The 210249-nt window shown below is 34.5% G+C and carries 179 protein-coding genes, 3 tRNA genes and 2 riboswitches; of the genes, 88 read left to right on the top strand and 94 right to left on the bottom strand.

Annotation, left to right across the window (positions count from 1 at the left end; all coding sequences use genetic code 11):
* Window positions 1–54: 54 nt before the first annotated feature.
* The 4 genes from OXQ85_RS15845 to OXQ85_RS15830 form a co-directional block, all read right to left on the bottom strand.
* Window positions 55–405: a hypothetical protein gene (locus OXQ85_RS15845; protein WP_267405726.1), complete on the bottom strand. Its 351-nt coding sequence runs from the start codon at window positions 403–405 to the stop codon at window positions 55–57.
* A complete protein-coding gene (locus OXQ85_RS15840) occupies window positions 398–2449 on the bottom strand; it encodes a S9 family peptidase (RefSeq protein WP_267405724.1) in 2052 nt (683 codons plus the stop codon). Before OXQ85_RS15840 ends, OXQ85_RS15845 begins: the two co-directional genes overlap by 8 nt.
* A 162-nt stretch (window positions 2450–2611) precedes the next feature.
* Complete coding sequence (locus OXQ85_RS15835; RefSeq protein ID WP_267405735.1) at window positions 2612–3352, bottom strand: uroporphyrinogen-III synthase; 741 nt, start codon at window positions 3350–3352, stop codon at window positions 2612–2614.
* A 12-nt stretch (window positions 3353–3364) separates the two neighbouring features.
* Window positions 3365–3934, bottom strand: coding sequence for a DUF4271 domain-containing protein (locus tag OXQ85_RS15830; protein ID WP_267405721.1), 570 nt, complete (start codon window positions 3932–3934; stop codon window positions 3365–3367).
* 174 nt (window positions 3935–4108) lie between these two features.
* Here OXQ85_RS15830 and OXQ85_RS15825 point away from each other — a divergent pair, with 174 nt between their 5' ends.
* The 4 genes from OXQ85_RS15825 (at window position 4109) to OXQ85_RS15810 (ending at window position 7537) form a co-directional block, all read left to right on the top strand.
* On the top strand, window positions 4109–4825 hold the full coding sequence (locus OXQ85_RS15825) for a polyprenol monophosphomannose synthase (RefSeq protein WP_267405720.1): 717 nt from the start codon (window positions 4109–4111) through the stop codon (window positions 4823–4825).
* Window positions 4822–5193 carry a DUF4296 domain-containing protein gene (locus OXQ85_RS15820; protein ID WP_267405718.1) on the top strand — a complete coding sequence of 124 codons (372 nt, stop codon included), beginning with the start codon at window positions 4822–4824 and terminating at the stop codon, window positions 5191–5193. Before OXQ85_RS15825 ends, OXQ85_RS15820 begins: the two co-directional genes overlap by 4 nt.
* Before the next feature lie 5 nt (window positions 5194–5198).
* Window positions 5199–6332 carry a tRNA guanosine(34) transglycosylase Tgt gene (tgt, locus tag OXQ85_RS15815; RefSeq protein WP_267405716.1) on the top strand — a complete coding sequence of 378 codons (1134 nt, stop codon included), beginning with the start codon at window positions 5199–5201 and terminating at the stop codon, window positions 6330–6332.
* 92 nt (window positions 6333–6424) lie between these two features.
* The gene (locus OXQ85_RS15810; protein ID WP_267405714.1) at window positions 6425–7537 is read left to right on the top strand and encodes an LptF/LptG family permease; all 1113 of its coding nucleotides are present in this window, start codon (window positions 6425–6427) and stop codon (window positions 7535–7537) included.
* Here OXQ85_RS15810 and OXQ85_RS15805 read toward each other — a convergent pair.
* A complete protein-coding gene (locus tag OXQ85_RS15805; protein ID WP_267405711.1) occupies window positions 7531–8247 on the bottom strand; it encodes a biotin--[acetyl-CoA-carboxylase] ligase in 717 nt (238 codons plus the stop codon). The two genes, OXQ85_RS15810 and OXQ85_RS15805, sit on opposite strands and share 7 nt — an antisense overlap.
* An 86-nt stretch (window positions 8248–8333) precedes the next feature.
* Between OXQ85_RS15805 and rsfS the strand changes: the two genes are divergently transcribed.
* From rsfS to OXQ85_RS15780, 5 genes are all read left to right on the top strand, one after another.
* A complete protein-coding gene (gene rsfS, locus OXQ85_RS15800; protein WP_267405710.1) occupies window positions 8334–8699 on the top strand; it encodes a ribosome silencing factor in 366 nt (121 codons plus the stop codon).
* Window positions 8700–8714: 15 nt separating this feature from the next.
* A complete protein-coding gene (gene ftsH / locus OXQ85_RS15795; RefSeq protein ID WP_267405708.1) occupies window positions 8715–10730 on the top strand; it encodes an ATP-dependent zinc metalloprotease FtsH in 2016 nt (671 codons plus the stop codon).
* Between the two features lie 138 nt (window positions 10731–10868).
* Complete coding sequence (locus OXQ85_RS15790) at window positions 10869–11450, top strand: LUD domain-containing protein (RefSeq protein ID WP_267405705.1); 582 nt, start codon at window positions 10869–10871, stop codon at window positions 11448–11450.
* 25 nt (window positions 11451–11475) lie between these two features.
* Window positions 11476–12348, top strand: coding sequence for a phosphatidate cytidylyltransferase (locus OXQ85_RS15785; RefSeq protein WP_267405704.1), 873 nt, complete (start codon window positions 11476–11478; stop codon window positions 12346–12348).
* Entirely contained in the window at window positions 12348–13004 is a 657-nt protein-coding gene (locus tag OXQ85_RS15780; protein WP_267405703.1) for a phosphatidylserine decarboxylase family protein, read from the top strand. Before OXQ85_RS15785 ends, OXQ85_RS15780 begins: the two co-directional genes overlap by 1 nt.
* Before the next feature lie 358 nt (window positions 13005–13362).
* Here OXQ85_RS15780 and OXQ85_RS15775 read toward each other — a convergent pair whose 3' ends face one another.
* The 4 genes from OXQ85_RS15775 to OXQ85_RS15760 all read right to left on the bottom strand — a co-directional run bounded on the left by OXQ85_RS15775 (window position 13363) and on the right by OXQ85_RS15760 (window position 17288).
* On the bottom strand, window positions 13363–13710 hold the full coding sequence (locus OXQ85_RS15775; protein ID WP_267405702.1) for a DUF1801 domain-containing protein: 348 nt from the start codon (window positions 13708–13710) through the stop codon (window positions 13363–13365).
* 24 nt (window positions 13711–13734) lie between these two features.
* Window positions 13735–15573 carry an ABC transporter ATP-binding protein gene (locus OXQ85_RS15770; RefSeq protein ID WP_267405700.1) on the bottom strand — a complete coding sequence of 613 codons (1839 nt, stop codon included), beginning with the start codon at window positions 15571–15573 and terminating at the stop codon, window positions 13735–13737.
* Between the two features lie 203 nt (window positions 15574–15776).
* Complete coding sequence (locus OXQ85_RS15765) at window positions 15777–16700, bottom strand: M28 family peptidase (RefSeq protein ID WP_267405699.1); 924 nt, start codon at window positions 16698–16700, stop codon at window positions 15777–15779.
* Between the two features lie 198 nt (window positions 16701–16898).
* Window positions 16899–17288 (bottom strand): DUF4293 family protein, encoded by a 390-nt coding sequence (locus OXQ85_RS15760; protein ID WP_267405698.1) that lies wholly within the window; start codon window positions 17286–17288, stop codon window positions 16899–16901.
* A 146-nt stretch (window positions 17289–17434) separates the two neighbouring features.
* Here OXQ85_RS15760 and rho point away from each other — a divergent pair, with 146 nt between their 5' ends.
* Together rho and OXQ85_RS15750 are read left to right on the top strand one after the other, a co-directional pair.
* Window positions 17435–19279 (top strand): transcription termination factor Rho, encoded by a 1845-nt coding sequence (rho, locus tag OXQ85_RS15755; RefSeq protein WP_267405695.1) that lies wholly within the window; start codon window positions 17435–17437, stop codon window positions 19277–19279.
* Between the two features lie 313 nt (window positions 19280–19592).
* Complete coding sequence (locus OXQ85_RS15750) at window positions 19593–20189, top strand: superoxide dismutase (protein ID WP_267405694.1); 597 nt, start codon at window positions 19593–19595, stop codon at window positions 20187–20189.
* 55 nt (window positions 20190–20244) lie between these two features.
* Here OXQ85_RS15750 and OXQ85_RS15745 read toward each other — a convergent pair whose 3' ends face one another.
* A complete protein-coding gene (locus OXQ85_RS15745) occupies window positions 20245–20667 on the bottom strand; it encodes a DUF6146 family protein (protein ID WP_267405693.1) in 423 nt (140 codons plus the stop codon).
* A gap of 46 nt (window positions 20668–20713) precedes the next feature.
* Window positions 20714–21913, bottom strand: a complete 1200-nt coding sequence (locus OXQ85_RS15740; protein ID WP_267405691.1) for an endonuclease — start codon at window positions 21911–21913, stop codon at window positions 20714–20716.
* Window positions 21914–22149: 236 nt separating this feature from the next.
* On the opposite strand from OXQ85_RS15740, the gene OXQ85_RS15735 reads away from it, so the two are divergent.
* Window positions 22150–24894, top strand: a complete 2745-nt coding sequence (locus OXQ85_RS15735) for a carboxypeptidase-like regulatory domain-containing protein (protein WP_267405690.1) — start codon at window positions 22150–22152, stop codon at window positions 24892–24894.
* Between the two features lie 10 nt (window positions 24895–24904).
* Window positions 24905–27004, top strand: a complete 2100-nt coding sequence (locus OXQ85_RS15730; RefSeq protein ID WP_267405688.1) for a DUF5689 domain-containing protein — start codon at window positions 24905–24907, stop codon at window positions 27002–27004.
* Window positions 27005–27201: 197 nt separating this feature from the next.
* On the opposite strand, the gene OXQ85_RS15725 is transcribed toward OXQ85_RS15730, so the two are convergent.
* From OXQ85_RS15725 to OXQ85_RS15690, 8 genes are all read right to left on the bottom strand, one after another.
* Window positions 27202–27612 (bottom strand): hypothetical protein, encoded by a 411-nt coding sequence (locus OXQ85_RS15725; RefSeq protein ID WP_267405687.1) that lies wholly within the window; start codon window positions 27610–27612, stop codon window positions 27202–27204.
* A 6-nt stretch (window positions 27613–27618) separates the two neighbouring features.
* Window positions 27619–28326, bottom strand: a complete 708-nt coding sequence (locus OXQ85_RS15720) for a glycohydrolase toxin TNT-related protein (protein WP_267405686.1) — start codon at window positions 28324–28326, stop codon at window positions 27619–27621.
* A 293-nt stretch (window positions 28327–28619) separates the two neighbouring features.
* On the bottom strand, window positions 28620–29090 hold the full coding sequence (locus OXQ85_RS15715; RefSeq protein ID WP_267405685.1) for a DUF6702 family protein: 471 nt from the start codon (window positions 29088–29090) through the stop codon (window positions 28620–28622).
* A gap of 58 nt (window positions 29091–29148) precedes the next feature.
* The gene (locus tag OXQ85_RS15710) at window positions 29149–29898 is read right to left on the bottom strand and encodes a TIGR00730 family Rossman fold protein (RefSeq protein WP_267405734.1); all 750 of its coding nucleotides are present in this window, start codon (window positions 29896–29898) and stop codon (window positions 29149–29151) included.
* Between the two features lie 9 nt (window positions 29899–29907).
* Window positions 29908–30621, bottom strand: coding sequence for a nucleotidyltransferase family protein (locus OXQ85_RS15705; protein WP_267405684.1), 714 nt, complete (start codon window positions 30619–30621; stop codon window positions 29908–29910).
* A gap of 115 nt (window positions 30622–30736) precedes the next feature.
* Window positions 30737–31147 (bottom strand): RNase adapter RapZ, encoded by a 411-nt coding sequence (locus OXQ85_RS15700; RefSeq protein WP_267405683.1) that lies wholly within the window; start codon window positions 31145–31147, stop codon window positions 30737–30739.
* An 87-nt stretch (window positions 31148–31234) separates the two neighbouring features.
* Window positions 31235–31639, bottom strand: a complete 405-nt coding sequence (locus tag OXQ85_RS15695) for a GxxExxY protein (protein WP_267405681.1) — start codon at window positions 31637–31639, stop codon at window positions 31235–31237.
* A gap of 37 nt (window positions 31640–31676) precedes the next feature.
* Window positions 31677–32696, bottom strand: a complete 1020-nt coding sequence (locus tag OXQ85_RS15690; protein WP_267405680.1) for a phosphotransferase — start codon at window positions 32694–32696, stop codon at window positions 31677–31679.
* A gap of 49 nt (window positions 32697–32745) precedes the next feature.
* Here OXQ85_RS15690 and xrtF point away from each other — a divergent pair, with 49 nt between their 5' ends.
* Both xrtF and OXQ85_RS15680 read left to right on the top strand, forming a co-directional pair.
* Window positions 32746–33276, top strand: coding sequence for an exosortase family protein XrtF (gene xrtF, locus OXQ85_RS15685; RefSeq protein ID WP_267405679.1), 531 nt, complete (start codon window positions 32746–32748; stop codon window positions 33274–33276).
* Window positions 33263–33715, top strand: coding sequence for an exosortase F system-associated protein (locus OXQ85_RS15680; RefSeq protein ID WP_267405678.1), 453 nt, complete (start codon window positions 33263–33265; stop codon window positions 33713–33715). The genes xrtF and OXQ85_RS15680 overlap by 14 nt, the downstream gene beginning before the upstream one ends.
* 92 nt (window positions 33716–33807) lie before the next feature.
* Here OXQ85_RS15680 and OXQ85_RS15675 read toward each other — a convergent pair whose 3' ends face one another.
* The 19 genes from OXQ85_RS15675 to OXQ85_RS15585 form a co-directional block, all read right to left on the bottom strand.
* Entirely contained in the window at window positions 33808–34806 is a 999-nt protein-coding gene (locus OXQ85_RS15675; protein ID WP_267405677.1) for a cation diffusion facilitator family transporter, read from the bottom strand.
* Window positions 34807–34860: 54 nt separating this feature from the next.
* Window positions 34861–35853 carry an aspartate-semialdehyde dehydrogenase gene (locus tag OXQ85_RS15670; protein WP_267405676.1) on the bottom strand — a complete coding sequence of 331 codons (993 nt, stop codon included), beginning with the start codon at window positions 35851–35853 and terminating at the stop codon, window positions 34861–34863.
* Window positions 35854–35933: 80 nt separating this feature from the next.
* The gene (locus OXQ85_RS15665) at window positions 35934–36365 is read right to left on the bottom strand and encodes a hypothetical protein (protein WP_267405675.1); all 432 of its coding nucleotides are present in this window, start codon (window positions 36363–36365) and stop codon (window positions 35934–35936) included.
* Window positions 36366–36459: 94 nt separating this feature from the next.
* Window positions 36460–39051, bottom strand: coding sequence for a TonB-dependent receptor (locus OXQ85_RS15660; protein ID WP_267405673.1), 2592 nt, complete (start codon window positions 39049–39051; stop codon window positions 36460–36462).
* 210 nt (window positions 39052–39261) lie between these two features.
* Window positions 39262–40122, bottom strand: coding sequence for a carboxylating nicotinate-nucleotide diphosphorylase (gene nadC / locus OXQ85_RS15655; RefSeq protein WP_267405672.1), 861 nt, complete (start codon window positions 40120–40122; stop codon window positions 39262–39264).
* A 12-nt stretch (window positions 40123–40134) separates the two neighbouring features.
* On the bottom strand, window positions 40135–41706 hold the full coding sequence (gene nadB, locus OXQ85_RS15650; protein WP_267405671.1) for an L-aspartate oxidase: 1572 nt from the start codon (window positions 41704–41706) through the stop codon (window positions 40135–40137).
* A 31-nt stretch (window positions 41707–41737) separates the two neighbouring features.
* Complete coding sequence (locus tag OXQ85_RS15645; RefSeq protein ID WP_267405670.1) at window positions 41738–42364, bottom strand: NAD(P)H-dependent oxidoreductase; 627 nt, start codon at window positions 42362–42364, stop codon at window positions 41738–41740.
* A gap of 106 nt (window positions 42365–42470) precedes the next feature.
* On the bottom strand, window positions 42471–44732 hold the full coding sequence (locus OXQ85_RS15640) for a T9SS type B sorting domain-containing protein (RefSeq protein ID WP_267405668.1): 2262 nt from the start codon (window positions 44730–44732) through the stop codon (window positions 42471–42473).
* Between the two features lie 252 nt (window positions 44733–44984).
* On the bottom strand, window positions 44985–47240 hold the full coding sequence (locus OXQ85_RS15635; protein WP_267405666.1) for a T9SS type B sorting domain-containing protein: 2256 nt from the start codon (window positions 47238–47240) through the stop codon (window positions 44985–44987).
* Window positions 47241–47414: 174 nt separating this feature from the next.
* Window positions 47415–47891, bottom strand: a complete 477-nt coding sequence (gene rnhA / locus OXQ85_RS15630; protein ID WP_267405665.1) for a ribonuclease HI — start codon at window positions 47889–47891, stop codon at window positions 47415–47417.
* A gap of 89 nt (window positions 47892–47980) precedes the next feature.
* On the bottom strand, window positions 47981–49573 hold the full coding sequence (gene dnaB / locus OXQ85_RS15625) for a replicative DNA helicase (RefSeq protein ID WP_267405664.1): 1593 nt from the start codon (window positions 49571–49573) through the stop codon (window positions 47981–47983).
* A 158-nt stretch (window positions 49574–49731) separates the two neighbouring features.
* Entirely contained in the window at window positions 49732–51807 is a 2076-nt protein-coding gene (locus tag OXQ85_RS15620) for a T9SS type B sorting domain-containing protein (protein ID WP_267405662.1), read from the bottom strand.
* A 107-nt stretch (window positions 51808–51914) separates the two neighbouring features.
* Window positions 51915–54017 (bottom strand): T9SS type B sorting domain-containing protein, encoded by a 2103-nt coding sequence (locus OXQ85_RS15615; RefSeq protein ID WP_267405660.1) that lies wholly within the window; start codon window positions 54015–54017, stop codon window positions 51915–51917.
* A gap of 33 nt (window positions 54018–54050) precedes the next feature.
* Entirely contained in the window at window positions 54051–54656 is a 606-nt protein-coding gene (locus tag OXQ85_RS15610) for a hypothetical protein (RefSeq protein ID WP_267405659.1), read from the bottom strand.
* Window positions 54657–54746: 90 nt separating this feature from the next.
* Window positions 54747–55982: an MFS transporter gene (locus OXQ85_RS15605; protein ID WP_267405658.1), complete on the bottom strand. Its 1236-nt coding sequence runs from the start codon at window positions 55980–55982 to the stop codon at window positions 54747–54749.
* Window positions 55983–56075: 93 nt separating this feature from the next.
* Window positions 56076–56438 (bottom strand): hypothetical protein, encoded by a 363-nt coding sequence (locus OXQ85_RS15600; RefSeq protein ID WP_267405657.1) that lies wholly within the window; start codon window positions 56436–56438, stop codon window positions 56076–56078.
* A 69-nt stretch (window positions 56439–56507) separates the two neighbouring features.
* The gene (locus OXQ85_RS15595) at window positions 56508–58007 is read right to left on the bottom strand and encodes a GH3 auxin-responsive promoter family protein (protein ID WP_267405656.1); all 1500 of its coding nucleotides are present in this window, start codon (window positions 58005–58007) and stop codon (window positions 56508–56510) included.
* Window positions 58008–58136: 129 nt separating this feature from the next.
* Entirely contained in the window at window positions 58137–58406 is a 270-nt protein-coding gene (locus OXQ85_RS15590) for a hypothetical protein (RefSeq protein WP_267405654.1), read from the bottom strand.
* Between the two features lie 265 nt (window positions 58407–58671).
* Window positions 58672–59064: a hypothetical protein gene (locus OXQ85_RS15585; RefSeq protein WP_267405652.1), complete on the bottom strand. Its 393-nt coding sequence runs from the start codon at window positions 59062–59064 to the stop codon at window positions 58672–58674.
* A gap of 444 nt (window positions 59065–59508) precedes the next feature.
* On the opposite strand from OXQ85_RS15585, the gene mfd reads away from it, so the two are divergent.
* The 6 genes from mfd to pth all read left to right on the top strand — a co-directional run bounded on the left by mfd (window position 59509) and on the right by pth (window position 67198).
* Window positions 59509–62880, top strand: a complete 3372-nt coding sequence (mfd, locus tag OXQ85_RS15580) for a transcription-repair coupling factor (RefSeq protein WP_267405649.1) — start codon at window positions 59509–59511, stop codon at window positions 62878–62880.
* 132 nt (window positions 62881–63012) lie between these two features.
* The gene (locus tag OXQ85_RS15575; RefSeq protein ID WP_267405646.1) at window positions 63013–63837 is read left to right on the top strand and encodes a hypothetical protein; all 825 of its coding nucleotides are present in this window, start codon (window positions 63013–63015) and stop codon (window positions 63835–63837) included.
* 14 nt (window positions 63838–63851) lie between these two features.
* Window positions 63852–64664, top strand: a complete 813-nt coding sequence (locus tag OXQ85_RS15570; RefSeq protein WP_267405645.1) for a hypothetical protein — start codon at window positions 63852–63854, stop codon at window positions 64662–64664.
* Window positions 64665–64667: 3 nt separating this feature from the next.
* On the top strand, window positions 64668–65411 hold the full coding sequence (locus tag OXQ85_RS15565) for a hypothetical protein (protein ID WP_267405644.1): 744 nt from the start codon (window positions 64668–64670) through the stop codon (window positions 65409–65411).
* Window positions 65412–65624: 213 nt separating this feature from the next.
* Window positions 65625–66545, top strand: a complete 921-nt coding sequence (locus OXQ85_RS15560; protein WP_267405643.1) for a hypothetical protein — start codon at window positions 65625–65627, stop codon at window positions 66543–66545.
* An 89-nt stretch (window positions 66546–66634) separates the two neighbouring features.
* Window positions 66635–67198 carry an aminoacyl-tRNA hydrolase gene (gene pth, locus OXQ85_RS15555; RefSeq protein WP_267405642.1) on the top strand — a complete coding sequence of 188 codons (564 nt, stop codon included), beginning with the start codon at window positions 66635–66637 and terminating at the stop codon, window positions 67196–67198.
* Between the two features lie 191 nt (window positions 67199–67389).
* On the opposite strand, the gene OXQ85_RS15550 is transcribed toward pth, so the two are convergent.
* The 9 genes from OXQ85_RS15550 to OXQ85_RS15510 all read right to left on the bottom strand — a co-directional run bounded on the left by OXQ85_RS15550 (window position 67390) and on the right by OXQ85_RS15510 (window position 76126).
* On the bottom strand, window positions 67390–67824 hold the full coding sequence (locus OXQ85_RS15550; RefSeq protein WP_267405641.1) for a hypothetical protein: 435 nt from the start codon (window positions 67822–67824) through the stop codon (window positions 67390–67392).
* Window positions 67825–68052: 228 nt separating this feature from the next.
* A complete protein-coding gene (locus OXQ85_RS15545) occupies window positions 68053–68688 on the bottom strand; it encodes a carbonic anhydrase family protein (protein WP_267405638.1) in 636 nt (211 codons plus the stop codon).
* Between the two features lie 61 nt (window positions 68689–68749).
* A complete protein-coding gene (locus tag OXQ85_RS15540) occupies window positions 68750–70342 on the bottom strand; it encodes a SulP family inorganic anion transporter (protein WP_267405637.1) in 1593 nt (530 codons plus the stop codon).
* 469 nt (window positions 70343–70811) lie between these two features.
* Window positions 70812–71480, bottom strand: a complete 669-nt coding sequence (locus tag OXQ85_RS15535) for a carbonic anhydrase (RefSeq protein ID WP_267405635.1) — start codon at window positions 71478–71480, stop codon at window positions 70812–70814.
* Between the two features lie 367 nt (window positions 71481–71847).
* Window positions 71848–72402 (bottom strand): serine acetyltransferase, encoded by a 555-nt coding sequence (locus tag OXQ85_RS15530; protein WP_267405634.1) that lies wholly within the window; start codon window positions 72400–72402, stop codon window positions 71848–71850.
* A 12-nt stretch (window positions 72403–72414) separates the two neighbouring features.
* Complete coding sequence (locus OXQ85_RS15525; RefSeq protein ID WP_267405633.1) at window positions 72415–73566, bottom strand: glycosyltransferase; 1152 nt, start codon at window positions 73564–73566, stop codon at window positions 72415–72417.
* Window positions 73567–74130, bottom strand: a complete 564-nt coding sequence (locus OXQ85_RS15520) for a DapH/DapD/GlmU-related protein (RefSeq protein WP_267405630.1) — start codon at window positions 74128–74130, stop codon at window positions 73567–73569.
* Window positions 74127–75281: a glycosyltransferase gene (locus OXQ85_RS15515; RefSeq protein ID WP_267405627.1), complete on the bottom strand. Its 1155-nt coding sequence runs from the start codon at window positions 75279–75281 to the stop codon at window positions 74127–74129. Before OXQ85_RS15515 ends, OXQ85_RS15520 begins: the two co-directional genes overlap by 4 nt.
* A gap of 2 nt (window positions 75282–75283) precedes the next feature.
* The gene (locus tag OXQ85_RS15510; RefSeq protein WP_267405626.1) at window positions 75284–76126 is read right to left on the bottom strand and encodes a glycosyltransferase; all 843 of its coding nucleotides are present in this window, start codon (window positions 76124–76126) and stop codon (window positions 75284–75286) included.
* 215 nt (window positions 76127–76341) lie between these two features.
* On the opposite strand from OXQ85_RS15510, the gene OXQ85_RS15505 reads away from it, so the two are divergent.
* The 8 genes from OXQ85_RS15505 to OXQ85_RS15470 all read left to right on the top strand — a co-directional run bounded on the left by OXQ85_RS15505 (window position 76342) and on the right by OXQ85_RS15470 (window position 84354).
* Window positions 76342–77112, top strand: coding sequence for a class I SAM-dependent methyltransferase (locus OXQ85_RS15505; RefSeq protein WP_267405625.1), 771 nt, complete (start codon window positions 76342–76344; stop codon window positions 77110–77112).
* Window positions 77113–77149: 37 nt separating this feature from the next.
* Window positions 77150–78583, top strand: a complete 1434-nt coding sequence (locus OXQ85_RS15500) for an MBOAT family O-acyltransferase (RefSeq protein ID WP_267405620.1) — start codon at window positions 77150–77152, stop codon at window positions 78581–78583.
* On the top strand, window positions 78584–79549 hold the full coding sequence (locus tag OXQ85_RS15495; protein WP_267405619.1) for a hypothetical protein: 966 nt from the start codon (window positions 78584–78586) through the stop codon (window positions 79547–79549).
* Between the two features lie 92 nt (window positions 79550–79641).
* Window positions 79642–81366, top strand: coding sequence for an HAD-IIIC family phosphatase (locus OXQ85_RS15490; protein WP_267405618.1), 1725 nt, complete (start codon window positions 79642–79644; stop codon window positions 81364–81366).
* A gap of 22 nt (window positions 81367–81388) precedes the next feature.
* Window positions 81389–81628: an acyl carrier protein gene (locus OXQ85_RS15485; protein WP_267405617.1), complete on the top strand. Its 240-nt coding sequence runs from the start codon at window positions 81389–81391 to the stop codon at window positions 81626–81628.
* Window positions 81628–82008, top strand: coding sequence for a VOC family protein (locus tag OXQ85_RS15480; protein WP_267405616.1), 381 nt, complete (start codon window positions 81628–81630; stop codon window positions 82006–82008). The genes OXQ85_RS15485 and OXQ85_RS15480 overlap by 1 nt, the downstream gene beginning before the upstream one ends.
* Window positions 82008–83426 (top strand): MBOAT family O-acyltransferase, encoded by a 1419-nt coding sequence (locus OXQ85_RS15475; RefSeq protein ID WP_267405615.1) that lies wholly within the window; start codon window positions 82008–82010, stop codon window positions 83424–83426. The genes OXQ85_RS15480 and OXQ85_RS15475 overlap by 1 nt, the downstream gene beginning before the upstream one ends.
* 1 nt (window position 83427) lies before the next feature.
* The gene (locus tag OXQ85_RS15470) at window positions 83428–84354 is read left to right on the top strand and encodes a hypothetical protein (protein WP_267405614.1); all 927 of its coding nucleotides are present in this window, start codon (window positions 83428–83430) and stop codon (window positions 84352–84354) included.
* Here the strand turns inward: OXQ85_RS15470 and OXQ85_RS15465 are convergent.
* The 23 genes from OXQ85_RS15465 to OXQ85_RS15355 form a co-directional block, all read right to left on the bottom strand.
* Complete coding sequence (locus tag OXQ85_RS15465; RefSeq protein ID WP_267405613.1) at window positions 84346–85284, bottom strand: glycosyltransferase family 2 protein; 939 nt, start codon at window positions 85282–85284, stop codon at window positions 84346–84348. The two genes, OXQ85_RS15470 and OXQ85_RS15465, sit on opposite strands and share 9 nt — an antisense overlap.
* Window positions 85285–85299: 15 nt before the next feature.
* Complete coding sequence (locus OXQ85_RS15460; protein ID WP_267405611.1) at window positions 85300–86238, bottom strand: glycosyltransferase family 2 protein; 939 nt, start codon at window positions 86236–86238, stop codon at window positions 85300–85302.
* 2 nt (window positions 86239–86240) lie between these two features.
* Complete coding sequence (locus OXQ85_RS15455; protein ID WP_267405610.1) at window positions 86241–87176, bottom strand: glycosyltransferase family 2 protein; 936 nt, start codon at window positions 87174–87176, stop codon at window positions 86241–86243.
* On the bottom strand, window positions 87173–88321 hold the full coding sequence (locus OXQ85_RS15450; protein ID WP_267405609.1) for a glycosyltransferase family 4 protein: 1149 nt from the start codon (window positions 88319–88321) through the stop codon (window positions 87173–87175). The genes OXQ85_RS15455 and OXQ85_RS15450 overlap by 4 nt, the downstream gene beginning before the upstream one ends.
* A 1-nt stretch (window position 88322) precedes the next feature.
* Window positions 88323–90125 (bottom strand): asparagine synthase (glutamine-hydrolyzing), encoded by a 1803-nt coding sequence (gene asnB / locus OXQ85_RS15445; protein WP_267405608.1) that lies wholly within the window; start codon window positions 90123–90125, stop codon window positions 88323–88325.
* Window positions 90101–91735, bottom strand: coding sequence for a hypothetical protein (locus OXQ85_RS15440; RefSeq protein WP_267405607.1), 1635 nt, complete (start codon window positions 91733–91735; stop codon window positions 90101–90103). Before OXQ85_RS15440 ends, asnB begins: the two co-directional genes overlap by 25 nt.
* A gap of 10 nt (window positions 91736–91745) precedes the next feature.
* Window positions 91746–92531, bottom strand: coding sequence for a class I SAM-dependent methyltransferase (locus OXQ85_RS15435; RefSeq protein WP_267405606.1), 786 nt, complete (start codon window positions 92529–92531; stop codon window positions 91746–91748).
* Window positions 92532–92581: 50 nt separating this feature from the next.
* Window positions 92582–93244, bottom strand: a complete 663-nt coding sequence (locus OXQ85_RS15430; protein ID WP_267405604.1) for an NAD(P)-dependent oxidoreductase — start codon at window positions 93242–93244, stop codon at window positions 92582–92584.
* Entirely contained in the window at window positions 93241–94200 is a 960-nt protein-coding gene (locus OXQ85_RS15425) for a glycosyltransferase family 2 protein (protein ID WP_267405602.1), read from the bottom strand. The genes OXQ85_RS15430 and OXQ85_RS15425 overlap by 4 nt, the downstream gene beginning before the upstream one ends.
* A gap of 53 nt (window positions 94201–94253) precedes the next feature.
* Window positions 94254–95192 (bottom strand): glycosyltransferase family 2 protein, encoded by a 939-nt coding sequence (locus OXQ85_RS15420; RefSeq protein WP_267405600.1) that lies wholly within the window; start codon window positions 95190–95192, stop codon window positions 94254–94256.
* Window positions 95193–95195: 3 nt separating this feature from the next.
* A complete protein-coding gene (locus tag OXQ85_RS15415) occupies window positions 95196–96272 on the bottom strand; it encodes a glycoside hydrolase family 99-like domain-containing protein (RefSeq protein ID WP_267405598.1) in 1077 nt (358 codons plus the stop codon).
* Window positions 96273–96279: 7 nt separating this feature from the next.
* The gene (locus OXQ85_RS20640; protein WP_276590721.1) at window positions 96280–96894 is read right to left on the bottom strand and encodes a DapH/DapD/GlmU-related protein; all 615 of its coding nucleotides are present in this window, start codon (window positions 96892–96894) and stop codon (window positions 96280–96282) included.
* Window positions 96891–98405: a hypothetical protein gene (locus tag OXQ85_RS15405; RefSeq protein ID WP_267405597.1), complete on the bottom strand. Its 1515-nt coding sequence runs from the start codon at window positions 98403–98405 to the stop codon at window positions 96891–96893. Before OXQ85_RS15405 ends, OXQ85_RS20640 begins: the two co-directional genes overlap by 4 nt.
* Window positions 98392–99495, bottom strand: a complete 1104-nt coding sequence (locus OXQ85_RS15400; protein WP_267405595.1) for a DegT/DnrJ/EryC1/StrS family aminotransferase — start codon at window positions 99493–99495, stop codon at window positions 98392–98394. Before OXQ85_RS15400 ends, OXQ85_RS15405 begins: the two co-directional genes overlap by 14 nt.
* 98 nt (window positions 99496–99593) lie before the next feature.
* On the bottom strand, window positions 99594–100202 hold the full coding sequence (locus OXQ85_RS15395; protein ID WP_267405594.1) for an HAD hydrolase-like protein: 609 nt from the start codon (window positions 100200–100202) through the stop codon (window positions 99594–99596).
* A 1-nt stretch (window position 100203) separates the two neighbouring features.
* The gene (locus OXQ85_RS15390) at window positions 100204–101091 is read right to left on the bottom strand and encodes an NAD(P)-dependent oxidoreductase (RefSeq protein WP_267405593.1); all 888 of its coding nucleotides are present in this window, start codon (window positions 101089–101091) and stop codon (window positions 100204–100206) included.
* Window positions 101092–102159 carry a hypothetical protein gene (locus OXQ85_RS15385; RefSeq protein ID WP_267405592.1) on the bottom strand — a complete coding sequence of 356 codons (1068 nt, stop codon included), beginning with the start codon at window positions 102157–102159 and terminating at the stop codon, window positions 101092–101094.
* Window positions 102160–102379: 220 nt separating this feature from the next.
* Window positions 102380–102790, bottom strand: a complete 411-nt coding sequence (locus OXQ85_RS15380) for an FdtA/QdtA family cupin domain-containing protein (RefSeq protein ID WP_267405590.1) — start codon at window positions 102788–102790, stop codon at window positions 102380–102382.
* Between the two features lie 28 nt (window positions 102791–102818).
* Window positions 102819–104078: a polysaccharide ABC transporter ATP-binding protein gene (locus OXQ85_RS15375; protein WP_267405588.1), complete on the bottom strand. Its 1260-nt coding sequence runs from the start codon at window positions 104076–104078 to the stop codon at window positions 102819–102821.
* 44 nt (window positions 104079–104122) lie between these two features.
* A complete protein-coding gene (locus OXQ85_RS15370; RefSeq protein WP_267405586.1) occupies window positions 104123–104971 on the bottom strand; it encodes an ABC transporter permease in 849 nt (282 codons plus the stop codon).
* 177 nt (window positions 104972–105148) lie between these two features.
* A complete protein-coding gene (rfbA, locus tag OXQ85_RS15365; RefSeq protein WP_267405584.1) occupies window positions 105149–106012 on the bottom strand; it encodes a glucose-1-phosphate thymidylyltransferase RfbA in 864 nt (287 codons plus the stop codon).
* 12 nt (window positions 106013–106024) lie between these two features.
* Complete coding sequence (gene rfbB, locus OXQ85_RS15360) at window positions 106025–107104, bottom strand: dTDP-glucose 4,6-dehydratase (protein ID WP_267405583.1); 1080 nt, start codon at window positions 107102–107104, stop codon at window positions 106025–106027.
* 4 nt (window positions 107105–107108) lie between these two features.
* A complete protein-coding gene (locus OXQ85_RS15355) occupies window positions 107109–108422 on the bottom strand; it encodes a UDP-glucose/GDP-mannose dehydrogenase family protein (protein ID WP_267405581.1) in 1314 nt (437 codons plus the stop codon).
* 215 nt (window positions 108423–108637) lie between these two features.
* Here OXQ85_RS15355 and rimP point away from each other — a divergent pair, with 215 nt between their 5' ends.
* The 12 genes from rimP to pckA all read left to right on the top strand — a co-directional run bounded on the left by rimP (window position 108638) and on the right by pckA (window position 127970).
* Window positions 108638–109105, top strand: coding sequence for a ribosome assembly cofactor RimP (gene rimP / locus OXQ85_RS15350; protein WP_267405579.1), 468 nt, complete (start codon window positions 108638–108640; stop codon window positions 109103–109105).
* Window positions 109106–109120: 15 nt separating this feature from the next.
* Window positions 109121–110356: a transcription termination factor NusA gene (nusA, locus tag OXQ85_RS15345; protein ID WP_267405577.1), complete on the top strand. Its 1236-nt coding sequence runs from the start codon at window positions 109121–109123 to the stop codon at window positions 110354–110356.
* Window positions 110357–110433: 77 nt separating this feature from the next.
* On the top strand, window positions 110434–113451 hold the full coding sequence (infB, locus tag OXQ85_RS15340; RefSeq protein ID WP_267405575.1) for a translation initiation factor IF-2: 3018 nt from the start codon (window positions 110434–110436) through the stop codon (window positions 113449–113451).
* A gap of 309 nt (window positions 113452–113760) precedes the next feature.
* Window positions 113761–116601 carry a SusC/RagA family TonB-linked outer membrane protein gene (locus OXQ85_RS15335; protein ID WP_267405573.1) on the top strand — a complete coding sequence of 947 codons (2841 nt, stop codon included), beginning with the start codon at window positions 113761–113763 and terminating at the stop codon, window positions 116599–116601.
* Window positions 116602–116611: 10 nt separating this feature from the next.
* Window positions 116612–118027 carry a RagB/SusD family nutrient uptake outer membrane protein gene (locus OXQ85_RS15330; protein ID WP_267405572.1) on the top strand — a complete coding sequence of 472 codons (1416 nt, stop codon included), beginning with the start codon at window positions 116612–116614 and terminating at the stop codon, window positions 118025–118027.
* Window positions 118028–118140: 113 nt separating this feature from the next.
* On the top strand, window positions 118141–118821 hold the full coding sequence (locus tag OXQ85_RS15325) for a hypothetical protein (RefSeq protein ID WP_267405570.1): 681 nt from the start codon (window positions 118141–118143) through the stop codon (window positions 118819–118821).
* 43 nt (window positions 118822–118864) lie between these two features.
* A complete protein-coding gene (locus OXQ85_RS15320; RefSeq protein ID WP_267405568.1) occupies window positions 118865–120811 on the top strand; it encodes a putative porin in 1947 nt (648 codons plus the stop codon).
* A gap of 13 nt (window positions 120812–120824) precedes the next feature.
* On the top strand, window positions 120825–122411 hold the full coding sequence (gene bshC, locus OXQ85_RS15315; protein WP_267405566.1) for a bacillithiol biosynthesis cysteine-adding enzyme BshC: 1587 nt from the start codon (window positions 120825–120827) through the stop codon (window positions 122409–122411).
* Between the two features lie 38 nt (window positions 122412–122449).
* Window positions 122450–124381 carry a LysM peptidoglycan-binding domain-containing protein gene (locus OXQ85_RS15310; protein WP_267405564.1) on the top strand — a complete coding sequence of 644 codons (1932 nt, stop codon included), beginning with the start codon at window positions 122450–122452 and terminating at the stop codon, window positions 124379–124381.
* 50 nt (window positions 124382–124431) lie between these two features.
* Window positions 124432–125307 (top strand): ACP S-malonyltransferase, encoded by an 876-nt coding sequence (gene fabD, locus OXQ85_RS15305; RefSeq protein WP_267405562.1) that lies wholly within the window; start codon window positions 124432–124434, stop codon window positions 125305–125307.
* Between the two features lie 9 nt (window positions 125308–125316).
* Window positions 125317–126222 carry a GYDIA family GHMP kinase gene (locus OXQ85_RS15300; protein WP_267405560.1) on the top strand — a complete coding sequence of 302 codons (906 nt, stop codon included), beginning with the start codon at window positions 125317–125319 and terminating at the stop codon, window positions 126220–126222.
* A gap of 128 nt (window positions 126223–126350) precedes the next feature.
* Window positions 126351–127970, top strand: coding sequence for a phosphoenolpyruvate carboxykinase (ATP) (gene pckA, locus OXQ85_RS15295; protein ID WP_267405559.1), 1620 nt, complete (start codon window positions 126351–126353; stop codon window positions 127968–127970).
* Between the two features lie 163 nt (window positions 127971–128133).
* Here the strand turns inward: pckA and OXQ85_RS15290 are convergent, their stop codons facing one another.
* The gene (locus tag OXQ85_RS15290; RefSeq protein ID WP_267405558.1) at window positions 128134–128541 is read right to left on the bottom strand and encodes a type II 3-dehydroquinate dehydratase; all 408 of its coding nucleotides are present in this window, start codon (window positions 128539–128541) and stop codon (window positions 128134–128136) included.
* A 400-nt stretch (window positions 128542–128941) separates the two neighbouring features.
* A riboswitch (SAM riboswitch) is annotated at window positions 128942–129039 on the top strand.
* 83 nt (window positions 129040–129122) lie between these two features.
* On the opposite strand from OXQ85_RS15290, the gene OXQ85_RS15285 reads away from it, so the two are divergent.
* On the top strand, window positions 129123–132032 hold the full coding sequence (locus OXQ85_RS15285; RefSeq protein WP_267405556.1) for a TonB-dependent receptor: 2910 nt from the start codon (window positions 129123–129125) through the stop codon (window positions 132030–132032).
* 16 nt (window positions 132033–132048) lie between these two features.
* Window positions 132049–133542 carry a RagB/SusD family nutrient uptake outer membrane protein gene (locus OXQ85_RS15280; protein WP_267405555.1) on the top strand — a complete coding sequence of 498 codons (1494 nt, stop codon included), beginning with the start codon at window positions 132049–132051 and terminating at the stop codon, window positions 133540–133542.
* A gap of 462 nt (window positions 133543–134004) precedes the next feature.
* On the opposite strand, the gene OXQ85_RS15275 is transcribed toward OXQ85_RS15280, so the two are convergent.
* The 3 genes from OXQ85_RS15275 to OXQ85_RS15265 all read right to left on the bottom strand — a co-directional run bounded on the left by OXQ85_RS15275 (window position 134005) and on the right by OXQ85_RS15265 (window position 135706).
* Window positions 134005–134259, bottom strand: coding sequence for a CPCC family cysteine-rich protein (locus tag OXQ85_RS15275; RefSeq protein WP_267405554.1), 255 nt, complete (start codon window positions 134257–134259; stop codon window positions 134005–134007).
* A 100-nt stretch (window positions 134260–134359) separates the two neighbouring features.
* Entirely contained in the window at window positions 134360–134971 is a 612-nt protein-coding gene (locus OXQ85_RS15270) for a hypothetical protein (protein ID WP_267405553.1), read from the bottom strand.
* Between the two features lie 45 nt (window positions 134972–135016).
* Window positions 135017–135706, bottom strand: a complete 690-nt coding sequence (locus OXQ85_RS15265) for a hypothetical protein (RefSeq protein WP_267405552.1) — start codon at window positions 135704–135706, stop codon at window positions 135017–135019.
* A gap of 357 nt (window positions 135707–136063) precedes the next feature.
* Between OXQ85_RS15265 and OXQ85_RS15260 the strand changes: the two genes are divergently transcribed.
* The 14 genes from OXQ85_RS15260 to OXQ85_RS15195 all read left to right on the top strand — a co-directional run bounded on the left by OXQ85_RS15260 (window position 136064) and on the right by OXQ85_RS15195 (window position 152024).
* Window positions 136064–136483 (top strand): transcriptional repressor, encoded by a 420-nt coding sequence (locus OXQ85_RS15260; RefSeq protein WP_267405551.1) that lies wholly within the window; start codon window positions 136064–136066, stop codon window positions 136481–136483.
* Between the two features lie 45 nt (window positions 136484–136528).
* Window positions 136529–138487 (top strand): heavy metal translocating P-type ATPase, encoded by a 1959-nt coding sequence (locus OXQ85_RS15255; protein ID WP_267405550.1) that lies wholly within the window; start codon window positions 136529–136531, stop codon window positions 138485–138487.
* 317 nt (window positions 138488–138804) lie between these two features.
* On the top strand, window positions 138805–139170 hold the full coding sequence (locus tag OXQ85_RS15250) for a hypothetical protein (protein ID WP_346659714.1): 366 nt from the start codon (window positions 138805–138807) through the stop codon (window positions 139168–139170).
* A 207-nt stretch (window positions 139171–139377) separates the two neighbouring features.
* Complete coding sequence (locus tag OXQ85_RS15245; protein WP_267405549.1) at window positions 139378–139653, top strand: YHS domain-containing protein; 276 nt, start codon at window positions 139378–139380, stop codon at window positions 139651–139653.
* Complete coding sequence (locus tag OXQ85_RS15240; protein ID WP_267405548.1) at window positions 139640–140320, top strand: SCO family protein; 681 nt, start codon at window positions 139640–139642, stop codon at window positions 140318–140320. Before OXQ85_RS15245 ends, OXQ85_RS15240 begins: the two co-directional genes overlap by 14 nt.
* Before the next feature lie 112 nt (window positions 140321–140432).
* On the top strand, window positions 140433–141107 hold the full coding sequence (locus tag OXQ85_RS15235) for a superoxide dismutase (RefSeq protein WP_267405547.1): 675 nt from the start codon (window positions 140433–140435) through the stop codon (window positions 141105–141107).
* 3 nt (window positions 141108–141110) lie between these two features.
* Entirely contained in the window at window positions 141111–141479 is a 369-nt protein-coding gene (locus OXQ85_RS15230) for a hypothetical protein (protein ID WP_267405546.1), read from the top strand.
* Between the two features lie 500 nt (window positions 141480–141979).
* Window positions 141980–142801: an MbnP family protein gene (locus OXQ85_RS15225; protein WP_267405545.1), complete on the top strand. Its 822-nt coding sequence runs from the start codon at window positions 141980–141982 to the stop codon at window positions 142799–142801.
* Complete coding sequence (locus OXQ85_RS15220) at window positions 142794–143837, top strand: cytochrome c peroxidase (RefSeq protein WP_267405544.1); 1044 nt, start codon at window positions 142794–142796, stop codon at window positions 143835–143837. The genes OXQ85_RS15225 and OXQ85_RS15220 overlap by 8 nt, the downstream gene beginning before the upstream one ends.
* 11 nt (window positions 143838–143848) lie before the next feature.
* The gene (locus OXQ85_RS15215) at window positions 143849–144790 is read left to right on the top strand and encodes a transporter (protein WP_267405543.1); all 942 of its coding nucleotides are present in this window, start codon (window positions 143849–143851) and stop codon (window positions 144788–144790) included.
* Window positions 144791–145055: 265 nt separating this feature from the next.
* Window positions 145056–145241: riboswitch (cobalamin riboswitch) on the top strand.
* A 108-nt stretch (window positions 145242–145349) separates the two neighbouring features.
* Window positions 145350–147383, top strand: a complete 2034-nt coding sequence (locus OXQ85_RS15210) for a TonB-dependent receptor (protein WP_267405542.1) — start codon at window positions 145350–145352, stop codon at window positions 147381–147383.
* Window positions 147380–148513 carry a DUF5074 domain-containing protein gene (locus OXQ85_RS15205; RefSeq protein ID WP_267405541.1) on the top strand — a complete coding sequence of 378 codons (1134 nt, stop codon included), beginning with the start codon at window positions 147380–147382 and terminating at the stop codon, window positions 148511–148513. Before OXQ85_RS15210 ends, OXQ85_RS15205 begins: the two co-directional genes overlap by 4 nt.
* Before the next feature lie 13 nt (window positions 148514–148526).
* Window positions 148527–149714: a cell surface protein gene (locus OXQ85_RS15200; RefSeq protein ID WP_267405540.1), complete on the top strand. Its 1188-nt coding sequence runs from the start codon at window positions 148527–148529 to the stop codon at window positions 149712–149714.
* A gap of 30 nt (window positions 149715–149744) precedes the next feature.
* Window positions 149745–152024, top strand: coding sequence for a DUF5074 domain-containing protein (locus tag OXQ85_RS15195; RefSeq protein ID WP_267405538.1), 2280 nt, complete (start codon window positions 149745–149747; stop codon window positions 152022–152024).
* A gap of 60 nt (window positions 152025–152084) precedes the next feature.
* Here OXQ85_RS15195 and OXQ85_RS15190 read toward each other — a convergent pair whose 3' ends face one another.
* Window positions 152085–153290: an MFS transporter gene (locus OXQ85_RS15190; RefSeq protein WP_267405536.1), complete on the bottom strand. Its 1206-nt coding sequence runs from the start codon at window positions 153288–153290 to the stop codon at window positions 152085–152087.
* A 59-nt stretch (window positions 153291–153349) separates the two neighbouring features.
* Window positions 153350–154006, bottom strand: coding sequence for an FCD domain-containing protein (locus OXQ85_RS15185; RefSeq protein WP_267405534.1), 657 nt, complete (start codon window positions 154004–154006; stop codon window positions 153350–153352).
* A gap of 699 nt (window positions 154007–154705) precedes the next feature.
* Between OXQ85_RS15185 and OXQ85_RS15180 the strand changes: the two genes are divergently transcribed.
* The 9 genes from OXQ85_RS15180 to OXQ85_RS15140 all read left to right on the top strand — a co-directional run bounded on the left by OXQ85_RS15180 (window position 154706) and on the right by OXQ85_RS15140 (window position 167437).
* A complete protein-coding gene (locus tag OXQ85_RS15180; RefSeq protein WP_267405532.1) occupies window positions 154706–155764 on the top strand; it encodes a site-specific integrase in 1059 nt (352 codons plus the stop codon).
* 464 nt (window positions 155765–156228) lie between these two features.
* On the top strand, window positions 156229–157188 hold the full coding sequence (locus tag OXQ85_RS15175) for a phage/plasmid replication protein (RefSeq protein ID WP_267405531.1): 960 nt from the start codon (window positions 156229–156231) through the stop codon (window positions 157186–157188).
* A 439-nt stretch (window positions 157189–157627) separates the two neighbouring features.
* A complete protein-coding gene (locus OXQ85_RS15170) occupies window positions 157628–158524 on the top strand; it encodes a hypothetical protein (RefSeq protein WP_267405529.1) in 897 nt (298 codons plus the stop codon).
* Window positions 158525–158552: 28 nt separating this feature from the next.
* Window positions 158553–158873 (top strand): hypothetical protein, encoded by a 321-nt coding sequence (locus tag OXQ85_RS15165; protein ID WP_267405527.1) that lies wholly within the window; start codon window positions 158553–158555, stop codon window positions 158871–158873.
* On the top strand, window positions 158870–159208 hold the full coding sequence (locus OXQ85_RS15160; RefSeq protein WP_267405526.1) for a hypothetical protein: 339 nt from the start codon (window positions 158870–158872) through the stop codon (window positions 159206–159208). The genes OXQ85_RS15165 and OXQ85_RS15160 overlap by 4 nt, the downstream gene beginning before the upstream one ends.
* Before the next feature lie 269 nt (window positions 159209–159477).
* On the top strand, window positions 159478–162324 hold the full coding sequence (locus OXQ85_RS15155; RefSeq protein WP_267405525.1) for an N-6 DNA methylase: 2847 nt from the start codon (window positions 159478–159480) through the stop codon (window positions 162322–162324).
* 1 nt (window position 162325) lies between these two features.
* Window positions 162326–163597: a restriction endonuclease subunit S gene (locus tag OXQ85_RS15150; RefSeq protein ID WP_267405523.1), complete on the top strand. Its 1272-nt coding sequence runs from the start codon at window positions 162326–162328 to the stop codon at window positions 163595–163597.
* Entirely contained in the window at window positions 163575–166763 is a 3189-nt protein-coding gene (locus OXQ85_RS15145; RefSeq protein WP_267405521.1) for an HsdR family type I site-specific deoxyribonuclease, read from the top strand. Before OXQ85_RS15150 ends, OXQ85_RS15145 begins: the two co-directional genes overlap by 23 nt.
* Window positions 166763–167437, top strand: a complete 675-nt coding sequence (locus OXQ85_RS15140) for a SprT family zinc-dependent metalloprotease (RefSeq protein ID WP_267405520.1) — start codon at window positions 166763–166765, stop codon at window positions 167435–167437. Before OXQ85_RS15145 ends, OXQ85_RS15140 begins: the two co-directional genes overlap by 1 nt.
* Window positions 167438–167708: 271 nt before the next feature.
* On the opposite strand, the gene OXQ85_RS15135 is transcribed toward OXQ85_RS15140, so the two are convergent.
* The 8 genes from OXQ85_RS15135 to OXQ85_RS15100 form a co-directional block, all read right to left on the bottom strand.
* Window positions 167709–167780: transfer RNA gene (locus OXQ85_RS15135), tRNA-Glu, on the bottom strand.
* A gap of 95 nt (window positions 167781–167875) precedes the next feature.
* Window positions 167876–167947 (bottom strand) — tRNA-Glu (locus tag OXQ85_RS15130).
* 11 nt (window positions 167948–167958) lie between these two features.
* Window positions 167959–168213 carry a 30S ribosomal protein S20 gene (gene rpsT / locus OXQ85_RS15125; protein ID WP_123945153.1) on the bottom strand — a complete coding sequence of 85 codons (255 nt, stop codon included), beginning with the start codon at window positions 168211–168213 and terminating at the stop codon, window positions 167959–167961.
* Between the two features lie 67 nt (window positions 168214–168280).
* Entirely contained in the window at window positions 168281–168601 is a 321-nt protein-coding gene (locus tag OXQ85_RS15120; RefSeq protein WP_267405517.1) for a hypothetical protein, read from the bottom strand.
* Between the two features lie 337 nt (window positions 168602–168938).
* On the bottom strand, window positions 168939–169124 hold the full coding sequence (locus OXQ85_RS15115) for a hypothetical protein (protein ID WP_267405516.1): 186 nt from the start codon (window positions 169122–169124) through the stop codon (window positions 168939–168941).
* A complete protein-coding gene (locus OXQ85_RS15110) occupies window positions 169121–169480 on the bottom strand; it encodes a hypothetical protein (protein ID WP_267405515.1) in 360 nt (119 codons plus the stop codon). Before OXQ85_RS15110 ends, OXQ85_RS15115 begins: the two co-directional genes overlap by 4 nt.
* A gap of 177 nt (window positions 169481–169657) precedes the next feature.
* Window positions 169658–169732, bottom strand: a tRNA-Glu gene (locus OXQ85_RS15105).
* A gap of 59 nt (window positions 169733–169791) precedes the next feature.
* Window positions 169792–171081: an N-acetylmuramoyl-L-alanine amidase gene (locus OXQ85_RS15100; RefSeq protein WP_267405514.1), complete on the bottom strand. Its 1290-nt coding sequence runs from the start codon at window positions 171079–171081 to the stop codon at window positions 169792–169794.
* A 65-nt stretch (window positions 171082–171146) separates the two neighbouring features.
* On the opposite strand from OXQ85_RS15100, the gene OXQ85_RS15095 reads away from it, so the two are divergent.
* The 3 genes from OXQ85_RS15095 (at window position 171147) to OXQ85_RS15085 (ending at window position 174638) form a co-directional block, all read left to right on the top strand.
* Complete coding sequence (locus OXQ85_RS15095; RefSeq protein WP_267405513.1) at window positions 171147–173735, top strand: putative LPS assembly protein LptD; 2589 nt, start codon at window positions 171147–171149, stop codon at window positions 173733–173735.
* 67 nt (window positions 173736–173802) lie between these two features.
* Window positions 173803–174183 (top strand): RidA family protein, encoded by a 381-nt coding sequence (locus OXQ85_RS15090; RefSeq protein WP_267405512.1) that lies wholly within the window; start codon window positions 173803–173805, stop codon window positions 174181–174183.
* A complete protein-coding gene (locus OXQ85_RS15085; RefSeq protein ID WP_267405511.1) occupies window positions 174183–174638 on the top strand; it encodes a hypothetical protein in 456 nt (151 codons plus the stop codon). The genes OXQ85_RS15090 and OXQ85_RS15085 overlap by 1 nt, the downstream gene beginning before the upstream one ends.
* 89 nt (window positions 174639–174727) lie before the next feature.
* Here the strand turns inward: OXQ85_RS15085 and OXQ85_RS15080 are convergent, their stop codons facing one another.
* Complete coding sequence (locus OXQ85_RS15080) at window positions 174728–176272, bottom strand: trypsin-like peptidase domain-containing protein (protein WP_267405510.1); 1545 nt, start codon at window positions 176270–176272, stop codon at window positions 174728–174730.
* A 381-nt stretch (window positions 176273–176653) separates the two neighbouring features.
* On the opposite strand from OXQ85_RS15080, the gene OXQ85_RS15075 reads away from it, so the two are divergent.
* Window positions 176654–178018: a rhodanese-related sulfurtransferase gene (locus OXQ85_RS15075; RefSeq protein ID WP_267405509.1), complete on the top strand. Its 1365-nt coding sequence runs from the start codon at window positions 176654–176656 to the stop codon at window positions 178016–178018.
* A 14-nt stretch (window positions 178019–178032) separates the two neighbouring features.
* Window positions 178033–178605, top strand: coding sequence for a 5-formyltetrahydrofolate cyclo-ligase (locus OXQ85_RS15070; protein WP_267405508.1), 573 nt, complete (start codon window positions 178033–178035; stop codon window positions 178603–178605).
* Here the strand turns inward: OXQ85_RS15070 and OXQ85_RS15065 are convergent.
* Complete coding sequence (locus OXQ85_RS15065; protein WP_267405507.1) at window positions 178557–179141, bottom strand: hypothetical protein; 585 nt, start codon at window positions 179139–179141, stop codon at window positions 178557–178559. The two genes, OXQ85_RS15070 and OXQ85_RS15065, sit on opposite strands and share 49 nt — an antisense overlap.
* A complete protein-coding gene (locus OXQ85_RS15060) occupies window positions 179125–180288 on the bottom strand; it encodes a hypothetical protein (protein WP_267405506.1) in 1164 nt (387 codons plus the stop codon). Before OXQ85_RS15060 ends, OXQ85_RS15065 begins: the two co-directional genes overlap by 17 nt.
* Window positions 180289–180471: 183 nt before the next feature.
* Between OXQ85_RS15060 and OXQ85_RS15055 the strand changes: the two genes are divergently transcribed.
* A complete protein-coding gene (locus tag OXQ85_RS15055; RefSeq protein WP_267405505.1) occupies window positions 180472–180723 on the top strand; it encodes a hypothetical protein in 252 nt (83 codons plus the stop codon).
* A gap of 140 nt (window positions 180724–180863) precedes the next feature.
* Here the strand turns inward: OXQ85_RS15055 and OXQ85_RS15050 are convergent, their stop codons facing one another.
* Window positions 180864–181631, bottom strand: coding sequence for an RNA methyltransferase (locus tag OXQ85_RS15050; RefSeq protein ID WP_267405504.1), 768 nt, complete (start codon window positions 181629–181631; stop codon window positions 180864–180866).
* 130 nt (window positions 181632–181761) lie between these two features.
* Window positions 181762–183144 carry a DNA recombination protein RmuC gene (gene rmuC, locus OXQ85_RS15045; RefSeq protein WP_267405503.1) on the bottom strand — a complete coding sequence of 461 codons (1383 nt, stop codon included), beginning with the start codon at window positions 183142–183144 and terminating at the stop codon, window positions 181762–181764.
* A gap of 93 nt (window positions 183145–183237) precedes the next feature.
* Between rmuC and OXQ85_RS15040 the strand changes: the two genes are divergently transcribed.
* The 5 genes from OXQ85_RS15040 to OXQ85_RS15020 all read left to right on the top strand — a co-directional run bounded on the left by OXQ85_RS15040 (window position 183238) and on the right by OXQ85_RS15020 (window position 190984).
* Complete coding sequence (locus tag OXQ85_RS15040; RefSeq protein ID WP_267405502.1) at window positions 183238–183912, top strand: response regulator transcription factor; 675 nt, start codon at window positions 183238–183240, stop codon at window positions 183910–183912.
* Between the two features lies 1 nt (window position 183913).
* Window positions 183914–185269, top strand: coding sequence for a HAMP domain-containing sensor histidine kinase (locus OXQ85_RS15035; RefSeq protein WP_267405501.1), 1356 nt, complete (start codon window positions 183914–183916; stop codon window positions 185267–185269).
* A 228-nt stretch (window positions 185270–185497) separates the two neighbouring features.
* Window positions 185498–186772: a TolC family protein gene (locus OXQ85_RS15030; protein ID WP_267405500.1), complete on the top strand. Its 1275-nt coding sequence runs from the start codon at window positions 185498–185500 to the stop codon at window positions 186770–186772.
* 1 nt (window position 186773) lies between these two features.
* Complete coding sequence (locus OXQ85_RS15025) at window positions 186774–187877, top strand: efflux RND transporter periplasmic adaptor subunit (RefSeq protein ID WP_267405498.1); 1104 nt, start codon at window positions 186774–186776, stop codon at window positions 187875–187877.
* An 8-nt stretch (window positions 187878–187885) separates the two neighbouring features.
* Window positions 187886–190984, top strand: a complete 3099-nt coding sequence (locus tag OXQ85_RS15020) for a CusA/CzcA family heavy metal efflux RND transporter (RefSeq protein WP_267405497.1) — start codon at window positions 187886–187888, stop codon at window positions 190982–190984.
* 316 nt (window positions 190985–191300) lie between these two features.
* Here OXQ85_RS15020 and OXQ85_RS15015 read toward each other — a convergent pair whose 3' ends face one another.
* From OXQ85_RS15015 to OXQ85_RS15000, 4 genes are all read right to left on the bottom strand, one after another.
* Entirely contained in the window at window positions 191301–191552 is a 252-nt protein-coding gene (locus OXQ85_RS15015; protein ID WP_267405496.1) for a hypothetical protein, read from the bottom strand.
* 642 nt (window positions 191553–192194) lie between these two features.
* Window positions 192195–192668 carry a YciI family protein gene (locus OXQ85_RS15010; protein ID WP_267405495.1) on the bottom strand — a complete coding sequence of 158 codons (474 nt, stop codon included), beginning with the start codon at window positions 192666–192668 and terminating at the stop codon, window positions 192195–192197.
* A gap of 25 nt (window positions 192669–192693) precedes the next feature.
* Complete coding sequence (gene pncB, locus OXQ85_RS15005; RefSeq protein ID WP_267405494.1) at window positions 192694–193872, bottom strand: nicotinate phosphoribosyltransferase; 1179 nt, start codon at window positions 193870–193872, stop codon at window positions 192694–192696.
* A gap of 94 nt (window positions 193873–193966) precedes the next feature.
* Entirely contained in the window at window positions 193967–194443 is a 477-nt protein-coding gene (locus tag OXQ85_RS15000; RefSeq protein ID WP_267405493.1) for a Dps family protein, read from the bottom strand.
* A 142-nt stretch (window positions 194444–194585) separates the two neighbouring features.
* Here OXQ85_RS15000 and OXQ85_RS14995 point away from each other — a divergent pair, with 142 nt between their 5' ends.
* From OXQ85_RS14995 to OXQ85_RS14965, 7 genes are all read left to right on the top strand, one after another.
* Window positions 194586–195953 (top strand): hypothetical protein, encoded by a 1368-nt coding sequence (locus tag OXQ85_RS14995; RefSeq protein WP_267405492.1) that lies wholly within the window; start codon window positions 194586–194588, stop codon window positions 195951–195953.
* Between the two features lie 22 nt (window positions 195954–195975).
* A complete protein-coding gene (locus tag OXQ85_RS14990) occupies window positions 195976–197559 on the top strand; it encodes a hypothetical protein (protein ID WP_267405491.1) in 1584 nt (527 codons plus the stop codon).
* A 124-nt stretch (window positions 197560–197683) separates the two neighbouring features.
* Window positions 197684–198097 carry a 30S ribosomal protein S12 gene (gene rpsL, locus OXQ85_RS14985; protein WP_002983146.1) on the top strand — a complete coding sequence of 138 codons (414 nt, stop codon included), beginning with the start codon at window positions 197684–197686 and terminating at the stop codon, window positions 198095–198097.
* Window positions 198098–198120: 23 nt separating this feature from the next.
* Window positions 198121–198597 (top strand): 30S ribosomal protein S7, encoded by a 477-nt coding sequence (gene rpsG / locus OXQ85_RS14980; RefSeq protein WP_027371737.1) that lies wholly within the window; start codon window positions 198121–198123, stop codon window positions 198595–198597.
* A 6-nt stretch (window positions 198598–198603) separates the two neighbouring features.
* Window positions 198604–200721, top strand: coding sequence for an elongation factor G (gene fusA, locus OXQ85_RS14975; RefSeq protein WP_267405490.1), 2118 nt, complete (start codon window positions 198604–198606; stop codon window positions 200719–200721).
* Between the two features lie 18 nt (window positions 200722–200739).
* Window positions 200740–201045, top strand: coding sequence for a 30S ribosomal protein S10 (rpsJ, locus tag OXQ85_RS14970; RefSeq protein ID WP_002661363.1), 306 nt, complete (start codon window positions 200740–200742; stop codon window positions 201043–201045).
* 290 nt (window positions 201046–201335) lie between these two features.
* Complete coding sequence (locus OXQ85_RS14965) at window positions 201336–202187, top strand: carbonic anhydrase family protein (protein ID WP_267405489.1); 852 nt, start codon at window positions 201336–201338, stop codon at window positions 202185–202187.
* A 56-nt stretch (window positions 202188–202243) separates the two neighbouring features.
* Here the strand turns inward: OXQ85_RS14965 and OXQ85_RS14960 are convergent, their stop codons facing one another.
* A complete protein-coding gene (locus OXQ85_RS14960; RefSeq protein WP_267405488.1) occupies window positions 202244–203263 on the bottom strand; it encodes a terpene synthase in 1020 nt (339 codons plus the stop codon).
* Between the two features lie 133 nt (window positions 203264–203396).
* Here OXQ85_RS14960 and OXQ85_RS14955 point away from each other — a divergent pair, with 133 nt between their 5' ends.
* The 4 genes from OXQ85_RS14955 (at window position 203397) to OXQ85_RS14940 (ending at window position 210083) form a co-directional block, all read left to right on the top strand.
* On the top strand, window positions 203397–204221 hold the full coding sequence (locus tag OXQ85_RS14955; protein WP_267405487.1) for a GLPGLI family protein: 825 nt from the start codon (window positions 203397–203399) through the stop codon (window positions 204219–204221).
* A 70-nt stretch (window positions 204222–204291) separates the two neighbouring features.
* A complete protein-coding gene (locus OXQ85_RS14950; protein WP_267405486.1) occupies window positions 204292–204789 on the top strand; it encodes a low affinity iron permease family protein in 498 nt (165 codons plus the stop codon).
* A gap of 223 nt (window positions 204790–205012) precedes the next feature.
* Window positions 205013–206554 (top strand): T9SS type A sorting domain-containing protein, encoded by a 1542-nt coding sequence (locus OXQ85_RS14945; protein ID WP_267405485.1) that lies wholly within the window; start codon window positions 205013–205015, stop codon window positions 206552–206554.
* A gap of 10 nt (window positions 206555–206564) precedes the next feature.
* Window positions 206565–210083 carry a DUF5977 domain-containing protein gene (locus tag OXQ85_RS14940; protein ID WP_267405484.1) on the top strand — a complete coding sequence of 1173 codons (3519 nt, stop codon included), beginning with the start codon at window positions 206565–206567 and terminating at the stop codon, window positions 210081–210083.
* Window positions 210084–210249: the final 166 nt, after the last annotated feature.

Raw genomic sequence — 210249 nt, 5'->3', positions numbered from 1 at the left:
TAAAAAACATAAAAAAATGGAAAGTAATGTTTTTACTTTCCATTTTTAAATTATTTATTCTCCAATCAATTCTTCATCCTGAAAATACTGAATGATCGCTTTTTTCATTAAAATTTGCTGTTCATTCGGTTTTAATTCCGGGAGTGGTTCAAGCTCTTCCCAATGTGGATATCCATCATTGTCATAATGTGAAAATTTATAATATCCAAAAGGCTCCAGCAATCTACAAACTGCGATATGAAGGAGGTTTACTTTATCGTCTTTCGTATATTTTTGCTGGCCGCTTCCCAATTCCTGAAGCCCGATTAAAAACAAATACGTTTCAATCGGTGCATCTTTTTCAGTATCAAAGTTTTCGATGAAAAATTGTTGTACTTTTTGCCAGTATTCTGCTTCGTTAATCATCTTTTCTATCTTCTAATTTTAATAAAAATGCGTATTCCAGCGCATCTTCCTTCAGAGATTCAAATCTTCCGCTTGCTCCGCCATGTCCTGCACTCATATCGGTTTTGAAAATCAAAATATTATCATCTGTTTTCAATTCTCTCAATTTCGCTGTCCATTTTGCGGGTTCCCAATATTGAACCTGAGAATCGTGTAATCCCGTTGTAATTAAGGTATTCGGATACTCTTTCGCTTCTACATTATCGTAAGGCGAATATTCTTTCATATAATGATAATATTCTTCGTCATTCGGATTTCCCCATTCGTCGTATTCTCCGGTTGTTAAAGGAATAGTTTCATCCAACATTGTTGAAACTACATCCACGAAAGGAACTTGTGCTACAATCCCATTAAATAAAGTAGGCTCGTAATTCATCACCGCTCCAACCAACAATCCTCCGGCGCTTCCGCCCATTGCGTATAAATGTTTTGAAGAAGTATAATTTTCTTTAATTAAATATTTTCCGGCATCAATAAAATCGAAGAATGTATTTTTCTTAAACAACATTTTTCCGTCTTCATACCATTCTCTTCCTAAATATTCACCACCTCGAATGTGAGCAATTGCATAAATAAATCCTCTATCTAAAATTGACAGTCTCACATTAGAAAAGCTCGCATCAACCGTATGCCCGTAACTTCCGTAACCATATAAAAGTAGAGGAGTATCGGCAGATTTTTTTGTGTCTTTATGATACACCAAAGAAATCGGAACTTTCGCTTCACCATCTCTTGAGTCTGCCCAAATTCTTTCCGAAATATAATTTTCAGCAAAAAACTTTCCGCCCAAAACTTCCTGTTGTTTCAAAAGCTTTGTGGTTTTTTCTTTCATATTATATTCGTAAGTAGAGCTTGGCTGTGTTAAAGAAGTATAGCCATAGCGTAAAACTTCCGTATCAAACTCAAGGTTTAACCCAATATAAGCAGTATACGTTGGATCTGAAAAAGGTAAATAGTGAGATTCCTGAGTTTTTTCGTCAATAATTTTAATCTGAAGCAAGCCTTCTTCTCTTTCTTCAAGAACCAAATAATTTTTAAAAATCTCGAAACCTTCCAGCAAAACTTCCGGGCGATGAGGGATTACATCTACCCAATTTTCCATTCTGCAGTTATCAATTTTAGCTTTTACGATTTTAAAATTGAATGCGTCGTCTGCATTGGTGATGATGTAAAACTCATCTTCGTAATGTTCTACAGAATATTCCAGATCATCAATTCTTGGCTGAATGATCGTCCATTCTGCAAAAACATTGTCTGAAGGGATAAATCTGTGCTCGTCTGAAATCGTACTCGAACTTGCAAGGAAAATATATTCTAACGATTTGGTCTTGAAAACATTTACATCAAAAGTATCGTCTTTTTCATGGAAGATTAAAACATCTTCCGAAGAATCTGTTCCCAATTGATGTCTGTAAACCTGAAAAGCTCTTAAACTTTCATCTTTTCTAATGTAAAAAATGTGTTCGTTATCATTAGCCCAAACTGCTTTTCCTGTGGTGTTTTCGATTTTATCAGCAAGAATTTCGCCTGTTTTTAAATCCTTAAAATTAATGGTGTAAATTCTGCGACTTACATTATCTGTTGAAAATGAAGTCAGTTGATTGTTTGGCGAAACAGCTACGCTTCCCACTTCGAAATATTCGTGTCCTTCTGCTAACATATTTACATCGAGAATAATTTCCTCTTCGTTATCCAGACTTTGATATTTTCTGCAAAAAATAGGGTATTCTTTTCCTTCTTCATAGCGTACGATATACCAATATTCATTAAAGAAATAGGGTAGAGATTCATCATCTTTTTTGTATCGTGCCTTCATTTCCTCGAAAAGATCTTCCTGAAGCTGTTCTGTATCTTTCATTACGAAATCTGCGTATGCATTTTCTTCTTCTAGATATTTTGTTACTTCAGGGTTTTCTCTTTCATTCAGCCAGAAATAATTGTCAGTTCTTTTATCTCCGTGTATTTCGAGTATTTTTTCTATTTTTTTTGCCTGTGGAGCTTTCATTCGAATATTTTGATTCTTTTTATATTTTTAAAATGTCTTTACATAATCTGGTCGGAATTTAAGAACATTTTAGCCAATATTAAATTTTGTTCAAATTTAATTAAAAAAAAACCATCTTTCCTTTGTTGAAAAGACGGTTATTATATGTTTTCGTATTAAATTTTACTTGTGTAAAGCTTTAATATATTTTTCAAGAGCCATAGTCATAGACGGAGTTTCCTTTGTAGGAGCCATTAAATCTACCTTCAATCCTGCTTCTTCCGCTGCTGCCGAAGTGGTTGCTCCAAAGACGCCGATCTTAGTTTCTCCCTGTGTAAAATCCGGGAAATTCTGTTGTAGAGATTTAATTCCTTGTGGACTGAAGAAGATCAACATATCGTAATCTTTAATAGTAATGTCTGTTAAATCACTACAAACCGTTCTGTACATGATCGCTCTTGTCCAGTCGATATTTGCTGCGTCTAACGTTCTTATGATATCCGGACTCAACACGTCTGAAGATGGTAAAAGGTACTTCTCAGAAGGGAATTTTTTGAAAAGTGGAGCCAGATCTGCGAAGTTCTTCTCCCCAAAGCTGATCTTTCTTTTTCTGTAAACAATATGCTTCTGAAGATAATTAGCAATCGCTTCCGACTGGCAGATATACCTCATAGTATCCGGAACTGCAAAGCGCAATTCTTCTGCTAATCTAAAGTAATGGTCTATCGCATTTTTACTGGTAAAGATAATACCTGTGTACTGCGTAAGATCAATCTTCTGTGTTCTCAATTCTTTGTTGTCAACTCCTTCGACGTGGATGAAAGGACGGAAATCAATCTTTATTTTTTCCTTCTTCGCTATTTCCAGGTATGGAGACGACTCGCTAGGCGATGGTTGTGATACCAATATAGACTTTATTCTCATCATTGACTTTTATTAAAAAAATAATAATTTCCAAAGCAACATAAGAGGTGCAATTTGGAGGGTGCAAATATACAAAAATTTATAATACCATTTTTCGGGTAAGATCTTGTTCTTGTGAAATAAATAGAAAAAAATCTTAAAAATAAACACAAAAGCAGTAAAGTATAAATAATATAAAAACATTTCATTTCTGTCTATCGGGAAATAATAGTGGGCTACACATAATATTATCAACAAAAAAGACAGGATGAAATAAAATTTTGTAGAGGTAAAGTAAAAAATACTCCATTTTTTTCCGTCGCCAATACTTTGGTAAAATAAAAAGCCTAAACCGCATTTTAATAAATAAAAAAGTACGACGGCAGTTAAAGTAAATCCAAATTTATTCAGCTCGTAGCCAAAAGGATGAATATCTGCTACAAATTTCGGAACTACAGGAATGTATTGCGAAATTAAAACAGACAAGGTGAGTGCTGTTACACACGAAGTGATAATCCAACTGGGAAGATTATTACTGGCGTCAAAATATTTTTGAAGCAGAAAATCTTTCAGGTTGGCATCTCGCTCTACAATATTCATCATAAAAATGAATAAAAAGATGCATCCAAGCAATATAAAGATTACCCAATCGTTGTTCTCAGGTATTCTTACATGATTTGTGAAGTTTTGTGATAGCGGCAAAGGAATTTTTTTGCAAAATTATAGAATATTTTGTATAAAATAAAAAGGTTAAATAAACTATCTTTGCAAACTGAAATGAAAAAACTGGTCATTATCCCAACTTATAACGAAAAGGAAAATATTGAAAATATTATTTCCGCGGTTTTTGCGTTGGAAGAAAACTTTCATGTTTTGGTTGTGGATGATACTTCTCCGGATGGCACCGCAGAAGTTGTGAGAGATTTACAAAAAAGATTCCCTCATCATTTACACCTGTCGATCAGGCATATAAAAGATGGTTTGGGAAAGGCATACATTCATGGGTTTAAATGGGCTCTTGAAAACGAATACGATTATATTTTCGAGATGGATGCCGATTTCTCACACAATCCCAACGATTTGCCGAAATTATTTGACGCGTGTCTGAATGCAGATATGGCCATTGGTTCACGTTATTCAAAAGGGGTAAATGTTGTGAATTGGCCGATGGGAAGGGTTTTACTTTCCTATTTCGCTTCAAAATATGTGAGATTTGTTTTGGGATTACCAATTCATGATACAACGGCAGGTTTCGTCTGTTTTTCAAGAAAAGTTTTGGAAGAAATAGGCTTGGATAATGTGAAATTAAAAGGATATGGTTTTCAGATTGAGATGAAATTCCGAGCTTTTAAGAAAGGTTTCAAGATTACAGAAGTTCCTATTATCTTTACCAACAGAATTTTGGGCGAAAGCAAAATGAACGGAGGCATTATTCATGAAGCCGTGTTTGGCGTGTTGAATTTAAAATGGAAATCAATAATCAATAAATTATGAAAAAACTGATCTTACTTTTTGTTTTGATGTTTGTATTTTCATGTACAGATTATATTGATAAGCCTAAAAATCTGGTTCAGGAAGATACAATGGCAGAAATATTGGCAGATTTGTCGATCAACGATCAGGCGAGCATTAATTTTCAGAATACCAATATGGAAGCCGGAACGAGATATGTTTTGAAAACATACAATGTAAAACCGGCAGATTTTACAGAAAGTTTTAAATATTACGTGCTGAAGCAGAAAATGAAAGGAATTACGGAAGAAGCACAAAAATTATTATTAAAAAAAGATCCAAAAGCGGAAAAATATATTCAGGATAAAACCAAGAATAACGGAGTAAATCCACCGAATTTGGAAAATTAGTTATGATGCAAAAGTTTTTTACGATAGAAAAAACCTCTGAGGGAAAGGCAAGAGCAGGAGAAATTACCACAGATCACGGTAAAATTCAAACGCCTATTTTTATGCCTGTAGGAACTGTAGCGAGTGTAAAAACAGTTCACCAAAGAGAATTAAAAGAAGACATAAAAGCCCAGATTATTTTGGGTAATACGTATCACCTTTACCTTCGTCCGGGTATGGAAACCATGCAGGACGCGGGAGGTTTGCATAAATTTATGAATTGGGATCTTCCTATTCTTACGGATTCAGGAGGTTTTCAGGTGTTTTCATTGGCAAGCAGCCGAAAAATGACCGAAGAAGGAGCGAGATTCAAATCTCATATCGACGGAAGTTATCACATGTTCTCTCCGGAAAAATCTATGGAAATCCAAAGACAGATCGGAGCTGATATTTTCATGGCTTTTGACGAATGTACGCCTTATCCTTGCGAATACAATCAGGCCAAATCTTCGATGGAACTTACGCATCGTTGGTTGAAAAGATGTATCGAATGGACGGAAAATAATCCTGAAATTTACGGTCACAAACAAAGACTTTTTCCTATTGTTCAGGGCTCCACATATTCAGATTTAAGAAAAATTTCTGCAGAAGTTATTTCCGAAGCGGGAGCTGAAGGAAATGCCATTGGTGGACTTTCCGTAGGGGAACCTGAAGAAGAAATGTACAGAATTACCGACGAAGTAACCGATATTTTACCAAAAGAAAAACCAAGATATTTAATGGGGGTAGGAACACCGTGGAATATTTTGGAATCTATCGGGTTGGGAATCGATATGATGGATTGTGTAATGCCAACAAGAAACGCAAGAAATGCAATGCTTTTCACTTGGCAAGGCGTGATGAACATGAAAAACGAAAAGTGGAAAAAAGATTTTTCGCCGCTCGACGAATTTGGTACAAGTTTCGTAGACAGAGAGTATTCGAAAGCTTATTTGAGACATTTATTTGTTTCTAAAGAATATCTGGCGAAACAAATAGCTTCTATTCATAATCTGGCTTTTTATTTAGATTTGGTGAAAGTTGCAAGAGAACATATTTTAGCAGGAGATTTCTACGAATGGAAAAATTCTGTGGTTCCTGTGCTTAGACAAAGGCTTTAAAAATATAAAGAGTTCTGGGGAGTCCCGAAGGGACGACTTACATCAGAATAGGATGCAGATCCTATTGTAATAATTAAGAAAAAAACGCAGCAATGCTAAAGATTGTAGACAAATATATCATTAAAAAGTATCTTGGAACGTTCAGTTTCATGCTGATATTGCTGTCTATTGTTGTTTTGGTGATTGATGTTCAGCAAAAAATTCCGAGAATTGAAAATGCAAAAGCATTAGATCCAAAAATGGATTTAATGTACTTTTTGATTCATTTTTATCCGTTCTGGATTTTGAATCTTATTGTAACTTTCCTTTCGATTTTGGTTTTTATTTCGGTGATTTATTTTACCTCCAGAATGGCAAATAATACGGAGATTGTCGCGATTATCAGTTCCGGAGCAAGTTTTCACAGGTTTGCGAGACCTTACTTAATTACTTCGGTTTTTATTGCACTGATTTCTCTTACTGTCAATCATATGGTTTTGCCGTGGGCGAATATCAAAAAAAACGCACTCGAAGCATATACCTATAACTCAACCAATAAAGAGAAAATTTTAGGAACCGCGCCGGCTTCTGCTCAGTTAAGTAAAACGGAATATATTTTCGTAAACTCATGGAATAAAAAAGAGCGAAGAGGAACGGGTTTCGTTTTCCAAAAGTTTGATAAAGACAGAAGATTGCTTTATGAATTAAAAGCATCGGAGGTTTCTTGGGATCAGGCTAAAAAACAATTTATTTTAAATAATTACACGGAAAAAACGATCAATAAAGATGATTCTCAAAAGCTGGCGAATAACTATGAGTTAAGAAAAAGTTATGGTCACGCGCCGGAAGAATTATTTCCGAATGAATTGTTGGGACAAAATAAAACGACTCCTGAACTTATAAAATTCATCGAACGCGAAAAAAATAAAGGAAACGGTAACCTGAATTCTTACCTGAACGAGCTTCATCAAAGAACTTCAATGCCTGTTTCAATTGTTATTCTTACGTTTTTAGCCCTTTCATTAGCATCTCAGAAGAAGCGTGGCGGGCTGGGGATTAACCTTGCGGTAGGTATTTCTTTGGCTTTCGTTTTTGTATTTTCTTTTGAAGCATTAAAAGTTGTTTCCGAGAATAAAAGTTTAACTCCATTAACGGCGATGTGGTTGCCCAATATGATTTTCTTCCCGATTGCGCTTGTTTTATATTTGAAGAGAGCCAATCAGTAAAGAAGTTTTATTTCTTTGTGATAAAAAGACTGTAAACCATCATTTTCCAAATCAATCCAAAGTTCTCCTTTTTCGTCAGCATGTTTTATGATGCCATTTTGTCGCTTTTTGTCTAATTCAAAGACGGAAACCTGATCTTTTCTGAATAAATGTTGATTAAAAAGTTTCATGATTTCTTCATCAGAGGGAATATTTTGTAGTTTTTCAACCAAATAATTCTGAAGCTTTTCAGTGGTTTCATTTAAGTCAAATTCGATTCCTGTTTGGGTTAAAAGCGAACCAGCGTTAGAAACTTCCTCAAATTTTTCCTGAAGAATATTAAAGCCTGCTCCAATGATGAAATAATTATTTTGATTTATTTTTTTCTTTTCTATTAAAATTCCGACGATTTTTTTATTTTTAAGGATAATATCATTTGGCCACTTTATTTTCACGTCATTATCAGTCAAATTGGCAAGGAAATCCCTTATCACAATTGCGGTATAATAATTGAACATAAAATCAGAGCACGTAAAATTCTCGATTTTTGCCGCTAACGTATACGCTAAATTTTTTTCAGCATTGAAAGACCAGGTATTTCCATATTGTCCGCGACCTTTTGTTTGGTTGAAAGTATGTAAACCGATAAAATCTGAATTTTCATAAAGTAAAAACTTAGATATTTCGTCATTAGTAGAAGAACACTCTTTTAAATAGAATAAATGGGGCATTTAAGAAAACTTTAAGACTTTTAAAGGGTTAAAAATAAGGCTAAAGTAAAGAAAAAACAATAAATTTGCAGATTATAGATATTTTAATGAACAAAACAGCAGAAAAGCAAGCGCTAATAGATAAAATTGTTGAGGCAATCCAAGATGTAAAAGGGGAAGATATTATGATTTTTGATCTTTCAAAAATTGAAAATTCTGTAGCGGAAACATTCGTAATTTGTAGCGGAAACTCAAACACTCAGGTGTCTGCATTAGCAGGTAACGTTGAGAAAAAAGTAAGAAACGATCTTAAAGACAGACCTTGGCACGTAGAAGGAACTGAGAATTCTATGTGGGTTCTGGTAGATTACGTTTCTGTGGTGGTGCATATTTTCCAAAAAGAAACTCGTGAATATTATGATATTGAAGAACTTTGGGGAGATGCAGAAATCACAAGAATAGAAAATGTATAATTATAAAAAGTATCAATGAACAATAAAGGATTTAACTGGTTTTTTCCGATTGCGATCATAGCTCTTTTGCTATTTTTTATCCCGAATTTTTTCGGTGATAGCAGTGCAAAATCTATAGACGAGGACGAGTTTTTCAAAGTCATGCAAGCCGGGAAAGTTCAGAACATTTTAATATATAAAGACACTGAAAAGGCTGATGTTTTTTTAACTCAAGCTGCTAAAACGGAAATGGTGAACAAAAAAGCCAAAGAAAATGATCCGTTTTCAGCATTTGCCGTAACTCCAAAAGCAGATTACACTGTAAAATACGGAGATCTTCAGCTTTTCCTTCAAAAATTTGATCAGATAAAGGCAACGAATCCTGTTATTAAAACAACCAAAGATTATGGTGCGGGGAAAAGCCCTTTCATGGATATTTTGGTTTCAGCATTCATCTGGATTGCAATTTTAGGAATTTTCTATTTCCTTCTTTTCAGAAAGATGGGCGGTGGAGGAGGTCCTGGCGGACAAATCTTCTCTATCGGAAAATCTAAGGCTAAACTTTTCGACGAAAAAGAAAGAATTCAGGTAACATTTAAGGATGTTGCAGGTTTGGAAGGTGCTAAAGAAGAGGTTCAGGAAGTGGTAGATTTCTTGAAAAACTCAGAAAAATATACAAAACTGGGAGGTAAAATTCCTAAAGGTGTACTTTTGGTAGGGCCTCCAGGAACAGGTAAAACGTTATTGGCGAAAGCGGTAGCGGGTGAAGCTAAAGTTCCATTCTTCTCACTTTCAGGTTCAGATTTCGTAGAAATGTTTGTTGGGGTAGGTGCTTCAAGAGTTAGAGATCTTTTTGCTCAGGCTAAAGCTAAATCTCCTGCAATTATCTTTATTGATGAGATTGATGCAATTGGACGTGCAAGAGGTAAAAACAATTTCTCTGGCGGAAACGACGAAAGAGAAAATACATTGAACCAGCTTCTTACAGAAATGGATGGTTTCGGAACAGATACCAACGTAATTGTAATGGCAGCAACCAACAGAGCAGATATCTTAGATAAAGCTTTGATGAGAGCAGGACGTTTTGACCGTTCCATTTATGTAGACCTTCCGGAATTACACGAAAGAAGACAGATTCTTGATGTTCACTTAAAGAAAATCAAGCTTGATGACAGCGTAGACAGAGATTTCCTTGCAAAACAAACTCCTGGTTTCAGTGGTGCAGATATTGCTAATCTATGTAACGAAGCGGCACTTATTGCAGCTAGAAACAGTCATGAATTTGTAGTGAAACAAGATTTCCTTGATGCTGTAGACAGAATCATCGGTGGTCTTGAGAAGAAAAATAAAGCTATCAAACCTTCTGAAAAGAAAAGAATTGCATACCACGAGGCAGGACACGCAACAGTTTCTTGGCTTACAGAGCATGCTTCTCCGCTATTGAAGGTAACTATCGTACCAAGAGGTCGTTCTCTAGGAGCTGCATGGTACTTACCTGAGGAAAGACAAATCACTACAACAGAACAGTTATTAGACGAAATGTGTTCTCTTTTAGGAGGTAGAGCGGCAGAGCAGGTAGCATTAGGTAACTATTCTACAGGAGCACAGAATGACCTTGAAAGAGCTTTCAAACAGGCAAATTCAATGGTTACGATCTACGGATTGAGCGAAAAAGTAGGACATGTTTCTTACTATGACAGCTCTGGTCAGGCAGATTATTCTTTCTCAAAACCATATTCTGAAAAAACGGCTGAGCTTATTGATGCTGAGATCAAACAATTTGTAAGCGATCAGTATGACAGAGCAATTCAGATTTTAACTGAGAATAAAGATAAGCTTGATGCCTTGGCGAATAAACTTTTAGAAAAAGAAGTTATTTTCCGTGAAGATTTGGAAGAAATATTTGGAAAAAGAGCTTGGGATCCTGAATTAACAGAGAAACCGGTTACCAATACTATTCCTGATACAAAGGAACCAACAGAAGAAATTATTATAAAAGATAAAGTAGAGGATAGCGAAATTCAGGCGCCTGAAAGCCCAACTCAACAGTAATTTTTATAAAGAAATTAAACCATATAAAACCTGACAATAGCTAAATTGTCAGGTTTTTTCATATTTAAAGGGAGATTTTTGGACTGTATTGTAATTAATTCTTTATTTTTGTATAAAGTTGACTAAAAATAAATTAAGTTGAATTTATTCAAGAGGATTGTAAGCAAACTGACCAACCAGCCTGAGGAAGAGGATAAACAGAGCCTGGAAAAGCTAGGGGACTCGCTGAAAAATGCGGATCTCGACTATAAGTTTGCGCAATTATTTACGCATTCGGGAGGATTTTTTAATTATTGTGCGGATGAGGCGGAAGCTCTACAGACTTTAAACCAGATCATCAAAATAGAAGGAATGAGAAATCTCTTCTGTTGGGATAAGGATCTTCAGAACTTTTTGAATGTTGTGAAGACTTCTTACACTTCAGAATTGCAGTCGTCAAATGATGCGGCGTTCATCTCGTGTGAATACCTTATCGCTTATGATGGTAGAATCATGCTTTCGCATAATAATATTCTACATTATCATTCTTCAAGACTGCCAGAAAAAATTATCATTATCGCTAATGTTTCGCAAATCGTGAGCAATCTGAACGATGCCATGAGCAAAATAAAGCGAAACGGAAATATTAAGAATCTTACTTCCATCAGCGGAAGCCAGTCGAAGATGGATACCGTATCCACAGGTAATACAAAACTATTTTTATTGTTGCTTGAAGATTAAGCATCAACTTTCTAAATTTTAAATTTTGGACAAAAATCTTATTCAAAGAACCCTTTCCGGACTTATCTACGTTGCATTTATCATTCTTTGTACTACTCCGTTGGGAGCACAACTCATCAACAGTATTTCTCCGGATCTTGTTAAACAGCAATATTTGTTTTATGGTTTAATAACACTTTTAATGGCTGTCGGTTCTTGGGAGTGTGTAAAGATTATGAAATTCGGAAACGGCTACGAAAAATGGGTTGTTTTCCCGTTGATCGGCTTTATATTTTATATCTTTTCAAAAAGATATTTCCATCACGATTTTTTCTTTGATTTTAGACTGAGTGAAATTCTGGCTTTGCTTTTAATTTTAATCGCAGCAGTTACTTTATTTAAATATCCAAACGAATTATACTTCGATAGCGGAAAATTAATATTCACTGTTATTTATGTGGCACTTCCTTTTAGTTTTGCATTGGGATTGCCGAAGTATTCTACATATGAAGATACTTTCACCTTAGAAGTGCTGTTCCTCTTTATATTGATCTGGAGCAGCGATACCTTTGCTTATTTGGTAGGAAAGTTTTTTGGAAAGCATAAAATGGCTCCGAAAATTTCACCTAAAAAAACTTGGGAAGGGTATATCGGTGGAGTGGTGTTAACTTTAATATTATCTTATTTCATTGAAAAATATCAGCAGGATCTTCGCGGAAACTGGATGGTTGTTGGTTTCTTGGTAGCAGCTTTTGCACCATTAGGAGATTTGGTGGAAAGCCAACTGAAAAGAAATTTCGCCGTAAAAGACAGCGGAAACATCATTCCTGGGCATGGCGGCGTATTAGATAGGCTGGATAGTTTTTTAATCTGCGCGCCTGTCGTATATTTGTACTTTATTTTAGAAAAATTTATTTAATGAAACTGCATAAAGAATCGAAAGGTACGATTACCGTAGCCACCATCCTTTTTGTAATATTGGGTGCTTTAGCTATTTATTTCCTTAAAATGTGGTCGTTGCTGATCATCATGCCGTTGTTGGTGGTTTACAGTTTGGTATTTTGGTTCTTCCGAGTTCCGAATCGTGATATTCTGGAGCACAGAGAAAACGTGATTGCACCTGTAGACGGAAAAGTGGTCATGATAAAAGAGGTAGACGAAGATGAATTCATCAAAGGAAAAGCCATTCAGGTTTCTATCTTTATGTCGCCATTAAACGTGCATATTTGTAGATATCCCGTTTCCGGAGAGGTAATTTACAAAAAGTACCACCCAGGAAAATATTTGGTTGCTTGGCACGAAAAATCGTCTACTGAAAACGAAAGAACAACGGTTGCTGTTCAGAGTTTAACCAATCATAAAGTGGTTTTCAGACAGATTGCAGGATACGTGGCGAGAAGAATTGTTTTCTATTGTAATGAAGGTGATAAAGCAAAAGCGGGACACGAGTTCGGTTTTATTAAATTCGGTTCGAGAATGGACGTATTTTTGCCTTTAGACACAGAAATTATCTGTAAGATCGGAGACATTACCAAAGGTGGTCTGGATGTGATCGCGAAATTAAAAGAGAATTAAAAATATTTTAAATATTTCAGGAAAAGAGTAAACTAAGTTTGCTCTTTTTTTATGCAGTTATAATTGATACAAAAGGTTAATTATTGATTTTGTTGAATAAAGCCTTTGTTTAAAGTATATTTTAATTTAATTAAAAAGAAAGTCAATTAAGATAAGAATGGTTGTAACAAAATAAGTTCTCCGATCATTTAAAACAACCACGTTTGTAATAAAATACTTTCTCCAAATGTTAAAAACAAGGTTGTTTGTCATCTCCGGAGTTCGTATTTTGTTTCAAACAAGTTGCGGGAGATCTTCGGAGTACTTCTGTGAAGCAAAACAAGATTGTTTGTAATCACCTAAGAAATGATGAAGTTGATTATTTAATAAACGTTTTAACCTCTTTTATAAGGTCTAAAACCAATTCTATTGGCAAATCCTCTTGCATATCAATTAAAAGGATTTTAAACTTCTTTCTGCCTTCCTGAAGTAGTAAAGGGTGATCTAGCCGATCGCCGTGGTAAAAACTGATATAATGTTGTTTATGCTTTTTGCTGTAATAGAGATAGCAAAGCATTTTCTTTTTATACTTGAAAAAAGGTAATCCAAAACTCAATGTTTCGGTAATATGTTCCGTATCAGATTCCAGGATCTTTTTGCGTAAAAAAAGAAGAGTACTTCTATCAGGCTCTTCGATTCTGTAGAAATACTCTTGTATTGGGTTCATTTTAAAATTTAATTTAAAATCATTTTAATCAAAATTCTGAAGATCAACCAGCTTGTGATACATTCCTTTTTTGGCGATTAGCTCGTGATGAGTTCCCTGTTCTACGATATCTCCTTTTTCCATTACTACAATCCAATCGGCTTTTTGAATGGTTGAAAGACGGTGAGCAATCACTAGGGAAGTTCTGTTTTCCATCATTTTTTCCAACGCATCCTGAACAAATCTTTCAGATTCTGTGTCTAAAGCAGAGGTTGCTTCATCCAAAATCATGATTGGTGGGTTTTTCAATACCGCTCTTGCGATAGAAACCCTCTGTTTTTGACCTCCGGAAAGTTTTCCTCCATCATCCCCGATATTCGAATCATAACCTTGAGGAAGCGCCGTGATGAATGCATCGGCATTGGCAATTTTTGCCGCAGCAATTACTTCTTCTCTCGTCGCATCTGGTTTACCCATCAAAATATTATTGTAAACCGTATCATTGAATAATACCGATTCCTGAGTAACCATTCCCAACAATTGGCGATATTCCTTTAGTTTTAAATTTTTGATGTTGGTTTTATCGATAAGGATTTCACCTTCCGAAACATCATAAAATCTTGCTAAAAGGTTGGCAATAGTTGTTTTACCACTACCACTTTGCCCTACAAGAGCCACTGTTTTACCTTTCGGAATGCTTAAGCTAAAGTTTTTAAGAATTGTGTGGTCTTTATCATAGTAAAAACCAATATTATTAAATTCAATGGAGTGATCTAATGTTGAAATAGAAACCGGATTGGCAACTTCATCAATTTTCACATCAGCATCTAAAATATCCAACACTCTTTCCAGCGAAGCTTCTCCTTTCTGAACGTTAGAGATTGATTGTGATAAACTTTTTACTGGAGGTAAAATTTGGAAGAAAATTCCTAAGAAAACAAGGAAATCGGCTGGCGAAATGCTCTGTTCTACAATGATTTGTTTTCCTCCGTACCAAGCAATAATTAAGAAGGTAACCGAACCCAAAAATTCGCTCATGGGAGAGGCTAATTCCTTTTTTCTGCCTAATCTGATGGAACTGTCGATCCATTTTTGCATCGACTTCATAAAACGGTTGTCCATTATTTTTTCGGCACTGAAAATCTTAATAACTTTTGTCGATTTTAAAGTTTCATCCACAATAGAAAAAATATTTCCCATCTCGTTTTGCGCTTCGTGAGAATCTTTTTTCAGACTTTTTCCAATCAAAGCGATCATGGTTCCCATTACAGGTAAAACTAAAAGGGAGAAAAGTGTCATTTCTGTACTCAAGAAAAATAAAGTGACCAAAGTACTGATCAACATAAAAGGAGCATTGATTAATTCAACCAAACTTCCTAAAATATTTCCTTCCACTTCACCTACATCATTTGACATACGGGACATTAAATCTCCTTTTCGGCTTTCTGTAAAAAATGAAACGGGTAGAGAAAGAATTTTTCTGTACATCGCTCCACGAAGGTCTTTGGTAACACCTACACGATAATTGATGAGTAAAAAAGATCCCAAATATCTGAAAAGGTTTCTTAATAAGAACATAAAAGCAGTGATGATACAAAGCCAAGCCAAAACATTCAATGCACCATATTGCGTAACCATGCTTTGAACATAATAGTTGGCATACTCTTTTGCATAAGAAAAGAAATCCAGAATCTCTCCTGAATAAACCGGAGCCGTTTTGTATTTTTTAGCTTCAATGGTTCCGAAAAGCATTCCCAAAACCGGAAGAATAGTTCCCAAAGACGCAATTTGAAATACAGAATACATGATGTTGAAGAACAAACTTCCGTAAATGTATTTTTGATGAGGCCTGGCGAACTTTAATATTTTTATATATTGATTCATTCAATGAAAAAATTGGATAGCAAAATTACGTAATTTAAATGATAAGACGTTTTGTGTAACGTTTTACTTTATATAATAGGTGAATATTCTTTTGCTTTTGTTACAGTTTTAGATCAAAATAGGAGGGGAATTGTAATATTTACCTTATGAATAAAATAAAAGACCTTCGCAGGTGAAGGTCTTTGGTTGTCATTAAAATTTTATTAAAACTTTACTGTATCATTATATTTCGGGGCAAAGTTCTTTGTATTAAGCTTTTCAAAAGTCTTTGCGAAATTATTAATAAGGGTTGTAAGATTATCAAAATCCACCACATTTACATCATCGTTAAGTTGGTGATAATGGGTTATTTTGCTCATATCTGCCGTAGAAATAGAATGGGCAATGATCTTCTTTTTCACGAAACTTACATTATCTGATCTGTAAAATAATTGCTCTTTTGCGTACGGATCTGGATATATTTTTAATCCGTTTACCGCATTTTTGTTGAAGAGTTCTGCAAGATCTGAAAATTCATCTCCCGTCATGAAAACTGCATTTTTACCAAACTCAGATTCTGTGGCTACCATTTCAAAATTGAAAAGAGCAGTCATGTTATTATAAATTTTATCTAAATTTTTATCTGTAGAAATAGCTTTTGAACCCAGCATGCCTTTCTCTTCACCATTAAATGCCATAAAAACCATTGAGAAATCAGGCTTTTTATTTTTAAAATAATCTGCAATGCCTACAAAAGTTGTAATTCCGCTGGCATCGTCATCTGCGCCGTTGTAAATAGTGTCGGTTCCTTCTTTTTTGCTAACACCAATATGATCGAAATGCCCTGAAAAGCCTAGATATTTATCCGTTTTACCTTTTTTAACTCCACAAACGTTGTACGCCGTTTTTCCTTTATAATCGAACGGAACTAAATAAGAATTTCCGGTACAGTATTCTAAATTATTTTCTTTAAAAAGTTTAGCAATATAATTGGCGGCATTTTCATTTTCCTGAGTTCCTATTTCGCGACCTTTCATTTCATCCGAAGCCAGTGTTGAAAGCACGGTTTGAACTCTTTCTTTTGAAACTTCCTGAGAAAAAGTGAATATCGAGAAAAGTGAAAAGGTGAGGTAAGTAAGTTTTTTCATTTTAGATCAAATTTAATAAATAATATGTCGCAGTTAAAACAGAAATGTTGCACTTTAATTTTTACTTTTTGCATCTTTCTGAGATTTTAACGTCAGAGCTTTGTCAAAGTTTTAAACTTTGACAAAGCTTTTCAAGCTAAAAAATAAAAAAACAGCTCCTAAAAAGAAGCTGTTCTCACTCAAAAAATCGTTGTAAGGTTATCGAAGTCTGTCTACAGATTTTACGAGCCTCTCATCTTTCTTGATGTAGATGTTTGCGATAAACAAACAAATAATCGCGATCAATGGGAAAATTGGCTCAATACCCTTCTCAGGAATTTGCACTCCTCCGGATAATTTTAGTAACCAGTAAATCAATACACCAATCAACAAAGCGTTTATAATGATGCTGATATTGTTCAGCAAAATTTGTCTTTTTCTGTTGTTGAAGCTGAAAACACTCAGCAATCCAACCAAAACAAGTACCACACAACCTATATTTAACACAGGAATGCTATCGGAAATGATAACATCTTGCCCTGTCACGAACAGGAACACCGCAGCCAAAACTGCTAAAAAAGTCCATATAGTCTGTATTCTTTGTAGCATTGAATATTAAATACTTGGCAAAAGTAATATAAATTTTGCACAATTCAAAAATAAGTGTAGATTTGCATTATACGAATGCACTTGAAAACAACAGTCACCGGACTTACTTTTCTTATTCACAATTAATTACATTTTTTACATTAAATATGTTTAACATTGAAACGTTAAGGTCAAAATCCGTAACGGAGTTGACTAAAATCTTAAAAGATTTGGGCGTTAAAGTTGCAAGGAACAGCAATGAAAATGACAAAATCTTTGCAATTCTTGACTTTCAGGCCTCAAATCCCAAAGTGGCAAAAGATTATTTCAACACCACAGAAACCAGTACGAATACTGAGGAAATAGTAGCGGAAAAACCTGCGAAGGCTCCTGCTAAAAAAGCTGCTCCGAAGAAAACGGCAGCTAAACCGAAAGCAGAAACAAAAGCTCCGGCAGAAACCAAACCAAAGGTTGAGGAAAAACCTGAGGCAGAAGTAAAAGAAGTTGTTTCTGAAGAGCCAAAAGCGGAAGAAGTACAAGCTGAATCTACAGCTACTTCGGAAGCGCAAACTGCAGCAGCACAGCCTAAGCAAAAAAGAAAAAGAGTTTCGCCTACTACGAATGCGGGTAACACAGAAGCTCCTCAGGAGAAAACAGAAGCTCCAAAAAACACAGATTCCGAAGAAGCTGCTCCCGCAGAAGAAAAGCCTAACAACCCTCAACAAAGAAATCAGGCAAGACCTCAAAAAGGACAACACAACAATCCGCATAACAACGGAAATCAAAATAGAAATCAGAACCAGAATCCGAATCAAAACCAAAATCAGAATAGACAGCAACAGCAACAACATTCTGAAAGAGCGGAGGAACATCATGAACAGAAAAAAGAGTTCAGTTTCGACGGAATGGTAAGTATTGAAGGGGTATTGGAAATTTTACCGGATAACTACGGATTTTTACGTTCTTCAGATTTTAGCTATATTTCTTCGCCAGATGATGTGTATGTTTCTACGGCACAGATCAGAAATTTTGGTCTGAAAACAGGAGATACAGTAAGAGGAATTGTAAGACTTCCGAAGGAAGGTGAAAAATATTTCTCTTTATTAAAACCAACAGAAGTAAATGGCCGTGATCTTGCTTTCATTAAAGATCGTGTGGCTTTTGAATATTTAACGCCACTTTTCCCTGAAGAAAAATTCAACCTGGCAGGAAAAGGATCTACAATGGCTACAAGAATTGTGGATTTGATTGCGCCAATTGGGAAAGGACAACGAGCAATGATTGTTGCCCAGCCAAAAACGGGTAAAACAATGTTGTTGAAAGATATTGCGAATTCTATCGCAGCCAATCATCCTGAAGTTTACATGATGGTACTTTTGATCGACGAACGTCCGGAAGAGGTTACCGATATGGAAAGAAGTGTAAATGCAGAAGTTATTGCATCTACATTTGATGAAGCGGCAGATAAGCACGTAAAAGTAGCAAACCTTGTTTTAGCGAAAGCTCAAAGAATGGTAGAATGCGGTCATGATGTAGTGATTCTTTTAGATTCAATTACCAGATTAGCAAGAGCTTACAATACAGTAACGCCGGCATCCGGAAAAGTGTTATCAGGTGGTGTTGATGCCAATGCACTTCACAAACCAAAAAGATTCTTCGGGGCGGCTAGAAAAATTGAAGGGGGCGGATCTTTAACGATTATAGCAACGGCTCTTATTGATACAGGTTCTAAAATGGACGAGGTGATTTTTGAAGAATTCAAAGGAACGGGTAACATGGAACTTCAATTAGACAGAAAAATTGCCAACAGACGAATTTATCCGGCAATTGATCTGGTAGCTTCAAGTACTCGTAGAGATGATTTACTTCTTGATGAAGTTACTTCTCAGAGAATGTGGATTTTAAGAAAATATCTTTCTGAGATGAATCCTATTGAAGCGATGGAATTTGTGAGTAAAAACATCAAAGGAACTCTTAATAACGAAGAATTCCTGATGTCTATGAATAAATAATTAATTTAATTTTGTTAAATGAAAAGCACGGGCAGCAATGTTCGTGCTTTTTGATTTTTTTAGGCGGGAGGATGGATGTTGGAGGCGGGAAGTTTTTAATGACCATGTTTGTTTTTTTGTGGAAAAAATTTTCAATTCAACATTAATTCGACCTCGATAAACTTCCATCCTCCAGCCTCCAACTTCATTACTTAAAAATTTAATTCATTCTAAATCAATATATCAATGTTAAAGATTTATTAAAGTAATCCCCATTGTTTGAAAATAGTTTAAATAATGGTTAAATTTGGGTAATAACATTAAAAATAAAATTATGTCATTTGAATTACCAAAACTAGGATATGCTTACGACGCATTAGAGCCAACTATTGATGCTAAAACTATGGAAATTCACCATACTAAGCACCACCAGGCATATATCGACAATTTAAATAATGCAATTAAAGGAACTGACCTAGAAGGAAAAACAATAGAAGAAATCAACCAGACTGGAACTGATAAGCCAGCGGTAAGAAACAATGGAGGAGGGCACTTCAACCACTCTTTATTCTGGGAAATTTTAACTCCTGGGGGAAGCAATGAGCCTGTAGGAAACGTAAAAGCTGCTATCGAAGCTTACGGTGGTCTTGAAAAATTCAAAACTGATTTTTCTGATGCTGCAAAAACAAGATTCGGTTCTGGATGGGCTTGGTTGGTAAAAAATGCTGACGGTTCTGTTTCTATAACTTCTACTCCAAACCAAGACAATCCGTTGATGCCTGTTGCAGACGTGAAAGGTACTCCGGTTTTAGGACTTGACGTTTGGGAGCACGCTTATTATTTAAACTACCAAAACAGAAGACCTGACTATGTGGCAGCGTTTTTCTCTGTGGTAAACTGGGATAAAGTAGAAGAATTATTCAACAAATAATTTTTAGCTATCATAAAAAAGAAAAGGTTCAGAATTACTCTGAACCTTTTTACTTTTAATATCTTACGCTGTCACTTCCGGTTAAGCCGTTCATTTTTAAGCCATATTTCCAATTGACATACGCGAAAACTTGATAGAGCTTATATTCAAACTTAATTCCGTAATTTTCTTTGGGATCATAATCAATCGATGATTCGATGACATTTCTGTATTTTCCTGAGAAATAATAAGAATTCCACTCCGTTACCAACATTGTATTTTTTGTTTTCAAATAAGATTCTGAATATTGATTCATGGGTTTGGCAATGGCATTCAGGAAATAATCAAACTGAGTGTCAATTACAGTGATATCCCATTCTCCATCCTCATTTTTTGAGGGTTTAATTTCTGACTTTTCTTTATCGCTTTTAGATTTGTTTTGCGCGACACAACTAAAAGGGATAAGAGCAATAAAAATAATGAGAAGAAGATTTTTCATATCCTAAATTTACACAAAAAAAGCACTCAAAATGAGTGCTTTAATTTTATTTCTTAACATATTCTTTCTGGACAATTGAAACTGCCGGAAAGTGATCGCTATAACCACCGGTGAACCTGTCACCGTCCCAAGAACGTAAAGGATAGCCTTTCCATTGTCCTTCTTTATTTACTAAATAAGATGGAGCGTAAATTTCGGCCTTGTAAATACTATAAGTTGGAGTCAGTTTTTCTGGAGAGTATAAATTCTTTGAAACAATGATCTGATCAAATAAATTTGGTGCATCTCTGTATGCCAAAGAAGCAACACCTGCTTTGTATAATTTATACATTAAGTTATAATAAGGATATTTATCAGACAATTCACTTGGATCACCCACTGCATTTAAATGTTTTTTCAAACTCGGGCTTACCGGATCATCATTGTAATCTCCCATTGAGAATATTTTAACTCCAGGATTTTCAGCGGTTATCTTTTCCATTTCAGTTTTCAAAACGGTAGCTGCGGTGTTTCTTTTTGCCTGAGAAATTGCTTCGCCACCTCTTCTTGATGGCCAGTGATTCATCAAAACGGCTACTTTTTCACCATCCAATAAACCAATCGCAACTACGATATCTCTTGTGTATTCTCTTCTTCCGTCTTCGTTGAAGATCTTAATTTCTTTTTTATATGAATTTAAAACAGTAAATCTTGCTTTCTGATAAATAATCGCCACATCAATACCTCTGGCATCGTAAGAATTAAAGTGAACAATTCCGTAATTGCTTTTTGCCAAAGCAGGTTGTTTAATTAAATCTTCAATAACCTGTCTGTTTTCAACCTCAATCAATCCGCAGATTGCCGGGTTGTCATTGGTATATTGTCTTCCCAGTTCAGAAATTACTTTCGCTTCGTTTTCTAATTTTTGATTATAAAATTTAGCTCCCCATCTTTTTGGGCTGTTTTCTGTAAATTCATCCGCTAAAATTTGCTTGCGAATTACTTTTTTACCCATTAAAAGCTCATCGTTCCACTCGCCTTTGTAATCTTCAGTTGTTTCAAGATATTTCAAAGAATCTACAGGTACACTTCTGTGAAAAGCAGGGTTTGAAACAGATAATGTTCCATCAATATAATCAGCTGAAGGCACTGTGTCCCAAAGGTTTTCTACGTTCAGGAAACCTACGGCAGCTCTCTTTACTTGTTTCTGTTGCGAGAATGCAAATGTGGAGCAAAAAACAGCAACAGCGATTAAATATTTCTTCATATTCTTAGTATTCAAAAAATTAAGGGGTGTAAAAGTACTAATTTTATATAATATTCAAGGTTAAAAAATTTTAATATACGTTTTTGTGATTAATTAGAAAAAAGGGATTTTTTTAGCATAATGATGGTGCGTTAAGAAAAATTAATAGAATAAAAGGCTAAAAATGTTTGGATTAATGAAAATAGTCCTAAATTTGTTGCCCCTTAAATAAAAAAGGAGTTAAAAACAAGTTTACTATGATTAAAAAACTATCCTTAATCTCTTTGTTTACATTACTTCCTGCGTCTTATTACTTCGCTCAAACTACTGTTTTTGCGTATGTTAAAGATGCTGAAGGTAAGCCATTGGAGAGAGCAGAAGTAGATCTGGCGCAGTCTACAGACGATGTGACTGTGGACAAAATTGGATACTTCCAGTTTGTGGATTTAAAGCCTGGCCATTATCTTATTACCGTTGCAAAACCAAATTTTGAATCTAAAATTTTAGAGTTTGATGTAACTGCTGATGAGAAGAGAAAAGACTTAGGTGTTATTACACTTAATTACAGTTTAGGAACAGATGCAGGAGTTGTTGTAATCGATGATTCTGCAAATGACACTGAAGACGGAGGTTCTGCAATGCAGCCTACGGTAGGACTTTTAAGCTCAGGAAGAGATGCTTTCCAAAATGTTTCCGCTTTTGAACTAGGTGCTTACTGGTTCAGACCAAGAGGGGTAGACAACAGATTTGAGGATGTGGTATTTAATGGTGTTTCTATGTCTAAAAATGATGACGGTAGAATAGATTTTAGTAACTGGGGAGGTCTTAACGATGTTACAAGATATCCTTACGAAAACGTAGACAATATTACGCCTTCAGAATATACTTTCGGTAATTTAGGTGGGGTAGTTTATTACAATACAAGAGCTTCTTCTTACAGAAAGCAAGTATCATTAGCATACTCTTTTACAAACAGAAGTTATCTTCATAGAATAATGGCCACTGCTTCTACCGGGATGACTAAGAATGGTTGGGCATTTACATTCTCTGCAAGTAGAAGATGGGGGGATAATGCAATTATTGATGGGGTTTATCAGGATGCTTTTGCATATTTCGGATCTATTGAAAAGAAATTTAGTGATAGACACTCGATCAACTTAACGGCATTTGGTTCACCAACATACAGAGCATCCAACTCTCCGAATACTCAGGAAGTTTATGACATCATGGGTAAAGATTACAACTCATATTGGGGATGGCAAGATGGTGAGAAGAGAAATTCAAGAATCAGAAAGGTTTTCGAACCGATGTTTATGTTAACTGATTATTTGAAAATCGGTAAAAGCTCTAACTGGACGAACACTGTTTCTTACCAAATCGGTAGCGATGCAAGAAGCAGACTTGATTGGTTCCACGCACCAGATCCAAACCCAACATATTACAGAAAACTACCTAGCTACGGAATTTATACTGTAGATGAATTCAAACAAAGATCTCAAATCGACTGGGCATCTTTATACAATGCCAACTATATCAACAAAACTGATATGAATGGTAATGCAAGAGGTGCTGTTTATAGTGTTGTAGAAGATGTAAATAGAGATAAAACTTTCAACTGGGCATCTCACTTTGATACAAGATTGAAAGATAACTGGAAATTAAACATCAACTTTAATTATCAGAATTTAAAGTCTGACAATTTTAGAAGAGTGAAAGATTTGTTAGGAGCTGATTTTGCTTATAATCTTAATGCTTTCAATAATGATGTAAGATATGATGCAGATAATAGTAATGTAGAAGTAAGAGAAGGAGACAGAACTCAGTATTCTTATGAGTTAACTAGAAATCATTATGCATTAAATGTTTCTTCTGAAGTTGATTTTGCTAAATGGAACTTTGTAGCTTCAATTTTCTCTTCATACTCAGAAGCTTACAGAGAAGGTAATTTCAGAAGCGGAATTGCAAGATTCAGAGATAATTCTAAAGGTAAAAGTTCTGTATACGATGCTTTAGATGCGGGTATTAAAGCGAAAATTACATATAAAATCGACGGTAAAAACTTCATCGTTTATAACGGTACTTTTTTCAGTTTAGCACCTACACTTAACGAGATCTTCATTAACCCAAGAATGGTTGATTATGTAACTCCAGGTGTTAAAAATCAAATGATTAACTCAAATGACTTGAGTTATATCATGAGAGGCCAAATCTTAAAACTAAGATTATCTGGTTATTATACTACCATCAGCAATGCGACTGAAATTTCAAGATATTATGCTGACGTAAATGACGGAACTTTAGGAAACTCATTCAGTACTTTGGTAAACGAAGCAATGAGTGGTGTTAACAAAAGATATATTGGGGCAGAATTAGGTTTCGATGTTAAAATTACACCTACTTTAAACGCTACCGGGGTTGCAAGTGTTGGAGAATATAAATATACCAACAATCCTAATGTTGCTACTTTTGATGACCTTAACGGTTTTAGAGGAACTGATACTTGGGGTAAAGCAAATATCAAAGATTATAAAGTTGCAGGTACTCCTCAAAAGGCATTCTCTTTTGGTTTAAAATATAATTCACCTAAATACTGGTGGGTAGGAGCTTCTGCAAACTATTTGATGGATCAGTATTTAGATCTTTCAGCTTTGAACAAGACTCCGTATATGTATACTAACCCATTAACTAACGATCCTTATCCTGGAGTTACTCCTGAGCTTATTCAGCAAATTACTGCTCAAAAGAAATTTGATGATCAGTTTATGTTGAATGCCAATGCTGGTAAATCTTTCCAATTTGGAAAATACAGAATGGGAATCAGTGTTTCTGTAAATAACATTTTGAATAACAGAAATTATGTAACCGGAGGATTCGAGCAGGGTAGAAACGTAAACTTTGAGGATGCTCTTGCAGATTCTCAGAGAGGGACACCATATTTCGGGCCAAAACTTTGGTATGATAGAGGAAGAACATTCTTTACAAACGTTTATCTAAGATTCTAAAACAACTACTATGAAAAAATATAATTCAATATTAAAATATATTTTCATTGTGATGACTTCTCTATTCATTACAGGATGTGTACATGATGATAAATATAATGATCCTAATCTTGAGAACTATCAGTGTGCTGATCTTGCAAAGACAATGACATTGACAGAACTTAGAGCCAAATATGTAAGCACAGTTTATACTTTCCCTGATAACTCTACAGATGTTGTAGAAGGGTATGTTTCTTCAACTGATGAAACGGGGAATATTTATAAAACAATCTATATTCAGGACAGCCCTACAAATCCTACACAAGGTTTTGTAATCAGTGTAGATATGGTGAGTACTTACACTCAGTATCCTCAAGGATCTAAAATTTATGTAAAATTAGCAGGTCTTTCACTAGGAACTTACGGTGGAGTGGTGCAATTAGGTGTAAAAGATCCTACAAGTACAACTTCAGTTTTGAGAATTCCTGAAAAAGTTGTTCCATCCAAAGTTTTCAGATCTTGTACTGTAAGAGAGAAAATTGTACCTAAAGTAATGACTTTAGCTCAGATGGTTGCAGCAAATGATCAATATATCGGGTGTCTTATCCAGGTTAATAATGCTGAGTTTGATAGCAGAGTATTATGTTCAAACTATGCTCCAAATGGGGTTACAGTAGACAGACGTATTAATGACGGAACTACTACTGCAACAAGAATCGTAAGAAACAGTGGTTATGCTTCTTTCGCAAACCAAATCTTGCCTGCAGGAAATGGTAAATTTGTAGGTATTTACAGTAAGTTTAATACCACTTACCAAATGTATATCAATAAGGTTGAAGATTTAGAAATGACTAAATTCCCTCGTATTGATGGAATTGCTTCTAACCCGTGTGAATTTAGTGAGACAGGTTTAACAGCTAAAACAGTTGCTGATATTAAGCAAATGTATACAGGCGGAAACTGGACTCAGATTACAGGAGATTTCTACGTTAAAGCTCAGGTTGTAGCAAATGATGAAACAGGAAACCTGTACAAGTATGTTTATATTGAAGATGCAACGGGAGGATTAAGAGTAAACATCAACAAGCTTGATTTATATCTTGATAACCGTTTCAGATTAGGAAAAGATGTTTATATTAAACTTAAAAATCTTTATGTAAGAAATGTAAGTGGTGAGATACAATTAGGGAATTTATTTAATAATGGTACTCAATTCGGACAGATAGAAGAAGTTGATATTTATAAATATTTCTTTGATTCAAAAATACCTACAAGAACAGTTGTACCTACAGAAAGAACGATTTCTCAACTTACAAATGCTGATGTTGGTAGATGGATTAAGCTTAAAGACCTTCAGTTTATTGATGGTGATTTAGGTAAAACATATTCAGATGGTACGGGAACTACGAACAGAACGCTGGAAGATTGTTCAGGAAACAAAATTACTTTAAGAACAAGTGGTTTGGCAGATTTCGGTACAAGTGCAACGCCAATGAAACCTGCTTCAACAGAAATTGAAGGTGGTAAAGGTGATGTTTATGCTATCTTAAGTGTATTCAATGGTACTTATCAGCTTTGGATCACAAGATTAGCTAATGTTGATTTGGACAATCCAAGATGTGACGGATCAGTTTATACTCCAATTCCTACAATCTACAGCGACGGATTTGCTGCGGGTGGATTCACTTCGGATTGGACGGTAGTAAACGTTCTTGGAGCTCAGGTTTGGAATACTTCTAACCAAGGAAACGGCTCTAATTACTATGCCATGATGAATGGTTACGTAGGAACAAACAATGCAAACGAAGACTGGTTGATTTCTAAAGCGGTAAGCTTAGTAGGTAAAACGAAGGCTGCTGTATCTTTTACAACTGACGTAAGATACGCTGGAAATGCGCTACAAGTATATGCTACGGATAACTATACAGGAACCCCTTCTACAACTACTTGGACGCAACTATCACCAGTTCTGGATACCAATACAAATGCATTTGGAGACTGGGTAAGTTCTGGAAACGTAGATTTATCTGCCTTCTTAGGTAAAAACGTAAGAATAGCATTTAAATATACTTCTACAACTTCTGCGGCTGCAACATGGGAGATTGATGATTTCAAAATTAAAGCTCAGTAATCGAGTTTAAAATATTTTACTTAAAGGCGAACTAAACGGTTCGTCTTTTTTATTTGGTGAAAAAGTAAATGGGATGAATGAAGAAAAAAATCTATATTTTGTAGTTGCAAATTATTGAAATTTGAATAAATAAAAACCACAACCAAAAAGGCTGTGGTTTGACTAAAGAATTATATCTAACAAACTTAAATATTCAATTATTCATACTTCCAAATACCTGAAATGGTAAGCATTGTTAATCCGGGTTGCTTTTCGCCATAGCTGAAAATCCCTATATATCTTGCATTACAAGAATTACAATCAGTTCCGAAGTATAAAGTAGGTAAGTTATATACCGTTAATTCTCCATAATGAAGAAGATTTTTTGATGTTTCGGTTACCATTTTATTTTTCAATAATTCATCTTTAGATAAAACTTTACCTTCATTATAAATTTGAAAAATAGGAAATCCGGATTCATAAGGCGTTATCGTAATTGTGTTTTCATGACCGCAATTGCAACAAGTGAATGTAGTAATTGCAGAATTTGAAATTTCTTCATTGCTGAAATTACTTTTCGCAACAGAAACCTGTTTTAAAATATTTATTTTTTTTGAAATTGAATACATGATATATTATTGCTGAATAACAGTCCCAACGACATTATTATACTTTCCGCTTGGGCTTTTCTTGATGGTTACTTTAATATAGCCTTCTTCAGCCAGTTTATTCCATGTTTTTTGGTAACCTGTGTTGATGTCGATAGGAATTTTCCACATTGTTTGTTTTCCTTTACCAGCTTGCCCAAACCAAGGAATAATATCTGCCGTTTGACCTTTGAAATTTAATAAATTATTCAATACCTCAATTTCATAATAAAAATCATATTTATCTTCAGTTTGGTTTAAGGCTCTTTGCGTAAAAGTATACGTATAACCGTTGATAATTGGGCTCGTAAAGCTTCCTCCAAGCGTAGGAACTCCAGCGCCGTTGTAAGTGCCGACAGCACCGCTGTATCTGTCATATTTTTGCCCGGCAGTGAAGGTAATATCATCTACAATATTGTATCCTCCGTTTGCCGGTGGCCAGCCTCCATTTAGGTTATTGTCTTTAAATAAAGCTTCCAGTTCAGCCCATCTTGCTGTTCTGTAAAGATCAAATGCCTGACTTCTAAGTGTAGCATTTACAGTTCCGGAAGGGTCATAAGTTGCGGCAAATTCATCTGCATTTTTATAAAAGACGCTTATTACTTCGCTCGATTCGAATTCATCCCTATCTGAACTACAAGCTACAGAAAAAGAAATGGTTGATAATAGTAAAAGATACTTTAGTAAATTTTTCATTGATAGATTCATTGTTTTATTGTTTCGTTTATTCAGTTTTTAGGTAATAATCAGCCATAATTATTCAGAATGAATAACTAAAGCCTAAAAGGCGTCTAAACGGTACAATTGAAAAATATCAATGCAGCAAAAATAAAATAAAATATCAAATTACGGTGAGTTTTATGGGTAAATTATTCCTTTCAACCATTATTAATAGAAAAATTACCCTTAAATACAGTTTATTTTAATGAAATAAAAAATCCCTATCTCAAAACTGAAACAGGGATGTTATTATCTAAATTAAATCTTTATTAAAAAGAAACTTCATTTACCTCTTTTCCTCGTTGGAAATTCATTGTTTTCTGATTTCCTTTGTAAGCAATATTCACAAGATTAATCTGCTTAGGAAAAGCGCTTAAAAGTATCGTATTTTTTATCTTCAAAGTGCTGATATCCGAAACGCCGCCCGTTTCAAAATACACCCAAACAGTTTCTCCGCTCACTTGGCTACCCGTAAAAGTAATCGATTTAGGAGAGCCGTTCACGTACACATCAAAATTATTATTTACGTATTTTTTTACCTCTGCTTCAAAACCTGCGGTGTTGGGATTTATTTTAATGGCATCTGAAATATGACCAGTATTCATCTTTGTGGTAAACTTCAATGTCTTGCTTCCATCAATATAATCCACCTTTGTCATTGAAGAGAAAAAGTCTACATACATAAAACTCATTAACATAAAACATGTTAAAATTCCTGATATATATAAAAGTTTTTTCATCTTAATTAATAGATTTACAATCATCTTTGTTATGTTTAAGTCACAAATAATATGCCAATTAGAAGTTTACATTCACAGAGTACTTATCGTAAAATGCCTTAATGTGCGCTACAGCTTCGTCTGCGGTATCTACCACACGATAAAGATCAAGATCATCTTCGTGTATCATTCCTTCTTTCAGTAAAGTTTCTTTAAACCAACCTAATAATCCGCTCCAGAATTCCGAACCTACCAAAACAATCGGGAATTTTCCAATTTTATTGGTCTGAATTAAAGTTAAAGCCTCCGTAAGTTCATCCAAAGTTCCGAAACCGCCGGGCATTACTACAAACCCTTGAGAATATTTCACAAACATTACTTTTCTCACGAAGAAGTAATCAAAATTCATCGAATATGATTTGTTGATATAAGGATTAAAATGCTGCTCAAAAGGAAGATCAATATTCAATCCGATCGATTTTCCTTGAGCATTGAAAGCACCTTTATTTCCGGCTTCCATAATTCCGGGACCACCGCCAGTGATGATTCCGAAACCAATTTTGGTGATTTTTTCGGCAATCTCAACCGCCATTTCGTAATATTTACTTTCAGGTTTAAGTCTTGCTGAACCAAAAATAGAAACGCAAGGTCCAATTTTAGCCAGCTTTTCGTAGCCGTCTACAAATTCAGCCATCACTTTGAAAACCATCCAGCTGTCTTTGGTAATGGTTTCGTCCCAGGTTTTTTGTCTTAAACTATTATGAAGTTTTGTTTCATTTACATCCAATTCCGGATTTACCAAACTTTCATCTCTTCCATCAATTTCCATCATAAGTTTTTATTTAAAATATTTTTCGGCTTCTATCACAGATTCTGGTCTTCCAACATCGATAAGGATGCTGTCGTGCACAAAACCATGAATATGTTCTGTTAACATCAAATCCAGATATTCTTCCATAACAGAAAATTTGCCTGTTCTTTTTATTTTATCAAAGATCGAAGGGTTGATGCAGTGAACGCCACTAAAAGCAAGTGCTTTAAAGCCTTTGTTAAACTCTGCAAGCCTTTGCTCACCGCTTTGTACATTCAGCCAACCTCTCAATACCATCTCATCATTAAAGAGCAGTTTTCTTGAACTTTCTCTATCAGAAACGGCTAATGTAGCAAAATCTTTTATCTTTTTGTGATACTCTACAAAAGCATTGATATCTATATTCGTTAAGATATCTGCATTCATGATCAGAAAATCTTCCCCAAGATCAAGAAACTTTCTAGCAAAAATCAAGCCGCCTCCAGTTTCCAGCAATTCTTCGCTTTCGTCGGAGATTTCTATTTTACAGTTAAAGTTGTTGTTTTGCTTTAAAAAATCAACAATTTGATTTCCAAAATGATGGATATTGATCACAAAATCATTAATTCCAAAACCTTTAAGATAGTTGATATTTCTTTCCAAAAGCGGAACTCCGTTCACCTTTGCTAATGCTTTCGGATGATGATCTGTAAAAGGTTTGAGTCTTGTTCCTTTTCCTGCTGCGAAAATTAAAGCCTTCATAATTTTATGGGTAATGAGTAATTGGTAATGAGTAATAAATGATTGTGTTTAATTTAAAAACAATAAATAATAAAATATCAACGAAGTTAAAATATTACCTATTGCACATTACTCATTACTTATGATTAAGTTGGTGCTGTTCATCATGATGAAGGCTGATTTCAACTTTTTCACCATATTTTTCTTCAATAAAATGAGCGATTTTAATGGCCGAATATACCGATCTGTGTTGCCCGCCTGTACATCCGAAATTGATCTGAAGGTTTTCAAAACCTCTTTCCAGATAATTATCGATGTTAATAGAAACGATGTTTTTTATTAAATCTAAAAATTTCGGCATTTCAGTTTTTGTTTCAAGATATTCCTGAACGCCAATATCATTTCCTGTTTGAATTTTGTATTCTTCAATTCTTCCGGGGTTTAAAATTCCGCGGCAATCAAATGTAAAACCGCCTCCGTTTCCGGATTCATCTTTTGGAATTCCTCCTTTCTTGTACGAAAAACTGTGTATGTCGATGTGTAGCATTTTCTTTATATTTCTAATTATTTTTATGAACCGTTAAGGTCTATTTAAGAAGTTAAGTTTAATTAAGATTTTTGATAAATCAAAAATTTAGTTTGGAAGTCCTTTAAAATACTCATTAATAAAAGGTTTTAAAGACTTTGTTATATTATCTGTGAAGAAATTAATTAGTAGACCTTGAGGTTTCTTTAAAACTTTCATATAAGTCAATAATTGGGCTTCGTGAATTGGTAAAATTTCTTCAATCGCTTTTAGCTCTACAATTACCATATCATTTACAAGTAAATCAACAATTAATTTAGTTTCAATATCAACTCCTTCATAATTGATGGTTGTATAAAGTTGTTGTTTTACATCATATCCATTTTTAATAAGCTCAATTTTTAAACACTCTTCGTAAATGCTTTCAAGTAAACCTGGTCCGAGCGTTTTGTGAACTTTTATAGCAAAACCAGTAATCTCATAAGATAGTTGTGTAATTTCTTTTTTCGTCATAAAAACTTAATTAAACTTAACTTCTTAAATATAAAACTTAATGGTTTAAAATTTCTTCAATTTTCAACTTCGTTTTTTCTAAACTCAATTGTCCAATCACTTTTTCCAGTTCAGGATAATCTTTCATATTTTCCCAGGTTTGCGTAAACTCTGTGATGTTTTCAATTCCTTTTTCGATACTTGTAATGAAATGTTGCTTCCTCTGAATCAGTCCTCTAAAGCCATAAGCGCCCAAAACCTGTAAAAATCTCATCAATTGAATTGGTTTCACCGAATCTTTTAGTTGAAGTTGAATTTCTTTACTTTCAAACTGATGAATATAAAAATTCAGCATTTCATTTTTAAAATCTTCAGGAAAATTAGCTTTAGCCTGAAATAAAAACGAGATCACATCATACATCAGTGGCCCTTTCATTGCCGACTGATAATCGATAAATGAAACTTCATTCTTATCATTTACCATAATATTTCTCGCCTGAAAATCTCGAATCATAATTCCTTTCGGATTCAAATTTTCGATGAGGTTGACGATGTTTTTGAATTCTTTTAAAAGAGTAGATTTATGATATTCCAGTTCCAAAACGTCGGCTACAAAATTTTTAAAGTAATATAAATCGTGCATTACCGGAAGCTCATCATAACTTTCATATTCGAAAGTTTTAGTGAAATCGATTTTATTTTCTGTCTGAATTTGAAGCGTATAAAGTTTCTGTAAAGTCTGTTTTACCAAAGATTTTACATTGTCTGTTAAACCTTCTCTTGCAATCACTTCTGATAAGGTATTACTTCCCAAAAATTCCTGAACATATATTTTCCGATCTTCGGAAATAGCTAAAATTTTAGGCGAGTTAAGATTTAAATCTGAGAAAATTTTAGAGTAATACAAAAAACTTTCGTTCTCGTGAATATTTTCATTATACGTGATAATATACTTTTCGTTTTCACATTTAGCCAAAAAATTTACCCTCGCGGAGCCGCTTTGAGCCAAAATAGTAAATTCAGAAGATGCTTTACCTATATAATTTTCAAAAAATCGTTTTGCGTATTCGGAAATCATAGTAAGAAACAAATATAGTAATTTACGGGCGAATTTTTATATTTGCATTATGCTAAAGGACTTTAAGCCCGTTTTAGGTATTTTACTGAGGTTCATCATCATTTATCTGGTGTTGCTTTTCGGCTATCAGTTTTATCTGAATACCTTTCAGAATCAGGGATTGGATCCTTTTTCAAGGTTAATCGCCAACCAGGTGATGAGCGTACAGAATAGGGTGGGCTATCCAACTCTGTTGTATGATGATGTGAAAGGGGAGCAGGTTTGGTTTTACGTAAAACAAAGCTATGCGACACGAATGGTAGAAGGCTGTAACGCAGTTTCGGTCATGATTTTGTTTCTGGCTTTTGTCTTTGCGTTTTACAAAGGAGCTAAAACTTTTATTTTTGCTTTTATTGGGCTTATTATACTTTATGTAATGAATGTGCTTAGGATTGTAGGCTTAAATATAGTTGTGAGGGACTTTAGCCAATACGGAAAAATGTCTCACGATTATCTTTTTCCGGCGATAATTTACGGAACGGTAGTTTTGCTTTGGTTGATCTGGATTAAATTTTTTGCACTGAAAAATGAAAATTCTTAGTTGGTTTTTAGTAATAATCGGACTTGTAGGACTTGTAAGCGTAAGAGCGCTTGAAAGTAAAATCTTCTATGATCCCTTTCTTAATTATTTTCATGAGGCGAATAAGCATCTTGATTTTCCTGCTTTCGAATGGGGAAAATTAATTCTTGGATACCTTTTCAGATTTATTTTAAACCTATTTTTTTCCTGTATTATCATTCATTTTTTATTTAAAAATAAGCAATGGACGATTCAAGGAGCGATTCTTATTTCGATCATTTTCCTGATTACTTTCCCAATTTATCTGTATTGTATTTATGACCGATTTGAAATTGGTTATTTATTCTCATTTTATATGAGAAGGTTTGTGATTCAGCCTTTAATCTTGTTGTTGATTGTGCCGATGTTTTATTATAGAAAACAGGTTGAAACAGGCAAAGATTTATCTAAATACGAATAGCACAAATCTCTCAAGCACAAATACCACGAATATTTTCATCAACAGAAATTGGCTTTAGTTAAAATCGAAAGATATTTTAGTTTAAACTAAATTTAATCTATTGTGTGTTTATCCACACTCGTCACATTTTCCGGCGTCCATTTTACTCTTTTTACAAAGGCTTTTTCACGAACCGGACAATCTTTAATCTGACAAACGGCGCACGAAATCGGCTTGCAATCATCCATATGAAAATTAAATTCTACACTTCTTTTGGTGTTTTTCGCTAAAAGAATGATCATCTTTTCCATTTCATTGTGCGCGTCACGAAGGCTGTAATACCAAGGTAAAGTAATGTGTGCATCAATGTGAAGATTGGCCCCGAATTGCTGGATTTTCATGTTGTGAACATCAATCCATTCTGTGCGGCGGTTTTCTTCCAATACGTTGATGATTTGATTTAAAAGATCTGGATCCTGCTCATCCATAATACCGCTTAACGATTTACGAACGATCTTGTAGCCTACAAATATGATATATCCTCCAAAAATTAAAGCTACAACAGAATCAATCCAATAAATTTTAGTGAAATAAACAACAATCAAACTGATTACAACGCCAAGGGTGGTAATTGTATCCGATTGTAAATGTTTTCCTGAAGAAATTAGAACCAGAGAATTTTCTGCTTCTCCTTTTTTAACTGAAATGTAACCCAAAAGATAATTAACAATAGCTGTTACAGCAATGATGGCAATTCCCCAATCTAGCTTATCCAGAACCTTTCCCACAATCAAACTGTTGATTCCTTCATAGATAATCATGATGCCGGCAATGGCAATTAATGCGCCTTCAATTCCTGAGGTTACAAATTCTACCTTTCCGTGACCGTAAGGATGATCTTCGTCTTTGGGTTTCGCTGCAAGATGTAAAGAATAAAGCCCCATAAATGCGCTGATCACATTCACAATACTTTCCATAGCATCAGAAAAAACGGAATCGGAATTCGTTAGTTTCCAGGCTATAATTTTTCCGATAAAAAGAATGACTCCAAAAACGGCGATTAGTTTTTGAAAGCCTATTTTATCTTTATTTTTATTCTTCTGTTTGTTCATAGGTTTGATAAAAAAAAGAATCTCAATTTTGAGACTCTTTTTTATTTTGTTAGTTTACACTAAGTTGTTTGCTACAATGTATTCTGCGATCTGTACCGCGTTGGTTGCGGCTCCTTTTCGCAGATTGTCTGCCACAATCCAGAGATTCAGTGTCTTTGGTTGCGATAGATCTCGTCTTATCCTTCCGACGAAAACTTCATCTTTCCCTTCAGAATAAAGCGGCATCGGATATTCGTTGTTTTTCACGTTATCCATTACCACAACTCCAGGAGTTTCAGATAAAATTTTTCTTACTTCATCCAAATCAAATTCGTTTTCAAACTCGATGTTTACACTTTCCGAGTGACCTCCCTGAACAGGAACTCGCACTGCAGTTGCTGTTAAATTAAATGTATCGTCACCTAAAATTTTCTTAGGCTCTTTCATTAATTTAATCTCTTCTTTCGTATAATCATCGTCTGAAAATACATCGCAATGTGGCAATGCATTTTTGAAGATCTGATAAGGATATACTTTTGCAATAGAATCGTCTCCGCTGATTTCTCCGTTTAATTGGTCTACAGCAGCTTTACCAGTTCCTGTTACCGACTGATACGTTGAAACGATTACTCTTTTTAAATCATATTTTTTGTTCAAAGGTCCTAAAACCATTACTAACTGAATAGTAGAACAGTTCGGATTTGCGATGATTTTATCTTCTTTCGTCAATACATCTGCATTGACTTCAGGAACGACCAATTTCTTGTCAGGATCCATTCTCCAAGCTGAAGAATTATCGATCACCGTTGTTCCTGCTTCTGCGAAAAGAGGGGCAAATTCAAGAGAAGTACCACCGCCTGCAGAGAAGATCGCAATATCCGGTTTGGCAGCTATAGCGTCTTGCATGCTTACAATCGTAAATTCTTCCTGTTTATACTTCACCTTCTTACCAATAGATCTTTCCGATGCTACCGGAATTAATTCGGAGATAGGGAAGTTCCTTTCTTCAAGAACTTTCAGCATAACTTGTCCAACCATTCCTGTTGAACCTACTACAGCTACTTTCATTGATTTAATTAAAAATTTATTAAGTTAATATATAAACTTTGTCAAAGATTCTAAACTTTGACAAAGTGCGATCCTACTATTTATGCTCCGAAAACTCTTGTCCAAGGGAATGCGAATGCGAATAAGCCAACCGCGATAAGACCCATAATGACAATTCCTAAAGAGATTGTAGGGTTTACTTTTACTTTTTTGTTAACGATGGTCATTAAAACAGCCGCGATTAACATTGAAAATGGATGTTCTACATATTGAAATCTCAGTGCAGAGTTTTTCATTACTTCGCCCATATTTAATCCGTTTGTGAAGTTGATTACCAACATAATAATCCCGATTAAAAATTGAACGTGGAAAAAGATCATTGTGAATAGCGTAATTTTCTTTAAAAACTTATTCACTTTTCCGCTAAATCCAAACATTGTCACTAAAAGTGCAATCACAAATAATGATGTTAAAAGTAGTTCTAAATACCCAAATCCTTTGTGAGCACTAAGCAAAATTTTGTAAAAATCCATATTTAGTTTTTTTCTGTTTTTTCTGCCACAAATATAGCAAAAATCCCGGCGAAAAGTCGGGATTGATATTTATAAAATCTAATATTTTAATTAATTAGAAGTTGAATGATAGGTTAGCAGCCCATGTTCTTCCGAATCCGAAGAATACTCTGTTTGCACTTGCTACACCATTGTACATTCTTCCTGCTTCCTGATAAGTTTTACCAGCATCAGGATCTCCTGTAGTTGTAATTTTATCGGTTCCAAAGATGTTTGTCGCACCATCTTGAATGTATGTTGTATCAAACAAGTTGTAAACGTTAGCACCGATAGTGAAATATTGATTAGCGTCTCTCAATCTTATTTTATATGATACACCGATATCTGTTAAGTTGTAATCAGGCAATTTCAATACACCTCTGTCTTGATTAGCAATATTTGAGAAAGTTGCAATATCAATAGTAGAATAAAGTTTGCCTACAAATCTCCATCCAGCGTAGATGCTCAAGTCTTTTACCGGCTTAACAGTAGCTCCTAATGAAGCGGTCATCTGAGGGATACTGTTGTTACTTGTTCCTCCAACTTTTACTTTATCAAGATAAAGAGTAGTTGTGTTAGAATCACCCGCTACAGTTAGAGGATTGTTATTACCGTCGAATGTAGTACCGACTGCATTACCTTTATAATAGTAATCTCCCCAAGAGAACATACCGTTAAATTCTAAGAATTTGTTTAGTCTGTAAGTTGCATCAACTTCAACCCCTTGGTGAATCTCTGTAATACCATTCATTTCAGCGTAAGCATCTGTTACATCAGGAACTGTAATTGTTCTTCTTAATGCTCTATCTTTCCACTGAGTTCTGTAAATGTTAACGTTTGCGGTAAAGTTTGCAGACCTGAAACCATACCCAACTTCAGCAGAGAAAATTTTCTCATTTGTCAATTGAGGGTTAACAACTTGCTGGTTGCTTGGATACACTGTATTCATGAATGGTTGTTTGCTATAGTAACCCACATTTGCAAATACATTGTGATTTTCGTTGATGTTATAGTTAGCACCCCCTTTGATGTTGTAACCGAAAAGATTTTTAAATCCTGTTTTTCTATTTACAGTTTGATTTCTTTGTACTGTAACGCCATCTTGAATAAACTCGTCAATTCTCTGATAACCTTGATTAGAAACTGACCCTTGAATGAAAGCTGATAAATTATCTTTTGTATATTCAACCTGACCGAAACCACTGTACCAAAGCACTTCTCCATCATTACTGAATCCAATTCTTTCATTTAATGGAACTTGGCTTCCTCCAAAAGGATTCCAACTTAATTTTTTATAATCAGAAGTTGCTGATACTACGTTTGGTGCAATATTTTTGTTTGCATTGTCTTTATACCCTGAAGCACCATATAAATCTGAAATTACCTGATAGTGATATCCATAGTAATATCTGTCATCTGTACCAATTGAGAAGTTCCAGTTATCATTGATTTTATGTTGGAAATTCATCAATACACCGTACCAGTTATGAGAATTGATACTTGCTCTACGAATAAGTGTTGCCCCATTTCCCGCAGTGTTTGGATTTACAGCAGCATTTTCAGCGAAAACTTTATCATAGTTGTAAAGTCCCTGCGCATCTCTGAAGTATGGTTGATTATTAACAAGAGCAGATAGGCCTCTATTATTTACTCTACCAAGATCAGCAGTACCACCACCTCTACCATTAGACATGTAAGCTACAGTACTTAACTTAGATTTCTCGTTGATATTATAATCCCAGTTTAACATGATAACTGGTTTGTTATAATAGTTAGATCTGTTAGATAAAGCTACTCTTCTACCTTCCGCGTTTGTGTAATAACCCCAGTCACTGTTATAAGTTCTATCCGGGCTTCCGTCATTATCAGGGTTGTATCTGATATAATCAGAAATCATTGGAGCGTAAGATCTTTGATCGTGCCATTGTGGCGCACCAGTGATTGTAAATTGGAAGTTATGCTTTTTGTTAGCCTCCCAACCTAATGCGAAGTAATATGCGTATGCTTCGTAATCTGTATTTTGAATGTAAGTAGAACCAGACTGTCTGCTCATTAAGAATGAAGAAGACCAACCTTTATCAGACTTACCTGTATTATAAGCGAATGAAGTTTTTAAATAATCATTGTTACCAACTCCTAATCTCACGATACCACCTTTCTTCATATCGGCTGATCTTGTAATGAAGTTCATCGTACCTCCTACAGAAGCAATTGCCAATTTAGAAGAACCAAGACCTCTCTGTACCTGCATGAAACTTGTTACGTCAGATAAACCAGTCCAGTTTGAGAAATAAACAGTACCGCCCTCCATATCGTTTACAGGCATACCGTTTACCATTACTGCAATGTTTCTCGATTCGAAACCACGCATAACAATCTGTGAGTCTCCGAAACCACCACCACCTTTCGTAGCATATACAGAAGGGGTTGTATTTAGCAATTCAACAAGCTCTTGATTTCCTTGTCTTTCTAGGATCTGTGCAGCTTTAATAGTAGATACTGCAACTGGTGTCTTTCTATCTTTTGCGATATCGGTTACACCTCTTAGGATTACCTCTTCAATGTCTTTGGATTTAGAAACAGTATCCTGAACTTGTTGAGCGTAATAGACACTAGCTGTTGATAATGTAATTACCGCAGTTAGAATCGATTTGTTGATTAATTTCATAATCGTTAGTAATAGTTAGATTTAAATTTTATGCAAAATTCGGGAAATAAATTTTAACTAATATTAACTGTATGTTAATTTTTAATCAATCTCAATAAGGTTTAATTGCTTGATTTATAATGCATTGAATAATAATTGATATTTTGTATGAAAAAAATCATATTATTGAATTTTTAACAATAATGGGGTATTTTTGTTAAAAATTCAACGCTATTTCACCGCCTTGAGACTCAAATCAATATTTTTTGCAGAGTGCGTTAGAGCGCCTACAGAGATGAAATTAACACCCGTTGTCGCAATTTCTTTTAACATATCTCTGGTAATTCCGCCGGATGCTTCAGACTCACAAGAACCGTTGATCATCTCAACTGCCTGCTTCATCGTTTTCACATCCATATTATCCAGCATGATTCTGTCAACTTTTGCTTTAATGGCTTCCTGAACTTCTTCAAGGTTTCTTGTTTCAACCTCAATCTTCAGTTTTTTCTTAGTTTTTTTAACGTAGTCTTTCGCCATTTTCACCGCATTGGTGATGCTTCCGTTATAATCAACGTGATTATCTTTTAACATAATCATATCATAAAGACCATATCTGTGATTGGTTCCACCGCCAATAGCAACCGCCCATTTTTCACAAACTCTGAAATTCGGAGTCGTTTTTCTAGTGTCTAATAATTTTGTTTTTGTTCCAACTAATCTTGAATCCCATTCATGAGTTAAAGTAGCAATTCCACTCATTCTCTGCATACAGTTCAAGACTAATCTTTCCGTTGAAAGGATAGATCTTGCACTTCCTGTAACGATCATGGCGATGTCTCCAACTTTTGCAGGAGTTCCATCTTTAATGAAAATTTCAACCTTTAAATCTTTATCAAACGTGTTAAAAATAATTTCAGCCAATTCCACGCCCGCCAAAATACAGTCTTCTTTTACCAACAATTTGGCGCTTTGCTCCAAATCCTTCGGAATGGTGGAAAGGGTAGAGTGATCTCCATCCTGAATATCTTCTTCCAAAGCATTTTTTATGAATTGTTTTAAAACTTTATCGGTAACGTACGCTGGTCTTTTCATTTTTATTTGATTTTAGGCTAAATCTTTATTGTAGAATGCTCCTTTATTTTCCTTCATTTCCATCGATTGTATAATGATGAGGTGAGCAACGGTTGTTAAATTTCTCAGTTCTGAAAGTTGAGGCGAAAGAATAGAGTAGTGGTAAATTTCATTCACGGCAGCCGCAATTTCCTGATGTTTTTGCAAAGCCATATTTAGACGGCGGTTGCTTCTCACGATTCCTACCAAATCGCTCATCATTTCCTGAAGCTGTTTTCTTAAATAAGAAACGATTACCATTTCGTCCATAATTTTCATTCCTTCTTCATTCCATTCCGGAACGGCTTTAAGATCTTCAAAGTTGAAGTTATTTTCATTTAAAAGATCAACGGTTGTCATTGCAGCACTGTGCCCGAAAACTAAACCTTCCAATAATGAGTTGGAGGCCAGTCTGTTTGCTCCGTGAAGCCCGGAATTAGTGCATTCACCTACGGCAAAAAGATTTTTGATGGAGGATTGTCCGTCCTTATCAATTTCAATTCCGCCCATCAGATAATGACAAGCCGGAACTACAGGAATCAATTGGGTAAAAGGATCAATTCCTTCGTCTTTACATTTTTTATAAATATTCGGGAAATGTTCTAAGAATTTTTCGTGATCCATTTCTTTACAGTCAAGACCCACAAATTCATCTCCCGTGATTTTCATTTCGGCATCAATCGCTCTTGCTACGATGTCTCTGGAAGCCAATTCTTCACGCTCATCATATTTATGCATGAACTTTTCACCTCTTTTGGTTCTTAATTTGGCTCCGTCTCCGCGAACGGCTTCAGAAATTAAAAACAACATACCATCCATTTTGCTGTATAAAGCGGTTGGGTGAAACTGGTAATACTGCATATTTGAAACCTTGCCTTTTGCTCTTGCTACAAAAGCAATTCCGTCGCCTGTTGCAATCGTAGGGTTTGTGGTGTTTTTGTAAACATGACCGGCTCCTCCTGTTGCTACCAATGTTATTTTTGAAGTAATTTTTTTGATCTGTTTAGACTTTTCATCTAAAATATAAGCACCATAACAGTGAATGTCGCCTTCATTTAATTCTTTTCCCGGAACATGGTGTTGCGTAATGATATCGATTACGTAATGGTGATCGAGAATTTCAATATTTGGGCTTGTTTTTGCGGTTTGTAATAACGCTCTTTCAATCTCGAAACCGGTAATGTCTTTATGATGAACAATTCTGTTTTCGGTGTGACCGCCCTCTCTTCCTAAAGCAAATTCACCATTTTTCATGTCGAAATTAGCACCCCATTCTACAATTTCGTTGAATCTTGCAGGAGCCTCTTTCACCACCATTTCTACAACATCGCGTTTGTTTTCGCCATCTCCGGCACGCATCGTGTCTTCAATATGCTTATCAAAATTATCATTTTTAGAATCGGTAACCACCGCCAGACCGCCTTGTGCGTATTTGGTGTTGCTTTCATCTTCATCAGATTTTGTAACAATGATTATTTTGGCATCGGGGAGCTGCTCAGAAACTTTAATGGCATAAGAAAGTCCCGAAATGCCGGAACCAATTACTAATACATCCGCTTTTATCATATGCTTGCTTTAGGTACAATCGTCTAAATAACTAGATAAATTTAAACAATTTTTCGTTTGGTTTTCTTACTTTTTTCATGTGCTGGAAATGATCTTCCTCCGAACGGTAGCCTAATGCGAGGGTAACGGTTACTTTTTCGGTTTCAGGATTGATGTTGAGAACGTCTTCAATCACATCCTGTCGGAAGCCTTCCATCGGGCAGGTATCTATATTCTCAATCGCTGCGGCGTACATTAAATTTGCCAAAACGATATAAGACTGTTTTTCTGCCCAGTTGAAAATTTCATCACTGGTTTTCTGATTAATATGTTGGTTGATGCTGTTTTTGAAAAGCTCAAGATTTTCAATCGGGGTTTCGCGAACATCGGAAATATGCCTGAAATATCCGTTGATATAGCTCTCGTCAACTGTTTTTTTAGAAACAATAATAATTAAATGAGAGCACGTAGAAATCTGTGAGGGATTATAGAAAGCCGGAACCAGCTTTTGTTTTATTTCTTCACTTTCAGCCACCAGAATTTTATAAGGCTGAAGCCCCAAAGAGCTTGCCGATAATTTTCCTGACTCAAGAATGTTGTGAAGAGTTTCCTGAGGAATGATTTCGTTGTTGAATTTTTTTACAGAATATCTTCTGCTTAAAGCTTCCAAATAATTCATATTACAAATTTAAGAATTGGATATGAATAAAGTGGTTTTAAAATGAAAAAGAATCACTTCTCGTATTGAAGTGATTCTTTCTCGTATAATGAATGGTTATTTGGTTTTAATCCCTGTTTTTAACAATAATCCATCCTGAATATTTGTATGGTGTATTGTGTTTGTTGTTTTCGTTCCAAGTTACAGAGTACCAATAGTTTCCTGTAGGTACTTTTCTTCCGCCAACAGTTCCGTCCCATTTGTATCCGTTAGCTTTATCTCCCTGATGGATTTTTGCTCCATAACGGTCGAAAATACTGAATACCAAGTTTTGTTTTCCTGCCAGAGAAGAATAATCAATAATATCGTTTACGCCGTCTCCGTTTGGTGTGATTACATTAACCAAATTCGGAACCACAAAAGCAATAATAATTGGGTCGCAATCATAAGCATCTTTCACATAAATTGTGTGATCGCCTCTTGAAACATTATTAAATACATTAGAATCTTGCCAGTTTACATTGTCTAAAGAGTATTTGTAAGCCGGAGTTCCACCCATTACATTAATTGTAACAGTGGTAGTGCTTACCTCAATATTCGTAACTACGGGCTGTTCTGAAGGAATAACTTTTACGGTTTGACGAGCGATACAGTCTCCTGTTTTCAATTCAACCCAATAAATACCTACCCCAACATTTGTAATTGATTGAGTCGTTGCACCTGTGCTCCATTTATAACCATTGAATCCAGGTCCTGCATCCAACGTTGTCGTGTCTTCAATACAAATAGTTTTATCTGCCAACACAGTAGAATATACTGGCGGAATCACTTCCAATGTCACTTTTGCAATAGCATAACATCCTTGAGCGTTTGTTACTTTTACATAAATTACACCATTTGGAGCAGTATAAGTAAGTGCATTCGAAATTGCATTTGTAGAGTTAATCGCGTCTGTTAACGAAGGATAATATGTTTTTGTAGTACCCGTTTGTGAAGTTACAGCTGCTACTGTAAGGTTGAAGGTTGCCATTGATGGATTGGTAGCCAAGAAGCAAGATCTCAAAATAGCATTGTTGTTTACCACAACTACAGGATGGTGATTTAAGGTAACTTCAGCAACGTCGGTACAACCTTGCGGCGTTGTAACTCTCACATAAATTTTTCCCGGAGCCGCTGCATACGCTGTAGGATTCGGAATAGGGTTGATATTGTTCGTTAAATCGAACATTGTATTGAAGAATTCTAAAGTAGAACCCGGAACACTTGAAACATTGGCCGTTGTTAAATCAAAAATAGCAACGCCGGCATTATCATTATTACATCCAATCAATGTGGCATCATCTGCGGCGAATGGCGATGGGTTTAAAACAATTTGTCCGTCACCATTGTCACAAAGGGTAGATGTTGGGTCTTTTACCACAACATTAATCGTCACTGGCCCTGAATATTGGAATGCTGCAGGGTTGGTGATAACAGTTCCTCCAGTAGAATATGTGAATGTATAATTTGAAGGGTTTGTTACAAATTGATTCTGATACGTTGTTAAATCTACCGTTCCATTTCCTGTTGCAGGGTTTACGCAAACAAATGGGGTAATTGTATTATTTAAAATAGGAACTTTATCAATGAAGATTTTAGCATTTTTAATCGAGTGTCTTGCAGAAGCACCACCTGTTGCAGCCGAAAATCCGAAGTATCCTGTAGTCATACCTATTGCACCTCCTGAAGGAGCAAATGTTTGTGAAACGATGGTTGTTCCATCTATTTTAATGATGATATCCCAATTGTCAGGATTTATCATATTGGTTTGCCCGTTTACTTCAACGTGTTTGTAAGTTGCTCCTACGAAAGGTTGTGTAGGATTAAGATCTGGTGAGTGGAAAGTACTTCCAGCAGTATTGTTATATTCAATATTCGGATTTCCTGTAGGTGTGTTATTAGTTCCGTATAAAACGTGAACTTTACTCATCTGGCCTTCAGTTGTATTGTTGAAGATGTCAAATCCTACCATTAAGCCATTGGCATTAGCTGGAATTCCTAAACCACCTCCGGAAGTAAATCCTGTGGGTGGATTGTTTAGATACCAAAAAGTGAATCCGTCACCACGGCCAAATGCCGTAGTTCCGTTACCATCAATTCTGAAATCGAATTCTACTTTCCATTTGTCACAGTATTTAAGGTTAATAGGAGTTGATAGTTTTATAGCTCCATACTGGCCACCTGTATCTGGGGTAAGTTGAATAAAGTCTCCGTTTACCTGAGCACTGGATACCAAATCCCAACCGGTTGTCACTACGGGATTTCCTGCAAGTTGATAGGTCTGTGCCAATAGTTTGCCAGATAAGCTCAGTAAGGTAATTAAGAAAAAATTGAGTAGAGTTTTTTTCATGTGAGCGAGTTGGTTAATGTGTTAAAGTTGTAAATATATTGATTTTTAGTTGTTTTATATAGTTTTAGTAATAATTATGTAATGAAAATCGATTACATTGTAATGTATGTATAATGAAGTCGTTAAAATTTTGTTTTTAGTTTAAAATTTAATTTAAAAATCTTAGATTTAATTTATTTTGTTCTGTTTTTATTTTTAATGATAAAAAGAAAATCACCCCCGAAAAGAGGGAGTGATTTTACCTAAAGAAGATTATTCTCTATTTTTTACTAATATCCAGCCCGAATATTTGGTCGGAGTACTGTTTTTATTATTTTCATTCCATGTGATGGTGTACCAGTAAGTTCCTGTAAGGATCTTTTTGCCGGAAGCTGTTCCGTCCCATGTGAAGTTTCTCATTTTGTCGGCAGTATATAGCTTGTTTCCGTATCTGTCGTAGATCGTGAAGACAAGATTTTTCTTATATGCCAATGCGGAATAGTCAATTGCATCATTTACATTATCTCCGTTTGGTGTGATTGCGTTTACCAAATTCGGAACAGTAATTTGTGTGTGAACCGGCGTACAGTTGTAGGAATCTTTTACATATACCACAACTTCACCTCTTGCCAGACCTGTGAAAACGTTAGAATCTTGCCAGTTTGTGCCATCTAAAGAGTATTTGTATGGAGCAAGCCCGCCGTTTACATTTACTGTAATTGTATTGTTGGTAATGTCTATTGTTGAAATTACAGGCTCTGTAGCCGGAATTACTTTTACTGTCTGAATGGTATAGCAGTTACCCGTTTTCAACTTTACCCAATATATCCCAACTGGTACGCCACCGATGCTTTGGGTAGTGTCTCCTGTGTTCCATTCGTAGCTGTCAAAGCCAGGGCCTGCATCAAGATTGGTTCTGCTATCAATACAGATCGTTTTGTCTTTTAAAATTAATGAATATACCGGAGGATTTACAATAAGATTAACTTTAGCAATCATGTAACACCCGTTTGCATCTATTACTTTTACATATACTGTTCCTGTTGTAGCAATGTATGGAGTAGGAATTACGATTTCGTTGGTTCCGTTTATTGCATTGTTTACAGTAGTGTAGTATTTTTTTGTTGCTGTAGTTAATGTAGTAACATCTGCTTTTGTTAAATCAAAAGATCCTGAAGTGATATTATTATCAATATAACAAGACTGTAAAGTAGCTTCTTTTATAGGAATTGCAGCGTAGAAAGCCAATGTAATTTCTGCGGTATCAGTACATCCTTGCGGTGTTGTTACCTTTACAAATACTTTTCCGGGAGCAGAAACGTAAGCGTTTGTATTTACAATTTCATTTGTTCCTGCATTCAGGTCGTTCATTGTTTTGTAGAACTTCTTCGTGGCTCCTACTACAGTGGTTACAGGTGCAGTAGCAAGATTAAAAGATGCTGTCCCCGCATTATTGTTGTTACATGCCTGAATCGTTACATCATCAGCCTTTAACGGAGCTAATGTTAGCAATATTTTTCCATCCGGATTATCACAGAGAACGCCCGCATTATCTTTCACCACAACCGATACTGTTGTGTTTGCAGCAAACTGATAAGCGGTAGGTGCCGCAATTTGAGTTCCTCCAGGCGTAAAATACGTGAATGTATAATTTGAAGGATTTGTTACAAATTGGTTCTGATAAGCTGTAAGATTTACCGTCCCTTGATTTGTAGAAGGGTCTGGGCAAAAAGTTGCCGATACCGAAGGCTGGTTAATTGTAACTTTATCCGTATAAATTTTTACATTTTTAATAGAATGTCTTGATCTGTTTCCTCCTGTAGAAGCCGAAAATCCGAAATATCCAACCGTCATTGCGGCAGCAGTACCTGAAGGTATAAAAACCTGATTACAGATCACAGTTCCGTCAATAGTAATTTTAATAGTCCAGTTTTGAGTACCGGGTACAACATCTGCAGTCACTTCCACATGCTTGTAAGTAGCACCTTGAAAAGGCAGGGTTGCATTCATATCAGGAGAGTGGAAAGAACTCCCCGCAACATTGAAGAATTCTACATTATTTGTGTCAGTCGTATTTGTAACTTGACCATATGCAACATGTACTTTACTCATAACAGCCGTTGTGGTATTGTTATAGGTATCAAACCCTACAATAAGTCCCACGGCATTCTGAGAAACACCAAGTCCCGAGCCTAAAACACTTGCCACAGGTGGGTTTTGAAGATACCAAAAAGCAAGACCGTCTCCGTTCGCCGTTTGGTTAGAATCCATCCTAAAATCGAATTCTACTCTCCACTTGTCACAATACTTTAGGTTAATAGGATCATTCAGCCTTATAGATCCGGATTGATCATTGGTATCCGGAGTAAGCTGAATGAATTCACCTCCTGGTTCTAATATTGTTGGCGAAACCATCGTCCAGCCCGTTGTACTAATAGGACTTCCTGCTAGTTGATACGTTTGCGAAAAAAGGTTGCCCGAACAGCATAGTAATAGAAGGGAAAAATAAAGCAGTAGTTTTTTATTCATTTAGTATATCACATTTATTAGATGTGTAAAGATATTAATTTCCTCTTAATAAATGTATATTTAATATTAATTTAATAAAATTGCGGTGCGAATTAGCAAAGAATTTAAGATAAGGTGATGAAAAATTAAATACTAGCGATTTGAGATTATTCTAATTAATATTAAATGGAAAAATTAGAATAAAGAATTATTTTCAATATTCTCGAAATACGTGTCGATTTCAAGATCTGGCGAAGCAGCAGCTGCTACGGCAAGTTTATCACAAAGTTCGTTTTCAAAATGCCCTGCATGACCTTTTATCCAGTGCATTTTCGGAGAATGGATATTATACAGTTCTACAAACCTTTTCCAAAGGTCAGGATTTTTTACGTTTTTCCAGCCTCTTTTTATCCATCCGGCGATCCAGTTTTGGTTAATGGCATCCGAAACATACTTGCTATCTGTATACACGTGAATTTCGTTTTCTGGAGATTTTAATTTCTCCAAAGCGGTGATCACAGCCAAAAGTTCCATTCTGTTGTTGGTTGTTTTTCTGAAACCTTTTGAAAATGTTTTCTGATAATTTTTTTCAGGAACGCGCATAAGAATTCCGTATCCTCCTTTTCCGGGATTTCCGCTGCAAGCTCCGTCTGTGTAAATATCAATTCTCATTAGGTTGAGGCTGAGGTTTAGTGTGAGGCTAATAATAATTAGGATAAAATTTAAATTAATCTCAACCTAAATCTTAACCTCATAATTATTTAAAAAGGAAAATCATCATCATCATCCAAATCATTCATTGAAGAACCAGAAAGTTTTGAACTATCCGGCAAATCAAATGCAGCACCCGGTTGAATGGTTGTTTTAATTTTATCAAAACCACTCGGCTCATTAGATCCAAAACCACCTGGGAATCCGCCTCCAGTTCCGCCATCAAAAGCTGCTTCAATATCTGCAAATTTAGCAAAATGTTTTAAGAAAGATAATCTTACATCAGCAGTTGCACCATTTCTGTGTTTTGCAATAATTAATTCTGCCTGATTTTCCGTTGAAGTTTCCTGCCCTTCTTCATCATTGTCCCAAACGGTAATTTTATAATATTCCGGTCGGAAGATGAATGATACGATATCGGCATCCTGCTCAATCGCTCCAGATTCCCTCAAGTCAGAAAGCTGAGGTCTTTTTCCGGGACGCGTTTCCACACTACGGGAAAGCTGGGAAAGTGCAATTACAGGAACATTTAATTCTTTTGCAATGGCTTTTAATGAACGGGAAATCATGGAAATTTCCTGTTCACGGTTTCCGGCTCCTTTTCCGCCACCTCCGGCTGTCATCAGCTGAAGATAATCGACCATTATAATTCTTACACCATGCTGCATTACCAATCGTCGGCATTTTGCACGGAAGTCGAAGATCGAAAGGGAAGGGGTTTCGTCTATATATAAAGGAGCATTTTCCAGTTCGGATACGTTGGAGAACAGTCGTTGCCATTCTTCATCGTCCAAAGTTCCTTTTCTTAATTTTTCTGAAGAAATTCTTGTTTCGGAAGCGATCATTCTGGTAATCAACTGTACCGATGCCATCTCGAGAGAGAACAGCGCCATCGGGATTTTGTGACCAACCGCAATATTTCTCGCCATGGAAAGAAGGAAAGCCGTTTTTCCCATCGCGGGACGTGCCGCAATAATAATTAAATCGGAATTTTGCCAACCTCCCGTTTCTTTATCCACATCTCGGAATCCTGAAGGTACTCCGGAAAGTCCTTCTTTATCTTTTAAAGATTTTATGGTATCAATCGCCTGCTTTACTAATGAATTGGCAGTGTCGAATCCTTTTTTGATCGTTCCGTTTGTAATTTCAAAAAATGATTGTTCGGCTTTATCTAAAAGCTCAAAAACGTCGGTGGATTCTTTATAAGACGAATCAATTACATTGGCAGAAACATTAATTAAACTTCTTAGGATGTATTTTTCAAGGATAACGCGAACGTGATATTCGATGTGAGCAGATGAACTAACTCCCATGGTAAGATCAATAATATAATGATCTCCGCCCGCAGAAGACAGCTTATCTTCTTTTTTCAAATCCTGAATGATCGTCATAAGATCGACAGGATGGTTTCCTTCATAAAGTTTTAATATAGAAGCAAAAATTACCTGATGTCTTGGGTCGTAAAAAACATCAGGAGTCAGTAAATCAATAGAATGGTCGAGCCCTTTTTTATCAATTAAAAAAGTACCAATGATCAACCGTTCAAAATCTACTGCATTAGGAGGCATTTTTCCATCAGCAATCGACAGCTCTTTCGCGAAGTTTCCGTGGGTAAGAGATGATAATGTTTCTTTCTGCGCCATTGTGCAAAGATAGTTTATTTGAAAAGGAATTAAAAAATACTAATCAAGATTTATTGTTGATAAGTTTTAAAATCTTCGTAGTAAAGGGTTTTCTTTTGGTGCATAAAAAAATCACCCCAACAAAGTTGAGGTGACCTAAGTTAAATATTAAAATGAAATTATTCTTTATTTTTTACCAATATCCATCCGCTGTATTTTGTGGCGGTATTGTTTTTATCATTTTCATTCCATGTGATGGTGTACCAGTATGTTCCCGTAAGAATTTTTTTACCGGAAGCCGTTCCATCCCATTTGAAGTTTCTCAATTTATCAGCCTGATACAATTTGTTTCCGTATCTGTCGTAAACCGTAAATACAAGATTCTTTTTGTAGGCTAAAGCGGTATAATCTACTTCATCATTTACATTATCTCCATTTGGCGTAATAGCATTCACCAAGTTCGGAACAGTTACCTGAATATCTACAGGCTCACAATCGTAAGAATCTTTCACGAAAATTTTATTTTCACCTCTAGGAAGTCCGCTGAATACGTTTGAATCTTGCCAGTTGATTCCGTCTAATGAATATTTGTAAGGTGCTTTACCTCCGTTTGCAAATACGGTGATCGTATTGTTTGTAATATCCAAACTAGAAATTACAGGTTGCTCCGAAGGATAAACATTCACATTTTGAAGCGTGAAACATTTTCCTGTCTGTAGTTTTACCCAATAAGCTCCCACAGGAACATTAGTGATAGCTTGAGTGGTTGCTCCTGTGCTCCATTCGTAACCGTCAAATCCAGGGCCTGCATCTAAAGTTGTTCTATCTTCAATACAAATTGTTTGATCTTTTAATACTGCAGATTTTACAGGTGGTAAAACTTTAAGATTAATTTTTGTAATCGAATAACATCCGTTGGCGCTGTAAACTCTTACGTAAACTTCTCCCGTAGTTGAAATGTAGTTGGTAGGGTTTGCAATTGGGTTAGTTCCGTTTTTAGCGTTTGTCAGCGTTGTGTAGAAATTCTTCGTTGGGTTGGTAAGTGTTGAAACATTTGCTGAAGTTAAATCAAACGAACCTGTTGTAATATTTGTCGTAATATAACAAGACTCAAGAGTGGCTTCTGTTAAAACTACCAAAGGATGAAATGCTAATGTAATTTCTGCACTATCTGTACAGCCTTCCGCTGTTGTTACTTTTACATACACTTTTTTAGGTAATGTAGAAGAGTAAGCGGCCGGGTTTAGAATTTCGCTTGTACCTGCAGTCAGGTTAGCCATTGTTGGATAATATTTTTTTGTAGTATTAGTTCCTCCATACACGTTTGCGGAAGTAAGATCGAATACTCCAGTTCCTACATTATTGTTGTTACAGGCATAAACTGTAGCATCATTAGCAACGATATTTCCTTGTTTAAATTTAAATTTTCCAACTTGGAAACAACCGTTGGCTGCATTCGTAGGATCGGCAAGGTTTTCATATTTTAATCTATAATAGTAGATGTCTGTATCATTTACCATCATCGGAGCTGTAACAGGTGCATCTCCTGAAATGGCATCATTTTGATTTAAATGATAGCTTACTGTAAAGTTCGGATTTCCGTTGATAATTGGTGCTGATAATGAACTTAAGTCAAACATTGCAGGTAATGAACAGTGTAAAACTTCATTAGGATCAGCAGGATTTGCTGCCGGAGAACCTGGCGGGATGAAAGGGTTAGGGGTTAATGCAGGATCGTTAAAGGCTGAAGTTAAAAGTGCTGTTCCTCCCCATGTTAATGAAAAACCATAAGGGTTTGAGGGAAGATAGTTGTCAATAAGTAGATAATATGTTTCTCCAGCGATAACATCTAATGGAGTTTCCCATCGGTCGCCTGTAATTGTAGAACTTAATCCTGTAGATCCATTGGTTCCTGAATAATTACATTTTACAGCATTACCAAAATCCCATGTTGTACAATCGATATTTGGACCGTAAACTGCAAAATCGTAATCATAGCGGGTTACGTTTGGGACGGTATAAGGTGTAATGGTAAATTCTATTGTACCTGTAGTTGCAGCGGTAAATACATACCAAACAGAATAGTGTTCTAAACCTAAACAGCTTCCGGATGTTTGCTCCTGAATAGTTCCTGAGCTACTCGGGTTGTAAGATAAATCTGAATTTCCACAAACCGGAATTGCCGTAATACAATCTGATTGTGAAAAAAATAGCTGTGACGTAAATAAAATAAAAAGCAGTAATAATTTCTTCATTTTAAATGAATTTATAATAGTCTAACGAAAATAATAATTAATTAACATAATATATTGAAGAATAGCAAAAAAACCACTCCGAAGAGCGGTTTTTAGTATGATTCTAATTAATCTCTGTTTTTAACCATTACCCATCCTGAAAACTTGAATGCTGTATTCTTTTTGTTGTTTTCGCTCCAGGTTACAGAATACCAGTATGTTCCTGTAGAAACTTTCTTACCTCCAATGGTTCCGTCCCATTTGTAGCCGTTGCTCTTATCAGCTTGGTGTATTTTAGTTCCATATCTGTCGAAGATGCTTAAAACTAAGCCTGTTTTTCCTGAAAGTGAAGAGTAATCAATCACATCATTAATACCGTCTCCGTTTGGTGTAATTACATTTACTAAGTTCGGAAGAACGAATGTAACGTCTACAGAGTTACAATTGTAGGCATCTTTCACATAAACTGTATGATCTCCTCTTGATACATTTTCAAATATATTTGAATCTTGCCAGTTTACATTATCGATAGAGTATTTATAAGGTGGTGTTCCTCCCATTACATTTACTGTAACAGTATTTGTAGCAATATCGATATTAGTGATTACAGGTTCTTCTGCCGGATATACTTTTACAGTTTGTAAAGCAATACAATCTCCTGTTTTTAGTTTTACCCAATAGGTTCCAACTCCTACATTCGTGATCGATTGTGTTGTTGCTCCAGTGCTCCATTCGTATCCGTTGAATCCAGGTCCTGCATCCAGCGTTGTTGTGTTTTCAATACAGATCACTTTTTCTGCTAAAACAGTAGAATATACTGGCGGAATTACTTCTAATGTAACTTTCGCTACTGCATAACATCCTTGTGCATTTGTAACTTTTACATATGCTACACCACTTGGAGCAATGTATGTAGATGGATTCGGGATTGGGTTTGTTCCGTTTACCGCATCGGCCATAGACGGATAATATGTTTTTGTAGTTCCGGTTTGGGTTGTTACTGCAGCTGCTGTAAGATTAAATATTGCTGTTGAATGATTGGCTTCAAGGAAACAAGATCTAATAATAGCATTATCATTTACCACAACAATCGGGTGGAATTTCAATGTGAATTCTGCTATAGTTACACAACCATATTCGTTCGTAGCTTTTACAAAAGCAGAACCTTCAGCAGACACGTAAGCATACGGAACTGTGATTTCATTTGTACCTGCATTCAGATCAGGCATAGAAGGATAATATTTTACCGTAAGGTTGGGTGTTAACCCAATATTTGGTCCCATTAGATTGTATGTCGCTGTTCCCGAATTATTATTGCTACATTCTGTAAGAGTGGCATTCGTTAATACAAACGATCGGTCGGTAAATTCAATGGTTCCAAATTCCCTACATTGATTCAGGAAGCTTAATGGGCTACTCGGATCTACATATGAAATTGAATAATGATATGTTGTGGCAACATTTGCTGTAATTGGAGTTGTAATAGGGTTTACATCATCCATAGCATCTGTCGCGCTCTTATAATATTTTACAACGAAATTAGGATTTCCGTTAAGGATTTGAGATGTCCACTGTGAAAAATCGTAAGTAAAAGATTGGCTACAAACATCTATTTTTCCGTCTTTAGCTGGTCCAGCTCCAAAGAAAGGATTAGGCTGATAAATCTGTAAAGAGTTGTTATCAAAAGGAGTAAGCAAAGTTGCAGTTCCTCCAAATGTTAATGAAAACGGAGCTACTGTAGTAGAGAAGTTATTTAGAAGCAAATGGTAAATTTGTCCTGGTAATACATCTATATACTTTACAAAACCATCACCACCACCATCTTCAGAAGTGTCTAGTGCAGTCATATTTAATCCTGTAAGCGGAGGGGTTATAGACGAACCAAGTCCGGCATAAGAACATCTTAATGGTGGTACAGTAAGATTGGCACAATTATGATTCGGTCCATATAAAGCCCAGTCGTAGTCAATATTATTAGAGCCAGGTCCTGTAGGTGTGATAAGGAAGGTTAAAGTACCTGCAGTTTGTATACTAAAGGTAAGCCAAATTGAGTTACTTTCACCGTATAAACAAGAACCTGAAGAGTGCTCAGATTCTGCTACAGTACCAGTTCCTCCAGGAGTCAACGCAATATCAGCATCACTACAAATAGGAATAGCTGTGATACAGTCTTGCTGGGCAAAAACCATTTGGGTTATAAAAAAAAGAAAGACCAGTAGATATTTTTTCATGTCGATCGATTTAAAGTTATCTTAATCCTGAGATTAGTTTTTAGATTTAATTAATTGGCTGCCCCAAGTAGGAGAGGTATTTGAAGAAGTGGCTACACTAAATTCATTTGAAGCTTTCTGGTAAAAGTTTTCAGCTTCCGTTGTATTATTAGCTTGTTGAGCCATTCTGGCCTTAAGAATTGATAATCTTGGATTATTGGATGAAGTGCTTTCCAATTTTGATATATAATCAGAAGCAGCTTTTACATCTTTCTGAACATTTGTAGAAGTGTTCAATGCAACTTTTTGAAGATGAATTAAACCTAAAAGAATTTCTATTTCATCATTGCTATGCTGAGTACCTAATGCACCCATTGCAAATTTATCTGCTAATGCATTAGAGCCTGCTAGAGACGAGTTGTTTCCTTTTTTTATAGATGATTCTGTTTTAAGATACATCGATACAGCTGCATAATAATATGCCTGCCATCTTTCAGTAGTTTTAGATTCTGAAAATTTCTTAAAAAGAGCCTCATAGTCACTCGCTGTTTTTGCAGTATTTATTTGCAAAACAGATTGTTGTAGATTTTTATCGGTAAAGGATTGTGCACTCACACTAAAACCCAATACGCAAAAGCAAATGAGTAGAGTTTTTTTCATAAAGGGGAATTTTAATATACAAATATAAAAAATTATTAACGTTGAATTAAAGTTTTTATTATATATTTAATAAAATCCGCTTTATTGCTTTTAATATTGCATTTTTCTAAGTTTAGGGTTTGTGCTTCCTACAAGAAGGGCGATAAGCACGGTCATTGTTCCGCCGAAAACAACAGAACGTACAACACCAAGTAGTTTTGCAGATAATCCGCTTTCAAATTGTCCCATTTCGTTGCTCGACATGATGAAGATAGAGTTCACACTTAGAACCCTTCCACGAATATGATCCGGAGTTTTTAGCTGAACAATCGTACCTCGGATAACAACGGAAATTCCATCCAGCATTCCGCTTAAAACAAGGAACATGAATGAAAGCCAGTACCAGTTTGAAAGCCCGAATCCGATGATACAAAGCCCGAATCCTGTTACCACGCCTAACAAAATTTTACCCTGATTTTTGCGTAAAGGAATTAATGATAAAATCGTGATAATACACATTGAACCAATATCGGACGCGGCATTTAAGAGGCCGAATCCTTCTGCACCAACTTTCAAAATATCAGTTGCATATACAGGTATCATGGCAACAGCACCTCCGAATAATACGGCAAACATGTCTAAACAAAGGGCTCCTAAAATTTCTTTCGTTTTAAAAATATAGGTGATTCCTTCGCGCATACTTTCCACGATATTTATTTGTCCTTTTTTATGTTCAGATTCTTGTTTATTTAATTGAAAAAAGAATAGGGAAGCGATAAAAATTAATGAAATAATAACAACTAAAGTCCATTTTACACCAAAATAGCCAATCAAAAATCCTCCGATCGCGTGTCCGCAAACAGAAGAAACCAAAAATGTTGCCTGATTTAAAGTAATCGCATTGGGAAGATTATCTTTTTTAACGATTTTAGGTATCATAACGGGAATCATCGGCCCGATGAACGCTCTTGCGATTCCTGTAAAGAAAATTACACCATAAATAAAATAAGTGATCTGATGTCCTGTGAAGTGCATTTCTACATTTAAAAATGCAGGAATCAAAAGTAAACCGATCAGGAAAATATAGGCATAATTACAAATAAGAAGAAGTCTTTTCTTTTCGTTCATATCGATTACGTGGCCTGCGTATAAAGCACAGCTCACCGCCGGAATTACTTCTGAAAGCCCGATAAGCCCGATGGAAAAAGGGTCTTTTGTTAGCTGGTAAACCCACCATCCCAATAACGTAGCAAGCATTCTGAAGGCTAAAACGATAAAAAATCTCCCCGTAAGAAGATTTCTGAATTCGACATTTTGTAATGTCTTTAACGGCGTAAAAGAAATCATGTGCAAAAATAGCCCTAAATATTTACTTAGGGCTATTCATATCATTGAATTTTAAATGATAAATCAAATGAAGTCTAAAAGATAAAATCTATTTTAGTCTGCTCTCGATGAGCTTAGTACGATAGCGGCAACTCCTGCTGCGCCAATTACTGCTGCACCCGCTGTAATTCTCGCTTTTCTGTTATCTCTCACCGCAGCAACATCAGCTTTTGGAATAATCACCTCTGTACTGTCCTTTTTTCCTGCTGTACCGATTAGGTTGTCACCATCTACATTACGGAATAACATTTTTTTGCTTTTCGAGCCATCTTTCATCTTTACCGTATACATTCTTCCTGCTTCCAAATTAGAATAGTTATTTTTAGAAACGTCTTCTGTGTATTTTGTTGTAGCACAAGATGAAATTACAAATAGAGAAGTCAGTAAAGATGATTTTAAAAGTACAGATGCTTTCATTATTATTTTTTAGTTTTTCAAATTTATAATTTTTTTTGAATATACCTTTCTGGAATTGAAAAAATGTGTTTAAAGTTTATATATTTCCAATAAATCTGCAACTTTTCTGTCATTGGCAAGTCTCGGTGTTTTATTTTGTCCGCCTAATTTGCCCTGAGATTTTGCATATTCATTAAAAGCATTTTTCTTTAATGTTGAAATATGAAGTGGTTGTAAAATATTCCCTGAAATTAGATCATCATAGTACGTATTTCTTTTTCTTAATTGCTCATCAAGCTCTTTTCTAAATTGATCTAAATTTTCAGGATTTTTCTCAAATTCGATGAACCATTCATGATAAGGAAGTCCTTCATTAGGATTTACCTGTGGTGCAAGATGAAACTCCGTAATTTGTGCAGGGTGTTTTTCCAAAGTCGCTTTCATAGCTTCTTCCACTTCAAAAGCAATCACGTGTTCCCCAAATGCTGAGGTAAAATGTTTCGTCCGTCCACTCACCAAAATTCTGTGCGGATTTTTATCAATAAATCTCACTACATCACCAATGGAATACGCCCAAAGTCCTGAGTTTGTCGTTAAAATTAACGCGTAATCTTTATTAAGTTCAATTTCTTTTAAGGTTAATCTTTTGGCATCTGGTTTTCCGTATTCTTCCAACGGAATAAATTCATAGAAAATTCCATGATTGGTTAAAAGTAATAATCCTTCTTTTGTATAATCATCCTGAAATGCAAAAAATCCTTCAGAAGCCGGAAATGTCTGAACAATATCTACTTTTCCTCCTAATAATTCTTCCATTTTGTCGCGGTAAGGTTCATAGTTTACGCCACCCGTAACGATTAATTGAAGGTTTGGAAAAATTTGTTTGATTTTTTTGCCGTGTTTTTCCATCAGCTTTTCAAAATACATAATCAGCCAAGGCGGAATTCCTGAAATCAAAGTCATGTTTTCCTTTTCGGTTTCCTCTACAATTTTATCAACTTTTGCTTCCCAGTCTTCCATCATATTGGTTTCCAAACTTGGAAGTCTGTTTTTCTGTAAATAGTTAGGAATGTGATGCGCTACAATTCCCGAAAGTCGACCGACTTTTATCCCGAAGTTTTCCTGTAATTCGGGGCTTCCCTGTAAAAAGATCATTTTTCCCTTTACAAAATCAGCATTATTTTTCTTGGCAATATAATGAAAAAGGGCACTTTGAGCTCCTTTAATTTGAAAAGGCATTCCTTCTTTTGAAATGGGAATATATTTAGCACCGGAAGTTGTTCCTGAAGTTTTAGCAAAATATTCAGGGGTTTCTATCCAGAGAATATTGGCTTGTCCTTTTTTTACTCTTTCAATATAAGGTTTCAACACTTCATAATCTCCAATGTGAACTCTCTCCTGAAAATCTTTTACGCTTTTGATGTTTTCAAAATCATGTTCTCTTCCAAAAAGTGTTTTTTGGGCGGTAGCAACGAGAGATAATAAAAGATCTTCTTGATTTTTCTCTGCATTTTTCTTGAATTCTTCAGCTTTTTGAACATGTTTTTTTGCCCAAACCAATGCCGCATTTTTCTTTAGGAAGTTTAACATGGTTCAAATTTATAAATAAGTAGAGAATCTGAAACCATTTTTGTGAGATAAGACACAAAAAAAACCGATGAATGAGTGGTCATCGGTTCTTCGAAATTTGATTATGAAAATAACAACTATAAGTTGAGTTTATTTGTTTTCTTTGTATCTTTTATCTGGCGTTCCGTCTTTTTTTAATTTTTGATTTTCTTTATATCTTTTATCAGGAGTTCCATCCTTTTTTAATTTTGCTGGCGTTGCCGGTTTTGCTGCTTTTGCATCTGCAGTCGTTGCTTTTGCTGCTGTTTTAGTAGTTTTGGCAACTTGTTGAGTTTTAGCTGCAGTAGCAGGTGCAGTTTGCTGAGCAGTAGCAAGTCCAAGTCCTAAAGCTATAGACATTGCTGTTAAAAATTTTTTCATAATAATGATATTTGTTTTGTTTTTCTTGAGTCAAAGGTAGACAAAAAACGGACTGAAAAAATAGCTTTTAGAAACTTAACTAAAGTTTATTACAGCTTAAAAAAAGATTAAATGGCTTGTGAAAGTTACCTTTGCCTTTCATTATTTTGATGGAATTTTTTGGATTGGTTTCGGCGGCGAAGCCGCCGAAACCAATCCAAAAAAAAAATCTGCTTCCTCTGAAAAGAAGAAGCAGATCCCTAACATATTGCATGAATTAGTTGGTTTAGCGTGTACAGTTGGCTGTCCACGTTCTGCCATCTTTAGTGTAAAATATTTTTAATTCATTGTTGTCAATTCTTATATAAGAAGTTCCGTTCGATCCGATCATAACTAGGGTGTGATCGCCTTGCTGTTCAAATTCCACTCCATTTAAATCTGGAATTCCGTCTGAAAAGGCAAAGTTGTATTTTGTTCCGCTGGCAATTTTGGTTACAAAAACACTTCCGTTATCCTTTGAGATATTGCTTGAACCATCAACATAAGTTACCTTTCCTTTATAAGTTCCGGCAAAAAAATCGTTGTTGGTGGGGTCGTCATCTCTGCTACAAGATGAAATTGCGGTGATCATAAAGCATACCATTACTAATAGTCCGAAGACCTTCATTGTTTTTTTCATAATATTAAATTTCGTTAAGTTGGTACAGTTTAATTTTCAAACAATATGCCAGTAAACAAAAGGTGTAGAATTTTAACTTTTAATTAAAAGTTTTATTGAAAATTTAAGATTTGATGAATTTTTATAGTGATTTAAATGAATGTGAAGAATGTACTTTTATTACTTAAAACAAAAAGCTCCGAAAATTAATTCGAAGCTTACGTGAATTTTAAATTAAATTATTTAGAAGTATAATTTCATATGAATAATTACAAACTGCAAATAATTCAATCTTAAAGGTGATTTTTTATTACTATTTTGTAATTTGGTGTGATAAAAATACAAAAATTTTTCATTATAAAGAGAAATATTTTAAATAATATTAGTTTTGTATCTTTGTAAAGACTAAAAAACGGTTTCGGAAAACTCCCGAAATCGCTTTTGTCGTTTATACCATAATTATTTATGCAGTTAAAAACCATCAATGAAAAGTTTCTTCCGGAACTTCTGAAAAAAGAATTTGGAAAAGAAATTTTTGCTCAGCTTGAAAACAATCATCATATCTCTGTAAAAGGAGGCGCGGGATCTGCGGTTTCTATTTTTGCAGCCGAGCTTTTTCTTACGCACAAAAAAAATGTTCTCTATTTGGTAGATGACAAAGAAGATGCTTTATATGCCAACGCAGAAATGGAGGATCTGTTGGGGAAAGAAAAAGTGCTTTACTTTCCGGCAACTCATCTGGATCCTTATCAAGTTGAGAAAACACAGAATGCCAATTTGGTACTTAGAACTGAGGTTTTAAATAAAATAAATTCCAGTAAATCTCCTAAAGTAATTGTTGCTTACGCAGGTGCTTTGTCGGAAAAGGTATTGAAAAAAGAAGATTTCAAGGCGATTTCTCATCATATTAAAGTGGGCGACCAGCTTGACTTTGATTTTGTGGATGAATTGTTGAATCATTATAATTTCCAACAGGCAGATTTCGTTTCCGAGCCTGGAGAATTTTCTGTACGAGGAGGAATTGTGGATGTTTTTTCGTATTCCAATGAAAAACCATATCGTATCACATTTTTCGGAAATGAGGTCGAAAGCATTAAAACATTTGATATTGAATCTCAACTTTCAATAGATAAAGTAAAAGATTTTCAGTTGGTTTCTAATATGAATTTTTCGGTAACGGGAAGTAGGGTTTCTTTACTTCAATTATTATCGGAGGAGAGTTTCGTGGTATCCAAAAACGGAATCGTAGGAATGCAGAAAATAAAAGCATTTTATGAGAAAGCGCTGGAAAAATATGAAACTTTAAATAAAGATATTGCCCATAGAACGCCACAGGAATTGTTTATCTCTGATCAGGAATTCTTGTTTGATTATAAGAAATTCAAAACAATAGATTTCAGCAGTGTTTCGATTGAAGGGTTAATTGAATTGACGGATGTCTCCATTAACCAAACATCACAACCTTCATTTCATAAAAACTTTGAATTGCTGATTCAGGATTTGGAAGACCGTCAAAGTGAAGGTTTTGATACATGGATTTCTTTTTCCACCGAAAAACAAAAAGAAAGATTGGAATCTATTTTTGAAGAATTAAAGCACGAGCTTCCTTTTAAAAGTTTCAAGTCTGAACTTCACGAAGGGTTCGTAGATCTCGATCATAAATTATTAGTGTATACCGATCACCAGATTTTTGATCGTTATCAAAGATATAAAGCGAAAAATACGTTTGCTAAATCGGAACAGTTGACTTTAAAAGATTTAATGTCTTTGAAAGTGGGTGATTATATTGCTCACATCGACCACGGAATCGGGAAATTTATGGGATTGGTGAAGGTAAATAATGATGGAAAAATTCAGGAATGTTTTAAACTAACCTATAAGAATGGAGACTTATTATATGTAAGCATTCATTCACTTCATAAAATTTCAAAATATAACGGGCCAGACGGAAAAGAAATTGTTCTAAGTAAGTTGGGATCGCCGACTTGGAAATCATTAAAACAGAAAACGAAAGCTAAGGTTAAGCAAATCGCTTTCGACCTTATAAAATTATATGCGCAAAGAAAAACGGCGGTCGGATTTTCATTTACTCCTGATTCTTACCTGCAAAATGAATTAGAAGCGAGTTTTATCTATGAAGACACGCCAGATCAGGAAAAAGCAACCATTGATGTGAAAAAAGATATGGAAGCCACAACTGTTATGGATCGTTTGGTTTGCGGAGATGTAGGTTTTGGTAAAACAGAGGTCGCAATTCGAGCGGCGTTCAAAGCAGCAACAGATGGAAAGCAGGTAGCTGTATTGGTTCCGACTACTATTTTGGCGTTTCAGCATTACAGAAGTTTCAAAGAAAGATTGAAAGATTTTCCTGTAAATGTTGCCTACGTTAATCGTTTCCGTACGGCAAAACAGAAATCTGAAACCTTGGATGGTTTAAAGAACGGAAAAGTAGACATTATTATAGGAACGCATCAATTGGTGAGCGCTTCTGTAAAGTTTAAAGATTTAGGCTTATTAATTATTGATGAAGAGCATAAATTCGGAGTTTCGGTCAAAGATAAGCTTAAAACAATAAAAAATAATGTAGATACTTTGACATTAACAGCAACGCCAATTCCGAGAACGTTACAATTTTCGTTGATGGCGGCAAGAGATTTATCGGTTATTAAAACACCACCACCAAACAGACAGCCTGTTGATACGCAATTGATTGGTTTTAGCGAAGAAATTCTTCGTGATGCTGTTTCTTATGAACTTCAACGTGACGGTCAGGTTTATTTCATCAACAACAGAGTTGAGAACCTGAAAGATATTGCTGGATTAATTCAAAGGCTGGTTCCTGATGCGAGAGTAATTACAGGTCACGGACAGATGGATGGTAAGCAATTGGAAAAGAACGTTCTGGACTTCATGGAAGGGAAGTATGACGTTTTGGTTTCCACAACGATTGTTGAAAGTGGTGTAGACGTTCCGAATGCGAATACGATTTTCATTAATGATGCTCAAAGATTCGGGATGGCAGATCTTCACCAGATGAGAGGTAGAGTAGGGCGTAGCAACAGAAAAGCCTTCTGCTACCTGATTACGCCGCCTTATGATATGATGACTTCGGATGCAAGAAAGCGATTGGAAGCGATTGAGCAATTTTCAGATTTGGGAAGTGGTTTCCAGATTGCGATGAAGGATTTGGAAATTCGTGGTGCGGGAGATCTTTTAGGAGCTGAACAGAGTGGGTTTATCAATGAAATGGGCTTTGAAACCTATCAAAAACTGATGCAGGAAGCACTTGAAGAATTGAAAGATAATGAGGAATTTGAAAGCTTATTTGATAATGAGGAAGATCGTAAAAAATTATTCAAATCGGTAAAAGAAGTGAATATTGATACCGACTTAGAATTGATGCTTCCGGACTCTTATGTTTCGAATATTGAAGAGCGTTTATCGCTTTATCAGAAGATTGCGGACATCGAAAATGAGGAAGAACTGCAAAAATTTGAGTCAGAATTGATCGATCGCTTCGGAAATTTACCAAATGAAGCAATAAATTTATTAAAAAGTGTTGCCCTAAAATGGCTAGCTTCCGACATCGGTTTTGAAAAAATTGTGATGAAAAACGGCGTGTTTCTGGGCTATTTCCCAAGTAACCCTCAAGACAAATTTTACCAGACAGACAAGTTTAAACATATCATAAATTATCTTACAAAAAACCCGTCTGAAGCCCAGCTAAAGGAGAAAATCAGCAAAGATGGAAATCACCTCATGATGAGAAAAGGCAGCATAATAAATGTCGATGAAGTGAATTATCTGTTAAAATCGATACTGAAAATGGAAAATTAATTCGCCAAACATAGAAATAATTCTACTTTTATATAAGATTATTACTATGCTCTAATTAACTTATTTCTATGGATTTAGAACATAATAAGTGGAATTTTTGGTAAAAAATATTTACCTTTGCAGTCCCTTATTATGAAAAAATCTATTTATCAATGTATGGCTGTTCTGATGTTCTCGGTTCAGGCATACGCTCAGGTGGGAATTGGGATAAGTACCCCCAATGCAACTCTCGATATTAACGGGAAGACTACCTTAAGAAAAGAGCTAAAAGTAGGCGGTACTTCAAATCAGGCAGGAAGCGCCGGATTAAATGGCCAAGTGTTGGTTTCCCAAGGAGAAGGTTTACCTCCTGTTTGGAGATCGTTGAATGTTTCCTTCATTGAAGAAGGTCAATACAAGCTGATCAATTCTTATTTATCATCAGATCAGGCAGGAATCTCAAGTCTTTCCAGTGGTACTGGGGCAGACGGTATTTTAAAAAACAGCGTTGGAGATGATGTTACAGATCCTACAAAAGGAAAGTGGGTGAAGATTGACGGGCTGAAAAATATTTTTGAAATTAAAAATGCCAAAAACCGACTTACCTACCAATTCCAGACAGGAATCGAGATGAAAGCTCCGGTAGCTACTACGGCGCAAAGTGTTACTTTCACTTGTGGTGTTTTCAGAAATAATAAGCTGGTGGCGGTACGTCCTGATAAGATTACATCGAATAACAACGATGATAAAGGAGGTTTCCAGGATTATATTTTTACTCTTAACTATACCGAACAGAATGTTCCTATAGGTACTCAAACTATTGAGGTCGCGTGTAGAAAGACTGAATCGTCTAACGCAAGTAATTTATTTGCTATCGGACGTAATATCAGCAACTCGAATAATATTTCTAATGCATTTACTCAGGAATCTAATTTCAAAGTAGATGTTATTGAATACGTAACCTATAGAGCTAACTAATCTGAAATTTTTCAATGAAAAAAATAATATCAATCCTATGTATTTCTGTAGGATTATCCCTTTCTGCGCAAGTTGGTATAAAAACTGAAGCGCCAAAATCTACGCTTGATGTAAACGGAGATACAAACCTTAGAGGAAAGCTTGCTGTTTTGAATACGGTAGATAATGTACTTTCCGAAGGAGCTAATGACCAGGTTTTGGTTTCTCAAGGAGCCGGATATCCGCCAATCTGGAAAACACTTCGTATTCCGGAGTATGAACCGAATAAATTTTATTTGATCTTTAATAATTCTTTTTCAGATAGAACCGGGGTTACTTTTACAAGCAATGAAGTATCCAACAACGGGGCTTCGAGATCTACTACATTGGTGAAAGATGCTACGTTTGCGAGTTTAAACAGGTTCAAAAAAATTCCCGGGTTATCTCAAAACTTTACAGTTTACAGCTCAGACAGCAAAACGTATTTTCAGTTTGAAACCGTTGTTCAGGCAACTTTTCCTGTGAATTCTTCTCCCGATATTTCTATTGATTATGCTTGTGGGATTTTTGTGGATGATAAATTGGTGAATTTAAGACAGAGAAACCTTAAAGCAAGTAGTGCAGCCAGTACTTTTATTACCCATAATCAGATTGGTATGGCTGCGAATTTAGACAAAGGTTCACATTCTGTAAGCGTGGCATGTTCAAGATTAAAGTCTTATAACTCTACGGCTACATTAGGTATTGGAATTAACGTTGCCGCCAATATCGATGATTTCATCACACAGTCTTCTCTTAAAGTTGATGTTTACGAAATTCCTCAAGTATTTAATACAATCTTAAACTAAATCATGAAGAAAATATTTATTATAACGTTATCATTGTTTTCATTGGCTATTTCTGCTCAGGTGGGAATAAATACCAGAACTCCGGTTAATATGCTGGATATTAATGGAGATTTAGGATTAAGAAAGGAATTAAGAACAGGAGGTACTAATACAGTAAAAGGTTCTCCCGGAGCCGCCGGAACAATTTTACACAACAATTCTGCATTGGCAGTAAACGATTGGAAAAGTATCAAAATTGCAGACGGGCAAGGAAGTATGTCGGTATTTTTTATGAATACGGTATCTGATAAAACGGGAGCACAATTTAGCGGAGCTAATGGGTCTACAGATCCTTATGAAGAAAATATGACAATTACCAGTGCATGGACAGTTCTTCCAGGCACGCAGGATACCTACTCTGTAACCTCGTCTACAAATAAAGTATTTTTCACATTCCAGACGACTGCACAGAAAACGGCTAACACAAATTCTTCTACAGGATTTGCCTGTGGGATCTTTGTTGATAATCAATTGAAAGCAGTAAGAACAGATGTTTTGATCGGTACAGACGGGGCTTATAAGATTTTTAACTTGAATGCTACGTTAACTAATGTACCTCAAAAAAATAATTATGCTGTAAAAGTAGCCTGCACAAAAAGAAACCTGAATAATGGTACATTGGGAATTGGTAGATCAGTAAATGATACGTATCTGAATACTGATATGTCGCAATCTGTACTTACAACTTCGGTAATGCAGCCTTATTAAGCTTTTAAATAATAAATAAATTTTTGAAAACCTGATGGCTTTTGCTTTCAGGTTTTTTTTAGAACAAATTTTATCTAAAATATTGATAAAGAATTTGTTTTTTTAGCGTAAAACAAAAATATTCTATTAATACTTTCGTTATAATATGAATAAAAATATACTTTTTATTCAAAAAAAAATTATATTTGTGGAAAAATAAACAAACACCTGGAAATGAAACGACTTTTCTATTTTATTTTACTCATTGCAGGTCTATCTTCTATCCATTCTTGTAAAGAAATGATAGATGAAGACGGAAATTCATTGATCGATTTAAATCCGGATAGCGGTCTTACAGGGCCTAGAGCTCTGTTCAGAGAAGTTACGGATGCAGATACACTAGCAGAATATCATTATAACGGGTTGCTTCTTACAAAAGTACTTACAGACAGTAGTTCTATAACAAATATTTCCTACAGCGGAGATAAAATCAGCAAAATTGATTTTATGGGGTTCTTGGATCTTGATGGTGATGATAAATTAGATAAAGACAGTATTTCTTACTCTCAATTATTCACTTATGGACCAACAGGGAAATTGGTAACAATCTCTGAAAATCGTTCTTTCTTTAAAAGAACTCCAGCTGTGCCGCCTTCTACAACACCTGGTCCTCAAACACTTTATAAAAAGACAAAATCACTTTATACACTGAAATATAGCGCTACTACGGATAAGCTTGAATCGATTGGTATGCAAAATGGCCCTGATGCGTCTGGTACACCTTTCGTTTTTACAGACTATTCAGATACAAAGTATGAATATCAGGGAGATAATGTGTCTAAAGTAACAAGAGAGTATGGTCCTGTAGGAGGTGGAGTTGTCACTAAATACGGATACGATTATTATTCTTATGATACACAGATCAGTCCGTTTACGTTATTGCCTTTCGGATATAAAATTTCAAGATTATTGTCTACAGAATCAAATGATGTAGAAAGTTTCATCTTGTCACCAAACAGTCCGAAAAGAATCTCTATTACAGATCTTATGACACCGATTCCGAGCCCGGTATTCTTAACAACAGATTACCTTTACGATCCTCAAACGTATATGAGAGTTGGTTTCGGAATAAATTATATCTACAAACCATTGTAAGAAATAAATTTTTAAATAATATTAAACTCAATCTTTCCGAAGGTTGAGTTTTTTATTTTTAATGCCTTAATTTTGCAAAAAATTTCTCGATGAAATATTTAATAGTTGGCCTTGGAAACAAAGGTGCAGAATACGAAAATACACGCCATAATATAGGATTTAAAGTTGCCGATAAAATTGCGGAAACATTAGAAGTTTCATTCAATACCACCAATTTCGGATGGATGGCAGACGGAAAATACAAAGGAAGAAGAGTCTTGGTTTTAAAACCTGATACTTACATGAACCTTTCCGGAAATGCCGTGAAATACTGGATGCAGAAAGAAAATATTCCGTTGGAAAATGTGCTGATTGTTACGGATGATTTGGCATTACCTTTCGGAACGTTGAGGTTAAAAGGAAAAGGTTCTGATGCAGGTCATAACGGATTGAAAAATATCTATGAAGTATTGCAAACTCAAAATTACGCGCGACTTCGTTTCGGAATTTCTGCTGATTTTTCTGAAGGAAGACAGGTGGATTACGTTTTAGGAACATGGAATGCAGAAGAATCTGAAAAGCTTTCCGAAAGAATTGAAAAGTTTACAAAGGCTTCTTTATCCTTCGTTTTTGCTGGAATTAATAATACAATGTCTGCTTTTAATGGAAAATAAAATACGACGATAAATTAAATAATATACTTTTTCAGGTTATAGAGGATGGAAGCTCGGGGCTGGAAGAGGGAAGCTATGTAAGGTTATAAAAATCAAAATCTTCCCTTTTTTCTTTGAATTTTTGTCATCATTACAGAATGAAGAACTTAAGATCTTCCAGCTTTCAGCCAAATTCTTATGCCGAATTCAAATTATTTGCCGACGACGGCAATATCTTTTATGATTTTCTTTTCCATCATATTTTTCTGCCCAACGGTGAAGCGATAATTATTTCCTTCTTCCGCAAACTGAATTGGCCCTGTGGGAATATCATCTGTTCTCCACTTTACAATTAAAGTAAGGTCGTTATCGTTATCAAAATCTTTTTCAGAAAACCTGAAACTGGTGCTTGTCATCGGATTATTTACATCTTCATTGAAGGTAGATTTTGCCATTTTTGGCTGCATCTGAACCATATCTTTTATTAGCAATCCGAAACGTTTACCAATGTATTTATCCTTGTTCATTTCAAATTTTCTCAGATAAGATAAAGTGTCAATTGCTTTTTTGGATGTTTCCTGAGCTTTTGTAAATCCGTTTAGAAAAAATAAAATTCCGAAGAGAAATATTTTGAACTGTATTTTCATAAGTTGATTAATCGTAAATTTTTAGAATATCAAATGTAGGTATTTTGAAAATGTACTGAAATTGCCTTTTAGTTAAAACTCTATTAAAAATATGTGTTTTAAAAACAATCAACCCAAAAGAATCAACTGTCAACGAATTACAAAAAAAGGCCACCGAAAAATTCCGATGGCCAATAGTTGTACTTTTAAAAATTTAATTTCCAATCTATCTAACTATAACATTCTTAATTATAACCAAGTTACAACACCCGTTTCAACATCGTAGTTAGCCCCTACAATTTTGATTTTACCTTCAGTTTCAAGGTTTCTAAGTGTTGAACTTTGCTTGCGGATATCTTCGATCGCGCTCTTTACATTTTGTTGGTTTAATCTTTCCAACAAAGAACTGTTTTTAGACGAACGCTCTTCACCTTCTTCGATTACTTCCTTAATGATAGGATCGAAATGATTAATCAAATGATTCAAATTATCCATTCCTAAACCTTCGATTTGCGCAGCATCAAGACCTCCTTTCAGAGCGCCACATTTTGTATGTCCTAAAACAACAACCAGTTTAGAACCGGCTACATTACAACCGAATTCCATTGATCCTAAAATATCCTGATTAACAAAATTTCCTGCAATTCTGATGCTGAAAACATCTCCCAGTCCTTGGTCAAAGATCAGTTCCGCAGAAGTACGGCTGTCGATACAGCTAAGAACCACAGCAAAAGGCCATTGCCCTTCTCTTGTCGCGTTTACCTGCTCCAAAAGGTCTCTGTTTGCCTTTAAATTGTTTACGAATCTTTGGTTTCCTTCCTTTAAAAACTCTAATGCTTTCTCTGGAGTAATTGTTGACTGAGTTTCAGACGTATGTGCTTTCATATTTTTATTGTTTATTATTAAATTTTACTTTTTTAAAGTTAAAAAAATTATTGAAATGAGCTTACATTGCTCTTTTATGAGTAACCAAAATGTGAGAGTCTTCATCCCTTTCATAGTCTCTGTATGAAGTTTTGAAGCCTAATAGTTCCACATTAATGTCTTCTTCTTTGGCGCGAATATTGGCAAAATCCTGTATCATTTCCAATACATCCGTCGCAATATAGGATGTTCCTCTCGCATCAATGGTTACGTTAGAATTTGCTTTTATGTTTTTTAGCGTTTTTTTAATCGCTGCTTTATTCAAAAATGAAACTTCCTCAGCCAGTTTGATATTAATTCCGTCTGCATCGTTCAGTTTTTCACGGCTTAAATAATAAGCACGTTTCATATTTCCCTGAAGAATATAGAAAACGGAAATGGCTAAACCAATTCCCACACCTTTTAGCAAATCGGTTGCAACCACGGCGATTACCGTCGCCACAAACGGAATAAACTGGAATTTTCCTAAATGCCAGAAATGTTTGAATGTTGCTGGTTTTGCTAATTTATATCCCACCAAAAGCAAAACTGCCGCCAATGTTGCTAATGGAATCAGGTTTAAAATCATCGGAATTGATAATACACAAATTAATAGGAGAACTCCATGAATGATCGCTGATAATTTTGAAGTAGCACCTGCATTAGCATTCGCAGAGCTTCTTACGACAACTGAAGTCATCGGAAGCCCACCAATAAATGAACTGATAAGATTTCCGATTCCCTGAGCTTTTAATTCTAGGTTGGTATCTGTTATTCTTCTTTGTCTGTCTAATCTGTCGGATGCCTCGATACAAAGTAAGGTTTCAATAGAAGCTACAATGGCAATGGTTGCCCCTACGATCCATACTTTAGGATTGGTGAATCCGTTGAAATCGGGCATCGTAACAAGATTTTTGAAATCATCAAACGACTGCGGAATAGGCAAAACAACTAAATGTTTTGGGCTAATTGCTAAAGAGCTTCCTGTCAGTTTAAAAATTTCATTTAATAAAATACCTGCAACTACAGCTACAAGAGCTCCGGGAAGCATTTTCATCCTTCTTAGGGTCGGGATTTTGTCCCAAGCTAAAAGAATTCCTACTGAAACCAAGGTTACAATAATGGCTCCAGGATGAACTGCTCCGAACAGTTCGGTAAAATAATTGAAATTAAGGCCGTTATCAAAGATAGATTCGTGACCTTCATAGTCTTTATCGAATCCCAATGCATGGGGGATTTGTTTTAAAATAATAATGATACCGATGGCGGCAAGCATTCCTTCAATAACGTTATTCGGGAAGTAATTGGATATACTTCCTGCTCGAACGAAGCCTAAAACCAACTGGATAAGCCCCGCAATAATTCCTGCACAAAGAAAAAGTTCGAATGCACCTAAATCTGTGATCGCCGTTAAGACAATCGCCGTAAGACCTGCAGCAGGGCCAGAAACCGAAATATTCGAGTTACTTATAGTTCCTACTACCAAACCACCCACGATACCGGCAATGATACCTGACAATGGTGGTGCTCCTGATGCTAATGCAATTCCTAAACAAAGAGGAAGTGCTACTAAGAATACAACGAGTCCTGAAGGGAAATTCTCCTTTATTCCTCCTATTAATGATGTGTTTTTCATGATATGAAAATGCTGTGATTATAACAGGTCAGCTGTGATTAACCCATTATAAAAAGATTGGAAATTTAATTTTTAAAGCACGCGTCGATTCAATACCATCAAAATGATAATGAATACGATAAAAAATCTAACTATACTTAAAAATTAGGCTTCCGGAGGCGGAGAAAATATGCTGAGTAGGGGAGATAGATGAAAGTCATCATCTATCAGTATAAAAGACCTATGCGTAAGGTCTGGCTCCGTAAACTTTACGTAATCGAATACGCTTAAAGTTTTTGGAAGTGTTTTTTCATAAACTACAAAAGAAGTTGCGTGAGAATGGGGTTCTTCTTCATTCACAATGATATTCGTACGTATTATTTTCCAGCCGAAAACTGCAGCAATACTAGGCAGTGCTGTGAAGTTTAAGACGAATAATAATGTAATAATACTCCAGAATTTCATTTTACTCTTTTTTTCGAGCAGAAAATTATTTTATTTTCCTGCTCATTACCCAATCTGAGCTTGTAAGATTGTAGATTTTTTGGATGTCTTTCAATATTTTTTCAAAATCGATCTCCAAATCAATGATCTTACCCGTTCTAAGGTCAAAAACCCAGCCGTGCACTACAGGATATTCTTCTAAAATATACCTTTCCTGTACACAGGCCATTTTTATAACGTTGATGCATTGCTCCTGAACATTGAGCTCAACAAGCCTGTCATAACGTTTTCCTTCATCTTCAATTGAATCTAATTCTGCCTGATGCAATCTGTACACATCACGAATATTTCTCAGCCAAGGATTCAATAATCCTAAATCTTGAGGCGTCATAGCTGCTTTTACACCACCGCAGTTGTAATGTCCGCAAACAATAATGTGTTTTACTTTCAGATGTTCTACCGCATATTGAATAACTGCTGTTGAACTCATATCTAAAGTATTTACCACATTGGCAATGTTTCTTGTTACGAAAACTTCGCCTGGTTTTGCACCCATCAATTCTTCTGCTGTAGCTCTACTGTCTGAACATCCTATGTATAAATAATCAGGAGTCTGCGTTTTAGCTAATTCATGAAAAAACTCAGGATTGTCTGCAACCTTAGATTCTACCCATTTTCTATTGTTTTCAAAAATACTTTCGTACGATTGTGACATAATTTAAAAGTTTAATTATTTATTTCGTTTAAATTATTTTTAAATTCAATAGACTAAATCAATAATGCAAAAATATAATTTTTGTTGAAAGATTAATCACTTTTAACAATATTTAATATTAAAATATGCTTAAAATCATATATATCAATTAATACTAAATCTTACTTTTATCATTAAAGCGTAAATTTTGCCTTTTTGATAATTTAAACATCTTAAAATTCTAAGATAAAATTACAAACTCTGAGGTAGAAAACAATATTCAAACACATAAAATATTCTTAATTGTTTACAAAAAAATCAACTTATTAAAAGTTGATTTATATTTTTAAGTTATTTGCTTGAATGTGTTGATTATTTTAAGATTGGTTTAAATCTTATTATTAATATAACCTTCTGTAGCATTGCTTTTAGGATAAATTTTTCCAGGATTTCCCATCACCACAGAATCTGCCGGAACATCAAAATTAACATAAGAGTTTGGTGCAATCAAAGTATTTCTTCCGATGGTAATACCACCTACAATAACCGCATTAGTGCCAATCCAGACTTCGTCTTCAATAGTAGGAAAACCTTGAGATTTTCCACGGTTTTGCTGGCCAATGGTTACACCTTGCGCAATATTACAGTTTTTACCGATTTTTGCTTTTGGGTTAATCACCAATGCGCCCCAATGCCCTAAATATAAACCTTCGCCAATTTCTGTTTCTGGATAAATCTGATAACCATATTTGATCTGATAATGCCTCAAAACAAACTTCCAGAAAATATTTAAACCCGGAGTTTTTAGATGCTTTTGAGATTTTCTTAAAACATAAATAAAATGAAGATTCGGATTAATACACTTTGATAAAAGCTGGAAACCCGAAAGCCATTTTCCGCTTTCTCTGTAGAAATCTTTTTGTATGATAGAATGGTTTGACATGTATTTTACAATTTATACCGCATCAATTATTTCCTGAAGATGCTTAACAGATTTTTCCAAGACAAAAGGTAGATCTGTTTGTTCTATTTCTTTTTTATAATGCTCAGAAAGGCTTTTGTCAATTAGAAATTTTTTCATTCCATCATAAATTCCATCTTCTGAATTTGGAGTAATAATTCCTAATTTTCCGTCTTGTAAAAGATCCTTAATTCCTGAAATATCAGTTGCTGAAATTGGCTTGTTTAACAGCAAAGCTTCGGCAATAATCGTTGGAAAACCTTCATGTCGTGAAGACATAATATAGAAATCTGCCTTTTTCAAATAAGGATAAGGATTGCTTCGGAAACCCAGCATTTTTGCCGTTTCCTGAAGTTCTAATTTTTCAAGTAAAGCCTGAATATTGTTGAGGTCATAACCGTCCCCAATGATGATTAACTGATGTTTTAAACCTTCATCTAAAAGCTTTTTGTGAACTTCTAATAGTCGATCGTAGCCTTTTTGAGGATAAACAGTTCCCACGCTTACAAATGTCGGAATATCATTATTAAAAGGATAGTCATCAATTGAAACATTTGCCTTTTGAAGAGTATCTTGTTTATCAATCGGGTTGAAAATTTTAATAACTGACTCTTTTTCTTTGGCATTTTTAGCAAGCTTGTGCATTTCTTCCTGAAGTTTGTTGGAAATAACCAAGATTTTATCAAACTTAAAGAATTCACGGATAACCTCGGAAGTGTAATCTTTTAAATTAAAAATATCATTCTGAACCCAAATAATTTTTTTTGAATCTTTCTGCGGACTGGAAAGTATTTCTTTATACATCCCGTGAATGGCAGCCAGTTCAACGTCATATTTTTTGTTCTTTAAGACAAATTTATAAAGCAATGACGGAAACCAAAGAAACATTTTTTGGTAAAGAACTCTGTAAGCCTTCACCGGAATCTCATGAGGTTTGTTGGTGGTAATCATCTCACCTTTAAGCAAATAAAAAACATTTACCCAAGATGGAACTTCTTTAATGTAAATTCCTGAATATAAATTAATTAATAAATCAACTTCATACTTGTCGGGAGAAATATTTTTCAGAAAAGTCACAAGTACTTTTTCTGCGCCGCCGTGACGAAGTGAGCCTATTCGAATGAGGATTTTCTTTTTTTTCGACATCTATTTTCTTACAGGTTTATAAGTGTGGGGAAGATTTTTTTTGATGTAATCTTCTAATGCTTTACGGTCTTTTTCCAGTTCTAAAGGATAAACCGTATTGTTTGCTAACAATTTATCTCCATATTGCTCAATGGTGCAAATAAATCTTGCCGGAGCCCCAGCATACACTGAATTATCAGGAACAGAAGAGCTTACAACGCTCATTGAACCTACAATACAATTGCTTCCTATAGAAACTCCGGGTAGAAGTACGGCGCCTTTTCCAATAAATGTGTTGTTGCCGATTTTTATTCTTCCAAATGTTCTTCCGTCTTTATATTTTTCAATTCTTTTGGTTACTCTTCCGTCGCCGCCGTGATTGATAAATGAAACACCTTCTGCGATGGTAACATTATCGCCCATTTCAATCAGAAAACATTCTGAACCAAAATTGGGAATTCCCTGAACATATAAATTTTCGCCAACTTTCATTCCTTGATGGATGGCAACTTTTATAGCGGCATTTTTTACCAGATCCTGATACAGAGAACGAATTTTCAGGATAATTCTGTATAATAATATCATTTGTGAGACAATTTTAAAATTATATTTTCAACAGCATCAAAAATCTTTTGATTATCGAACTGTTCATCTATGTTTTCTAAATTTTTATTGATTTTAGCAATCAATTCTGGTTCAGTCATGAATTTTTTCATCGCTTCATACATTTCATCCGTTTCATAATTGATGAGATAGCCATTTTCTTCATGGGTAATCATTTCCGGAATTCCTCCAACATTGGTGGCAATGATGGGTTTTTGGAGAATCAAAGTATCGGCTATAATCAATGGCCAGCCTTCAGATTCTGAGGGCAGAATATAAAAATCGGCATTTTTTACATAAGGATAAGGATTTAGTAAAGATCCTAAAAATTCAAAACTTTTGGTAACGCCTAACTTTTCTGCCTGTTTTTTTAAGTTTTCTTTTTCTTCGCCATCGCCAATAACTACAATATGATGATCAAAGCCCTCTTTTAATAATCTTGCATGGGCGTCCATCAATTTATGAAATCCTTTTCTAGAATGTAGTCTTGCTACAGATGCAAAAACGGGTTTGTTGGGAAATTCAGGCTTAAATGCGTTTGCTTTTTGTCGTAGCTCATCAATTGGAATTGCATTTAAAATCACTTCATTTTCCGGTAATTTCACATCAGGAAATGTTTTTACAAAAATATCTTTTGTCTGCTGAGATCCAAAAATAAAATAATCAAACTGAGGAATCTGCCTTAAAACTGCAGGAAGTAATGGTTTGAATTTAGGAACGGTAACATCTGAGTGAAACCAGCCTATTTTCTTTGAGTTTTTATTGCTTGAATTCAAAACTGCTTCAAAAACAGCATATGTGGGAGCAATTTCAACATCATAAGTATCTTTTAAGATTTTATCTGCGATTTTAGGATTGGTTTCAGATTCTTTCAGTTTTAATCTTCTTCTAACTAACTGAACTTTTTTAATTACAGGGTTTTTTGACAAATCTTCCTTTCCTTCTGTAAGATAAACTTTTCGAATGTGGGGCGGGATTTCGTTTCGCAATTCTCCCTGATTCATATTTAAACATAACGTCATCTCAAACTTTTCGCGGTTGAGATTATTCAGCATGCTTAAAACAACCTTTTCCACACCGCCCATTTCCATAGAACGGTGCCTGAAGAGGACTTTAATTTTATCGTTTTTCATTATTAGCTAAAAGCGGTTTGGATTAAAATTTTCAATTTCTTTTTAAATCGGTAAAAAATTGAGGTTTGATAATCCAGTAAGTTATAAATTTCCTTTGAATTTGTGTACGTTTCCGGAACTTTTTTTCCGTTAATTGTTGTTAATTTTCTACGTTTCATCGCATTGAAAATTACCTGTGCAAAGTATTCTCGGGATTTTGGCCTGTTTTCATTCTGAGAAATCCCTCCGGAGTGCGTTCTGTAAAGATAGTTGTTTTCATTAATGAATTTTACCTTTCCCTTCTCATACATTTTCAGATATAAGTCTTGATCCTCGGCAATTCTCATGATTGTATTCATCTTTTCTGTTTGTAAATAAACATCTTTTCTGAATGAAACAAAATGTACAATGTGTACCGGGCAGTTGAAAAAATACGGATCCCCATTTGGAACTTGCATTGCCAACTTGGGAATTTCTAAAGGCTGAAGATTTTCATCACATTTTACAAATTTGGAATAGGTAAGAACTACATCCTTACTTTTCGTAAAAACAGTAATACTTGAAAGAAGTGCATCGGGAGAAATACCATCATCAGGATCTACAAAACCGCAAATTTCTCCATTGGCCAATTCTATCAGTTTTGCCTTTGTAATACCAACTCCGCAGTTTACCTCATTTTCAAATAGTTTAAATCTGCTGTCATCTTTTATAAGCCCATTAATGAGCTCTAGAGAATTGTCTGTGGAACAATCATCGAGAATAATAACTTCCCAATTTGTATATTTTTGAGAAATAATTGAATCATAACAATTTTTAAAAAATTTGCCATTATTATAGTTTGCGATGAGAATTGAGAATGTCATCATTAAATAAAAGTGTGTTTTAATTACTGCAAATATGATGATTATTCATAAAATAACAGTAACGTAATTTTAGATTGGTTATTATTTTTTGGTTAAAAATATGGTATTTATGAAATATTTTACTAATAAATTTTAATTTGATTAAAATAGCCATAAGGAATTGATTATTCGATCTTTAATTGAATAAAATGCCTAGCTTTGCAATATAAAAAAATACAATGAGCGAAATAACAAGAGTCATCAAGACGTTTGTAGCGTATGTAAAGCGTCCCGATCTTTACCCTGAACTTGGGAGAAAAATCATAAAAAATACGGTTAATAGAAACAATGCATTTAAAGGAAAAGAAAAGACAAATCTCTGGGCAGCCGAGAGATCGGTTACTCAGCAGAAAGCGGTTTCAGAACTCTTTAATGTGCACAAGTTGGAATTTGATACTGACTTTAATGAAATATTAACTATAGCTAAAAAGAGAGAAACTGAATGTCCTATTAAAATGGGTGGAGCTGGTGCTTTAGAGCTGATATATTATGCCTGTGAATTTACAAAAGCACAAAATGTTGTAGAAACAGGTGTTGCCTACGGATGGTCTTCTTTAGCCGCACTTTTATCTTTAAAAAAGCGAAACGGAACACTTTTCAGTTCAGATATGCCTTACTTAGCCCAAGACGGAGATCAATATGTAGGATATATTGTGCCTGAAAATTTTAAAAATAGCTGGAAATTATTTAGATTTGCCGATAAAGAATCGTTACCAAAGATTTTTGCTGATTGTACTGAGTTTGATGTCGTGCATTATGATTCAGATAAAAGCTATAATGGAAGAATGTGGGCATATGAAGAATTGTATGCACATTTGAAGAAAGGCGGCATTTTTATCAGTGATGATATTGGGGACAATTCTGCGTTTCAGGATTTTTGTGAAAATAATAGTATTGAAGCGACCATTATAGAACATGAAAAAAAATATATAGGAGCATTTATAAAGTAATTTCTTTATATTTATCTCCGTTAAAGAAAATCCCTCTATGCTCTTTAATTCTATTGCCTTTCTTATTTTTTTGCCAATAGTTTTTATTCTCTATTGGTTTGTATTTAATAAGAATTATAAATTTCAGAATATGCTTTTACTGGCAGCCAGTTTTTACTTTTATGGCTGTTGGGATTGGCGGTTTCTTTTTCTTCTGATGTTTTCCATTGGGTTGGATTATTTTTCCGGCATTAAAATCGAGAATAGCAAGACCAAACGGGAAGCCACAATATGGCTGGTCATCAGTATTGGGATCAATTTGGGATTTTTAGGTTTCTTTAAATATTATAATTTCTTTATCGAAAACTTTGCCGAATTATTAAAAGCATTCGGTTTCGGAGTCAATATGTGGATTTTAAAAGTGATTTTGCCGGTTGGTATTTCATTCTATACATTTCATGGGCTTTCGTATGTGATTGATGTGTATAAAAAACGTATTCCGGCAGAAAGAAATTATGTAGATTATGCCGTTTTCGTTAGCTATTTTCCGCTTTTGGTGGCGGGGCCTATTGAGAGAGCAACGCATTTACTTCCTCAAATTCAGGTGAAGCGTTCTTTCGATTATCAAAAAGCAAAAGACGGAATGGCGCAGATTCTTTGGGGATTTTTCAAAAAAATGGTGATTGCCGATAATTGCGCTCCGATTGTTAACGAAATATTCAATAACTATCAAACCGAAAGTGCAAGTAATCTCGCGTTGGGAGCCGTTCTTTTCGCTTTCCAGATCTATGGAGATTTCTCAGGGTATTCAGATATTGCATTGGGAACTTCAAGATTATTTGGAATAGAATTATTAAAAAACTTCTCTTATCCGTATTTCTCAAGAGATATTGCTGAGTTTTGGAGAAGATGGCATATTTCACTTTCGTCATGGTTCAGAGATTACCTTTATATTCCGCTAGGAGGGAGCAAGGGAGGTTTGTGGATGAAAATTCGGAATACTTTTATCATCTTTTTAGTCAGTGGTTTTTGGCACGGCGCGAATTGGACATTCATTATTTGGGGCGGACTAAATGCCGTATTTTTCCTCCCGTTATTGTTGGCTGAAAAGAACAGACATAATCTGGAAGTTGTTGCCATGGGGAAGATAATTCCTTCTTTCAGAGAGGTTTTTAGTATTCTTCTTACATTTACATTAACGTGTTTTGCGTGGATTTTCTTCAGAGCAGAAAGCGTTTCTCATGCCATTGGTTATATTAAAGGTATTTTCAGTCAAAGTTTATTTTCGTTTCCGACCGAATTCCGTCCGGTTTTATTCGGACTTGTCATTTTTATGCTTGGAATGGAATGGATGAACAGAACACATGATTACGGCTTGAAAATTCAGGAAAAAAAACCATTTGTTCAGGCTGTTATTTATATTATAGTGGCATATTTAGTGTTGAATTTTGCCAATTTCGGAAGTAATGAATTTATTTATTTTCAATTTTAAATGAAAAAGTTTCTTTCCATCTTATCCCTGTTTGTTGCCATTATGTTTGTAATTGGCTTGATAAAACTTGCTATTAGCCCGAATACAAATTATTCATATCCTTTTTTGAATGCGAAATTAGATTATCTTAAAAAACATCCTGAATACAATTTATACTTTATCGGAAGCTCAAAAGTGAATGATCAAATTGACAGTAAGTTGATTGATGAAAAGATAAAAGGTATAAAATCCTACAATTTAGGTGCAAATGCGGGTTTTAATCTTGAAAATTTTCAGACGTTGGAATATGTTTTACAAAATCCTTCTTTTAAACCTAAATATATTGTGCTGGAGCTTCAGGATAAAATAAATATTACAAGACAGAACTTAAAAACTGAAAGAAGTTTCGGAGCTTTTAATTATGAGAACACACTTTTTGCAATGAAATTTCAGAAAGAGGAACATGATTATAAACAAGTTGCCTTGTCTGCTGCTTCTTTTGTGTTGAATGTTTTTCATTTTAATAAATGTCACGACGAAAGAACGATTAATAATGCTTACGATATTTCAGTAGATCAAAAACAGGGGTTTTCGGCATTAGAATACAGCGTGGTGCCAAGAATGAAGGAAGCGAAACTGAAAGAGGTTATTAAGACCAGATTAGAAAAATATCATGCAGATAACGAAAAGCATGTTCCAAATAAAATTTTAGTTGAAAAAATCAATGAATTGGCAGAAAAATGTAAGCGTAAAAATATTCAGCTAATCATGTTTATTCCAGGGCCTGCAGAGCCGGATGCGAAGAAACTTTTAGTATATCAAAATGTATTGAAAGTTCCTGTGATAAGCCTTGTGAATCCTGATGAATACCCAGAATTTTATCAATATGAAAACAGATGGGATACAGGGCATTTAAATGAAAAAGGATCGAGGATACTTTCTGCAAAAATGGCTCCGTTGCTGGAAGAAATTTTAGACAAAAAATAGAGTTATTTTCACATTAAGATTTAATTAAAGAACGACCAGGGTTTTGTAAATGATTGAGATAAGTCGTATTTTGCAGCCTTAAACATAAACCTATGATGAAAACATTCACTCAATTAAAGAAAAATATAGGTAAAAAACCACAGGGGTTAAAAACAATAAAGTTAGCCTTGTTGGGTGATACAGCAACCCAGTTTCTTAATGTTGCACTGAAGGGCTCGGCGGTAGATCATGGCTTTGATTTGGATGTTTTCGAAGCAGATTTCGGTCAGATCTCCAGACAAATTTTAGATCCAACTTCTGAATATTATGAGTTTGAAGCAGATTATACGATCATTTTCGAATCTTCACATAAACTATTAAGTCAGTATTACAAGTCTTATAATTCTCAATTGAGTTTTGCCGAAAAAAAAATCAACTACGTAGAAGAATTATACGAAACCATTCAAAGTAGAACAAAAAGTAAAGTAATTTATTGTAATTTTCCGGGGATTGACAATCAGGTTTTTGGAAATTTTGCCAATAAAGTAGAATCATCTTTTGTTTTTCAACTAAATAAATTGAATTATCTTCTTTCCGCTCAAGTCGGAATCAATAAAAGTAATTTTTTCATTGCCGATCTTGTTTCACTTCAAAATAAATGGGGCAGAAATTTTATGTTTTCTCCCAATATTTATGTGAATACAGAAATGGTTCTTTCATTGGATGCGTTGCCAATTGTGGCAAATCATGTGATGAGCATTATTTCTTCCATTCAGGGTAAATTTAAAAAATGTGTAATTCTGGATTTGGATAACACCACTTGGGGCGGAATTATTGGTGACGATGGTTTAGAAAAAATTCAGATCGGAAGTTTAGGCATTGGAAAAGCTTTCACCGAATTTCAATATTGGGTAAAATCTTTACAGAAAAGAGGAGTTATTGTTGCTGTTTGTAGCAAGAATGATGAAGATAAAGCGAAAGAGCCATTCGAAAAACATCCTGATATGGTGCTGAAGCTTGATGATATCGCAGTTTTCGTTGCGAATTGGGATAACAAGGCAGATAATATCAGAAAAATTCAAAGTATTCTGAATATAGGGTTTGATTCTATGGTTTTTCTTGATGACAATCCGTTTGAAAGAAATATCGTAAGAGAAAATCTTCCTGATGTTTGCGTTCCGGAACTTCCTGAAGATCCAGCAGAATATCTTGAATATTTATACAGTTTAAATCTGTTCGAAACGGCAAGTTTTTCTGAAAATGATGCTGAAAGAACAAAACAATATCAGGTAGAAGCACAACGGGCGATTGCTTTGGAAAGCTTTACCAACGTAGAAGATTTCCTGAAAAGTATGAATATGGTTTCGGATGTTCAGGCATTCAATAATTTTTCAAAACCGAGAGTTTCTCAGTTAACGCAACGTTCCAATCAGTTCAATTTAAGAACGATAAGATATACAGAACAAGAAGTCGAAAATCTAATGAATTCCGAAGATCATCATACGATTTCTTTCACATTAGAAGATAAATATGGCGATAACGGATTGATTTGTGTGATTGTTCTAGAAAAGAAAGATCAGGAAACACTTTTCATCGATACCTGGCTGATGAGTTGCCGTGTTTTAAAGCGCGGAATGGAAGATTTTACATTAAATACCATTGTAGATATTGCCAAAAAGAACGGCTTTAAATATGTTGTGGGAGAATATATTCCAACATCTAAAAATCAAATGGTTGCCGATCATTATGGTCGATTAGGATTTGATGTTCAGGAAGATAAATGGATTTTGAATGTAGATCAATATCAAACTAAAGAAGTTTTTATAACAAATAAATAATTCTAAATTTTAATAACGCATTATGGATAGAAATGAGATTTTAACTAAGCTTACGAATGTTTTTCAAGAAGAATTGGATAACGAAGAAATTGTATTAAACGCTGAAACGACTGCAGATGATATTGAAGAGTGGGATTCTCTTTCTCATATTCAGTTGATTGTGGCTGTTGAAAAGGCTTTCGGGATTCGTTTTACATCTTCAGAAATCCAAAGTTGGAATAATGTCGGTGAAATGGCAGATTCTATAGCTTCGAAATTATAATGAAATTTCATCACGTTGGGGTTGCCTGTAAAGATATACAGGCAGAACTCCAAAATATCAGAAAGCTTCATAAAATTGTTGAAGAAACTGCCGTGGTTTTTGATCCTAATCAACAAGCAGAACTTTGCATGGTGACGGTTGAAGATGGTTTAAATATCGAATTTGTTTCGGGAAAACCTGTTGAGAATCTTTTGAAAAAAAGAATTTCTTACTACCATATTTGTTATGAGGTTGAAGATATTAACGCAACCATAGAACATCTTACACAAAATGGAGGAATGTTGATCTCTCCGCCCAAAGAAGCTATTCTTTTCAATAATCGAAAAGTAGCTTTTTTGATGCTTCCTTATGGAATTGTTGAACTTTTAAACGCGAATTGATGCAGTTTACATCATTAGTATTCATTCTTTTTTTCTCAGTTGTTTTTGCTGTCTACTGGTGGGTTTTAGGTAAAAAACTTAAAGCACAGAATGTATTTTTACTATTGGCCAGTTATATTTTTTATGCCAATTGGGACTGGAGATTTTTAATACTTTTGATTGCAAGCTCGGCAATTAGTTATTATTTAGGATTAAAGATTTCTGAAAGTCAAGAGCCTAAACGAAAGAAATTATTAGTCAATCTTGGGCTTCTTTTTTCTATCGGGACGCTGTTTTATTTTAAATATTTCAATTTCTTTATCGATTCTTTTGCCGATTTATTTAATATTAAAAGCACACTTACGTTAACGATCATCCTTCCTTTGGGTATCAGTTTTTATACTTTTAGAATGATTAGTTATCTTCTTGATATAAAGAATAATAAATTGAAAGCAGAAACCGATGCGTTGGCTTTTTTCAATTATATTGCGTTCTTTCCGAGTATGACTTCCGGGCCGATTGATAAAGCTGGATTATTGTTGCCTCAATTAAAAAAAGAAAGAGTTTTTACGGTTGAAAACGGTTCAGATGCTGCGAGACAAATTCTTTTAGGAGCATTTAAAAAGTTAGTGGTTGCTAATAGCATCACACCGATTACTCAGGAAATTTTTCAAAATTACGATCACCTTTCGGGAAGTACAGTTGCTTTTGGTGTGGTATTGTTTCTTTTTGAAATGTATGCCGATTTTTCCGGATATTCCGATATGGCGATTGGTTTTGCGAAATTATTAGGGTTTAAAATCACGAAAAATTTTGCTTTTCCATTGTTTGCGCAAAATATTGCAGATTACTGGCGAAAATGGCATATTTCACTAACTTCTTGGTTAACGGAATATGTTTTTACACCCTTGGTTATTCAGTTTAGAGACTATGAAAAGAAGGGATTAATTGCCGCTATTATTTTGAATTTTATATTAATTGGAGCTTGGCACGGACCGAGATTTACCTTTGTATTGTTCGGATTACTTCACGGACTTTATTATGTTCCTTTGATTTTAAAAGACAAATTAAACAAGAAGAAAAAATTTACCAAATCTATTCCTACGCTTCCGGAATTTGGAAATATTATGCTTACAATGACTATGGTTTGCTTTGCTTTAGTTCTTTTTGTGGCACCGAATCTTACAGATGCTTTCGGAATGTATGGCAGAATTTTCAGCCTTTCATTATTCTCAATTCCGAAATTTATTCAGGTTAAAATTTTAGGATTAATAGGAATCATTATTTTTATAGACTGGTTGAATAAAGATAAAGAACACGGTCTTGAAATCAGCCGTTTCAAACCTGTTACGAGAAGACTATTTTACATTTTTCTGATTTTTATGATCATGTATTACGGTGTATTTGGAAATGGAAGTTTCATCTATGAACAGTTTTAATATGAAGAAGTTTTTAATTAAAATATCGTTTTATATTGTAGGAATTGTGGCCGTTCTACTGTTCTTGGGAACTTATGCAGACGGCAATACAGATGATAATTACAGACATTACATTGGGCCAAGTCCTTCAAATATGATCTTGGGAGATTCCCGCGGCGGCCAGGCTTTGGTTCCGGACGTTTTGGACGAAAAATTTAAAGGTAAAACATTCAATAATTTCGCTTTAAATATTGGAGATTCACCTTACGGACAGGTTTATCTTGAAGCGTTAAAGAAAAAAATAAATCCCGATACAAAAGACGGAATTTTTATTTTAACTGTTGATCCATGGTGCTTGTCATTGGATAAAAGTTTGGAAAATTCAAAAGAAGATCCGGATAAAAATTCCCCTTTGGCAGATATGAATTTTTTCAACATGACTCCGAATTATGAATATCTTTTAAAACATTATTCAAGAAGTTGGTTTAATATTTACAGAGAAAGGGAAGAAGCTGGAAAATCTGTAACCTATTTGCATAAAAACGGCTGGATGGAAGTAAGTGTAGACGTACATCCTGATAGTGTAAGCGCAAGAGCGGTAAAAAAGATTGAAGGCTATACAGATTTAATGAAGAATCAAAAAGTATCACCCTTTAGAACGAAGGGCTTTGTTGATATGATTCAATACCTGAAGAATAAAGGGAGCGTTTATATTGTAAGAATTCCAGCTTTTGGTGGAATGATGAAGCTTGAAGATCAATACGCACCCGATTTCAGTGAAAAAATACAGAATATTGCTAAAGAAAATGGAGTAAAGTTCTTCGATTTATCTAAAAAACCGGATGATTATATTTATACAGACGGAAACCACATGTATAAAGAATCTGGTAAAAAGTTTACAGCTCAGATTGCTGATTCTATCTTATTGGATAAGAAAAAGTTAAAATAAATTCTTTCTGAAATTAATATTAAATAATCCCGAACGTATACTTGGATAGTCTGTAATCAGATATTTCCCGATCATTCCCCATTTTTTAATTTTTGGAGCCAAAGCGATCTCGAAACTTCGATGCATTCTGTTGATATGAGTTTTTACATTTTCAGGTAGTGTTTCTTCGTTTTTAGCCCAATTATTAAGCTCGTTCCACAGTAAAACGCGGGTTGTTGCAGGGTTTATTTTGCCTGAATTCACCTTTGTTATTCTATTATTTTCATGTACGCCTCTCATGGCCACAGCTTGGTCTAAAATGCCAGGATAAAGATCGAGGTAATAGGAGAGTCTGAAAAGAAATTCACTGTCCTGATGAAGCCTTAAATTTGTTTTAAAAAAATCCTTCATCTTCTGTAAAGATGTTTTGCGTATTGTAAGCGCATCTAGCGTAAACTGCCCGAAAGTTCCTCGCATGTGTATTTGTCCCGGAAATACATCTTTTGGATGATGCTTTTTATAAACAGTGGTTAAACGATCTTCATATTGATTATAATATTGTTCTTTTGCCTTTTCAGAATAATACTGAACGCCAATAGCTCCGTAAATACCTTCTACTTCAGGATTTTTGAACATTTCTTTTTCAGCATCAAATCTGTTGGGTAGATAATAATCATCTGCATCCAAAAAGGCAATAAAATCTCCGTTTGCTTTTTCTAGACCTAAATTTCTTGAAGCTCCTGCACCATGATTTTCTTTGTCTGGATGTTGAAAAAGCTTTACTTTTTCATGTTTTTCCGCAAGTTCTTGGCAAACCTTTAAGGCATTATCCGGCGATTTATCTTCAATTAAGATAATTTCGAATACTTCTTCAAACTGCAAAGCAGATTCTACAGCCTGAGAAACGTATTTTTCGGCATTATAAACGGGAACGATGACAGATATTTTCATTAATATAAATTTAACTTAAAATATCGAATGTCTGAAATTAATATTATATAATCCTGAGTGAATACTTTTGTAGTCGGTGATGAGATATTTTGCAATCATTCCGTATTTTTTGAATCTTGGAGCAATGGCAATCTCAAAACTGCGATGCATTCTATGGATATGAATTTTCACATTTTCCGGCATAGAAGGCTCGTTATGTGCCCATTGATCTAATTCTTTCCACAATAAAACACGCGTTGTTGCAGGATTTATTTTAGCAGAATCTACCGTTGTAATTCTGTTGTTTTCATGAATACCTCTCAGAGCCACAGGCGTTTCGTTAATTCCTGTATACAATTTTAAGTAATAGGCTAATCTCACAACAAATTCAGAATCCTGATGGAGTCGGAGAGAGGTTTCGAACATTTTATGAATCTTCGACATTGAAGATTTTCTTAGCGTTAAAGCATCCAAATGAATCAATCCAAAAGTTCCTCTAAAATGAACTAATCCTTGATAAACATGATCTGGCTCAGTTTTTTTATATACAGTATCCAATTTGTCTTGATAAATAGGATAATATTGTTCTCTCGCTTTTTCCGAATAATATTGAACACCAGTGGCTCCGTAAACGCCTTCTACTTTAGGATTTTTAAACAAATCTCTTTCCGCATCAAAACGATTGGGTAAATAAATGTCATCTGCATCTAGAAATGCAATAAAATCTCCGGTTACCTTTTCCAAACCCAAATTTCTTGAAGCTCCTGCCCCGTGATTCCCTTTGTCAGGATGTTGATAAAGCTTTACCTGATTATATTTTTCCGCTAATTTCTGACAAACTTCCAGCGCATTATCGGGCGATTTGTCTTCAATTAAAACAACTTCATAGACTTCTTCAAACTGCAAAGCCGATTCCACAGCTTGTGAAACATACTTTTCAGCATTATAAACGGGAATGATGACGGATATTTTCATACTTATCGGTTGAGATATGTAAAACGATATTGTGTTTTTAAAATAAGCGGGTTTTTGATGACCTCTAAAAAGATGTTTGAATATTTGTTCAATCCTTTTTTCAGCGCCAGATCAAATGATTTATAAGTTAAATAAATTTTAGCTTTAGCCTCAGATGATAAGGCGTTTGCTTTAGCCCAATCATTCATTGAGGTCCAAAGTAGCAGCTGTCTTTCATTGTATTGAGGTGAATATCTTACAATTTTTGTAATTCTGTTATTGTCATGAACACCTCTTATAGCAATAGCTTTATCTATAATTCCGGATTTCAGATGACAATGAAATGCCAGTTTAACAATGAAATCTGAGTCCTGATGTACACGAAGTTTTTCGTTAAAGCGTAAATTATTCTTTTCTAAAGCTGATTTTCTGATAGTTAAGGCATTCAAATGAAAAAAAGTTCCGAAGACTTTGGGAGTTAAGCCCAATAATCCCAAAAATACGTCATTGCCTTCTGCTGGAAAATTTACTGTAGTTAAAGAAATATTTTTAAATTTTTCTTCAAATTCTTTTCTACCTTTTTCGGTTAAATATTCTACGCCAATTGCGCCAAATACTCCCTCAATTTTTTCATCTTTAAAAATTTTTTTTTCTGCATCAAAACGATTCGGAAGATAATAATCATCAGAATCTAAAAATGAAATAAATTCGTAATTTGCTTTTTCTAATCCTAAATTTCGGGTAGCTCCTGCGCCATGATTTTCTTTGTCGGGATGCTGATACAATTTAATCCGTGAATCTTTCAATATCAACTTTTGACAAACCTCTAAAGAATTGTCGGTAGATTTATCTTCAATTAAAACAATTTCCTTTACTTCGTTTAATTGCAAGGCAGAATTTACCGCTTTTTCTAAAAATTCTGAGGCATTATAAACAGGGATGATTACCGAAACATTCATGCTTTGCTGTATATGGATTTTAATTTTTCACTGAAGATATCAGGATCATGATTCTTTTTAATTCTTTCCACAGAATTTTTTGATTTTTCTTTTAATTGTTCAGGATTGGCAAAGATATCTTCTATAATATTTTCAAGTTGAGTTTTTATGGCTTTTTTAAGCTCTTCTTTTTGTTCATCAGTATAATAAAGCGCCTGCTTCAGACGATTTTGAGGAATATTGATTAACCAACCACAATTTTCATTATTAATTTCCGGTAAAGCCCGAATGTCTGTCGTGATTACAGGAACTCCCGCAGCCTGCATTTCAAGAACCGAAAATCCGTAGGTGTCTGACCAAGTGGGCAACAAACCGAAATGAGATTCTTTGATTAATTCTAACACCTTTTCATTCGGAATATTTTCGAATAAGGTGATCCAGTCTTCTTTTTTCAGAAGTTTTTTGGTTTCCTGAGCTTCTTTTTCAGAAACTTTGGTTACGTAATTATCTGTTTTAAAAGATGAAACAATCGTCAGTTTAAAATTATATTTTGACTTTAGTTTTCTTAAAACGTCTACCATTTCTACGCCGCCTTTCAGGTGAAATTGTGTTCCGACAAAAATTAAATTGAATGTTTCAATATTGTTATAAATATTCGAACTGTCTCTTGGAATAATTTCCTGAGGCGGATGTATTACCGTAAGTTTAGCTTCAATCTGATCTTTAAATTCAGGATAATGCTTTAAAAGTTCTAGCTGAATATTGGCAGAAGCCTGTGAAATAGAAACTATTCCCAAACAATTTTTTTTGGCAATTTGTTTCAGCCCATCTGCTGTTTTTGAGTTTTTTATATGTTGAGGTTCAGTTTTTTGATGATCGTTTCTTGTTTCCAAAAAACGCGGAACCAATGTTTCAAAAGAAGCAACCCACTTTTGGGAAGAATAATTGATGTCATTATAAAGATGCAGAACATCAATTGTAGGTTTTTGATAAAAATAATATTTTCCTTCGATATTTGATTTTTTGCGAAAGATTAAATTTTTTACTGTCGACAATGAATGAAAAAGATTGTTGTTATTTCTCAGAAGAACATACTCACAGCCGGGAACTTTATCTAAAATATTCCTTCTGATGGGGTAATCATTTTTTGTCAATCCTATTTTCATGCTATTGTAAGTGCTTTTTATTGTTTTTAAACCAAAGTGCAAGAATTAATAAATTCCAGTGCTGAAGCTGTCTGTTAAGTTTTTTTTGAACTTCATTAAAATCAAGATATTCAAAAATATAGCTGTTTTTATTTTCTAGTAATTCTTTACTTAAAGCTTGTAATTCTGGTTCCTTAAACCATTCGCTTACAGAAGCTCCGAAGCCATTTTTTCTACGTTTGGCAATTTCTTCTGTCCATGCCTGTGAATAAGCCTTTCTCAGAATAATTTTATCTTCCGTTGAATTTACTTTATATTGAGAAGGAAGCTGGATGCAAAATTCAGCAAAATCAATATCCAAAAACGGAATTCTCACCTCTACAGAATTATACATAGAGGTTCTGTCGCCTTTCAACAACATATTGGCGGGAACGTATTTTTCCAGATCAATTCGCATCAAATCATTGTAGTTTTCATTAGTTGGAGTGAAGCTGAAATCTTGCCCCGGAACTTCTTCCTGAATTCCTAATTTTTTTATTTCGGCAACCGTAAAATGGTTTCTTACTTTGTTTTGATGATAATCTAACGTGTCTTTATATTCTGCTCTATGACGTCTTTCTGAACCAATTTCTCTGAATTTTCCTGCTAAAAGAAACATGTTAGACAAATAATCTGGGTAATATCCCTTTTCAGAAATATTGATGTTATAGCGATAGAAACTGTACCCACCGAATAATTCGTCACCCACATCCCCGGAAAGAATAACCTTCAAATCTTTTGACGCTTCTTTGAAAATAAGGTGAGTTGGAAGCAAAGAAGTATCCATCAAAGGTTCATCCATATAAGAATACACTTCCTGAAGGGTTTCAGAAATTTTCTGTTTTCTGTCTAAAAGAATATGGTGATCGGTCTTGTATTTATCGGCAATGGCTTGTGCATAAGGCATTTCGTTCAAATCACCACTTTCATAACCATAAACAAGGGTTTTGATGTTCTCTTTATATTTTGATGCCACAGCCACAATGGTACTTGAATCTAGACCTCCCGAAAGAAATGAACCTACGGGAACATCGGCAATCAGCTGTTTTTTTACAGCATTATCTAAAAGGTATTTAAACTTTTCGATACTTTCCTCCAGACTCAATTTAGAATCCTGAGTAGGAATTTTCCAATATGGTTTTATCTCAAACTTGCCATCTTTTAAAACTAAAGTATGGGCAGGTTTTAGATTGAAAATATTTTTATAAACCGTTTTATGAGGATGGATGTAGCCGTTCTTTAAATAATAGGCAATTTGTGCTTTATCAATTTCAGGTTTTATCAATCCGGTCGCAAGAATCGCTTTGATCTCGGAGGCAAATATGAATTCTCCGTTTTGTCCGATTGCGTAATAAAAAGGTTTTTCTCCAAAACGATCTCTGGCGCAGAATAACTCCTGTTTTTCTTCATCCCAAATAGCAAAGGCAAACATTCCGGGAAGATCATGAATCAAGTCTTTTTGTTTTTTCTGGTACATGGCCAAAATCACCTCTGTATCAGAGCCTCCCCGAAAAGGGTAATCCGAATATTGATTTTTAATATCCTGGTAACCATAAATTTCACCATTCAGAACAATACATTCTTTCTTTGTGCTGGAAAACATAGGTTGCTTACCATTTTCAGATAAATCAATGATAGAAAGTCTGCGATGTCCCAAAGCGGCATTCTCAAAAAATTCATGATCTGCAGCATCGGGACCACGATACTCCATGGCATCGGTCATTTTCTGAATTTCAGATTGATAGTTTCGGGCGTTTTTTGTTATGATTCCGGCGATTCCACACATGGGCGTTTTATTATTTTTTTTTGAAATTGAGCAGGAAGATACAATGTGAATCTGCCTGTTTTTACAACTTTATATTTTTCTGGATGATTTACAAATTTTAAAGGTATAATTTCTTTTGGACTGAAAGGATAATCATTACTTTCAATGTAAATGTAGTCATCTGGTGTTTTACCAACTTTTTTTATAATATAATCAATATAGTCCTTTAATGTAAAGTAATAGTAAATAGGTGGTGTGGCATCCAACATATACAAATACCCCATTAAATGATTGCTGGAATATATTACGTTCGGTTGGTTTTCCAGATAAGGTCGCAAGTCATCCAAATCTTTCTTTCTGCCTTTGTCTAAATAAAGGTCATATCCGTTTACTTTCACCTTCTCATTTTGTTCTGTAAAAACAAAATCTTTCCAGCCTTTTTCTGTAAGACGCGCCGGAAAAGTAACGATTAAGAAAATTAAAACGATTGAATACCCGGCTATCCAGGAGATATTTCGGTATAATTTAATAAAGCAGATAAGTGTAAGTAAAAAATAATAAACTATATAGACATGTAAACGCAAATGGAACCATGTTTGAGATCCAAACGTTAAACCATATGGGATTACTAAAAGCAGCGTAATGAGATATTTATTTGCTATTGGTTCATCTTTCAATAACCAAAATCTAAGTACAAGTAAATGGGTAAATAGAATTTGCATGATGTAACCGTATTCTAAAAAAAAGAAATAAGTGATTACAGTTAATATCCCCGTTACAGCCACTATTTTCTCTAGAATACTAACTGACTTTAAAGAAAACTTTGCTTTTTTTAAAAAGAAATAAGCAATGGCTACTGGTAAAATTGCATTCAAGAAAAGATATACAAACCAAAGCACCATAAATCTTTTTGAGTGTTGCTTTCTGTGGAATGTAAGATATTCTTTTAAAAATTTGAATTGATCTAAGAAGTTTTCTGTGGTATCCATCGTAGTAAAATAGATGATAATACCAATTGAAAAACCAGCAAGATAATATAAAGAATTTGTTATCCTTTTTTCTTTATCTGCCAACCATAAAAATAGCGAAATTGGGATTAATACAACTACGTGAGAGTTTCCATCAAACAAAATAAAAGATAGAATAAACCCAGCAAATAATATAATGAATTGCTTTTTTAATAAAAATGAAATGAGAATTAATGACAATCCTATATTTACCAGAATTGTATTTCCTATATATTGTTGTAAGGATAGATTAGTAATACTCCAAGTATGGAAAGCAACGAATATACCTATTAAACTGAAAACAAATATATATTTATTGATTTTGAAATATTTGAAGACGCAGAAGTACAGGATAAAATTACTTAGGATAAGGGTAGTCGTAGTATTGATTCTGAAACGATGAATATCTGGAGTATACAGGAACTTAAAAATTCTGAAATAATTAGTTCTGTCAAAGCTCAAATATTCTCCTTTATTTTTAAAATAGGAAAGATAATATGCTTCGTCATTAAAAATAAATCCTTTACCTAAATTGGTATAGGTAATGTAGCCCAAAAATACTGTCCCAATAATAATAATTACTGAGAAAATTTTATAGATATCTATTTTTTGAATAAACTTCATACAATAGGTATTATTTTTCACATTCAAAAATGAATGCAGATGCAATATTTTTACTTAGCGGATGGTATTGTAAGATAACATCTAAGAATTTAATAGGGAAAGTAAGGCACATTACAATAATTAATAAAATATTGTGTAAAGGCTTAATTCCGAATGAAAAAAGCATGACCACCCATTCTTGCAATTGCCAAAGCATACCACCTGTTGGGCTGATTGAATGTATTTTAAGATTATTAAACTCCTGAAATTGTACTTTTATTCCTTCATAAGTAAATCTTTGAAAATCGTACGGAGATGCGTGGAAACCTTGCATAAAAGGAATTTCGCATAATAACTTTCCACCAGGTTTTAGTACTCTGTGAATTTCTGCTATTACAGCCTGAGGATTAGGAACGTGTTCTAAAACTGCAATATTAATAATCTGATCTACAGAATTATCCTTAAAAGGTAGCTTTGTAATGTCGCAAACTACATTTACAGGATTATAAGGTATAAGATCTACATTTATAATATCTTCTCTTAAATCTGTATAGCCACTTCCTAAATTTACAATTACCTTATCAGAATTTTTTGTCTCCTTTAGTAATTTCTTTAAAAAATAATATCTGGATGGATAAAGCGGAGCAATAATATATATTAATAGCTCATATAACCATACATATTTTTTAAAAAATGTTTTAATTTTATCGAGGGAATCAGAAACGATATCTTCATTAAATTCCAGAAATACAAATTTTCCATCTTTGTATTCATAGTTTTGCCCGGCTGCAATAATTGATTGTATTTTTTCTTTCATTTTTGAATTTTCTTAATAATTAACAGTTTATAAAGTCTTTGTAATGGGGGTTACAGATAAGTAGTATACAGTTTTTTTAAATATTCTTCGGGTGATATTTTACTAAAGAAGTCTTTTGTGCTATCTTCAAAATCAATATCATAATACGAGCCTTCATTTACAACTTCATACATTAGTTTTTTACCTAGATGGTTTTCTAAAGGAGTAATGACCTCGGTTAAAGAAAACTGGTAAGGATATACTAAATTGAAAATTTTATTTTCTATTTTATTTTCATGAATAAATATAGCTACATCATTTACACCAATAAAAACTCTTTTTGCTTTGCCATGTACCTTAATTATTTTTCCTTCTTCAATAGAATTTTTAAGATAATTGATTAAAGTATTGTTATTTCCTCCTTTCCCTACAGCATTTCCAATTCTGAAAATAGCGTATTCTTGGCAAGTCTCTGAAATTATTTTTTCCATGTTGAGCTTATGCATTACATAGTGGCTTTCAGTTTTTGAAGAATCATACACACTGCAAGTTGAAAAATAAATCAACTTTTTATTAGGGTATTTCTCAATTGTTGAATTAAGAAGATCAAGTTCTCGTTTGAATTCAGATGCTTTGGTTTCTAACGAATTAGAAACTCCTGAAGCGAAAAATATTATATTCTCATCATCAAAAGACCTGAATGCATTTGCTAAAATTCCGTTACCAATAATCATATGTTGATCGTTTTTTCAATAATAGTGTAAGGCCTGTTTCTTACTTCGTTATAAATTCTGTAAATATATTCGCCAATTAATCCTAAGCTAATTAGCAATATAGAATTAAAAAATGCCATTATTATGATTATAGTTGTATAACCGGGCACCTCAATTTCATTTTTTAAATACCTTACAAGAGTAAATATTGTAAAGAGAATAGAAATTAAAAGCCCAAGATTTCCTAAAATACTGATAATTTGTAAAGGTAAAGATGAAAAAGAAAAAATACCGTCTTTTGCTATTTTTATAAGTTTTTTTAGTGAATATCCAGATTCGCCCTCCACTCTTCCGCTTCTTTCGTAACGTAGCCCAAGTTGCTTAAACCCTACCCAAGCTCTAATACCTCTCAAATAAGGATTTTGCTCATTTAAAGTAAGCATTTTATCTTTTACATTTTTTGTCATCACACAAAAGTCTCCAGAATCTAAAGGGATTTTGGTATCGCTTATTGAATTTAAAAATCTGTAAAAGCTGCCATAAGCCAGTTTTTTTAACTTGTTTTCTTTTCTTTTTTCCCGGATGCCATATACTACTTCGTATCCTTTATCTAGTTCATCAAAAAAACGGGGGAGAAGTGATGGCGGATCCTGAAGATCATCATCTATAATGGCTATATAATCACCAGTTGCATAGCTAAGACCTGTTTTTACAGCAATTTGATGTCCGAAATTTCTCGAAAGTTTAATTGCTTTTATATATGGATATTTATCAGATAAAGCCTCTATTACTTCGAAACTTCCGTCTGGGCTTCCGTCTTCCACCAAAACAAGTTCCAAATCCCAATTTGATATCTTTCTCTGGTCATCCACTGCCTCCAAAGTTTTATACAAAAATTTAGAAGAATTGTAGACAGGAATAATGAGGGAAATTTTTTGATGCATAGTGTTTTTTATCTTAGTGTTTATAATTTTCAAAAATATAAAAAAAATATTTGAATAATTAAATGATCTTGTAGTATATAACCATTTTAAAGCCTGTTTTTTAAAGCAAAATATTGATACCTTGTTTTCAATAATTTGGGGTTTGCTAATGCTTTAAATGCATAATTTATATACTTTGCTACACCTTGTTTTTGAGAAATGTAAGCGCAAATTCCTTTTAACTTAAACATTTCTGTAATATCTTCGGGTAATTTTTCCTCTTTTGCCCAAGAATATAGCGAGTTATAGAGCTTTTCCTGATTGATGTAATATTGCTTTGATCTATTCTGAACCGATGAAAAAGTATTATTCTCATGTCCTGTTCTTATAGCAACCGCTTTATCTATAAAACCTGATTTTAAATTACAGTGATAAGATAATTTTACAATGAAATCTTTATCTTCATGCATTCTCAAGCTTTCATTGAGCCTTAATTTGGGATTTTCAATCGCTGATTTTCTGAGGGTTGTAGCAATAAGTGAAAAAAAAGTTCCGAATGTAGGATCAATCTGAATAAGACCATTAAAAACCTCTTTACCTTCTGCCGGATGATGAACGGTAGTTAAACCAGTATCATTGATCACAGAAAGGTATTTCTGTTTTCCGGCTTCTGTTACGAATTCTACACCAATAGCTCCGAAAACTCCGTCAATATCTGGATTTTTAAGATACTCTCTTTCTGCATCAAACCTCTTGGGAAGATAATAATCGTCGGCATCCAAAAATGCTACAAATTCCTGTGAAGCGAGATCCATACCCAAATTTCGTGTAGCTGAAACACCATGATTTTTTTTGTCTTTATGCTGAATCGTCTTTACTAGAGGGTGCTTTTCTGCCATTTGCTGACAGATTTGTAATGAATGATCTTTCGAGCCATCATCTATCAATAAAACCTCTTTCACTTCAGGAAACTGAATCACAGATTCTACCGCTTTCTCGATAAATTCTTCGGCGTTGTAAACAGGTATAATAACGGTTATCGTCATATTTTACAGAATTTCGTCTTTCAGTGCTTCTAAATATTTTCTTCCATATCTGCGATCGGGCTCCAGATAATTGCCTTCTGCCCATTCATTCCATGATTTAATGAAAATAATTCTCTCTTCTTCAGGTTTATCTTTTACTAAATCTAGCGCTTCTTTTACATGTTGTCTAAACAATTCCGGAGTAGAATCATGAAGAACCAAGGTTTTTCCCTTACTTCTCGGTGAATGATCCCAGTTTGGAAACAGGGTAGGGATTACATTTTTATGTTTAGACTCTTCTCCCAGCAAAACTTTTATAGCCTCACTATATTCGTATTTCGGAATATTAGTAGCATAATTTTTAAGCTTGTATTCCAGTTTTTCTTTTATTGTCAATTTAGGTTTTGGAAGTAAACGCTGAACCTCATTCATACGAACTACATTTACCGCATCTAAACCTAAATCTAGAATTTCCTGATATTTTCTGAAATCAAAAAGATGACCTACGAAATAGATACCATCTAAGCCGTTTTCCTTGGCCAGTTTATTCCATAGATCTAAAAATACTTTTACGTCCGGAATATCAAAAGCTTTATAAATAACAAATAGAGGCTTGTTGTTTACTCTGATGTATCGGCTGTCTTTGAAGGCAGGTAATAATTCATAAAAATGAGCAGTATAATCTTCAATTCCGGGATAAGTCTGCTCAGCCAAGATTTGATTATCCAAACCATGCCAAATACCTTTCCATGTCTCGTTTGCCCAAGCTATACAAAACGGAAAATCTGGTTTGCCGCTTTCTAAAACTTCTTTAAAGATTTTATCTAAAATACGTTTGCCATTGCCAAACCAATAATGCCAATAACAAAAACCTTCGATACCATGCTCTCTTGCCAATTCTGCCTGCTGTTCTCTTGTTTCAGGAACTCTTAGATCATAAAATCCAAGTTCGGAAGGTAAGTTGGGTTGATGATGTCCCGGGAATAATGGCTTTGCTTTGGTAACATTCGTCCATTCGGTAAAACCTTTTTCCCACCATTCGTCATTTTCAGGAATGGGGTAGTATTGAGGGAGGTAATATGTTATTGCTCTTGCTTTCATTTTTAAATTATTTTTCAAGTGTTTTGATTAATCTTGCTGGTACACCAGCAATTACGGAATTTTTAGGAAATGATTTGTTTACTACAGAATTTGCTCCTATAATACAATTTTCGCCAATGGTAACTCCGGGTAGTATGCAGACTCCTTCACCAATCCATACATTATCTTCAATAATAACGGGACCTTTGGCGTAAAGAGGTCTGAGCCTCGGAGGAATGTCTAAATCATTACCGCTGATATCACCGTGATAATGATCTGAAATATAAATTCTGCTTGCCATTAAAACATTATTTCCAATGATAATTTTTTCAATGGCACCTATATGAACGTCTGAATTTACAATTACATTGTCACCAATAGATATTTCTGGGGTAAAAGTTTGGCCTTGAAAACGATCCCATGCTTCAAGTCTAAGATTGAATAGTGAGCTGAATCCTTTTCCAATTGACATATATTTTGGATTTTTTATCCAATAAAAGTCAGGCAGATGAGAGCCTTCTCCAAACGTTTTGAAGTTAGCTTTTGCCCAAGCATTTTGCTGATGCATTTTATGAGATTTGTATGCATCAGAATTAATTATTTTAAATAAATATTTTACAAGATATTTTTTTAAAAAACTCATTCTCCTTTTATTAAGTAATAATATAATTCTTTTAAAAACTGTATTTTATTTTCTTTAAATACTTTTTTGTAATAATTACGTCTGTAATTAGGAATTAACTTTAATCTTTCTTTTGCAGGTAAATATTTGTTTATTGTATTATCAAATATAGGATTATATAAGTTTTCAGTCTCAATCATTAATTCATTGAAATGTTGATAAGATTCCTGAATGCTTACCCTTTTTTCTAAAAAAGACATAGGATTTTCTCCTTCTAGTATTTTACCTAAGATTTGAGCAAATTCCTCTTCACTTAGCATAGATTCTCTTCCCTGAGAATTTCTTTGGCTTCCTTTCTTATGTTCAATTGAAAATTTTTCTACAAGCTCATCCAAACTATTGGTGGATTCAAAAGTTTCAGACTTAGAGAATAAATTTTCTATTTCGTTGTAAAGGCTGTTTGAACTTACATACGTGAAAACAGGAAGTCCAGCCGCTATTGCAGTTTGAGTCATTAGAGATCCTGAAATGGGAAATGTTGAAATATAATAATCTACCCTTTTCATAACTTCAAATAAATCATATCTGTCACCAATGAGGAATATTCTGTTATTAAGTTCATTTTTATTAATGAAATCAATAATAGCACTATTATTACCGCTTCCTGCCAATACAAAAATTAAATTATCATCCAATTTTAAAAGACGTGCAATAGTTTCAAAGAACTCTAAATTATGTCCCAGAATTTTATAGAAAGTACTTCCTGAAAAAATGATTTTTTTTCCTTGAGTATCAAAATCAAATCCTTGAAATTCTTCCGTAGATAAAATTGGATAAAACGGTAATAAACGGGTTTTATGAGCCGGAATATTTCTTAATTGTTCAGACAAATTCATTCCAAAAGAACGAAACTCTATGTTAACATCTGTAATATCAGTACCTAACCAAAACGTGTGATCTGTTAAGTTAACTTGATATCTTGTTGCGCCTTTTATTTTATAAAATGCCATATAGGCAATTGTATCCCAAGGGATAAGGTGCATTAAAATATCCTTTGGTTTCTCAGTTTCTACAATCTTGAATAGAGACTCACATAATTCAATTCTGTTATTACCCTCAAGATAATAAATTACTTTGTTTGGATAATTTTCGATTTCAGCAAGAATAGCCTCGTTTTTATATTGTCTTTTTTTATTTTCAAAAACTAGAACAATTCGCTTATTCAATTCTTTTAGTGCACGCAAATATTGCTGGGTAAGCCCTCTGTTGTCATATCCAAAAAAATCATAAAATAATACAACATTATCTTTCGGTATTATTTCTACGTTTTCAAATAAATGATTGGCAATTTGCTGTAAAGAATGTTCAAGTTCTTGATCGTATAATGTAGAATTGAAGCAATAATTATATTGTAAATGTGCAGACAGTTCGATCAATCTTAAAGCTTTATCAAAATCTTTAAGACTAATAGATGTCTTTAAATTCTTTTTTAGAATTGAATCTAAATTTATAAGTTGCTTATTTGAAATCATTTACTATTGAAATTATTTTTTCAATTTCATCTTCTGTCATCACAGGAGAAATAGGCAAACTTAAAACTTCACGGTGTATCTTTTCACTAATTGGGAAAGACATTGTATTCCATTCCTTATAGGCCTCCTGCTGATGAGGTGGAATAGGATAGTGGATTAATGTTTGAACCCCATTTCCAGTAAGATATGTCTGAAGTTCGTCTCTTTTTTCTGAACGGATAACGAAAACATGCCATACATGCTCATTCTCGTCTTCCGGATTTTCAGGAAGAATAATTGCCGAATTTTTTATTTCATTAATAAAACGTTTTGCAATATCTCTTCTGATCGTATTTTCGTGATCTATATATTTCAGTTTAACATCCAAAACAGCCGCTTGAATTTCATCCAGCCTTGAATTTAAACCTTGATAAATATTTACATATTTTTGATTGGAGCCATAATTTGCCAATGCTCTGATTATTTTTTCCAATTCTTCATCATTGGTTGTTACAGCACCTGCGTCACCCAAAGCGCCTAGGTTTTTACCGGGATAAAAACTAAAACCTGCAGCATCTCCTAAATTTCCGGATTTTAAACCATTCCATTCAGCACCGATGGCTTGTGCGTTGTCTTCAATGATTTTTAAATCGTGCTTTTGAGCAATTTCTTTTAACCCATCAGAAAAAACAATTCTTCCCTGCAAATGAACAATAAGAATTGCTTTTGTTTTGGGGGTGATTTTTTCTTCAACTTTCGAAATATCAATATTATACGTATTAATTTCAGGCTCTACTAAAACAGGAACTAATCCGTTATCAGAAATGGCTAAAATAGAAGCTATGTAGGTATTGGATGGAACTATGATTTCGTCACCGCGATTCATGATTCCCATTTCAATATAAGCTCTAAGTATAAGTCGAAGAGCATCTAAACCATTAGCAACGCCAATAGCATGTTTTGCTCCGATGTATTGTGAAAGATTATTTTCAAAAGCTTTTACTTTTTCTCCAAGCAGATACCAGCCAGAACGGAAAACCTCTAAAAGTTGGGTTTCAATTTCTGCCTGATGCAAAAGGTTAATTTTTTGTATGTCTAAAAATTTTATCATTTCTTTTTATTTTGAATATGCTCCCATATATTTCAGCACATTAGAAAGAGAATTTTTTTATCTCTTTTGAATTCTTCAAAATATGAGCTGTGTTTTTATTATATAATTTTTAAATCAAAAACAGTATTTGCAATAATATCTGGCTGATAGGGGATTAAACTTTCTTTGCTTAAAAAACCTGAAAGTACAGCCGCTGTTTTTATTCCTAATAATTTTCCGGTTTCAACATCTTTTCCTGTGTCACCAATAAACCAATCTTCAGAAGTTACTTGAACAGCATTTTTAACTAAATCATGCTTTTCCTGTTTCTGTTGAGTCACTAAAAGTTTTAGAAAAATGTTCTCCCAACCGTATGATTTTATCTGTTCCACAGCAATGTTTTCAGATTGACGCGCTGTTACAACAAATAGAGAATGCTTTTTAGATAGTTCTAGCAGCCATTCTGAAATTCCTTCAAAAGGAATATCTAATTCTAGCCATTTTTCTAATTCAATTTCTGACATCCATTTTTTCTCAAAATCGCCAAATTGCTCGTCAGAGTAATTAAATTTTGAAAAAAGAATTTCTTTATGACTTATTTTATTACGCTTAAAATCCCAATATTCATCAAAAGATAATTCAGAAGTAGGAACTAATGACTGAAATAATTGATATAGTCTTTGTCGGGAATCTATTAAAGTACCATCTAGGTCGAAAAAAATATTCATGCTAGTTTTTATTTTTTTTCATGTACTCAAATTCTTCCTTTAGCCCTTCTTCCAACGACGTTTCTTTCTGCAATAAGTAGGTATTCATTTTTGAACTGTCAAATACAAAGTCTCTTCCTTTTTTTTCAACAGGTATTTTTTCTATTGCTACCTCTTGATTAGAAATAAGTTGTATTGTATTCACCAAATCTTCGATGGAAATAGAACGATTGCCGACTAAGTTGATAACGCCAACATCTTCGAGATCAATAGAGCCAACAATGGCTTCTACAATGTCTTTGATATAAATAAAAGAACGTAATTCTTCTCCCGAACCCCAAATCTGAACAGGTTTTTCGGATAAAATATTATTAATTGTAGCAGGAATGATCTTCTGATAGGCCTCTTCTCCAGGGCCATATACATGACCTATCCTTAAAATCTGAACAGATTTATTTTGCTCTTTTCCCCAGCTTTCAACCATTTTTTCTGAATATAGCTTAGAGTGACCATATAATGACGTAGGTTTTTCTAAAGTACTTTCAGAAATGATCTTGTCATTATCATAAACATCAAGTGTACTAAGGTAAATGAATTTTTTTAAACGAGGCAAAGCAGCATTTAATAGCTTGTAAGTGCTGGAAATATTTGAATTGGATAATTGAATATTATTTGCTTCACTTCCTTTTTTGGGGGTAAAAGCTCCTGCGTGAATTATTGTTTCAATATCTTGAAAGCCATTTTTTATAAAAAAATCGTCTTCAAACTGATAATTGTTATGCAACAGATATTTACATTCTGATATAGGTTGAGAAGTTAAACACAAAATATTATCTCCGCCATATTTTTCAATAAGCAGGGCAAGTAAGTGTTTTCCTATAAATCCTGAAGCTCCCGTTAAAAGTAACATTTACAAGTTTTTTATAAGTTGTTGTATTTGTATATCCGTCATTAATCTTGGCTGAGTATCCATACCTCTTAACCATAATAATCCATCTTCTAACGGATTTATCTTTTTGTTTAATTGAGGAAACTCATTATATAAAGCAATATCTTTAAAGATTTCGGGCATATTTAATCCTGCTTCGGTAAAAAATAATACGGTTGTAAAGAATCTTGAAATATTGATTTCCGTAGGATTAGGAATGCCATTTTTATCATAGGCCATATCTACACCAAAGATACCATGAGGTTTATCCGAAACAGCTTTTATCGCAGCTATTGATATTCTGTCTACTTCAGGATCTGAATAGGTTTGCCCTACTTTTGTAACACCCGTAACACCAGAAACAGTTCTGTTACCATGTGTCCATCCTTTTCTCAATCTTGTCTGAGCTACCACCAATTCTCCTTCATGCCAAATAGAAAGCCATGTTACCGTATCCGGAGTTAACATTTCTGCTGCAACAAAATCTCCCCACCCATTATATCTTTCGATCCATCCTTTTGCAAAAGAAAAATCATTTGTAGGAAGTGCCCCTTTGCCTCCTCCTCCGATAGATGAAGCTCTTAGCCATATTTTTCCATCTTTATCACCTAAATCTGAAAAAGCTTTCTTTAAATCTTCTTCATTATTAAGCATGATATTTTGCGGAACTGTTACGCCCGCTTCTTTGAATTTTAAATACGTTTTATATTTATGAACACAGGTGTCTATCACTTCATGAGAAGGCATAAATGTCTTGGTTCCTGTAGCATGAATTTCTTCTCTTATTTTAGAAGCATGATAAATCTCTAAATCATTTTGAAAATGTATTAGATCTGGTTTTTCCTGATTCAGTATTTGTAATAATGATTCTTTATAATCAGCTTGATTGGCATAAGGTATATAAGATACTTCATGAGCATTCGATAGTATCAGGTCAGTTGGTTCACTGCCCATGCCGATTACTGTTTCTTTTTTTGAACTTCTAAGAAGTGAGTTGATTACTCCTTCAGAGGGAGCACCGCCTGCACCGGCAATTAATATTTTAATCATTATATAAATTTTAAAAATTCATGATAATCTCCTATATAGTCTTTTTCATTATGAATGTTGAAGTTCCGAAATCAAGCAAACCAACTTTGAATCTGAGTTTGATTACTAATGCTAAATCACTTGAGATTGGATGCAGTTTAATTTTCGGCTATTGTGAGATTTTCTTCATCAAAGTTTATTTTATCTGTCTGTATTAATGTAATTATAATTAAATACAGAACTATTGTTTTTCATTTGCTACAATTTTGAATTCATCAAAATCTCTGAAATAATCACTTTCATCATACAATTCTGAAGCTAAACATAAAAGAACTGCACTATGCGAAAACTGTATGTCCCGCCATACTAATTTTGGGATATATAAACCTTTTGTAGGATGATCTAATACAAAAGTATTTTTATTACCTTCTTTATCTTCTGTATTAAAAGTAATCGTTCCGGAAACTGCAAATATTACCTGCTGTAAATTTCTATGAGCATGCCCTCCTCTTACGACATCTTGTGGAGTAAAGTAGGTCCAATACACACGTTGTATATCAAACGGAATATTCTTTTGAGCTTCAGCAATTGTAATATAACCAAGTTCTGAAGAACCTATTTTGTCAAATGTTATTATTTGTGGTTCTGCCATGTCTGGGAATTTTTTATTATTTCTTTAATCATGGTGTCTGTACTTTATAATCGAAATGAGGTCTTGTAATTCCAGGATAGATGTGAAGCTTATTACCAACTTTTACATTTTCAACTTCAAACCCTATGAAACTATCAACTCCGTATAAAAGTTCGCTTTGATCTCTTCCGAAATACAGTTTAAAGTAATAATTTCCAGCGTTTAATAATCCCGAAGGAATATCATATTCTACAGTATATTCACCTATCTTGGCATCGTTATTTTTTGCAGCAAAGGCACCTACATGAAAAATTACTAATTCTTCATAATTCTTTAATTCAAAAGTCGTATCCAAATTAATATCAGGACGGAAGTTTTCGAAAACCAATTTTACACGAACTCCAGAATCAATATCAATTAAACTTCCCTTGATAGGATTTACCGAAAATTCTTTTATTCTGATGTTTTCATTGCCTAACGCCTCATTTATATTTCCGTTGTAGTGATAAGAGCTTGCGGTGGCACTACTTTTTTGATATTCGATAATTGTACTTAGCATATCACCTTCATATTGAAGTGTACCTTGATTTAGAAGAATACCTTTGTTACAAAGCTCTTTTACGGCAGTCATATTATGGCTCACAAAAAGAATTGTTCTTCCTTCTCCTTTTGCCACATCGTTCATTTTACCTAGACACTTCTTCTGAAAATCTGCATCTCCCACTGCCAAAACTTCATCAACAATCAAAATTTCAGATTCCAAATGGGCTGCAACGGCAAATGCCAAACGAACATACATTCCCGAGGAATATCTTTTTACAGGAGTATCAATATATCTTTCAACACCTGAAAATGCTACAATTTCATCAAATTTTCTGGTGATTTCTTTTCGGGTCATCCCTAAAATGGCGCCGTTCAGAAAAACATTTTCACGACCTGTCATTTCGGGGTGAAAACCTGTTCCTACCTCTAATAAAGATGCAATTCTTCCGTTGGTATGAATGGTTCCTGTGGTAGGTTTAGTTACCTTACTTAATAGTTTTAGTAATGTAGATTTTCCGGCACCATTTCTTCCGATAATTCCTACGGCATCTCCCTGATTAATTTCAAAATTAATATCACGAAGAGACCATACATATTCAGAATCTCCTTTGGTGGTTCTGTCGTTAGATTCTCCAATTTTTAAATAAGGATCTTCTTTTCCTCTTACTCTGTGCCAAAACCTGTTGAGGTCATGAGAAAGCGTGCCTGTTCCCACTTGCCCCAAACGGTATTGTTTTGATATGTTTTCTGCTTTTAAAGCTAGCATGTTTCTTTGTTTTAAATTTTTTTGTCAGCGTGTTTTTAATAATATTACACGGTGTCCATAAATGTTTTTTCCACCTTGTTGAAGGTAATGATGCCAATAAATAAAAGTACAACGATAATACCCGAACTTATTAGAAGCATTGCAGGGGAAAAATCTCCTACACCAAGCCATCCGTATTTAAAGCATTCAAAAATACCTGTAAGCGGATTAAATTTAGCTAGTTTTTTAAAATATCCAGGAAGCATTGATACCGGATAGATAACCGGAGTAGCATACATATATAATGTAATACCAAATGCTAATAGCATACTTAAATCTTTATACTTCGTAGTTAATGCTGAAAAAATCATTCCCACTCCTAAAGCAAATAATGCCATTAACAGAAGTAAAAAAGGAGTTGCTAAAATCCAGATATTAGGAGAGATTTCGTTGTTAATTAAATAATAAACCCAAACCAGCAGGAATAAAATAAACTGGACACTTAAGCGCATTAGGTTTGAAATCACAATGGAAATAGGGGTTACTAATCTTGGGAAATATACCTTGCCGAAAATGCTGGCATTTCCTGTAAATGTACCCGATGTACCGAGCAATGCCCCTGAAAAATAATTCCACAAGGTAACTCCTGCCAAATAGAAGATAAGTCCCGGAGCTCCATCTGTAGGAAGCTTAGCAAATCTACCAAAAATAATAAGGTAAGTAATTGTAGTGAAAATGGGATTGATAAAAAACCAAATAGGACCTAATATAGTTTGTTTGAAACTGGATATAAAGTCTCTCTTCACAAACATGTAAATCAAATCTTTATACTTCCATACTTCTTTAAGTTTTACATCAAATAAAGAATGGCTGGCCTCTATCGTTTCTGTCCACTTCTGTTGTGGTTCATTCATCTGTGTGAAAATTTAGTGCAAATTTATAATAATTAATCTTTACGGTACTTTCATGTTTGTGAATTATTATTCACATAACAATTGGAAAATAACAACTAATATATTAATATTTGTTGGTATTAACAAAAACTATTAACCATAAAGGTTAATAGTTTTGAATTATTTAAAATTAAATTGTTATTTCTGTACGAGTTTCTTCAGGTATTCTCCGTAACCGCTTTTGCCATATTTAACTGCCGTTTCGAGCAATTTTTCCTCGTCGATAAAATGGTTTCTGAATGCAATTTCTTCAATACATCCAATTTTGAAGCCTTGTCTTTTTTCAATAACACTTACAAATTCTGAAGCATCATTTAGAGAATCGAAAGTTCCTGTATCCAGCCACGCTGTTCCTCTGTCTAAAACACCTACCTCAAGTTTACCGTTGTTTAAATATACATTATTTACATCAGTAATCTCTAATTCTCCTCTATGAGAAGGTTTGATGTTTTTGGCAATTTCTACAACATCATTATCATAAAAATATAAGCCAGGAACTGCATAATTTGATTTTGGCTGCGTTGGCTTTTCTTCGATAGAAACCGCTTTAAAGTTATCATCAAATTCTACCACACCATATCTTTCAGGATCTGAAACGTGGTAAGCAAACACAACACCTCCGTCTGGATTGGTTTTGTTTTTCAATAAAGTTCCCATTTCGGAACCGTAGAAAATATTATCACCTAAAACCAATGCCGCAGCATCGTCTCCGATGAATTTATCTCCTAAGATAAAAGCCTGTGCCAGACCATCCGGACTTGGCTGAACAACATATTCTATATTACATCCGATTTGCGATCCGTCGCCCAGTAGCTTGATAAAACCTGCCTGATCGTGTGGAGTTGTGATAATTAAAATATCTTTAATTCCAGCTAACAATAACGTGGAAAGCGGGTAATAAATCATTGGTTTGTCATAAACCGGCATTAATTGCTTACTTACAGCAATCGTAAGAGGATAAAGTCTCGTTCCTGAGCCTCCTGCTAAAATGATACCTTTCATCTCTTGTGTGTTTTAGTTATACTGGTTTTCGTAGTACTTCTGGTAATCGCCGCTTGTTACGTTTTCAAGCCATTCTTTATTTTCAAGATACCAGTCGATTGTTTTTCCTAAACCTTCTTCAAACGTTACAGATGGTTTCCATCCCAGCTCAGAATTCAGTTTTGTAGCATCAATTGCATAACGTTTGTCGTGACCAGGTCTGTCTTTTACAAAAGTGATCAGTTTTTCAGAATAACCTTCTTCTCTTCCAAGTTTAGCATCCATTTGCTTGATTAATTCTTTAACCAAATCAATATTCTGCCATTCGTTGAAACCTCCGATATTGTAAGTTTCTCCCGTTTTAGCTTCATTGAAAATTTGATGAATTCCTTTTGCGTGGTCGATTACGTATAACCAGTCTCTTGTGTATTTTCCGTCACCATAAATTGGCAAAGGTCTTTCGTTAATAATATTTGAAATACAAAGTGGAATCAATTTTTCAGGGAAATGATTCGGACCGTAATTGTTTGAACAGTTTGAAACAATAAAAGGCATTCCGTAAGTATTTCCGTACGCCCTCACCAAATGGTCAGAAGCTGCTTTTGAAGCTGAATATGGAGACTGCGGATCGTAAGATGTTGTTTCAAGGAAAAATCCTGTTTCGCCTAAACTTCCATACACTTCGTCAGTAGAAACGTGATAAAAAAGATTGGTTCTTTTTTCATCAGGAAATCTTCCGTGTGTATGATCTGGGTTTAATGCCCAGAATTCTTTACAAAGATTCAGAAGATTCGCTGTTCCGTTTACATTAGTGTTGATGAACGCCATCGGATCTGTAATACTTCTGTCCACATGGCTTTCGGCTGCTAAATGCACTACCGCATCTGGATTATATTTTTCGAAAACTTTTCTTAGTTCTTCAGGTTTTGTGATGTCGGCTTTTTCGAAAACATAATTAGGTTCGTTTTCAATATCTTTTAAATTTTCAAGATTACCGGCATAGGTAAGAGCGTCAAGGTTAATTATTGTCGTGTTCGGATTGTTTTTTACAAACTCTCTTACCACGTGGGAACCAATAAAGCCTGCTCCTCCTGTAATGATTATGTTCTTCATCTATTTATTTTGAGATTGTCTTTCTGCCTATACTTTTATAAAAGAAACCATTTTGCTCAGGAATTTCCAAAGGATACATGTTTCTTCCGTCAAAAATAACTTTATTTTTAAGTTTTTTAGCCATTAATTCAAAGTTTGGATTTTTGAATTCCGGCCATTCTGTTGCGATGAATAGAGCATCTGCATCTTCCAATGCATCATACATTCCTTTCGCATACTGAATTTTGTCTCCCAGTACTTTTTGCACATTACTTTCGGCAATAGCATCGTATGCTACCACGTTTGCACCTTTTTGTAAAAGAAGATCGATATTATCTAAAGAAGATGCTTCACGAATGTCGTCTGTATTTGCTTTAAAAGCAAGTCCCCACATGGCAATTTTCTTTCCTTCAATGTTTCCGCCGAAATATTTTTCGATTTCTGAAACAAGAATTACTTTTTGCGCTGTGTTTACATTTTCGGTAGCTTCAAGAATCTGGAAGTTGAAATCTTCCTGCTTTCCAGAGTTGATCAATGCTTTTACATCTTTAGGAAAACAGCTTCCTCCGTATCCAATTCCCGGGAAAAGGAATCTGTGACCAATTCTGTCATCACTTCCCATTCCAAGTCTTACTTTATCAACGTCAGCACCTACTTTTTCACAATAATTAGCTATTTCATTCATAAATGTAATCTTTACAGCTAAGAATGAGTTGGCAGCATATTTTGTTAATTCAGAAGACTTTTCGTCCATGAAAATAATAGGGATTCCTGTATTGGTAAATGGCTGGTAAATTTTAGCCATAATGTCTTGTGCTTTTTGAGAGCTTGCGCCTACAACAACTCTTGACGGGTTCATAGAATCTTCTACCGCAAAACCTTCTCTAAGGAATTCCGGGTTTGAAACCACATCAAAAGGAATTTGAGTTTTAGATGAGATTACCTCTCTCACTCTGTCGGCTGTGCCTACGGGAACTGTACTTTTGTTGACGATCACTTTATATTCAGTCATCATCTCACCGATATCGTTGGCCACTTTTAAAACGTAAGAAAGATCTGCAGAGCCATCTTCTCCTGGTGGAGTTGGCAGTGCCAGATACACAACTTCGCTTTTGTCTAAAGCTTCTTTTAGGTTTGTAGTGAAAAATAATCTTTCAGATTGAATGTTTCTTAAGAACATTTCTTCAAGGTTCGGCTCATAGATGGGAACTACGCCGTTTTTCATACCTTCTACTTTCTTTTCATCAATATCTACACAGTATACTGAATTTCCAAGTTCTGCAAGGGTGGTTCCTGTAACTAATCCTACATAACCTGTTCCTACAATAGTAATATTCAAAATGTATGTTTTTAAAATTTCTACACAAAAGTAATAAAAATACTTTCACTACGTCTTTTAATTTGATGTAAATCATTCTTTAACTTATTTGCTTGATAATAAGATGATTTTGCTTTTTTACGAAAAATTCGTATATTTGCATTGGATTTACGGGAAAAAATGAGAAGGCTTCGGAAGAAAGCCTTTTTTCGTACTGTAAATCAAGCATTAAATTTATGGAGTTTAGAAAAAGAATTGAAGAATTATTAAATGAATTCCTTGCAACAAGAACAGATTTGTTTCTTATTGATTTAAAGATCTCTGCAGGGGACGATATCACTGTGATTTTGGATGGTGATAATGGGGTTACTTTGCAGGATTGTCTTGATGCAAGCCGCGCAGTAGAATTTAATATGGATCGTGAAGAGCATGATTTCAGCTTACAGGTAATGTCGGCGGGATTAAGCGAGCCTCTTGCGACACCAAGACAGTTTAATAAAAACCTTGGAAGAGAGATCGAAGTAATGTTTGAAGACTCTACAAAAATTGAAGGTGAACTGTCTAAAGTAGATGACGAAAAAATTACACTTACGCTTCGTTACAGAAAACCGAAAGATATCGGTAAAGGCAAAGTAGATGTGGTAGAAGAGAAAGAGATACCTTACTCTGAGATTAAAAAAGCATTAGTAATAATTAAATTTTAAAAGAAAAAAGAATAAATGGATAATATAGCGTTGATTGAATCCTTTGGTGATTTTAAAGACGAAAAAGGGATCAGTAAGATTGATCTTATGGCAATTATTGAAGATTCACTGAAGACACTTTTGAGAAAAAGATACGATTCAGATGATCATTTTGATGTGATTGTAAACCCTGACAAAGGAGATTTTCAGATCTTTTTAAACAAAACAATCGTTGAAGACGAAATGTCTGAAGATGATGATTTGGAAATCGAGATTTCTGCGGCTAAGAAAATAGATCCTACCTTCGAAGTAGGTGAAGATTTTACCATGGAAATTCCGGTTGCTCAGTTGGGAAGAAGAAATATTCTTACGTTGAAACAGATTTTGGCAACAAAACTGCAGGAACATAACAACGCCATGTTGTATGAGCAGTTCAGAGATAAGATCGGGGAGATTGTGGTAGGAGAAATTCACCATATCCGTCATAAGCATGTGATCTTGTTGGATGATGAAGGAAACGAATTTATCTTGCCGAAAGAAAATCAGATCCAATCCGATTTCTTTAAAAAGGGTGAGAATATCAGAGCTATTGTTGAAACAGTAGATTTTAAAGGCTCTAAACCACAGATTATTATTTCCAGAACTGCACCTAAATTCCTAGAGAAATTATTAGAGCTGGAAATTCCTGAGATCCAAGACGGAACGATCATGCTAAAAAAAGTAGTGAGAATTCCTGGTGAAAAGGCGAAGATTGCAGTAGATGCTTACGACGACAGAATAGATCCTGTAGGAGCTTGTGTGGGTGTGAAAGGTTCAAGAATTCACGGCGTGGTAAGAGAGTTGAGAAATGAAAACATTGATGTAATCCAGTGGTCTAAAAACCCGGAGATCATGGTGAAGAGAGCTTTAGGTAATGTTACCATCAATAAAATTGACATCAACGAGGAAACTAATTATGCTTTAGTTTATACCCCTGTTGAAGAGATTTCTAAAGTAATCGGAAAGCAAGGTCAGAATATCAGACTGGCTTCTTGGTTGTCAGGATTTGAAATTGATGTATACAGAGAGTCTAGCGAAGATGACGATGTTGAATTAAGAGAATTTAATGACGATATCGAGCAGTGGATTTTGGATGAATTTAAGAAAGTAGGTCTTACAACTGCGAAATCGGTATTAGATAAAGATACTGAAAGTCTACTGAATATGGTGGATCTTGAAGAGGAGACTATTGAAGATGTGAAGCGTATTCTTAGAGAAGAATTTGAAGATTAAGATTTTAAATAAATTTTAATAAACAGTAAAAAAGAAATACTTTAATTTTAAGAATTAAAAAACAGTAAATAATATAGATGCCAAAAATAAGATTAAATAAAGCGGTTAAGGAATTCAATATTTCGATGTCTAGGCTTGTAGAATTTTTACAATCTAAGGATATTGTGGTTGAAAACAATCCTAACGCTCAATTAGAAGAAGCGGCATATTCTGCATTGGAGGCTGAGTTTGCCAAGGATGGTGAACAGCGAAAGGCTTCCCATGAGGTGGTGATCACAAAAGTTCCGGAAGAAAAACTGGAAATTGAAGAGAAGAAAACCCCTGAAGTAATAAGAGCTAAAGCTAATAAACCAGAAACTAAGATTTTAGGTAAAATAGACTTAGAGCCTAAAAAGCCTGAAGTTGAAGAAACTCCTGCTCCTGCTCAAAAGCCGGAACCGGTAATTGAGGAGAAAAAAGAGGAAGTAGCACCTGCTCCGGAAGTGAAAGAAACTCCTGAAGTAAAAGCGACTCCCGAAAAACAGGAATTTAAAGTTCTGGATAAAATTGATTTGTCTCAATTAGAATCTAGAAACAGACCTGCTAAAAAAGACAAACCAAAAGAAGAAGTGAAGAAAGCAGAGGAAAAACCAGTTGAGCCTGTAAAACAAGCTCCAAAACCAGTTGCTGAAACTCCGGCTCCGGCTAAACCTGCTGAGGTAAAAGCTGAACCTCAGAAAGCTGAGCCTGAATCTCAGGAACCACAAAAAATTGAAACAGTTTATCAGAAACTAGACGGTCCTAAGATCGTTGGAGAAAAGATCGACTTAACTCAATTTGCGCCAAAACCTAGTTCTGGAGCAAAAAAGAAAAGAAAAAGAATTGAGAAGCTAGGTGGCCACAACAACCAACAAGGTGGTGGAAATAACCAACAGGGCGGAAACAATAACAACAACAATAACCAAGGTGGCGGACAAGGAAACCGTCCTCAAGGTCAAGGCGGACAAGGTGGAAACCGTAACCAAGGACAGGGTGGACAAGGAAATCGTCCTCAAGGTCAAGGTGGTCAAGGCGGAAACCGTTTTGGAAACAACCAAGGAAACCGTCCACCAGGACAAGGTGGTCAAGGTGGAAACAGAGGCGGATTTAACAGAGGCGGACAAGGAGGAAACAGACCTGGGCAAAGAACCATGCCTGTTGAATTAACAGACGAACAAGTTAAAAACCAAATCAAGGAAACCCTTGAAAAATTAACAAATAAAGGAGGTAAGTCTAAATCTGCTAAGCACAGAAAAGATAAGAGAAACTTCCGTAGAGAGCAGGATGAGCGTCAGCAAGAAATTGATGCGGCAGATAGAACATTAAAAGTTACAGAATTCATCACTGTTGGTGAATTGGCAAGTTTAATGAACGTTTCTCCTACAGAAGTAATCTCTGCATGTTTCTCTCTTGGGGTAATGGTTACCATGAACCAAAGACTTGAAGCTGATACTTTATTATTAGTAGCAGATGAGTTCGGTTATAAAATTGAATTCTCTGATGCAGATCTTGAAGATACAGACTCTGAAGAAGAAATCGATACTGAAGAAAGCTTAGTGCCAAGAGCGCCTGTTGTTACGGTAATGGGGCACGTTGACCACGGTAAAACTTCATTATTGGATTACGTAAGAAAAACTAACGTAATTGCGGGTGAATCTGGAGGTATTACGCAGCACATCGGAGCTTATAATGTGAAATTGGAGAACGGTCAGAGAATTACATTCTTAGATACTCCGGGTCACGAAGCCTTTACGGCGATGAGAGCGAGAGGTGCGCAGATCACGGATATTGCGATTATCGTAATTGCTGCCGATGATGATGTAATGCCACAAACGAAAGAAGCTATTGCTCACGCTCAGGCGGCAGGTGTACCGATGATTATTGCGATCAACAAGGTAGATAAACCAAATGCTAATCCTGATAATATCCGTCAGCAGCTTTCAGGATTGAATCCTTCTGTTTTAGTTGAAGAATGGGGTGGAAATGTTCAAGCTCAGGAGATTTCAGCTAAATTTGGTAATAATGTTGATTTATTATTAGAGAAAGTTTTATTACAGGCAGAAATGCTTGAATTAAAAGCTAATCCGGATCGTTCAGCAAACGGAGTTGTTATCGAAGCTTCTTTGGATAAAGGAAGGGGTTATGTAGCAACAATGTTGGTTCAAACCGGAACTTTAAGAGTTGGAGATTATGTGGTAGCAGGTAAGAATCACGGTAAAGTAAAAGCTTTGCTTGATGAAAGAGGGAAGAATCTTAAAGAAGCAGGTCCTTCAATTCCGGCAACAATTTTAGGTTTGGATGGAGCGCCTACCGCAGGAGATAAATTCCGTGTTTATACCGACGAAAGTGAAGGTAAGGCAATCGCGAATAAGAGAGAGCAGCTTCAGAGAGAACTTTCTATCAGAACTAAAAAACATACAACGCTTGAAGAGCTTGGAAGACGTATTGCTTTAGGGGAATTCAAAGAATTGAACATTATCCTTAAAGGTGACGTTGATGGTTCTGTGGAAGCACTTTCTGATCAGTTACAGAGATTGTCAACAGAAGAAATAAGTGTGAAAATCCTTCACTCAGGTGTTGGACAAATCACGGAGTCTGATATCAACTTAGCGGCAGCATCTGATGCGATTATCATCGGCTTCAACGTAAGAGCGGGTGCTAATGCAAAAGAATTGGCGGATCGTGAAGAAATTGAGATCAGAACATATTCTGTAATCTATAAAGCTATCGATGAGGTTAAAGAAGCGATGGAGGGAATGCTTTCTCCTGAAATTCAGGAGCAGGTAATCGGTAATGTTGAAATCCGTGAGGTATTTAAGATCTCTAAAGTGGGTTCAATTGCTGGTTGTATGGTTCTTACCGGAAAAGTAACAAGACAATCGAAAGTACGTTTGCTAAGAGACGGTATTGTGAAATTTGATGGAGAATTAGAAAGCTTAAAGCGTTTCAAAGATGATGTGAAAGAAGTAACAAAAGGTTACGAATGTGGATTGAACTTGAAAGGCTATAATGATATTGAAATAGGCGACATTCTAGAAGTTTACGAAGAAGTTGCTGTTAAGAAAAAGTTGAAATAACTCTACTTTTTATAGATAAATAAAAACCACCTTTTTTTGAGGTGGTTTTTTTATTTAATATATTTTATTAATTTATAATGATTCTAAATAAGTTTTTTCCTATTAATGAAAACATGTTAAAAGTTTTTTCTAGTATATTGAAAATGTATTTTATTTAAAAATGAGCGAATATTATTGTTAAATTTTGTTTGTTTTAAGTATATTTTATAGTAAAACCTAAAAGTAACTCTCTAATAAGTGGTAAAAAAACTTGCAAGTGTTAAAATTTATTAACATATTTGCCCATTAAATATATTAAAATTTGTTAATATGAATGTTAAACTACGTGTATTAAGTGCTGGGGCGTTGTTCTTTTTAGGGCAAACAGCTTACGCACAATCCAAGAAGGATACAGTTGCTAAAGAAACTCAGATTGAGGAAGTAGTAATGGTAGGATTTGGTCAGAAGAAAACAGTTCAGGAATTGACAGGATCTGTAAGTACCATGTCAGCAAAAGCTATCGAGGATGTTCCTGTAGCTTCTGTAGATAAAATGCTTCAAGGTAGAGTAGCTGGGGTGCAAACAGGAAATGCTTCTGGACAACCAGGAGGTATGGCGTCTGTGCGTGTTCGAGGTATTTCTTCAATCAATGGGGTGACTTCTCCTATTTATATTGTTGATGGAGTTAGAATAGCATCAGGAGATTTATCAAGACAAAATACAACTTCGAATGTCTTAGCTTCTCTAAATCCAGACGATATTGAAAACGTTACAGTTCTTAAAGATGCTGTCTCAACGGCAGTATATGGAGCTGATGCGGGAGCTGGGGTTATTGTAATTACAACTAAATCTGGTAAAAAAGGAAAGCCTAAGTTTAATTTAGGTTTTAGTAGTGGTTTCAATGATAGAGCAGTTAAACCTCACAGAGCTTTCACTGCTGATGAGTGGAAAAGCTATGTCGCAGAAGGATTCTCAAATTATTATGATGAGACAATTACTGTTGATGACATAAAAGGAGGTGAGTTAGGAACAGGTCCAGCTGCTATTTTTAATTCTCCATATAGTACTGATTGGCAAAAGGAAACTCAAAAATATGGTTACCAGCAAAATGCTGATTTTAGTGTGTCTGGTGGAAATGATAAATTCACGTATTATTCTTCTTTGAACTATTTCAATCAAGAAAGTGTTGTTAAAAATTCATATTTTAACAGATTAGCATTTACTAATAGATTAGCTTATCAAGCTACAGACAAATTAAAAATTAGTACAGACTTCCAATTTTCGTATAGTAAGATTAGTACACTAAGCGATGGAGGGGCATTTTCAAATCCTATTTTGGCTCAGTATTTTAACAGACCAACAGATCCTGTTAGAAATGCAGATGGTAGTTGGTATTTTGGAGGAGCTACTGGAAGGTTAAGCAACGGTAACTTTAACCCTGCAGCTCTTCAAGATTTAAATTATGTGAAAGCAGGTACTTTCAGAGCGTTTGCTAATTTAAATGCAGAATATAAAATTTTAAAAAATCTGACTTATAGATTTGTTTTCTCTCCAGAATATATAAATATAGAAGAAGATACTTATTGGAATCCTTTACATGGTGATGGATATAATTATGGAGGTTATCAAAAAACAGGTATGGGACGTTATTTTAATTTTAACATCCAAAACATATTAGATTTTAACTATAGATTTGATAAGCATAATGTTGCTGCTTCATTAATTCAGGAAGCTTACAAAAAAGATGAAAAATATCTTACAGCAACAGGAATTACTGTTGGTACTCCAACATTACAAACTTTAACAAACTTCATTGTTCCTTTTGGATATGGAGGAGAAAGAGGTCTAACTTCACGTTACGGGTATGCTGCTACAGGTCATTATGATTATGATAAATTAGTTTTAGTTGATGCTTCATACAGACGTGATATCTTATCTCAATTCGTACCAGGTCAAAAGGCTGGGGATTTTTGGTCTGTAGGTGTCGGGTTAGATGTAGCTAGATTTGAGGTTATAAAAAATATAGGAGCAATTTCTATGTTGAAGTTTAGATCATCTTATGGTAAATTAGGAAATCAAATCGATGCTAATCCTTATGCAACATATTCTTATACAACAAACTATAATGACTATGCTGCGGCTTCTATTAATAGAGTATATAATCCAAATTTATCTTGGGAAACAGTTAATCCGTTTAACGTAGGAGTTGATTTAGGATTCTTCAATAATAGATTGACAGTAACAGCTGAATATTATAATAAGAAAACTAAAAATCTAATTTATAATATACCTTTATCTGGTGCGCAAGGGGTTAATAACCCAGATAGTCCACTAAGTGCATTCTACGTAGACAATGTAGGAACATTAGTAAATAAAGGATTTGAATTTGCTGTTAATGCTGATATCATTAAAGGTGATAGAAACCAACTTAATTGGTCTATTGGTGGTAACCTTTCAACTCTTAATAATGAAGTTACGGAGTTATATGGAGGTACGGTAAATGGTTCAACAACAACACTTAGAGTTGGTGAAGGTGTAAGAACTTTCTATCTAAGAAAATGGGCAGGCGTAGATCCTTCTAATGGAGATCCGCTTTGGTATGTAAATGGTGTTGATGGTGCAACGACCAATAATTATAACCAAGCTCAACAAGCTGTCCAAGGATCTTTCTTGAGTAACATATTTGGAGGTGCTAATACGAGTTTATCTTATAAAGGGTTCTCATTAGATCTTCAATTTACTTATGGTTTTGGAGGGAAAATATATGATGATTGGTCAAGCTACCTATATTCTGATGGGCAATATTCATATAACTATCCTGGATATGGTGACGTAATTGGTGATTATTGGACTCCAACTAATACAGGAGCATCAAATCCTAAACCTGTATACGGTGGTAACAAACTTTCAAACAGAGCATCAACTAGATTTTTATATGACGCAGATTATATTCGTTTAAGTAATGCGAGAGTTGCATATACATTCACGGGTGATTTCTTAAGGGGTTCAGGATTAAATTCTGTTCAAGTATATGCAATGGCTAATAATGCATGGACCTACAGATTTGATAAGAAATTAAAATTTGATCCTGAAACAAATATTGCGGGATACACAAATTTAAGTTTACCGGTATTGAAGTCGTTCTTATTTGGTGTTAATCTAAGTTTTTAAAAAATAAAAAATGAAAAATAAAATATTAAAAATAGCATTGCTATCTATAGGACTTTTAACAGTTTCTGTCTCTTGTAGTGATGATTTTGTAGATAGACAATTCTATGAAGAAGTAGAACAGGGGCAATTAAAGTCAGTTCAGGAAGTTGAATCTTTTGTAAGAGGGGGATATGCTCAGATGAGATCTCGTTATTATTATGGTTGTGATTTCTTGGCATTTGGAGAGGTAAGATCTGATGTAATGTATAGTAATTTGGCGAGCGGATATTATCAGAATGTACAGAATTATACAATGACTTCTTCTGATGCTTATTCACGAGATACTTGGAATCAAATTTATAAAACTGTTGGTATTGCAAACGTTGTAATTAATACGGACTTTTCCGGATTTACTTCTGATGATCAAGAATACGCTAGTTTTTTACAAGGACAAGCTTATGCTATCAGAGCTTTAGGTTTTTTTGATATATTACGTTTATATGGTCAGCAATATACTGGTTCCACAACTTCTTTAGGAGCTGTATTACCATTAAAATATGATCCTAAAGCTAAGCAGGCAAGAAGTACTGTTGCAGAAACGGAAGCACAAATTGCGGCTGATTTTAACAAAGCAGTACAATTAATGGCCGATAATAGCGATTATGATTTAAAAACAAGTGACAGAACTGCTTTATCTCTGTCTGCTGTTAAAGGATTAATGGCTAGATTCTATCTTTACAAGGGAGACTACGCAAGAGTTAGACAATTAGTAAGCCAAATTGTTGCAGTTGGAGGTTATAGTGTTATACCAGCAGCAGATTTTGCAGGAAGCTATGATTTTGCTAAGAATGGTTCTTCACCAAACTCTATGTTTGAATTGGCAGTTGGAAACGTTTCTGCATTAGGAACTGCTTCATATAGACATAAATTAAGTAATGGAGGTTATGGTAATGTCGTGCTTAAAGCTGGTGTTGCAAATGATTTGTATGGGGCTACTACTACAGATGTTAGAAAGAGCCTTATAACTACAGCTTCAGGAACGAGTTATTTATCATATTTGGCTGCTAATGGTACAACTAGAGGTAAATATATGAATGCTTCTGGTGCTGATAATATAAAAATGCTTCGTTATGAAGAGGTTTTATTAGATGGCGTAGAAGCTGAAATTAATGGAGGAACTCAATCTCAAGCTTTAATTTACTTAAATTTGATTCGCCAAAATAGAGGTTTAGCTGCTGCTACAACTGTGGATATTGTAGAACTTAAAAAAGAAAGAGCAAGAGAACTTCTTGGAGAAGGTTTAAGACAATGGGATTTAAGAAGATGGGGCGATGCTGTACCAAGACCAACAGGTGCTAGTACAAGTATCTTATTAAATGCTTTCCCTATTCCTTTATCAGAAACTAATGTAGGAGCTGTTCAATCAAATCCTGGTTATGATAACTAATTTAATGATTTGTTGATAATCATTTTCATAAAAAAAACCGCTATTAGCGGTTTTTTTTATGAAAATTCATCAAGGAAAATTATTATCTTTACATGTATATATAAAAGTTCAATATGAAAAAAATATTTTTAATTTTATGTTTGCCATTGGCAACAACTTCTTTTCTCGCTCAAACAGGAAATGATAATGTTTTTATGTCCAGTGATAGGATTTTTACTTTAGGGAAAAGAGTTAAAAGTGGTGAATATATAGTAGATGGTAATCCTTATTCTAATGGAAAAAAATTTGATAAGGTTTCTATTGATGGCTACTCTAAAAATGTACAGGATCTTAGGTATAATGCTTATGCTGATGAGATGGAATTCTCTAATAATAATGAAACCTATTATATTGATAAAGTAGAAGGAACTGTGATAAATTTTCCATCGTTGAATAAAACTTATATTGTAAAAAAATATGATTATTTAGGAAATACTAAAGTTGGATATCTTGTTCTTTTAAGTAAAAAGGATGGAAAGTATGGTTTGTTTAAAAGAGAGAAAGTGGAATTAATGCCAGGAGAGAAAAGTCCAAATGCTTACGGTAAAGATGCTAATGATTATTATGCTAAAGAAAAAGATTTATATTTAGTTTCTAATGGAAGTAATTTCTATAAACTTTCTAAGAATATAGAAGAATTGTCAGGCTTACTTTCTCTGGACCAAAAAAGTGTAAAAGACTTTGTAAAGTCTAATAAAATTAATTTCAGCAAAGAAGCTGATTTGATAAAATTATTTGATTTTATTAATAAATAGTAATTATAAAAAAACATGTATTTTTGCCTTACAAAAGCAAAAAATGAAATACATATTTCTTATAATAACTTTCTTCGCCTCTATCTCTCACGCTCAGGTAATTAATAAGACAGACTCCAACAGGCTGGACAAAAAAATTGCTGAAAAAGATACACTGGTTATCGACTCGGGGAAGAAAGATTCCTTAAAAATATTTAAACCAACAATCAATGATTATCAGTATCAGACACAATTTTCTGAAAAGAAGGTGTTTGATACTGTTATGTCATTTGACAAGACGTATATCTTTACGCAATATAACAATAAAGATAACTTTGGAAGAGCACAGTTTGCGAATGTAGGTGCTGGATTCAATCCTTTGTCATTTGAAGTTAATGCAGAACAAAACTTATCATTGCTTCCCACTAATAAATCGTATGGGATTTTAGGGATTAATGATATCCAATATTATGATGTAAAAACACCGACGGCAACTTTTATCTATCATAATACGATGAAAAACGGGGCCGCGCTGAAATCTACCTATACCCAAAATATTGGTAAAAGATTCAACTTTGCGGTGGAATATATGGGACTTCGTTCGCAAGGATTATATAGAAATTCTCTTGCAGCAAATAACAATACTTTATTTTCGGGGCATTATATTTCCAAAAGCGGAAATTATGAATTGTTTGCCCACTATTTACATCAAAATGTAAACAATCAGGAGAATGGAGGGATTACCAGAGATGATCTCTTCCAGGATGGTGACAGCAATTCAAGTAACCGCCAGAATATGCAGGTAAATCTGTCAGGCTCAAGTTCGCAGTTTTCGTACCGAAGATATTATTTAAGCCATCAGTTTACGCCTTTTAATGCAGAAAAGTTCCCGTTCAGAATCAGGCACACGATTTTTCATCAGGGAAATAAATACTTCTACCACCAAAATGCTTTGGAAGGATATTGGTATACAAATGCCAATGAGTTGGTAAATGGGTACTCGTTGGGAACTCAGAAATTTTCAAATAATTTAAGCAATACTGTAAGTTTGGTTTTTGATAAAGAAAACTTGAAATTGGATGCGGGAGTTCGTTATCAAATGCTTGAGTTTGGTTTAGAAAACGGAATTACAATAAACGACATTGCTTATCCAACAAAGCTTAAAGAAAATAGATTAGGTGCAGTTGGAAATTTAGAGGTTAAACTTTTTGATAAAATTCACTTAAATTCATTCCTGGAATTTTCAAAAGGCAGCGAATTTGGGAATTATCTAAAGACAACAAACAATTTAAGATTTGAACCTATCAAAGATTATTTTGTAAATGCGAAGGTGAATTTCCAAAGCGTTTATCCAAGCTTCAACTATCTTTTGAATACTTCGATCTATAATAGATTTAATTATTATCTGCAGGATGCGAAAAACCAGTCGATCACTGAGATTGGAGGAAATATCAATTTAAAATGGTTCAAAACCGAATTATTTGCCAACTATTTCAGAATTGATAATTACACGTACTTCGACAGTAGCGCACAGCCAAAACAAAGCGAAAGTTCTCTGAATATTTCTCAAATTGGAGGCGATGCTACATTTAGCTGCGGTAATTTCCATTTGAATACAAGATTGCAGTTTCAGAATGCTTTATCAAATAAAGATCTTTATCCGATGCCAAGTTTCATTGGTAGAGCCAATATTTTCTACCAAGGAAAATGGTTTAAGAAAGCTGCAGAAGTGCAAACCGGTGTCAAGATTTATTATTTCTCGAAGTTTGCAACAAGAGAATATCTTCCAATCATTAACGAATACATTTTGCCGGGTTCCAGCTCGTTCTCTATCGGCGGACAGCCTTTGGTAGACGTTTATTTTAATATGAAAATTAAAAAAATGTTCTTCTTTATTGAAGGTCAGCAAGTGGGATCGGCTATCTCAAATAATAAAGCGTACGCATTTCCGCACTATCCGGTTTATGATTTTAGGTTAAACATCGGAATTGTGTGGTATATGTTCAACTAAAACTTAAATCAGGTTGAAAACTATAAATAAAATATCATTTAACGATATAGAAAGCATTCCTCAATTGGTTAAAGATTTTCTAAATCAAAAAATTGAGGGATTTGAAGAAAACACATTTTCTTTAGATCATTTTAAAAATCAAATTCACAAAAAACAGAATTCTTTTACTTCAGAGCAAAGAAATGTTCTTTCAGATGTTTTAGAAAGACAGCTTTCTCATCTTGAACTTTCTTCGAAGCAAAAAGAAAATATAGATAATATAAAGCAACCGAATACTTTTACGATCACCACAGGGCATCAGTTAAATTTATTCTCCGGACCAGTTTTTTTCGTGTATAAAATTTTACAGACGATTAAAACTTGTTCTTATTTAAAAGAGAATTTTCCGGATTTCAACTTTGTACCGGTGTATTGGATGGCTTCGGAAGATCATGATTTTGCGGAAATCAACCATTTTAAAACAGAGAATAATTATTACGAGATCAACGAGAAATCGGGTGGTGCGGTTGGAAGAATTGAAATTAACGATACCTTCTTTATTTCTGAATTTGAAAAGGAATTCAAAGATTCTGTTTTCGGAACTGAATTAATTTTAATGCTGAAAGAAGCCTATAAAGTTGGAAATACTTTAACACAGGCGATTCAGATTTTGGTGAACCGATTGTTTTCAGACTTTGGTTTGTTGATTTTGGATGGCGATTCTTCGGCGCTTAAAAATCAAATTAAAGCAACTTTTAAAGATGAACTTCTCAATTTTAGTTTACATAAAAACTCAAAAGAGAAAGTTGACTTTTTAACAAATAAATATGGAAAAGTTCAGGTAAATCCGCGCGAAATTAATTTGTTTTATCTTTCTGAAACAAGAGACCGAATTGATTTTGACGGAAAAAAATATACGATTGTAGACAAAAATATTCAGTTTACAGAGGAAGAAATTCTTAATGAGCTTGAAAATCATCCTGAAAAATTCAGTCCGAATGCGTTGATGCGTCCGGTATATCAGGAAACAGTGTTGCCGAATTTAGCTTATATCGGAGGTAATGCCGAAATCATGTATTGGTTGGAATTAAAAGATTATTTCAACACCATCAATATTCCTTTTCCAATTTTAATTCCTCGAAATTCAATGTTATTCTTGAAAGAAAAAACAGTTGGAAAAATCGAGAAATTGAATTTGAAAGTAGAAGACTTTTTCCAGAATTTCACAACGATTACGAATAACAAAATATTAGACGATAACGCTATTTTGAAATTGTTGGATGAAAAAGAAAATCTTCTAATTAATCATTTCTCTGAATTAAAAAATATCGCAGAAACCACGGAGAAATCTTTCGGAAATATGGTGAAAGCGGAGGAAGTTCGACAACTGAAATCATTCAAAAGACTGAAAAAACGTCTTCTTCACGCAGAAAAAATAAAACAGAGCGAAATGTTAGAAAGACTGGAAAATCTGTTTTTAGATGTACATCCTTCTAAAACTTGGCAGGAAAGGGTTTATAATTTTAGCGTTTTCTTCGCAGATTATGGATATGCATGGCTTGAAAATTGTTGGGAAGAAATGGTGGTTCAAGATTCAAAATTAATAATTGTTGTCATTTAATTTTAAAGAAGTATTTTTGTAAATTATAATTATCGAATATGATAAAGAGGTTTTTTATTCTATCCAGTTTATGTATGGTTTTGGGTGTATCTGCTCAGAAATCGCACACTGTTGCAAAAGGAGACAATCCTTATAATATTGCAAAAAGATACGGCATGACTGTAGATGAATTGCTGAAAATGAATCCGAAGTTTAAAGACGGCAAATTGGCAATTGGTGATGTTTTATCGGTGAAAAATGATAAAACTACAACTTCAGCTCCAAAAACGCTTGTAGTTGAAAAACCAAAAGCAACCAGCACTTCGCAGGTTGGAAAAATTGTTTTGCAGCCTAAACAAACGATCTACGGAATTACAAAGCAATACCGTATTTCTGAAACTGATCTTAGAAAAATGAATCCTGAACTGGATTCTCACATGAAGATTGGCGACGAGATCACTTTACCTCTTGAAAGCATTAAAAAATATGGTGGCGAGCAGGCTGTAGCAGCAGTTTCAACACCTAAACCTGTAGAACAGTCAACAGTAGAAACTCCAACTCCGATTGCGGATGGTGAAAACTATGTTGTTCAGGCAAAAGATAATTATTACAGAATTTCAAAACAGTTTAATATTTCTCAGCAGGAACTTTTCGCTTTGAATCCGGGATTGGAGGAAAAAGGATTGAAGCCTGGAGAAAGTATTATCATAAAAAAATCGAATACAACTCCGGTTGCTGAATCTTCTTCTAATTCAAAAACTAAAGTAGATTCAGGAAACGAAAGATCTTCAGCCAATGCTACGTCAACTGCTGATGATTTTGTAACGTATACCGTTCAGCAAGGTGATACCGTATTCTCAATTGTGAATAAATACGGAATTTCAATTGATGAGTTAATCGCGCTAAACCCAGATCTTTCTCATGGTTTAAAAACGGGAATGGTTTTAAAGATTAAAAAGCTGGATCCTGCTTACGTTAAGAAAAATGGTGATGCGCTAAGTGTTGTATTGATGCTTCCTTTCGGATACAGTACCAACGAAACGCAGTACAGAGCAATGGCTATGGATTTCCTTACGGGAGCGAAGTTAGCGATTGAAAGAAATGCTAGAAACGGACAGAAACTTGAGGTTAAAATTGTAGATTCAGGAAACGAAGCAACATTCAGAAATTCTTTAACGCAATTGCATCCTGATAATACAGATTTAATTATCGGGCCGTTCTTCAAGTCGAATGTGGTAGATGTTCTGGATTTTACTAAAAATCAAAAAATCCCGATTGTAGCGCCTTTTGCGAACTCTCCGGAATTATATAACTACAGCAATTTGATTATCGTTGAAACGAATGATCAAACTTATGCTGATAAAATTGTTGAGGAAGTGAAAGCTTCTTATTCAGACCAAAAAATCTATGTAGTGGCAGATGCTAAAAAAGAAAATGCCAACTACATTAAAGCAGGTCTTGAAAAAACATTAAAAAGTCCAACAGTAACGATCGTGAATTCTGCAGCAGATATTCAGTTGGATCAAAATATGATGACAGGGCAGTCTGCTCCGGTAATCGCGATTTTAGCCAATGCAGATTCCGCGGCGGGTGAAGCATTCTCGAATAAGGTGATCGCTTTGTCTAAAGAAGTTCAGGGAGTAAAAGCATTCAGTATGTATTATGCCCCAAGCTTTGAGAAAAAAGTAGATGACCTTAGCCAGGCAAATCTGGTTTATTTGATGGACAGAAAGATCAATACCGACGGAAGTTTTGAAAAAGAAATTCTGGCGGCTTATAAGGGCAAATATTGTAAAACACCTCCTAAATATGCTATTGTTGGTTTCGATGTCGTGAACGATATGTTAACCAGAGAAAACAAAAAAGGAGAAATTTTCAAACAGATGAATAAGGTTCAGACTCAGTTGGCTACCAAGTTTGAGTTTGTAAAAGCCAAAGCAAATGGTGCTTATGTAAATACTGGTTATAGAGTAATCAGATTAGTTCCGTAAGGATATTATTAACATTATATTTATATTTGCAAAATATTTTAAATTATTAAATGAAAGCACTTGTATTTCCTGGGCAGGGTTCTCAGTTCGTAGGAATGGGAAAAGAATTATACGATTCTAGAAAAGACATTAAGGACTTAATGGAATCTGCCAATGAAATTTTAGGTTTCGATATTCTTTCTATTATGTTTAATGGAGCGGATGAGGATCTTAAGAAAACTGAGGTTACGCAACCTTCGATCTTTATACATTCAGTAGCGGCTCTTAAAGCGGTGAACGGTCTTGGCGCTGAAATGGTGGCAGGACATTCTTTAGGAGAATTTTCAGCATTGGTTGCCAATGGCGTTTTATCTTTTGACGACGGTTTGAAGCTGGTTTCCGAAAGAGCAAAAGCAATGCAGGCGGCTTGTGATGCCAACCCAAGTTCTATGGCGGCAATTTTAGGATTGGAAGATGCTAAAGTGGAAGAAATTTGTGCTACAATCAGCGGTATTGTGGTTCCTGCAAATTACAACTGTCCCGGGCAATTGGTAATTTCCGGTGAAACAACAGCAGTTGAAGAAGCTTGCGTAAAATTAAAAGAAGCCGGAGCAAAAAGAGCATTATTGCTACCCGTAAATGGAGCTTTCCATTCTCCTTTAATGCAGCCTGCACAAGAGAGATTAGCTTCTGCGATTGAAAAAACAAAATTCAGAAAAGCAACAATTCCTGTGTATCAGAATATCACGACTACAGCGATTACTGATCCTGATGAGATTAAAAATAATCTTATTGCACAATTAACAGGTCCTGTAAAATGGACGCAGTCTGTTCAGAATATGATCAAAGACGGGGCTAATAACTTCATTGAAGTAGGTCCTGGGAAAACCCTTCAGGGATTGATCAAGAAAATCGACGGGTCTGTATCTGTTGCTTCTGCAATCTAAATAAAAAATATGGGCGAGATATTTTCACCGGGAAAGCTGATGCTTACTTCAGAATATTTCGCAATGGATGGAGCTCTTGTCTTAGCGGTACCTACCAAGCTGGGACAAGAGTTTTATTTTGAAGAAAAATACGATGGGAAATCTCTTATTTTCTGGGAGGCCTATCATCAAAACAAATTATGGTTAAAAGCTGTCATCGATTATAAAAACTGGCAGATCATTGAGACCAATATTACTTCAAGTGCTGAATTTATTTTAAAAACCTTAAAAAATGTTCAGTCACTTTCTACAATCAAATTTAAGAACGATTTTACGTATCATTTAAAAACCAACCTTCAGTTTCCTGCAGATTACGGTTTGGGAAGCAGCTCTACATTAATGACTAATCTTGCGGAATGGGCTGAGATCGATCCTTTTCATTTAAATTCAATCAGTTTAGGCGGCAGCGGATACGATATTGCGGTGGCAAAAGAGAAATCTGCAGTGCTGTTTCAAAGCAAACCTGAGATTACATATGAACGGACGAATTTCAATCCTTCTTTTAAAGATGAATTGATTTTTATTCATTTGAATCAGAAGCAGGATAGCCGTGAAGGAATCAATTTTTACAAGTCTAAAACAAAGTCTCAAAAACTGGTTGATGAATTTTCGAATCTTACAAGAAATATTTTAGTATGTAATGAATTGGGGAATTTTTCTGAACTAATGTTAATTCATGAGCAACAAATTTCGAAATTCCTTGAAATTCCTACAGTTAGAGAGCGTTTCTTTGCAGATATCCCTGTTTTTGTGAAAAGTTTGGGAGCCTGGGGTGGAGATTTTGTCATGAGCTCAAAATTTGATGGCTTTGAGGACTATTTTTGGGAGAAAGGTTTTCGCACAATTTTCAATTGGAAAGATTTAATTAGTTTGTAATCAGTTTGTTACAAACTTGTTTTTTTATTTGCCATTCTGACTTATATCATTATATTTAAACCACTTTTAACAATTAATTAATATTAATTTTGTTGAACCCCAATATTGAAATAGAAAATATAAGTAAAATGAAACACGCTAAAATCATCCAGGATTTAGAAAAATTAGGGATTAAAGGAAGTTATGAAGTCATTTATAATCCTTCGTATGAAGAATTGTATCAGGCTGAAGTTTCTCCTGAAAATCAAGGCTTTGAGAAAGCTGAGCTTACCGAATCTGGTGCAGTATCAGTAAAAACAGGAATTTTCACAGGTCGTTCACCTAAAGACAGGTACATAGTTCAGGATGATGTTACAAAAGACACGATTTTTTGGCACGGTAAAGTAAACTTGCCCACATCTCCGGAAATTTTCCAGTCTTGTAAAGATTTAGTGCTGAACCAACTTTCTGATGCTAAAAAAATCTATGTTGTAGATGCATTCTGCGGAACGAATACAGATACAAGATTAAAAGTAAGGTTCATCGTTGAAGTAGCGTGGCAGGCGCATTTCGTTACGAATATGTTCATCCGTCCTTCTCATTATGAGTTGGAAAGCTTTGGAGAACCGGATTTCACAGTAATCAATGGATCTAAAACTACAAACCCGAACTGGGAAGAGCAGGGATTAAACTCTGAAAACTTCGTGATGTTCAACCTTACCGAAAAACTTCAGATCATTGGAGGAACCTGGTACGGTGGAGAAATGAAGAAAGGGATGTTTGCCATGATGAATTATTACCTTCCTTTGAAAGGGATGGCTTCTATGCACTGTTCTGCAAATGTAGGTGAAGAAGGAGATGTTGCTCTTTTCTTCGGTCTTTCAGGAACAGGAAAAACTACTTTGTCTGCAGATCCGAAAAGATATCTGATTGGTGATGATGAGCATGGTTGGGACAACAATGGAGTATTTAATTATGAAGGAGGTTGCTATGCAAAAGTAATTGATCTTTCAGAAGAAAAAGAACCGGATATTTTCAGAGCAATCAAAAGAGATGCACTTCTAGAAAACGTAGTGGTTCACGACGGAATTGCTGATTATACAGATGGATCTATCACAGAAAACACGAGAGTTTCTTATCCGATTTATCATATTAATAAAATTGTTTTGCCTTCAAAAGCAGGACACGCGAGTAAGATCGTTTATCTTTCTGCAGATGCTTTCGGAGTATTGCCTCCTGTTTCTGTTTTGGATGAAGATCAGGCACAGTACCATTTCCTTTGTGGTTATACTTCAAAGTTAGCCGGTACAGAAAGAGGAATTACAGAACCTCAACCTTCATTTTCTCCAGCATTTGGTGAAGCGTTCCTAACATTGCACCCAACAATGTATTCAAAAACATTGATCGGTAAAATGAAAGAACACGGTGCTAAAGCATATCTGGTAAACACAGGTTGGAACGGAACAGGAAAAAGAATTTCTTTGAAAGATACAAGAGCAATTATTGATTCTATCATCGATGGATCTATTGAAAATGCTCCTAAAACAAGAATTCCAATTATGAATCTTGAAGTTCCTACAGAATTACCAAACGTTTCTGAAGGGATTTTAGATCCAAGAAATACGTATAACGAAGTTTCTGAATGGGAAGAAAAAGCGAAAGACTTAGCTTCAAGATATATCAAAAACTTTGAACAATATTGTAACACCGAAGAGGGCAAAAAGCTTATTGCTTCCGGTCCTCAGTTACAGCAACAAGCAATTAACTAAATTAGGAAGCCTCATCATTGATGAGGCTTTTTTATGTTTTAAATGCTTCGGCAGAGTTCAGCAGGACCTCGCTAAAAATAGACTGTTAAATAATTACACAGTTAGTATTAGGACTGTCATGCTGAGCTTGTCGAAGCATTTATCAATTTTTATCTCTATGAAATTACCTCAAACTCAAAATTGCCAATCGATATCCGTCCATTCCAAAACCTGATAAAACAGCATCAGAATTTGCTGCCGTTACCGACTTCTGACGAAATTCTTCTCTCTTGTAAATATTACTGATGTGAACTTCAATTTTCTGCTTCTGAATATTCTTTAAACAATCTGTAATAGCATAAGAATAATGAGTAAACGCTCCCGGATTAATCACCAAAGCATCAAAATCATCTTTTTGAAGACGGTTAATCAATTCACCTTCAATATTTGATTGATAATAAGATATTTCATGCGTAGAAAATTCAGATTGTAATTTTTCTAAATAATCTTCCATCGTTACCGTTCCGTAAATTTCTGGTTCTCGCGTACCTAACAGATTAAGATTAGGACCGTTTACAATTAAAATTTTCATAACATAAAATTAAAAACTTTTTTTGAATTTCCCTTCGTCAGTTCGAGTGTTTTTCGCAGCGAAGCGGAGAAAAATGTATCGAGAACCAGTGAACAGAAACACAAATTCTATTTCCACAGCAAAACTTCTCGATACGATTTTTTTTGTAAAAATCTACTCGGAGTGACGAGGGTTGCGTAATGAATTTTAATCCTAATTCAGTCTTGAATGTAATTTTTATCCATTGTATTATTTTTAATGATATTTCTCATATTTGAAAATTTAACAATTTGTATAAGTGTCTATTTTGGTGGTTTTTAAAATAAATTTAACTTAATTTTCATAAAATTATAATCAAAAATTTTAAAGTCTACTTGTTTTGTAGACTATTTGTTTTTAGATTTGCAACCATATTTCGATCGGCTTATAAAGAAAGATGGAGGGAACTGACCCTATGAAATCTTAACAACCTGCTTTGGGCAAGGTGTTACATTCAGCCTTAAAAAGGAAAGATAAGCAATAATTTAATCCTATTTATTGGTGCTTGTTGTTGTCTTTTTTGTAAAAGGTTTATTTTTAATTAATGTTAAACAAAATTGATTATGATTAATAAAAATTCATTTAATTCTAAGATTTGGATTCCACCTGTCGCGGTATTTTTCTTGGGAATTATCGGAGTACAAGGTCAGGAAATAAAAAAAGATACCCTGAAGGAAAAAGAGATAGACGAAGTAGTTGTTGTGGCGTATGGAAAAGCGAAAAGAAATAGCTATACGGGTTCGGTTTCCACAATTTCCAGTGATAAAATCAACAATAGACCAGTTACCAATATTACAAAAGCGTTGGAAGGTCAGGTTCCCGGACTTCAGGCGGTGAGTGCTTCTGGCCAGCCGGGGTCTGTAGCTTCGGTTCGTATTCGTGGGATTGGCTCAATAAGTGCTTCAAGCGATCCTTTGTATGTGGTAGACGGACTTCCTTTTGATGGAAATATCAACACCATCAGCCCAAATGATATTGAATCGATGAGTGTACTGAAAGATGCTTCTGCAAGTGCGTTGTATGGCTCGAGAGGGGCAAACGGAGTAATCATCATTACGACCAAATCGGGTAAAAAAGGAGAATCAAAGATCAATTTTAATATCAGTCAGGGTTTTTCTTCGAGAGCGGTGAAAGATTATGCTCAGGTAAATACTGATCAGTATTTTGAATTGTATTGGGAGGCAATGAGAAACGGCTATGTTGCGAATAATATTGCTCCACAGCAGGCGGCTCAGATGGCAACAGACGGTTTGGTGAATGCTTTGGGAATCAATCCTTACGGAGCCAGTTTTGCAAAACCTGTAGGAACAGACGGAAAATTGTTGGCAGGTGCAAAAGCTTTGTGGAATGACAATTGGGCAGATGTTCTTCAACGTGTGGCTTCTAGAAATCAGGTTGATTTGGATTTCAGTGGCGGAAACGAAAAGAGTAACTATTATTTCTCTTTAGGTTATTTAGATGATAAAGGAATTGCCATAGAATCTGGTTTCAAAAAATACAGTACAAGATTAAAATTAAATTCTGAAGTTAAAAAATGGCTGAATGTTGGTGCGAATTTAAGCTTTACCAACAGCGTTCAATTGGCTCCGGCTTCTTCGGATTCAAGTTCTGAAAATATTATCAATGTCGGGCGTATTATTCCTTCATTTTATCCTTACTATGAAAGAAATACCGACGGAAGCTATAAACTTGATGCAGGCGGAAATTATATTTATGATTTCGGAAAATACAGACCAACAAGCGCTTTACAAAATCAGAATTTAGCAGCAACTTTACCTTTAGATAAAAACGAAAACAGAGAAGATAACTTTTCAGGAAAGGGGTTTGCTGAGTTTACGTTTTTGCCTGAACTAAAATTTAAGACCAGTTTTTCAGTTGATTTGGTGAATTATAACGGTCATTATTATACCAATTCTCTGTTAGGGCAAGGAACTGAAATTGGCGGTTCGGTCACTAAAACAAATTCCAGAACGCTTTCTTATACCACAAGTAATATTTTAACATATGATAAAAAATTCGGTCAGCATCATGTGAATTTATTGGCAGGGCAGGAGTTTTATCATTATGAATATCAGACGATTTCCGGAAACAGATCTCAGTTTTCACTTCCGTATTATTATGAACCAGACGCTGCAGCTTTATTGGGTGGTTTCACAGGAAACAGCGATCAGTTGGGATTGCTAAGTTTCTTAGGTAAAGCGGAGTACGATTATCAGAATAAATATTTCATTTCAGGATCGGTAAGGTCAGATGCTTCTTCGAGATTTTCTCAAGATAACCGTTGGGGAACGTTTTGGTCTGTCGGTGGTTCGTGGAAAGCGTCGAATGAAGATTTTATTAAAGATTTGAATATATTCAATCAGCTGACACTTCGTGCAAGTTACGGAGGTCAGGGAAATGACAAGCTTAAAACCTATTATGCTTATCAGAGTTTATATCGATTTTACAACAATTTAGGAGAAGCAGGAACCGTTGCAAGCAGTCTTCCGACACCAAATTTGAAATGGGAAACGAATCTTAATTTAAATATCGGACTTGAATTTGCGATTCTGAACAACAGAATTAAAGGTAATGTAGAATATTTCAAGCGTGAAAGTCAGGATTTGCTTTTTGAAATGCCGTTGGCGCCGTCATTAGGATTTACAGGGTTTCAAGCCAATATCGGAACGATGCAGAATACCGGTTTTGAATTTTCATTATTCACAACACCTGTAAAAACCGATGATTTTCAATGGAATGTAGATGTGAATTTAAGTACATTAAACAACAAGATCACAAAACTTCCTCAGTCTTCTATCATCAGCGGGACAAAATTATTAACTGTGGGTGGTTCGGTTTACGATTTCTATCTTCCGACTTGGGCAGGTGTAGATCCAACTAACGGAAAACCTTTGTGGAAGACCATTACAACAGATGCCAACGGACAAACAGTGGAAGGTACCACTTCCGAATATGCTAAAGCGGCAAGAGAAATTCAGGATTCGGCGCTTCCTAAATTAATGGGAGGATTAACAACAAGCTTAAATTATAAAAACTTCGACCTTTCCGCTTTACTGACTTTTAGATTGGGAGGAAAGATTTTGGATACCGATTATACATCCATCATGTCCAACGGAAACTTGGCAGGACGTGCATGGAGCGCCGAAATGGTCAACAGATGGACGCCTGAAAATACAAATACGGATGTTCCTATTTTGAGCACAACAACCAATAACTGGACTTCAACCTCATCGAGATTTTTATATTCTGCAACGTATGCAAGATTGAAAAATGTAAGTATCGGATACACACTTCCATCGAATTATTTTGAAAAATTGGGCTTGAAAAACTTCAGAGTGTATGTTCAGGGGGAAAATTTACTCACGTTTTACAAACATAAAGGAATGGATCCTGAGCAATCATTGGATGGAACAACGTATTACAGATATCCGGCGATGAGAACCATCACTTTCGGACTTCAGGCAACTCTTTAATCTTAAAATTAAAACAATGAAAAAAATAAAATATCTATCTTTTGCCATTATCGCGATCTTATCACTGGCAAGCTGTGAAAGCGAACTGGAAACGGCGCCGACCAATCAGGCCAATGAAGCAGAAGTTTTTAAAACGGCTGATAATGCAGAAACGGTAATCAATGGAACTTGGGCGAAATTTAATGATGATGGAACAACATATTCCAACATCGGATATTCAACCGTACTGAGAACGAGCGATGCGATGGGAAGTGATGTGGCGGTTTTAACCAATAAATACGGATTCCCCACAGCGTATACATTTTCAGATTTAAGCAATAATACAGGAAGTCGTGCCCTTTTCATCTGGAGTTTGCTGTACTCTACCATCAACAACATGAATAATGTGATTACAAGAATTGATGCGGCAGAGGGAAGTCAGGAAAAGAAAGATCAGGTGAAAGGTCAGGCAAAAACACTTCGAGCTTTTTGTTATCTGAATTTGGCGAGTTTTTATCAGTTCAGTTATTTAAAAGATAAAACGGCATTAACGGCTCCGATTTATACAGAACCTACAACCACTGAATCTAAGCCGAATAAAAGAGCAACGTTAGAAGAAATTTATACGCTGATTAAAAGTGATCTAACAGATGCTGATCAATTGCTTCAAAATTACACGAGAAACAATAAAGATAAAATCGACAGATCGGTGGTGAACGGATTGCTGGCAAGAACCTATCTGAATACAGGTGATTGGGCAAAAGCTGCTGCTGCCGCAAAAGTAGCAAGAAACGGGTATGCTTTAATGACTGCTGAAAAATATAAAGAAGGTTTCAACGACATCAGCAACGGAGAGTGGATTTGGGGTCACGGGCAAACGCAAGAGCAGTCTAGCGAGAGTTATGCCTTCCATTTTTTGGATGTTTCGTCTTCGGGAAGTTATTATTACAGCTTCATGGCAGATCCTTATTTTAAAGATTTATTTGATACCAATGATATTCGCTATTCTTTGTTTTCTTGGGACGGACTTCCGGGTAGGGAAGGGCTCTTGAGATATGCTAAATTTAAATTTAAAGCGAATTTAATTGCCGATATCGTCTATATGAGAGCGGCCGAAATGTACTTAATTGAAGCCGAAGCCGAAGCCAGAAACGGAAATGTAACCAATGCGGTAACTGTTTTAAACCAATTGAAATCGGCGAGAAATGCTAATCAATATTCAGGTTCTTTAGCACAAAATGATGTGATTAAAGAGGTTTTAATTGAAAGAAGAAAAGAATTGTTCGGCGAAGGATTTTCTTTATCCGACATCATCAGAACGCAGGGAACGGTCGTGAGAAAACCTTTTACCAATGCAGACGGTTCTTCGATTCAGGTACAAATCACCACTCCCGACGGAACAGTGAAAAATGTTGCCGGAAGAGGGCACACGATATATGCTTTTCCTGATCAGTCTTCTTTTGCTCCGAATAGCAGGTATTATTTGTTTACGATTCCGCAGAAGGAAGTGGAGAATAATCCGAATTTATAGTATTAGTTTTTTAAATTCTTAAAATGGCTGCCCTAATTTGAGGACAGCCTTTTTTATGATTAATGATGTATACAAATGAAAGTATTCACTTAAAGATTGAATACCTATAAGTAACCCTCAAACATATTTTTGCCTTGGTGGTAAATTTTGTATTGTGTTTTTAGAGCATCCCAAATTTGAATGTAAATAGTTCCATCATCATTTTTACCCACATTTAGATAGATGTTTTCTTCCTCTTCGTTGGTCTCAACTTTTATTTCATCATTAGGTTCAATAAATGCTTCTAAAGCTTCAGGCTCTTTTATTATAGAGATTTTTCGTCGCTGCAGTTCTGGATTGTTATTTTCATTTTCATTGTTTGAATAATCTTAGCGATTTTAAATAAAATATAAATTTAAAGAGATTATTTTGTTCTGATAAAAAAGGCTATCCAAAATTTTCGGAAAGTCTTTATGTGTAATATTATTCCTCTTTTAAAAGAGGTCTAACGAATTCTATAAATCTTTTTTCTATCGCGCCATACTTTTTAAAATTAATTTTTGCCTCTCTTAAGCTTACATTATTTGCTCCACTATCATAATCAATATCATGAAGTTGTACTCCATCATCTTCCCAATAACATACCGGACATATTTGAAACGTATTATCAGCCTTGTATTCAAGAGTATGATATCCGCAACATGGGCACGAGAATTTACTATATTTTTTAGTTTCCATATGATTATAATCGCTTATAAATAATAACTTATTTAGGATGTAAGAATGATTTAAAAATAAATTTTAGCATATCATAGAGTAGTAAAAAGGTTGCCTTTTATTATTTAATATAGTGATCCTTATATTTTCTAAAGAACTTATTTATATTGACGTTTATTTTACAGAAATTAATTTTAGGAGTTATAATTTCTATATTTTCAGACATTAATGAATCTTTTACATATTGAGGAATGTATTCTGCAGAAAATGTTGTAGATGCAGATAAAAAGTAAGACTTTGTAGAATCTAATTTATATTCCATTGTGTTACTATTAGTAATTATTGGTAAGTCAATATCTTTTGTACATTTAGATGGAATTAATATGTATTTATTTTTATAATGTAAATATAATATCGCTTCTCTAAAAGATAAGGAATATTTTTTCATTGTTTTATTTATTAAACTTTTACTGTAGTCAAATTGATAATCTAGAGAATCTTCTCCTGAGTATATACTTGTTACTTCTCCAATATTTTCTTTACCATCATTATCTATTATTTTAAAATTAGTCTCAAATAATCCGCTATAAAGCAATAATGTTTTTTTACTATTGTTTTTAATTCTTACTGTGAGATGTTTATCTTCAATATTTTTAGTAATTACATTCATATTGTAAATTTGTGAATTTAAATTATTTATGATTAAAAATAAAGTTAGTGCTATCTTTTTCATATTATTCTAGGGTCTTAAAAATGATGAAAATAGTGATTGAATATATTATATTGATGGATAATATCTGCTACTGAATGCAGCGGAAAATTTCATATTTACTCCTGATATTCCATCTGTCATACTGTGAGCATAAAATTCAGTTATTCTGGTAGCTTCTGCTACTCCGTATTTTGCTTTCCAAGCTTGATACATTCCTGTAACTGTATGTATAGAATGTATTCCTTCATGATACCAAGTTGCAGCAAAGCCTAATGCTGTTCTCATTCGATGTGGAGAAATTAAAACGATGCCATCTCCCATAGATGTTCCTCCGTTTACAGGATCACCAGTTCCTCCGTTGCTTAATAACTTGTTATCCTTAAGTACGTAATCTGTTCCCGTATTATTGTTAAAGTCGGTTAAGTTTTGTTCATTTGCTATAGCAAAATTTTTTGCACTTACATTATAAATCTCTGGAAAAATTTGTGATAGATCATTTAAAAAATTTTCCTTTACTGAAGCATCTGCTACACTAGTATTATTATAATATTTATTAATTCTTGTTCGTATTTTATTAGTAATATCAATTCTATGCGCCAAGAAATTAAAAGCAGTAACAACCAATCCTTGGCCTGCACCCATCCAAAAGTTTCCACCTCCAAGTACAGAATCCACACCACCACTAACAGCTCCGTTAAATAATGCAAATGTATCACTTCTTAATATATTGTTAGCTCCTAAGTTATCTGTTGCCATACCCAGCAAATCACCAGAAGCACTGGCAAATGCACCACTTAGTGCTCCCCCCAAAAAGTTTCCTCCTTGTACTGTGGCAAGGAAACCTTGTGTAAGCGCGTGAGCTCCTATTTTTTTACTTAAATCCCTAGATGTTTAAGGAAATGTACTAATTATCAAATGCAGCATCAGCTTATTTTTTTAAATAAAGCAAATTTTAAAGTGGGTAGAGATGGGTAGAATTTGTGTTTCTGCTGCGAAATTATAAAAAAATAATTTCCCGAACAAGAGATTTTTTATATTACGATTACATATTCATATCATGTTAACTTAACCGTTAAAAACTCTTAACTTTACTCAACCAAAATTCCTTGCAACATGAAAGCAGACATCGAAAATAAGCTGATCGACAAAAACACAAAACCCACAAGCATGAGGATTTTGGTGTATGATTTTCTAAGTTCTCAGAAAGCCGCGCTATCTTTGTCTGAAATTGAAAATCATTTTGAAAATGCAGATCGAACTACGATTTACCGAACGTTGAAAACTTTCGAAGAAAAAGGAATTGTTCACGGAATTCAGGAAAATACCACGACGAAATACAAACTTTGTCACGATGGTTGTGATGAAAGTACCCACAAAGACTGGCATCTTCATTTCTACTGTAAAATCTGCAAGCAGACTACTTGCAAAGAAGATATTTCGGTTCCTGAAAATATTCAGACCAATTTCAGAATTGATGAAATCAGGCTTTTTGCAAAAGGAATTTGTGAAAACTGTCTCGAAAGTTTGCAATAGTATTGCATTGGGTTTCGCCATAACTTTGAGTAAAATATTTAAGTTATGGAAGAATGTTGCAGTACAAAACCTAAAAAACAACACAGCCACAACCACGAAGGTCACGATCATGATCACGGGCATTCGCATGATGTAGGAGATAAATCTACATTTCAGATGTTCCTTCCTGCGATGGGTTCTTTTGCTTTGTTATTAATTGGAATCGCTTTAGACAATTATATAAAACCCGATTGGTTTACCGGCTGGATTCGTCTGGTTTGGTATCTAATCGCTTATGTTCCCGTTGGCTTGCCTGTTTTAAAAGAGGCTTTTGAAAGCATTAAAAATGGGGATGTTTTTTCTGAATTTTTTCTGATGGGTATAGCAACTGTTGGAGCTTTTGCTATTGGCGAATATCCGGAAGGTGTTGCGGTGATGCTTTTCTATTCTGTAGGTGAAGTTTTTCAGGCGATGGCGGTTACCAGAGCAAAAACCAATATCAAATCTTTACTCGATCAGCGTCCTGATGAGGTTACCATTATAAAAGATGGAAAACCACAGACAGTTAAGGCTGAAAAAGTTAATATCGGAGAAATTATTCAGTTAAAATCAGGAGAAAAACTAGGATTGGATGGCGAATTATTATCTGAAAATGCTTCATTCAACACCGCAGCATTAACCGGAGAAAGTAAACCCGATACGAAGATAAAAGAAGAAATTGTTCTTGCGGGAATGATCAATCTGAATACTGTAAGCTTGGTAAAAGTTACCACCGCTTACAAAGACAGCAAACTGAGTAAAATTTTAGAGCTCGTTCAGAATGCCACTGCCCAAAAAGCACCCACCGAACTTTTTATCAGAAAGTTTGCTAAAATATACACGCCAATTGTTGTTTTTTTAGCGATCGGAATTACATTGCTGCCTTACTTTTTTGTTTCTGATTATCAATTCAGAGATTGGCTGTACAGAGCGTTGGTATTTTTGGTGATTTCATGTCCTTGTGCTTTGGTGATCTCCATTCCATTAGGTTATTTCGGAGGAATTGGAGCAGGAAGCCGAAACGGAATCTTATTTAAAGGAAGTAACTTTCTCGACGTTCTAGCCGATATTCAAAATGTCGTAATGGATAAAACCGGAACCCTGACGGAAGGCGTTTTTAAAGTTCAGGAAGTAAATTTTAGCAATGAATTTGATAAAGATGAAATTTTAAAATTCGTCAATGCGCTTGAAAGTAAAAGTTCGCATCCCGTGGCCACCGCCATTCATGATTTTGTGGGCGAAATTGATCATTCTTTGCAATTTGAAAATGTTGAGGAAATTGCTGGTCATGGTTTAAAAGCAACGATTAATGGGAAACAGTTATTAGTAGGAAATTTCAAGTTGATGGATAGGTTCAACATCAATTATGACATTAATACTGAAAATATGGTCTATACCTTAATTGCTGTCGCTTACGATCAAAAATTTGTGGGCTATTTAACGATTGCAGATTCCATTAAACCAGATGCCGAATTAACGATAAAAAAATTAAAAGCATTGCATGTAAATACCACAATGTTGAGCGGTGACAAATCTTCTGTTGTAAATTATGTTGCAGAAAAATTAGGAATTCAAAATGCTTTTGGCGATCTGCTTCCGGAAGATAAAGTGAACAAAGTAAAAGAGCTGAAAGCAAAAAATCAAACCGTAGCTTTTGTGGGCGATGGAGTGAATGATGCTCCAGTTGTCGCTTTAAGCGATGTCGGCATTGCAATGGGCGGATTGGGAAGTGATGCCACGATTGAAACAGCAGACGTTGTAATTCAGGATGATCAGCCGAGTAAAATTCCAATGGCAATCAATATCGGAAAGCAGACAAAAAAAATCGTGTGGCAAAATATTATCCTTGCATTCGGAATAAAAGCTGTCGTTTTAGCGCTCGGTGCCGGAGGTTTGGCAACTATGTGGGAAGCTGTTTTTGCAGATGTTGGCGTGGCTTTATTAGCGATCTTAAATGCAGTTAGAATTCAGAGAATGAAGTTTTAAATATTTTCTCTCGCAGATCAAGTAAATTCGACAGATTTTTAAACTAAAAATCTTTGCCATCTCCAAAATCTACGAAAAAAAATAAACATCTGTGTAAATCTGTGGGAAATAAAAAATGGACAAGAACAAGATTCTCTCGCCAATCAAGCAAATTCAGCAGATCATTAAACTAAAAATCTGCGCTATCTGCAAAATCTGCGAGAGAAAAACTTAAACTTCTTTCAACTATTAACCGAAATCCATCCACTAGAAATGACTTTCATCATAAATTAACATGAAAAACAAATTTCAGTAGTATATTTGTACTACAGAATTCATTGTTGAAGTTTTTCATTTCCATATTTGTCATTTTTACGATCGCGCTACGTCCCGTATTGCCATTGATTAATTATGCGGTTAATTACGACTATATCGTAAAAAATCTTTGCGAAAACAGAAATATCCCTCAGTCTACCTGTAAAGGGAAATGCTTCGTAAAAAAAGAATTGGCAAAAACTGAAAAGCAATCCAACAATACCCAAAATGTAAAAATTGCAGGTCTGGACGTTTTTTTGTCAAATGAAATTCTTTCTTTTTTAACTAAAATTCAAACGAAAGTTCCGGAAAAAAATCCCAACTCGTTTGATGATAATTTCCATTCTTTCGAATATTTCAACCGAATATTCCATCCTCCTTTAGCCTAAAATTTATTTAAACTAATTTTATAGTTTAATATTGAAGTAAACTTAGCTATCTTTTGTTGAGTGTTAACGCCGTTGCGAACATAATAAGATGAAGTTTATGAAAAAGCTTTGCAAGCCTTGCGTTTAAAAACAAGATCAATATTAAGTTTAGTTTAAAATATCAATCCATTTTATTCAAAATCATCATTAATTTCAATTTAATTTAAAATGAAATCAAAACTTATTTTAACTGCATTTTTGTCGGTTTCATTAATGGCGTGTGCTCAGGAAACACCTAAAGTAAAGCATAAAAGTAAAACAACTGCTGCCAAACAGAATGTAAAAACGGTAAAATTTGCCAACGCGGTAGACCCAATTTGCCATATGCCGACAGAGCCCGACATGAAAGATACAGCGGTGTACAAAAATAAAACGTACGGTTTTTGCAGTGCTTACTGTAAAGACGAATTCAAGAAAAATCCTGAAAAGTATGTCAAAAACTAAAAAGCAAAACAATACAAAGCGCAAGTTGATTATTCCGATCGGGGTGATTGCGTTGCTTTTTTTAATTATTGGCGTAGGAATGGGATATTTTAAAAAGAATCTTTATACGATCATGAAAGTTCCTGATTTTGAACTGACGGATCAGAACAATAAAAAGATCACCAATAAAGATATGCTCGGAAAAGTATATCTGGTAGAGTTTTTCTTTAGTAAATGCCCAACGATTTGTCCGGTGATGAACACCAATATGCGGGCAATAGAAGATGAAATCAACGATCCAAATTTCGGAATTATCTCCATCAGCATCGATCCTGAAAATGATACACCGGAGTTGCTTAAAGAACATGCAAAAAAGATTGGAGCAAAATCTCCCAACTGGCATTTTCTAACGGGCGACAGAGCGTATATCGGAAATCTTGCCGATCAGTTTGATATTTATGTAGGCGATAAAGAAGACGAAAGTGAAAACCTCAACCATAGCGGAATGATCGCGTTGGTAGATCAGGACGGGAATTTGCGTTGTCGTTTTAATAAAGAAAATATGCCGATTTTGTATTATTCAGGATTAAATTATTCCGATCCGGAAGGAAAAGTTCCTGCACTTACCGGAAAATATCATCCCGACAGAGAATTGCTGATCGAGGATATTAAGAAATTATTGAAGTAAAGGGCAGGAAGATGGATGCAGGAAGATGGAAGTTATTAACGCATAGTAGTAAACTTTCCGCCTCCAGTTCCCATCTTCCCGCCAAAATATAAACCATAAAAAACAAAAAGTTATGAAGATTTTGAAAATAGCTGCTTTAAGTGCAGTTTTTGCGGCGCAATTTGCATTTGCGCAATTCAAACAAACACCTTTACCGTATGCATATAATGCATTGGAAGGAAATATCGATGCCCAGACGATGGAGATCCATTATTCAAAGCATGCAGCGGCTTATGTTGCTAATTTGAATAAAGCCATTGCCGGAACTCCACAGGAAAAGCAAACCTTATTCGAGATCATGTCGAATGCTTCTAAACTACCTGCTGCAGTAAGAAATAATGCGGGTGGACATTACAATCACGAGCTGTTCTGGACGGTTCTTACGCCGGTAAAAAATACGCAGCCTTCCGCAAAATTAATGAAAGCAATCACCGATGCGTTCGGAAGTATGGATGCTTTTAAAGCAAAAATGGCCAAAGCAGGTGCAGATCGTTTTGGTTCAGGTTGGGCATGGCTTTCGGTAGATAAAAATGGTAAACTATTTGTTTCGTCGACAGCTAATCAGGATAATCCGTTGATGGATGTGGTAGAAGAAAAAGGAACGCCTATTTTCGGGATCGATGTTTGGGAACATGCCTATTATCTGAAATATCAGAACAAAAGAGCAGATTATTTAACAGCAATCTGGAACGTAACCAACTGGAAAGAGATCAGCAGAAGATACGAAGAAGCGATCACTAAAAAATAATTCATGAACTTTATTTGCAGCATATTCCTCACCTTATTTGTGGTATTCAGACCTCTGATGCCATTGGCGGAGTATGCTGTAAATTATACTTATATTTCGGAAGTTTTATGTATCAACAAAAACAAACCCGAGCTTCACTGTAACGGAAAATGTTACCTCGGAAAAGAACTCGCAAAAGCAAATGACAGCGATTCTTCTCCAGTAAGCAAAGCCAAAAATTCAGGTCAGAAATTACTCGATATCTACCTTCTGCCTGCCGTTGCCAATATCAAAAAAACCGAAAAGCCGGACTTTACAAATTTCACTTTTATTTACCATTCGGCGTATTCTTTTCTTTTTCTGAAACACATTTTCAGACCTCCTGTTTTTTAGAATAACATCACAATATTTTTGGGCGATTCCCTTTCCCTGGCTTTTCCAACCGCTCGGGTCGGGCTGTCCGCTCCTATCTTTTTTTAGATTCTTCCTTGCGTCAGAATCCAAAAAAAGGATAGCCGCTTCCATCCCTATCGCGATGGAGGTCATTTCAACCTATTGTAACGTGAATTCACACAGAAGTCAGGTTTAATGATAAAGGAAAGAGAAAATGTCAATCCTTAACTCCATTAAAACGACCTCGGAAAATGAAGCGTTAAGAAAATTAAAAATAAATCCGTTAAAAAATTCCCATTGTTCGAAGCGCGAGACTCATTCAGTTACGAAGACAAACTATTGAATTCGCATATGTTTTGGGAATTTTAGGATGGATTATTAATTTTTAGCATTCAGTTCCTGATCTTGATTTTTTGTTTTAAGACAAAAGAAGATAGCTTTTAAATTAAGTCAACACTGCTGAATTCACCAAATTTTACTTCTAAAAAATAAATTAAAAAATGTACAAATTTTTATCATTACTCTCAGCAGTAATTATTTTATTCACTTTTACTTCATGCCGAAATAACGACGAAGACGAGTCTCAAGATACCACTTCCGGAAAACTACAAATCAAATTTGAAAATGGCTTTAATAATCTCGGAGATATTGTGCTGAATCAAACCACTCAGACCTCATCACAAGGTCAAAAACATAACTTTTCTGCTTTAAAATATATCATCAGCAATATCAGTTTGGTGGACGAAGCCGGAAATGAATTCAAATACAACGAAAATAATCCCGATAAAGGCGCTTTTATCATCGATCAGGCTGATGCGGTGGCGGGAATCGTCTACATTAATCTCGATGAGGTTCCAAAAAGAAATTACAAAAAAGTTAAATTCGGGTTAGGACTCAGCCAGAATGCTTACTTGTTGGGGCAGGACGGGCAGGCGGAATTCTGGACCAAAGCCAAACAGAAAGGAATGACCTGGTCCTGGGCGGCGGGCTATGTCTTTGTAAAGCTGGAAGGAAAATACGGAACCGCTTCTCCGCAGACAGAATTTATGAATCACACCGGAAATATGGGTAATGTAACCGCCAACAACACGCCCGATCTTTACCGCGAGATTACTTTGGATTTACCAACAACCGCAAGAGTAAGTACGCAAATTACGCCTTCTATCCATATTCTGGCAGATCTGAATCAGTTTTTAAGCGGCGAAAATACATTGAGTTTAAATTCTACAAATGATATGATGATGGGGTCCAGCCAGCATCTAGTAAATGTAACGAATAACCTGACCAAAATGTTTAAAGTAGATCACGTTCATAATGATTAAGTTACTTAAAACAGTTTTGTTTGTTTTCTCTTTTTTGAGTTTTATTTCCTGTACGGATGAGGTAATTGAACCCATTGAGAAAAATGAGCCTTATGCTTTGGAATATCCGTCTTATTTCTCAAAAATGACATTTGATTCTTCAGAAAATCCTCTGACTAAAAATGGAGTAGAGCTCGGACGAAAATTATTCTATGAAGGCAGGCTTTCGCGAAATAATACCATTTCCTGCGGCTTCTGCCATATTCAGGAAAATGCTTTCACCCATCATGGTCACACGGTAAGTCATGGGGTTGATGACAGAATTGGAATCAGAAATGCTCCGCCGATTCAGAATATGGCTTTTTTACAACGGTATATGTGGGATGGGGTCATTCATAACCTGAACGAACAGCCTATCAGTCCGATCACAGATGTGAATGAAATGGACAGCTCGATTCCGGAAATTGTGTCCAAATTAAATGCGGATGCGAAGTATAAAAAATTATTCAAAGCAGCGTATGGCGATGAAAATATTACAGGAGATAGAATTCTAAAGGCGTTATCGAAATTTATGGTTACTCTAATTTCTGCAGATTCTAAATATGATCGGATGAAGCAAGGAAAAGAAAATTTTTCTTCAGAAGAACTACAAGGAATGAATTTATTTCAACAAAAATGTTCATCATGCCACAGCGGAGAATTGTTTACCGATGAAAGTTTTAGAAATACAGGAATGTATTACAATACGCAGTTTAAAGATGCCGGGCGTTATCGCGTAACGCTGGAACAGGTAGATTGGATGAAATTCCGGGTTCCGAGTTTAAGAAATGTTGAATACACAGCGCCTTATATGCATGATGGCAGGTTTTATACTTTGGAAGCCGTGTTGAATTTTTACTCGGATAACGTGGAAGATAATCCCAATTTGGATCCTCGATTAAAACAAAACGGTCACCTCGGAATTGCTATGAATACTCAGGAAAAACAATTAATCATTACTTTCCTGAAAACCTTGTCTGATAAAAATTTCATATCTAATCCAAAATTTGCGGAATAATTTTTTTAAACATGAATAAAATATTTTTAATCATAAGCTTGATTTTATTTAATTTAAATCAGGCTAAACCTAAGAGTGACAGCCTTTATATTCCTGATGAGGTTCACCAAGATTTTTTTGATGATTGTGACGCCTGCGGTTGCGGAGCAGGAAACGGCTCTTCAGGTTTTGAATCTTTACTGAATCCTCAGTTTATTGGAATTAAATATTTTGCCCAACATTATAAAGCCAAAGAAAATCTGTTTGTAAAAGATTTAACTCAAGATCAGTATTTTAATACCATTCAGTTGTGGGCAAGAATTCCGGTAACGCAAAAACTGAGTGTTTATGGAAGTCTACCGTTTCATTTTCACGAGAAACAGACATTGCAGGGAGATATAAATATCAACGGAATCGGAGATTTTAATATTATGGGAATCTATCAACTGCTAAATTCTAAGAATAATATTCATCAGCTGAACGGTGGCGTAGGAATAAAAGTTCCGTTGGGGAAATTTGATGAAAAAGGAATTACGGGGGTAAATCCAAGTTTTCAGCTGGGAACAGGGAGTTGGGATTACCAGATGGTACTGAATTATAAATTCCAGAAAAATAAAATCGCTTTGTTGATGAATACAGATTATACCATTAAAACAGAAAATAAAAAGCATTACAATTTCGGAAATCAATGGAATTATGCTGCAACAGGTTTTTATCAGTTTGTTGAGAATGATAGAATAATTTTCTCAGGAAAAACGGGTTTGCAAGGAGAAGTTTTTGATCAAAATAAACAGTTTAACGAAGCATTACCAAGAACGGCAGGAAGTGCTTTGTATGGAAAGCTGGGTTTTGAGGCTTCTTATAAAAAAATCAGTTTGGGAAGTGAAATCATGCTTCCGGTATATTCCAATTTGGCGGGAGGTGATATTCAAGCGAAATCGCGTTTTAGTGTTTTCCTGAATTTTGGGATTTAAATTAATTTTTTTAACATAAAGATTTATTTAAACTCCTTTTCATTTAAAGGAGTAAAGATGAATAGCAAAGCTGTTTGATGAAGCTGCATAAAACACTTACTTCCTCAAATCAATTTTTAATTGATTCATTCTTTGCTCCTTAAAAATATTAACAACAGCGAATAAAACTTTGCGTTAAAAAATATCATTTCAATAAATTAATTTCAGCGTTTATGTATTTGTAAATCAATTTATTAAATTCAATTTTGATTCTGTGATTTATTTTCTATCTTTGCCGCAATCTGGTGAGCCATAAAAAGCGCTTAAAAGGGAATCCGGTGAAAATCCGGGACAGACCCGCTGCTGTAAGCTCCACACCAAAGTTTTTGATGATAATATCCACTGTTTTTTAATGGGAAGGATTTCAAAAACGGAGTAAGTCAGAAGACCTGCCAGACCATAAACGTTTGACGCTTTCGTGGAATAAAGCTTAGGACATCATTGATCTTGTGTGGTTTACGACTGCGCTTTATCGGTGTATTCTTATATCCATTAGCGTCATCATTATCTAAATGAGCTAATGGTGGCAAAAGTTCTTACATCTCAACTCTATAAGGTTGTTTTCGCAGTTTTTGTGTTAACAGCGCAATTGTTGTTTTCACAATCCAAAAAAGATACGATTAAGGAGAAGACGATTCTTCCGGTCAATATTTACAAAAAGAATTTTAAAGAAATTCTTCCTGCACAAACGCTTTCGGGAGAACAGCTGGAAAGACTCAACAGTCAGTCGGTTGCCGATGCACTGAGGTATTTTTCAGGAGTTCAGATCAAAGATTACGGCGGAGTTGGCGGCTTAAAAACCGTGAATATTCGAAGCATGGGAAGCCAGCATGTTGGGGTTTTCTATGACGGTATTCAATTGGGAAATGCTCAAAATGGAGTGGTTGATCTTGGTAAATTTTCGTTAGATGATATTGAGGAAATTTCTCTTTATAACGGACAAAAAAGTGAAATTTTTCAACCGGCTAAAGATTTTGGTTCGTCGGGTTCTATTTATATGCAGGCTAAAACTCCGACTTTTAGAAATGGTAGAAAAACAAATTTGATTCTAAGGACAAAATCTTCTTCTATCCAGCTTTTTAATCCTTCTTTTCGTTTAGAGCAAAAGATTACCGATAAAATTGCGGCAAGTTTCAGCTCGGAATATTTGCAGACGGATGGTATTTATAAATTCAGAGCCGCAAAAAAAAATAATGACGGTTCTACGGCGTATGATACCATTGCTAAAAGATATGATTCTGATGTGACTTCAAAACGTTTTGAGACCAGCTTAAACGGAAATTTAAACAATGGAAACTGGAGCATAAGAGGATACGGATATTTATCGGATCGTGGGGTTCCGGCAGCTATTATCAGCAATGGTTTTATTCCGCGAGGTTCTAGAATGAGGGATGAAAATTATTTTGTTCAGGGACAGTTTAGAAAGAAAATATTCAGAAATTTTGAAACTCAGTTCAAAACAAAATTTGCTTATGATTACACAAGATTTGCAGATACTTTAAATGTTGGAGATACCGCATTAAGAATCGACAATACTTTTATCCAAAGAGAAGTGTATTTTTCTTCTTCCAATTTATATTCTATTACTCCAAACTGGGATGTGAGTGCAAGTTTCGACTTTCAGTATAATAATCTGGATGCCAATTTAATCGATTTTTCATATCCAACACGTTATACTTCGTTGGTCGCTTTTGCAACAACCTATCAATGGAATCAGTTTAAGGTATTGGGAAGCGTTTTGGGAACTTTTATTAATGAAAATGTACAAAAGAATTACAATGCTCCCGATAAAACAGAGTGGACACCTTCAATTTTTGCGAGTTATCAACCTTTTGACTCCAACGATTTTACGGTAAGAGCTTTCTATAAAAGGATTTTCAGAATGCCGACTTTTAACGATCTCTATTATACAATGATCGGGAATACGCTTTTGAAACCCGAATATACGAATCAGTATGACGTGGGTTTTACCTATCAGAAACTTTTTGATCATCAGAATTTTAAAGGCATTTATTTAAAAGTAGACGGTTATTACAATGTCGTAGAAAATAAAATCGTCGCGATGCCGACTGCTAATTTGTTTCGATGGACGATGACCAATCTTGGAAACGTTGAAATTATCGGAGCCGATGTCAATCTTCAGGTCGAGATCAATGTGGGAAATGTAAGGTTGAAGCCATTGTTGAGCTATACCTATCAAAGTGCAAGAGATTTAACAGATCCGAGCGAGTCTAATTACGGTGATCAGATTCCTTATGTTCCATGGCATGCCGGAACGTTTACGATGATGGCAGATTACAAAGACTGGAGTTTCAATTACAGCGGAATGTATGTAGGGGAGCGCTATGACGGACAATTAAATAATATTCAGTACAATTATATTCAGCCCTGGTATACGCATGACCTTTCTGTGCAAAGGAAATTCCATTGGCTTTCACACGATTTCAAGGTGAGTTTTGAGGTGAATAATATTTTCAACCAAAATTATGAAGTTGTGAAAAACTATCCGATGCCGGGTAGAAATTTTAAACTGATCTTAAGCTTTATGTTATGAAAAAACTCAACTTTTTTTTACTGGCTTTTACTTTACTTTTTCTGCTTTCATGCAGAACAGATGATGTGGTGGTTCCCGAAGAAAGAGAAACACTTACTCAGCCCGAAAATACGGCTATCAAAGGTTTTTATCTTTTAAATGAAGGGAATATGGGGAGTAATAAATCGACCCTCGATTTTTTTGATTATACCACCGGTACCTACCGCAGAAATATTTATGCGGAAACGAATCCAACGGTTGTGAAAGAGCTTGGCGACGTAGGAAATGATATTATGGTGTATGGCGGAAAGCTCTATGCCGTTATCAATGTTTCCAATAAAATTGAAGTGATGGATGCCAAAACGGCAAAACGAATCAAAACGATTCAGTTGCAGAATTGCCGTTACCTGAATTTTAAAGGAAATAAAATCTATGCGAGCAGCTACGCCGGTCCGGTAGCATTGGATCCGAATTCTCCGCCTGGAAGAGTGGTTGAAATTGATACGGCTTCGCTTTCTATTCAGAGAGAAGTAGTCGTTGGATATCAGCCTGAGGAGATGGATATTGTGGGAAATCAGTTATTTGTTGCCAATTCCGGAGGATATAAATTCCCGAATTATGATAAAACCGTGTCGGTGATCGATCTTACCACTTTTACTGAGACTAAGAAAATAAATGTGGCGATTAATCTTCACCGTTTGCAAAAAGACAATTATGGCGATTTGTATGTGAGTTCGAGAGGAGATTATTATAATATTCCTTCGAGTTTGTTTTTACTGGATGCCGCAACTGGAGTCGTAAAAAAAGATTTTCATGTTGCCGTAAGCGGAATGACGATCGTAAATGATAAACTCTATTATTATGGAAACGAATTTAATTATAATACCCATTCTTACACCAAAACTTTCGGAATTATCGATGTTAAAACCGAGCAGGTTATTTCCACAAAAATTATCGATCAGGAATATGTGGATGCCATAAAAGCGCCTTACGGAATTGCCGTAAATCCTATCACCGAAGATATTTATATTACCGATGCCCGAAATTATGTGGTCACAGGATATGTCTATTGTTTTGATAAGAATGGAAAATTCAAATGGAAAACTGAAGGCGGAAATATTCCTGCTCACTTTGCTTTTTTATATAAATAATTAAATCTGAACGATGAAGAACAACAACTTTAAATATATAAAGACCTCACTTTTAGCCATATTATTTGTTGGAATCACCGCCTGTAAAAGTGATGACGACGATTTTACTTTTAATGGTCTTGAAGAATCGTATTCTATTGACCGTTTTAATGTCTTGAGCATTCCTACAAACGTATCGGCAAATGTAACATGGAGTATTAGAGATTCTATTATTTCACAAAATTCAGAACTGGAATTCATCAGCCCGACTGTTGATACCTATCCTTTAACACTGAAAATTGAAAGGAATGGGAATATTCAAACTTATAAATCAAAAATCATTGTGAACCACGAGGTTGGAAACTATAGCAAATATATTTCAAAGGTTTTAGATTTTAAACCTGCAGTTGGTCAGTTTATTAATGAAATTCCGGAGTACGAAAACGGAAGTACTTCAGCAGCGATGATTCAGAAAGCGAATGATTATCTTGTAGGAGGAAATTCTTCCATGGTTACCCTTGGTGGCTACGGCGGCTATGTGGTGTTCGGATTCGATCATACGATTCCGAATATGAACGGCAGAGATTTTAAAGTGCTAGGAAATGCTTTTTTTGCCAACGGATCTACAGACCGCGCAGGATCTTGCGAGCCGGGAATCATCATGGTGGCTTATGATAAGAATAAAAACGGCAAGCCAGACGATAATGAATGGTACGAAATTGCCGGAAGCGAATATTTTAAAAATACAACAACAAAAGACTATACAATAACTTACTTCAAACCCAATAGTAATAAAGTTCCGGTTCCGGGGAATGAGTATTGGCAAACCGATGTGGAGTACATCAAATGGGAGGATAATAAGGAGAATTCTGGATTTAAAACAAAAAATACCTTCCATAGCCAAAGCTATTATCCGTTGTGGCTTTCTGATCAATCTTACGGTTTTTCAGGAACCAAACTTCAGGATAATTTTCATGACCAAAGTGGAACCGGAACATATTGGGTAGGAAAGTCTTACGATTTCGGATATGCAGACAACGCTCCGAATAATGACGAAGCTTCCAATATCGATATTTCCTGGGCGGTAGATCGAAACGGAAAATATGTAAAACTTCCTGGAGTCGATTTTGTGAAAGTGTATACCGGGGTAAATCAGGAAGCAGGATGGCTGGGCGAAGTGTCTACGGAAGTTGCCGGAGCGTATGATTTACATCTCAAATAAATTCAATAATATTTCTAAAATTAAATAAAAATGAAAAAGTTTTATCTTTTTACATTGCTTTTTCTGTTTGCATGCTTTACCAATGCGCAGATAAAAGTACAGGGCGTGCCCCGAAATGACCTTTCGCAGAATTTGCCTGTGCAAAGTCAGAATCTTACCACTACTACTTTGCCTTTTTCAGACATTCAGTATTGGGTAGGCACAGGAACCAACGAAGCAGCTTTGGTGATTCAGTGGAATGACAGTAAAAATCCTGATGCCTTGGTTTGGGGGTTCAGATGGAACGGAACAGCGACAGGTGAAGATATGCTTAAGGCGATTGCAAAAGCAGATCACAGATTTTATACTTTGTTGAGACAGGGAACTCAGTTTGGTACTGCTGTGGGCGGAATTGGTTTTGATTTGAATGGAATTAATTCCAACGCATTGTACAAAAACGGCGACACGATGTATCCGTTGTATCCGTCAGAAGGGATTATCAATACTTCGGAATATGATTTTGATTCTTATACTGCCGCAGATACGAATGACCATTGGAAATCTGGCTGGACAACCGGATATTGGTCGTATTGGGTGAAAGATCCTGCGGATACAGATTTTGGATACTCAGGAGTAGGTGCTTCAACTAGACAATTGCAAAATGGTTCTTGGGATGTTTGGAATTTTAATGTTGATATGAATTCTTTTCCTATTTCTTCTACATTAACTCCGGTTTCGCCTTATGTAAATTCTACTGACTTTACCAATGGCTATTTTATTGTGAATGAAGAATGGTTTGGCCACACCAACGGTTCTGTAAATTTTGTTAATCCAAATGGAACCGTTAATTACAGAATTTATAGCAATGTGAATAATAATGAAGCTTTTGGGGCAACTACGCAATTCGGAACAATTTACGGAGACAAATTCTATTTTGTTTCTAAGCAAGCTGCTGATGGTGGTGACACACAATATACACCAGGTGGAAGATTAGTGGTTGCCAATGCACAAACCATGCAGAAAATTGCCAGCTTTAATACGATTGGTGGGGGAGACGGAAGATCTTTCTTAGGCGTTAACGAACACAAAGGATACATTGGAGCTTCTAACGGAATCTATACTTTTGATATCGATAATATGCAGGTAGGTTCTCTCATTCCTACAACAGGTGGTGGAAGTGCTTATGCAGGACAAATCGGGAATATGATCAGAACTTCTCAATATGTTTTTGCCGTAAAACAGGCTGCCGGAATTTTTATTATTGATCCTAATACAGATACAGTCATTCAGACAATTTCGGGATCTTTCAATTCTATTGTTCAGGCTAAAGACGGAAGTATTTGGGCAATTCAGGATCAAAAGTTGGTCAATATTCATCCGACAACTTTTGCTACGACAATTTATAATATTCCAACCACAAAATATTTTGCTTCTTGGGGCGCTTGGCATGCAGGAAGCTTTACCGCAAGTAAGCAGAATAATGCATTATACTGGATCAATTCTATCAATAGTTTTTCTTCAGGAACACAGATTGTGAAGTTTGATGTAACTACCAAAACATTCAATGAAAATTTTGCAACGATTCCGGGGCAAACAGGATCATTCCCACAAATTCCTTACGGAGCAGCACTGCGTGTGAATCCTACAACAGATGAATTGATTCTTAACACTACAGAATACGGTTACGGAGCTCATTACCAAAATAACTGGGTTCATACTTATAATAACAGCGGAACTTTAACCAATACTTTAAAATTAAACGATTATTACTGGTTTCCGGCTGTCGTTGTTTTCCCGGATAATACAAATCCTGTGGTGGCGGCTACTTTCCCGATTCAGATTAATGTAAATAGTGCAACATCAATCGATTTAAAAACAATCGTTACGGATGATGATAATGCCTCTGCTTCTATTGTAAAAGCAGTGAAATCAAACAGCAATGCAAATGTAGTTTCTGCGGTAATTAATTTGAATGACGAATTGGTTTTAACACCACAAGGAAACGGAACTGCTGAGGTGGTAATAAGTTTCAACTCAAACGGTAAAGTGGTAGAAAAAACGCTGACAGTGAATGCGACAAGCGGAGTTTTATCAACTGTTGAGGTAAAGAAAACCGAATTAAGCATTTATCCAAATCCTGCGACTGATATTTTAAATATCAAGACACAGGATAAGGTGGTAAATATTTCTATTTTTGATGCATCCGGAAGATTAGTGAATGCTAAATTCGAAAACGGACAAGTAAATGTAAGTACTCTTGCAAAAGGCATTTACATCGTGAAGATCGTTACGGACAAAGCAGTTTATCAACAAAAATTGATGAAGAACTAATTTTTCACAAGCATATTCAAGTTTGTTTTTTAGCCTCCACCTCTTGCCTTTGGTGGAGGCTTATTTTTTTCTTCCTTTGATGTTTGGTAAAAAGGCTGTGATGATTCCCATTAACGGTAAAAAAGCACATATTTTAAAGACATATTCAATGCTTGTATCATCGGCAACTGCTCCCAATACGGCAGAACCGATTCCTCCCATTCCAAACATAAATCCAAAAAATAATCCGGCTACCAATCCTATTTTGTTAGGCATTAAATCCGTTGCGTATACCAATATCGCTGAAAATGCCGAAGCAATAATTAATCCGATGATAACGGCAAAAACAATCGTCCAGAACAACGGAAGATAAGGCAAGCAAAGGGTAAACGGTGCCGCTCCTAAGATGGAGATCCAGATAATTTTTTTTCTTCCGTATTTGTCTCCTAATTTTCCGCCTAAAATTGTTCCGACAGCAACAGCAGCTAAGAACATGAATAAATATAATTGAGAATCTTTCACCGAGATATGGAATTTATCCATCAAGAAAAAGGTAAAATAATTCGTCATGGAAGCCAGGTAAATGTACTTTGAAAATACCAGTGCCAATAAAATCGTCACTGAGAAAAGTACCTTCTTTTTAGATAATTGTATTTCAATAATATCGCTCGGATGTTTTGCTGATTTTTTTAATGATAATCTTTCCGCATACCAGTTTCCGATTCTCCACAATACGATAATTCCGATAAATGCTGCGATCGCAAATAAGCCAACATAGCCTTGTCCTAAAGGAAGAACAATTAAAGCAACCAATAAAGGTCCTATCGCACTTCCTGAGTTTCCACCTACCTGAAAGATCGATTGTGCCAATCCTTTTTGTCCGCCCGATGCCAATTGTGCTACTCGTGATGCTTCAGGATGAAAAACGGACGAGCCCATTCCGATTAAAGCCACTGAAATTAAGATCACATAATATTGATGAGCTACTGCCAACAATAATAATCCCGCCATTGATAATCCCATGCCAATCGCTAATGATCTCGGATTTGGTTTTTTATCGGTATAAATTCCGACAAATGGTTGTAAAATGGATGCTGTTAATTGAAATACCAGTGTAATAATCCCAATTTGAGCAAATGATAAACTGAATTCTCCCTTCAAAATAGGGTAGAGGGATGGGATGGTAGATTGGATCAGGTCATTCAGGAAATGTGAAAAACTGATCATAAATAAAATAGAGTAGACAATTTTTGTAGTGTCAATTGTCGGAGCCTTTACATTTTCCATAAGAATAGGATTTTTATATTCATCATATCATCTGATGAATTGGATTAAATTTTTTTATTTTAATAAATTCTGTCTACAATTTGCTGCGCAATAAATTCAGCTTTTTCAGAATCTTTATTTTCAATCGCCAAATAAAGATCAGTATGGATTTTCTGAGAAATTTTAAATGGTTCTGTATCGTTATTATGGCGATGCTCAAAAGAACTCCGAATATGCTTGCTTGCAATGATGAAGATTTCTTTCAAAAGACTATTTCCACAAGCTTTGGCAATAGACACATGAAAGTTAACATCGGCTTCGTAACATTCTAGTGCTTTTCTTTCATCGGCAAGTTTATTTCTAAGATCTAAAAACATTTTAATAGTTTTTAAATCTTCCTCTGTACGATGAGTTGCTGCTTTTCCTGCAATTTTCGCATCTAGGATTGATCTTACTTCCAATACATCTTCAAGCTTCGCTTTATCTATTTGCGCTTCCAGAGATTCTTGCGCATTTTTAGAAACAATAAAGGTTCCGACGCCTTGCTGAACGCTGAGAATTCCTTTTATCAGTAAAATTTTTATTGCCTCACGAATGCTGGAACGCCCAACTCCGTAGATTTTCATCAGCTCAGGCTCAATCGGAAGTTTTTCTCCAATAAGATATTCCTCATTGAGAATTCCTTCCAACAATCTTTCGGCTACTTCTTCGGCTAAGGTCTTTCTTTGAATCTGCATTATTTTAAACATCATATCATCTGATGAATTGCAAAGGTATAGTTTTTAATTCGAAGTTCAAAGTTTAATGCTTAAAGTTCTTGTTTATCCAAACCTAACAGGTTTAAAACCTGTTAGGTTTAATATCAAAGTGGTAATTGAGTGTTCCCTGTTTATTAATTTAGTTTAAAACAGTTGTTTTCATTTGCTGAGTGAAATGGGCTCAATCTAAAACTTAGGGAGAAAGTAAATAAACTTTTTATTGTCTTTTATAAGTGAAACGGCTTAGTGAAACTTAAAACATTGGGTAATCAAAAAAAACTTTGTGGGTTTTGTGTTCAAAGTTTAAGGTATTGAACTTTTATAGTTAAGCGAGTTAAGAATTGCTTTAGAATAGTATGCTTAGATACCTATGAGGATGACAAATTTTATATTAATGTCCTCCATTTTCACGAGATAGAAACAAAAAAGAGACTTCAAATGAAATCTCTTTTAGTAGCCCGTAGGGGAAGCGCTTTTACAAAATTTGAGCATAAATTTTCAGAGAATACTTATAAAAATCAAAGATTCCTTGATTCTGATTTCCTTTGTTTGACCTCCTCCTCATACTTGTATTCGGAAGATTTTCGTAAATATTTATAATGTTTGTTAAAATCTGTTAAAAATCCGACTCTTTTTTTGAACATCTGTTATAAAGCTGATATATAAAAATTTATAAGTATGACTATTAAAGTACATGAAATAGACCTGAAAGTTAATTGGATCGGAATTCAATTGGACATTCACAAGAATGGGACACGAAAAAAGAAAATGCTGGATATTAGATACTACAAATATCCAAAAACTCCTCTTGAAAGGGAAATCAATAAGGAAAGGAAAGAAATAGTCAAAAAAATTGTAGCAAATATCGAACTAAGGGGAATTGATGATTTGTATGAGAAAGGCTATCAAACAGAAAAAGATTTCTTTGAATACTGTGATGAATTTATTGAAAGAAAAGCTCAACATAGTGAGATGCGTACATTTAAGTCAATGATTGCAAAGCTCAAAACTTTCTGGAAAAAGAAAAAACTGCCTTGTTCTGAAATTGACGAAGAATTTTTAATTTCTTTCAAAGATTATTTGGATGCAACATTGAACGGTAGTACTCCGTTCAACTATTTCAAAAAGTTGAAAAGAATTATCAAGGAGGCTACAATTTCCAAGTATTTCAAAACAAATCCTGCTTTAAATATCAAAAACTCAAAAGGAATTTCAGCTGAAAAAGATATTCTCACATCGGAGGAAGCATTTTTATTGTCTATTACAGAGTGTTCCAACTCAAATGTTAAAAGAGCCTTTCTTTTCAGTTGCTTGACAGGCCTACGTTATTGTGATGTCAAGATACTCAAATGGAGCAATATCAATAATGAAAACATTCTTTCAATCGTTCAGGTCAAAACAAAGGAAAAGATGGTCATGCCTCTTCACGACAATGCTATTAAGCTCTTGGGAGAAAGAGAGCAGGGGAAATCTCTTGTTTTTGATTTGCCTTCCCATACAGGTTGTCTGGGTATTTTGAAGAAATGGGTTGAAAAAGCTGAAATTGATAAACACATCACTTGGCATTGTGCCAGACACACTTTTGCTACGTCTTTGATTTTTGCAGATGTTGGAATCAATATGGTTTCATCGCTTTTAGGTCATAAGGATTTGAGACAAACTCAAATTTATGTCAGAACCGCTGAACTTTCAAAAACCAAAGCTATAAATAAACTACCAAACATATTACCAGACTAATTATGAAAAAAGAAACTTTTGTAGAAATGATTATAGAGATAAGAGAATTACTCAGAAATCAAAAAAAGACTATGACTATTGATGATGTTTGTTACTATACAGGTTATCAAAAATCATATATATATAAATTAACAAGCAAAAAAAAAAATTCCGTACTGTAAAAAAGGAAAAAGTCTTTTCTTTGAGAAATCTAGAATTGATGAATGGCTTACAGAAGACAAAGTCAAAACACTTGAGGAAATAAAAGCTGAAGCAAATAATCAAAAACCAAAGAAAATTTAGTAAAAATGGAGAAAATCATTTCTTTTTTTAGAAACTGAAAATTACCATTATCAAAAGTATCGGCAAAATTGTCTGATTTCAAATAAAAAGCGTATTAATATTCCGAAAAAGGAAAGAAGAAGAGTATTAATACAGGTCAATTTTGCTTTTTGACTTTGTTCACCTCAAAAAATAAATAAATTATGTTTGATACTAATGCTCTAACATTATATCGAAAAGACGCTGAAACCCCTTGGAATACTGATGAAATTAAAAAGAACTTGATGCCTGCTGATAAATATGTCAGGGGAAATTTTAAGCCAACAGGAATGATTAGAAATATGGCAGTATTTATCAATGATGAAATGATTAAAATTGATGGAAGCATTCCCAAATATTTTAATAATAACAATATTGAAAACTTTGATTTCAGGTCTTTTCCAATTGCTATTATGTTATTGAGTGATGAACTAGGTGTTGATCTAAGAAATGCTCGGGTAAGAAGACTTGATATTGCTGCAAATTTTGAATTGGAAAACGAAGTTTCAGATTACTTTCTTGGACTATATTATTTGAAATATTTTCAGCGGGATACGTCAAAAAGAACTACTCTGAGATTTTATTCAAATAGTGGAAGAAGAAACTTAGTTTTTTATGATAAGATAAAAGAGTTTGCGACAAAAAATAAAAAACTTATTCAGGAGGATCCTTCATTTATTGATACTTTCCATAATTTGGTTAGGTATGAATTTATGATGCAATCAAATCCTTCAAAAATCTTGAAAATTTCAGACTTAAGGGTTAAAGATTTATTTGAAGCAGAAAACTGCAAAAAAGCTCTTAAATTGTGGTTTATGTATAATAAAATTCATAAAAAGTCATTGTTAGAATATCCTGATTTAAAAGGCTTAAAAGGCTTTGAAGTTTTTATGAAGAGATATCTCATTTATGAGTTTGGTAGGGATAAGATTGAATTTTTATTAAAGAAAGGAATTGACAAGGGTTTATTGTCCTCAAGCGATAAGTCAAAAAAACTTAAGCAATTTGATAATGCGTTGAACTCTGATTTTGGATTCAAATTTGATAAAAATACAATCGAATTCACTCATAAAGTTCGAATACAATATGTTGAGGGTTTGAAACAAATTTTCAGAATGAAATAAATATCAAAAAATAGTCAAGTAGGTCGTTGTTAACCTACTTTGTGCTTTTTAGAAGAAGACAAGGAGAATCATAGAAAAAATGTCAAATCCTTGAAAATCTTTTTATTGAAGCGAAACAGAGAAAGAAATTAGAAAAATTTCTATCTTTGCAATTCAAATTTTATCGGAAAATAAAAGTGTAAAACTTTTGCTTTTGTCTTGAGAATCTGCAAAATTCGGAGAGATTGTATAACAAACTCTTAAATGTTACAAAATGCAAACAGTTTGAGTACGCTTGTCCCCATAGGGCAAGTGGCTTATCCTGTTTTTATGTAACATAGGCTTTGCAGAGCCTTCAAGACTAAAAGCAAGTGATAACCACTTGCTTTTCTTTTTTTTTCCAGAAAAGCTGTTTTACGATAGACTTCATCACATCATTGAAGATTAAAACAGTAACAATATGAAAAACAATTATGGTTTTTTCTTTCTTTTATTGAGTTTGACGGTCTTTTGTCAAGGTGTAAAGGGACAAGAAACAGAAAAGCTAGAACAATGGATTTTTCCAGCCAAAAACAATTTTCTAAGACTGAAATCCAAAACAAATTCAGAGGATTTTTTCAGGATTAATTATTTCAAAATTTCAAATGATCTCGTAGGAACATCCCTTGAAATCGGAATCATGAACTCAGAACCAAGTGCCAAGCTTTTTGAGATCGGGAATGATGAAATTTCATTGATTAGGACAAAAGACGGAGCTTTTGGGGATATGGGTGGAGAAGAACATGATTTGGGGAGAAATAACATTTATTTCAAGCTCCCTACCCCAATAGGAGCAATCAAATGGAGCTATGCAGATGATAGCGGAACAATTTATTATGGTATGTGTTATTGGAAAGAAAATAACAACAAAGAAAAGTTTCTTGTCATTGAACGACAAATGTCAGGAAGGCAGCAATTCCCTGAAAAAACAGTTGAATACTATTCTAAGGATAGGGGATTGATAAAACAGGAAAAAATCAACATTAAAACTGGCAAAATTTCAGAATCCTATGCTGTTGAAGAATCAGGATTTGATTCTCAGACGAATATTCAGGATTTTCCTTTGTTTGATTCTTTAGAACCAGTCGAAAAAGACAAGTCATCCCAGACAAAAGAACAATCAAACACCACTAATCAACATCAAAACAACATATCATATCCAGACGGAACAATCCCGAAAGAATATGTAGTACAAGTGTTTTTAGACAAAGGTCTTCCTTACACTGTCAAAGATACACTCATCATCAAAAACAAGCGAGGAGTGGCAGGAATAACCAGCACCAAAGTATTTCAAAGGAGAGCAAGGGGTTTATTATGACGGAAATACAATACTTCATGGTGATTGGATGATTGATGCAAAAATAGTAAGTGTTTCTTATTTCAAACAGGCCTTCTCATTTGTTCAGCAGTTGTATTATTCAGACGGAGAGGGTAATTTGAGAAAAGTTACCAATCCAAAATTCTACGTTGATATTGATTACAAACTCAATGATACATCAACCTCAAAAGATTTTGTTATGAAAGAACCACTTGATAAATCCTCAGACTTGTACAAAGAGCTAAGTCCGAAAATGCAGAAACAAGGAATTTATTTGGTAGTCAAAAAAACCAATGAGGAAAATGTGAAATCACAGAAAATTGTACGAATAAAATTTGAGGAAGAATGAAAAAGACTGCTGCAATATCAACAATTATTTTCTTCTTGTTTTCCTGCTCCAAAAGAACAACAATTCAACAGGTAGATTATGATTTAAAGGGAATGCTTGAAAACAAAGTAGAGGTTCAGAATCTTGATATCAAAAAAATCTCTCCTTTTTCTGAAAACGGTCAGGAATTAGACAGCGTTTATTTTGATTGTGACCTTTTGTTTACTAATGATTTGTTTTCAGACGATTTCAAATTTGATAAAGGGATGAACTTATCTACTCACAATAATGTATTTATTTATGATAAATCGGATAAAATTATAGGTTTGAAATTTGGAAAGACACTAGCTAAATAATTTAAAAATATGTTAATTTTCTATGATTTAGTATATGAATAATACTTGTTCTAAAATTTTGAGTATCGCTATTTTTTAAGTTACATTTGTTTATTCAAATGTAATTTTTTGTTTATACGAGTAAATATTTTAAGTGTTTCATAATGAATGTTTTGAAATTTATGTTTGAAGAGTAAATTTATTATGAAGCTGAAATTACAAACTATAAAATGAAAAAACACGACTATAAGAATTTAGTAGCATATTAAAATAAAATTTGATTAGATTTAATGAAGACTGACAAAATAAAATTATCCCAATTAGAAAGCTTCTTGATGAAAGCAGCTGATATATTAAGAGGTAAAATGGATGCCTCAGAATACAAAGAGTTCATCTTTGGTATGCTGTTTCTTAAAAGAATGTCAGATGTATTCGATCAAAAAAAAGAGTATTTGAGAAAGAATGATTACAAGCATTTAGATATAGATACTTTAAATGAAATTCTTGAAGATAAATTAACTTATGGTGATACTTTCTTTGTACCACCAAGATCTAGATGGAATCAGGGCTTTATAGATGAAAATGAGGTAGAACAACCACCTATAAAACACCTTCAAAATAACATTGGGCAAATGCTTAACAAAGCATTAGATGCCATTGAAGAAGCGAATCCTGATACACTTTCAGGAATTTTTAAAGGTCGTATTAACTTTAATAAAGAAGTAGATGGAAAGCAAATTGTTAAAAATGCTGACCTAAAAAAAATGATTGACCACTTTAACGAGTTTCCAGAACTGGTTAATGAAAATTTTGAGTTCCCTGATTTATTAGGTGCAGCTTACGAATATTTACTAAAACACTTCGCTGACGAAAGTGGTAAAAAAGGCGGTCAATTTTACACACCTAACCAAGTCGTTCGTTTATTGGTTCAATTGATGAAACCCGAAGCAGGTATGTCTATATATGATCCTACTGTTGGGTCAGGTGGTATGTTGATTCAAGCGCACCAATACATTGAAGAGCAAGGACAAAATGCAGATGATTTAGAACTTTTTGGTCAAGAAAACGACCCTACTGTTGTCGCTATTTGTAAAATGAACATCATTCTTCATAACATCACAAAATATACGATTGAATACGGAGATACTTTAGATGAGCCTTTAAATGAGAAAGATGGTCAGCTGATTCAGTTTGACAGAGTAATTGCCAATCCTCCGTTCTCTCAAAATTATAACAAAGCTACAATGCAATACCAATCACGGTTTAGTTATGGCTTTGCTCCTGAAACAGGCAAGAAAGGCGATTTAATGTTTGTACAGCATATGTTAGCAAGCTGTAAACGTAATGGTAAAGTGGTTGTTGTGATGCCTCACGGTGTATTATTTAGAGGAGGTAAAGAAAAAGAAATCCGTGAGAATATGCTCAAAGCAGATGTGTTGGAAGGGATTATCAGTTTACCTCCTCAACTTTTCTATGGTACAGGAATACCTGCTTGTATTATGGTTTTCAATAAAAACAAACCTGATACTCTTAAAAATAAGGTCTTTATTGTAAATGCCGACAAAGACTATGCAGAAGGTAAAAAACAAAATACGCTAAGACCCGAAGATGTAGAGAAAATTGATTTTGTATTTACCAATAAAATTGAAGAAGCCTATTACTCTAAATTAGTAGATTTAGAAACCATTGAAAAAAATGATTTTACCTTAAACATTCGTAAGTATGTGGATAATACACCTCTTCCCGAACCTGAAGATGTAAAAGCTCATTTAATTGGTGGAATTCCTACAAGTGAAATAGAGAAAGTACAACACTCTTTAGCTCCAAAATTTGAATTTAATGGGTATCAATTGTTTAAAGATAAAAATGCTCTATACAAAGATTTTGCAATCAGTGAGAAATCTGAAATCAAACAAATTGTTGAAGATGATAAAAACGTAATCGAGACGCTTACAGAATTAGGGATTCACTTAGCGGATTGGTGGCAATTAGCCAAAGAAGATTTTTCTACTCTTGCTCCTAATGGTAATGGCTCAAGAGCCAATTTGCCAGCAGTAAGAGCAGAGTTATTAAACACCATTAAAGAAAAGTTTGTACCAGTTGGCATATTGGATAAGTTTCAAGTGGCTGGCGTATTTGTTAATTGGTGGGATAATATCAAGTATGATCTAAAAACCATTATGCAAAATGGCTGGGATGCTGGGCTTATTCCCGATGAGTACTTGATTGAAGAATTTTTTAAAACAGAAAAAGCTGAACTTGAGCAAATAGAAATTGAACAAGCTGATTTTGAATCACAATTAGAAGAAGCGGTGGAAGAAGCATTGAATTTGGTAGAATATGAAGCAGACGAAGAAGAAGGCGAAGTAAAACAAACGCCAAAGTTAGCGAAAGATGAATTGGCAAAGATGATTGAGTTTTATGTAGAAGAAAAAAGACAAAGTGATAAAGCCAAGCCTTACCAAGAACAAGAAACAAAAATTAAAGACCTTGAAAAGTTTATCAAAGATTGTAAAGCATTATTAAAAGAAAAACAAGTTCAATTAGCATTAAAAATTGAGTTAAAAAGATTTGGTAGTGAAGAGTTGAAAGCAGAAAGCAACGCTTTGCTAGTAGCCACCCAAAAAGAAATCACCAACCTTAATGCAACTATTTACAAATTAATCGCTACTTTCAAAGCTGATTTAAAAGATAGTGCAGATTTCGATAAAATTAAAAAATCGGTTGCAGCATTAGAAAAAACCTTAAAAGGGAACTATGATGATAAAGCGATGGTAAAATTGGCATCGGTTTTAGAAGCCAAAAAACAGTTTTCTGAAATTACCAAAACCTATAATGTCAGAGTGAAAGACAGTGAAATTCTAAAAAATAAACTCAATAGTTTAGATACTCTTTTGGAAGAAATTGGCGGAATGATAACTACTGAAGAAAGTCAAAAACTAATTCTTAAAAAGCATTTTGACATTATCAACGACCAACTGCAACGCTATTTAAATGCTGAAAAAAGAACATTGGTAAATGCCTTTGAAAATCTCTTTGATAAATACTACACCTCTGCCCAAACCATTGAGCAAAAAAGAGAAAGCACTATGGCAGAACTCAATAATTTTCTTACCAAATTAAACTATCTTAATTAATATGGAAGAAAAGCAAACACATATTCCTGAGGGATGGTCTGAAGACAGCTTGGGTAACATATTAAATTATGAGCAGCCTTATAAATACACTGTTGATACAACTGAGTATAATGATAAGTCTGGTATTCCAGTACTAACCGCAGGCAAGTCCTTTTTACTTGGTTATACCACCGAAGTGCATAATGTTTATAAAAATACGCCTGTTATAATCTTTGATGATTTTACAACGGATAGCAAATTTGTTGATTTTCCTTTCAAGGTAAAGTCTTCGGCAATGAAATTTTTGAAACCAAAAAATCCTGAATCTTTAGACATTAAAGTAATTTTTGGTCACATTCAAAACTTAAAAATTAGAGAAACAGGAGGCGACCATAAAAGAAGATGGATTTCGGAGTTTAGTAAATTAAAGGTTCCACTACCACCTTTTCCCGAACAAACCCAAATAGCCACCATACTTTCAAAATTAGGTAAAGCCATTACCCATACCGAGCAACTCATAGCTAAATATACTCGCATCAAAACGGGCTTAATGCAAGATTTACTCACTAAAGGGATTGACGGAAACGGCAATATCCGTAATGAAGAAACCCACGAATTTAAAGACAGTCCATTGGGCAGGATTCCGAAAGAGTGGGAATGTTGTAAAATGGGACTGTACGTAGAAACTAATCTTTACGGTCCAAGATTTAGTGCTAACAACTATTCTGAAAATGGGAATGTTAAAACAATAAGAGGTACAGATTTTTCAAAGAGTGGTGATATATTGTATGATCAAGCACCTATTGCAAAGTTACCACCAGCTATGATTAAAAACCACAGACTTTTTAATGATGATATTGTAATTGTTACAACCGCAGACTGTGGTTTAACAGCAGTTTTTAAACAACCCGAAAATGACCTTGTTTTCATACCAAGTGCATACTCTGTAAAATTTCGTTTTAAAAAAGAAGTATATCCATATTATCTAAAACTATTCATGACTACAACTTTCGCAGCATCGCAAGTTTATAAATTTGTAAGGCAAGGTACATTAGGTAATCTACCAAGTTCTGATATCTTAGACTTCGATTTTGTATTACCTGATTATAAGGAACAACATAGAATAGTAAATACCATCGAAAAACAAGAAGACCTTATTGTTTGCGAAAAGAATAAACTATTAAAACTCCAATCTCTCAAAACAGGCTTAATGCAAGATTTATTAAGCGGTAAAGTAAGAGTAAACACCTCATTAAAGAAACAGCAAACGTATGATACTAAGCAACGACAATAAATATAGAGGCAATTTAGGTTCAACCCTAAAATTAGACGAATACAGCCACGTAGAAAAGCCTTTTTTAGAACAATTGGCGGGTTTAGGTTGGGAGGTGCTGGAATTACAAATGCAACAACAACCATGGCAAAGTTTTAGAACGTCTTTTTCCGAAGTGGTTTTAAAACTCAAATTAAGGGAAGCATTGGTTAAGATAAACCCTTTCCTCACAGATGCTCAAGTTGATGAATTGGAGCGTAAAATCACTACATTTCAAAAAAGTAGCCTGTTAGAAAACAACCAACAAGTATTGCATTACTTGTTAGAGAACACCACAGTTTCAAAAAACGAACAAACTGGAGAGTTAAGCCCAACAGTACGTTTTATTGATTTTGAAAACATAGAAAATAATAGCTTTACTGCTATTTCTCAATTTAAAGTAGTGGTAACAGGTACAGACCATCATATCATTCCTGATATGGTTTTGTTTGTAAATGGATTGCCTTTGGTAGTTGTTGAAGCCAAATCTTCCAAAGTAAAAGAACCTATCCCGGAAGCCATAGATCAATTGATGCGTTACTCGGAACAAAGAGGCGATACAGGTGAAGGAAACAAAGAGTTATTTTATTATAATCAGATTTTAGTGACTACTTGCCGTACAGAAGCAAAGTTTGGAACAATCACTACACAAATAGAAAAACACTTTTACAGATGGACGGATCCATATCCTAAAACACTTAATGACTTAGCTCACGGTCAATCATCACCAAACGACCAACAACGCTTGATTGCAGGTATGTTAGACCATCGCAACTTATTAGATATTATTAGAGTTTTTACAGTGTTTAAAACAGATGATAAGGGTCGAAAAATAAAAGTAGTAGGTAGATACCAGCAATTCAGAGCCGTAAAAATAGCAACTCAAAGATTAATTGAAGGTAAAAACCCAATAGAAAGAGGAGGTATTATTTGGCACACACAAGGTTCCGGTAAATCATTGACTATGATGTTTATGGTTCGTGAAATGAAGCTAAGACCTGAATTAATGTCTTGGAAAATTATTTTTGTAACAGATAGAACCCAATTAGAAGAACAATTATCTGAAACAGGGCAAAGTATTGGTTTTACAATAAAGTCTGCCAATTTCATCAATCCTAAAAATCCAGCCAATGGTCAAAGTTTAAAAGAGTTACTAAGCAATGATAATTCTGATTTGGTAATGGCTATGATTCATAAGTTCCAAGAAAACGGAGATTTAACGGGTTTAGAGATATTCCCAGAATTGAACAAGGGTAGCAACATCTTAGTAATGACAGATGAAGCTCACAGGTCGCAGTATTCGCTTTTGGCAGCCAATTTAGACCGTGCAATGCCAAACGCTACTTCCATCGGTTTCACGGGTACTCCAACAGGTAAAACCGAAAAAAAATATAAAGACTACATTGATAAATATACTATGCGTCAAGCAATAGATGATGGTGTTACTTTAGAGATAGTATATGAAGGTTTCACACATAATGCAGAGATAGAAGACCAAGAAGGAATGGATGATAAATTTGCTGATGTTTTTAGCGATTATCAACTAACAGAGCGTTTACAGATTTTAGGTTATGGCTCTCGTGATGCATATTTAGACAATATGAATACCATTAAAGAGAAAGCTAAAAGTATGGTCAATCATTATGTAGAACACATTTTTTCAGGCGGTTTTAAAGCTCAAGTTGTTGCAAATTCTCGTATTGCAGCAGTAAGATATAAAGCAGCCATTGATGAAGCATTAAAAACTAAAATAGCCGAATTAATGGTTGATAATCCTATGTTAGTTAATCTTGAAATATTGCAAACTTTAGAAACAGCAGTAGTAATATCAGGTAGTCATAATGATGAATTAGAAATCAAAGCATATATAAATGGTGATTATCATAAAAAAAGTATAAAGCGTTTCAAATTGCCTTATGGTAAAACAGACGAAGAAGATACAAGTATAAACGGGAATGTAGGTATAGTAATCGTAAACAATATGCTACTTACAGGTTTTGATGCACCTATTGAGCAGGTAATATATTTAGATCGGGTAATTGTAGCTCATAATCTATTACAAACTATTGCACGAGTAAATCGAGTTGGTCCAGAAGGTAAAGACAAGGGTTTTGTAGTAGATTATGTAGGTGTTGGACACCACTTAAAAAGAGCTTTGGATACATATGCAGAAAAAGAATTGGAGGAGATTATAGATTGTATTTCAGATGATGACGCAGAACTTAACGAATTAATCAAAGCACACCAAGATATTTGGAACTTCTTAAAAGTGTATGGTTTAGAAAATTTGTCAGATTCAGATGCTTTCTTTGATGTGTTTTATGATGAAGATATTAGATTTGAATACATCAAACTTTACAACATACTTACAAGCTGTTTTAATACGGTTTTACCTCGTAAAGAGGCCTTAGAGTTTTTTAATGATTGGAAAGCATTTACAGAAATTAATGCTTTGGCAAACAAACATTTTAGGGATGGCAGATTCAGTATGAAAGGTATACCACCCAAACTAAGAGCCATAGCAGATGAATATTTAATTTCTAAAGGGATAGAGCAACAAGTTGCTCCTATTTCTATTATAGCAGATGATTTTTTCAGCAAAGTTGTTACCAACAAGAAACGTGAAAAAACAAAAGCCGCAGAAGTAGAACACGCTATTAGACACTTTATTAATTTAAACATAGATGAAGACCCTGAACTATTTGCCTCTTTTGCAAAAGCATTAGAAGAAATTTTGCAAAACTTCAAAGGTAACTGGAAAGTAATTTATGAAGAATTAGAAAAATTAAGGGAGAAGATAAGAAATAGAGAAAAAGAAGAAACTTATGGTTTAGACCGTAAAAAACAAATGCCTTTTTTTCGAATTTTTAAAGCAGAATTGTTTGATAATAGAGATTTATCGGAAGATGAAATTGCTCGAAACGTAAATCTAACACAACACATTTTTAATTTAGTAACAACTGAAATAAAGCTAACAGGTTTTTGGGACAGTACACCTGCTCAATTAAAACTAAAAGCTGAATTACAAAAAATGATATTATCTCCGGAGTTCAAAGATTTACCGAACATCATTACAAAAAGAAATGAAATCATTTCAAGAATAATGGAATTAGCCAAAACAAATCATTTTAAAATAATCAATGACTAATGCTTTTTGAGTATCAAATAAAATATTCCAATCGTAAAACCCTAAACATTTCTGTTGAAAGGGATAGAAGTATTATTGTTCGTGCTCCACATTATCTTACAGCTGAAAAAATTGATAAAATAGTTCAATCAAAAAGACAATGGATTAAGGAAAAGCTAAACCACACACAGAAATATCCTTTAATAGCGGAAAGCAAAGAGTTTGTATCAGGTGAAACCTTAATGTACTTAGGGAAAAACTATCAGTTACTTATAGTAGATGAAGAAATTGAAGGAATAGAATTTGACCAAAGATTTAAAATATCAAAATCAAACCAACCAAAGGCAAACGAACTTTTTAAAAAATGGTATTTAAGTCAAGCATTAAAAAAAATGGAGCCATTAGCTACGAAATATGCAAAAAGTTTAGGAGTTGAATATAATCAATTCAAAACTTCTGATATGAAATACAGATGGGGTTCTTGCACACCCACAAACAATATCATTTTCAATTGGCGTATCATTAAAGCTCCAATGTATGTATTAGAGTACTTAGTAGCCCACGAATTAGTACATCTTATGGAAGGTAATCATACACCTCGCTTTTGGAATATCTTATCAATACAGGTACCTAATTATGAAAAAGCAAAAAACTGGTTAAAGAAAAATGGGCAATTATTAGAAGTAGATTTTTAGATATCTAGAAATCTTTACAAATTTATTGTATCAAATGTTTCCGAAAATGGGACGTTTTCAAAATGTTTCTGATTATTTAAGAAGATATTTTTTAAGTTGAACTTCAGAATAGAAGAAATAAATATTTTAGAAATCAAAAAATATTTTGGAAATTCGCTTTATACAAGATCGTGTAAGGGAGATTTCGGAAAATCGGAAGAATTTCGTAAAGATTCAAAACAAAAAAAACTCTGATACTTGTATTTATCAGAGTTTTTAAATTGTTGTTAAGTAGCCCGTAGGGGAATCGAACCCCTCTTACCAGAATGAAAATCTGAGGTCCTAACCGATAGACGAACGGGCCATCTATACAACCGTAACGAATTACGAGGTTAGTATTTTTTGTTTTTATAAGTTTCAACTCTTACTTTAAATACTCGGTTAGTAGTATTTAAATTGTAGCCCGTAGGGGAATCGAACCCCTCTTACCAGAATGAAAATCTGAGGTCCTAACCGATAGACGAACGGGCCAGCTATACTTATTAAGCTAGTTTGTTAACGTGCTTAGTTAATTTACTTTTTAAGTTAGCAGCTTTATTTTTGTGGATAATGTTTTTCTTAGCTAATTTATCCAATAAAGCGATAACTTTAGGCAACTGCTCAGTAGCAGCAGCTTTATTTTCTTCATTTCTTAACACTTTCAAAGCTGTTCTAGCTGTCTTGTGGTAATATCTGTTACGAAGTCTTCTTACTTCGTTTTGTCTGATTCTTTTTAATGCTGATTTATGATTTGCCATATCGTTCAAATGTGAGTGCAAAAGTATAAACTATTTTTGAAACTACCAAACTTTTCTTTAAAAATTTTTAATTTTCTTCAGATAAGTATTTTCTTAGTTTATCTATCGCCTGTTCTATTTTAAAATTTTCGTCTTCTCTTTCTATTTTCTTGATTGTGCTTTCCAGCATAATCATCGCATTGTTCCATTCTCCAGTTGTATTGGTGAAGGTAAGTTCGTCAATCGTTACTTCAAAAGCTACCCTTTCTCCCGTCCTATAAAGTCTGAAACTTATTTCATCATCTCTGCCTGATATCCCATCTTCATTGATTTTTAAATCGTAACTTTTGGGGTTAGAGTGGATTTTCTTAAAAAGCAATTTCGCTTCTTGTATTTTTAAATCCGGCATTGTATGAGTTTTTCGCTTTTGAAGAGATGAATCGAAAACTGTTTAAATAGCTTTTTCTTACAATTCATTTCCTTCTAAGCGGCTGCAAAGTTAGTAATTTTTTCTAATCAACAAAATCTTAAATATAATTTTTTTAACAATCATATTTAAATAACTGGAATACAATATAATTATTTTTTTTGAAAAAAGTGAAGTGAAATGAAAAATATGTATTTCAGAGGTTATAAAAGATATTTTAATGAAATGGTTCTATGACACCAAAAGCAGAGATTAAGTACGTATTTTGAAGTTGGCTATATTTCTTTTGAATGTTCTATTATTCAATTTTCATTCTGTTTTACCAATCATTAACCGTTTTAGATTTCTTGACGATTTCTGCAATTAAATTATTAAAGTGTTTATTAAGTGCATCATAAGAATCTTGTGCGTTAATTTCATTTTCCTTACCGTATATAGAGGCTTTTGATTTTTTGTCTTTATTCAATGTAAGGTAAACCCATTTAGCGGAGTAATCTGTTGTCATCCATCTTCTGCATTCAAATGTGGGACTATTAATACGCATTTTATTATCCTTAAATAATATGGATATGGTATAGGATTTGATTTTGCCCTGTGAGGAATTACATATTCTTCATATCCGTTAATGGTAATACTTTCTCCGTCTACTAAAGTCAGTACTTTCTTTGGATCTTTGTACATTGTATTTAATGCGTTTAACACATTTTTATAAATATTATTTTGCTTTGTGTTGGGAAAATCAACAACGGTATAATTATTTTTCCCTTCTGATAAAAATCCATTCGGGGTAAGAGTGAAGTATTGAGCAAAACTTAGAGGAGCAAGCAGAGTAAGGGCTATAATAGTAAAGAATTGTTTCATATTATCTGTTTTGTTTTAAAAAAAGATCTTTCGATCTGTAGATTTAGTAGTGCAAAAATAAAAAAAGATTTTTGGATAAAGAGTGTATCATAACTCTTTTAAAATGGCATAGAATTCCATTGATTTATAAAATAAAAAATCCCTGAACTTTATAAGTCAGGGATTGTATAGTAAATTTGGTAGCCTATAGGAGAATCGAACTCCTGTTGCAAGGATGAAAACCTTGAGTCCTGACCACTAGACGAATAGGCCAAATTTTGAGGTTGCAAAAGTAGTGATTAACTTTTTAACTTCAAAATTATTTTTTAGAGTTATTTATAAACTTTCTGAATGACAGTGTTTTTAATTCCTTTTGCCTCCAGCTCTTTCTGAGTTTTTACAGCATCTTCCAGCGTGTACATCTTTCCGTAAGTATAATAGAAGACACCGCTTTCTTTATTTCTTTCTACATCTTTCAGGGTTTGAATGATGAATGAATTACCATTCAGTTTTTCTCCCACATAGACTTCTATCGTATAATATCCAGAATTCAGTCTTTGATTTGGCATAAATCCTACTGCGTATGCATTCTTAAACCCGGCATCTTTAGCTGTTTTAATGTTAATATCTTTTACCGAAGCCATATTCGTTACTCCGTAATAATATTTATACAAACCATTTTCTTTGATAGGAAGAATGTAGTTCAATCCTTTCAACGCAGGATCTCCATCATTATATTTTGTAGGAGCACTCATTAATAAAATTCTGAAATCATTTTTAAGAGCAACTTCTGCAGGTTTTACAGGTTCAGGTTTTTGTGCTGCAATTGAAGAACCTCCTGATTTTCTGTCGATGGCTTTTTTATAATCAATAATCGCCTGAAAAATACTTTGTGAAATTTCTTCCTGACCTTTTTCTGAAGCTAAATAATGGCTTTCTTCCGGATGATTGATAAATCCTGTCTCAATAAGCACAGAAGGCATCGCATTCATACGAAGCACGTGAAGGTTTTTCTGGAAAACACCTCTTGAAAACCTTTTATCTTTATTCACAAAATTATCTTCTACCAATCCACCTAGCAATAAACTTGATTCCAGATATTTACTTTGCTGAAGCTTTAAGGCAATTAACGATTCTGGGGAGCTTGCGTCATAAGAACCAAACGTTTGTTTATCTTTTTCATCCAGAAAGATCACGTCATTTTCTCTTTTGGCAACTTCAAGGTTGGTATCATTTTGATCCGGCCCTTGAACATAAGTTTCGGTTCCGTAAGCGGTATTTCTCGTCGCAGAATTACAGTGAATAGACACGAAAAGATCTGCTTTACTTCTGTTGGCAAGGTTGGTTCTGTCTGATAATGAAGGGTATTCATCAATCTTTCTTGTATAGATTACCTTGAAATCTTTATTTTTTTCAAGCATTGCCCCAACTTTCAGGGTAATGGCAAGGGTTACATCTTTTTCTGCCACTCTTCCGATATCAGCGTAATTTCTGTTGGCTCCATGGTCACTACCCCCGTGTCCGGCGTCTAAAACCACCGTGAATTTTTTTTGAGCGAAAATAATTTGGGAGACCAGTATAAGAAGAAATGATAAAATTATTTTAAAATTTACTTTGTGCATCTTACAGTTTTAAAAATTATATTAATTTTGAGCCTTAATTATATACATATAAATATATACAAAAATTGGTCAAAACCGTCTTCAAAAATATATTACAAATTTTAATTATCCTAATTTTTAACAATTTTTTAGCACAGAAAACTCCTGAAAAATTACCTAAAAATGCGGTTAATGATACTATTTCCAAAAAGGATACCATAGTTGCAAAAAAGGAATCCTTAGATGATATTCTTCAGACAAAAGCTGATGATATACGCCGTGACGTGCCTAAAAAGATGATTTATCTGAACAAAAATGCGCAGGTAAAATATCAGGATATGCAGATCGACGCCGATTATATTTCAATTGATGAACAAAAAAATCTCATTTTTGCTCGCGGAAAACAAGATTCTTTAGGCAGAAAAATCATCGAGCCTGTAATTACCAATCAGGGAGGGAAAAAATACGAGACCGATCAGTTTAATTATAATTACAAAACCAAGCAGGCGATTGCTTACAATGCAAGAACGGAAGAAAGTGAAGGAGTAATTATCGCTGAAAAAACAAAAAAGTATAACGATTCTGTTTTCTTCATGAGACGAGGGAAGTATACGACCGACGAATATTTCCTGAAGAAAAAAGATACAGTTTCCGATTATTATCTTTTGGCTCCGCACATTAAATTGGTAAAAACGAAGAATAAGTCTCAAATTGTAACGGGACCGATCCAAATGTATATTGAAGATGTTCCGACACCTTTGATTATGCCATTTGCAATTCTTCCTTTTTCAGATAAAAGATCAGCGGGTATTTTGATTCCGAGTTTTGGGGAAAGAGAAGATGTGGGTTTCTTTTTAAATAGTATTGGTTATTACCAACCGATTGGTGAGCATTTTGATATTAAAGTGTTAGCCGATCTCTATACCAAAGGAAGCTGGAACTTCCGTCCGGAGATGAATTATGTGAAAAAATACCGTTACAATGGTAACTTTTCTGCAGATATCGGAACTACGGTAAGAGGTATTAAAGGGCTTGATGATTATACTAAAACAAGCACTTACAGAATTGCCTGGAGACATACTCAGGATACGAAGGCTAATCCGTTTCTTACTTTTTCAGCTTCGGTTGATATTGTAAGTAACAGATTCTATAATAATACGATTAACAACAATTATATTTTTAATCAGAACGTATTAAATACTCAGCAAAACTCAACGGTAACGGTTACCAAGAGATTTTTGAAATTGCCGGTTACTATTACGGGAACGGCTTCTTATTCTCAGAACTTTGCGACAGGAAATTCAGATTTGCGTTTGCCACAGATGAACGTTGCCATCAATCAGTTCTATTTATTTAAATCTAAAACAGGGGTGAGACAAGGTTTATTGGAAAATATTACAGTAAACACAGGGTTAAATTTATCCAACTATGTTTCTACCACAGAAGGGGAACTTTTCACTCCGGCCATGTGGGAAAAAATGCAGACGGGATTGAAGAATAATATTTCATTAGGAACCAATACAACAGTGGCGAAATATTTTACCTTCAGCTTAGGTGCTAATATTGATAATGCTTTAACGACAAAAACATTAACCAGAACTTACGATCCTATCATTAATAAAGAAGTAGACGTGGTGAATAAAAATATCGCAGGATATTCTATTTTCTCAACAACAGCGAGTTTGCAGACTACATTGTATGGGATGATGAAATTCAAAAAAGGAGGTGCAGTAGAAGCGGTGAGACACATGATGACGCCAAGTATCGGTTTTACCTATTCACCTGATTTCGGAGGTTCCGGTTTTGGATATTTTAAGAATTATTATAATGCGAACGGAGCTTTAACCACTTATTCAATTTTTGAAAAAGGAATTGTAGGTCAACCTACAAGTGGCATGGTTGGTGCATTAGGTATCAACGTGGGGAACAATGTTGAGATGAAAGTAAAATCTAAGAAAGATTCAACGGGAGTGAAAAAGGTAAAGATTTTCGAGTCATTAAACTTCTCGGCAAACTATAACTTTGCAGCGAAAGATCACCCTTGGTCGGTATTTTCAATCAACGGGCAGTCTTCTTTCTTTGAAAATAAATTGAGTGTAAACACGAGTTTAACATTAGATCCATATAAGATCATGTTCCTTCCGGGAGTAGATCAGGGAATCAGAACGGAGGATTTTGGACATTTCAGTGTTCAGGGTTTCAACGTTCAGTTGTCGTATCCTTTGAGTAGTGAAATTTTTGGTGAGAAAACAGATTACGCCAAAAAGTATTCGCAGAAAGGAGAGATTCGAAACGAAAACTATTATTTTGATGATGATAATTACGCACGCTTCGATCAGGCATGGACTTTGAATATTAATGCAAACTACGCCTACACCAGAAATGCAACCAGAAATGCTAATAAAATAGCATCCGTAGGTCTTGATGGAAGTATTAAATTAACTCCATATTGGAACATCAACGGAAGTACGCATTATGATATGGTGACCAAGCAATTGGCGTATACGAGAATTGGTTTTTCGAGAGATCAGCGAAGTTTTACGATTAACTTCAACTGGGTTCCTTTCGGGCAGTACAAAGTATATGACTTCTTTATCGGTATAAAAGCCAATATCTTAAGTGATGCATTGAAGTATAAAGACAGAAGTTTTACACAGCCAAATTCACCTTTCTAAGAAGGATTTGAGATTTAAAGATAGAAATAGAATATAAATTTTATATTTGCACCCAAAATAAATTCTAATGAAACAAATAATCAACACAGTTAACGCTCCTGCAGCTATCGGACCTTATTCACAAGCTAACCTTGCAAATGGTGTTTTGTACATCTCTGGTCAGATTCCTGTAGATCCTGCAACTGGAAAATTGGTAGAAGGTATTGAGAAAGAAACACATCAGGTAATGAAAAATCTTGAGGCTATCCTTACAGAAGCTGGGATGACTTTCAAAAATGTGGTGAAAGCTACGATCTTCCTTAAAAGTATGGATGATTTTGCGGTAATGAACGATATCTATGCGTCTTATTTAGATGCAGAAAGCTATCCGGCCCGTGAAACGGTACAAGTTTCTTGCTTGCCAAAAAATGTTGATATTGAAATTTCTATGATTGCACATCAGGATTAATGAACTTCTTCAGAAATACATTAGCGGTTATTGTAGGGCTTGGTATCGCCGGGCTTATTATTACTCTTGGTATAAGAGTTTTTCCGCAATGGGTTACTTTTGAAGCTTTTGCTCCGTTTGAGCATTGGCAAAGATTTCTTTACAGTATGAAAGACGACCAGGCGTTCTTCGGATTCCTGTTGTTTATTTCCGGCTTGGGAACTACCGTAGGAGGTGTGGTTACCGCTGTGATTGTAAAGTATGCCAAAGTTGCCTATGCTATTCTTATTGGTTTTATCATGCTCTTTATAGCGATGTTGGATGTTATTATTTTTCCGTATCATCCTACATTTTATAAGATTTCTATTTTCCTTACGTTTTTCCCGTTTTCGTGGATTGGAGGTAAGATTGTAGAAGTAATTTATGAACGAAATAAAAAGAAAAGAATTGCTGAAAAAATGAATAATAAATCTTAATTGATTTACATCTTAAAATAAAAGCGGGCTGCAAAATTATTTTGCAGCCCGCTTTCGTTGATATGAAATCTTTGTTTAGCTCTAATTGATTAAGGCATTTTAAACCCTCTCTGGTAACCTCTTCCGTAGTCATCCATATATTTGATCTGACCTGTTCCTGTGAATTTGCTTAATAAGCTTTCTACATCTTTTTGAGAATTTACCGGCTTGCCGTTAATTTCCGTAATAATATATCCATCTACAATACCTGCCTTAGCAATTTCACTACCTTCTACTACGTTTTTAGCAACAACACCGCTGGTTAAACCATAGTAAGCTTTCGTTCTGTCATCCAAACCTTGGAATTCAGCACCAATCTTTTCTGTTACCGTAAGATCTGCTTTTGTTCTGGTAGAAGTTCCACCTTGCTGATCTTTCAACGTTACTGTAGTTGTGTTTTCTTTTCCGTTTCTTAAATATACCAACTGTACTTTATCACCAGGACGTTTGCTTCCGATTGACATTGATAAATCTGCGAAATCTGTAATGTTGGTAGCATCAATTTTCGTGATGATATCTCCAACTTTCAATCCTGCATCTTCAGCACCACTCTTATCTCCGAATCCTGTAACATAAACCCCTGATCCAGCTTTAATATTTGTCTTTTTCTGCTTGTTATAAGCCGCCACCTGCATATCATCTGATAAGTCTAATGACTGTACTCCCAAGAAACCTCTCTGTACGATACCGAATTTCTTAATATCCTCAACAATTTTTCTTGCTAAGTTTGCCGGAACTGCAAATCCATATCCTTGGTAATAACCCGTTGTAGATTGAATTGCCGAGTTGATCCCGATAAGATCTCCATTTGTATTTACCAAAGCGCCTCCTGAGTTTCCAGGGTTAATAGCGGCATCGGTTTGAATAAAACTTTCAATAGGATTGGTTGCTTTACCTTGTCCTCCAAGAATTCCGATCCCTCTACCTTTTGCAGAAATAATACCTGCTGTTACCGTTGAGTTCAAACCAAGTGGGTTACCTACCGCTAATGCCCATTGTCCGACTTCAATATTATCTGAATTGGCAAAATTTAAATATGGTAATCCTTTTTCTTCGATTTTTAATAAAGAAATGTCCGTATTCGGGTCAGTTCCTATTAATGTTGCGATATATGATTTTTTATTGCTTAATACAACTTCCAATTTGCTAGCTCCCGCTACTACGTGATTATTTGAAATAATGTATCCGTCAGGCGAAATAATTACACCAGAACCCATTCCTGATGGCATATTGTCTGGAGTCTGTTGTTGCTGCTTTTGTCTTTGTTGACCTCTTCCGCCGCCGCCGAAAGGATCACCGAAGAAGAAATCGAATAAATCTTGTTCAGAAGCTCTTCCACCACCGGAAGTTGCTCTGTTTTGATAATTTTTAATCGTTACAACAGCCGGAACCGTTGTTTTAGCTGCTTTTACGAAATCATCACCGACAGCAGCGGTGTTCATCCCTGCAAAAGAGACATTAGATCCTTTTGTAAAATAAGATTGGTCTGCATTATTAGAACCGTGGCCAAAATATTGAATTGTTCCAACGGTAGTAGCTCCTGAGATAACTCCAACCACTGCAAATGGTAATAGTTTTTTTAAAGTACTCTTCATTGTTATATCTTCTTTGTTATTTATTAATTTTTTAAACTTTTCGTTTTAGTGTAAACAAATTTAATGCTAAATAGGTATGCGATTGGCACGTAATGTTTCAGTTTTAACTAAAATTTAACTAGAATAACATTATTTTATGTGTTATGTCGTAATTATAAAGCTCTATTAACAAAACTTAAAATTATATTAAATGACAATCTGACATAGTATAGATGCCAATATGGACATAAAAGTTAAATATAATCATTTTATTTAAGGCATGTTTAAATAAACAATTAACCCATCAGCGAAAAACTATAAACCAACAACCATCAATTATCAACCCATTTAAAAAATTCTTATCTTTGCAAAAATATTTTTCTCACTTAAAACGTTTATAGCATGCAACTGTATAACACCTTAAGCGCAGAAGAAAGAGCTCAACTTATTGATGAAGCTGGTAAGGAACGTCTTACACTGTCTTTCTATGCGTATGCCAAAATTGAAGATCCCAAAAAATTTCGCGACGATTTATTTATAGCCTGGAACGCCTTGGATGCGTTGGGTCGTATTTATGTTGCTCATGAAGGAATTAATGCTCAGATGAGTGTTCCTGCTGACAATTTTGAGGCTTTTCGCGATACGCTGGAAGTATATGACTTCATGAAAGGAATTCGTCTGAATGTAGCGGTAGAGCAAGACAATCATTCATTTTTAAAATTAACTATAAAAGTTAGACATAAAATCGTTGCCGATGGATTGAATGACGAAACTTTTGATGTTACCAATAAAGGAATTCACCTGAAAGCTCAGGAATTCAATGATATGTTGGATGATCCGAACACGATTGTCGTAGATTTCAGAAATCACTACGAAAGTGAAGTTGGTCATTTCGAAGGAGCGATTACTCCCGATGTTGAAAATTTTAGAGAAAGTTTGCCGATCATCAACGATCAATTACAGGATTTTAAAGAAGATAAAAACCTTTTGATGTATTGTACAGGCGGAATTCGTTGTGAAAAGGCGAGTGCTTACTTCAAACATCAGGGCTTTAAAAATGTTTATCAATTGGAAGGTGGAATTATTGAATATACTCGCCAGATCAAAGAAGAAAACATTGAAAGTAAATTTATCGGAAAAAATTTCGTATTCGATCATCGTTTAGGTGAAAGAATTACCGATGATATTATTTCGCAATGCCACCAGTGTGGAAAGCCTTGCGATAATCATACAAACTGTGCTAATGATGCCTGTCATCTTTTATTTATCCAATGTGATGAATGTAAAGCGGCGATGGAAAACACATGTTCGACAGAATGTCTTGAAACTATTCATTTGCCTTGGGAAGAGCAGGTTGCTAAAAGAAAAGGTCTTCAGGTTGGTAATAAAGTATTCAGAAAAGGAAAATCTGACGCTCTGAAATTTAAAAATTCAGGAGATCTTTCTACGTTAACTTTGGCTAAAGCAGCACCAGAAACAAAAGATATTCGTCAGAAAATCAAAGTAAAGAAAACGTTGATCGGAAAAGCAGAACATTATTATTCAAAATCAAAAATTGCTCAGTTTCTTATTGAAAGCAAAGAACTTTCTGTTGGAGATAAAGTTTTGATTTCAGGGCCAACAACGGGAGATCAGGAAGTAACGATTACTCAGATTTTCGTTAATGGAGATTTCAATGAAACAGCTCAAGCAGGAGATCAAATTACTTTTGAATTGCCATTCAGAGTTCGTTTGTCTGATAAATTATATAAAATTCTGGAAGCATAAAAACATATTTAAAAATGTTAAAAGCTGAACTTAGGAAAAAATATAAGCTTAAAAGAAAAGCCTTGTCGATTGATGAGGCTTTCTTGTTATCTGAAAAAATAGTTGAAAATTTTCTGAATTATTTCAAACCAAAAGAAAAGGAAAAAGTTCATGTATTTCTTCCAATTCTATCTAAAAAAGAAATAAATACTCAGATTTTAATTGATTATTTCTTTAAGCAAAATATTCGTGTTTTTGTCCCTAAAATTGTTGATGAGGAATTAATTGCTATTGAAATTTTTCCTAATACAGTTTTTGAAACCAGCGGTTGGGGAATTTCTGAACCAGTTTCTAATGAAGATTCTGGAGAAAATGATTTCGATTATGTGATTACTCCGCTTTTATATTGTGACAAAAAAGGGAATAGAGTAGGCTACGGAAAAGGTTTTTATGATGGTTTCTTTGAAAATATTTCTTCCAAGACAAAAAAAATCGGAGTTAATTATTTTAACCCCGATGAAAATATCGATGATGTCTGGGAAAATGATATTCCGCTAGACTATTTGGTAACGCCGACAGACGTTGTATCTTTTTTAGGCTTAGAATAAAAATTTAAAAAGTAAAATTTAAATTCTTTCTTAAATTTCACCGGCGCAGAAACTAACGTGTACTGAGCATTCTTTTCAAAAGAACCTAAGGATCGGTTTTTATCATCAAAATATTCCACATTAAATTTCGCTAAATCTAAGGTGTCTTTTTTATAATAATCTTTATACACCTCAAGATTATTAACTTTCGCGGTCTTCACTTTTAGACTGTCCAGCTCTTTAAAAAGTTTCTTAAAAGTTGTGCTGTCCGGCTTATGGAAGTAGCTTTTCATCTGTGAATAGATTACTGTATCTATTTCAGTATCACCATTTCCTGATAAGTAAAGCGTTGAGAGATCCAAAAGCTCCTGAACTTTCTGTTTTGTTATGAAATTTATCGCTTGTGCGCTATCCATTTGTACTGCAGGATAGCTACTTCTGTTGTTACTTGTTCTTAATTTGTCTAAATCGCTTACTTCTGCCGTCGTTTTTTTATTGCAGGCCGCTAAGCAAAATAACAGTATTGCAAACAGTAAAAAATTATTTATTCTTTTCATCAGTACTTGCAATTTTAAATTTAATAGATACTATTTTTCCTTTATCTTTTTTCATTTCAATTACGCTAAGGTTTTTCAAAGACGTAGTTGGTGTGGTTACTAAAGTAATATATTTTTGTTTATCGAGGGTCTCAATTCCAAAAGTTGCATTGTCATATACTTGATAGATCACCGCGTTATTACTAATCAGGTTTTCCAGCTGCTTTCTCTTTTGTTTTAGCATTTCAGGATTGCCTTTTGCATCTTTTACAGAGAAATAATTTACCGCCATTTTGTAATCATCTGGCTTTAATTCTATCATTTCTTCTTCAGGGGCATTTTCAAGATTACGGTTTACTTCCAGATTTTCATAGAAAGGAGCACTAATCTGCATTTTGATGTTTTTATCCTTGGTGGAATAGTAAAAACATTCTCCAGGCTTTATTTTATATAGAAGAGGAGATTCATTCTCTTTAATTACTTTTATTTCTAAAGTATTTATAATCGAGATGCTTCTGTCTGCGTCTGTGAAACAATATTTATAAGTTTTTGAGAAAATTTCATCTTTAAAACCTAAAAGTCCCGTAGTGATTATCAAAATTGAAGTTACAAATGCCCAAACATTCTTTTTAAAGAAATTCTTTTTAGTTTTTTCGTTCTGAGAAAATATTTGAGTTATTTCTTCTTTATTTTGATTAATTATTTGATTTTCAGTATTTGATTTTTGTAAATCAGGTATTTCTTGCTCTGGTAATTCTGTTTTTTTATGAATTATTTCAGAATTTGGCAATTCTTGAGAATTCGATACGATATTTTCTAATTGCTGAATTTCTTCTTCGTCAAATTCTTCACTTTCCTGTAGCAATTCTCCTGCAAAAAGATGTTGCTTTTTAAAATCATACCATGAGTCATAACCCGCATAAATACTCAATAAATTAAGCATGTCTATTCTGGGTAATTTCGTAACCGGAGAAGTTTTAAAGTAAGTGTAAAAAGACTTTTCGCTAATGTTTCCTTTAGCTTTTTTTCGAAGATCTTCCTGAAAATATATAATATCAATCCCCTTCCACTTTGAAATATCATCGTAGGAAGGAGTGTATTCTTTCAGATATTGAGCTTGAACATCCTTTTTTAACTGCTCAAAATGTAATAGATCTAAATCCGTCAATTTATTTTTTAATAATTAAATTATTGATTTTCAGTATTGTTTATTTGTAAAACTATTTTACAAAGTTATTACAATTATTTTTCCTAAACAAATTTTTTATCTGCTATACCTTTGTCTTGTTCAAATAACAGAACAGAGAAAAATTTTATAAAACAATATTAACAAAATTAAATTTAATTTATTATGAAAAAGTCATTATTCGTAGCTGCTATCGCTGCAATCTCTTTAGTTGCTTGTAAAAAAACTGAAGCTACTGCTACAGAAGGTGCTGCTGATTCAGCTACAACTGCTATCGATTCTACTGTTGCTGCTGTAGATTCTACTGCTACTGCTGCTGTAGATTCAGTAAAAGCTAACGCTGGTGCTGCTGTAGATTCAGTAAAAGCTGATGCATCTGCTGCTAAAACTGAAGTTAAAGAAGAAGCTAAGAAATAATTTAAGCTACGCTTTAAAAATAAAAGAACCGTTTCACTCAGTGAGACGGTTTTTTTATGTACAGTCATTGCGAATCGAAGACAAAGCAATAGCTTATAGAAGTAATTATCTATAAACTATCAACCAACAACTATCACCAATTATCCTTTCTTTTGTCTCAACGCTTCATAACAAGTAATCGCCACAGCATTGCTCAAATTCAAAGAATCGATACTTCCAACCATTGGAATTAAAGTATTCTTTCCTTTTCCTGTCCAGAATTCACTTAAACCTGAATGTTCTGTTCCAAATAAAACTGCTGACCTCTGCGTGAAATCTCTTTTATAAAGATCTTCCGCCGTTTCATCCATGATAGTTGTATAGATATTGAAATTGTTTTTATTTAAATATTCTACAACTTCTTCATTTTCTGCCTGAAAAACTTCCATTCCGAAAAGGCAACCTACGCTTGATCGAATAACATTCGGATTGTAAAAATCTGCTTTTGTATCAGTTACAATTAAAGCATCAACGCCAAAAGCCTCACAACTTCTTAAAATGGCACCCAAATTTCCCGGCTTTTCAACACCTTCTACAATAATTACGGTAGAATTATCCTTCGGGTTAAAATCTTTAAGAGAAGTTTCTTTTGTTTTGTAAACACCAATAATTCCTTCAGAACTTCCTCGGTACGCGATTTTTTCATACACTTTATCGCTTACCAAATGAATTTTTCCGTTGGACTGAGTTCCTTTAAATATATTTTCACAGATAAAATATTCTACAGGTTCGAAATCATACTTTAAAGCTCTTTCATTTTCCTGCTGACCTTCCACAACAAAAACGTTGGATTTTTTTCTAAATCTGTTGTCTGTAAGAAGTTTCGTGATGTTTTTTATCTTTTCGTTTTGAAAACTTTCTATTTGCATAGTGCAAAATTATGTAAAATTTATCGTTAAATAATGAAAATGAAAAACCTCAGAATCAATCCGAGGTTTATTTTAAAATTGTAGCTTGATGTACTCGGCTCTTTTTACTTTTTACCTTGTACCTGAAAAATTATTCTTCTGAGGATTCAATTGAGATTTGAGAAGTGTCGATCAAACTTTGTGGCAATTCTTTTTTATTTTTAATTCCTAAAGATTTTAATTTCTGTGTCTGAACAATCAAATTGTCATTTCCTGAAGATAATTGCTTGTAAGCATCATTATAAACGTTTTTAGCCTGATCGAGATTTCTTCCCACTTTTTCAAGATTATCGACAAAACCGACAAATTTATCGTACAATTTAGCTCCTCTCTCAGCAATTTCCATAGAATTTCTGTTTTGATATTCTCTTTTCCAAAGATCGGCAATCAGTTTTAATGAAGTAATTAAGTTACTTGGATTTAATAATAAAATTCTTCTGTCATAAGCATAATTCCAAAGATTTTGATCGGCTTGCATAGCCGCAATATAAGCAGGCTCGCTTGGAATAAACATCATCACAAAATCCAGAGATTTTCCGTAATCATCGTACGCTTTTTGGCTTAATTGATTAATGTGATTTTTGATAGAGTTTAAATGTTGATTCAATCTCATAAGATAAATATCTTGGTCGGTTTCATCCACCAATTCGATAAATGCAGTTAAAGAAACTTTGGAATCAATGATTACATTTCTTTCGTCAGGATATTTTATCACTGCATCCGGGCGCATTTTTTTACCTGAAAATTCAGAAAACAACGCTTTATTATCTTCATCGCGAAGTTCATGTTCAAGAAAATATTCTCTTCCTTTTACCAAGCCAGATTTTTCGAGGATGCTTTCCAAAATCATTTCGCCCCAATTTCCCTGTGTTTTACTTTCGCCTTTCAATGCGCGCGTTAGCTTTTTAGCATCTTCGGAAATTTGTTGGTTCAGTTCGGCTAATTCCTTTACTTTTTCGGCAAGAGAAAAACGTTCTTTATTTTCCTTTTCGTACGCTTCGTTCACACGGTTTTTCAAATCGGTAATTTTTTCCTGAAAAGGTTCAAGAATATTTTTAAGATTATTTTGATTAAGTGTAGTAAATTTTTCGGTTTTCTCTTCCAGAATTTTATTCGCCATATTTTCAAACTGAAGTCTGGCTTCCTGCTGCATTTTAATGATTTCTTCTTTTTGAGTATTCAGCGAGGTTTCAAGAATTTCATTTCTGGCAGATATTTTATTATATTCATTTTTTAGATCATCCAAAATGTCTGATTGTTGTACATAAAGTTCTTTATCTTTTGCATTATTTTGAAGCAATTCCTGAACTTTCAAGTTTGCATTTTCAAAATCGGCTGTATTTTTTATATGTAATTGATTCAGATTGTCATACGTGCTTCGTAAAACCATCGATGATTTTAAAGCAAAATACGAAACCAGAGCGCCCAAAACGCCGCCCGCCGCAAAACCAATTATTAAATAGGTGATCTCCATTTTTCAAAATTATGAAAAAAGCGTTGGGAATAAAATAGCTTTGTCTCGGATGTGAAATAAATGATGCTTATCTTTAGGACAAATTTCAGGAACATGAATGTTTTGTTAGTTGAAGATGATTCCAGAATCAGCAATTTTCTGGTGAAAGGTCTAAGCGAAATCGGTTATCATATTACGTTGGCAGAATCGGGTGAAAAAGCCCGTGAGATCATCGGTTTATATGAATTTGATATTATTCTGATGGATATTATGCTTCCCGGTCTGGACGGAATTCAATTAACCCAAATCATCAGATTCAAGAAAAATTATACGCCAATTTTGGTGATTAGCGCATTAAACAGTCCTGATGATAAAATTAAAATGCTTGATTTGGGTGCAGATGATTATTTGTCTAAACCTTTTCATTTTGAAGAATTAATTTCAAGAATAAAAGCGCTGACGAGAAGAAATAAATTAAGCTACGAAAAAGAATCTCAGTTGATCTCTTGCGGAAATCTGACGATTGATAAAGATCTTCATAAAGTAACACAAAACGGGAACGAAATAGAATTTTCTCCCACCGAGTATAAATTGTTGAATTTTCTTTTAGAGAATAAAAATAGAGTGCTGAGCAGAACGCAGATTCTTCATAATGTGTGGGGAATTAATTTTGATAATAACACCAATCTCGTGGATGTTTATATTTCTTACCTCCGAAATAAAATAGACGAAACCGAGAATAAAATTATTCATACAATAAAAGGAACCGGCTATCTGATCAAAGATTAAAATGACGCTAAGAAACAGATTTACCCTTATTTCAAGCCTGTCGTTTGGCATTGTTTCTATCATTACATTTGCAGTGATATATTTTGCGTATTACGACAGTACAAAGATTTCTTACTTTGAAAAGCTGAAAAATACGGCGCTTATTTCTGCGATTTATTATCTTGAAAAAGACGAACTTTCGGTCAACCGTCATGCGCAAATCAAAAAAGAGTATAAAAGTCTGATCCGAAATAGGGAAGTGGCGATTTATGATCAGAATAATAAGGTGACTTTCGGGGAAGATTTTAATGATCCTTATATTAAGCAGAAACATTTGAATGCGGCACGAGCCAACCAATGGGTTCAGTTTATGTCGGAGGATAATTTTTATTACGGAATTTTTTATCCAGATAATCAGGGAGATTTTGTGGTTTTTGTAAAATCTTCAAATGCTTCTTTCCGGTCGCAGATCTTCAGGCTGTCCATCATCATGTTTACGGTGCTTATTTTAGGATTAACCGCCATTTTTATTTTGAGTCGTTATCTTTCAAAAGTGGTTTATAAACCTGTTTCTAATGTGGTGAAACATATTAATAATGTTGATTATAAAAATATTTCCCAGGCGATAACGACTACCAATACAAATGATGAGATTGAAGAACTCATAAAATCTTACAATAAATTATTCGGAAGGATTTCTGAAAATATGCTGTTGCAGCAGAATTTTATCAACTATGTTTCTCACGAGTTTAAAACACCTTTGGCCGCCATTTCAGGTAATCTTGAAGTTTTTGCTCAAAAAGACCGAACGCCCGAGGAATACCGGAAAGTGGTAAAAGAATCCCTGGAAAACGTCTACGAAATTGAAAATATTCTGAATAATCTTTTGCTGATGTCCGGTTTAGCAAAGCTTGAAGAATCGCATAAAACCGTAAGAATCGATGAACTGATCTGGAAAATTTATTCTAAACTTGAACCCAAAGCTAAAGAGCATCAATCTTCCATAACAATAGATTTGCAGGTGATAAAACCTTCATTGCTTGAATATCCGGGAAATGGAACGTTGCTTTTTTTAGCCTTATATAATATTGTAGAGAACGCGATAAAATATTCTTCAAATAATTCTATTGAGATTAATATTTTTGAGCAAACAGACAAGTTGCATATCGAAGTTAAAGATCATGGCAAAGGAATTTCCAAAGAAGATCTTAACAACGTAACCGAAACTTTCTTCCGCGGAAAAAATGTAAATGAAGTAAAAGGAAGTGGGATCGGACTGTCTTTGTCTAAAAGTATTTTTGATCATCATCATATTTCAATGAAAATTGATTCTGAAGTGAATAAAGGGACAACAGTTTGTTTAATTTTTAATGCCTAAAATATTTGGCTGGAAGAGTGAAGCTGGAGGGTGGAAGTTTTTAGTGTCCTTAGAATATTTTTTAATCACCTTTTATTTTATGGTCTGTATTAACCTCCATCTTCCATCACCCATCTTCCAGCTACGCATTCTAATCAAACTCTAATGTTGGGCTAACCGAACTTTAATTCTATTCGAAATTGCCTTTAATCTTACCAAAATAACTTTGTGGTCTTAAATACAAAGACCTTGAAGAAGCATATATTAATTGTACTATACATTCATGTCTTCGGTTTTTTTTCGGCGCAGGTTTCGGATACGATTACCATAAGCAGAAAAGAAGCCGAAGCAGTTTTTCTTGCCAATAACTTAGATCTTATCGCTCAAAAGCTGGAGATTTCACAGGCAGAAGCACGAACAGTTCAGGCTAAATTCTGGCCCAATCCTACATTAAGCATCAGCGAAGTTAATTTGTGGAAAACCTACGATATTGAAGCGCAACCTGCGCTGATCGGAAATTGGGGAAAAAGCTCACAAGTTGCCGTTGAAATTGAGCAGGTAATTCAAACTGCCGGAAAGAGAAGAAAGAATATTGAACTTGCCAAAATTGATGTGGATGGTGAGCAATACGAACTTCAGGAAGTGCTGCGCGAACTTAAGAAAACATTGCGAAATACGGTAACGGAAATTCTTTATAATCAGGAACAGCAAAAAATTTATCAAGGACAAATAGCTTCGATTGAGAAACTCACGAAGTCTTATAATAATCAATTGAGTCTTGGGAATATCAGTAAAGCGGAATATGTAAGATTGAAAGCTCAGGAAATTGAGTTTAAAAAGAAACTCATCTCCCTTCATCAGGAAATTCAGGAGCAACAGGTAGAATTGAAAGCTTTACTGATTCTTCCCGCTAAAAAATATATTGTGATCTCAGATCCTTTTACAATGCCGGAAAAAGATTTGTCGGAATTAGAAGTCGATCAATGGACGGAAAAAGCAAAAGAAAATCGACCTGATATTTTGATGGCAAAAAATCAGGAAAAGTACGCGCAGAAAAATCTTGAATTGCAAAATGCCATGAAAACTCCAGATGTTACCGTTTCGATGAATTACGACCGTGGCGGAAATATTATGAAAGATTTTGTAGGAGTGGGAGTCGCGGTTGATCTTCCGATTTTTGATCGAAATAAAGGAAATATTCAAGAAGCGAAACTTGAAATTGAAAAAACAAAGATCGAGACCCGAAAGAATATGCTGAAATCTGAAAACGAAATTTCTTCTGTGTTTAAAAATTATATCAAAACAAAAGAGATTTCACATGATATCGATGATGCATACGAATCTACACTAGACGGACTTTTAATTAGTCATGAAAAAAACTTCAGACTCAGAAATATCAGCATGCTTGAATATATGGATTTCCTGGATACCTATATCGGCAATAAAATGATCATTCTGGATACGAAAAAAGAACTTAACCAATATTATGAAAACCTGCAGTATGTTGTGGGACAAGATTTATAAAATGAAAAAAAATATAGTATTATACCTTGCAGCAACGTCTTTTATGCTGGTGACATTCACAGGCTGTGCAGATAAAAAGCAGGTGGAGAAAACGGAAAACAAGACCTATTGTATCAGCCCGGATCTTAAAAAAGAAATAAAATTAGCAAAAGTTGAAATTCTGCCCATTCAGGAAAGTATTACGCTAACGGGAGAGGTAGAAAGCAATTCTGATAAAACGGTTCCTTATGTAAGTCTCGTGGATGGTGTAGTTACTGAAACCTATTTTGCACTTGGTGATTTTGTGAAAAAAGGTCAGGTTTTAGCAACGATCAAGTCTTCTTCGTTAAACGAAATGCAAGATGATACCCAAACATTGCAAGCACAATTGGCAGTCGCCAAAAGAAAATTATCTTCAGTAGAAGCAATGTATAAAGATGATATTGCTTCTCAGAAAGATTTGCAGGAAGCCAAAGCCGAGGTACAGATTCTTCAGTCTAATATTTCTAAAACGAAAAAAAACCTGCAGTTGTACTCTGCGGGAGAAAATAATCTTCAGATTAAATCTCCGGCAGACGGATATGTGATCGAAAAAAATATTTCCAACGGAATGCCTGTAACGACTGGAGGTGAACAGTTGTTTAAAATTTCAAATCTTGATAAAGTTTGGGTGATGGCGAATGTATATGCGACCAACATGCGAAATGTCTATGAAAACCAACCTGTAACCGTAAAAACACTCGCTTATCCTGATGAAGTTTTTTCCGGAAAAATAGATTTGATCTCTCAGGTTTTTAATGAAACTGAAAGAGTTTTAAAGGCAAAAATTGTAATGGATAACACCAATATGCACCTGAGACCCGGAATGTCTGCGGATATCGTATTGCCTGTAAATGCTCAGAACAAATCGGCGATGGCAATTCCTCAGAAAGCATTGATTTTTGATAATAATCAAAGTTATGTAGTGGTCTACAAAAAAGATTGTGAACTGGAAATAAGACCTGTAACAGAGATCGCTTCCAACAGCCAATATATTTATGTTGAAGGAAACCTGAAAGCAGGAGAAAATATCATTACTTCAAACGGTCTTCTGATTTATGAAAACCTGAAAAGCCAATCTAAATAAAGAGAATCATGAGAAAATTTGTTCAGAATATTGTTTCTTTCTCTTTAAAAAACTCCCTGATTGTTATTTTTGGGACGCTTCTTTTATTGGCAGGAGGAATCTATTCTTATATTCATACGCCCATCGAGGCATTTCCGGATGTTACCAATACGAGGGTGAGAGTGATTACCCAATGGCCGGGGAGAAGTGCCGAAGAAATAGAAAAATTTGTTACGCTTCCGATCTCGAAAGAAATGAATACCATTCCGAATAAAACTTCGGTGCGGTCTATTTCCCTTTTCGGATTATCGGTGGTTACGGTTATTTTTGATGATCATGTGGATGATTTTTACGCTCAACAATATGCTTCCAACCGACTCGGAAATGTAGAATTGCCCAACGGCGCAGAATTCAGCATTGAACCTCCTTCAGGAGCTACCGGGGAGATCTATCGTTATGTTATTAAAAGTAAATTACCGATTAAAGAAGTCACTTCCATTCAGGATTGGGTGATCGAGCGGGAGCTTCTTGCTGTTCCCGGAGTAGCCGATGTGGTGAGTTTTGGAGGTGAAGAGAAAACGTATGAGATCAAAATTAATCCTACAGAACTTCAGAACTATGATCTTTCACCTCTGGATGTCTATGAAGCGGTTTCGAAAAGCAATATCAATGTAGGCGGAGATGTGGTTTCCAAAGGCGATCAGGCTTATGTTGTCCGTGGAATTGGATTGTTGGAAAGTAAAGAGGATATTGAAAATATTCAGATTGAAGTAAAAGGGTCTACGCCGATTTTGGTAAAGCATGTGGCTGAAGTTAAAGTTTCCGCAAAACCGAGACTCGGACAAGTAGGTTACAATAAGGAAAATGATCTGGTAGAAGGTATTGTCATCATGCTTCGTGGAGAAAACCCGAGTGATGTCATTGGCAGATTAAAAGACCGTATCGCAGAATTAAACGGAGGCGAGCTGCCGGGAGATGTGCAGATTGTTCCGATCATCGACAGAACAGAATTGGTAAACACAACCGTTCATACCGTTTCTAAAAACTTAGTTGAAGGGGTAATTCTGGTTTCCATCATCGTATTTATCTTTTTATACAACTGGAAAACGACTTTTATCGTCGCTTCAGTCATTCCTTTAGCATTCCTTTTTGCTATTATTATGCTTAAAATTCAGGGATTGCCCGCCAATCTTATTTCGATGGGAGCCTTGGATTTCGGGCTGTTGCTGGAAGGAACCCTCGTCATTGTGGAACACGTTTTTGTCGCCCTCGAGCAAAAATCGAAGGAAGTCGGGCTCAAGCGTTTCAATAAAATGTCAAAGCTTGGAATCATCAAGAAAAGTGCAGGCAGCGTGGCAAGCTATATTTTCTTTGCTTTGTTGATTTTGATTGTTGCGTTAATGCCCATTTTCTCATTCCAGAAAGTAGAAGGTAAAATGTTTTCACCATTGGCATTTACGTTAGGATATGCTTTGTTAGGCTCATTAATTCTAAGTTTAACTTATGTTCCGGCGATGTGTAAATTGTTATTAACTAAAAATATTGAAGAGAAAGAAAACTTTATTTCCAGATTTTTCAGAGTTAATATTTACAGAATTTACGAATTCAGCTATCGTCATAAAAAAGGATTTATGGTTGGCTTTGTAGCTTTATTAGCTCTTTGTGCTTGGAGATTTTCAAATTACGGATCTGAGTTTTTGCCTAAATTAAATGAAGGCGCAATCTACGTTCGTGCTACATTACCAAATAGTGTGAATCTTGATGAATCTGTTCGACTAACCAAAGAGATGAAAGGAATTTTAATGAAGTATGATGAAGTGAAATTCGTGATGACACAAACCGGTCGCCCCAATGACGGAACAGATCCCACCGGATTTTTTAATATCGAATTTAATATTCAGCTGAAACCTGAAGACGAATGGAAGAAAAAAATATCAAAAGACGAACTTTTAGAACAGATGAGAGTTTCTCTGGAACGATATCCGGGAATCAACTTTGGATTTAGTCAGCCGATTCAGGATAATGTGGAAGAATATGTGGCGGGGGTAAAAGCCCCTTTGGTGATTAAAATTTTCGGAAATGATTTGTTCGAACTTGAAAAATATGCCAATCAGGTGGCTAATTCCATCAAAACAGTTCAGGGAATTTCGGATGTGAATGTTTTTAAAAATATTGGATTGCCAGAACTGAGAATTCAGCTTCATGATTCTAAAATGGCAAAATACGGAGTGTCGACAGCCGATGCACAGGCGGTTATTGAAATGACGATTGGCGGGCAGGCAGCGACAAAATTCTATGAAGAAGAAAGAATGTTTGATGTCATGTTGAGGTTTGAAAAAGATTATCGTGACACACCCGAAAAAATAGGAAATATTCTGATTCCGACTCAAGATAATAAAAAAGTGCCATTGAAAGAGATCGCAACGATTGATTATCATACAGGCCCTTCATTTATTTACCGAGAAGGAAACAGCCGATATATCGGGGTTGGTTTTAATATTGAAGGTCGAGATCTTGGAAGTACCATTGAAGATGCCAAAGCAAAAGTGGCCAAAGATGTAAATATTCCGAAAAAGCATAAAATGACTTGGGCTGGAGAATTTGAAAGTAAAGAAAGAGCCGGAAAACAGCTTGCAATGGTGGTTCCTATTTCTTTAGTGTTGATTTTGATGTTGCTGTATTTCAATTTCGGAAATATGAAAGATACTTTAATTTCTTCGATTACGCTTGCATTTGCATTTATCGGAGGGTTTATGTCGCTTTGGTTCACAGGTACAATCTTCGGAATTTCAGCAGGAATCGGATTTATCATTCTCTTTGGAGTCGCCACAATCGACGGGATTGTCCTCATTGGCGTTATGAAAGAAAATCTTCAAAATAAAATACCTCTAAAGGCTGCCATTGCGGATGGGGTAAAAAGCAGAATTCGTCCCGTTGTCATGATTGCTTTAATGGGATCGATGGGGTTGTTGCCGGCGGCCATGTCCAACGGAATGGGTTCTGAAATTCAAAAACCATTAGCTATCATGATCGTTGGCGGATTGATCATCTGTATGTTGCTTTCCTTTACGATTTTACCGGCTGTGTTTTACTACGCGTACCGAAAAAAGTATAAAGAAACGGCATAATGTATTGCAAATAATATCTTACTATATTATTCTTTCAACGGGTTTTTACCCACAAAAGTGAGCCATTTGGCTCACTTTATTTTTTTGAATTCAGAGTCTATTTGTATTTGATAGTAGAAATTTTTAGTTGGTTTTCTCTTCATTTTTCTTAATTAAAATAAACTTTGTTTATTCTTTTTTAACATTAAGAATTTAAGTTAATGAAGGGAAATTTAATTAAGAAATCAATGTATTGATTTTTATTAAGTTTTTTAAGCAAAGAATTTTAGCATCTTAATTTCTTAATGTTTAGAAAATGTAAAATTTAAATATTCTCTTAAGGAATTAAAATAGGCTCTGGAAATGGTTCCAAAACGGTAGGTTGACAGAAAACTGTGTATATGATGCAGGTTCCGCCCATGCACATATAACCTGTCATCGATGACGATCCGTCGGGGCACATGATAAGAGCTTCTCCGTAACGGCTGCATTCTCTATCTGAATAACATTCTAAAGCAGGATATAAAGTTCCTCCGAATACGTTTTTAAGGTCTTTTCTTGAAAGATTTTTTAATTGACTGTTTTTCATGGTTTAGTTTTTTGTTGTATATAAATATACAATTATTTATAATAATGAATGTAACGTGGGATCAGTTACAAAACTTGGGGAGTAAGCAAAAATTTTGTATCCATAAAGTTTGTCATCCCCGTAGGGATCTAAGCAAAGTATTAGAAAACAAGACTCAAACAATTCTTTATTTTCTCTTTAACGCTATCGATCGCTAAAGCTTTGCATCTCATTTTAAATATTTTCGGTCGCAATGGCGTTCTACTCAGCAAATGATAGCAATATTTAATTGGCTTAACTATAAAAATTCAAAGCCTTAAACTTTGAACACAAAGCTCACAAAGTTTTCTGATTATGATATGTTTTAAGTTTCACAAAGCCGTTCCACTTATAAAAGACAATAAAAAGTTAATATATTTTCTCCCCAAGTTTTGAAATTGAGCCGTAATGTGCTAAAGGGTCAAAATAAAAAAAGACTGCCTTTGAAAGACAGTTTGTATATGTTGAGGTTTAGTAGATATTTTAATTAACGACTACGGGCTAGCCCTGGTTGAGCGGTATGTTTGAGCTCTTTTCGGGTTTCGGCTCGGCGGCGAAGCCGCCGAGCCGAAACCCGAAAAAGCGAGTAGCGAAAGCAGGAAAAGGCTTCAAATCAATTTGAGTTTATGGATTTTCCTGCGAAATCTCTTTATGATGTTCCAAATACAGAGGTAAAGCCGCCGAACCATACCACGGAAAAATTTCATAACTGAAAACTCCGGCTTGTACAGCAGGATCTGTTTTTACCCACTGTTCCGCTTCTTCTTTAGATTTGGTATTGAAAATAAACATACCGCGATAATTTTCTTTATTCTTTTCCAGAAAAGGTCCCGCGACAATTATTTTTCCTTCATCTGCCAATTTTCCGATATTTCCCAAATGACCTTTCATGAGTTCGCTCATTTTGGTTTTATCTTCAATTTTTGTGGCTCCGGTTGTCAGCATTACGATGGTGTACGCTTTCATGCCGTATTTGTCTGCGCCTAGTTTTGTGGCTAATTCCTGATTAAATTCAGTCTTTTTATTTTGCCCCTTTAATGGAATTGATAAAAATGAAATCAATAAAACGAAAGCAAAGAGGGAAGTTGTCTTTTTCATAATGTATGTGTTTAATTGTTTTTTTTTAATCTTTTATTGCTAAAAATTCTTTGGCAAGTTCAATCATTTTAGGATCTCCGGTATATTTTCCGTGTTCATCGGATAATTTTACGGTTGGAATCCATTCTTTGTTGGGAGCTTGAACGCCAATTAATTTCATCACGATATTCATTGGTTTTAAACCTACGTCATTGGTTAAATTAGTTCCGATTCCGAAAGAAACGCCAATTTTTCCTTTACAATAATTCGTAATTTCTTCTACTTTTTCAAGATTTAAAGCATCCGAGAAAATAATATATTTAAACAAAGGATTGATACCGTGTTTTTCATAATGAGCAATTGTTTTATCAGCAAATTCCAAAGGATCTCCGCTGTCGTGACGAACGCCATCGAAAAGTTTAGCAAATTTTTTATCAAACTGACGGAAGAAAACATCGGTTGTATATGTGTCTGAAAGCGCAACACCCAAGTCACCTCTGTAAACATCTACCCAATGTTCCAGCGCCAATTCGTTTGCCATTTTGAAACCATATTCCGCGGCATGAAACATAAACCATTCGTGAGCGTGAGTTCCGATAGGTTTTACGCCATATTTCATCGCAAAATGTACGTTGGAACTTCCGATAAATGTATTCTTTTTATTTTGAGTTAAAGCTTCCATTACCAAGTTCTGAACTTTGTAAGAATGTCTTCTTCTGGTTCCGAATTCTGCGAAGTTGACGCCCAATTTGGTTAAAGATTCTGCTTTTTCAAGCGTTTTGTTCATTACTACTTCATTAGAATCTCTTTCCATGTGTTTCATTTCATAATGAAGCTCACTGATTAGTGCCAACAAAGGAACTTCCCAAAGAATAGTTCGATACCAAAGCCCTTCTACAGTTACAGAAAGTTCAGTTCCTTCCTGGTGAATTTTCACTTCAGACGGGTCGTAATGATAGCCTTCCAGAAAATCAAGATAAGGAAGGTCGATATAAGGGCAGGTTCTTGCCATGAATTTTTTTTCATCCTTGGTAAGCTTCAGTTCGGCCATTTTATTAACAGCTTCTCTTAAAGCCGAATCAAAACCTTCCGGAAACTGATGTTTTCCTCTGTTGATGAATTCATATTTTACTATAGAGCTCGGAAATAATTTCACCACCGCATTCTGCATTGTGATTTTATAGAAATCATTGTCTAAGATGGAGTTTAATCGTACGTCGTGCATAATTGTGTAATTTATACGCAAATTTAATAATTAAAAATAAAATCACCTAAATGTAAGGTGATTTTTTTAATATTTTCTGATAAATTTTTTATAGTTATTTTCCAAGATAAGAGTTGTACATCCAAACTTCTTTTTCCTGCTCGGTGATATAGTCGCTCATTTGGGAGTTTGTACCTTCGTCTCCGGCAGCATCGGTAATGTCTAAAAGTTCTCTCTGAAGATCAATCACTACTTTAAAAGAATTTAAAATAATTTCTACGCTTTTATTTCCGTCGCTTACTTCTTTACTCTCCTGAATAGTTGCCACTTTCAGATAATCTGAATAATTATGTGCTGGAGTTGCTCCCAATGTCAAAATTCTTTCAGCAATTTCATCAATTTTTAACACTAAACTGTTGTAAAGCTCTTCAAATTTAGGGTGTAAAGTGAAAAATTGTTCACCTTTGATATTCCAGTGAGAGCCTCTCGTGTTTTGATAGAAAACAGAATAGTTGGCCAATAAAATGTTCAGTTTTTCTGCAATGTTTTTACAATCGGCTTCTTTTAGCCCGATAATGCTTGCGTTTTTCATAAGTCTATTATTTAATTATGCCTTATTGGAAGGAAATATCATGCCGAACTTTCCCCTAACCAATAGATGATAACTATGGCAGGATTTTTTAAATAAATTTGAATAAGTTTGCTTAATATTGCGGTTTAAAAGACTAAATACTATGATGAAATATAAGATTGCGGCTATCATAATAGTAATTACCTATTTTGTTCACACTTTTTTTCTTCCAACTGGCGGAATAGGAGCCGACAGCTTGTCTTATTTCGGAATTGCATCTGATTTGCCTAAAATAAAAACCAATCTTTTTCCTTTAGGTTATCCTTTGTTACTGGAAATCGGTCATTTTTTTACGAAGGATTATTTCTGGTCGTCAAAGATTTTAAACTTACTTTTAACATCAACGATTTTATTATTTTCCTATTTTAAAAAATATTATTTTAGGGAAACGGTTTTACTCTTTATGGGTAAAACATTCTTTTTTGTATTCGCAGGAACGCTTTCTGAGGGTACTTTTATTTTCTTTCTGTATTTTATGATTTACTTTTTGCATCAGGTTTTCATGAAAAAAAATATGGTGAGAAATGCGGTTTTTGCATCAATTGCGCTCACTTGTTTATTTACCGTAAGGTATTCTGGTGTTTATATTTATTTGTCAGCGTTGGTTTTTGGTGTTTTTGTTTTTAATAAAATTAAAAATAAAGAATATTTTAAACCTTACTTATTTTTTGTAATTCTCTCAGGAATAGGAGTCGGAGGATATTTGCTGTTTAACTTTCTGAATTTAGGAAACTTTACAGGAGAAAATTTAAGAGGAAAACCAATCTGGATATCCTATATATATACGGTGAGAGATATTTTTGGTTTAGCCAACGCCGTAGATCCTTATATAGGAATAAAGCCTGCATCCAACAGTCTTGCGAGTATGGCTTTTCAGTTTTTTGTTTTTGTGATTGATATTTTATTGTTCAGATATTTACTTACTTATTACCGAAAAGCAAAAGGAACACAGTTATATTACTTTCATCAATTGTTATGGATAACGGCAGCTGTTTATGGTGTGTCACTTCTTCTTTCAGGATACTTTCAGCAAATTGAAGAAATGGGAGTGAGGTTGCAGGCTGCTGCGAATGTTTGTCTATTCTTTTCATTTCTGATTCTTTATTTTCAAAATCAAAAATCAGATAAATGGATTTGGCGTATAGGATGTTTCTTTTTTGTGTTTTTGGTGGCGTATAGTTTAAAAAGTCCGTCTAATTATTTGAAGAATAAGCATCAGATTCAGCCTCAAATGGAAAAGTTTAAGGATAAAGTATATATCTATAATGATCAGAAGGAGATAAAGAATGTTACGAAATATCATATTCCGATTATTAATAAATCTTTCACTTACGAACATACAAATAATCAGAAGGGAGAAATAAAACAATCGCTTGCAGGAACTTTTTATCCTCAGATAAAATGGGTGAAATATGATACGGTAAGGGATAAAAGTAAAGTTTTGTACACTTCTTGGCTTATTTTAGATTAATTATAATATTGAATTTTAATAAATGATGAAAAGTTTTCTGGTTTCTATTTTTATTTTCTTCGGAATTTGCTTGTTGTATTTTTTTGTGGCGATTTCTAAAACAGATGGTAATTTCACTTATGTTCTAGATGATGCTTACATTCATTTGGCAATTGCGAAGAATTTTGCTTTACATGGTATTTGGGGAATGACTCAATATGCATTTTCTTCCACTTCATCATCACCGATATTCACTTATTTGATCAGTATTTGCATTAAATTATTTGGAAATTCAGCTCTCATACCGATTTTCATTAATATTTTATTGATGATAAGTGTGATTTACTTTTTAACGAAATATTATTCCCGATTTTCAGATAAAGTCAGATTTATAAGTATCTCTGTATTAGCTACTGTATTTGCTTCTGTTTTACATTTGCAAATGTTCTCCGGAATGGAGCATATTTTACAAATTCTATTGGTTGTCATTAATATTTACTTTTTTACCAATTGGATTTCAAGTGATTTTAAAAATACAAATTCACTCTTTTATTTTTATGGAACGATTCTATTGCTAGGTTTGGTAAGGTTTGAAATGATGTTTTACTTCGTTTCTTTAGCCTTTTTCCTTTTCTTTCTTAAGAAATTTAAAGAATCAATCTTGATTTTACTATTCGGTTTTGTTCCGATTTTAATTTTTGGATATTTTAATAATCTTCATACTGGACATTTTTTTCCGAATTCTGTGGTTGTAAAAGGTGCACACGTCGATTTTGGAGAAGACTTTTTTTGTCAGATAAAAGATATTATGCTAACAGCACTTTTCAACAGAAGTTTTTATAAAAGATGTTTATTGCCGCTGCTTTTGCTTTGTTTTGTGATCTTTAGCGATTATAAAAAACGAACTTCTTTACAAGATTTTTATAAAAAGAATTTTTTCCTGTTCGTTTGGGCGATTACGATGCTGCTTCATAGTGTTTTTGCAGATTTGAAAAGTATTCTAAGATACGAAGCTTATCTTATTGTAGCTTTTGCCATGCTTATTATTCCTAGGCTTAGAGAGTATTTTATCTATTTTAAATTTGAACTTAAAAAAAATCTTATTCTGAATATTTTATTGTTTGCCAACATTGTATTACTGATTTCAAAAATGGGATTCGCCAATAGAATTTTAGTTTATGGGCCTAAAAATATTTATGAACAGCAGGTTCAGTCTGCCAAATTTCTTCATACCTATTATAATGATTCTAAAATTGTTGCGAATGATATTGGGGCGATTTCTTATTTTACGAATATTCATTTGTTTGATATTGCCGGTTTAGGTTCTCAGGAAATGATTAAATTCAACGAAAAAGTAAAAAATTCTGATGAAGAATACGGAAAGTATATTGGCGATTTTTCAAAAAAGAACAATTTCAAGATAGCGATTGTATATGAAGAGTGGCTTCGTGGCTTTGTTCCTAAAGATTGGCAAAAAGTAGCTGTTTTATCTGTTGCTAATAATGACATTGTTTCTCAAACACGCGTTACTATTTTCTGTATTGATTCTAAACTGAAAGAATCTCTTCAAAATAACATCAAAACATTCCACTGGAATAAAAATGTAAAGGTTCATATTTTTGAATGATACTGTGCCTTACCGTATTATATTATTGTTAATTGAATTTTAATAAACAAGATTATTTATACTCAACTGCTTGTAGATTAAAAAATTATTACTATTTTTGCACCCTAAAATAAAAAGCAATTAAATGCCTACTATTCAACAATTAGTAAGAAAAGGAAGAGCCACGCTTGCCAAGAAGAGCAAATCGGCTGCCCTTGATTCTTGTCCACAAAGACGTGGTGTATGTACGAGAGTATATACTACTACACCTAAGAAACCTAACTCTGCACTTAGAAAAGTAGCAAGGGTAAGACTTTCTAACGGTAAAGAAGTTAACGCCTATATCCCGGGCGAAGGACATAATCTTCAAGAGCACTCGATAGTATTGGTTAGAGGCGGAAGGGTGAAAGACCTACCGGGAGTACGTTACCACATCGTAAGAGGTGCATTAGACACTGCAGGTGTAAATGGAAGAACTCAGAGAAGATCTAAGTACGGTGCTAAGAGACCTAAACCAGGACAAGCTGCTGCAGCGCCTGCAAAAGGAAAGAAAAAATAATCATTAAATAAGGTACAGAAGCAATGAGAAAGACGAAAGCGAAAAAAAGACCGTTGTTACCAGATCCAAAATTTAATGATCAATTGGTAACGAGATTCGTAAACAACTTAATGCTAGACGGTAAAAAGTCTATCGCATTCAAAATTTTCTATGATGCATTAGATATCGTAGAAACTAAAAAAGGAGAAACTGAGAAAACAGCCCTTGAAATCTGGAAAGATGCATTAACAAACGTTATGCCTCACGTAGAAGTACGTTCTAGAAGAGTAGGTGGAGCTAACTTCCAGATTCCTATGCCAATCAGAGCTGATAGAAAAATTTCTATGGCAATGAAATGGTTAATTAGCTACTCTAAAAAGAGAAATGATAAGTCTATGGCTTTGAAATTAGCTAATGAAGTAGTAGCTGCTTCTAGAGAAGAAGGTGCTGCTTTCAAAAAGAAAACAGATACTCACAAAATGGCGGAAGCTAACAAAGCGTTTTCACACTTTAAATTCTAATCTGAAATGGGTAGAGATCTTAAATTTACAAGAAATATTGGTATTGCTGCTCACATTGATGCAGGTAAAACTACCACTACAGAAAGAATTTTATTCTATACAGGTGTAAACCACAAAATTGGAGAAGTTCACGATGGTGCTTCTACAATGGACTGGATGGAGCAGGAAGCAGAAAGAGGTATTACTATTACTTCTGCTGCAACTACTTGTTCTTGGAACTTTCCAACAGATCAGGGAAAAGCTTTGCCAGAAACTAAACCTTACCACTTCAACATCATCGATACACCGGGACACGTTGACTTCACAGTAGAAGTAAACAGATCTCTTAGAGTATTAGATGGATTGGTATTCTTATTCTCTGCAGTAGATGGTGTAGAGCCTCAGTCTGAAACAAACTGGAGACTTGCTGACAACTACAAAGTTGCTAGAATGGGATTCGTAAACAAAATGGACAGACAAGGTGCTGACTTCCTTAACGTGGTAAACCAGGTTAAAGACATGTTAGGATCAAACGCAGTTCCAATCGTTTTACCAATCGGTGCTGAAGAAGATTTCAAAGGTGTTGTAGACTTAATTAAAAACAGAGCGATCATCTGGGATGAAGCTGGACAAGGTGCTACTTTCGAAGTAGTTCCAATTCCGGAAGACATGAAGGATGAAGTTCTAGAATATAGAGAGAAATTAGTAGAAGCTGTGGCTGACTACGATGAGACTTTGATGGAGAAATTCTTCGAAGATCCAGATTCAATCTCTGAAGACGAAATCAACGAAGCTCTTAGAAAAGCTACTATCGATTTATCTATTATCCCAATGACTTGTGGTTCTTCATTCAAGAACAAAGGAGTACAGTTTATGTTGGATGCGGTATGTAAATATTTGCCTTCTCCATTGGATAAAGATGATATCAAAGGTACTGACCCAAGAACTGACGCTGAAATCACAAGAAAACCATCTGTAGATGAGCCTTTCTCTGCATTAGCATTTAAGATCGCTACTGACCCATTCGTGGGAAGACTAGCATTCTTCAGAGCATACTCTGGAAGACTAGATGCAGGTTCTTATATCTTGAACACTCGTTCAGGAGATAAAGAAAGAATCTCTAGAATCTATCAGATGCACGCTAACAAGCAAAACCCAGTAGAATATATTGAAGCTGGAGATATTGGTGCTGCTGTAGGTTTCAAATCTATCAAAACTGGTGATACGATGTGTGATGAGAAAAACCCGATCATTCTTGAATCTATGGTTTTCCCTGATCCGGTAATTGGTATCGCTGTTGAGCCTAAAACTAAAGCTGACCAGGATAAAATGGGTAACGCTCTAGCTAAATTGGCTGAAGAAGATCCTACGTTTACTGTAAGAACTGACGAGGCTTCTGGACAAACGATCATCTCTGGTATGGGTGAGCTTCACTTAGATATCATTGTAGACCGTATGAAAAGAGAGTTCAAGGTTGAAGTAAACCAAGGACAACCTCAGGTAGAATACAAAGAAAACTTAACAAAAGTTGCTCAACACAGAGAGGTTTACAAAAAACAATCTGGTGGTAAAGGTAAATTTGCTGATATTGTATTTGAACTAGGACCTGCAGACGAAGGTAAAGTTGGTTTAGAATTCATCAATGAGATCAAAGGTGGTAACGTTCCTAGAGAATTTGTTCCTGCCATTGAAAAAGGATTTAAAGCTGCAATGAAGAACGGTCCTTTGGCTGGTTTCGAAGTTGAAGGTATTAAAGTTACTCTTAAAGATGGATCTTTCCACGCGGTGGATTCTGATGCTCTTTCTTTCGAAATGGCTGCAAAATTAGGATTCAAAGAAGCGGGACGTGCTGCTAAGCCGGTAATTATGGAGCCTATTATGAAACTGGAAGTTGTAACTCCGGAAGAATATATGGGTAACATCATTGGTGACCTTAACAAGAGAAGAGGTACGATCAGTGGTCAGGAAGAAAAGAACGGTGCTGTTGTAATCAAAGGTTCAGTTCCACTTTCTGAAATGTTTGGATATGTTACAACTCTAAGAACACTTTCATCAGGAAGAGCTACTTCTTCTATGGAATTAGAGAAGTATCAAGCTACTCCTCAAAACGTTGCTGAAGATATTATCGCTAAAGCAAAAGGTTAATTTTTTAAAGTACAAGAAATGTCACAAAGAATCAGAATAAAACTAAAATCTTACGATTACAACTTGGTAGACAAGTCTGCTGAGAAAATCGTAAAAACGGTAAAGGCTACTGGTGCTGTTGTAAACGGTCCAATTCCATTGCCAACGAACAAGAGAATCTTCACAGTGTTGAGATCTCCTCACGTAAACAAGAAAGCAAGAGAGCAGTTCCAATTATCAGCTCACAAGAGACTAATGGATATCTACTCTTCTTCTTCTAAAACTGTTGATGCTCTAATGAAATTAGAACTTCCTTCAGGAGTTGACGTAGAAATTAAAGTGTGATAATTGCATACTTTGCAATGATTATAATAAAATCCGTTCCTTTCGAGGAGCGGATTTTTATTTTTGCTTGAAACGATTATTTTCAAATCAATAATTAGTATTAATGATAATTGATATTTTTATTTAATTTTTAAATTTAAAATCATTTTTCAAGATGTATTGAATTGATTTTTAACCTTTTTATAGTTCATTAAAATGTAATTAAATTTGATTTTACTCAATCCGTTTTCTTCAAAACTGTATTTACATTTGTGTTGTTAAAAAAATATATACTTAATAGTTTAACGCAAATGATAACAGAAAAAAAATTCTTTTTAGTGCTGAAAAATTCAGCGGCTAGAGTAGGGAAAGTAGGCATTGTTCTTATCTCTGCTCAATTGTTGTTAATGGCTTGTAGTAAAGAAGATGATGAAAACCACATCTTGGCTTCTTATCCATCAGATCTCATCAGTACGCCCATCGTCACTTCAGATTTCTCTTCTGCGGTTGCAGAATCTCAAACTCCCATCGACATTATTACTTCAAACCTGATTCCATTTAAAAGCAACGACCCGAATATTCACTATGGGGCAGTCACTTTAAATTCAGTAGCGAATAATGAAGGTGAAAACCTAAGAGTAAATGTTGCAGGGGCAGACAGTTTCAACAATTATATTACAGTCGGCGGAAAGCAATATAATCTGGTTAATTTCCATTTTCATTACAGCAGTGAGCATACCATTAACGGAGCTTACAGTAAGATGGAAATTCATTTTGTAAATCGATCGCTAGATAATTCTTATGCGGTTTTAGGTGTTTTGGTAGATTCAGGAAACGGAAATCCGGGACTTCAGGATTTATTCAATCAGTCACCAACGACACCAAACGCGATTAATTCTCCCAATACAACGCTTGATTTATCTACTTTGTTTCCATCAAATATCAAAGAATATTACACATATAGCGGCTCATTAACCACTCCGAATTTTGGAGCTAATTCTTCAGCTACGGACGGGGGACCAGTAACTTGGTTTGTATTTAAAGATAAGCAGCAGGTTTCGGATGCTGAGTTTTCAACTTATAAATCTGTTTATACCGAGCCAAATTTCAGAACAACTCGTCCGCTGAATGGTCGGAAAGTATATGTGAAGGTAAATGATTAGCCTTGATGACAAGATAAAGCAAAGAATCGAAACCATAAGATTTCGACTCTTTGTTTTTATTGTTGATTTATATTACTTACATACTCTCCCTCCACAAAGCCTCCATTAACATACCTAGATGTGTCGTTCGTGTGCCATGCATAAACCCCAGAAATCATGATACCAAGATCTTTTACATAATTGGCTACCAAATCATGGAAACCTTCAAAAGGAGGAAGATGTTTTTGAAGAATTAAAAATTCATGTAAATATTCATCATGTAATTTAATAGCTTCCATATAAGCATCCTTCATTGGAATATTCTTCTCATTCTGAATAACTTTTACAAGATTCATAGTGTCTTCTTCACGATGGAGTTCTTTTGGTAAAGATATGATATCATTATGTATTCCGATCATAAGTCCACAAAGGGTATAAATTCGCTTTAGGTGAGGATGTTCAAAAATATAATCCGGAATTTCTCGGTAATCTTTTTGCAAAGCAGCATAGTCACAATAGGGTAAAACACCGCTAGTTGCCTCGCGAATGAGTAAGTAAACTGCTAAGGGAGGCACGGTGTTGCTTCTGTAATAAATTTTTTCCTCAGAATATCCTTCAAAGACATAGCGAATAGATCTCACAAATCGGTCATAAATATTTTTCGGAATATTAATTTTTAGTGCATCTTGGCGAAGCACCCAATATAAATGAAAAATACCATTTTCCTCAGGCTCATCCCGAAGTTCCCCATTAAGAATAGAAATAATACGTTGCGTAATATCATACATTTCCCTACGTGAGCATTTGTCAAAATAATCATCCATCATTGCGCCGTTAGCAGTATAGTTAGATAATGGTCTTAGTTCCTCAATACTTTTTAAGAACGGGCACCCTCGTGCAGCAATATCTGTAAGATGATGCTTTTTATGTTTTTCACGGGCTTCTTTACTATGAATAGCATATTCTGTATCAATCCATTGGTAGTATTCCTGCCGTTGCTGCTCAAATTGAGGGTGAATATAATCAGGAAAAGGATATTTTGGCTTAGGTAAATCTTCAAAACCCAAATAAAACTCCTTGTTTGTAATTGTTTTCATTTAAATTTGTTTTTATGATTAAAGTTATCTTAAAATTAAATTAAAAAAAAATGAAATTTCTTATATTTTTAGTATTTATTTAATCATTTAAAATGGAAAAATGAATATGTATCTTTGTTTTCAAGTTATTATTATGAAAAAAATTTTACTTCTGTTCTTATTTATCGGTTTGATTTTTAATGCTCAGACCAAACGTTTTATGTATGAATTAGAATTCAAAAGAGATTCTACTGAAGCGAGATACGATAAAGTACATTTTGTGTTGGATGTGAATCCGAAGGACGTGAAATTTTATGAATACAATTATTTGATATCAGATTCCATCAATAAGGCTAAAGGAAATTATGACCATCGATTTGGAGGTGATTTTATTAGTGTTAAACGCTCAAAAGATTCATATAATAATCAAAATTATGAGTTGATAGGTTCTGATATGTACACTTTTCCCACAGAAGATAAAATGACTTGGAAACTAACCAATGAAACTCAAAAATTAGGGCAATATACTTTACAGAAAGCCACGACAAAATTTGGCGGAAGAGAATGGACGGCTTGGTTTAATAAAGACATTACTATTCCGGAAGGGCCTTATAAATTCCGCGGTCTTCCCGGACTGATTTTCTTTCTGGAAGATTCAAAATCAAATTATCTTTTTTCTTTAGTTAAAAATAAAAACTTAAAAAATACCTACGATACTTTTGGGTTTATAGAAACTTTTTATGGTAGTAAACCGTTGGAAGTATCAGATGCGGTAAGGCTGAAAAAAAAGATGGATATTTATAATGATCCGCTGCATGATATGAGAAATGGTTTTAAAGAAAATGCGGGTGAAGAAATATTTGTAATGAATGTAAAAGTTACTAACAAAGAACAATTCAATGAACTGAATAAAAAAGTTCAGCAAATGATGAAGAAGTTTAATAACCCGATTGAACGAAATAAAGCATTGAAATATTAAATCGCTAATTCCACTTCAACTCTGCTTCTTCGGCGGAGTTTTTGCTTGATTTTTCACAAAATAATACAAAATGGCAAACACAAGTATGAGTGTCTTTGAAAAATTTTCTAATTGGGCAACTAAATTTACAGGAAGCAGCTATGCGTTTATTGGCGCGACAATAATTGTGATTGCCTGGGCAGTTTCTGGACCTATTTTTAATTACTCGGAGACTTGGCAATTGGTAATCAATACGGGAACGACAATTATTACCTTTTTGATGGTTTTTCTTATTCAGAAATCTCAAAATAAGGATTCTAAAGCCATTCAAATCAAACTCAACGAATTGATTGCCGCCAACGAAAAAGCGAGTAACAGAATCGTTGATATTGAAGAATTAACAGAAAAAGAACTAGACCAACTTCATTGTTATTACGAAAAGCTGGCGAGTTTTGCCAAAGAAGATGCTGATATTCATACTTCGCATTCCATAGATGCTGCCCATAGAAACCAAGATTATAAGCATGAGTTTTTTAAAAAGAAACATGAAGAGTGGCTGCAAAAAAAGCAGCAGAAGAATGTGAATTAAATTATCAGGCAAAAAAAATATATGAGCCATTCAAAAGTCTATACAATGATTTTTGAATGGCTTTTTATTTTACGTCAAGTTCTGTCGTTTGCGTCAATTATTTTTGCATTAAGGTGTTAATTCAGTGTTAACTTCCTTTAATAAATCTTTTTCTTGTGAAGTAAAAAGATTATTTTTGCAACTCTTAAAAATTGGTAACAATAAAACTTAAATAAACACGAGTATGAAAAAAATCTACGCGGGTGCATTTTTCTTATGCACGGTCTTGGGCGTTTCAGCTCAGGAGGTTGTCTGGCAAAAAGACATCAAATCTTCGACACAGGATTTTCTAAGCCAAGTCACAACAACTATCGACGGGCAATACTTAATTTCAGGAAGCAGCATTCAAGCTGCTACCTCCAAACTATCATCTGCTACTTCAAACAACGGCTATGATTTTCATTTGGTAAAACTCAATCAGCAAGGTGAGGAAGTCTGGGAAAAGTATTTTTCGGGAAACAATCATGATTTTTTATCGGCAACGGTTGCCACACAAGAAGGTGGGTTTTTAATCTCTGGAACTACTTATTCCACAAAGGGTTTGGACAAAAAGGAGGATTCTAAAGGCGGATCTGATATTTGGCTGATTCGCTTGAATGAATTTGGGGATGAGTTGTGGCAGAAAACCATTGGTTCGGCTTCGGATGAAGAATCCAGAGCGGTGATTCAGACCACAGATCTTGGATTTGTCGTGGCTGGAAATATTCAAAATTCAGCAAAAGGATATGGATCTAAAGATGTTTTAATTATCAAGTTAGACAAGAACGGAGCCATAGCCTCTCAAATTATATTGGGCGGAAAAGGTTTGGATGAAGTAGAAAAAATGATTCCTACGAAAGACGGCGGAGCTTTGTTAGGAGTTTATTCCAGAAGTAATGTAGGAGGATCAAAGAAAGTAGAAAATTTTGGTGAAGGTGATTATTGGATTGTTAAACTCAATAAAGATGGAAAAGTTGAATGGGAAAAGAACTTTGGTGGAAAAGGTGACGATCATTTAAGAACGCTTTCTTTAACATCAAGTGGTTACCTAATCGGAGGTGAAAGTCGTTCGGAAAGATCAGGAAATAAAACCGTTGGTTTGGAAGAGGGAACAGATATCTGGCTGATTTCTTTGAACGAAAGAGGTGAAGAAATTTGGCAAAAATCTTACAATTTCAAAAACAGAGATGTACTCATGGGAATGAGCACTATTAATTCTTCAGATGATAAGTCTAAAGGGATTCTGTTAGGCGGCTATACTCAGGCAGAAGGCAGGATTGAAGCTGATGATGAAACATTTTGGATGTTATACTTGAATCAGGATGGAAACGAGCAGTGGAGAAAGCATGTAAAAGGCGAATCCAGAAAACGTGAAGAAAGACTTTCGGATATAAAACTAAACCGAGATGGCTCGATTATTTTGGCTGGAACAAGCGCGGAAGAGCTTGGAAAAGAGAACTGGAAAATCGTAAAACTGGGTGATAAGCAAATTGATCAATTGATTGAAAAACAAAATATTAAAATCTATCCTAATCCAGTTTCAGATTATGTGTATGTGGAAATTGGATATGATTTCAAAGATGCTGAAATTAATCTTTATGACATGTCTGGAAGACAGTTGCAAAACCTGAAAACTAAGAATAAAGTGACTAAGATTAATACACAGGCTTTGATTCAAGGAGCATATTTGGTGACCATAAAAACGAAGGAGAATAAAACCGCGAATGCAAAATTGATTAAGAAATAAAACTAATACAATGAAAAAAATTAAAGTAAAGATATTATTAATAATCTCTTTATTATCTCTAAATGTATACTATTCGCAAGATTTAATGGAAAAGCAGATACAGAATGTTGCATCTCCAGAAGTAGCTAGTTTAATGCGATATAGTGATTTTTCAGATTTAGACTACATTGGAAAAACAAATGTATCAATACCTATTTATAACATAAAATTTGGCAAACTAAACATTCCAATTGGGCTCTCTTATAATACAAAAGGAAATAAGGTTGCTGATATTGCAACATCAGTAGGGTTAGGATGGAACTTGAATGCTGGTGGAAATTTAACTGTAAAAGTAAATGACCAAAATGATTTTACTGAAAGTTATTCTTATTATTCTGAGGGGGGATTTGAAGCTGAAATGTCATTCGCTTGGCATAGGCAATCGAAAGGATATTTAACTACTGAAGATCCAACTCAGTTATCAAATTCAAACATTTCTGGACAACAATTATGTATAAATCCCAGAATTTCAGTAAGTGATGATAGATTTATTGATGCAGCTCCTGATTTCTATTATTTAAATGCCCCTGGATTAGAAGATAAATTTTATTTATCAAGAATTGATGCAACTCATTTTAAGGCTAATTTTTTTAACCTAACAAAAACTAAATTAAATAATGCTTTTAATTTCATCATCAAACCTACCTGCGGAGGATATGAAAGTACTTACTGGGGTAATTCAGGAAAAGCAACAGTCTTTTATCAACCTGATAAATTTGAATTTAAAGCTGAAAATGGTTATATATATACATTTAATGATTTTGAAAATTCTATAATAAGAGAATATCCGGAAACTTTCATTAGCCATTATGACATACAGGTAAATAATTGGTATTTAACAAAAATTAAGGATCCTATTTCTGGTAGAGAAATCAATTTTGAATACGAAGGCTACGTAAACGATTATGAACATCCAGCTCTTAGAACTAGTGGTTATCTAAATTTTGGAAATTACAATGTCACACAAAATTATACTGTTGGGAATGCATTATCAATTTACGAACCACCTCCATTGATACACAATAGATTAACAACTTCTACATTAAAACCCAAGCGAATTAAGCGAATCTTAACAGATGAGGAAACTGTTAATTTTAATTATTCGTTTACTAGACAAGATTACCCAGGTAATGGTTTGAGTAGTATAAATGTAATGAACAAAAATAATCTAGTAATAAAAGAGGTTGCCTTTAATTATTCTTACTTTAATTCATCGAATTGCACTTCTGGAGATTATGAATGTAAAAGACTTAAATTAGATAATATTAATGATTCTACACTTGGTACGTATAATTTTTATTATACATCTGATAATTTCCCTTCAAGAACCTCTTCTAAAGTTGATTTTTTAGGATATTTTAATGACAATAGTTCAAACATTATTTTCTCAAAAGATAATTATCAGCCTTATAATGGGAATTATTATCAATCTTCAAGTATATATTTTTATCCTGACTTAGAAAAAGATAACTTGTTTCCTTTTCGACTAACGAATAAAGCTTCATATGCAACAACTAATGGAATAGATAGAACCCCTTCTATAAAATCTAAGCTAGGGGTATTACAAAAGTTAGTTTATCCTACTGGTGGGTCTTTAGAATTAAATTATGAAAATGACGATTTCATTTATGAAGATCAAAAATATATTTTAGGAAGCATAAGAGTTGGCGGAATGAAGCTTTATGACTCTCAGAACGTTTTGAGTAAAGAAATCAAATATAAGTACATCAATGAAAATAATAAATCTTCAGGACAGATTAATTTTATTACCACACCTGTAAATTCATTAAGAACCGAAATTGCTTCGGGTATTGGTTTTAATACTGGAGCGATTATAGGATATTCAAGAATTATTGAAGAAACTATAGGTAAAGGATCCGTAGAAAAAAAATATACTAATTTTAATGATTATCCTGATAAGTTTATGCAACCTGTTGAGAATATAGATCAAGGAGTTAAAAATATGATTAAATTTTTTAAATTTCCACAATCTTATATACAATCATTTGATGGAAGAAGAGGGAAATTATTGTCAGTCAATTATTATAAAGAAGGAAGCAGTTCACCTATCAAAAAAGAATTATATACTTACGATTATCAAGTTAAAGATTCTATTAAAGTTCAAAAAGTATCAACCGGATATGATTATGCAGGTAATCCCTCAGGTGGTTTTACTGCCTCCAATTATTTATTACATTATTTCAATAATTTAAAGACTACTTCTACGGAAGATATTTTTGCCAATGGAAGTGTAAAAGAAGAAAATTCGTACAATTATGATGATGCGAGGCTGATATATAAGAAAACAGCTTCTGGGGATGATATTACCGAAGAATATTATAGAAATGCGAAAGATAAAAGTATTCAAAAACTGATTGATGCCAATATATTAGATAAAGCGGTTGAAATTGAGAAAAAGCTTAATGGTAAAACATTAGCTAAGCAAGAGGTTAAGTATGAAAATTCCACAAATCTTCTTCCAAGCTCTGAGTTATCTTATGACTTGAAAACTAGCCTAATGACCACAGATATTACCTATGATAGATACGATAATAAAGGTAATCTTCTGCAATATAGATCAAAAGACAATATGCCAGTTACTATCATTTGGGGCTATAGGCAGAGTAAGCCAATAGCTAAAATTGAAGGAGCGAATTATTCGCAAATTATGCAGGCATTTGGTTTGAATGCAAATGATAATAACGCTTATCTTAATCTAGATATTGTAAAAAAATCTGATCAACATTTTGATTCTACTACGGAAGCTGAATTGCTTTCTAAATTAAAAGATTTTGGTAGCAAATCAGAGTTAAAAGATTTTAATATTTCAACCTATACTCATGCTCCTTTAGTTGGTGTTAAAAGTATGACCTCTCCTTCTGGATTAAGAGATAACTATTCATATGATTCTGCTAATAGATTAGAAAAAATTACTAATAATGAAGATAAAATAGTAAAGGAATATAAGTATAACTATGCCCCTACAAGCTATTATAGTTCGGAGAAAAGTCAAGTATTTACTAGAAATAACTGTGGGCCTGGAACATTGCCTGAACCAATAACATATATAATTCCTATAGGTAAATATTCTTCAACAATAAGCCAAGCAGATGCTGATCAAAAAGCACAAAATGATATAAATGCAAACGGACAAGCGTATGCAAATACTAATGGAGTTTGTAAACCTTATAGCTGTTCGATTGATCCTGCATATAATGTTTCAATTTATTATTCATCATTTCAAGAAACGGCGGCTAATCATATAAAAGGAATTCTGAGTTTACCTGTTTCAAGTTCTACAAACTGGTCTGGAACATTTATAGGTACATTAGGAAGTTTATGTACACCTAATTCTTATAAGAATATCAGCGTCTATTCAGGAGATGGCTCTGGAACAATATCTATAGCTCCCAATGGAGGAGTTACTGTATGGATCAGTGCAAATAGTAATAGTAGTTCAGTCACCTTTTATTTTGAATACGATAAGTAAACTAAAAATCATGAAAAAAATAATTATCCCCATCGGAGCTTTACTTTTATCGAGTTTAGTTTATGGACAAAATGCTCCAAGTCCAACAGAAAACTATGTTCAATCAAAAACCTATTTAGAGCCTGTTACCACATCAAGTTCGGATGCACGACAGATTAATACCGTA

It is taken from the genome of Chryseobacterium sp. GM_Chr_2 (genome assembly GCF_026540445.1).
Taxonomy (GTDB): Bacteria; Bacteroidota; Bacteroidia; order Flavobacteriales; family Weeksellaceae; genus Chryseobacterium.
Note: the sequence above shows the minus strand (reverse complement) of the source record. Positions and strands in the feature narration are given on the sequence as shown.

Coding starts and splice junctions, on each gene's coding strand:
- OXQ85_RS15845 (WP_267405726.1), bottom strand. CDS start 405: ATGATTAACGAAGCAGAATACTGGCAAAAAGTACAACAATTTTTCATC.
- OXQ85_RS15840 (WP_267405724.1), bottom strand. CDS start 2,449: ATGAAAGCTCCACAGGCAAAAAAAATAGAAAAAATACTCGAAATACAC.
- OXQ85_RS15835 (WP_267405735.1), bottom strand. CDS start 3,352: ATGAGAATAAAGTCTATATTGGTATCACAACCATCGCCTAGCGAGTCG.
- OXQ85_RS15830 (WP_267405721.1), bottom strand. CDS start 3,934: ATGATGAATATTGTAGAGCGAGATGCCAACCTGAAAGATTTTCTGCTT.
- OXQ85_RS15825 (WP_267405720.1), top strand. CDS start 4,109: ATGAAAAAACTGGTCATTATCCCAACTTATAACGAAAAGGAAAATATT.
- OXQ85_RS15820 (WP_267405718.1), top strand. CDS start 4,822: ATGAAAAAACTGATCTTACTTTTTGTTTTGATGTTTGTATTTTCATGT.
- tgt (WP_267405716.1), top strand. CDS start 5,199: ATGCAAAAGTTTTTTACGATAGAAAAAACCTCTGAGGGAAAGGCAAGA.
- OXQ85_RS15810 (WP_267405714.1), top strand. CDS start 6,425: ATGCTAAAGATTGTAGACAAATATATCATTAAAAAGTATCTTGGAACG.
- OXQ85_RS15805 (WP_267405711.1), bottom strand. CDS start 8,247: ATGCCCCATTTATTCTATTTAAAAGAGTGTTCTTCTACTAATGACGAA.
- rsfS (WP_267405710.1), top strand. CDS start 8,334: ATGAACAAAACAGCAGAAAAGCAAGCGCTAATAGATAAAATTGTTGAG.
- ftsH (WP_267405708.1), top strand. CDS start 8,715: ATGAACAATAAAGGATTTAACTGGTTTTTTCCGATTGCGATCATAGCT.
- OXQ85_RS15780 (WP_267405703.1), top strand. CDS start 12,348: ATGAAACTGCATAAAGAATCGAAAGGTACGATTACCGTAGCCACCATC.
- OXQ85_RS15775 (WP_267405702.1), bottom strand. CDS start 13,710: ATGAACCCAATACAAGAGTATTTCTACAGAATCGAAGAGCCTGATAGA.
- OXQ85_RS15770 (WP_267405700.1), bottom strand. CDS start 15,573: ATGAATCAATATATAAAAATATTAAAGTTCGCCAGGCCTCATCAAAAA.
- OXQ85_RS15765 (WP_267405699.1), bottom strand. CDS start 16,700: ATGAAAAAACTTACTTACCTCACCTTTTCACTTTTCTCGATATTCACT.
- OXQ85_RS15760 (WP_267405698.1), bottom strand. CDS start 17,288: ATGCTACAAAGAATACAGACTATATGGACTTTTTTAGCAGTTTTGGCT.
- rho (WP_267405695.1), top strand. CDS start 17,435: ATGTTTAACATTGAAACGTTAAGGTCAAAATCCGTAACGGAGTTGACT.
- OXQ85_RS15750 (WP_267405694.1), top strand. CDS start 19,593: ATGTCATTTGAATTACCAAAACTAGGATATGCTTACGACGCATTAGAG.
- OXQ85_RS15745 (WP_267405693.1), bottom strand. CDS start 20,667: ATGAAAAATCTTCTTCTCATTATTTTTATTGCTCTTATCCCTTTTAGT.
- OXQ85_RS15740 (WP_267405691.1), bottom strand. CDS start 21,913: ATGAAGAAATATTTAATCGCTGTTGCTGTTTTTTGCTCCACATTTGCA.
- OXQ85_RS15735 (WP_267405690.1), top strand. CDS start 22,150: ATGATTAAAAAACTATCCTTAATCTCTTTGTTTACATTACTTCCTGCG.
- OXQ85_RS15730 (WP_267405688.1), top strand. CDS start 24,905: ATGAAAAAATATAATTCAATATTAAAATATATTTTCATTGTGATGACT.
- OXQ85_RS15725 (WP_267405687.1), bottom strand. CDS start 27,612: ATGTATTCAATTTCAAAAAAAATAAATATTTTAAAACAGGTTTCTGTT.
- OXQ85_RS15720 (WP_267405686.1), bottom strand. CDS start 28,326: ATGAAAAATTTACTAAAGTATCTTTTACTATTATCAACCATTTCTTTT.
- OXQ85_RS15715 (WP_267405685.1), bottom strand. CDS start 29,090: ATGAAAAAACTTTTATATATATCAGGAATTTTAACATGTTTTATGTTA.
- OXQ85_RS15710 (WP_267405734.1), bottom strand. CDS start 29,898: ATGGAAATTGATGGAAGAGATGAAAGTTTGGTAAATCCGGAATTGGAT.
- OXQ85_RS15705 (WP_267405684.1), bottom strand. CDS start 30,621: ATGAAGGCTTTAATTTTCGCAGCAGGAAAAGGAACAAGACTCAAACCT.
- OXQ85_RS15700 (WP_267405683.1), bottom strand. CDS start 31,147: ATGCTACACATCGACATACACAGTTTTTCGTACAAGAAAGGAGGAATT.
- OXQ85_RS15695 (WP_267405681.1), bottom strand. CDS start 31,639: ATGACGAAAAAAGAAATTACACAACTATCTTATGAGATTACTGGTTTT.
- OXQ85_RS15690 (WP_267405680.1), bottom strand. CDS start 32,696: ATGATTTCCGAATACGCAAAACGATTTTTTGAAAATTATATAGGTAAA.
- xrtF (WP_267405679.1), top strand. CDS start 32,746: ATGCTAAAGGACTTTAAGCCCGTTTTAGGTATTTTACTGAGGTTCATC.
- OXQ85_RS15680 (WP_267405678.1), top strand. CDS start 33,263: ATGAAAATTCTTAGTTGGTTTTTAGTAATAATCGGACTTGTAGGACTT.
- OXQ85_RS15675 (WP_267405677.1), bottom strand. CDS start 34,806: ATGAACAAACAGAAGAATAAAAATAAAGATAAAATAGGCTTTCAAAAA.
- OXQ85_RS15670 (WP_267405676.1), bottom strand. CDS start 35,853: ATGAAAGTAGCTGTAGTAGGTTCAACAGGAATGGTTGGACAAGTTATG.
- OXQ85_RS15665 (WP_267405675.1), bottom strand. CDS start 36,365: ATGGATTTTTACAAAATTTTGCTTAGTGCTCACAAAGGATTTGGGTAT.
- OXQ85_RS15660 (WP_267405673.1), bottom strand. CDS start 39,051: ATGAAATTAATCAACAAATCGATTCTAACTGCGGTAATTACATTATCA.
- nadC (WP_267405672.1), bottom strand. CDS start 40,122: ATGAAAAGACCAGCGTACGTTACCGATAAAGTTTTAAAACAATTCATA.
- nadB (WP_267405671.1), bottom strand. CDS start 41,706: ATGATAAAAGCGGATGTATTAGTAATTGGTTCCGGCATTTCGGGACTT.
- OXQ85_RS15645 (WP_267405670.1), bottom strand. CDS start 42,364: ATGAATTATTTGGAAGCTTTAAGCAGAAGATATTCTGTAAAAAAATTC.
- OXQ85_RS15640 (WP_267405668.1), bottom strand. CDS start 44,732: ATGAAAAAAACTCTACTCAATTTTTTCTTAATTACCTTACTGAGCTTA.
- OXQ85_RS15635 (WP_267405666.1), bottom strand. CDS start 47,240: ATGAATAAAAAACTACTGCTTTATTTTTCCCTTCTATTACTATGCTGT.
- rnhA (WP_267405665.1), bottom strand. CDS start 47,891: ATGAGAATTGATATTTACACAGACGGAGCTTGCAGCGGAAATCCCGGA.
- dnaB (WP_267405664.1), bottom strand. CDS start 49,573: ATGGCGCAGAAAGAAACATTATCATCTCTTACCCACGGAAACTTCGCG.
- OXQ85_RS15620 (WP_267405662.1), bottom strand. CDS start 51,807: ATGAAGAAATTATTACTGCTTTTTATTTTATTTACGTCACAGCTATTT.
- OXQ85_RS15615 (WP_267405660.1), bottom strand. CDS start 54,017: ATGAAAAAATATCTACTGGTCTTTCTTTTTTTTATAACCCAAATGGTT.
- OXQ85_RS15610 (WP_267405659.1), bottom strand. CDS start 54,656: ATGAAAAAAACTCTACTCATTTGCTTTTGCGTATTGGGTTTTAGTGTG.
- OXQ85_RS15605 (WP_267405658.1), bottom strand. CDS start 55,982: ATGATTTCTTTTACGCCGTTAAAGACATTACAAAATGTCGAATTCAGA.
- OXQ85_RS15600 (WP_267405657.1), bottom strand. CDS start 56,438: ATGAAAGCATCTGTACTTTTAAAATCATCTTTACTGACTTCTCTATTT.
- OXQ85_RS15595 (WP_267405656.1), bottom strand. CDS start 58,007: ATGTTAAACTTCCTAAAGAAAAATGCGGCATTGGTTTGGGCAAAAAAA.
- OXQ85_RS15590 (WP_267405654.1), bottom strand. CDS start 58,406: ATGAAAAAATTTTTAACAGCAATGTCTATAGCTTTAGGACTTGGACTT.
- OXQ85_RS15585 (WP_267405652.1), bottom strand. CDS start 59,064: ATGAAAAAAACAATGAAGGTCTTCGGACTATTAGTAATGGTATGCTTT.
- mfd (WP_267405649.1), top strand. CDS start 59,509: ATGCAGTTAAAAACCATCAATGAAAAGTTTCTTCCGGAACTTCTGAAA.
- OXQ85_RS15575 (WP_267405646.1), top strand. CDS start 63,013: ATGAAAAAATCTATTTATCAATGTATGGCTGTTCTGATGTTCTCGGTT.
- OXQ85_RS15570 (WP_267405645.1), top strand. CDS start 63,852: ATGAAAAAAATAATATCAATCCTATGTATTTCTGTAGGATTATCCCTT.
- OXQ85_RS15565 (WP_267405644.1), top strand. CDS start 64,668: ATGAAGAAAATATTTATTATAACGTTATCATTGTTTTCATTGGCTATT.
- OXQ85_RS15560 (WP_267405643.1), top strand. CDS start 65,625: ATGAAACGACTTTTCTATTTTATTTTACTCATTGCAGGTCTATCTTCT.
- pth (WP_267405642.1), top strand. CDS start 66,635: ATGAAATATTTAATAGTTGGCCTTGGAAACAAAGGTGCAGAATACGAA.
- OXQ85_RS15550 (WP_267405641.1), bottom strand. CDS start 67,824: ATGAAAATACAGTTCAAAATATTTCTCTTCGGAATTTTATTTTTTCTA.
- OXQ85_RS15545 (WP_267405638.1), bottom strand. CDS start 68,688: ATGAAAGCACATACGTCTGAAACTCAGTCAACAATTACTCCAGAGAAA.
- OXQ85_RS15540 (WP_267405637.1), bottom strand. CDS start 70,342: ATGAAAAACACATCATTAATAGGAGGAATAAAGGAGAATTTCCCTTCA.
- OXQ85_RS15535 (WP_267405635.1), bottom strand. CDS start 71,480: ATGTCACAATCGTACGAAAGTATTTTTGAAAACAATAGAAAATGGGTA.
- OXQ85_RS15530 (WP_267405634.1), bottom strand. CDS start 72,402: ATGTCAAACCATTCTATCATACAAAAAGATTTCTACAGAGAAAGCGGA.
- OXQ85_RS15525 (WP_267405633.1), bottom strand. CDS start 73,566: ATGTCGAAAAAAAAGAAAATCCTCATTCGAATAGGCTCACTTCGTCAC.
- OXQ85_RS15520 (WP_267405630.1), bottom strand. CDS start 74,130: ATGATATTATTATACAGAATTATCCTGAAAATTCGTTCTCTGTATCAG.
- OXQ85_RS15515 (WP_267405627.1), bottom strand. CDS start 75,281: ATGAAAAACGATAAAATTAAAGTCCTCTTCAGGCACCGTTCTATGGAA.
- OXQ85_RS15510 (WP_267405626.1), bottom strand. CDS start 76,126: ATGATGACATTCTCAATTCTCATCGCAAACTATAATAATGGCAAATTT.
- OXQ85_RS15505 (WP_267405625.1), top strand. CDS start 76,342: ATGAGCGAAATAACAAGAGTCATCAAGACGTTTGTAGCGTATGTAAAG.
- OXQ85_RS15500 (WP_267405620.1), top strand. CDS start 77,150: ATGCTCTTTAATTCTATTGCCTTTCTTATTTTTTTGCCAATAGTTTTT.
- OXQ85_RS15495 (WP_267405619.1), top strand. CDS start 78,584: ATGAAAAAGTTTCTTTCCATCTTATCCCTGTTTGTTGCCATTATGTTT.
- OXQ85_RS15490 (WP_267405618.1), top strand. CDS start 79,642: ATGATGAAAACATTCACTCAATTAAAGAAAAATATAGGTAAAAAACCA.
- OXQ85_RS15485 (WP_267405617.1), top strand. CDS start 81,389: ATGGATAGAAATGAGATTTTAACTAAGCTTACGAATGTTTTTCAAGAA.
- OXQ85_RS15480 (WP_267405616.1), top strand. CDS start 81,628: ATGAAATTTCATCACGTTGGGGTTGCCTGTAAAGATATACAGGCAGAA.
- OXQ85_RS15475 (WP_267405615.1), top strand. CDS start 82,008: ATGCAGTTTACATCATTAGTATTCATTCTTTTTTTCTCAGTTGTTTTT.
- OXQ85_RS15470 (WP_267405614.1), top strand. CDS start 83,428: ATGAAGAAGTTTTTAATTAAAATATCGTTTTATATTGTAGGAATTGTG.
- OXQ85_RS15465 (WP_267405613.1), bottom strand. CDS start 85,284: ATGAAAATATCTGTCATCGTTCCCGTTTATAATGCCGAAAAATACGTT.
- OXQ85_RS15460 (WP_267405611.1), bottom strand. CDS start 86,238: ATGAAAATATCCGTCATCATTCCCGTTTATAATGCTGAAAAGTATGTT.
- OXQ85_RS15455 (WP_267405610.1), bottom strand. CDS start 87,176: ATGAATGTTTCGGTAATCATCCCTGTTTATAATGCCTCAGAATTTTTA.
- OXQ85_RS15450 (WP_267405609.1), bottom strand. CDS start 88,321: ATGAAAATAGGATTGACAAAAAATGATTACCCCATCAGAAGGAATATT.
- asnB (WP_267405608.1), bottom strand. CDS start 90,125: ATGTGTGGAATCGCCGGAATCATAACAAAAAACGCCCGAAACTATCAA.
- OXQ85_RS15440 (WP_267405607.1), bottom strand. CDS start 91,735: ATGAAGTTTATTCAAAAAATAGATATCTATAAAATTTTCTCAGTAATT.
- OXQ85_RS15435 (WP_267405606.1), bottom strand. CDS start 92,531: ATGAAAGAAAAAATACAATCAATTATTGCAGCCGGGCAAAACTATGAA.
- OXQ85_RS15430 (WP_267405604.1), bottom strand. CDS start 93,244: ATGATTATTGGTAACGGAATTTTAGCAAATGCATTCAGGTCTTTTGAT.
- OXQ85_RS15420 (WP_267405600.1), bottom strand. CDS start 95,192: ATGACGATAACCGTTATTATACCTGTTTACAACGCCGAAGAATTTATC.
- OXQ85_RS15415 (WP_267405598.1), bottom strand. CDS start 96,272: ATGAAAGCAAGAGCAATAACATATTACCTCCCTCAATACTACCCCATT.
- OXQ85_RS20640 (WP_276590721.1), bottom strand. CDS start 96,894: ATGAGTTTTTTAAAAAAATATCTTGTAAAATATTTATTTAAAATAATT.
- OXQ85_RS15405 (WP_267405597.1), bottom strand. CDS start 98,405: ATGATTTCAAATAAGCAACTTATAAATTTAGATTCAATTCTAAAAAAG.
- OXQ85_RS15400 (WP_267405595.1), bottom strand. CDS start 99,495: ATGATAAAATTTTTAGACATACAAAAAATTAACCTTTTGCATCAGGCA.
- OXQ85_RS15395 (WP_267405594.1), bottom strand. CDS start 100,202: ATGAATATTTTTTTCGACCTAGATGGTACTTTAATAGATTCCCGACAA.
- OXQ85_RS15390 (WP_267405593.1), bottom strand. CDS start 101,091: ATGTTACTTTTAACGGGAGCTTCAGGATTTATAGGAAAACACTTACTT.
- OXQ85_RS15385 (WP_267405592.1), bottom strand. CDS start 102,159: ATGATTAAAATATTAATTGCCGGTGCAGGCGGTGCTCCCTCTGAAGGA.
- OXQ85_RS15380 (WP_267405590.1), bottom strand. CDS start 102,790: ATGGCAGAACCACAAATAATAACATTTGACAAAATAGGTTCTTCAGAA.
- OXQ85_RS15375 (WP_267405588.1), bottom strand. CDS start 104,078: ATGCTAGCTTTAAAAGCAGAAAACATATCAAAACAATACCGTTTGGGG.
- OXQ85_RS15370 (WP_267405586.1), bottom strand. CDS start 104,971: ATGAATGAACCACAACAGAAGTGGACAGAAACGATAGAGGCCAGCCAT.
- rfbA (WP_267405584.1), bottom strand. CDS start 106,012: ATGAAAGGTATCATTTTAGCAGGAGGCTCAGGAACGAGACTTTATCCT.
- rfbB (WP_267405583.1), bottom strand. CDS start 107,104: ATGAAGAACATAATCATTACAGGAGGAGCAGGCTTTATTGGTTCCCAC.
- rimP (WP_267405579.1), top strand. CDS start 108,638: ATGGAGTTTAGAAAAAGAATTGAAGAATTATTAAATGAATTCCTTGCA.
- nusA (WP_267405577.1), top strand. CDS start 109,121: ATGGATAATATAGCGTTGATTGAATCCTTTGGTGATTTTAAAGACGAA.
- infB (WP_267405575.1), top strand. CDS start 110,434: ATGCCAAAAATAAGATTAAATAAAGCGGTTAAGGAATTCAATATTTCG.
- OXQ85_RS15335 (WP_267405573.1), top strand. CDS start 113,761: ATGAATGTTAAACTACGTGTATTAAGTGCTGGGGCGTTGTTCTTTTTA.
- OXQ85_RS15330 (WP_267405572.1), top strand. CDS start 116,612: ATGAAAAATAAAATATTAAAAATAGCATTGCTATCTATAGGACTTTTA.
- OXQ85_RS15325 (WP_267405570.1), top strand. CDS start 118,141: ATGAAAAAAATATTTTTAATTTTATGTTTGCCATTGGCAACAACTTCT.
- OXQ85_RS15320 (WP_267405568.1), top strand. CDS start 118,865: ATGAAATACATATTTCTTATAATAACTTTCTTCGCCTCTATCTCTCAC.
- OXQ85_RS15310 (WP_267405564.1), top strand. CDS start 122,450: ATGATAAAGAGGTTTTTTATTCTATCCAGTTTATGTATGGTTTTGGGT.
- fabD (WP_267405562.1), top strand. CDS start 124,432: ATGAAAGCACTTGTATTTCCTGGGCAGGGTTCTCAGTTCGTAGGAATG.
- OXQ85_RS15300 (WP_267405560.1), top strand. CDS start 125,317: ATGGGCGAGATATTTTCACCGGGAAAGCTGATGCTTACTTCAGAATAT.
- pckA (WP_267405559.1), top strand. CDS start 126,351: ATGAAACACGCTAAAATCATCCAGGATTTAGAAAAATTAGGGATTAAA.
- OXQ85_RS15290 (WP_267405558.1), bottom strand. CDS start 128,541: ATGAAAATTTTAATTGTAAACGGTCCTAATCTTAATCTGTTAGGTACG.
- OXQ85_RS15285 (WP_267405556.1), top strand. CDS start 129,123: ATGATTAATAAAAATTCATTTAATTCTAAGATTTGGATTCCACCTGTC.
- OXQ85_RS15280 (WP_267405555.1), top strand. CDS start 132,049: ATGAAAAAAATAAAATATCTATCTTTTGCCATTATCGCGATCTTATCA.
- OXQ85_RS15275 (WP_267405554.1), bottom strand. CDS start 134,259: ATGGAAACTAAAAAATATAGTAAATTCTCGTGCCCATGTTGCGGATAT.
- OXQ85_RS15270 (WP_267405553.1), bottom strand. CDS start 134,971: ATGAAAAAGATAGCACTAACTTTATTTTTAATCATAAATAATTTAAAT.
- OXQ85_RS15265 (WP_267405552.1), bottom strand. CDS start 135,706: ATGGCAACAGATAACTTAGGAGCTAACAATATATTAAGAAGTGATACA.
- OXQ85_RS15260 (WP_267405551.1), top strand. CDS start 136,064: ATGAAAGCAGACATCGAAAATAAGCTGATCGACAAAAACACAAAACCC.
- OXQ85_RS15255 (WP_267405550.1), top strand. CDS start 136,529: ATGGAAGAATGTTGCAGTACAAAACCTAAAAAACAACACAGCCACAAC.
- OXQ85_RS15245 (WP_267405549.1), top strand. CDS start 139,378: ATGAAATCAAAACTTATTTTAACTGCATTTTTGTCGGTTTCATTAATG.
- OXQ85_RS15240 (WP_267405548.1), top strand. CDS start 139,640: ATGTCAAAAACTAAAAAGCAAAACAATACAAAGCGCAAGTTGATTATT.
- OXQ85_RS15235 (WP_267405547.1), top strand. CDS start 140,433: ATGAAGATTTTGAAAATAGCTGCTTTAAGTGCAGTTTTTGCGGCGCAA.
- OXQ85_RS15230 (WP_267405546.1), top strand. CDS start 141,111: ATGAACTTTATTTGCAGCATATTCCTCACCTTATTTGTGGTATTCAGA.
- OXQ85_RS15225 (WP_267405545.1), top strand. CDS start 141,980: ATGTACAAATTTTTATCATTACTCTCAGCAGTAATTATTTTATTCACT.
- OXQ85_RS15220 (WP_267405544.1), top strand. CDS start 142,794: ATGATTAAGTTACTTAAAACAGTTTTGTTTGTTTTCTCTTTTTTGAGT.
- OXQ85_RS15215 (WP_267405543.1), top strand. CDS start 143,849: ATGAATAAAATATTTTTAATCATAAGCTTGATTTTATTTAATTTAAAT.
- OXQ85_RS15210 (WP_267405542.1), top strand. CDS start 145,350: ATGGTGGCAAAAGTTCTTACATCTCAACTCTATAAGGTTGTTTTCGCA.
- OXQ85_RS15205 (WP_267405541.1), top strand. CDS start 147,380: ATGAAAAAACTCAACTTTTTTTTACTGGCTTTTACTTTACTTTTTCTG.
- OXQ85_RS15200 (WP_267405540.1), top strand. CDS start 148,527: ATGAAGAACAACAACTTTAAATATATAAAGACCTCACTTTTAGCCATA.
- OXQ85_RS15195 (WP_267405538.1), top strand. CDS start 149,745: ATGAAAAAGTTTTATCTTTTTACATTGCTTTTTCTGTTTGCATGCTTT.
- OXQ85_RS15190 (WP_267405536.1), bottom strand. CDS start 153,290: ATGGAAAATGTAAAGGCTCCGACAATTGACACTACAAAAATTGTCTAC.
- OXQ85_RS15185 (WP_267405534.1), bottom strand. CDS start 154,006: ATGCAGATTCAAAGAAAGACCTTAGCCGAAGAAGTAGCCGAAAGATTG.
- OXQ85_RS15180 (WP_267405532.1), top strand. CDS start 154,706: ATGACTATTAAAGTACATGAAATAGACCTGAAAGTTAATTGGATCGGA.
- OXQ85_RS15175 (WP_267405531.1), top strand. CDS start 156,229: ATGTTTGATACTAATGCTCTAACATTATATCGAAAAGACGCTGAAACC.
- OXQ85_RS15170 (WP_267405529.1), top strand. CDS start 157,628: ATGAAAAACAATTATGGTTTTTTCTTTCTTTTATTGAGTTTGACGGTC.
- OXQ85_RS15165 (WP_267405527.1), top strand. CDS start 158,553: ATGATTGATGCAAAAATAGTAAGTGTTTCTTATTTCAAACAGGCCTTC.
- OXQ85_RS15160 (WP_267405526.1), top strand. CDS start 158,870: ATGAAAAAGACTGCTGCAATATCAACAATTATTTTCTTCTTGTTTTCC.
- OXQ85_RS15155 (WP_267405525.1), top strand. CDS start 159,478: ATGAAGACTGACAAAATAAAATTATCCCAATTAGAAAGCTTCTTGATG.
- OXQ85_RS15150 (WP_267405523.1), top strand. CDS start 162,326: ATGGAAGAAAAGCAAACACATATTCCTGAGGGATGGTCTGAAGACAGC.
- OXQ85_RS15145 (WP_267405521.1), top strand. CDS start 163,575: ATGATACTAAGCAACGACAATAAATATAGAGGCAATTTAGGTTCAACC.
- OXQ85_RS15140 (WP_267405520.1), top strand. CDS start 166,763: ATGCTTTTTGAGTATCAAATAAAATATTCCAATCGTAAAACCCTAAAC.
- rpsT (WP_123945153.1), bottom strand. CDS start 168,213: ATGGCAAATCATAAATCAGCATTAAAAAGAATCAGACAAAACGAAGTA.
- OXQ85_RS15120 (WP_267405517.1), bottom strand. CDS start 168,601: ATGCCGGATTTAAAAATACAAGAAGCGAAATTGCTTTTTAAGAAAATC.
- OXQ85_RS15115 (WP_267405516.1), bottom strand. CDS start 169,124: ATGACAACAGATTACTCCGCTAAATGGGTTTACCTTACATTGAATAAA.
- OXQ85_RS15110 (WP_267405515.1), bottom strand. CDS start 169,480: ATGAAACAATTCTTTACTATTATAGCCCTTACTCTGCTTGCTCCTCTA.
- OXQ85_RS15100 (WP_267405514.1), bottom strand. CDS start 171,081: ATGCACAAAGTAAATTTTAAAATAATTTTATCATTTCTTCTTATACTG.
- OXQ85_RS15090 (WP_267405512.1), top strand. CDS start 173,803: ATGAAACAAATAATCAACACAGTTAACGCTCCTGCAGCTATCGGACCT.
- OXQ85_RS15085 (WP_267405511.1), top strand. CDS start 174,183: ATGAACTTCTTCAGAAATACATTAGCGGTTATTGTAGGGCTTGGTATC.
- OXQ85_RS15080 (WP_267405510.1), bottom strand. CDS start 176,272: ATGAAGAGTACTTTAAAAAAACTATTACCATTTGCAGTGGTTGGAGTT.
- OXQ85_RS15075 (WP_267405509.1), top strand. CDS start 176,654: ATGCAACTGTATAACACCTTAAGCGCAGAAGAAAGAGCTCAACTTATT.
- OXQ85_RS15070 (WP_267405508.1), top strand. CDS start 178,033: ATGTTAAAAGCTGAACTTAGGAAAAAATATAAGCTTAAAAGAAAAGCC.
- OXQ85_RS15065 (WP_267405507.1), bottom strand. CDS start 179,141: ATGAAAAGAATAAATAATTTTTTACTGTTTGCAATACTGTTATTTTGC.
- OXQ85_RS15055 (WP_267405505.1), top strand. CDS start 180,472: ATGAAAAAGTCATTATTCGTAGCTGCTATCGCTGCAATCTCTTTAGTT.
- OXQ85_RS15050 (WP_267405504.1), bottom strand. CDS start 181,631: ATGCAAATAGAAAGTTTTCAAAACGAAAAGATAAAAAACATCACGAAA.
- rmuC (WP_267405503.1), bottom strand. CDS start 183,144: ATGGAGATCACCTATTTAATAATTGGTTTTGCGGCGGGCGGCGTTTTG.
- OXQ85_RS15040 (WP_267405502.1), top strand. CDS start 183,238: ATGAATGTTTTGTTAGTTGAAGATGATTCCAGAATCAGCAATTTTCTG.
- OXQ85_RS15035 (WP_267405501.1), top strand. CDS start 183,914: ATGACGCTAAGAAACAGATTTACCCTTATTTCAAGCCTGTCGTTTGGC.
- OXQ85_RS15025 (WP_267405498.1), top strand. CDS start 186,774: ATGAAAAAAAATATAGTATTATACCTTGCAGCAACGTCTTTTATGCTG.
- OXQ85_RS15020 (WP_267405497.1), top strand. CDS start 187,886: ATGAGAAAATTTGTTCAGAATATTGTTTCTTTCTCTTTAAAAAACTCC.
- OXQ85_RS15015 (WP_267405496.1), bottom strand. CDS start 191,552: ATGAAAAACAGTCAATTAAAAAATCTTTCAAGAAAAGACCTTAAAAAC.
- OXQ85_RS15010 (WP_267405495.1), bottom strand. CDS start 192,668: ATGAAAAAGACAACTTCCCTCTTTGCTTTCGTTTTATTGATTTCATTT.
- pncB (WP_267405494.1), bottom strand. CDS start 193,872: ATGCACGACGTACGATTAAACTCCATCTTAGACAATGATTTCTATAAA.
- OXQ85_RS15000 (WP_267405493.1), bottom strand. CDS start 194,443: ATGAAAAACGCAAGCATTATCGGGCTAAAAGAAGCCGATTGTAAAAAC.
- OXQ85_RS14995 (WP_267405492.1), top strand. CDS start 194,586: ATGATGAAATATAAGATTGCGGCTATCATAATAGTAATTACCTATTTT.
- OXQ85_RS14990 (WP_267405491.1), top strand. CDS start 195,976: ATGATGAAAAGTTTTCTGGTTTCTATTTTTATTTTCTTCGGAATTTGC.
- rpsL (WP_002983146.1), top strand. CDS start 197,684: ATGCCTACTATTCAACAATTAGTAAGAAAAGGAAGAGCCACGCTTGCC.
- rpsG (WP_027371737.1), top strand. CDS start 198,121: ATGAGAAAGACGAAAGCGAAAAAAAGACCGTTGTTACCAGATCCAAAA.
- fusA (WP_267405490.1), top strand. CDS start 198,604: ATGGGTAGAGATCTTAAATTTACAAGAAATATTGGTATTGCTGCTCAC.
- rpsJ (WP_002661363.1), top strand. CDS start 200,740: ATGTCACAAAGAATCAGAATAAAACTAAAATCTTACGATTACAACTTG.
- OXQ85_RS14965 (WP_267405489.1), top strand. CDS start 201,336: ATGATAACAGAAAAAAAATTCTTTTTAGTGCTGAAAAATTCAGCGGCT.
- OXQ85_RS14960 (WP_267405488.1), bottom strand. CDS start 203,263: ATGAAAACAATTACAAACAAGGAGTTTTATTTGGGTTTTGAAGATTTA.
- OXQ85_RS14955 (WP_267405487.1), top strand. CDS start 203,397: ATGAAAAAAATTTTACTTCTGTTCTTATTTATCGGTTTGATTTTTAAT.
- OXQ85_RS14950 (WP_267405486.1), top strand. CDS start 204,292: ATGGCAAACACAAGTATGAGTGTCTTTGAAAAATTTTCTAATTGGGCA.
- OXQ85_RS14945 (WP_267405485.1), top strand. CDS start 205,013: ATGAAAAAAATCTACGCGGGTGCATTTTTCTTATGCACGGTCTTGGGC.
- OXQ85_RS14940 (WP_267405484.1), top strand. CDS start 206,565: ATGAAAAAAATTAAAGTAAAGATATTATTAATAATCTCTTTATTATCT.